At 71.2% G+C, this 228968-nt stretch carries 219 protein-coding genes, 2 rRNA genes and 5 pseudogenes (2 of these 226 running past the window's edge); 108 read left to right on the top strand and 118 right to left on the bottom strand.

Going from position 1 to position 228968, the window contains the following annotated elements; genetic code table 11:
- From OG417_RS14620 to OG417_RS14630, 3 genes are all read left to right on the top strand, one after another.
- Positions 1–3107, top strand: a 23S ribosomal RNA gene (locus OG417_RS14620) (it extends 35 nt beyond the left edge of the window).
- An 81-nt stretch (positions 3108–3188) separates the two neighbouring features.
- A 5S ribosomal RNA gene (rrf, locus tag OG417_RS14625) occupies positions 3189–3305 on the top strand.
- Between the two features lie 504 nt (positions 3306–3809).
- Positions 3810–3998, top strand: a complete 189-nt coding sequence (locus OG417_RS14630) for a DUF397 domain-containing protein (RefSeq protein ID WP_329255654.1) — start codon at positions 3810–3812, stop codon at positions 3996–3998.
- Positions 3999–4642: 644 nt separating this feature from the next.
- On the opposite strand, the gene OG417_RS14635 is transcribed toward OG417_RS14630, so the two are convergent.
- Complete coding sequence (locus OG417_RS14635) at positions 4643–5566, bottom strand: sulfotransferase family protein (RefSeq protein WP_329255657.1); 924 nt, start codon at positions 5564–5566, stop codon at positions 4643–4645.
- Positions 5567–5769: 203 nt separating this feature from the next.
- On the opposite strand from OG417_RS14635, the gene OG417_RS14640 reads away from it, so the two are divergent.
- Positions 5770–6981 carry an MFS transporter gene (locus tag OG417_RS14640; protein WP_329255661.1) on the top strand — a complete coding sequence of 404 codons (1212 nt, stop codon included), beginning with the start codon at positions 5770–5772 and terminating at the stop codon, positions 6979–6981.
- Positions 6982–7044: 63 nt separating this feature from the next.
- Here OG417_RS14640 and OG417_RS14645 read toward each other — a convergent pair whose 3' ends face one another.
- The 5 genes from OG417_RS14645 to OG417_RS14665 form a co-directional block, all read right to left on the bottom strand.
- Positions 7045–7230 carry a hypothetical protein gene (locus OG417_RS14645; protein WP_329255664.1) on the bottom strand — a complete coding sequence of 62 codons (186 nt, stop codon included), beginning with the start codon at positions 7228–7230 and terminating at the stop codon, positions 7045–7047.
- A 97-nt stretch (positions 7231–7327) separates the two neighbouring features.
- Positions 7328–8131, bottom strand: a complete 804-nt coding sequence (gene hisN, locus OG417_RS14650) for a histidinol-phosphatase (protein ID WP_329255667.1) — start codon at positions 8129–8131, stop codon at positions 7328–7330.
- A gap of 341 nt (positions 8132–8472) precedes the next feature.
- Positions 8473–9459 carry a ribosome small subunit-dependent GTPase A gene (gene rsgA / locus OG417_RS14655; RefSeq protein WP_329255669.1) on the bottom strand — a complete coding sequence of 329 codons (987 nt, stop codon included), beginning with the start codon at positions 9457–9459 and terminating at the stop codon, positions 8473–8475.
- A gap of 2 nt (positions 9460–9461) precedes the next feature.
- Positions 9462–10712 (bottom strand): 3-phosphoshikimate 1-carboxyvinyltransferase, encoded by a 1251-nt coding sequence (gene aroA / locus OG417_RS14660; RefSeq protein ID WP_329255672.1) that lies wholly within the window; start codon positions 10710–10712, stop codon positions 9462–9464.
- Between the two features lie 449 nt (positions 10713–11161).
- The gene (locus OG417_RS14665; protein WP_329255675.1) at positions 11162–11719 is read right to left on the bottom strand and encodes a DoxX family protein; all 558 of its coding nucleotides are present in this window, start codon (positions 11717–11719) and stop codon (positions 11162–11164) included.
- An 83-nt stretch (positions 11720–11802) separates the two neighbouring features.
- On the opposite strand from OG417_RS14665, the gene OG417_RS14670 reads away from it, so the two are divergent.
- Together OG417_RS14670 and OG417_RS14675 are read left to right on the top strand one after the other, a co-directional pair.
- Positions 11803–12774 carry an SOS response-associated peptidase gene (locus tag OG417_RS14670; protein ID WP_329255677.1) on the top strand — a complete coding sequence of 324 codons (972 nt, stop codon included), beginning with the start codon at positions 11803–11805 and terminating at the stop codon, positions 12772–12774.
- 19 nt (positions 12775–12793) lie between these two features.
- A complete protein-coding gene (locus OG417_RS14675) occupies positions 12794–13126 on the top strand; it encodes a TraR/DksA family transcriptional regulator (protein WP_329255681.1) in 333 nt (110 codons plus the stop codon).
- Between the two features lie 131 nt (positions 13127–13257).
- Here the strand turns inward: OG417_RS14675 and OG417_RS14680 are convergent, their stop codons facing one another.
- Positions 13258–14022 carry a class I SAM-dependent methyltransferase gene (locus OG417_RS14680; protein ID WP_329255686.1) on the bottom strand — a complete coding sequence of 255 codons (765 nt, stop codon included), beginning with the start codon at positions 14020–14022 and terminating at the stop codon, positions 13258–13260.
- Positions 14023–14305: 283 nt separating this feature from the next.
- Here OG417_RS14680 and OG417_RS14685 point away from each other — a divergent pair, with 283 nt between their 5' ends.
- From OG417_RS14685 to OG417_RS14710, 6 genes are all read left to right on the top strand, one after another.
- Positions 14306–14905 carry a sigma-70 family RNA polymerase sigma factor gene (locus tag OG417_RS14685; protein ID WP_442875685.1) on the top strand — a complete coding sequence of 200 codons (600 nt, stop codon included), beginning with the start codon at positions 14306–14308 and terminating at the stop codon, positions 14903–14905.
- Between the two features lie 37 nt (positions 14906–14942).
- Entirely contained in the window at positions 14943–15209 is a 267-nt protein-coding gene (gene rsrA / locus OG417_RS14690; RefSeq protein WP_285570332.1) for a mycothiol system anti-sigma-R factor, read from the top strand.
- 251 nt (positions 15210–15460) lie between these two features.
- A complete protein-coding gene (locus tag OG417_RS14695) occupies positions 15461–16801 on the top strand; it encodes an HD-GYP domain-containing protein (RefSeq protein ID WP_329255692.1) in 1341 nt (446 codons plus the stop codon).
- Between the two features lie 55 nt (positions 16802–16856).
- Complete coding sequence (locus OG417_RS14700) at positions 16857–18122, top strand: HD-GYP domain-containing protein (RefSeq protein ID WP_329255695.1); 1266 nt, start codon at positions 16857–16859, stop codon at positions 18120–18122.
- Between the two features lie 92 nt (positions 18123–18214).
- Complete coding sequence (locus OG417_RS14705) at positions 18215–19543, top strand: acetyl-CoA carboxylase biotin carboxylase subunit (protein ID WP_329255696.1); 1329 nt, start codon at positions 18215–18217, stop codon at positions 19541–19543.
- A gap of 72 nt (positions 19544–19615) precedes the next feature.
- The gene (locus tag OG417_RS14710; protein WP_285570319.1) at positions 19616–19828 is read left to right on the top strand and encodes a biotin/lipoyl-binding carrier protein; all 213 of its coding nucleotides are present in this window, start codon (positions 19616–19618) and stop codon (positions 19826–19828) included.
- A gap of 235 nt (positions 19829–20063) precedes the next feature.
- Here OG417_RS14710 and bsaP read toward each other — a convergent pair whose 3' ends face one another.
- From bsaP to OG417_RS14750, 9 genes are all read right to left on the bottom strand, one after another.
- On the bottom strand, positions 20064–20285 hold the full coding sequence (gene bsaP / locus OG417_RS54315) for a biotin synthase auxiliary protein BsaP (RefSeq protein WP_442875686.1): 222 nt from the start codon (positions 20283–20285) through the stop codon (positions 20064–20066).
- 134 nt (positions 20286–20419) lie between these two features.
- On the bottom strand, positions 20420–20956 hold the full coding sequence (locus OG417_RS14715) for a GNAT family N-acetyltransferase (RefSeq protein WP_329255698.1): 537 nt from the start codon (positions 20954–20956) through the stop codon (positions 20420–20422).
- 90 nt (positions 20957–21046) lie between these two features.
- The gene (mctP, locus tag OG417_RS14720) at positions 21047–22666 is read right to left on the bottom strand and encodes a monocarboxylate uptake permease MctP (RefSeq protein ID WP_329255700.1); all 1620 of its coding nucleotides are present in this window, start codon (positions 22664–22666) and stop codon (positions 21047–21049) included.
- The gene (locus OG417_RS14725; RefSeq protein WP_329255702.1) at positions 22667–22912 is read right to left on the bottom strand and encodes a DUF3311 domain-containing protein; all 246 of its coding nucleotides are present in this window, start codon (positions 22910–22912) and stop codon (positions 22667–22669) included.
- 118 nt (positions 22913–23030) lie between these two features.
- Positions 23031–23804, bottom strand: coding sequence for a hypothetical protein (locus OG417_RS14730; RefSeq protein WP_329255704.1), 774 nt, complete (start codon positions 23802–23804; stop codon positions 23031–23033).
- Positions 23805–23850: 46 nt separating this feature from the next.
- A complete protein-coding gene (gene bioB / locus OG417_RS14735; protein ID WP_329255706.1) occupies positions 23851–24870 on the bottom strand; it encodes a biotin synthase BioB in 1020 nt (339 codons plus the stop codon).
- Positions 24867–25622 carry a dethiobiotin synthase gene (bioD, locus tag OG417_RS14740; RefSeq protein ID WP_329255708.1) on the bottom strand — a complete coding sequence of 252 codons (756 nt, stop codon included), beginning with the start codon at positions 25620–25622 and terminating at the stop codon, positions 24867–24869. The genes bioB and bioD overlap by 4 nt, the downstream gene beginning before the upstream one ends.
- 144 nt (positions 25623–25766) lie before the next feature.
- Positions 25767–26519: a GntR family transcriptional regulator gene (locus OG417_RS14745; protein ID WP_329255710.1), complete on the bottom strand. Its 753-nt coding sequence runs from the start codon at positions 26517–26519 to the stop codon at positions 25767–25769.
- Positions 26520–26534: 15 nt separating this feature from the next.
- On the bottom strand, positions 26535–27701 hold the full coding sequence (locus tag OG417_RS14750) for an 8-amino-7-oxononanoate synthase (RefSeq protein ID WP_329255712.1): 1167 nt from the start codon (positions 27699–27701) through the stop codon (positions 26535–26537).
- A gap of 39 nt (positions 27702–27740) precedes the next feature.
- Between OG417_RS14750 and OG417_RS14755 the strand changes: the two genes are divergently transcribed.
- Positions 27741–29222 (top strand): sensor histidine kinase, encoded by a 1482-nt coding sequence (locus OG417_RS14755; protein WP_329255714.1) that lies wholly within the window; start codon positions 27741–27743, stop codon positions 29220–29222.
- Positions 29223–29691: 469 nt separating this feature from the next.
- Here the strand turns inward: OG417_RS14755 and OG417_RS14760 are convergent, their stop codons facing one another.
- Both OG417_RS14760 and OG417_RS14765 read right to left on the bottom strand, forming a co-directional pair.
- Positions 29692–29946: a WhiB family transcriptional regulator gene (locus OG417_RS14760; protein WP_285570288.1), complete on the bottom strand. Its 255-nt coding sequence runs from the start codon at positions 29944–29946 to the stop codon at positions 29692–29694.
- Positions 29947–30198: 252 nt separating this feature from the next.
- Positions 30199–31125, bottom strand: a complete 927-nt coding sequence (locus tag OG417_RS14765; protein ID WP_329255716.1) for a diacylglycerol/lipid kinase family protein — start codon at positions 31123–31125, stop codon at positions 30199–30201.
- An 85-nt stretch (positions 31126–31210) separates the two neighbouring features.
- On the opposite strand from OG417_RS14765, the gene OG417_RS14770 reads away from it, so the two are divergent.
- Positions 31211–31588, top strand: a complete 378-nt coding sequence (locus tag OG417_RS14770; RefSeq protein WP_329255718.1) for a hypothetical protein — start codon at positions 31211–31213, stop codon at positions 31586–31588.
- Between the two features lie 131 nt (positions 31589–31719).
- Here the strand turns inward: OG417_RS14770 and OG417_RS14775 are convergent, their stop codons facing one another.
- The 3 genes from OG417_RS14775 to sodN all read right to left on the bottom strand — a co-directional run bounded on the left by OG417_RS14775 (position 31720) and on the right by sodN (position 33714).
- Positions 31720–32478: an RNA polymerase sigma factor SigF gene (locus OG417_RS14775; protein ID WP_329262292.1), complete on the bottom strand. Its 759-nt coding sequence runs from the start codon at positions 32476–32478 to the stop codon at positions 31720–31722.
- Positions 32479–32584: 106 nt separating this feature from the next.
- Positions 32585–33004 carry an anti-sigma factor gene (locus OG417_RS14780; protein ID WP_285618314.1) on the bottom strand — a complete coding sequence of 140 codons (420 nt, stop codon included), beginning with the start codon at positions 33002–33004 and terminating at the stop codon, positions 32585–32587.
- Positions 33005–33312: 308 nt separating this feature from the next.
- Positions 33313–33714: a superoxide dismutase, Ni gene (gene sodN, locus OG417_RS14785; RefSeq protein ID WP_329255720.1), complete on the bottom strand. Its 402-nt coding sequence runs from the start codon at positions 33712–33714 to the stop codon at positions 33313–33315.
- Positions 33715–33805: 91 nt separating this feature from the next.
- Here sodN and sodX point away from each other — a divergent pair, with 91 nt between their 5' ends.
- Positions 33806–34117 carry a nickel-type superoxide dismutase maturation protease gene (gene sodX / locus OG417_RS14790; protein ID WP_329255722.1) on the top strand — a complete coding sequence of 104 codons (312 nt, stop codon included), beginning with the start codon at positions 33806–33808 and terminating at the stop codon, positions 34115–34117.
- Here sodX and OG417_RS14795 read toward each other — a convergent pair.
- The 5 genes from OG417_RS14795 to OG417_RS14815 all read right to left on the bottom strand — a co-directional run bounded on the left by OG417_RS14795 (position 34078) and on the right by OG417_RS14815 (position 38587).
- Positions 34078–34635: a CGNR zinc finger domain-containing protein gene (locus OG417_RS14795; protein WP_329255724.1), complete on the bottom strand. Its 558-nt coding sequence runs from the start codon at positions 34633–34635 to the stop codon at positions 34078–34080. The two genes, sodX and OG417_RS14795, sit on opposite strands and share 40 nt — an antisense overlap.
- A gap of 311 nt (positions 34636–34946) precedes the next feature.
- Positions 34947–35699, bottom strand: coding sequence for an amino acid ABC transporter ATP-binding protein (locus OG417_RS14800; protein WP_329262295.1), 753 nt, complete (start codon positions 35697–35699; stop codon positions 34947–34949).
- A gap of 62 nt (positions 35700–35761) precedes the next feature.
- On the bottom strand, positions 35762–36712 hold the full coding sequence (locus OG417_RS14805) for an amino acid ABC transporter permease (RefSeq protein WP_329255726.1): 951 nt from the start codon (positions 36710–36712) through the stop codon (positions 35762–35764).
- 7 nt (positions 36713–36719) lie between these two features.
- The gene (locus tag OG417_RS14810; RefSeq protein ID WP_329255728.1) at positions 36720–37619 is read right to left on the bottom strand and encodes an ABC transporter substrate-binding protein; all 900 of its coding nucleotides are present in this window, start codon (positions 37617–37619) and stop codon (positions 36720–36722) included.
- A 113-nt stretch (positions 37620–37732) separates the two neighbouring features.
- Positions 37733–38587 (bottom strand): ABC transporter substrate-binding protein, encoded by an 855-nt coding sequence (locus OG417_RS14815; RefSeq protein WP_329255730.1) that lies wholly within the window; start codon positions 38585–38587, stop codon positions 37733–37735.
- Positions 38588–38912: 325 nt separating this feature from the next.
- Here OG417_RS14815 and OG417_RS14820 point away from each other — a divergent pair, with 325 nt between their 5' ends.
- Together OG417_RS14820 and OG417_RS14825 are read left to right on the top strand one after the other, a co-directional pair.
- Complete coding sequence (locus OG417_RS14820) at positions 38913–40130, top strand: NAD(P)-dependent malic enzyme (protein ID WP_442875687.1); 1218 nt, start codon at positions 38913–38915, stop codon at positions 40128–40130.
- Positions 40131–40309: 179 nt separating this feature from the next.
- Positions 40310–41278: a zinc-binding dehydrogenase gene (locus OG417_RS14825; protein ID WP_329255732.1), complete on the top strand. Its 969-nt coding sequence runs from the start codon at positions 40310–40312 to the stop codon at positions 41276–41278.
- 70 nt (positions 41279–41348) lie between these two features.
- Here the strand turns inward: OG417_RS14825 and OG417_RS14830 are convergent, their stop codons facing one another.
- The 6 genes from OG417_RS14830 to OG417_RS14855 all read right to left on the bottom strand — a co-directional run bounded on the left by OG417_RS14830 (position 41349) and on the right by OG417_RS14855 (position 50180).
- Complete coding sequence (locus tag OG417_RS14830; protein ID WP_329255734.1) at positions 41349–42644, bottom strand: outer membrane protein assembly factor BamB family protein; 1296 nt, start codon at positions 42642–42644, stop codon at positions 41349–41351.
- A 703-nt stretch (positions 42645–43347) separates the two neighbouring features.
- Positions 43348–44067, bottom strand: a complete 720-nt coding sequence (locus OG417_RS14835) for a PadR family transcriptional regulator (RefSeq protein ID WP_329255736.1) — start codon at positions 44065–44067, stop codon at positions 43348–43350.
- Entirely contained in the window at positions 44064–44891 is an 828-nt protein-coding gene (locus tag OG417_RS14840) for a DUF4097 family beta strand repeat-containing protein (RefSeq protein WP_329255738.1), read from the bottom strand. Before OG417_RS14840 ends, OG417_RS14835 begins: the two co-directional genes overlap by 4 nt.
- 409 nt (positions 44892–45300) lie before the next feature.
- Positions 45301–45480: a DUF6104 family protein gene (locus OG417_RS14845; protein ID WP_329255740.1), complete on the bottom strand. Its 180-nt coding sequence runs from the start codon at positions 45478–45480 to the stop codon at positions 45301–45303.
- Between the two features lie 181 nt (positions 45481–45661).
- Complete coding sequence (locus OG417_RS14850) at positions 45662–49363, bottom strand: multifunctional oxoglutarate decarboxylase/oxoglutarate dehydrogenase thiamine pyrophosphate-binding subunit/dihydrolipoyllysine-residue succinyltransferase subunit (protein ID WP_329255742.1); 3702 nt, start codon at positions 49361–49363, stop codon at positions 45662–45664.
- A gap of 304 nt (positions 49364–49667) precedes the next feature.
- Positions 49668–50180 (bottom strand): hypothetical protein, encoded by a 513-nt coding sequence (locus OG417_RS14855; protein WP_329255744.1) that lies wholly within the window; start codon positions 50178–50180, stop codon positions 49668–49670.
- 257 nt (positions 50181–50437) lie between these two features.
- On the opposite strand from OG417_RS14855, the gene OG417_RS14860 reads away from it, so the two are divergent.
- The gene (locus tag OG417_RS14860) at positions 50438–51373 is read left to right on the top strand and encodes a GlxA family transcriptional regulator (protein WP_329255746.1); all 936 of its coding nucleotides are present in this window, start codon (positions 50438–50440) and stop codon (positions 51371–51373) included.
- Between the two features lie 85 nt (positions 51374–51458).
- Here OG417_RS14860 and OG417_RS14865 read toward each other — a convergent pair whose 3' ends face one another.
- From OG417_RS14865 to OG417_RS14875, 3 genes are all read right to left on the bottom strand, one after another.
- On the bottom strand, positions 51459–51968 hold the full coding sequence (locus tag OG417_RS14865) for a hypothetical protein (RefSeq protein ID WP_329255748.1): 510 nt from the start codon (positions 51966–51968) through the stop codon (positions 51459–51461).
- Between the two features lie 156 nt (positions 51969–52124).
- Positions 52125–53147, bottom strand: coding sequence for a serpin family protein (locus OG417_RS14870; RefSeq protein ID WP_329255750.1), 1023 nt, complete (start codon positions 53145–53147; stop codon positions 52125–52127).
- 32 nt (positions 53148–53179) lie between these two features.
- A complete protein-coding gene (locus OG417_RS14875; RefSeq protein ID WP_329255751.1) occupies positions 53180–54082 on the bottom strand; it encodes a glutathione S-transferase family protein in 903 nt (300 codons plus the stop codon).
- Between the two features lie 109 nt (positions 54083–54191).
- Here OG417_RS14875 and OG417_RS14880 point away from each other — a divergent pair, with 109 nt between their 5' ends.
- Positions 54192–54875, top strand: coding sequence for a DedA family protein (locus OG417_RS14880; protein WP_329255753.1), 684 nt, complete (start codon positions 54192–54194; stop codon positions 54873–54875).
- Positions 54876–54994: 119 nt separating this feature from the next.
- Entirely contained in the window at positions 54995–55894 is a 900-nt protein-coding gene (locus OG417_RS14885) for an SDR family oxidoreductase (RefSeq protein WP_329255755.1), read from the top strand.
- Here the strand turns inward: OG417_RS14885 and OG417_RS14890 are convergent, their stop codons facing one another.
- A complete protein-coding gene (locus tag OG417_RS14890) occupies positions 55895–57115 on the bottom strand; it encodes an RNA-guided endonuclease InsQ/TnpB family protein (RefSeq protein ID WP_329255757.1) in 1221 nt (406 codons plus the stop codon). It lies immediately after the preceding gene.
- A 206-nt stretch (positions 57116–57321) separates the two neighbouring features.
- Here OG417_RS14890 and OG417_RS14895 point away from each other — a divergent pair, with 206 nt between their 5' ends.
- On the top strand, positions 57322–58125 hold the full coding sequence (locus OG417_RS14895) for an enoyl-CoA hydratase/isomerase family protein (RefSeq protein WP_329255759.1): 804 nt from the start codon (positions 57322–57324) through the stop codon (positions 58123–58125).
- A 101-nt stretch (positions 58126–58226) separates the two neighbouring features.
- Here OG417_RS14895 and OG417_RS14900 read toward each other — a convergent pair whose 3' ends face one another.
- Entirely contained in the window at positions 58227–58886 is a 660-nt protein-coding gene (locus OG417_RS14900; protein ID WP_329255761.1) for a cupin domain-containing protein, read from the bottom strand.
- Positions 58887–59004: 118 nt separating this feature from the next.
- On the opposite strand from OG417_RS14900, the gene OG417_RS14905 reads away from it, so the two are divergent.
- The 4 genes from OG417_RS14905 to OG417_RS14920 all read left to right on the top strand — a co-directional run bounded on the left by OG417_RS14905 (position 59005) and on the right by OG417_RS14920 (position 64470).
- A complete protein-coding gene (locus OG417_RS14905) occupies positions 59005–59646 on the top strand; it encodes a DUF1707 SHOCT-like domain-containing protein (protein ID WP_329255763.1) in 642 nt (213 codons plus the stop codon).
- Positions 59647–59746: 100 nt separating this feature from the next.
- Positions 59747–60595, top strand: coding sequence for a L,D-transpeptidase family protein (locus OG417_RS14910; RefSeq protein WP_329255765.1), 849 nt, complete (start codon positions 59747–59749; stop codon positions 60593–60595).
- A 7-nt stretch (positions 60596–60602) separates the two neighbouring features.
- Positions 60603–61586, top strand: coding sequence for an LLM class flavin-dependent oxidoreductase (locus tag OG417_RS14915; RefSeq protein WP_329255767.1), 984 nt, complete (start codon positions 60603–60605; stop codon positions 61584–61586).
- A 121-nt stretch (positions 61587–61707) separates the two neighbouring features.
- A complete protein-coding gene (locus tag OG417_RS14920) occupies positions 61708–64470 on the top strand; it encodes a sialidase family protein (protein WP_329255769.1) in 2763 nt (920 codons plus the stop codon).
- Between the two features lie 91 nt (positions 64471–64561).
- Here the strand turns inward: OG417_RS14920 and OG417_RS14925 are convergent, their stop codons facing one another.
- The 10 genes from OG417_RS14925 to OG417_RS14970 form a co-directional block, all read right to left on the bottom strand.
- Positions 64562–64738: a hypothetical protein gene (locus tag OG417_RS14925; protein WP_329255771.1), complete on the bottom strand. Its 177-nt coding sequence runs from the start codon at positions 64736–64738 to the stop codon at positions 64562–64564.
- A gap of 299 nt (positions 64739–65037) precedes the next feature.
- Positions 65038–66123, bottom strand: coding sequence for a Zn-dependent alcohol dehydrogenase (locus tag OG417_RS14930; RefSeq protein WP_329255773.1), 1086 nt, complete (start codon positions 66121–66123; stop codon positions 65038–65040).
- Positions 66124–66178: 55 nt separating this feature from the next.
- On the bottom strand, positions 66179–66373 hold the full coding sequence (locus tag OG417_RS14935; protein WP_329255775.1) for a ferredoxin: 195 nt from the start codon (positions 66371–66373) through the stop codon (positions 66179–66181).
- Positions 66374–66387: 14 nt separating this feature from the next.
- On the bottom strand, positions 66388–66840 hold the full coding sequence (locus tag OG417_RS14940; protein WP_329255777.1) for a pyridoxamine 5'-phosphate oxidase family protein: 453 nt from the start codon (positions 66838–66840) through the stop codon (positions 66388–66390).
- Positions 66841–66889: 49 nt separating this feature from the next.
- Positions 66890–67279 carry a D-ribose pyranase gene (rbsD, locus tag OG417_RS14945; protein WP_329255779.1) on the bottom strand — a complete coding sequence of 130 codons (390 nt, stop codon included), beginning with the start codon at positions 67277–67279 and terminating at the stop codon, positions 66890–66892.
- Between the two features lie 3 nt (positions 67280–67282).
- Positions 67283–68167 carry a ribokinase gene (locus OG417_RS14950; RefSeq protein ID WP_329255781.1) on the bottom strand — a complete coding sequence of 295 codons (885 nt, stop codon included), beginning with the start codon at positions 68165–68167 and terminating at the stop codon, positions 67283–67285.
- Positions 68167–69102, bottom strand: coding sequence for a substrate-binding domain-containing protein (locus OG417_RS14955; protein WP_329255783.1), 936 nt, complete (start codon positions 69100–69102; stop codon positions 68167–68169). The genes OG417_RS14950 and OG417_RS14955 overlap by 1 nt, the downstream gene beginning before the upstream one ends.
- A 24-nt stretch (positions 69103–69126) precedes the next feature.
- Positions 69127–70083 (bottom strand): ABC transporter permease, encoded by a 957-nt coding sequence (locus tag OG417_RS14960; RefSeq protein WP_329255786.1) that lies wholly within the window; start codon positions 70081–70083, stop codon positions 69127–69129.
- Entirely contained in the window at positions 70080–71573 is a 1494-nt protein-coding gene (locus OG417_RS14965) for a sugar ABC transporter ATP-binding protein (protein WP_329255789.1), read from the bottom strand. Before OG417_RS14965 ends, OG417_RS14960 begins: the two co-directional genes overlap by 4 nt.
- Complete coding sequence (locus tag OG417_RS14970) at positions 71570–72550, bottom strand: LacI family DNA-binding transcriptional regulator (protein ID WP_329255791.1); 981 nt, start codon at positions 72548–72550, stop codon at positions 71570–71572. Before OG417_RS14970 ends, OG417_RS14965 begins: the two co-directional genes overlap by 4 nt.
- Positions 72551–72702: 152 nt before the next feature.
- Here OG417_RS14970 and OG417_RS14975 point away from each other — a divergent pair, with 152 nt between their 5' ends.
- From OG417_RS14975 to OG417_RS14995, 5 genes are all read left to right on the top strand, one after another.
- Positions 72703–73320, top strand: a complete 618-nt coding sequence (locus tag OG417_RS14975; protein WP_442875749.1) for a class I SAM-dependent methyltransferase — start codon at positions 72703–72705, stop codon at positions 73318–73320.
- A gap of 122 nt (positions 73321–73442) precedes the next feature.
- Complete coding sequence (locus OG417_RS14980) at positions 73443–74162, top strand: GntR family transcriptional regulator (protein ID WP_329255793.1); 720 nt, start codon at positions 73443–73445, stop codon at positions 74160–74162.
- A complete protein-coding gene (locus OG417_RS14985) occupies positions 74159–75157 on the top strand; it encodes an ADP-ribosylglycohydrolase family protein (protein ID WP_329255795.1) in 999 nt (332 codons plus the stop codon). The genes OG417_RS14980 and OG417_RS14985 overlap by 4 nt, the downstream gene beginning before the upstream one ends.
- Before the next feature lie 38 nt (positions 75158–75195).
- Entirely contained in the window at positions 75196–76653 is a 1458-nt protein-coding gene (locus OG417_RS14990; RefSeq protein ID WP_329255797.1) for a purine-cytosine permease family protein, read from the top strand.
- Complete coding sequence (locus OG417_RS14995) at positions 76650–77570, top strand: PfkB family carbohydrate kinase (protein ID WP_329255799.1); 921 nt, start codon at positions 76650–76652, stop codon at positions 77568–77570. The genes OG417_RS14990 and OG417_RS14995 overlap by 4 nt, the downstream gene beginning before the upstream one ends.
- Here OG417_RS14995 and OG417_RS15000 read toward each other — a convergent pair.
- Entirely contained in the window at positions 77567–78115 is a 549-nt protein-coding gene (locus tag OG417_RS15000; protein ID WP_329255801.1) for an NADAR family protein, read from the bottom strand. The genes OG417_RS14995 and OG417_RS15000 overlap by 4 nt on opposite strands.
- 55 nt (positions 78116–78170) lie before the next feature.
- Positions 78171–79058, bottom strand: coding sequence for a hypothetical protein (locus OG417_RS15005; RefSeq protein ID WP_329255803.1), 888 nt, complete (start codon positions 79056–79058; stop codon positions 78171–78173).
- A gap of 331 nt (positions 79059–79389) precedes the next feature.
- Between OG417_RS15005 and OG417_RS15010 the strand changes: the two genes are divergently transcribed.
- Complete coding sequence (locus OG417_RS15010) at positions 79390–79821, top strand: Uma2 family endonuclease (RefSeq protein WP_329255805.1); 432 nt, start codon at positions 79390–79392, stop codon at positions 79819–79821.
- Positions 79822–79824: 3 nt separating this feature from the next.
- Here the strand turns inward: OG417_RS15010 and OG417_RS15015 are convergent, their stop codons facing one another.
- The 7 genes from OG417_RS15015 to OG417_RS15045 form a co-directional block, all read right to left on the bottom strand.
- Positions 79825–81075, bottom strand: coding sequence for an MFS transporter (locus OG417_RS15015; RefSeq protein ID WP_329255807.1), 1251 nt, complete (start codon positions 81073–81075; stop codon positions 79825–79827).
- Positions 81072–81740, bottom strand: a complete 669-nt coding sequence (locus OG417_RS15020) for a helix-turn-helix domain-containing protein (protein ID WP_329255809.1) — start codon at positions 81738–81740, stop codon at positions 81072–81074. The genes OG417_RS15015 and OG417_RS15020 overlap by 4 nt, the downstream gene beginning before the upstream one ends.
- Before the next feature lie 71 nt (positions 81741–81811).
- The gene (locus OG417_RS15025) at positions 81812–82930 is read right to left on the bottom strand and encodes a prenyltransferase (RefSeq protein WP_329255811.1); all 1119 of its coding nucleotides are present in this window, start codon (positions 82928–82930) and stop codon (positions 81812–81814) included.
- Complete coding sequence (locus OG417_RS15030; protein WP_329262304.1) at positions 82917–83666, bottom strand: class I SAM-dependent methyltransferase; 750 nt, start codon at positions 83664–83666, stop codon at positions 82917–82919. The genes OG417_RS15025 and OG417_RS15030 overlap by 14 nt, the downstream gene beginning before the upstream one ends.
- Positions 83667–83679: 13 nt before the next feature.
- On the bottom strand, positions 83680–84936 hold the full coding sequence (locus OG417_RS15035; protein WP_329255813.1) for a glycosyltransferase family 4 protein: 1257 nt from the start codon (positions 84934–84936) through the stop codon (positions 83680–83682).
- A 107-nt stretch (positions 84937–85043) separates the two neighbouring features.
- A complete protein-coding gene (locus OG417_RS15040) occupies positions 85044–86246 on the bottom strand; it encodes a cytochrome P450 (protein ID WP_329255815.1) in 1203 nt (400 codons plus the stop codon).
- Between the two features lie 49 nt (positions 86247–86295).
- The gene (locus OG417_RS15045) at positions 86296–87531 is read right to left on the bottom strand and encodes a cytochrome P450 (protein ID WP_329255817.1); all 1236 of its coding nucleotides are present in this window, start codon (positions 87529–87531) and stop codon (positions 86296–86298) included.
- A 518-nt stretch (positions 87532–88049) separates the two neighbouring features.
- Between OG417_RS15045 and OG417_RS15050 the strand changes: the two genes are divergently transcribed.
- Positions 88050–89585, top strand: a complete 1536-nt coding sequence (locus tag OG417_RS15050; RefSeq protein ID WP_329255819.1) for a hypothetical protein — start codon at positions 88050–88052, stop codon at positions 89583–89585.
- Between the two features lie 12 nt (positions 89586–89597).
- On the opposite strand, the gene OG417_RS15055 is transcribed toward OG417_RS15050, so the two are convergent.
- The 4 genes from OG417_RS15055 to OG417_RS15070 all read right to left on the bottom strand — a co-directional run bounded on the left by OG417_RS15055 (position 89598) and on the right by OG417_RS15070 (position 92785).
- The gene (locus tag OG417_RS15055) at positions 89598–90191 is read right to left on the bottom strand and encodes a helix-turn-helix domain-containing protein (RefSeq protein ID WP_329255821.1); all 594 of its coding nucleotides are present in this window, start codon (positions 90189–90191) and stop codon (positions 89598–89600) included.
- Positions 90192–90407: 216 nt separating this feature from the next.
- Complete coding sequence (locus tag OG417_RS15060; protein WP_329255823.1) at positions 90408–91565, bottom strand: steroid 3-ketoacyl-CoA thiolase; 1158 nt, start codon at positions 91563–91565, stop codon at positions 90408–90410.
- Positions 91566–91678: 113 nt separating this feature from the next.
- Positions 91679–91918 (bottom strand): DUF397 domain-containing protein, encoded by a 240-nt coding sequence (locus OG417_RS15065; RefSeq protein WP_329255825.1) that lies wholly within the window; start codon positions 91916–91918, stop codon positions 91679–91681.
- On the bottom strand, positions 91919–92785 hold the full coding sequence (locus tag OG417_RS15070; protein WP_329255827.1) for a helix-turn-helix domain-containing protein: 867 nt from the start codon (positions 92783–92785) through the stop codon (positions 91919–91921).
- A 189-nt stretch (positions 92786–92974) separates the two neighbouring features.
- Between OG417_RS15070 and OG417_RS15075 the strand changes: the two genes are divergently transcribed.
- Entirely contained in the window at positions 92975–93493 is a 519-nt protein-coding gene (locus tag OG417_RS15075; protein WP_329255829.1) for an ATP-binding protein, read from the top strand.
- Positions 93494–93504: 11 nt separating this feature from the next.
- Here the strand turns inward: OG417_RS15075 and OG417_RS15080 are convergent, their stop codons facing one another.
- The 3 genes from OG417_RS15080 to OG417_RS15090 all read right to left on the bottom strand — a co-directional run bounded on the left by OG417_RS15080 (position 93505) and on the right by OG417_RS15090 (position 94822).
- Positions 93505–93774 carry a DUF202 domain-containing protein gene (locus OG417_RS15080; RefSeq protein ID WP_329255831.1) on the bottom strand — a complete coding sequence of 90 codons (270 nt, stop codon included), beginning with the start codon at positions 93772–93774 and terminating at the stop codon, positions 93505–93507.
- Positions 93771–94115 carry a YidH family protein gene (locus OG417_RS15085; RefSeq protein WP_329255833.1) on the bottom strand — a complete coding sequence of 115 codons (345 nt, stop codon included), beginning with the start codon at positions 94113–94115 and terminating at the stop codon, positions 93771–93773. Before OG417_RS15085 ends, OG417_RS15080 begins: the two co-directional genes overlap by 4 nt.
- Positions 94116–94327: 212 nt before the next feature.
- Positions 94328–94822: a hypothetical protein gene (locus OG417_RS15090; protein ID WP_329255835.1), complete on the bottom strand. Its 495-nt coding sequence runs from the start codon at positions 94820–94822 to the stop codon at positions 94328–94330.
- Between OG417_RS15090 and OG417_RS15095 the strand changes: the two genes are divergently transcribed.
- The 3 genes from OG417_RS15095 (at position 94809) to OG417_RS15105 (ending at position 99998) form a co-directional block, all read left to right on the top strand.
- Positions 94809–95078: a hypothetical protein gene (locus OG417_RS15095; protein WP_329255837.1), complete on the top strand. Its 270-nt coding sequence runs from the start codon at positions 94809–94811 to the stop codon at positions 95076–95078. The genes OG417_RS15090 and OG417_RS15095 overlap by 14 nt on opposite strands.
- Positions 95079–95181: 103 nt before the next feature.
- Positions 95182–99657, top strand: coding sequence for a cation-translocating P-type ATPase (locus OG417_RS15100; protein WP_329255839.1), 4476 nt, complete (start codon positions 95182–95184; stop codon positions 99655–99657).
- A gap of 206 nt (positions 99658–99863) precedes the next feature.
- Positions 99864–99998, top strand: a complete 135-nt coding sequence (locus OG417_RS15105) for a hypothetical protein (RefSeq protein ID WP_329255842.1) — start codon at positions 99864–99866, stop codon at positions 99996–99998.
- A gap of 21 nt (positions 99999–100019) precedes the next feature.
- Here OG417_RS15105 and OG417_RS15110 read toward each other — a convergent pair whose 3' ends face one another.
- On the bottom strand, positions 100020–100619 hold the full coding sequence (locus OG417_RS15110) for a TetR family transcriptional regulator (RefSeq protein ID WP_442875688.1): 600 nt from the start codon (positions 100617–100619) through the stop codon (positions 100020–100022).
- 218 nt (positions 100620–100837) lie between these two features.
- Here OG417_RS15110 and OG417_RS15115 point away from each other — a divergent pair, with 218 nt between their 5' ends.
- The 5 genes from OG417_RS15115 (at position 100838) to OG417_RS15135 (ending at position 106043) form a co-directional block, all read left to right on the top strand.
- A complete protein-coding gene (locus tag OG417_RS15115; protein WP_329255846.1) occupies positions 100838–101938 on the top strand; it encodes an acyl-CoA dehydrogenase family protein in 1101 nt (366 codons plus the stop codon).
- The gene (locus tag OG417_RS15120; protein ID WP_329255848.1) at positions 101938–103110 is read left to right on the top strand and encodes an acyl-CoA dehydrogenase family protein; all 1173 of its coding nucleotides are present in this window, start codon (positions 101938–101940) and stop codon (positions 103108–103110) included. The genes OG417_RS15115 and OG417_RS15120 overlap by 1 nt, the downstream gene beginning before the upstream one ends.
- Positions 103111–103129: 19 nt before the next feature.
- Positions 103130–104473: an OB-fold domain-containing protein gene (locus OG417_RS15125; protein ID WP_329255850.1), complete on the top strand. Its 1344-nt coding sequence runs from the start codon at positions 103130–103132 to the stop codon at positions 104471–104473.
- Entirely contained in the window at positions 104470–105636 is a 1167-nt protein-coding gene (locus tag OG417_RS15130) for a lipid-transfer protein (RefSeq protein WP_329255852.1), read from the top strand. Before OG417_RS15125 ends, OG417_RS15130 begins: the two co-directional genes overlap by 4 nt.
- A 209-nt stretch (positions 105637–105845) precedes the next feature.
- Entirely contained in the window at positions 105846–106043 is a 198-nt protein-coding gene (locus OG417_RS15135; protein ID WP_329255854.1) for a DUF5999 family protein, read from the top strand.
- A 180-nt stretch (positions 106044–106223) separates the two neighbouring features.
- On the opposite strand, the gene OG417_RS15140 is transcribed toward OG417_RS15135, so the two are convergent.
- A complete protein-coding gene (locus tag OG417_RS15140) occupies positions 106224–106895 on the bottom strand; it encodes a TetR family transcriptional regulator (RefSeq protein ID WP_329255856.1) in 672 nt (223 codons plus the stop codon).
- A gap of 144 nt (positions 106896–107039) precedes the next feature.
- On the opposite strand from OG417_RS15140, the gene OG417_RS15145 reads away from it, so the two are divergent.
- The 3 genes from OG417_RS15145 (at position 107040) to OG417_RS15155 (ending at position 110110) form a co-directional block, all read left to right on the top strand.
- On the top strand, positions 107040–108626 hold the full coding sequence (locus OG417_RS15145) for an MFS transporter (RefSeq protein ID WP_329255858.1): 1587 nt from the start codon (positions 107040–107042) through the stop codon (positions 108624–108626).
- Between the two features lie 105 nt (positions 108627–108731).
- Positions 108732–109142, top strand: coding sequence for a hypothetical protein (locus tag OG417_RS15150; RefSeq protein WP_329255860.1), 411 nt, complete (start codon positions 108732–108734; stop codon positions 109140–109142).
- 266 nt (positions 109143–109408) lie between these two features.
- Positions 109409–110110 (top strand): rhomboid-like protein, encoded by a 702-nt coding sequence (locus OG417_RS15155; protein WP_329255862.1) that lies wholly within the window; start codon positions 109409–109411, stop codon positions 110108–110110.
- Between the two features lie 377 nt (positions 110111–110487).
- Here the strand turns inward: OG417_RS15155 and OG417_RS15165 are convergent, their stop codons facing one another.
- Positions 110488–111240, bottom strand: coding sequence for an SDR family NAD(P)-dependent oxidoreductase (locus OG417_RS15165; protein ID WP_329255864.1), 753 nt, complete (start codon positions 111238–111240; stop codon positions 110488–110490).
- A 185-nt stretch (positions 111241–111425) separates the two neighbouring features.
- Between OG417_RS15165 and OG417_RS15170 the strand changes: the two genes are divergently transcribed.
- The 3 genes and pseudogenes from OG417_RS15170 (at position 111426) to OG417_RS15180 (ending at position 113160) form a co-directional block, all read left to right on the top strand.
- The gene (locus OG417_RS15170) at positions 111426–112265 is read left to right on the top strand and encodes a helix-turn-helix transcriptional regulator (protein ID WP_329255866.1); all 840 of its coding nucleotides are present in this window, start codon (positions 111426–111428) and stop codon (positions 112263–112265) included.
- A 46-nt stretch (positions 112266–112311) separates the two neighbouring features.
- Positions 112312–112486: pseudogene (locus OG417_RS15175) on the top strand (IS5/IS1182 family transposase); the annotation flags it as partial.
- Positions 112487–112521: 35 nt separating this feature from the next.
- Positions 112522–113160, top strand: coding sequence for a rhomboid-like protein (locus OG417_RS15180; RefSeq protein WP_329255868.1), 639 nt, complete (start codon positions 112522–112524; stop codon positions 113158–113160).
- 36 nt (positions 113161–113196) lie between these two features.
- Here OG417_RS15180 and OG417_RS15185 read toward each other — a convergent pair whose 3' ends face one another.
- Positions 113197–113712 carry a MarR family winged helix-turn-helix transcriptional regulator gene (locus tag OG417_RS15185; RefSeq protein ID WP_329255870.1) on the bottom strand — a complete coding sequence of 172 codons (516 nt, stop codon included), beginning with the start codon at positions 113710–113712 and terminating at the stop codon, positions 113197–113199.
- Positions 113713–113857: 145 nt separating this feature from the next.
- Between OG417_RS15185 and OG417_RS15190 the strand changes: the two genes are divergently transcribed.
- The 3 genes from OG417_RS15190 to OG417_RS15200 all read left to right on the top strand — a co-directional run bounded on the left by OG417_RS15190 (position 113858) and on the right by OG417_RS15200 (position 117424).
- Entirely contained in the window at positions 113858–115054 is a 1197-nt protein-coding gene (locus OG417_RS15190; RefSeq protein WP_329255872.1) for an FAD-dependent monooxygenase, read from the top strand.
- Positions 115055–115235: 181 nt separating this feature from the next.
- On the top strand, positions 115236–116420 hold the full coding sequence (locus tag OG417_RS15195; RefSeq protein WP_329255874.1) for a 4-hydroxybenzoate 3-monooxygenase: 1185 nt from the start codon (positions 115236–115238) through the stop codon (positions 116418–116420).
- Between the two features lie 77 nt (positions 116421–116497).
- Positions 116498–117424: an aminoglycoside phosphotransferase family protein gene (locus tag OG417_RS15200; RefSeq protein ID WP_329255876.1), complete on the top strand. Its 927-nt coding sequence runs from the start codon at positions 116498–116500 to the stop codon at positions 117422–117424.
- On the opposite strand, the gene OG417_RS15205 is transcribed toward OG417_RS15200, so the two are convergent.
- A complete protein-coding gene (locus OG417_RS15205) occupies positions 117399–117983 on the bottom strand; it encodes a TetR/AcrR family transcriptional regulator (RefSeq protein ID WP_329255879.1) in 585 nt (194 codons plus the stop codon). The genes OG417_RS15200 and OG417_RS15205 overlap by 26 nt on opposite strands.
- A 121-nt stretch (positions 117984–118104) precedes the next feature.
- On the opposite strand from OG417_RS15205, the gene OG417_RS15210 reads away from it, so the two are divergent.
- Entirely contained in the window at positions 118105–118560 is a 456-nt protein-coding gene (locus OG417_RS15210; protein ID WP_329255881.1) for a YybH family protein, read from the top strand.
- 12 nt (positions 118561–118572) lie between these two features.
- On the opposite strand, the gene OG417_RS15215 is transcribed toward OG417_RS15210, so the two are convergent.
- Genes OG417_RS15215 through OG417_RS15225 form a run of 3 tightly spaced genes read right to left on the bottom strand, consistent with a single transcriptional unit; the run spans position 118573 to position 120828 of the window.
- Positions 118573–118968: a YchJ family protein gene (locus OG417_RS15215; RefSeq protein WP_329255883.1), complete on the bottom strand. Its 396-nt coding sequence runs from the start codon at positions 118966–118968 to the stop codon at positions 118573–118575.
- Between the two features lie 4 nt (positions 118969–118972).
- Positions 118973–120175, bottom strand: coding sequence for a sensor histidine kinase (locus OG417_RS15220; RefSeq protein WP_329255885.1), 1203 nt, complete (start codon positions 120173–120175; stop codon positions 118973–118975).
- Positions 120176–120180: 5 nt separating this feature from the next.
- Entirely contained in the window at positions 120181–120828 is a 648-nt protein-coding gene (locus tag OG417_RS15225; protein ID WP_329255887.1) for a response regulator transcription factor, read from the bottom strand.
- A 147-nt stretch (positions 120829–120975) separates the two neighbouring features.
- On the opposite strand from OG417_RS15225, the gene OG417_RS15230 reads away from it, so the two are divergent.
- The 6 genes from OG417_RS15230 (at position 120976) to OG417_RS15255 (ending at position 127765) form a co-directional block, all read left to right on the top strand.
- A complete protein-coding gene (locus OG417_RS15230) occupies positions 120976–121512 on the top strand; it encodes a hypothetical protein (protein ID WP_329255888.1) in 537 nt (178 codons plus the stop codon).
- Between the two features lie 2 nt (positions 121513–121514).
- Positions 121515–122699 (top strand): peptidoglycan-binding protein, encoded by a 1185-nt coding sequence (locus tag OG417_RS15235; RefSeq protein ID WP_329255890.1) that lies wholly within the window; start codon positions 121515–121517, stop codon positions 122697–122699.
- Positions 122696–123442 carry an ABC transporter ATP-binding protein gene (locus tag OG417_RS15240; protein ID WP_329255892.1) on the top strand — a complete coding sequence of 249 codons (747 nt, stop codon included), beginning with the start codon at positions 122696–122698 and terminating at the stop codon, positions 123440–123442. The genes OG417_RS15235 and OG417_RS15240 overlap by 4 nt, the downstream gene beginning before the upstream one ends.
- Positions 123439–124674 carry an ABC transporter permease gene (locus tag OG417_RS15245; RefSeq protein WP_329255894.1) on the top strand — a complete coding sequence of 412 codons (1236 nt, stop codon included), beginning with the start codon at positions 123439–123441 and terminating at the stop codon, positions 124672–124674. The genes OG417_RS15240 and OG417_RS15245 overlap by 4 nt, the downstream gene beginning before the upstream one ends.
- 150 nt (positions 124675–124824) lie before the next feature.
- Positions 124825–125883, top strand: a complete 1059-nt coding sequence (locus OG417_RS15250; RefSeq protein ID WP_329255896.1) for a hypothetical protein — start codon at positions 124825–124827, stop codon at positions 125881–125883.
- A gap of 676 nt (positions 125884–126559) precedes the next feature.
- On the top strand, positions 126560–127765 hold the full coding sequence (locus OG417_RS15255) for a glycosyltransferase family 4 protein (protein ID WP_329255898.1): 1206 nt from the start codon (positions 126560–126562) through the stop codon (positions 127763–127765).
- A gap of 110 nt (positions 127766–127875) precedes the next feature.
- Here the strand turns inward: OG417_RS15255 and OG417_RS15260 are convergent, their stop codons facing one another.
- The 4 genes from OG417_RS15260 to OG417_RS15275 all read right to left on the bottom strand — a co-directional run bounded on the left by OG417_RS15260 (position 127876) and on the right by OG417_RS15275 (position 132178).
- A complete protein-coding gene (locus OG417_RS15260) occupies positions 127876–129126 on the bottom strand; it encodes an MFS transporter (RefSeq protein ID WP_329255899.1) in 1251 nt (416 codons plus the stop codon).
- Positions 129127–129384: 258 nt separating this feature from the next.
- Positions 129385–130698: an RNA polymerase sigma factor gene (locus OG417_RS15265; RefSeq protein ID WP_329255901.1), complete on the bottom strand. Its 1314-nt coding sequence runs from the start codon at positions 130696–130698 to the stop codon at positions 129385–129387.
- 87 nt (positions 130699–130785) lie between these two features.
- A complete protein-coding gene (locus OG417_RS15270) occupies positions 130786–131283 on the bottom strand; it encodes a cysteine dioxygenase (RefSeq protein WP_329255903.1) in 498 nt (165 codons plus the stop codon).
- A gap of 4 nt (positions 131284–131287) precedes the next feature.
- Complete coding sequence (locus tag OG417_RS15275) at positions 131288–132178, bottom strand: amidohydrolase (RefSeq protein ID WP_329255905.1); 891 nt, start codon at positions 132176–132178, stop codon at positions 131288–131290.
- A gap of 182 nt (positions 132179–132360) precedes the next feature.
- Between OG417_RS15275 and egtA the strand changes: the two genes are divergently transcribed.
- The 9 genes from egtA to OG417_RS15320 all read left to right on the top strand — a co-directional run bounded on the left by egtA (position 132361) and on the right by OG417_RS15320 (position 141617).
- A complete protein-coding gene (egtA, locus tag OG417_RS15280) occupies positions 132361–133551 on the top strand; it encodes an ergothioneine biosynthesis glutamate--cysteine ligase EgtA (RefSeq protein ID WP_329255907.1) in 1191 nt (396 codons plus the stop codon).
- A gap of 6 nt (positions 133552–133557) precedes the next feature.
- Positions 133558–134859 carry an ergothioneine biosynthesis protein EgtB gene (gene egtB, locus OG417_RS15285; protein ID WP_329255909.1) on the top strand — a complete coding sequence of 434 codons (1302 nt, stop codon included), beginning with the start codon at positions 133558–133560 and terminating at the stop codon, positions 134857–134859.
- Positions 134859–135593 (top strand): ergothioneine biosynthesis protein EgtC, encoded by a 735-nt coding sequence (gene egtC / locus OG417_RS15290; RefSeq protein ID WP_329255911.1) that lies wholly within the window; start codon positions 134859–134861, stop codon positions 135591–135593. The genes egtB and egtC overlap by 1 nt, the downstream gene beginning before the upstream one ends.
- A gap of 45 nt (positions 135594–135638) precedes the next feature.
- Complete coding sequence (gene egtD, locus OG417_RS15295) at positions 135639–136592, top strand: L-histidine N(alpha)-methyltransferase (RefSeq protein ID WP_329262307.1); 954 nt, start codon at positions 135639–135641, stop codon at positions 136590–136592.
- A gap of 9 nt (positions 136593–136601) precedes the next feature.
- On the top strand, positions 136602–137615 hold the full coding sequence (locus OG417_RS15300) for a LacI family DNA-binding transcriptional regulator (protein WP_329255913.1): 1014 nt from the start codon (positions 136602–136604) through the stop codon (positions 137613–137615).
- A gap of 78 nt (positions 137616–137693) precedes the next feature.
- Positions 137694–138326: a VC0807 family protein gene (locus OG417_RS15305; protein WP_329255915.1), complete on the top strand. Its 633-nt coding sequence runs from the start codon at positions 137694–137696 to the stop codon at positions 138324–138326.
- The gene (locus OG417_RS15310; protein WP_329255917.1) at positions 138323–139834 is read left to right on the top strand and encodes an FAD-dependent monooxygenase; all 1512 of its coding nucleotides are present in this window, start codon (positions 138323–138325) and stop codon (positions 139832–139834) included. The genes OG417_RS15305 and OG417_RS15310 overlap by 4 nt, the downstream gene beginning before the upstream one ends.
- A gap of 53 nt (positions 139835–139887) precedes the next feature.
- Positions 139888–141015 (top strand): sensor histidine kinase, encoded by a 1128-nt coding sequence (locus OG417_RS15315; protein WP_329255919.1) that lies wholly within the window; start codon positions 139888–139890, stop codon positions 141013–141015.
- Positions 141012–141617: a response regulator transcription factor gene (locus tag OG417_RS15320; protein WP_329255921.1), complete on the top strand. Its 606-nt coding sequence runs from the start codon at positions 141012–141014 to the stop codon at positions 141615–141617. Before OG417_RS15315 ends, OG417_RS15320 begins: the two co-directional genes overlap by 4 nt.
- Before the next feature lie 112 nt (positions 141618–141729).
- Here OG417_RS15320 and OG417_RS15325 read toward each other — a convergent pair whose 3' ends face one another.
- From OG417_RS15325 to OG417_RS15345, 5 genes are all read right to left on the bottom strand, one after another.
- Entirely contained in the window at positions 141730–142080 is a 351-nt protein-coding gene (locus OG417_RS15325) for a type II toxin-antitoxin system RelE family toxin (RefSeq protein WP_329255923.1), read from the bottom strand.
- The gene (locus tag OG417_RS15330; protein WP_329255925.1) at positions 142077–142550 is read right to left on the bottom strand and encodes a hypothetical protein; all 474 of its coding nucleotides are present in this window, start codon (positions 142548–142550) and stop codon (positions 142077–142079) included. The genes OG417_RS15325 and OG417_RS15330 overlap by 4 nt, the downstream gene beginning before the upstream one ends.
- A 94-nt stretch (positions 142551–142644) precedes the next feature.
- Entirely contained in the window at positions 142645–144165 is a 1521-nt protein-coding gene (locus OG417_RS15335; protein WP_329255926.1) for an ABC transporter substrate-binding protein, read from the bottom strand.
- The gene (locus tag OG417_RS15340) at positions 144162–146054 is read right to left on the bottom strand and encodes a hypothetical protein (RefSeq protein ID WP_329255927.1); all 1893 of its coding nucleotides are present in this window, start codon (positions 146052–146054) and stop codon (positions 144162–144164) included. The genes OG417_RS15335 and OG417_RS15340 overlap by 4 nt, the downstream gene beginning before the upstream one ends.
- Positions 146055–146226: 172 nt before the next feature.
- Entirely contained in the window at positions 146227–147300 is a 1074-nt protein-coding gene (locus tag OG417_RS15345; RefSeq protein WP_329255928.1) for an alkene reductase, read from the bottom strand.
- A gap of 106 nt (positions 147301–147406) precedes the next feature.
- Between OG417_RS15345 and OG417_RS15350 the strand changes: the two genes are divergently transcribed.
- The gene (locus OG417_RS15350) at positions 147407–147784 is read left to right on the top strand and encodes a MerR family transcriptional regulator (RefSeq protein WP_329255930.1); all 378 of its coding nucleotides are present in this window, start codon (positions 147407–147409) and stop codon (positions 147782–147784) included.
- On the opposite strand, the gene OG417_RS15355 is transcribed toward OG417_RS15350, so the two are convergent.
- Positions 147761–148735, bottom strand: a complete 975-nt coding sequence (locus OG417_RS15355) for a DNA-3-methyladenine glycosylase family protein (RefSeq protein WP_329255932.1) — start codon at positions 148733–148735, stop codon at positions 147761–147763. The genes OG417_RS15350 and OG417_RS15355 overlap by 24 nt on opposite strands.
- Positions 148728–149084, bottom strand: a complete 357-nt coding sequence (locus OG417_RS15360) for a VOC family protein (RefSeq protein WP_329255934.1) — start codon at positions 149082–149084, stop codon at positions 148728–148730. The genes OG417_RS15355 and OG417_RS15360 overlap by 8 nt, the downstream gene beginning before the upstream one ends.
- A 77-nt stretch (positions 149085–149161) precedes the next feature.
- Here OG417_RS15360 and OG417_RS15365 point away from each other — a divergent pair, with 77 nt between their 5' ends.
- Positions 149162–149593, top strand: coding sequence for a MarR family winged helix-turn-helix transcriptional regulator (locus OG417_RS15365; RefSeq protein ID WP_329255937.1), 432 nt, complete (start codon positions 149162–149164; stop codon positions 149591–149593).
- Between the two features lie 58 nt (positions 149594–149651).
- On the opposite strand, the gene OG417_RS15370 is transcribed toward OG417_RS15365, so the two are convergent.
- A complete protein-coding gene (locus OG417_RS15370) occupies positions 149652–150752 on the bottom strand; it encodes an aldo/keto reductase (protein ID WP_329255939.1) in 1101 nt (366 codons plus the stop codon).
- Between the two features lie 146 nt (positions 150753–150898).
- Between OG417_RS15370 and OG417_RS15375 the strand changes: the two genes are divergently transcribed.
- From OG417_RS15375 to OG417_RS15400, 6 genes and pseudogenes are all read left to right on the top strand, one after another.
- On the top strand, positions 150899–151522 hold the full coding sequence (locus tag OG417_RS15375) for a TetR/AcrR family transcriptional regulator (RefSeq protein ID WP_329255940.1): 624 nt from the start codon (positions 150899–150901) through the stop codon (positions 151520–151522).
- Between the two features lie 97 nt (positions 151523–151619).
- On the top strand, positions 151620–152048 hold the full coding sequence (locus OG417_RS15380) for a hypothetical protein (RefSeq protein WP_329255942.1): 429 nt from the start codon (positions 151620–151622) through the stop codon (positions 152046–152048).
- A gap of 101 nt (positions 152049–152149) precedes the next feature.
- Positions 152150–152341, top strand: a pseudogene (locus tag OG417_RS15385) (IS701 family transposase); the annotation flags it as partial.
- 146 nt (positions 152342–152487) lie between these two features.
- Entirely contained in the window at positions 152488–153432 is a 945-nt protein-coding gene (locus OG417_RS15390; RefSeq protein ID WP_329255944.1) for an alpha/beta fold hydrolase, read from the top strand.
- A gap of 1 nt (position 153433) precedes the next feature.
- Positions 153434–154425, top strand: a pseudogene (locus OG417_RS15395) (IS701 family transposase); the annotation flags it as partial.
- Entirely contained in the window at positions 154422–154586 is a 165-nt protein-coding gene (locus OG417_RS15400) for a hypothetical protein (protein ID WP_329255946.1), read from the top strand. The pseudogene OG417_RS15395 and the gene OG417_RS15400, both read left to right, overlap by 4 nt.
- Before the next feature lie 14 nt (positions 154587–154600).
- Here OG417_RS15400 and hemE read toward each other — a convergent pair whose 3' ends face one another.
- On the bottom strand, positions 154601–155722 hold the full coding sequence (gene hemE / locus OG417_RS15405; protein WP_329255948.1) for a uroporphyrinogen decarboxylase: 1122 nt from the start codon (positions 155720–155722) through the stop codon (positions 154601–154603).
- A gap of 119 nt (positions 155723–155841) precedes the next feature.
- Positions 155842–157287 carry an aromatic amino acid ammonia-lyase gene (locus OG417_RS15410; protein ID WP_329255950.1) on the bottom strand — a complete coding sequence of 482 codons (1446 nt, stop codon included), beginning with the start codon at positions 157285–157287 and terminating at the stop codon, positions 155842–155844.
- A 108-nt stretch (positions 157288–157395) separates the two neighbouring features.
- On the opposite strand from OG417_RS15410, the pseudogene OG417_RS15415 reads away from it, so the two are divergent.
- The 4 genes and pseudogenes from OG417_RS15415 to OG417_RS15430 form a co-directional block, all read left to right on the top strand.
- A pseudogene (locus OG417_RS15415) lies at positions 157396–158139 on the top strand (ABC transporter ATP-binding protein); the annotation flags it as partial.
- Positions 158140–158213: 74 nt separating this feature from the next.
- Positions 158214–158906, top strand: coding sequence for an ABC transporter permease (locus tag OG417_RS15420; RefSeq protein ID WP_329255952.1), 693 nt, complete (start codon positions 158214–158216; stop codon positions 158904–158906).
- Positions 158903–159589, top strand: a complete 687-nt coding sequence (locus OG417_RS15425) for an ABC transporter permease (RefSeq protein WP_329255954.1) — start codon at positions 158903–158905, stop codon at positions 159587–159589. The genes OG417_RS15420 and OG417_RS15425 overlap by 4 nt, the downstream gene beginning before the upstream one ends.
- A gap of 33 nt (positions 159590–159622) precedes the next feature.
- Positions 159623–160552 (top strand): ABC transporter substrate-binding protein, encoded by a 930-nt coding sequence (locus OG417_RS15430; RefSeq protein WP_329255956.1) that lies wholly within the window; start codon positions 159623–159625, stop codon positions 160550–160552.
- 104 nt (positions 160553–160656) lie between these two features.
- Here OG417_RS15430 and OG417_RS15435 read toward each other — a convergent pair whose 3' ends face one another.
- Complete coding sequence (locus OG417_RS15435) at positions 160657–161265, bottom strand: PadR family transcriptional regulator (protein ID WP_329255958.1); 609 nt, start codon at positions 161263–161265, stop codon at positions 160657–160659.
- Between the two features lie 461 nt (positions 161266–161726).
- Between OG417_RS15435 and OG417_RS15440 the strand changes: the two genes are divergently transcribed.
- From OG417_RS15440 to OG417_RS15455, 4 genes are all read left to right on the top strand, one after another.
- Positions 161727–162257 (top strand): SgcJ/EcaC family oxidoreductase, encoded by a 531-nt coding sequence (locus OG417_RS15440; RefSeq protein ID WP_329255960.1) that lies wholly within the window; start codon positions 161727–161729, stop codon positions 162255–162257.
- Between the two features lie 136 nt (positions 162258–162393).
- Positions 162394–163248, top strand: a complete 855-nt coding sequence (locus OG417_RS15445; protein WP_329255962.1) for a maleylpyruvate isomerase family mycothiol-dependent enzyme — start codon at positions 162394–162396, stop codon at positions 163246–163248.
- A complete protein-coding gene (locus tag OG417_RS15450; protein ID WP_329255964.1) occupies positions 163245–163847 on the top strand; it encodes a GDSL-type esterase/lipase family protein in 603 nt (200 codons plus the stop codon). The genes OG417_RS15445 and OG417_RS15450 overlap by 4 nt, the downstream gene beginning before the upstream one ends.
- 149 nt (positions 163848–163996) lie before the next feature.
- Positions 163997–165454, top strand: coding sequence for a WGR domain-containing protein (locus OG417_RS15455; protein WP_329255966.1), 1458 nt, complete (start codon positions 163997–163999; stop codon positions 165452–165454).
- 69 nt (positions 165455–165523) lie between these two features.
- Here OG417_RS15455 and OG417_RS15460 read toward each other — a convergent pair whose 3' ends face one another.
- Positions 165524–166099: a hypothetical protein gene (locus OG417_RS15460; protein ID WP_329255967.1), complete on the bottom strand. Its 576-nt coding sequence runs from the start codon at positions 166097–166099 to the stop codon at positions 165524–165526.
- A gap of 87 nt (positions 166100–166186) precedes the next feature.
- On the bottom strand, positions 166187–166930 hold the full coding sequence (locus tag OG417_RS15465) for an SDR family oxidoreductase (protein ID WP_329255969.1): 744 nt from the start codon (positions 166928–166930) through the stop codon (positions 166187–166189).
- Positions 166931–167088: 158 nt separating this feature from the next.
- Here OG417_RS15465 and OG417_RS15470 point away from each other — a divergent pair, with 158 nt between their 5' ends.
- The 3 genes from OG417_RS15470 to OG417_RS15480 all read left to right on the top strand — a co-directional run bounded on the left by OG417_RS15470 (position 167089) and on the right by OG417_RS15480 (position 169580).
- Positions 167089–168024 carry a LysR family transcriptional regulator gene (locus tag OG417_RS15470; protein WP_329255971.1) on the top strand — a complete coding sequence of 312 codons (936 nt, stop codon included), beginning with the start codon at positions 167089–167091 and terminating at the stop codon, positions 168022–168024.
- Positions 168025–168130: 106 nt separating this feature from the next.
- Positions 168131–169450 carry a M20 metallopeptidase family protein gene (locus OG417_RS15475; protein WP_329255973.1) on the top strand — a complete coding sequence of 440 codons (1320 nt, stop codon included), beginning with the start codon at positions 168131–168133 and terminating at the stop codon, positions 169448–169450.
- A 22-nt stretch (positions 169451–169472) separates the two neighbouring features.
- A complete protein-coding gene (locus OG417_RS15480; protein ID WP_329255974.1) occupies positions 169473–169580 on the top strand; it encodes a hypothetical protein in 108 nt (35 codons plus the stop codon).
- Here OG417_RS15480 and OG417_RS15485 read toward each other — a convergent pair whose 3' ends face one another.
- The 3 genes and pseudogenes from OG417_RS15485 to OG417_RS15495 form a co-directional block, all read right to left on the bottom strand.
- Positions 169581–170489 carry a Vgb family protein gene (locus OG417_RS15485; RefSeq protein WP_329255976.1) on the bottom strand — a complete coding sequence of 303 codons (909 nt, stop codon included), beginning with the start codon at positions 170487–170489 and terminating at the stop codon, positions 169581–169583.
- Positions 170486–170812: pseudogene (locus OG417_RS15490) on the bottom strand (CatB-related O-acetyltransferase); the annotation flags it as partial. The pseudogene OG417_RS15490 and the gene OG417_RS15485, both read right to left, overlap by 4 nt.
- Positions 170813–171393: 581 nt before the next feature.
- On the bottom strand, positions 171394–172317 hold the full coding sequence (locus OG417_RS15495; RefSeq protein WP_329255980.1) for an NmrA family NAD(P)-binding protein: 924 nt from the start codon (positions 172315–172317) through the stop codon (positions 171394–171396).
- Between the two features lie 83 nt (positions 172318–172400).
- On the opposite strand from OG417_RS15495, the gene OG417_RS15500 reads away from it, so the two are divergent.
- Positions 172401–173171: a TetR/AcrR family transcriptional regulator gene (locus OG417_RS15500; RefSeq protein ID WP_329255983.1), complete on the top strand. Its 771-nt coding sequence runs from the start codon at positions 172401–172403 to the stop codon at positions 173169–173171.
- 129 nt (positions 173172–173300) lie between these two features.
- Here OG417_RS15500 and OG417_RS54320 read toward each other — a convergent pair whose 3' ends face one another.
- Both OG417_RS54320 and OG417_RS15510 read right to left on the bottom strand, forming a co-directional pair.
- Positions 173301–173699, bottom strand: coding sequence for a helix-turn-helix domain-containing protein (locus tag OG417_RS54320; protein ID WP_442875689.1), 399 nt, complete (start codon positions 173697–173699; stop codon positions 173301–173303).
- Positions 173623–174021, bottom strand: coding sequence for an ATP-binding protein (locus OG417_RS15510; protein WP_329255984.1), 399 nt, complete (start codon positions 174019–174021; stop codon positions 173623–173625). Before OG417_RS15510 ends, OG417_RS54320 begins: the two co-directional genes overlap by 77 nt.
- 102 nt (positions 174022–174123) lie before the next feature.
- On the opposite strand from OG417_RS15510, the gene OG417_RS15515 reads away from it, so the two are divergent.
- From OG417_RS15515 to OG417_RS15520, 3 genes are all read left to right on the top strand, one after another.
- Positions 174124–174930: a helix-turn-helix transcriptional regulator gene (locus tag OG417_RS15515; RefSeq protein WP_329255987.1), complete on the top strand. Its 807-nt coding sequence runs from the start codon at positions 174124–174126 to the stop codon at positions 174928–174930.
- Positions 174927–175022 (top strand): DUF397 domain-containing protein, encoded by a 96-nt coding sequence (locus tag OG417_RS54325; RefSeq protein WP_442875690.1) that lies wholly within the window; start codon positions 174927–174929, stop codon positions 175020–175022. Before OG417_RS15515 ends, OG417_RS54325 begins: the two co-directional genes overlap by 4 nt.
- A 184-nt stretch (positions 175023–175206) precedes the next feature.
- Entirely contained in the window at positions 175207–177114 is a 1908-nt protein-coding gene (locus OG417_RS15520; protein ID WP_329255989.1) for a glycine betaine ABC transporter substrate-binding protein, read from the top strand.
- 21 nt (positions 177115–177135) lie between these two features.
- Here OG417_RS15520 and OG417_RS15525 read toward each other — a convergent pair whose 3' ends face one another.
- The 8 genes from OG417_RS15525 to OG417_RS15560 form a co-directional block, all read right to left on the bottom strand.
- Positions 177136–178089: a glycine betaine ABC transporter substrate-binding protein gene (locus OG417_RS15525; RefSeq protein WP_329255991.1), complete on the bottom strand. Its 954-nt coding sequence runs from the start codon at positions 178087–178089 to the stop codon at positions 177136–177138.
- A 77-nt stretch (positions 178090–178166) separates the two neighbouring features.
- Positions 178167–178958: an ABC transporter permease gene (locus tag OG417_RS15530; RefSeq protein ID WP_329255993.1), complete on the bottom strand. Its 792-nt coding sequence runs from the start codon at positions 178956–178958 to the stop codon at positions 178167–178169.
- Positions 178948–179952 carry an ABC transporter ATP-binding protein gene (locus OG417_RS15535; protein ID WP_329255995.1) on the bottom strand — a complete coding sequence of 335 codons (1005 nt, stop codon included), beginning with the start codon at positions 179950–179952 and terminating at the stop codon, positions 178948–178950. Before OG417_RS15535 ends, OG417_RS15530 begins: the two co-directional genes overlap by 11 nt.
- The gene (locus OG417_RS15540; RefSeq protein ID WP_329255997.1) at positions 179936–180592 is read right to left on the bottom strand and encodes an ABC transporter permease; all 657 of its coding nucleotides are present in this window, start codon (positions 180590–180592) and stop codon (positions 179936–179938) included. The genes OG417_RS15535 and OG417_RS15540 overlap by 17 nt, the downstream gene beginning before the upstream one ends.
- A 416-nt stretch (positions 180593–181008) precedes the next feature.
- Positions 181009–182502 carry an RtcB family protein gene (locus tag OG417_RS15545; RefSeq protein WP_329255999.1) on the bottom strand — a complete coding sequence of 498 codons (1494 nt, stop codon included), beginning with the start codon at positions 182500–182502 and terminating at the stop codon, positions 181009–181011.
- Positions 182503–182664: 162 nt separating this feature from the next.
- Positions 182665–183336, bottom strand: coding sequence for a hypothetical protein (locus tag OG417_RS15550; RefSeq protein ID WP_329256000.1), 672 nt, complete (start codon positions 183334–183336; stop codon positions 182665–182667).
- A 144-nt stretch (positions 183337–183480) separates the two neighbouring features.
- Positions 183481–185085 carry a hypothetical protein gene (locus tag OG417_RS15555; protein WP_329256002.1) on the bottom strand — a complete coding sequence of 535 codons (1605 nt, stop codon included), beginning with the start codon at positions 185083–185085 and terminating at the stop codon, positions 183481–183483.
- 75 nt (positions 185086–185160) lie between these two features.
- A complete protein-coding gene (locus OG417_RS15560; protein ID WP_329256004.1) occupies positions 185161–185811 on the bottom strand; it encodes a TetR/AcrR family transcriptional regulator in 651 nt (216 codons plus the stop codon).
- Between the two features lie 72 nt (positions 185812–185883).
- Here OG417_RS15560 and OG417_RS15565 point away from each other — a divergent pair, with 72 nt between their 5' ends.
- Both OG417_RS15565 and OG417_RS15570 read left to right on the top strand, forming a co-directional pair.
- Positions 185884–186777: an NAD(P)H-binding protein gene (locus OG417_RS15565; protein WP_329256006.1), complete on the top strand. Its 894-nt coding sequence runs from the start codon at positions 185884–185886 to the stop codon at positions 186775–186777.
- A gap of 12 nt (positions 186778–186789) precedes the next feature.
- Entirely contained in the window at positions 186790–187731 is a 942-nt protein-coding gene (locus OG417_RS15570; protein WP_329256008.1) for an alpha/beta hydrolase family protein, read from the top strand.
- Positions 187732–187734: 3 nt separating this feature from the next.
- On the opposite strand, the gene OG417_RS15575 is transcribed toward OG417_RS15570, so the two are convergent.
- The gene (locus OG417_RS15575) at positions 187735–188586 is read right to left on the bottom strand and encodes a helix-turn-helix transcriptional regulator (RefSeq protein ID WP_329256010.1); all 852 of its coding nucleotides are present in this window, start codon (positions 188584–188586) and stop codon (positions 187735–187737) included.
- Positions 188587–188703: 117 nt separating this feature from the next.
- Between OG417_RS15575 and OG417_RS15580 the strand changes: the two genes are divergently transcribed.
- Positions 188704–188925 carry a tautomerase family protein gene (locus OG417_RS15580; RefSeq protein WP_329256012.1) on the top strand — a complete coding sequence of 74 codons (222 nt, stop codon included), beginning with the start codon at positions 188704–188706 and terminating at the stop codon, positions 188923–188925.
- A gap of 73 nt (positions 188926–188998) precedes the next feature.
- Entirely contained in the window at positions 188999–189934 is a 936-nt protein-coding gene (locus OG417_RS15585) for a hypothetical protein (RefSeq protein WP_329256015.1), read from the top strand.
- A gap of 84 nt (positions 189935–190018) precedes the next feature.
- On the opposite strand, the gene OG417_RS15590 is transcribed toward OG417_RS15585, so the two are convergent.
- Complete coding sequence (locus OG417_RS15590) at positions 190019–190675, bottom strand: response regulator transcription factor (RefSeq protein ID WP_329256017.1); 657 nt, start codon at positions 190673–190675, stop codon at positions 190019–190021.
- Positions 190672–191856, bottom strand: a complete 1185-nt coding sequence (locus OG417_RS15595; protein WP_329256019.1) for a sensor histidine kinase — start codon at positions 191854–191856, stop codon at positions 190672–190674. Before OG417_RS15595 ends, OG417_RS15590 begins: the two co-directional genes overlap by 4 nt.
- 134 nt (positions 191857–191990) lie before the next feature.
- Between OG417_RS15595 and OG417_RS15600 the strand changes: the two genes are divergently transcribed.
- From OG417_RS15600 to OG417_RS15610, 3 genes are read left to right on the top strand one after another with little or no spacing between them, the layout of a single operon-like run.
- Complete coding sequence (locus OG417_RS15600; RefSeq protein ID WP_329256020.1) at positions 191991–192902, top strand: ABC transporter ATP-binding protein; 912 nt, start codon at positions 191991–191993, stop codon at positions 192900–192902.
- Positions 192899–193750: a hypothetical protein gene (locus OG417_RS15605; RefSeq protein WP_329256022.1), complete on the top strand. Its 852-nt coding sequence runs from the start codon at positions 192899–192901 to the stop codon at positions 193748–193750. The genes OG417_RS15600 and OG417_RS15605 overlap by 4 nt, the downstream gene beginning before the upstream one ends.
- 3 nt (positions 193751–193753) lie before the next feature.
- Positions 193754–194851, top strand: coding sequence for a glycosyltransferase family 4 protein (locus OG417_RS15610; protein ID WP_329256025.1), 1098 nt, complete (start codon positions 193754–193756; stop codon positions 194849–194851).
- A 19-nt stretch (positions 194852–194870) separates the two neighbouring features.
- Here OG417_RS15610 and OG417_RS15615 read toward each other — a convergent pair whose 3' ends face one another.
- Positions 194871–195605, bottom strand: coding sequence for an IclR family transcriptional regulator (locus OG417_RS15615; RefSeq protein ID WP_329262310.1), 735 nt, complete (start codon positions 195603–195605; stop codon positions 194871–194873).
- A gap of 186 nt (positions 195606–195791) precedes the next feature.
- On the opposite strand from OG417_RS15615, the gene hutH reads away from it, so the two are divergent.
- Genes hutH through OG417_RS15640 form a run of 5 tightly spaced genes read left to right on the top strand, consistent with a single transcriptional unit; the run spans position 195792 to position 204866 of the window.
- A complete protein-coding gene (gene hutH / locus OG417_RS15620) occupies positions 195792–197330 on the top strand; it encodes a histidine ammonia-lyase (protein WP_329256026.1) in 1539 nt (512 codons plus the stop codon).
- Between the two features lie 13 nt (positions 197331–197343).
- Positions 197344–198996 carry a urocanate hydratase gene (gene hutU / locus OG417_RS15625; RefSeq protein WP_329256027.1) on the top strand — a complete coding sequence of 551 codons (1653 nt, stop codon included), beginning with the start codon at positions 197344–197346 and terminating at the stop codon, positions 198994–198996.
- Positions 198997–198999: 3 nt separating this feature from the next.
- Complete coding sequence (locus tag OG417_RS15630) at positions 199000–200283, top strand: allantoate amidohydrolase (RefSeq protein ID WP_329256028.1); 1284 nt, start codon at positions 199000–199002, stop codon at positions 200281–200283.
- A complete protein-coding gene (locus OG417_RS15635; protein ID WP_329262313.1) occupies positions 200280–201605 on the top strand; it encodes a formimidoylglutamate deiminase in 1326 nt (441 codons plus the stop codon). The genes OG417_RS15630 and OG417_RS15635 overlap by 4 nt, the downstream gene beginning before the upstream one ends.
- Before the next feature lie 39 nt (positions 201606–201644).
- The gene (locus tag OG417_RS15640; protein WP_329256029.1) at positions 201645–204866 is read left to right on the top strand and encodes a BTAD domain-containing putative transcriptional regulator; all 3222 of its coding nucleotides are present in this window, start codon (positions 201645–201647) and stop codon (positions 204864–204866) included.
- On the opposite strand, the gene OG417_RS15645 is transcribed toward OG417_RS15640, so the two are convergent.
- The 3 genes from OG417_RS15645 to OG417_RS15655 all read right to left on the bottom strand — a co-directional run bounded on the left by OG417_RS15645 (position 204850) and on the right by OG417_RS15655 (position 207582).
- Positions 204850–205593 (bottom strand): ABC transporter permease, encoded by a 744-nt coding sequence (locus tag OG417_RS15645; protein WP_329256030.1) that lies wholly within the window; start codon positions 205591–205593, stop codon positions 204850–204852. The genes OG417_RS15640 and OG417_RS15645 overlap by 17 nt on opposite strands.
- Positions 205590–206531, bottom strand: coding sequence for an ATP-binding cassette domain-containing protein (locus OG417_RS15650; RefSeq protein WP_329256032.1), 942 nt, complete (start codon positions 206529–206531; stop codon positions 205590–205592). The genes OG417_RS15645 and OG417_RS15650 overlap by 4 nt, the downstream gene beginning before the upstream one ends.
- A gap of 169 nt (positions 206532–206700) precedes the next feature.
- Positions 206701–207582 (bottom strand): pentapeptide repeat-containing protein, encoded by an 882-nt coding sequence (locus tag OG417_RS15655; RefSeq protein ID WP_329256034.1) that lies wholly within the window; start codon positions 207580–207582, stop codon positions 206701–206703.
- Between the two features lie 203 nt (positions 207583–207785).
- Between OG417_RS15655 and OG417_RS15660 the strand changes: the two genes are divergently transcribed.
- Positions 207786–210839, top strand: coding sequence for a BTAD domain-containing putative transcriptional regulator (locus tag OG417_RS15660; RefSeq protein WP_329256036.1), 3054 nt, complete (start codon positions 207786–207788; stop codon positions 210837–210839).
- Here OG417_RS15660 and OG417_RS15665 read toward each other — a convergent pair.
- Positions 210818–212233, bottom strand: a complete 1416-nt coding sequence (locus OG417_RS15665) for an FAD-dependent monooxygenase (protein ID WP_329256038.1) — start codon at positions 212231–212233, stop codon at positions 210818–210820. The genes OG417_RS15660 and OG417_RS15665 overlap by 22 nt on opposite strands.
- Positions 212234–212264: 31 nt before the next feature.
- On the bottom strand, positions 212265–212894 hold the full coding sequence (locus OG417_RS15670; protein WP_329256040.1) for a TetR/AcrR family transcriptional regulator C-terminal domain-containing protein: 630 nt from the start codon (positions 212892–212894) through the stop codon (positions 212265–212267).
- A gap of 98 nt (positions 212895–212992) precedes the next feature.
- Here OG417_RS15670 and OG417_RS15675 point away from each other — a divergent pair, with 98 nt between their 5' ends.
- From OG417_RS15675 to OG417_RS15690, 4 genes are all read left to right on the top strand, one after another.
- Complete coding sequence (locus tag OG417_RS15675; protein WP_329256042.1) at positions 212993–213916, top strand: quinone oxidoreductase family protein; 924 nt, start codon at positions 212993–212995, stop codon at positions 213914–213916.
- A 72-nt stretch (positions 213917–213988) separates the two neighbouring features.
- Positions 213989–215131, top strand: a complete 1143-nt coding sequence (gene hutI / locus OG417_RS15680) for an imidazolonepropionase (RefSeq protein WP_442875691.1) — start codon at positions 213989–213991, stop codon at positions 215129–215131.
- A 401-nt stretch (positions 215132–215532) separates the two neighbouring features.
- Positions 215533–216330, top strand: a complete 798-nt coding sequence (locus tag OG417_RS15685; RefSeq protein ID WP_329256044.1) for a hypothetical protein — start codon at positions 215533–215535, stop codon at positions 216328–216330.
- 472 nt (positions 216331–216802) lie between these two features.
- Positions 216803–217402 (top strand): response regulator transcription factor, encoded by a 600-nt coding sequence (locus tag OG417_RS15690; RefSeq protein WP_329256046.1) that lies wholly within the window; start codon positions 216803–216805, stop codon positions 217400–217402.
- A gap of 42 nt (positions 217403–217444) precedes the next feature.
- Here OG417_RS15690 and OG417_RS15695 read toward each other — a convergent pair whose 3' ends face one another.
- The 6 genes from OG417_RS15695 to OG417_RS15720 all read right to left on the bottom strand — a co-directional run bounded on the left by OG417_RS15695 (position 217445) and on the right by OG417_RS15720 (position 225425).
- Entirely contained in the window at positions 217445–219151 is a 1707-nt protein-coding gene (locus OG417_RS15695; protein ID WP_329256048.1) for an ABC transporter ATP-binding protein, read from the bottom strand.
- A gap of 83 nt (positions 219152–219234) precedes the next feature.
- Positions 219235–220860, bottom strand: coding sequence for an ABC transporter ATP-binding protein (locus OG417_RS15700; RefSeq protein ID WP_329256051.1), 1626 nt, complete (start codon positions 220858–220860; stop codon positions 219235–219237).
- A gap of 55 nt (positions 220861–220915) precedes the next feature.
- On the bottom strand, positions 220916–221035 hold the full coding sequence (locus OG417_RS15705; RefSeq protein WP_329256053.1) for a SapB/AmfS family lanthipeptide: 120 nt from the start codon (positions 221033–221035) through the stop codon (positions 220916–220918).
- 53 nt (positions 221036–221088) lie between these two features.
- Positions 221089–221205, bottom strand: coding sequence for a SapB/AmfS family lanthipeptide (locus OG417_RS15710; protein ID WP_329256055.1), 117 nt, complete (start codon positions 221203–221205; stop codon positions 221089–221091).
- A gap of 7 nt (positions 221206–221212) precedes the next feature.
- Complete coding sequence (gene lanKC, locus OG417_RS15715) at positions 221213–223768, bottom strand: class III lanthionine synthetase LanKC (protein ID WP_329256057.1); 2556 nt, start codon at positions 223766–223768, stop codon at positions 221213–221215.
- Between the two features lie 745 nt (positions 223769–224513).
- Positions 224514–225425 carry a helix-turn-helix domain-containing protein gene (locus OG417_RS15720; RefSeq protein WP_329256059.1) on the bottom strand — a complete coding sequence of 304 codons (912 nt, stop codon included), beginning with the start codon at positions 225423–225425 and terminating at the stop codon, positions 224514–224516.
- Between the two features lie 765 nt (positions 225426–226190).
- Here OG417_RS15720 and OG417_RS15725 point away from each other — a divergent pair.
- A complete protein-coding gene (locus OG417_RS15725; protein ID WP_329256061.1) occupies positions 226191–226394 on the top strand; it encodes a hypothetical protein in 204 nt (67 codons plus the stop codon).
- Here OG417_RS15725 and OG417_RS15730 read toward each other — a convergent pair.
- Positions 226375–226860, bottom strand: a complete 486-nt coding sequence (locus OG417_RS15730; RefSeq protein WP_329256064.1) for a flavin reductase family protein — start codon at positions 226858–226860, stop codon at positions 226375–226377. The genes OG417_RS15725 and OG417_RS15730 overlap by 20 nt on opposite strands.
- A gap of 178 nt (positions 226861–227038) precedes the next feature.
- On the bottom strand, positions 227039–228742 hold the full coding sequence (gene sppA, locus OG417_RS15735; protein ID WP_329256066.1) for a signal peptide peptidase SppA: 1704 nt from the start codon (positions 228740–228742) through the stop codon (positions 227039–227041).
- 108 nt (positions 228743–228850) lie between these two features.
- Between sppA and OG417_RS15740 the strand changes: the two genes are divergently transcribed.
- A protein-coding gene (locus OG417_RS15740) for a prepilin peptidase (RefSeq protein ID WP_329256068.1) crosses the window boundary here: on the top strand, positions 228851–228968 show its 5' end (the start). 509 nt of this gene lie beyond the right edge of the window; 118 of the gene's 627 nt are visible here — the first part of the coding sequence; the start codon lies at positions 228851–228853; the stop codon falls past the right edge of the window.

A 228968-nucleotide genomic window follows, 5' to 3' on the forward strand; every position in this document is an offset into this window, starting at 1 on the left:
GCATCAGGAGCCGATGAAGGACGTGGGAGCCTGCGATATGCCCCGGGGAGTTGGCAACCGAGCGTTGATCCGGGGGTTTCCGAATGGGGAAACCTAGCACCTGTTATGGGGTGTTGCCGCCATCTGAATGTATAGGGTGGTTGGTGGTAACGCGGGGAAGTGAAACATCTCAGTACCCGTAGGAAGAGAAAACAATAGTGATTCCCTGAGTAGTGGTGAGCGAAAGGGGATGAGGCTAAACCATGCGCGTGTGATAGCCGGCGGGTGTTGCGTGTGTGGGGTTGTGGGAGCATTCTTGTCTGGTCCGCCGACCGGGCGTGGAGTGAGAAAACGATGAGGTAGCCGAATGATCTGGAATGGTCGACCGTAGTCGGTGATAGTCCGGTAGGTGAAACCTTGTTGTCTCCATTGGGTGTTTCCCGAGTAGCACGGGGCTCGTGGAATCTCGTGTGAATCTGCCAGGACCACCTGGTAAGCCTAAATACTTCCTGGTGACCGATAGCGGACTAGTACCGTGAGGGAAAGGTGAAAAGTGCCCCGGTGAGGGGTCGTGAAAGAGTACCTGAAACCGTGTGCTTACAAGCCGTCAGAGCCTTGCATTCCTTTGGGGGTGTTGGGGTGATGGCGTGCCTTTTGAAGAATGAGCCTGCGAGTTATGGTGTGTGGCGAGGTTAACCCGTGTGGGGGAGCCGTAGCGAAAGCGAGTCTGAATAGGGCGTCCAGAGTCGCATGCTGTAGACCCGAAGCGGAGTGATCTACCCATGGGCAGGTTGAAGCGCGGGTAAGACCGTGTGGAGGACCGAACCCACCAGGGTTGAAAACCTGGGGGATGACCTGTGGGTAGGGGTGAAAGGCCAATCAAACTCCGTGATAGCTGGTTCTCCCCGAAATGCATTTAGGTGCAGCGTCACGTGTTTCTTGCCGGAGGTAGAGCTACTGGATGGCCTAGGGGGCCGACAAGCTTACTGAAGTCAGCCAAACTCCGAATGCCGGTAAGTGAGAGCGTGGCAGTGAGACTGCGGGCGATAAGGTTCGTAGTCGAGAGGGAAACAGCCCAGATCATCGGCTAAGGCCCCTAAGCGTGTGCTAAGTGGTAAAGGATGTGGAGTTGCCGTGACAACCAGGAGGTTGGCTTAGAAGCAGCCATCCTTGAAAGAGTGCGTAATAGCTCACTGGTCAAGTGATTCCGCGCCGACAATGTAGCGGGGCTCAAGCACATCGCCGAAGCCGTGGCATCCCAACATGTCCCTAGTGTCGATCTTTGGATCGGTGTTCAGGGGTTGGGGTGGGTAGGGGAGCGTCGTGTGGGCGGTGAAGCGGCGGCGTGAGCCAGTCGTGGAGGCCACACGAGTGAGAATGCAGGCATGAGTAGCGAATGAGGGGTGAGAAACCCCTCCGCCGGATGACCAAGGGTTCCTGGGGCAGGCTAATCCGCCCAGGGTAAGTCGGGACCTAAGGCGAGGCCGAGAGGCGTAGTCGATGGACAACGGGTTGATATTCCCGTACCCGCTGACACGCGCCCATGCTGAACCCGCGGATACTAACCGTGCGGACTCTGCTTGGTTCCTTCGGGGATCTTGTCGGGGCGAGTGTGGGACCTGATGTGGTAGTAGGCAAGTGATGGGGTGACGCAGGAGGGTAGCTCAGCCCAGGCGGTGGTTGTCCTGGGGTAAGCATGTAGCCCGTACCATAGGTAAATCCGTGGTGCATGTGGGTGAGATGTGATGCCGAGCCGATTTAGGTGAAGTGAGTGATCCCATGCTGTCGAGAAAAGCCTCTAGCGATGTGTGTCGGCGGCCCGTACCCTAAACCGACTCAGGTGGTCAGGTAGAGAATACCGAGGCGTTCGGGTGAACTGTGGTTAAGGAACTCGGCAAATTGCCCCCGTAACTTTGGGAGAAGGGGGGCCCCTGCTGGTGACCGGACTGGCTCTGTGGAGCTGGTGGGGGTCGCAGATACCAGGGGGAAGCGACTGTTTACTAAAAACACAGGTCCGTGCGAAGTCGTAAGACGCTGTATACGGACTGACGCCTGCCCGGTGCCGGAACGTTAAGAGGACTGGTTAGCCCTTTCGGGGGTGAAGCTGAGAATCTAAGCGCCGGTAAACGGCGGTGGTAACTATAACCATCCTAAGGTAGCGAAATTCCTTGTCGGGTAAGTTCCGACCTGCACGAATGGCGTAACGACTTCCCCACTGTCTCAACCACAGGCCCGGTGAAATTGCAGTACGAGTAAAGATGCTCGTTACGCGCAGCAGGACGGAAAGACCCCGGGACCTTCACTATAGCTTGGCATTGGCGTTTGGAGCGTCTTGTGTAGGATAGGTGGGAGACTGTGAAGCGGTGACGCCAGTTATCGTGGAGTCGTTGGTGAAATACCACTCTGGTCGTTTTGAGCGTCTAACCCGCACCCGTGGATCCGGGTGGGGGACAGTGCCTGGTGGGTAGTTTAACTGGGGCGGTTGCCTCCTAAAGAGTAACGGAGGCGCCCAAAGGTTCCCTCAGCCTGGTTGGCAATCAGGTGTTGAGTGCAAGGGCACAAGGGGGCTTGACTGTGAGACAGACATGTCGAGCAGGTGCGAAAGCAGGGCCTAGTGATCCGGCACCACCGTGTGGATGGGGTGTCGCTCAACGGCTAAAAGGTACCCCGGGGATAACAGGCTGATCTTGCCCAAGAGTCCATATCGACGGCAAGGTTTGGCACCTCGATGTCGGCTCGTCGCATCCTGGGGCTGGAGTAGGTCCCAAGGGTTGGGCTGTTCGCCCATTAAAGCGGCACGCGAGCTGGGTTTAGAACGTCGCGAGACAGTTCGGTCCCTATCCGCTGTGCGCGTAGGAGACTTGTGAGGGTCTGTCCCTAGTACGAGAGGACCGGGACGGACGAACCTCTGGTGTGCCAGTTGTACCGCCAGGTGCATGGCTGGTTGGCTACGTTCGGTCGGGATAACCGCTGAAAGCATCTAAGCGGGAAGCCTTCCTCGAGATGAGGTCTCCCAACCTTTCATGGTTGTAAGGCCCCCAGCTAGACGACTGGGTTGATAGGCCGGAGATGGAAGCATCGTAAGGTGTGGAGTTGACCGGTACTAATAGGCCGAGTGGCTTGAACACACTTATTTTGTTCGCGTTCACTGTGCGGTTCCCGGGACACGACCGGGAACCATTTTCCGCTGGTTTTGTTCTGTTAAGCGTTTCGGTGGTCATAGCGGTGGGGAAACACCCGGTCCCATTCCGAACCCGGAAGTTAAGCCCTCCAGCGCCGATGGTACTGCACCGGGGACGGTGTGGGAGAGTAGGACACCGCCGGACATCAACATAGATAAAGGGAAGAGGAGAGGTGACCCCGCGGTCAACGCGGCGGGTCCCTCTCCTCTTTCTTGTTTTTGGCGTGGAGAGAAGGGGGAGAGGTCGACCGTTGTATGCGGACGGCCTCTTCCCCTTCTTTCTTTTTAGCGGCCGGCGGGGTCACGCTGGGGCTGTACGGTCTCGGCGGCGTGAGTGCACCGATATAGCGCGATACGCCAACATTTGCCCGGCTAGCACTGATGACGCCGGTAGGAGGGGCCCTCCTGGAGCTCCTTGGAGTCTCTGCCGGCTGAACTCGATGCCGTTGATCTCGGTGAGGGACGGCCTGGGGAGGAACGGGGCGACCGACCGTACGGTGGATATGAGGCCATTGTGGCGTCGGATACGAACAGGAAACCCCAAGACACCGCCGTGACCGGCGGGCCCTGCTACCGTTTACCACGTTGACTCTGAGGGGCGGCAAAGAGCCGTCTCATCAGCGATTCCTCACTAGAACAGAGGTGCGCGGTGTCCGACGCGTCCGAAGAAGGCCGGGGCGAGCGTCTCATCGCGGTTCGTGACAGCAAGGACCCGGACGGTCCCAAGCTGTTCTTCAGCGTGAGCGCCTGGAGAGACTTCCTCGACCGCATCAAGGCCGGCAAGCACGAGCTGCCCGAGGACATGCGCGCCCTGCTCGACGAGCGCTTCGTAGTCTGACCGCCCGTCCACAGCCCACCGTGCCCGCAGAGGCTCGACAATGCCCAGGCGTCAGGGGACGTTGTCCGCAGGCCAACGTCGCCCCTTCCAACTGACGACGGGTGTTGACGCCCTTAGCGCCACCGTTGTGGTGTTCGCTCGCCCAACAGGAAGCGCGGGCCCAGCAGCCAACGTGAACAGCGACTTTCTTCCCGGCGGCTTGGGTGAGGGGGAAGTTGTGCCAGATGTGCCGCGGGTCACAGACCTGGAGCGCATCAGGCAACACCTGATGCGCCGCGTCGGCGTGGCCGGCGGCGCCGTCACGGCAGACGATCATCCCGTTCCCAAGGCGTCCTCCGAGGTCACCGCCAGTGTCGGGCAGGCGAGCCGACGCACCCGCATGTTCATCCCCGGCCGCCCGCCGGTGGACATCGGCAACAGCCCCGCTCGCACCACACATGGAGGTGAGCGGTCTCGACAGCACGTTCCGCGCACGAGAGGGTCAGACCGGCGCCGGCGCACGCCCCTGAAACGCGGTTCAGCCGCGTCTGTGAACCGTGGACCGGCCGGTCTCGGCGGCCAGATCCCGTCGCCGGGGACGACTCCTCAGGAGAGGTCTCAGCGCTTCGAGTTCGTCAGATCAGGCGGCGTCAGATCAGGCGGCGTCAGATCAGGCAGGAGGCCACGGGCTGTGGCTCGGCGGAGCGGACGTGGGCGTCCAGGACGGCGCGTTTCCGTGCGGCCAGACGGCGGTGGGCGGTGATCGCCGCGTACCGCGCCAGGTGGCGTGTTGACGGGCGCGCGGCCGGGGCCGGTTCGTACCCGTACGCGAGCAGGCGCTCGGTCATCACGGCCTCGCACAGTTCGCGTTCCCACGGCTCCAGCGGGGGCTCCGTCTTCCCGTCCTGGGGCTCACCGCACGGTCGCGGCTCCGCCATCTCCGGCGCGTAATCCTCCATCAGGAACGCGCACAGGCGTCGCAGCTCGCTCTCAGGCTCCGCGACCAGCCTCTCGTACTGCACCTCCGTGTAGGTCGACGACGGCAGCCGTTCGGCGGCGGAGGTGCCGGCATCGATCGCCTGGGTCCAGGTGGCGATCGCGTGGTAGACGCCCATGCGCCACCACGAGGTGCCCTTGAGCTCCGCGACACAGGCGCGGCCGTCGCGGACCACGTGCACGATCTGCGCCTCCGGGAACAGGCGCAGCAGCGCGTCGATGTGCTGCACGTACCCCGGTCGCTTGTCGCCCCAGCGCGGCTTGCCCAGCCGTCGTGCGTACGCGCGCCAGGCGATCTCCAGGGCCGATCCCAGGGTCGGGGGCCCGGCCACGATCTCCTCGGCCACCGCACGGGCGTCCAGGCCGAGGCCGTCGAAGCGGGTGCCTGCGCCGGCGACGATCCATTCCGCGAGCGCCTGCCGGTTCGCCAGGCGGCGCAGGTCCCCGTACGCGCTCCGGTGCTCGTACGCGTCGAGCAGGAGGCGTGTCTCCGGCGGGATCGCGATGCGCGGGTGGGCGCGCAGCATGCGCCGCAGCAGCGTCCCGCCCGAACGCGGGCAGCCCAGAATGAAGATCGGCCGGTGCGAGGCCAAGAGAAATCACCCCCGGCGGGTAATCCTCCAGGTCAGGCGCCTTCCGTACGCCTGTGGCACCCCCTTGGGTGAGTCCGGCCCAAACCGGCCGTACACGACAGCGCCGGAGAGGGGCGCGAAGGCGGGGGCGTCCACCGGCCCGGTCGCGGCGAGCGCCCGCGCGGGCGGACATCGGAGCGAAACGGCTCTAGGGTCATCGGCTTGTGAGATCCGCTCTGAGGCCACTCGCCGCCCCGCGTTTTCGCATGGTGTTCTTTGGCCGGCTGGTGTCCTTTCTTGGCAACGCGATGGCGCCGGTGGCGCTCGCGTTCGCGGTGCTCGGCCTGACGGGTTCGGCGAGCGACCTGGGCGTCGTGCTGGCCGCGCGCAGCCTGCCCACCGTCGCGCTGCTCCTGCTGGGCGGCGTGTGGGCGGACCGGCTGCCCCGGCACGTGATCCTCGTGGTGTTCTCCCTCGTCGCGGCCGGGACCCAGTCGGTCGCGGCCGTCCTGCTGATCAGCGGGAGCGCGCGCGTCTGGCAGCTGGCGCTCCTGGAGGCCGCGAACGGGATGGCCGCGGCGTTCCTCGGGCCCGCCTCCCTCGGGGTGGCGCCGCAGACCGTCGAGCCGTCCCTCATCCAGCCCGCCAACGCCCTGCTCCGCCTCGCCATGAACGCCGCGAAGGTGATCGGTGCGGGGCTGGCCGGCGTCGTCGTGGCGGCGTACGGGCCGGGATGGGCCATCGCGGTGGACGCGGCGACGTTCGTGGTGGCGGCGGTGTTCTTCGGCCGGCTCGCTCTTCCCCGCATCGCCCTGCCGCGGGCGGGGGTGCTGGGCGAGCTCAGAAGCGGCTGGCGGGAGTTCCGCTCGCGTACGTGGCTGTGGACGATCGTGGCGCAGTTCGCGTTCGTGAACGCGGCGTTCTCCGGCGGCTTCAACGTGCTCGGGCCGCTGGTGGCCAAGCGCGACCTGGGCGGTGCGACGGCCTGGGGGCTCGTCGTCGCGTTCGAGGCGGCCGGGTTCATCGCGGGCGGGCTGTCGGCGCTGTGGCACCGGCCACGCCGGCCGCTGCTGCTCGCGACATACGGCGTGCTGGCCGGCTCGTCCGTGCTGTTCGCGCTCGCCGTGGCCGCGCCGGTGCCGGTCATGCTGGCGGCGGCCTTCGCCGCGGGCGCCGGGTTCGAGATCTTCGGGGTGCAGTGGGACACCGTGGTGCAGCACAACGTGCCGCCCGAGGCGCTGTCACGGGTCTACGCGTACGACGCGCTCGGCTCGCTGGTCTTCAACCCGCTCGGCCAGACCCTCGCCGGCCCGGCGATGGCCGCGCTGGGACTCGGCGGCGCCATCGCGCTGAGCGGCGCCGTCATCCTCACCGCGACTCTCGCCGTGCTGACCGTCCGCGACGTACGGACACTGACGGGCCACGCGACGGCCTGACAGGCCGCTGGGCGCGTCGTACGGCGGTGACCGCCCCGAGACTCCGGGGCGGTCGAGATGCGGTCAGCCGAGGCGCTTACGGGCCTGCCCGCGCAGGCGGCGGCGCTGTGACGGGTCGAGCATCAGGTAACCCGCCGTCGGCACGCCCACGAGCAGCAGCACGCCGAGCAGCTTGACCCAGCCGGGCAGCAGGATGAAGGCGATCAGTGCAACGATGACCCCGACGACGACGTATCCGGTGCGTCCCACGATCTTCTCCGTTCCGTGGACTTCGCTAGGAGAACGAGCGGGCACGACGCCGCTGTTCCTCGAACCACAAGATATATCGTGTCGATCACGTTGAGCGTCAGACGCGGCGCATGACCGGGCCGCCGCCGAGCTTGTCGAGCACGGCCGCGTGCAGGAGCCCGTTGGTGCACACGACGCTGCCGCCGTCGGCGGTCGGCACGCCGGCCAGGTCGGTGAAGACGCCTCCCGCCTCCTCCACGATGACCTGCAGGGCCGCGACGTCCCACAGCGACACCTCGGGCTCGGCGGACACGTCCACGACCCCTTCGGCGACCATCACGTGCGACCAGAAGTCGCCGAACGCCCGGGTGCGCCAGACGGAGCGGGTGAGGTCCAGGAACCCCTCCAGGCGCCGCTGCTCTTCCCACCCGGTGAGGCTGGAGAAGGAGAACGACGCGTCGTGCAGGTCGGTGACGCCCGAGACGCGGCAGCGGGTGGCCTTGGCGAGGCTGCGCCCGGTCCACGCGCCGCCTCCGCGAGCGGCCCACCAGCGGCGGTTGAGCGCCGGTGCGGACACCAGGCCGACCACCGGGTCGTCGCCCTCCATCAGTGCGATCAGCGTCGCCCAGACCGGTACGCCGCGAACGTAGTTCTTCGTGGCGTCGATCGGGTCGATCACCCAGCAGCGCGGGCCGTAGCCGGTGCGGCCGTACTCCTCGCCGTGCACCGCGTCACGCGGCCGCGCGCGCTTCAGCGTGTTGCGCATGATCTCCTCGACCATGCGGTCGGCGTCACTCACCGGCGTGAGGTCGGGTTTCGTCTCGACCCGCAGATCGAGAGCGCGAAACCGGCGCGTGGCGACATCGTCGGCCGCGTCCGCCATGACATGTGCAAGGCGTAGGTCATCCGAATAGTCCGCCACGGCGTGCAACGCTATCGCGACAGAGGCGTACGCAGACAGACCGGCCCGGCGAACGGTCCAAGATCTTCGGCGCAGGCGTGGCGGCCCGAGGCCTCGCGAAGCCGGTACGACGCCGGAGGCGTCCTCGGCCGCGCCGGGGTGAGGCGCGCCGGCGGAGGGGGAGAACGGCGCGAATGCCGTCACTGTGCGATCTGACCAGACATTAATCGCTATACAGATCAAAATTCAGCAAATCGTCCAGATCATGTGTGCACTCTTGCCAGTGGCGGCGACTTCTGTTGTCCTCTCGGTTGTGGCCCGTCGTCAACGGCGCCGACGGGTCACTGTGCCACTCCAGCCCCTCAGGCCTCGTCGGCGTCGCGGCTCAGCAGGAGCCGCCGCAGCGAGTCCAGGCGTGAGGGGTCGGCGTGGCCCGCCGCCACCCAGGCGTCCAGGGCGCAGTCGTCCTGGACGTGGGTGCAGTGCGGCGGGCACTCCGCGTCGCCCTCGATCAGGTCCGGGAACGCCGCCAGCACGTCGTCCGGCTTGACGTGGGCGAGGCCGAAGCTGCGCACGCCCGGCGTGTCGATGATCCAGCCGTCGCCGTCCGGCAGGGCGAGGGCGATCGCCGACGACGACGTGTGCCGGCCCCGCCCGGTCACCGGATTGACCGCGCTCACCGCCCGCTCGGCGTCCGGAACCAGGGCGTTCACCAGCGTCGACTTACCGACACCGGAATGGCCGACGAGCACGCTCATCCGGCCGGCCAGGTGGGAGCGCAACTCGTCGACCGGCCGGTCCTTGCGCGTGACGACGTACGTGACGCCGAGCGGCGCGTACATCTCCTCCAGCGCGTCCGGCGCGGCCAGGTCGGCTTTGGTGAGGCACAGCAGCGGTGACAGGCCCGCGTCGAACGCGGCGACCAGGCAACGGTCGATCATCCGGGGGCGGGGCGGCGGGTCGGCCAGGGCGGTGACGATGACGAGGTTGTCGGCGTTGGCGACGATGACCCGCTCGACGGGGTCGCTGTCGTCGGCGGTACGGCGCAGGGTCGAGGTCCGCGGCTCGATGCCGACGACGCGCGCGAGCGTGTCCGGGCGGCCCGAGACGTCGCCGACCAGGCGGACGCGGTCACCGACGACGACGCTCTTGCGCCCCAGCTCGCGCGCCCGCATCGCGGTCACGGGGCGTCCGTCGACGAGACAGGTGTAACGGCCGCGGTCGACCGCCATCACGAAGCCGCCGACGGCGTCCTCGTGCGCGGGACGGCGACGGGTACGTGGCCGGGAGCCGCGGCCCGGACGTACCCGTACGTCATCCTCGTCGAGCCTCGCCCAATCGCGCGCCATGCCTAACGCAGCATCTCCGCCCACAACTCGCCGAATTCGGGAAGCGTCTTGCCCACCGTCGCGAGATTCTCCACCTCGACGCCCGGGACGCCCAGACCGAGCACGGCGCCCGCCATCACCATCCGGTGGTCGTCGTAGGTGTGGAAGACGCCGCCGTGCAGCGGCCGCGGCCGGATCTCCAGGCCGTCAGGGTGCTCGCGCACGTCGCCGCCCAGGCCGTTGATCTCCGTGGTGAGCGCCGCGAGCCGGTCCGTCTCGTGCCCGCGCATGTGCGCGATGCCGCGCAGTCGCGAGGGACCGTCGGCCAGCGCCGCGAGCGCGGCGATCACGCAGGTCAGCTCGTTGACGTCGCCGAGGTCGACGTCGATGCCGTGGATGGCGCCGCCGCGCACGGTCAGGTCGCCGTCCTCGTATGACACCGAGGCGCCCATCGCGGCCAGCAGGTGGCGTAGCTCGTCACCGGGCTGGGTCGTCTCGGCCGGCCAGCCGCGCACCGTGACCCGGCCCCCGGAGACCAGGGCCGCGGCGAGGAACGGCGCGGCGTTGGACAGGTCGGGTTCGATGTCGATCTCGCCGGCGCGCAGCCGGCCCGGCTGGACCCGCCACACGTCGGGCTCGGTCTCCACGGTGGCGCCGGCGTCGCGCAGCATCCGCACGGTCATCGTCAGGTGCGCACCCGAGGGCACGGGCGGGCCCTCGTGGCGTACCTCCGCGCCCTTGCCGTAGCGGGGCGCGGCCAGCAGCAGGCCGGAGACCATCTGCGACGAGCCGGACGCGTCGATCGTCACCGAGCCGCCCGGCACCGCGCCGGTGCCGCGCACGGTGAACGGCAGGGTGTCGCCGTCGACGTCCGCGCCGAGGACCCGCAGCGCGGCCAGGATCGCGCCCATGGGCCGCTTGCGGGCGTACGGGTCGCCGTCGAAGCGGATCTCGCCGGTGGCCAGGGCCGCGACGGGAGGCACGAACCGCATGACCGTGCCGGCCAGGCCGACGTCGACGGTCGCGGGGCCGCGCAGCTCACCGGGCACGATCCGCCAGTCGGCGCCCGCGTCGTCCACGGACGCGCCGAGCGCGCGCAGCGCACCGGCCATGAGCAGCGTGTCGCGGCTGCGCAGCGGCCGGCGCACCAGCGACTCGCCGTCGGACAGCGCGGCGAGGATCAGCGCGCGGTTGGTCATCGACTTGGACCCCGGCAGCGTGACCAGGGCGTCGACGGGACCGGCCGCCACGGGAGCGGACCACATCTCAGGCATGAATGAAGGGTACCGGCCGGAGAAGGGGTGAGATCTTGCGGAACGCCGAGGTGCCGCGACGGTCGTGGCCGGGGACGACGCGGCGGGGCGCGCCGTGAAATGTCGGGCCCCCGCTCTACCGTGACCGCAGAGACCGATGGGACACCGGCGCGGTGGTCCGGGGGTCGGTGCGTCCCCAGAGGCTCCTGGGGAGTTTCCGGGAGGCGAACATGCCGAGTACGGCTCGCCGGCGAACGCCGGTCGGCGGTCACGCCCGGCCGTTCCCCCGGCAAGAGTTCGCGTGCGGTCTTCTCAGAGACTTCCCGGAACCCTCTGCCCCGCCGCGCGGCGTCCAGGCGCCGTCTCGCCGCGTCGCCGTGGGCCGGCAAGCCGGCACCTGGCTTCCTCCTGCGCCCCGCGACGCGGCGGCCGGACGCCGCCCGCGACAGGCGAGGGTTCCGGGTGATCCCTCAGCGGCCGACCTTCACGGCCCGGCGCTGGGCGTGGGCGGCGCGCCTGGCCGCCTTGCGGCGGGCGCGCTCGGCCCTGCGGCCGGCCTCGGCCTTGGCGACCGCCGCCTGCAGGCGTGCCTCGCGCAGGTTGGTCCTGGCGGCCTTGACCGGGCGGTGCCGGCTCGGCGCCGCGGCGGCGTACAGCAGCACACCGAACAGCCCCGCGTTCTTCAGCATCAGGGCGCGTTCGACGTCGCGACGCTCGGGGTCCTCCTCCTTCCAGAACCGGTGCTCGGTGAGCAGCGCGGGTACCATCTCCGCCGCGAGCAGGAGCGTCGTGAGGCGCTCGAACTTGCCGAGGGCGAACAGCGCACCGGCGCCGAGGCCGATCGCGCCCTGGATCCGTACGAGCGTCTCGGGATCCTTGGACGGCAGCCAGGCCACCCGGTCGGCGAGCGGCTTGAGAGCCGGGGCCACCTTCTCCGCGCGGGGGCCCGGATTGCGCAATGTCTCGAGTCCGGTGACCATGAATGGCGCCGCGACGAGCGGGCGCGCGATGGTCCTGATGATCTGCATAACACCGGTCATGCCCATCGAAGGCGCGGTCAAGCGCGGTTCGGTGAGAGAGCGGGCAGCGGGAGAGAGGGGAGCGCCGGGCGATGTGCGGCCGGTACGCGTCCACGCGCGGGCGCCAGGAACTCGTCGACTTCTTCGGCGTCGAGCGCGACGAGGCCGACGATCTCGAACCGGACTACAACGTCGCCCCGACCAAGCCGGTACCGGTGGTCCTGACCCGCCGGAGCGGGAGCGACGCAGCGAGTGGAGTGGGCGGTGAGGGACGAGCCGCCCGCGGAGCGAGTGAGGAGCGGACGCGACCAGCGAGCACCAGCGGGAGCGACGCAGCGAGTGGAGTGGGCGGTGAGGGACGAGCCGCCCGCGGAGCGAGTGAGGAGCGGACGCGACCAGGAGACCGGAGCGGGAGCGACGCGGCGAGTGGAGTGGGCGGTGAGGGAGCGGGTGTCGCTGGAGCCGGTGAGGAGCGGGCGCGGTCGGAGGACGTTCGTGAGTTGCACGTCGCGCGCTGGGGGCTGGTGCCGTTCTGGGCCAAGGACGTCTCGATCGGTGCCCGACTGATCAACGCCCGGGTCGAGACCGCGCACGAGAAGCCCGCGTTCCGGCGCGCGTTCGCGCTGCACCGATGCGTGGTTCCCGCCGACGGCTACTACGAGTGGCAGGCGACCGACGGCGGCAAGCAGCCGCACTTCATCCGCCCCGCCGACGGGGGCATCCTGGCGATGGCCGGGCTGTACGCGGTGTGGCGGTCGCCGGACGCGGCCGGCGGGCGGCTGCTCACCTGCACGATCCTGACCACCGAGGCGACCGACGACGTGGGCCGCATCCACGACCGGATGCCGATGCTGGTGGAGCCCGAGCGGTTCGGCGCGTGGCTGGACCCGGCGCTCACCGACCCCGACGAGGTCCGGTCGCTGCTCGTTCCGGCCGCGGAGGGGCGGCTCGAGTCGTACCCGGTGTCCACCGCGGTGAACAAGGTGGCAAATAACGGCCCAGAACTGGTCAGACCCCTGCCCCAGATGGGTATTCCTTCAGTATCTCCCCTCACTCTCTTCTGACCGCGTGTCGGAGGTGCGCATGGCTCTGGACACCGCGCGCAAGCGCCTCGACGAGATGCTCGCCGACCTCGAACGGTCGATCACGGCCGTGCAGGAGGAGCATCCGGAGGCCGAACACCACACGGCCGACGCGGGGGCGAGCCTGTCGGACACCGACCGGGTCGACGCCGCCCTCGCGGCGTTGCGCCGCCAGCGGGCCGAGGTGCTCGCGGCGCTCGCACGCGCCCACGAGGGCACGTACGGCAAATGCGTGGACTGCGGCCTGGGGATTCCCGAGGGCCGCCTGGAGGCTCGCCCTGAGGCGTCCCGCTGCGTCGCCTGCCAGGGGAAACGCGACCGGCTCCACCGGTAGCACCGCTCCTTCGCCCCCGGTCGCGAGCCGGGGGCGGTGGAAGGTCCGCCACCCGGTCTCCTGGTTCGCGCCTGCGGGGACGTGGATGCAGGCCGGCCGTTCCCCTCTGCCCATGGGCCGTGGGACGGCCGTTACCCGGTCTTCTTGATCGCGCTGGCGACGAGGTGGATGCCGACCGGCTCCTCGGCCTGCGGCGCGGTCAGCTCCGCCCGTACGAGGCGGGTGAGCGACTGGGGGCTGGCGTTCAGCACATGCTCCACGGTCGAGGGCGACAGGGCCGTGCGCGGCCGGATCCACTCGACCTCCAGGCCGCACTCGGTGAGCAGGTCGCGCAGCTGCTCGACGCCGAAGCACCGGGTGATCGTGCCGTCCGGCCAGGGCACGAGCACGACCTCCGAGCGCGGCACGTCGGACAGGTGCGCCCAGTAGTTCTGCTCCGCCAGGATGGCCATGCCCAGGACGAGGGAGTCCACGCTCAGCAGCACCCGGCCACCGGGACGCAGCACGCGGGCGATCTCCGCGACGACGTTCTCGGTGACCAGGTGGCGCGAGAGCATGCGCCCCTCGGCCACGACCGCGTCGAACGAACCGGGGGAGAGGAAGCCGAGGGAGGACGCCTCCGCGACGATCGTGTGGGTGTGCCGGGGCTGCGGCGCGCCGCGAGGAGCGTCGCGGACCTCGACCACGGTGTGGCCCGCGTGCGCCGCCTGGTCGGCGTAGCGGGACTGGGGCCCGGACAGGTCGAGAACCCGTGACGGCCGGCGCGGCAGCCACCGGGACAGCTGCGCGGCGGCCACGGCCCAGTAGAACGTCCAGTAGCTCGCGAGCGACTCGGACTCGCCGACTGCGGGATGCTTCGCCGGAATGGACAGCACGGCGGCTCCTCGGGGATGCATTTCTCCCAATCCTTCCCTGTTGGCGGTACGAGCTATCGCACACTTCATGCCGGTGTGCCGGAGCATTCCCCCGCTCCTGGGAATCCCGTGGGCGCGTGGCGCGTTGCACAGCGTCATAACGGACACCGGCCTGCGAAAGTTCGAGGTGATGATGGCCGTCTTGCTGGCGGACCGGCGCGATGCGCCGGTGGCGCACCCGCTATCGTCTGGAGCGTATGGTTTCGGTGCCGGCCCCGAGCCCGGCACCGGCGCGACGGAGGGGGTGGGTCAGGTACCCGAGGCAGTGGAGACTCTGGAGCAGCGCAGTCGGCGCTTCGAGCGTGACGTGCTTCCGTTTCTCGACCAGCTGTACTCCGCCGCGCTGCGCATGACGCGCAACCCCGCGGACGCGGAGGATCTGGTCCAGGAGACGTTCGCCAAGGCGTTCGGCTCCTTCCACCAGTTCCAGGAAGGCACCAACCTCAAGGCCTGGCTCTACCGCATCCTCACCAACACCTTCATCAACTCCTACCGCAAGAAGCAGCGGGAGCCGAAGCAGTCGGCGTCGGAGGAGATCGAGGACTGGCAGCTCGCGCGGGCGGAGTCGCACACCTCGACCGGCCTGAAGTCGGCCGAGGCCGAGGCCCTCGAGCACCTTCCCGACTCGGACGTCAAGCGGGCCCTGCAGGCGCTGCCCGAGGACTTCCGGATGGCGGTCTACTTCGCGGACGTCGAAGGCTTCGCGTACAAGGAGATCGCCGACATCATGGGCACTCCGATCGGTACCGTGATGTCCCGGCTGCACCGCGGCCGGCGGCAGCTGAGGTCGATGCTCGAAGACTACGCGCGTGAGCGCGGGCTCGCCCGCGCGAACGGGTCCGGGCGCAAGGAGGACTCCGCATGAGCGACCGGACGCCCGCGCACCCTGGTGAGGTGGCGAAATGAGCTGCGGAAAGCCTCATGAGACCCCCTGCACGGAGGTCCTCGCCCGTATCTACTCCTACCTGGACGGCGAGCTGGACGAGCACGGGTGCTCCGACATCCGGCAGCACCTCGACGAGTGCGGTCCCTGCCTGCGGGAGTACGGCCTGGAGGAGTCGGTCAAGAAGCTCGTGCACAAGAGCTGCGGCTGCGACCCGGTGCCGCAGGACCTCCGGGCGAAGGTCCTTGGGCGAATCGAAGAGGTTCGCGCCAATCTCGTCGAATGACCGGCTTCGCAGCTCACGGGCGATACCGCCGACGGTAGGTGACGATTCATTCACGCTTTGCTCACGTTTCCTCGCGCGTCTGCGTGAGCAGGGGCTGTCGGGTTAGGCTTACCACCGATTCTTCCGGCGTCGATCCGAGGCGGGCGGTGAGTCAGGGATGAAGGGCTCCCGTAGCCGGAGCCCGACGGGGAGGCGGAGAAAGATGCGTCAAGGCGTGTCCTGGAATTAGCCCATAACCTGTGGGGGCGGCATTGCGTGGACTACCCCTCGCCGCATGGGCGTACGTCTGCACGGTCGTCGTGCTCGCGGCGTCGTCCATCGGTCTCTCGTCCTTCGATGGCATCGACTGGACCACCCTTGCCGTCCTCGCGGTGCTGTCGGTGATCTGCGAGTCGGCGCCGGCACTGCTCAACAGCGAGAACGCCCGGGTGTCGCTGAGCTACTCGGCGGGCCTGGCCTCGGTCGTGCTGCTCGGCCCGACGGGCGCCGCGATCGTCGGCGCGTCGGCGATCATCGCCTGGCGACGCGACATGGGCGTCGTGAAGCGGCTGTTCAACGGGGCCCAGTTCGCCCTCTCGGGCTACCTCGCCGGCGTCGTGTACAGCGCGGCCGGCGGCACGACCGGCAAGCCCACCAACGGCTCGTTCCCGGACATCATCGCGCCCTACCTCACCGCCGTCGTCACCTACGTCGCCGTCAACCTCGCCCTGATCGGCGTCGTCCTCGTGCTCACCAAGACGGCGCCCCTGTGGGGGTTCCGCTGGCGGCCCATCGGCAGCCTCGCCGCGGGCCAGCTGTCGTACGGCATGTTCGGCCTGCTCATCGCCGCGCCGTGGGGGCTCATCGGGCCGTTCTCCGCCGTGCTCGTGCTGATGCCGATGCTGCTGGCCCGGTGGGCGTTCCAGCAGACCAGCGACCAGCAGCAGGCCCACGCCGCGACGATCGCGGCGCTCTGCCAGGCGGTGGAGACCAAGGACTACTACACGCGCGGCCACAGCGAGCGGGTCTCCCGCGGCGCGGTCATGATCGCCGAGGCGATCGGGATGCGGCCCGAGCGGGTCGGCGCGATCCGCTACGCCGGGATGCTCCACGACGTCGGCAAGCTCGGCGTGCCGACCAAGGTGCTGCAGAAGGCCGGCGCCCTGACCGAAGAGGAGTACGCCGCGATCCAGCTCCACCCGATGCGCGGCCTGGAGATCGTCCGTGAGATCGGCTTTCTCGACGAGGCGCTCGCCGGCATCATGCACCACCACGAGCGGATGGACGGCACGGGCTACCCCATGGGACTGGCGGGCCTGGAGATCCCGGAGTTCGCCCGCGTCATCTCGGTGGCCGACGCGTTCGACGTGATCACCTCCACCCGGTCCTACCGTCCGGCGCGGTCCATCGAGGAGGGCATCGCCGAGCTGCGGCGCTCGGCCGGCACCCACTTCGACCCGGAGATGGTCGAGGCGCTCATCGCCGCCATCACACGCCACGGGTGGACCCAGCCCGACCCGGTCCCGCCGCCCGAGGAGGGCGAAGAGACCACCCAGCAGGACCACGACGATCCCAGCGCGCCCCTGCGCGTCGCCGGAGAGGGCGTCCGGTGACCCGTCCGGTGGCCCGGGTGGCGGCGCGCCGGAGCACCGCCGGGGGAGCGCGCACGTGACCGCTCAGGCCGGACGCCCGCGCCCGGCATGGCAGTCGCTGGACTCCGCCCAGCTGCTGCTGATCGCGGCGGCCGGGATGCTGATCATCGCCTCCGTCACCCAGGTCGGCGCGGTCGGCCTCGAGGACTCCCGTACGGCGATCCTGTTCGGCGCGCTCATCGCGATCGGTGAGCTGCTCCGCATGATCATGCCCGGCAGCCGCGAGGTCGCCCCGATCGCGAGCGCGGGCTCCGTCGGGTACGCCCTGCTGCTGCGGGTGGGCAGCGAACCGGCCACGCACTCGGCGTTCCAGGCGGTGACGGTGACGGCCTGCGGCACGCTCATCGGCGCGCTGCCGCACATCGCGGTCGGCCGCGTCCCGGCGCTCGACGCGATGGCCCGGCGCATCCTGAGCCCCGCCCTGGTGGCCTTCGTCTTCCGCCCGATCGGCACCTCCTCGTTGCAGCACCACTGGCCGCTGCTCATCACGGTGATGGTGCTGACGGTCATGTTCGCCTGCGCCGCCGAGATGGTGACCGCGGCGACGATCCGCGCCGAGGCGGTGCGCACGCGGTTCGCCATCGCGTTCGGCGACGAGATCCGGGCCAAGGTCCCGCTCTGCGCCGCCTCGGGCGCCACGGGCATCCTGATCGCGGTGAGCACGTTCGTCATGGGCCCGGTGGCGCTGCTGGTGTTCAGCGCGCCGATCCTGGTGACCCAGGTCGCGTTCCGGCGCTTCGCCGGCATCCGGGCCACCTACCTGCAGACCGTACGCGCCCTGTCCCAGGTGACCGAGGTCGGCGGATACGTCGAGGCCGGGCACTCCCGGCGGGTGAGCGAGCTTGCCGTGCAGATGGGACGCGAGCTGGGTATGAACGAGGAGGCGCTGCTCGAGCTGGAGTACGCCGCGCTCATGCACGACATCGGCCAGCTGTCGCTGCGCGATCCGATCCCGGGCGGCGCGACCGTCCTGGCCTCGCCCAGCGAGCAGCGGCGCATCGCCGGGCTGGGCGCCAACGTGATCACCGAGACCGGGGTGCTGAACGAGGTCGCGGAGATCGTCCGACGCCAGTCCGAGCCGTACCGCGCGGCGGAGGGATCCGCTCCGCCGCTGGCCAGCCGCGTCATCAAGGTCGCGAACGCCTACGATGATCTTGTCGGGGCGTCGTCCGACCGTGATCGGTCGGCGGCCGTGCTCGAACGCCTGCGGGGTGATTCGGCCGCGGAGTACGACCCGACCGTGGTCGAGGCGCTCGGGCACGTTGTCGACCGTATGCGCTGACAAGGCGGCACTCGGGTTTTTGTCGGCGAGCATCGCGCTCGGCCGGCCCATGCGTGGTTATTCTGCCTGCGCTGACGAATTGAGGAGGAGCGGTGTTCGAGTCGGTACTGGTGGCCAATCGCGGGGAGATCGCCCGTCGGGTGATCCGCACCGTGCGTGCCCTCGGAGTCAAGGCGATCGCCGTCTACTCCGAGGCCGACGCCGATCTGCCGTACGTCGCCGAGGCCGACGAGGCGGTCCTGATCGGCCCGGCGCAGCCCGCCAAGAGCTACCTCGACACCGACGCCGTGATGGAGGCCGCGCGGCGCACCAACGCCCGCGCCATCCACCCGGGCTACGGCTTCCTGTCGGAGAACGCCGCGTTCGCCCGCCGGGTCGCCGAGGAGGGGCTGACCTGGATCGGCCCGCCCGCGGAGGCGATCGAGGCCATGGGCGACAAGATCAACGCCCGTAACCTCATGGAGAAGGCGGGGGTCCCGGTCGCGGCCGGCACGCACGAGCCCGTCCCCGACGCCGACGCGGCCGTCGCCGCGGGCATCGGCTACCCCGTCATGGTCAAGGCGTCCGGCGGCGGCGGTGGCATCGGCATGAGCGTCGCCTACGACGAGGACGAGCTGCGCAAGGCCTTCGAGACGGCCCGCACGCGGGCCGAGCGGTTCTTCGGCAACCCCGACATCCTGCTGGAGCGCTTCATCGAGCGGGCCCGGCACGTGGAGATCCAGATCCTGGGCCTCGCCGACGGCACGGTGGTGGCCCTCGGCGAACGCGACTGCTCGGTGCAGCGCCGGCACCAGAAGGTCGTGGAGGAGACCCCGTCCACCGGCGTCGGCGCCGAGCTGCGGTCCCGCATGCTCGCGGCGGCCGTACGCGCGGGAGAGGCGGTCGGCTACCGCGGCGCCGGCACGGTCGAGTGCCTGGTCGACCCGGTGGCGCAGGACTTCGTCTTCCTGGAGATGAACACCCGGCTCCAGGTCGAGCACCCGGTCACCGAGCTGGTCACCGGCATCGACCTGGTCGAGCAGCAGCTCCTCGTCGCCGCGGGCGAGCCGGTCACCTTCACCGACGTCGAGCCGCGCGGGCACGCGATCGAGTTCCGCGTCTACGCCGAGGACCCCAAGCGGTTCCTGCCCAGTCCCGGCGACATCACGGTGTGGGACGAGCCGTCCGGCGACGTCATCCGGGTCGACGCGGGCTACCAGGCGGGCAACAAGGTCACCCCGTTCTACGACCCGCTCCTCGCCAAGCTGTGCGTCTACGGCGCCGACCGGGCCCAGGCCCTCGCCACGGCGCGGGAGGCGGTCGAGGCGTTCCGCGTCGAGGGCCCCAAGACCAACCTTCCGTTCTTCACCGAGCTGCTGGCCAACCCGGAGTTCGTCTCGGGCGACTACGACACCGGACTGGTGGACCGCATGCGCGCATGATCAAGGACTCGTCGCACAATTGGATCGGCAAGAGCGTCCGGCAGGCGCCGGCGTCTGAGGGAAGGAGCCGCGTTGGCTGAGGTGCGCGCGGAAATGGTGGCGAACGTCTGGAAGGTCGTTGTCAACGAGGGCGACACCGTGGAGGACGGCGATACTCTCGTCATCCTGGAGTCCATGAAGATGGAGATCCCGGTCATCGCCGAGGACTCCGGCACGGTCGCCAGCCTCAAGGTCGCCGAGGGCGATGTCATTCAAGAAGGCGATCTGATCGCCGTCATCGAGTAGCCACGAAGGCCGCCGGACCCCGGCTTGACGACTGCCCCGAGCCCCCGCCCGCCGCGAACGGCGGGCCAGGGGGCGCGTCGCAGGACGGCGGGGGAGCCGGCCTGGTTTCGGCCCCCGGGCGACCGACGAGACGGCGAGGCGTTTCCTGGGCGCCGCTCGGCAGGGGTTCGAGTCCCGGTGGTCTTTCGGCCCGTAGGCACGCCGTGGCTACGGGTATCGGGTCACGGGCGGCTTCTCAGCCCGTGAGCCTGCCGTGTCTGCTGCAGTCGGCGGTCCAGCCGCCGGGCGTCACCTGGACGACCATGCGGCGGCGGCATTCGGGGCAGTAACGCGGAGGCTCCATCGTCCGCGCCACGCGACATCCTCCATGGTCACCGCCGATGAGCGGGTCTCCGCAGTGGTCGCAGTAGGTCGCCGTCACGGTGCAGCAGCGTAGTCCAGAAGCGACCCACGGCACCGGCGCCAGGCGCGGAGAACTTCCGTCGCGGTGCGCTGGGTGCTGCAGAGTCAGGGCGTCGGTGAGGGGTGCGGAGAATTCCCGTCGCGGTGCGGTGGGTGCTCCAGGAGCGAGTCAGAGCGCCGGTGAGGGGTTCAGAGTGCCAACGCGTACGTCAGAAGGTCCACGCCGGGCTGGGGCTGCCAGTCGCGCTCTGGCGTTCGTGTGAAGCCCAGCCGCCGGTAGATCCGGTGCGCGGCGTGCATCATCGGCTCGGTGGACAGCCGTATGGCTCGGCATCCGTCCTCGCGGGCGCGGGCGATGCAGTGGCGGACGAGTGCCTCGCCGAGTCCCAGTCCGCGTGAGGCCGGTACGACGGCGAGCATCCGGAACTCCGCCTCGCCCGGCACCGTCAGCTGCGCCCAGGGGCTGCCGTGCCGGCAGTAGGTCACCGTGCCCGTCGGCTCGCCCTCGTGCGTGGCCACGAGCAGTTCGGCCTCGCGGGCGCGGGAGACCGCGTCGCGCAGCCGCAGAATGTAGCTGCTGTTCGGGCTGATGTAGCCCGCCGCGACGTAGATCGCGGCCGTCAGCTCGCCGATCCGGGCGAGCTCGTCCGGCCGCGCCAACCGGATCTCGACGCCGGGAGGGTGCGCGGGCGCGGGCTGGTCCGGTGGCCGAGTCTCCTCGCTCACGGTCAGAGCCTAGACCACCACAAAGAGGGATCGGTCCCCCAGTCCGGTCACCGAGGGGCCGATCCCACCGAACATGCCGGTCCGAGACGATCAGTCGGTGACGAGCTCGGGCAGGTCCCGTACGCCGGGGTCGTCGGCGTCGGCGGTGTAGTCATCGGGCCGGGTCTCGTCCGTTCCGTCCGGTACGCCGGCCGCCCGCAAGATCACCGTCAGCACGACCACGACGATCATGTTGATGACGAAGGCGGTCAGGGCGATGTAGCCGGGGTGGCCGAGGAACGGGATGTCCGCGGTGGACTGGGCGAAGTGCTTCTGCGTCGGCGAGTGCTGGTCGTAGGCGGTCACCGTGCCGTACACCATCGCGACCGCCCAGCCGGCCAGCAGCGCCCACCGGTGGAACCACCGGGTGTAGAGCCCCAGGCCCAGCGACGGGAACGTCTGCACGATCCAGATGCCGCCCAGGAGCTGCAGGTTGATCGACAGGGTCTTGTCGAAGGCCAGCACGAAGACGAGCGCGCCGATCTTGATCAGGAGCGACACGAACTGCGAGACGCGGGTCTCCTCGGCGGCCGTCGCGCCCGGCCGGAAGAACGCCGTGTAGACGTTGCGGGTGAACAGGTTCGACGCCGCGATCGACATGATCGCCGCCGGTACGAGAGCGCCCACGCCGATCGCGGCGAAGGCCACCCCGGCGAACCAGCCCGGGAACATGTGGTCGAACAGCGTCGGCACGGCGAGCTGCGGGTTCTTGGCGGCCTTGACCGCGGCGGCGACGTCGGGCCGGGCCAGCGCCATGTAGCCGAGCAGGGCCAGGAGCCCGAGCAGCAGCGAGTACGCCGGGAGCAGTGCCGCGTTGCGTTTGATCACGTTACGGCGCCCGGACGCCAGCGCCCCGGTGACCGTGTGCGGATAGATGAACAGGGCCAGCGCCGACCCCAGGGCGAGCGTGCCGTACGCCCAGTGGGTCATGTCGCCGGTGACGAGCGAGCCGTTCGGCTTGCCGGTCGCCGGGTTGGGCTTGGCCAGGCTGCTCTGGGCGCTGTCGAAGATGTGCCCCCAGCCGCCCAGCTTCGTGGGGATGTAGATGACCGCCACGATGATCACGAGGTAGATCAGCGAGTCCTTCACGAACGCGATCAGCGCCGGCGCGCGCAGGCCCGAGGTGAAGGTGTACGCGGCCAGGAGCGCGAACGCGATGAGCAGCGGCAGGTCCTTGGCGAGCCCGGAGCCCGTCACGCCCATGACGGTGAGCACGGCCTGGATGCCGACGAGCTGCAGCGCGATGTAGGGCATCATCGCCAGGATCCCGGTGACCGCGACGGCCAGGCCGAGCGACCGCGAGCCGAACCGTCCGCGTACGAAGTCGGCGGTCGTGACGTAGCCGTGTACGTGTGACACCGACCAGAGACGCGGGCCGATGAGGAACACGATCGGGTAGGCGATCGCCGCGTACGGCAGGGCCCAGAACCCCATAGCACCGCTCGCGAAGACGGCCGCGGGCACCGCGATGAACGTGTAGGCGGTGTACAGGTCGCCGCCGAGCAGGAACCAGGTGGTGAACGTGCCGAAGCGGCGCCCGCCCAGCCCCCACTCGTCCAGGTGCATGATCGTCTGCCCCCGCCGCCAGCGCGCCGCGAGGAAGCCCATCACGGTGACCAGGGCGAAGAAGATGAGGAAGACGGTCAGCTCGACACCGTTGACGTCGTTCATCTACTCGTCCTCCTCGTCCGCGGGGCGCGGGGGCCGGGCGCGGCGGGTGAGCCGGTACGCGATGCCGATGAACACCGCGGTGAGGATCACCCAGAGGAGCTGCCACCAGTAGAAGAACGGGAATCCGGCGAGCCGCGGCTCGACCTTGGCATAGCTCGGGACGGCGAGATAGACGACGAACGGCGCGATCAGCAGGACCGCGACCACGACGCGTACGGCGGGTCTGGTCGAACGCGGATCAGACATGCGGAGGCCCTTTCGAAACCATGCTTCGCTGCGGGCCACTCTGAACGCGGCCGGTCACGATGGGGTAACGGCCGCGGGTCCTCGGCGGGCGCTGCCGGCCGGAGCGAAGGACGGCCCGTCAGAGTGCGGTGCAGTCGTGCTCGTCGGGGAGCAGCGGGCGGACGGCCACCCGGTACGTCTGACCGCGGTCGCGCCAGGCGGGCCGTCCGGCCAGGCGCTGGACCGACGCGGCGTCGCGGCCGGTGAGGACCGTGCAGGTGCGGCCACCGACCTGGGTGCCCGTTCTCAGCGGCTTGAACGGCCACTTGGACGCGGCGCCGTCGCCCGCGGGCGCGGTCACCGCCAGCACGGCGACGCGCGACGGCCGGTACGGTCGCGGGTCGGCGCTCTGGTCCCCGCGCGGCCAGGAGGACGGGACGAGCCGGGCCAGGAACCGCGCGGCCGGGTCGCCGGCGTGCCGGCCCTCCTGGATGATCTTTGTGGTGTGCGGCCGGCCCCCGGTGACGAAGGTGATCACCTTGTAGGTCGCGTCGGCGATGTTCCGGTCGTCGACCGTCCGCGACCTGGCGAGCCCGGCCTCGGACGCGTCGGAGACCAGCCGGCGCAGCGCCTGCGGCGTGAGGTGGTACTCGGTCGGGTGCGCGCCGCCGGTGATCGCGCGCCCGTCGCCGTACAGGGAGAAGTCCGGCATGGTGCCGGGCCCGCCCAGGCCGGCGATGCCTCCTGTGGTCTTCGTGCGCAGCACGAGGGCGTCCGCCGAGCCGAGGCTCGGGGACGACGAGCCGGGCCTCGGGGATGACGAGCCGCCGACCTGGGCCTGCGAGTCTCCGGCGCACCCCGAAACGAGCAGCGCGACGCCGCCGAGCACCGTCACGACCGCCGTCTTCATCATGACCACCTCCCGTCCGAACTCCGACGGTAGTGGGCGCCGGACGGTTCTAGAGCGTTTGTGACAGTGCCTTGATCGGCATTTTCAACTCGTCCAGCATCTCCAGGTCACTGCCGGTCGGACGACCCAGGGTGGTGAGGTAATTACCGACGATGATCGCGTTGATGCCGCCGAGCATGCCCGACCTGGTGCCCAGGTCGCCGAGTGTCAGCTCGCGCCCGCCCGCGTACCGCAGGATCGTGCGCGGCAGCGCCAGCCGGAAGGCCGCGATGGTCTTCAGCGCCTCGGCGCCCTCGACCAGCGGGTAGTCGGCGAACGGCGTGCCGGGGCGCGGATTGAGGAAGTTGAGCGGCACCTCGTCGGGCTCCAGCTCGCCGAGCTGCGCGGCGAACTCGGCCCGCTGCTCGACCGTCTCGCCCATGCCGACGATGCCGCCGCAGCACAGCTCCATGCCGGCCGCGCGCACCATTTCACAGGTCCGCCAGCGCTCCTCCCACGTGTGGGTGGTCACGACCTTGGCGAAGTGGGACTTCGGTGCCTCGAGGTTGTGGTTGTAGCGGTGCACGCCCATCGCGGCCAGCTCGTCGACCTGCTCCTGGGTGAGCATGCCGAGCGAGCACGCGATGTTGATGTCCACCTCCTTGTTGATCGCCTCGACGCCCTCGCGCACCTGGCCCATCAGCCGTTCGTCCGGCCCGCGTACGGCGGCGACGATGCAGAACTCGGTGGCGCCCGTCGCGGCGGTCTCCTTGGCGGCCCGTACGAGCGAGGGGATGTCGAGCCACGCCGCGCGTACGGGGGAGGTGAACTGGCCCGACTGGGAGCAGAAGTGGCAGTCCTCCGGGCAGCCGCCGGTCTTGACCGAGATGATGCCCTCGACCTCGACCTCCGGGCCGCACCACTTCATGCGCACCTCGTGCGCGAGCGCGAGCAGGTCCTCCAGCCGGTCGTCGGGCAGCGTCAGGCACTCGTGGATCTGTCGTTCACCGAGCCCCTCACCCCGCTCCAGCACCTGCGTGCGCGCGACCGCGAGGATGTCGTTCTGAGACGTCGGAGCGATCTCGCTCACGATTCTTCCTCTCGTGGGGTCAGTTCCCCGTACGTCTGCGCACGGGCACGGCAGTCCTCTCGGAACACCGCCGGGTCGAACACTCCGCCGAGCTGCGGCGCGAGGCCGGCCCGGGCGGCGAGCAGGAACTCCGGTCCGTCGAGGCGCCCGGCCCGCTCGGGCAGCACGCCGGACAGCGGGCGCGCCGCGACGGTCTCCAGGTCACGCACGTTGCACAGGTCGTCCAGCAGGGGGCGGCGCGGCCAGGCCCCGATCACGATGCCGGCCAGGTCGATCCCGCGCCCGGCCATGGCCTCCAGCGTCAGCGCCGTGTGGTTGAGCGTGCCCAGCCCCGGCCGTACGGTGACGAGCACGGCGGCCCCGAGGGAGTGCGCCAGGTCGGCGAGCGTGGCGCCGTCGTCGTCGTACCGTACGAGCAGCCCGCCCGCCCCTTCGACGATCACCAGGTCGCGGTCGAGCGCCTTGATCCGCTCCACGCAGCTCGCCAGATCCGGTGGCGGCAGCCCGGCGAGCCGCGCGGCGGCGGCCGGGGCGAGAGCCGCGGCGTACCGCGCGAACTCGTGCAGGTCGGTGATGCCGGCCAGCCGGCGTACCTCGTCCAGGTCGCCGGGCATCCCGGGCCGCACGCCGGTCTGCGCCGGCTTGACGACCGCCACGGACCATCCGCGCGCCCGTGCGAGCGCCGCGACCGCGGCCGTGGTCACGGTCTTTCCCACCCCGGTGTCGGTCCCGGTGACGACGAGCACACTCACCTGCAGGACTCTAGCGAGTCATGTACCGGGCCGTCCGTATCGACCCGTCACCCGTCCCAGGACGTCGTCGGCGGCGTTGGACGGCGACGTGACCTCCACCACCATCGCAGCGTATCCAGATCGGCGCGATCGGCAGGGGAGGTGTCAGGGGGTCTCGTGCCGGCGGCGGAGGCGGGTGATGAACTTGTAGCGGTCGCCGCGGTACAGGGACTGGGCCCACTCGACCGGTTCGCCGGCCGTGTCGAAGGCGTGGCGGGAGAGCAGGAGAAGGGGCAGCCCGACGTCGACGCTCAGCAGGCTCGCGTCGTCCGGGGTCGCCAGGACGGTCTCGATGGTCTCCTCCGCCTCGGCCAGGTGCACGTCGTACGCCGTGGCCAGCGTCTCGTACAGCGAGTCGTGGCGGGGGAGTTCCTTGCGCAGGCCCGGGAAGCGGCGCGCCGGGAGCAGTGACGTGTCGATCGACATCGGCTCGCCGTCGGCCAGACGGAGGCGGTGGATGCGCAGGGCGCGGCCGCCGGGGCGGATGCCGAGGAGGCGCGCGAAGCGTTCGTCGGCGGTCACGTAGCCGATGTCGAGGATGCGCGTCTCCGGGTTCAGGCCGTGGTGGCGCATGTCCTCGGTGTAGCTGACGAGCTGCAGCTCCTGGGCGACCTTGGGTTTGGCGACGAACGTGCCCTTGCCCTGGATGCGCTGCAGGCGCCCCTCGATCACCAGCTCCGCCAGTGCCTGCCGGACCGTCGTGCGCGACGTGCCGTACTTTTCCGCCAGGCTCCGCTCAGGCGGCAGCGGACTACCGGGTGCGAGTGCCTCGGTCAGCTCGACCAGGTGCTTCTTCAACCGGTAGTACTTGGGAACGCGAGGTTCCACCCCCAGCTCTGGTGCCCGCTCAGCCGTCACATGCTCTCCTCATGTTCACCGCCGCGTCGGGTCGGCGTTACGAGCAGAGTACGGGCCGATCAGCTCTCTGACACCAGTCAGAGCTCCGGTGACCTTTGTGAGTTCTGCCTCCTCCAGGGTCGCACGGCCGGTCAGGCGCAGGCACGCCCGCCCTCGCGGCACCGACGGCGGGCGGAAACAGCCCACTTTCACGCCGTGTTCGGCGCAGATCTCCGCGGCGCGTACGGCGCGGTCGGGGTCGCCGAGGACGACCGGGACGACCGCCGCGGCGGGCGTGGCCGTCTCCAGGCCGAGCGCGTCCGCCGCGGCGGCGAGGCGGTGGGCGCGGTCGCGGGCGCGGGCGGCCAGTTCCGGTTCGGCGGCGAGCACGCCGAGGGCCGCGGCGGCCGCGCCCGCCGACGCCGGGGCGAGCCCGGTGTCGAAGACGAACGAACGCGCCGTGTCGACGAGCGTCTCGATCACCTCGGGCGCGCCGAGCACGGCGCCGCCCTGCGAGCCCAGCGACTTGGACAGGGTGACCGTGACGATCACGTCCGGCTCGCCCGCGAGCCCCGCCGTGTACGTCGCGCCCCGCCCTCCCGGGCCGACCACCCCGAGCGCGTGCGCCTCGTCGACCACCAGCAGCGCGCCGTGGTGGCGTACGACCGCGTGCAGCTCGCGGAGCGGGGCGAGGTCGCCGTCCACGGAGAAGACCGCGTCGGTCACCACGACGGCGTCGCGCGCCCCGTCGAGGGCGGCGTCCACGGCGGCGACGTCGCCGTGCGGCGTGACCACGACCGGGCACCGGGCGAGGCGGCAGCCGTCGATCAGCGAGGCGTGGTTGCCCCGGTCGGAGACGATCAGGCCCGGCCGCAGCGCGGTGACCGCGGCGAGGTTGGCGAGGTAGCCGGAGGAGAACACGAGCGCGGACGGCGCCCCGACGAACCCGGCGAGCCGCGCCTCGAGCGCCGCGTGCAGCTCGGTGGTGCCCGTGACCAGCCGTGAGCCGGTCGATCCGGTGCCCCAGATGCGGACGGCCTCGATCGCACCCTCGGCCAGCCGTGGGTCGCGGGAGAGCCCGAGATAGTCGTTGGAGGCCAGGTCGAGCAGGACCGGGGCGGGCGTACGGGGTCGCAGCGTACGGCGCAGGCCGGCGGCCGTGCGCTCCCGCGTCGCGGCCGTCAGCCGCTCGAGAGGATCCACCCGCCGAATCATGCCAGGACGACCTGCGATGATGCAGACGTGCCCACGTTGAGCGACCTGATCAAAAAGCACACCGACCTCGGCGCCGATGACATGGAGTGGATCCACTCGCTGGTGTCGGACTGGCAGTTGCTCGCCGACCTGTCCTTCGCCGACCTCGTCCTCTGGCTGCCGCTGACGGCCGAGCGCGGCGAGGACGGAAGCTGGGTGGCGGTGGCCCAGATCCGCCCGACGACCGGTCCGACGGCCTACCCCGAGGACCTCGTCGGCATGGTGACCGGCCGCGGCGAACGCACGCTGGTCGACATCGCCTACCGCGAGGGCCGCATCTGCCGCGAAGGCGACCCCGAGTGGGGGAGCGGCGTCCCCGTGCGCGAGGAGTCCATCCCCGTACGCCGGGGCGAGCGAATCCTCGGCGTCATCCAGCGCAGCACGAACCTCAGCTCCGCCCGTACGCCGAGCCGTCTCGAGCTGACCTATCTGCAGAGCGCCAGCGACCTGGCCAAAATGATCAACGATGGGCGGTTCCCGTTTCCGGAGCAGGAGCCCAACCTCGCCCGCTCGCCACGCGTGGGCGACGGGCTGCTGCGCATCGACCGTCAGGGACGGGTCCTGTACGCCAGCCCGAACGCCCAGTCGGCGTACCGGCGGCTGGGGCTGGCCACCGACGTGGCGGGCACGAACCTGGCGGAGACGACCGCCCGCCTCGGCACCGCGCCGGTCGACGACTCCCTGGCCCTGGTGGCGGGGGGCCGCGCGGCCCGGGAGACCGAGGTGGAGGCGAACGGCGCGATCGTCCAGCTCCGCGCCATCCCGCTGATCGTCGACGGTCACCGTACGGGCGCGCTCGTGCTGCTGCGCGACGTCACCGAGCTGCGGTGGCGCGACCGGGAGCTGATGACCAAGGACGCGACGATCCGCGAGATCCACCACCGGGTGAAGAACAACCTGCAGACGGTCGCCGCGCTGCTGCGCCTGCAGGCCCGGCGGCTCCAGGTGCCGGAGGGCAGGGACGCCCTGGAGGAGGCGGTACGCCGCGTCGGCTCCATCGCGATCGTGCACGAGACGCTGTCGCACACGCCGGAGGAGCTGATCGACTTCGACGACATCGCCGACCGGGTGATGGCGATGGCGGGTGAGGTGTCCTCGCCGGAGACCCGGGTAAGGCCGAAGCGGGTCGGCGGCTTCGGCGTCCTGCCGGCGGCGATCGCGACGCCGCTCGCCATGGTCCTGACCGAGCTCCTGCAGAACGCCCTCGAACACGGGCTGACCGACAACTCCGGCCTGCTGGAGGTCCTGGTGACCCGCAGCGGCGAGCGCCTGGGCGTGGTGGTGGCCGACAACGGGAAGGGCCTGCCGGACGGCTTCGACGTCGAGTCGGCGGCGAGCCTGGGGCTGCAGATCGTCCGGACGCTGATCGTGGGGGAGCTGGGCGGAGTCCTGGAGCTGCGCCGACGCGATGGGGGCGGCACGGAGGTGGCCCTCGACATCCCGCTCGCGCAGACGCCGCGGACGGGTTGAGGGGGAGGCCGCCCCGGACCCCGCGGACGGGTGGTGAGAGACTGCCCCGGATCCGCCGCCCCGCGGCGCGACGGATCAGGGCGATTTCTGAGGCGTGAGAGGACGACCGCGGGGCAAGTTACCTTCGGGAAGACGACGGGTTTGGGAGGCATCGATCGTCATCGGCCGGAAAGCGCACGCCGTGGGCACATGCGCCCGGCGCCGGTCCCAGGCCGCCGGCCGTTCGCGCCGGGAAGGCCCGCTTGTGCCGGGGCCTGAGAGCCCATCCGCGGCGGGACGGAACGACCCGTCCGTGCCGGGCCGGAAGCGCTCATCCGTGCCGGGGCCGAAGGGCTCGTCCGGGCCGGGGCGGAAAAGCGCAGCGCCCGTGGTCGGGCCACGGGCGCTTGGGTCGGCAGACCGCGAGTCCACGTCGGAGGCGCGGTGCCGGGGGGATCGACGGCAGGTGGAACGTGTCTTGGGGCGAGGCTCAGGCGTGGGCGCGCGCACGGGCGCGGGCGCGGCGGCGCTTCAGCGCGCGGCGTTCGTCCTCACTCATCGCTCCCCACACGCCGGCGTCCTGGCCGGAGTTGAGGGCCCACTGCAGGCACGACTCGGTGACGGGGCAGCGGCGGCACACCTGCTTGGCTTCTTCGATCTGCACGAGTGCGGGGCCGGTGTTGCCGATCGGGAAGAACAGCTCAGGGTCCTCGTCACGGCAGGCAGCGCGGTGGCGCCAGTCCATGCGGTCCACTCCTTCAATCGAGCGTGAAGCCATGACTCCACTTGTGAACGGTTTCACGATGTAACGAACAACCGGGTGCGGTGGCATGGCCCGGGGAAGTTGTCGTGGCGCGCTCGAGGTGTTCTCCCATGTCTCGCGCCTCTTTAGAGATTCGCAGGGCGTCCGGAGGGGCGCAAGGCCTTTGAGAAAGTTTTCTCAAAGTATGGCTGTCGGATGTGTCACACGATCGAAACACACATCAGACAGGTCACCTCAGATCACAACACGCACAGCCTTCGGTACAGAGCGGAACGTTACAAACTCCCGCTGCCCCAGATAGTCGCCGTCGACCTGGAACGCGATGGGCCGCCGGGACCGCAGCGTGAACTCGGAAAGATCATGCAGTCCGAGGATGTGACCGCCACGGGGGAGCCGGTTGAACGGCGGCACGATCTGGGCCAGGACCCCCAGCGTCGACAGCAGGTCGAACCTGCGCAGCGCGAACAGGTCCAGCCCGGTGGCGAAGCTCGCCCGCGGGTTCGGGTCGATCGGCCACCGTCCGGCGTACGTCCAGGGCGCGGTGTTGGAGACGATCCCGATGAAGATGTGGCCGAGCGGCGGCTTGGACGGCGCCTCCAGCGTGAGCGCCGGCCGGCGGCGGTCCGTCAGCACGAAGTACTGGCGCAGCGCGGTGCGCGCGTAGAGCGTGGAGTAGGCGCGTGACCCGGAGTCGCGCAGCTTCTCGACCGCGTGCACCACCTCGGCGTCCAGCCCCAGGCCCGCGCAGAAGGTGAAGTAGCGGCTGCCGGCCTGACCGAGCCCGACCGTACGGCTGCGGCCGGCGCGCAGCGCCTCCAGCACCTGGCCCGCGGCGTCGAGCGGGTTGTTCTGCATGCCGAGCGCGCGGGCGAACACGTTCGCGCTGCCGGTCGGCACGATCGCGAGGGCGGGCCCGTCCGGGGCGGGGCCGTCGGAGAGCAGGCCGTTGACCGCCTCGTTCACCGTGCCGTCGCCGCCGAGCGCGATCACCACGTCGTACCCTTCACCGGCCGCCTGCGCGGCGAGTTCGGTGGCGTGACCGCGCCGCTGGGTCTCGGCGAGCTCGAGGCGTACCTCACCGGCGAACGCGCGCATCAGCACGTCACGGGCCCGCCGGGACGTGGTCGTCGCCTTGGGATTGGCGATGAGAAGTGCACGCACGTGCAAAAGGGTAGCTTCCACGCGAGTTGCGCCGATCGCCACCCTCGGTCACCGGACGCCGTTGATCCGGATAGTGTTCGGGGCTGTGTCCACACGTCCCATCACTCTGAGCACGGCGGCGGCCATCGAGGCCGTCGAGGGGGTCGCCGTGGCGGCCGTCGGCCTGTACGTCGGGATCGAGGCGATCGTCGGCAGCCCGAACGACCTGGCCAGCGCGATCGTCCTCGCCGTCATGGCGATCGCGGCCGGCGTCGGCCTCGTCGCGGTCGGCCGCGGGCTGTGGCAGGTCCGGCGCTGGGGGCGCGCGCCCGCCCTGCTCACCCAGATCTTCGCGGTGATCGCCGGGATCTCGATGATCCAGAGCAGCCGGCAGATCATCGGCGGCGTCTTCATCGTGGTGGCCGTCGCCGCCAGTGCGGCGCTGCTGAGCCCGCCGACCACGCGGGCCCTCGACGAGGACTAGCGACCCCCGGCCCGGACCGAGCGGGGCACGGGGCCCTCGACCAGGAGTGAGCGACCTCTGCCAGGCGTGACAAGAAACTGCCCGGGACCCTCGTGGAGGGCTCCCGGGCAGTTTCTCTCAGTCGTCTTGTCTCAGTCGTCGGCGGTGAGGCCGTCCCGCAGCTGGGCGAGGGTGCGGGCCAGCAGCCGGGACACGTGCATCTGCGAGATGCCCAGCTCGGCCGCGATCTGCGACTGCGTCATGTTGCCGAAGAACCGCAGCAGCAGGATGCGCTTCTCGCGTGCGGGCAGCTTTTCCAGCAGCGGCTTGAGCGACTCGCGGTATTCGACGCCCTCAAGGGCGTCGTCGACGATGCCGAGCGAGTCGGCGACCGCCGGCGCGTCCTCGTCGCCCGAGTCGGGGGCGTCCAGGGAGACCGTGGAGTAGGCGTTGGCCGACTCCAGCCCCTCCAGCACCTCTTCCTCGCTCATCTGCAGGTGCTCGGCCAGCTCGCTGACGGTCGGCGCGCGGCCCTCGCGCTGGGCGAGGTCGCTTATCGCCTTGGTCAGCGACAGCTTGAGCTCCTGGAGCCGCCGGGGGACGCGGACCGCCCATCCCTTGTCGCGGAAGTGACGCTTGATCTCACCGACGATCGTCGGCGTCGCGTACGTGGAGAACTCCACCCCGCGTTCGAGATCGAAGCGGTCGATGGACTTGATCAGCCCGATCGTCGCCACCTGGATCAGGTCGTCGAGCCACTCGCCGCGGTTGCGGAACCGGCGCGCGAGGTATTCGACGAGCGGAAGGTGCAGCTCGACCAGCTCGTCGCGGATGCGCTGGCGCTCCGGGTCGCCATCGGGAAGCGTGGAGAGGCGTTCGAACAGCGTGCGTGCCCGCGCGCGGTCCGGCACGCTGTGTTCGTTGCCCGCCACGGTCGTCTTCTCGGTCACGGAAGCACCTCGCCTCGCGGCTCGGACTCACGGCCGAACGGGCGGTGCTGTGCCGCTTGGACTCTGGTCACGTCGTCTGCCCGCGCCGTTTCTGCAGGACGATCGTCACCCGGTCGTCGGCGCCGACCTCCGCGTCGACATCGCCGGCGAGCGAGCTCAGGACGGTCCACGCGAACGTGTCACGGCTCGGCTGCCGGCCGTCGACGGTGAGCACCGACACCCCGATGCTCATCGCATCGTCGGTCAGCTCGAACTCACACGTCAGGTCGGTGCCGGGAACCGCCTGAGCGAGGAGCATCGCGCACGCCTCGTCGATCGCGATGCGCAGGTCCTCGATCTCGTCAAGGTTGAAGTCGAGACGCGCCGCCAGCCCGGCCGTCGCTGTGCGCAGCACGGACAGATAGGCGCTGTCAGCCGGCAGCCGCACTGTCACCACATCGCGGACATCAGAAAGACTGGCCGGCATGGCTGCGGTTTCCTCGGTCACGTCACTCCCTAGTTGGGGCTTCCCGCTTCCTTGAAACTACCGCCTGCGCGTACCTACTCGCGCGTCCGGCGCGCCTTCATATCCCCAAGGGATCTTTCCACTGCGCGGCGGGAGTCTGCCGGCGGGTCGCTGGAGTCCTGCCCTTATGAGCGGAAACGCGCGCTGACCGGCGGATTCTTCCAGTTACCAAGCTTGAAACGGACACGGCGAGGACCGTGCCCGCGGATGACCCGCGGGCGGTCCTCGCCGTGGGCGAACTCGAAGATCGCTCGGGAACCGTGTACCCGGTTCGCTACGAACGGGGGTTCTCAGGCGTTCTTGGTCTCCCAGAAGATCTTGCTGATCTCATCGATCTTCGCGAGGAGCTCGTCCGCCTTCGCCTTGTCGACGCCGCCCTTGGTGCCGGACGCGCCGGCCAGCTTGGTGGCCTCGTTGAACAGCTGGTGGAGCTGCGGGTACTTCTCGAAGTGCGGAGGCTTGAAGTAGTCGGTCCACAGGACCCAGAGGTGGTGCTTGACCAGCTCGGAGCGCTGCTCCTTGATGATCAGCGCGCGAGCGCGGAAGACCGGGTCCTCGTTGGACTCGTACTTCTCGACGATCGCCTTGACCGACTCGGCCTCGATCCGGGCCTGAGCCGGGTCGTAGATGCCGCAGGGCAGGTCACAGTGTGCGGACACCGTGGTCTTGGGGCGCAGAAATCGTGCAAGCACCTGCGTGTCCTTCCGTTGTCTCTCGTAGAGCGTGCTGCGATTGAAGACACTACTCCTGGCCCCCTACCCCCGAGCGGAGAGGTTCATCATCATGCGAGCGGTCGAAGTGACGGGCGAGTCGATGCTGCCCGCGCTGCGTCCCGGAGACTGGCTGCTCGTACGCTCCGGCGCGCGCATCGTCCCTGGCAGCGTCGTTGTCGCGCGCCATCCCCGCCGGGATCTGCTGATCGTCAAGCGGGCCGTACGGCGCGAGGCGGGCGGCTGGTGGCTCGAGAGCGACAACCAGCGCGCGGCGGGGCGTCAGGACAGCTGGGACTTCGGCGCGGTACCCGACGGGCTGATCGTCGGGCGGGTCCTGCTGCGCTACTGGCCGAGGCCGTCGCTGCGGCTCGGCCCGCCCTGAGAGAGCGCGCGCACGCCGGACTCGGCGCGCCCGGCGCACTCGTCGGAGCAGTAGCGGCGGGACCGGTTCGACGACGTGTCGATGAAGACGTTGCGGCACGGCGTCGCCTGGCAGATCGCGAGCCGGTCGAGCCCCTCGGCGGAGATGTAGACCGCCAGGCCCATCGCCGCCCCGGCGGCGTATCGGTCGGGCACCGAACCGCCCTCGGTGATGTGCAGATGCCAGCGCTGGCCGTCGTGCGCGGAGACCTGGGGATGCACCGGGTGCTGGAGCAGCAGGGAGTTGAGGCCCTCGGCCGCGGTGTCCTCGTCGCCCGCGTTCACCGACTCGAAGATCGCGCGGAGGTCCGCCCGCAGCTGCACCATCGCCTCGAGGTCGGGCTTGCCGACCCGGCCGGACAGGTGCGGGCCGGCCGTGAGCAGCTCCCGGAGCGCGTCGAGATCGCCCAGGCGGTCACCTTCGGGCGTCTCGGTGTTCACCAGCCGGACCGCCAGGTCGGCGTACGACGCGAGGTCCACGGGCCGCTCCTACCACGAGGCAGAGGCTGTGGTGCTGTCCGGCTATTACACTCCACGCCGCCCCCGAGAGGAAGCCCGACTTGCCGGGTAAGGGCGTATTTGCCCCTCGATATTGCGCGTCTTTCGCTCGGCCGCATCAGACGCCGCCCGCCCGGTATGGTCCCCGCCCGGTATGGTCCCCGCCCGGTATGGTCCCCGCCCGGTATGGTCCCCGCCCGGCCCGGGGGGCCACCCCAATTCCATTGTCCAGCGGACGTCTCGCCGCTGGGAGGTGGTGGCGGCGGGTTGTGGATGACTCCGCCGCCACCCTCTCAGAGGACCTTGGACAGGAAGTCCTGTGTGCGCTGGTGCTGGGGATCGGTCAGCACGTCGCGGGGGCGGCCCTGCTCGACGATCGCGCCGGCGTCCATGAACACGAGAGAGTCGCCGACCTCGCGGGCGAAGCCCATCTCGTGGGTCACCACGACCATCGTCATGCCGTCCACGGCCAGTTGCCGCATGACGTCGAGCACGTCCCCGACCAGTTCGGGGTCGAGGGCGCTCGTCGGCTCGTCGAACAGCATCAGCTTCGGCTCCATGGCCAGCGCCCGCGCGATCGCGACCCGCTGCTGCTGCCCGCCGGACAGCTGCGAGGGATAGCTGGCGACCTTGTCCGACAGGCCGACGCGGTCGAGCAGGTCCATCGCCCGCTCGCGTACGGCGGCCTTCGGCTCGCCCCTGACCTGGACCGGCGCCTCCATGATGTTCTCCAGCGCGGTCATGTGCGGGAACAGGTTGAAGCGCTGGAACACCATGCCGATGTCCCGCCGTTGCGCCGCGACCTCCCTCTCGCGCATCTCGTGCAGTTTCTCGCCGCGCTGGCGGTAGCCCACGAGGTCGCCGTCCACCCAGAGCCGGCCGGAGTCGATCTTCTCCAGGTGGTTGATGCAGCGCAGGAAGGTCGACTTGCCCGAACCCGAGGGGCCGATGACGCACATGACCTCCCCGGGCTCGACCTCCAGATCGATACCGCGCAACACGTGCAGCCGCCCGAAGAACTTGTGCACGCCCTCCGCCCGGACCATCGGCCCGGAGCCGGAGCCGGAGCCGGAGCCGGAGCCGGAGCCGGAGCTGTCCTGTGGCTCGGTCATGAGGTCCCCCTCTCCGGCACCCGCGGGGGTGTGACGTGGAACGTCGTGAGGTTGCGCCGCAGCCGCTGCAGCGGGGTCGGGGGCAGCTCGCGGGAGGAGCCCCGGCCGAAGTACCGCTCCAGGTAGTACTGACCGACCGACAGCACCGAGGTCACGATGATGTACCAGACGCTCACCACGATCAGCAGGGGAATGGTCCGGTAGTTGGCGTTGAAGATGTCCTCGCCGGCCTTCAGCAGCTCGGTGAAGGCCACTGTCGAGGCCAGCGACGTGGTCTTCAGCATCGAGATGGTCTCGTTGCCGGTCGGCGGGATGATCACGCGCATCGCCTGGGGCAGCACGATCCGCCGCATCACCTTCAGCCGCCGCATGCCGAGGGCCTGCGCGGCCTCGGTCTGGCCCTCGTCGACGGACAGGATGCCGGCCCGGACGATCTCCGACATGTACGCCGCCTCGTTCAGGCCGAGGCCCAGGATCGCCGCGACGAACGTGGTGACCAGGCTGTTGACGTCCCAGGTGATGAACATCGGCCCGAACGGGATGCCCAGCGAGATGTCGCCGAACAGGGCCTTGATGTTGAACCAGAAGATCAGCTGGACCAGCACCGGCGTGCCGCGGAAGAACCAGATGTACAGCCACGCCGCCGAGGACAGCATCGGGTTGGCCGACAGCCGCATCAGCGCGAGGATCACGCCACCGACGATGCCGATGGCCATCGCGATCACGGTCAGCTCGAGTGTCGCCACCAGGCCCTTGACGATGCCGCCGTCGAAGAAGTACTTCCCGAACGTCGACCAGTCCAGATTCGGGTTGGTGAACAGCATGTGGACGAGCATCGCGGCGAGTACCAGCACGATCACCGCGCTGACCCACCTGCCCGGATGCCGGACCGGCACGGCCTTGATCGTCTCAGGCCGTACCGGTTCCGTGGTGTCGATGTCAGTCACGGTGTCCTCAGGAGGCGGCGCCGTTGACCTTGGGGTCGGTGATGCCACCGTCGGAGATACCCCACTTGTCGGTCAACTGCTTGTACGTGCCATCGGTGATCAGGTCCTTGACCGCCTTCTGGATCGCGTCCCGCAGTTCGTTCTCGTTCTTGGGGATCGCGATGCCGTACGGCGCGGTGTCGTAGGCCTTGCCCGCGATGACGAACTTGCCGTTCGACTCCTTGGCCGCGTAGGCCGCGACGGGGGAGTCGGCCAGCACCGCGTCGGCGCGTCCGTTGCCGAGCGCCAGGTTCGCGGCGTTCTGGTCGTCGAGGGAGACCTTCACCGGAGCCGGCTTGCCGCCCTGCTTGCACTTGTCCACGCGGGCGCCGGCGTCGGGCTTGGCGCTCGACTTGGGCGTCAGCTCGTCCTCCTGCGTGGTGCCCTTCTCCACCGCGATCTTCTTGCCGCACAGCGACAGGTCGTCCGGCGAGAGCTTCAGCGGGTTGCCCGCCTTCACCATCAGCCCGGTGCCCGCGGTGAAGTAGGTCACGAAGTCGAAGCTCTGCTCCCGCTGCTTGTTGTCGGTGAAGGACGACAGGCTGATGTCGTACTTCTTGCTCTGCAGCGCCGGGAGGATGTTGTCGAACTTGACGTCCTGGAACTCCGCCTGGACGCCGAGCTTCTTGGCGATCGCGCCGCCCAGGTCGATGTCGAAGCCGACGATCTGCCCGTTCTGCTTGAACTCGTTGGGCGCGTACGACGCGTCCGTGGCGATGACGATCTTGCCGTTCTTCTTGATCGTGTCGAGCGCGCTCTTCTTGCCCGGCGTGGTGGTCTTGGCGTTACACGCGGACAGCGCGAGGGCGCCTGCGATGACTGTGATGCCCAACGCGGTGCCGCGGCTGCGCAGAGGACCGGTGTGCACGGCGTCCTCCTTCAGTGGGGGGAAGATGTCCCATGATGGCCAGATCGATGGGGGACATCTTGGCGTAACCCCGCCTCAAGTGGGATTACTGGCTTGAAACAATCACGCAACGGCTACTCTGCGGCGTTGATCCGTGTATCGGGCACCGCGCCCGAGGTCAGGCCCCACTGCGTGGTCAGCCGCCGGTAGGTGCCGTCGGACATCAGCGTCTTCATCGCCTTGAAGATCGCGTCGCGCAGGTCGCTCGAGCGCTTGGGCACCGCGACGCCGTACAGGGCGGTCCGGTACGGGGAGCCGGCGCACTGGAGCCGGCCGCCCGACTCCTTCGCCCCGTAGACCGCCGCAGGCGAGTCGGTGAGAGAGGCGTCGGCCCGGCCCTTCGCGAGGGCCTCATTGGCGGCCACCTGGTCGTCGTAGGACAGCCGGATCGGGGCCGGCCGGCCGGCGCTGCGGCAGGCGTCGATCCGGGCGCCGGTGCCGGGCCGGGTCGCGTCCTTGCGGGAGAGCTCCTCTTCCTGGGTGGTGCCCTTCTCCACCGCGATCTTCTTGCCGCACAGGGACAGGCCGTCGGGCCGCAGACGCCGCGGGTTGCCCTCGGGGACCAGGAGCATCGTGCCCGCCGAGAAGTAGGTGACGAAGTCGAACCTGCTCTCGCGCTCGCGCGTGTCGGTGAAGGAGGAGAGGCTGATGTCGTACTTGCCCTCGTCGAGGGCCTGCAGGATGGTGTCGAACCGCACGTCCTGGAACTCCGCCCGCACGCCGAGCTTGCGGGCGAGGGCGTTGCCGAGATCGACGTCGAACCCCACGATCTGGTCACCGCGCTTGAACTCGTTCGGCGGATAAAGGGCGTCCGTGGCGATGAGGATCCTTCCCGCCCGCTGGATTCTGCCGAGGGCGCCGGTCGAGGTGTTCCGGCAGGCGGCGATCGCGGGGATTCCGAGCAGGGCGATGAAGGCCGCCGCGGCCACGCGGCGGACGATGGGCCGGGCAAACAGAGCGTTCTCCTGGGGGCGGAGGTTGGCGGCGTACAGGTAAGGGGCTTAGGTGGCATGTGTGACGGGCACGCTCTAAGCGGGACCAACAATGGCATAAACCCTTTACGGACGGGTCCCAATGGCACGGCGCGCCGCCGTGTTCTGGGGTGGTACGGTCCCCCGCCTGGGGTTCGCCGGGTGATGTGGTTCAATCGGTGAACGGGTGACCCCCGTACACCGAGAGACGTCCGCGCCGCCCGTTGACCCAGGGATGACAAGGATGTCTGCCCGTATTTGTCACGAAATAGCAGGGGTCGCTGTGGCTGCCAAGCCCGATCAACCTAAGCCTGACCAACCCAAGCCTGATCAACCCGAGCGCGACTACGACGCCGATCCGGCCTTCGCGCTGCACCGAGGAGGCAAGCTCGAGGTGCGCTCGACCGTTCCGGTCCGCGACCGGGACGATCTCTCACTCGCCTACACGCCCGGCGTCGCCCGCGTCTGTACGGCGATCGCCGACGAACCCGACCTCGTGCACGACTACACCTGGGTCTCCAAAGTCGTGGCCGTCGTCACCGACGGCACCGCCGTACTCGGCCTGGGCGACATCGGCCCCTCCGCGGCCATGCCCGTGATGGAGGGCAAGTCGCTGCTGTTCAAGGAGTTCGGCGGGGTGGACTCCGTGCCGATCTGCCTCGACTGCACCGACGCCGACGACCTCGTCGAGACGGTGATCCGGCTCGCGCCCAGCTTCGGCGGCATCAACCTGGAGGACATCAGCGCGCCGCGCTGCTTCGAGATCGAGGACCGCCTGCGGGCCGCGCTCGACATCCCGGTCTTCCACGACGACCAGCACGGCACCGCGATCGTGGCGCTCGCCGCGCTGCGCAACGCCTCCCGCCTGACCGGCAAGCCGCTGTCGTCGATGCGCGCCGTCGTGGCCGGAGCCGGCGCCTCCGGCGTCGCCGTCACCCGGATCCTGCTGGAGGCCGGCATCGGCGACATCGCCGTCTCCGACAGCAAGGGGCTCATCTACGACGGCCGCGACGGCCTCAACCCGATCAAGCAGAAGCTCGCCGGCGACACCAACCGCGCGCAGCTCAAGGGCTCCACCGAAGACGCCCTGGTCGGCGCCGACGTCTTCATCGGGCTTTCCGGCGGCACCATCCGCGAGGACTGCGTGGACGCGATGGCCGACGACGCCATCGTGTTCGCCCTGTCCAACCCCGACCCGGAGATCCACCCGGAGGTCGCCCGCCGCCACGCGCGTGTCGTCGCCACCGGGCGGAGCGACTTCCCGAACCAGATCAACAACGTGCTGGCCTTCCCGGGCGTGTTCCGCGGCGCCCTCGACGTACGGGCCCACTCGATCACCGAGGGCATGAAGCTGGCGGCCGCCACCGCCCTGGCCGACGTGGTCGGCGACGAGCTGGCGGAGGACTTCATCATCCCGAGCCCGTTCGACGAGCGCGTGGCCCCCGCGGTGACCAAGGCGGTCGCCGACCAGGCCCGTGCGGAGGGCGTCGCCCGCCTGTAGCCGTTCGACAGTGGACACGGTCCGTACTCCCGATTCGAGAGTACGGACCGTGTTTCGATGGAGCACGGATGCGAGTTCGTCACCGCCGACCGGGGCTTGCGAGGTTCCGTGGGTTGCGGTACCGACACCCCCTTGGGTAGGGCGCGGCGGCCGGGAAGTCGTGAACTACAGTGCGGATCATGTTCGCCGTCACCGCAGCACGCATCGATGCCGACAATCCGCTGAACGGTCTGGAGCTCGGGGAGCGCCCCGAGCCCACGGTGCCCGAGGGCTGGACGACCGTGACCGTCAAGGCCACCGCGCTCAACCACCACGACGTCTGGACACTCCGCGGCGTCGGGATACGCGAGGACCGGTTGCCGATCATTCTCGGCTGCGACGCGGCCGGGGTCGACGAGGACGGCAACGAGGTGATCGTCCACTCGGTGATCGGCGATCCGGAGCGCGGCGGGGGAGATGAGACGCTCGACCCGAAACGGTCGCTGCTGTCGGAGACCTACGACGGGACGTTCGCCGAGAAGGTCGCCGTTCCCCGGCGCAACCTCGTGCCCAAGCCCGCCTCCCTGTCGTTCGAAGAGGCGGCCTGCCTGCCCACCGCGTGGCTGACCGCGTACCGCATGCTGTTCGGCAAGGCGGGGCTGGAGCCCGGATCGACCATTCTCGTGCAGGGCGCGGGCGGCGGCGTCGCGACGGCCGCGATCGCGCTGGGTTCGGCGGCCGGCTACCGCGTGTGGGCCACGAGCCGCAGCGGCGACAAGCGCGAGCGGGCGCTCCAGCTCGGCGCGGACCAGGCGTTCGAGACCGGCGCCCGGCTGCCCGAGCGCGTGGACGCGGTCATCGAGACGGTCGGCGAGGCCACGTGGAGCCACTCGCTGAAGTCGCTGCGCCCCGGCGGCCGCATCGTCGTCTCCGGCGCGACCAGCGGCCAGGTGCCCCCGGCCGAGCTCAACCGCGTGTTCTTCCTGCAGCTCTCGGTGGTGGGCTCGACCATGGGCACCCGCGACCAGCTCGTACGGCTCGCGCGCTTCCTCGACGTCACCGGCGTACGCCCGAAGATCGACCGCGTGCTGCCGCTGTCCGAGGCCCGCGAGGGCTTCGCCGCGATGGCCGAGGGCGACCTCTTCGGAAAGATCGTCTTCACGCCCTGACGGCCTCCTGCCGGACGCGCGCCGTTCCGGCCACTTGCGACACGTGACCGGAACGGCGCCCTACGGCGCCCTAGCCCAGGGCGAACACGCTCGGGGTGTGCTGGCTCGGCACGGTCGTTATCGAGATGCCGAACAGGTGCGAGCCATCCCAGTACAGGCGGCTCGCCCTGGGCCTCGCGATGAGGTCCCTGGAATACGCGGGACCCATCGCGGTCGCCTTGCCGTCGGCGCCGCCGAGCTTGAACACCTGCGGCGGATGCTCGTACGTCCCGTTGCTCATCGCGATGACCGCCCCGCCCGCGAACGCCACCGGGACACCCGTCACCTTCGGGCCCAGCGAGGTCGCCCAGCGCTGCCGGCCGGTCGCGAGGTCGAAGGCAACGATCTTGTTCGTGTCGCGCAGGCTGTTGACCCTCGTCTCCTCGGTGCCGACCACGAGCGTGTCGGAGGAGACGGCCGCGTGGATGAGCATGTGGCTGGCGAGCCCCGAATAGCTGGTCATGTCCAGCGAGCCCCAGGCGCCCTTCTGCGGGATGGTCGCCTTCACGCGGAACGCGTCGTCGAGGGAGACGAACGCACCGTTGTCGCTGGAGCCGCCGTCCAGCACGACCGGTTGGGTGGACAGCAGCCGGAAGGTGGCGTTGTCGATGCCCGAGGGGAGGGTGACCGGGGCCTTCTTGGTGACGGTTCCGTTGTCGGGCGACACCTTCGCCACCGTGACGGTGTCGTTCGAGCTGAGGCAGTCGAAGAGCACCATCGCGGTGTTCGCGCCCCCCAGCAGGTCGTTGACGAAACAGTCGTCACTGCCGGCGGCCTTCGGGTCGAGCCGCCAGCGCTGGTGTCCGGACAGGTCGTAGCCGGTGAGGCCGCCGCCGTACTCGATCACAGCGGTGCCGCCGATGACCTCGGCGGTGATGGTGTTGGACCCGCTGCTCGTGCCGGACTGGAGCGTGCCCTGCCCGCGTGCCCGGCCGGTGGCCAGGTCGACCAGCGCGAACCCTTCGCACTTGGTGACCGTGCCGCCGCCGTCGGCGCCGAATCCGATCACGCCGACGTTGCCCGCGGTCTCCGTGCTCAGGCCGCAGATCAGCGACCGACCTCCGCCGCCGGGGAGCGGCGGGGGCGACATCTGCCAGCGTCGTTGTCCGGTACGGGCGTCGTACGCGACGAGCCCCCCGGGTGCGACGGTGACGGTCATGTCGGCGGTGTGCCAGCCTCCGATGAAGCTGGGGCCGAGGGTGTTCTGCGGCAGATCCTGGCTTTGCCAGAGCACCTTGCCCTTGAGCGGCCCGCCCGACGCGGTCGTTCCGCCGTCGCTGGAGGACCTGCCGAAGACCGCGTATCCGGCGACTCCGATGACCACCACGACGACGACGCCGATGGCGACGGCGATGAGCCGCCCGGCCCCGCCCTTCTTCCCCTGGGGGCCGGGGCCGCCCGGCGGCGGCTGACCCGGTATCGGCCCAGCGGGTCCGTACGGTCCCTGCCCGGCCGGTCCGTACGGTCCCTGCCCAGCGGGTCCGTATGGTGCCGGTCCCTGCCCAGCCGGTCCGTACGGGCTCTGCGGAGGCCCCCATGGGCTCTGCGGTTGTGCGCCGGGGCCGTGCCGGCCGGGCTGCTGCGGGCCGTGGCCCGGCGGGGGAGCCGCGCCCTGAGGGACGGCGGGTGGCTGCCCCGCCGACTCCGGGCTCCAGGCCTGCGTCGCCTCATATCCCGGCGAGGGCGACGACGAGGGGGACTGCCGACGGCCGTCAGGGCCGTCTTCCGAACGCTGCGGCTCGGGTGACATCACGGGCGAAGGCCTCTCAACACAGCGGGTGGGTGGCGGGTGCACGCCTGACGCGGAGGCACCGCAAGATCACCCGCATTGTCGCAACTGCTGACAGCTCGCGTATGTGACATCACGATATGTGGCCGAAGGCACAACTCGGCCTCTCCGTTCCGGGCGGCAATGCTGATTCCGACGACCGAAAGCCGCCGGGCGTTCCGGTGCGATGCCCTGCCGTGCGTTCGGTGCATGCGGTCACGCCGCCACCGCGCCGGAACCGTCCCAAGAACGAGTACGGACCCTACTGCTGCGGAGGGAAGATCTCGGTGCTGAGCCGTTCGGAGGTCTCGGCGAGCAACTCGCGCGTCCGGGCGAGCTGGTCGTCGCTAATACCCTCGCGCGCCGCGGCGCGGACGTCCTCGACGAAGCGGCGGAGCGTGCGATCCAGCTTGACGCGGGCCGCGTCGTCCGGGGTGCCGGTGGCGGTGGCCCAGGCGTCCTCCCAGGTGTGCCGCCACTCCTCCTTCAGCGCACGCTTGTGGTGCTTCCACTGCTCCTTCTGGCGCTGCCACTCGTCCTTCTGCCGCTGCGTGGTGGCCTTGAGGTTCTGCGTCGCGCCGGCCGGGCCCTGCTTGCGCATCTCGCGCGCGGCCTGGGTCAGCTCCTCGCGCAGCGAGCGTACGGTGTCGCGGACGTCCTCCTGCACCTCGCGGGCGATGTCGCGGACCGACTCGGTCAGCTCCTCTTCCAGCTCGGCGAGCTCGTCCATGCGCCGTTCGAGTTCGGCGCGGCCCGCGTCGGTCAGCCGGTAGACCTTCTTGCCCTTGACGACCTCGTGGGTGACGAGCCCTTCCTCCTCCAGCCGGGCGAGCCTGGGGTAGATGGTGCCGGGCGAGGGAGAGTAGACGCCGAGGAAGCGGTCCTGGAGCAGCCGGATGACCTCATAGCCGTGCCGCGGGCTCTCTTCGAGCAGCTTCAGCAGGTACAGCCTCAGCCGGCCATGGCCGAACACCGGACTCATCGGTCGTGTGCTCCTTCTCGCTTCAGTGCATCGGGATCGGGACGGCTCAACAGGGTGATCGCGCCGGAGACCGAGTTGATGTTGAGGGAGGCCGCTCCGCCGCCGAGCGTACCGCTGACGCTCTTGCCGACCGGGGGATCCTGCCGGCTGAGACCGTCGAACGCCGCGTCGATCCGGCCGCTCATGGACAGCAGCGAGACCTTGGCGGAGGTGGACGCCGGCAGGCGCATGGTCACCTCGCCGGACACGGTCCGGAGCTGCACGCCGGCGCCGTCGCGGAGGTCGACGTCGGTGGTGATCCGCCCGCTCACGGAGTGGGCGCTCAGCCGGTCGACCGTGCCGCGGGCGAGGGCCAGGTCGCCGGACATGGAGTTGAAGGTCATCGAACCGTCGACGCCGTGCGCCTCGACCGCGCCGGTCGCGGTGTTGGCGTCGATCGAGCCGGTCACGCCGTCGAGTGTCACGTCGCCCGAGGCGGTCTTGACCGACACGCGCCCCGACATGCCGTTGATGACGGCGTTCGCGGTGACCAGGTTGAGGGTGACCGGGCAGTCCGCCGGCACCGTGATGGTGATCGCGGTGTGCCCGCGAGTGTTCTGGAGCCAGCGGAAGACGCCCTCGATCCCGCTCTGCTTCTGGCTGATGCTCAGCATGCCCGCCTCGTGCGCGACCTCGAGCGGGTGGCCGGAGACCTCGCTCACGTGCAGGGCGGGGCGGTCGCTGGTCGGCAGCACGGAGACGGTGCCCGCCACGATGTTCGCCTTGAGGGCGACCACTCCGTCGAAGTCGATCTTCGTCGGCTCCTCGACCGTCCAGCGTGCCATGAGCCTCTTCCCTTCCGTCGGAACGCTATGGAAACAAGATATGTCGCGTTTTCGGAAAGTTCAAGATGTATCGCGTTCGGCGCCCGAGGGCGGCCGGATGCCGATCAGGGCCTCGGGGAAGCACAAGAAACCGGGACTGAGCCGCCATCGATGCTCCGCTGCGCTCCGATGCCGATCAGTATCTCCACGGAAGAACCAAAAGCCGGGACTGATCGCTGTCCAATGCTCCGCTGCGCTACGCATTGGACAGCAGTCAGTATCTCCAGGGAAGAACCAAAGGCCGGGACTGATCGCTGTCCAATGCTCCGCTGCGCTACGCATTGGACAGCAGTCAGTATCTCCAGGGAAGAACCAAAGGCCGGGACTGATCGCTGTCCAATGCTCCGCTGCGCTACGCATTGGACAGCGGTCAGTCGTCGTCTTCGTCGGCGAGGCGGGCCAGCCAGGTCGCGAGGCGCTCGACCGGCGTCTCGAACTCGGGGTTCAGGTCGACGAACTCCCGGAGCCGGTCGGCCATCCACGCGAGCGAGACCTCTTCCTCACCACGGCGTTCGGCGAGTTCCTCGATACCTCGATCGGTGAAGTACATGCGTCCACGTTCGCAATCGTCAGGTGGTGGTCTGGACGGCGCCCAAGGTAGCAGCGGTATGCGCCGCGGCCCCGCACCGGTCGGGTGCGGGGCCGCGGCGAGGACCTTGGGTCAGGCCGGAGACCGCACGGAAACCCTCATTCCGCTCGCGACGGGCGAGGGCTCCGGGCGGCCCGATCTCTCAGCGTTCGCCGAACAGGGCGGCGAGCAGGCCCTGCTGCTCGGCGGCGTGCATCTTGGCCGACCCGACGGCGGGCGAGGAGCTGGCGCGGCGGGACACCCGCTTGAGCTCGCGGCCCTCCAGGTGTGCGGGCAGCTTCAGCGACATGAACGGCCAGGCGCCCATGTTGGCCGGCTCGTCCTGGACCCAGATCAGCTCCGCGTCGGCCGGGTACTTCGCCAGCTCCGCCTTGATCTCGTCGACCGGCAGCGGGTAGAGCCGCTCGACCCGGACGATCGCGGTCGAGGTGTCACCGGCCTTGTCCCGCGCGCCGAGCAGGTCGTAGTAGAGGCGCCCGGTGGTGAGCAGGACGCGGCGCACCGTGCCGAGCTCCGCCTTCTCACCGATCACCGGCCGGAACGAGCCGGAGGTGAACTCCGACGTCGCCGACGTCGCCGCCTTGAGCCGCAGCAGCTGCTTCGGCGTGAAGACGATCAGCGGCTTCTCCCGCGGCGACAGCGCCTGCCAGCGCAGCAGGTGGAAGTAGTTGGCGGGCGTGCTCGGCTGCGCCACCGTCATGTTGTCCTGCGCGCACAGCTGGAGGTAGCGCTCGATGCGGGCAGAGGAGTGGTCCGGGCCCTGGCCCTCGTACCCGTGCGGCAGCAGCAGCACGACCGAGGAGTGCTGGCCCCACTTCTGCTCACCCGAGGAGATGTACTCGTCCACGACCGACTGGGCGCCGTTGGCGAAGTCGCCGAACTGGGCCTCCCAGCACACCAGGGCGTCGGGGCGGGTCATCGAGTAGCCGTACTCGAAGCCCATCGCGGCGTACTCGCTCAGCAGGGAGTCGTGCACGTAGAACTTCGACGTGCCCTGCCCGAACTGCTTGAGCGGGGTGTACTCCTCGCCGGTCTTGCGGTCGAACAGCACCGCGTGGCGCTGGCCGAACGTGCCGCGGCGGGTGTCCTGGCCGACGACGCGCACCGGGCGGCCGTCGATCAGCAGCGAGCCGAACGCGAACATCTCACCGGTCGCCCAGTCGATCGCGTTGTCCTCGATCATCTGCGCGCGCTTCTGCAGCAGCGGCTGCACCCGCGGATGCGGGGTGAAGCCCTCGGGCAGGTTGAGCTGCGTGTCGATGATCCGCTTGACCGTCTCGTCCGAGATGGCCGTGGGAACGCCCTTGTGGTCGACCGGGATGCGTTCGGTGTCGGGCTTGGTGAAGCTGTCCTGCGGCGGCTGGTTGGTGGCCTCGCGCGTCTCCGAGAAGGCCCGCTCCAGCTGCTCCTGGTAGTCGCGGAGCGCCTGCTCGGCCTCCTCGACGCTGATGTCGCCGCGCCCGATGAGCGCCTCGGTGTACAGCTTGCGGACCGAGCGCTTGGCGTCGATCAGGTCGTACATCAGCGGCTGGGTGAACGACGGGTTGTCGGACTCGTTGTGGCCGCGCCGCCGGTAGCAGATCAGGTCGATGACGACGTCCTTGTTGAACGCCTGGCGGTATTCGAACGCCAGCCGGGCGACCCGCGCGCACTGCTCGGGGTCGTCGCCGTTCACGTGGAAGATCGGCGCCTGGATCATGCGCGCCACGTCGGTGGCGTACACGCTGGACCGGGAGTACTCCGGGGCGGTGGTGAAGCCGACCTGGTTGTTCACGACGATGTGCACGGTGCCGCCGGTGCGGTAGCCGCGGAGCTGGGAGAGGTTCAGCGTCTCGGCCACGACGCCCTGGCCGGCGAAGGCCGCGTCGCCGTGGATGAGGATCGGCATCACCGTGAACTCGCCCTCGCCGAGGTCGAGGACGTCCTGCTTGGCGCGGACGACGCCCTCGGCGATCGGGTCGACGGTCTCCAGGTGGCTCGGGTTGGCCACGAGCGAGGTGCGGATCTTCGAGCCGTCGCGGGCCACGAAGTCGCCGTCGGCGCCGAGGTGGTACTTCACGTCGCCGGAGCCCTGGGCGCTCCGCGGGTCGAGGTTGCCCTCGAACTCACCGAAGATCTGGCCGTAGGACTTGCCGACGATGTTGGCCAGGACGTTGAGGCGGCCGCGGTGGGCCATGCCGATGACGACCTCGTCGAGGTGCTCCTGCGCGGCCGCGGTGATCACCGAGTCGAGCAGCGGGATGAGTGACTCGCCGCCCTCGAGGGAGAAGCGCTTCTGGCCGACGAACTTGGTCTGCAGGAACGTCTCGAACGCCTCGGCCGTGTTGAGCCGGCCGAGGATGTGCTTCTGCTCCTCGCGGTCGGGCTTCTCCGGCGGCACCTCGACGCGCGACTGGATCCAGGCCCGCTCGTCGGGCTCCTGGATGTGCATGTACTCGATGCCGACCGTGCGGCAGTAGGAGTTGCGCAGCACGCCGAGGATGTCGCGCAGCTTCATGGTCGGCTTGCCGCCGAAGCCGCCGGTGGCGAACTCGCGCTCCAGGTCCCACAGGGTGAGGCCGTGCTTGAGGACGTCGAGGTCGGGGTGGCGGCGCTGGGTGTACTCCAGCGGGTCGGTGTCGGCCATGAGGTGGCCGCGCACGCGGTAGGCGTGGATCAGCTCGTGCACCCGGGCGACCTTGGCGACGTCGTCCTCGTGGGTCGCGCTGATGTCCTGGACCCAGCGGACCGGCTCGTACGGGATGCGCAGCGCTTCGAAGATCTCGTCGTAGAAGTCGTCCTCGCCGAGCAGGAGCTGGTGGACGACGCGCAGGAAGTCACCCGACTGGGCGCCCTGGATGATGCGGTGGTCGTACGTCGAGGTCAGCGTCATGACCTTGCTGATGCCGAGGCGGGCGAGCGCCTCCTCGGACGTGCCGGCGTACTCGGCGGGGTACTCCATCGCGCCCACGCCGATGATCGTGCCCTGGCCGGGCATGAGGCGGGGCACCGAGTGCACCGTGCCGATCGTGCCGGGGTTGGTCAGGCTGATCGTGGTGCCGGCGTAGTCGTCGATCGTCAGCTTGTTGTTGCGCGCCTTGCGCACGACCTCTTCGTACGCCGCCCAGAACTGGCGGAAGTCGAGGGTCTCGGCGTTCTTGATGTTGGGCACGACGAGCTGCCGCTGGCCGTCGTCCTTCTTCAGGTCGATCGCCAGGCCGAAGTTGACGTGCTCGGGGCGGATCAGCGTGGGCTTGCCGTCCACCTCGGCGTAGGAGGCGTTCATCTCCGGCATCACCTGCAACGCCCTGACCAGGGCGTACCCGATCAGGTGCGTGAAGGAGACCTTGCCGCCCCGCCCGCGCTTGAGGTGGTTGTTGACCACGATGCGGTTGTCGATCAGCAGCTTGGCGGGCACCGCGCGCACGCTGGTCGCGGTCGGCACGGCCAGGCTGGCCTCCATGTTGGTGACGGTGCGGGCGGCGACGCCGCGCAGGCGCACCTCCTCGGCTCCGCCGGGGACCTGGGGCGCCGGGGCGGCCTTCTTGGCCGGCTTCTCGGGTGCCTCCGCGGCCGGCTTCTGCTCGGGCCTGGCGGCGGGAGCGGCGGCGGGCTTCTGCTTGGGTACGGGCGCGGTCGGAGCGGAGGGCGTCGTGGGAGCGGGTGTCGGAGGAGAGGCGGCCGCGCCGTCAGCGGCCTTGGCCGGGCGGTCCGGCTGGTAGTCGGCGAAGAAGTTCCACCAGGCTCGGTCAACCGAGTTGGGGTCTTCGAGGTACTTCTGATAAAGCTCGTCGACCAGCCACTCGTTGGGACCGAAGTCTGGAGTGGTCTGGTCGGCGGAGGATCGCGACGACTGAGTCGACACGGCGGAGATCGCCCTCTTCCGCGCTCGCAGGTGGATCTGTAATCGAGACAAGGCTACTCGTCCGTGACCGTCCGCGATGCAAGGCTCAGGGTTCTCACGATGTGGACAGGCCACGCTCATGCATAGCGCTTCCACGGATAGGGATATTCCGCTCGAATTCGGGCGCGGATAAAGGCTTTCGGTGGGCGGCGCGATGGCCGTGTCCTTTTGGCCGAACGCCGTTCGCGGACCGGATCCTCCGCTCACGGCCCCGCGAGCCCTCCGGTGGAGGGCTCGGCCGCGAGAGCCCGCCGGGTGACGCAGATCACGCTCCGGTGCTGGACCCGGGCCGGACGATCATCAGGACGGTGACCGCCGCCCACAGGATGTTGAACAGCCCGGTGTACATGGCGAGCCGCGCCGGGCCGCGCTCGGTGGCGCTGAGCGGCCGCGGGCCGGCGAGGAGCGCCTGCTGGCGGGGCAGGACGAGCAGGGCGAGCACGGCGGCCGCGAGCGCCGTGAGGACGATGGAGACGATCACCCACGCGTCGCCCGTGACGTGCATGGCGCCGGCGGTGGCGAGGCCGAACACCGGCACGGCGACGCCGGCGACGGCGTACACGCGGCAGACGCGGTGCAGGAGCCGCGCACCGGCCATCGCCGGGCCGTCGTCGCCCGGGGCGGCGGTGGCCCCGAGGGCGGGTTCGAGGGCGGGCTCTTCGGCGGGCCGGGCGGAGGCCCGGCGGATCGCGGCGGGGAACATGCTGGCCGCCACGGCCACCGGCCCGACGGCGAGGACGGCGGCCAGGACGTGGACGATGAGAAGGATCTTGGTCACGGATGCGGGTGCCTTCGTGCGGGGAACGGTGTGATCGCCGCCGGCGTACGGCGGCGCGGGCACGACGCTACGGACCGGCCCCCGGGCTCGACAGTGGCGTAAGTGCCATGCTCCACCGGATTCTCGCCAAGACCGGGACCTGGACGCGTACCCGGCAGGTGGCCGCACCACGACGGCCGACCGGACGCCCTGATGCGCGCGGGCGGTGCCGGTCACGGATGGGTGGCGGGAAATCGGCGGTGGCGTACGTTACGGCCATGCACACGATCGCGGTACTCGCGCTCGACGGGGTGATCGGATTCGACCTGACCACGCCCCTGGAGGCCTTCGGGCGTACGCGCCTGCCCGACGGGAGGTCGCCCTATCGCCTGCGGGTCTGTGCGCCCTCGGAGGAGGTCGACGCCGGAGCGTTCACGATCCGCGCGCCGTGGGGTCTGGAAGCGCTGGAGGAGGCGGACACGATCATCGTGCCCGGCGTCGCCGCACCGGCCACGCCACCGCCCGACGTGCTCGCCGCGCTCCGGCGCGCGGCCGAGGCCGGCACGCGGATCGCGTCGATCTGCGCCGGCGCCTTCACCCTCGCGGCGGCCGGGCTGCTGGACGGGCGGCGCGCCACGACCCACTGGGCCGCCGCCGGGTACCTGGCCGAGCGGTACCCGGCCGTGAAGGTCGACCCGGACGTGCTGTACGTGCACGACGGGCAGATCCTGACCTCGGCCGGCGCCGCGGCAGGCCTCGACCTGTGCCTGTACATGATCCGGTGCGACCACGGCTCGGCCGTCGCGGCCGACGCGGCCCGGCTGTCGGTGATGGCGCTGGAGCGGGAGGGCGGGCAGGCGCAGTTCATCGTGCACGAGCAGCCGCCCACGCCGCGCGGTTCGGTGCTGGAGCCGGTGCTGCGCTGGATGGAGGACAACTCCGGCCGCGACCTCACGCTCGAGGAGATCGCCGCCCACGCCGGGATGAGCACCCGCACGCTCAACCGGCGCTTCCGCGAGCAGACCGGCACGACGCCGCTGCAGTGGCTGCACCGCGCCCGCATCCGGCGGGCGCAGCACCTCCTGGAGACCACCACGCATCCGGTCGACCGCATCGCCGCGCAGGTCGGGTTCGGCTCGCCGACCGCCTTCCGCGACCGGTTCAAGCGCGTGGCCGGCCTCAGCCCGAACGCCTACCGCCGCGCGTTCCGGTGAGGTCCCGGTTGCGCGTGGTTGTCCACAGCCGCTCTGAGGCCGTGTTCGAGTCTGAGCGCCTGATGCGTGGGCGTGTGGGCCGGTTTCAGGCGAAGGCGATCTCCGCGAACGAGATCCCTCCGCGCTCGCTGTGTGAGAGGACAGGCCGCTCCGCGTGCTGGGGCGCCTGCCGTAGGTACTGGTGGAATCCCGTAGCCCGGAACTTGAGGTCGAAGAAGTGACCTTCGATGTGCCACTGTGGGCCGCCGCGACCGTCCTCTGGGGCTGAGCGTCGAAGGTGGTCGATGTCGAGGCTCAAGGCCATCCCCTTGAAGTCGAGGTCGCCCTCGACGTCCCAGACATCGTCGAACACGAGCGTGGACGGCGCGATCCAGAAGCTAAAGTGCGTCTGCGGTGCGACCGGATGCACCCAGCGGACGATGTAGTCGATGTCCAGGAGCAGGCGCGGCAACGAGTCGTCGGAGGCACCCGGCTGCACGCAGAGTCCGTGGATGGTGCCGTCATGCCATCCCATCACGTCGAAGTCGGCGTCGCTCCAGATGCTCTTCGTCAGACCGGATTCCGGGTGAGTGCCTGCGCTCATGGCGGCATCCAACCAAACGGGCAGGTGAGGGCCCAGCTGGTTGCCTTTGAGAGCGGTCGCGGGCCGGGGCGCTCTGAGGGCCTTCTCGTGGCAGAGCCGCGGCCTTGACAATGGAAGTGGGGTCGGCCCCGGGCGGGCGGGGAGTGCTCGGACTTCCGAGGTCGGTGATCAGGGTTCGGTGACGCGGGCGAGGAAGTAGACGGCTCCGCTGGCCGGATGGCGTACGACCACGAGGAACGGCCGGTCGACGCGGAACTCCACCGGACGGCTCAGGTCCATGCCCGCCGGCACCATCACGGCCGCGGTGGCCGCAGCCCCCTCCAGGCCCTGCTCGTCCACCTCGAGCACGGCCTTGTGCTCGACCCGGTCGATCCGCACGGGCGCGGGTGTCATGCCGGAGAAGTCGGCGTCGTCGGTGAAGGCGGTCCGTACGCCCAGGGCGCCGAGCGGCTCGGTCAGGCTCGCTCCGCTCTCGACCCGGAACTTCGGCACGGCCAACTCGACCTTGACCGGCTGCGCCGCGTCGTACAGCGGGCGGAGCGACTCCGGCGCCGGCGGGCCGTCCTCGGGCCCGAGCAGCACGTCCGCGACCACGCCACCCCCGGCCGTGAGCGTGACCATCCGCCAGCCGCCGGCCTCCGCGTAGGGCATGCGGCCGGTGCGGCGCATCATCGGCACCCGCCGTCGCCCGCCGGGGCCGTAGAAGGGCACCGGGACCGTGTCGCTGCGGGAGAAGGGGATCCGCCAGGCGGCCTTGAGGTACAGCGCGTTCACGAGGACCGCGACCGTGCCGGGGTCGACGGCGCCGGCCGGCAGCAGGTCGCGGATGAGTTCGCGCGTCGTCTTGGCGACCTCCGCGTTGATCGCCCGGCGGGCGGCCTCGGGGTCGCCGGCGAAGTCGGCGCTGTGCAGCGCCGCGCCGGTCGCGCGTTCGTACTCCTCCTCGACGGGGACGCCCTCGCGCAGCCACAGCGTGTCGGCCACCGCGATCTCGGCGTCGTCGAGCGCCGCGGCCTCCGCGAGGCCCAGCTCGCCCGGCGCCCCGCCCAGGGCGCCGGCCAGCTCGTCGTACGTGCGGCCGCGCGCGCCGGCCGCCGCGAGCGCCAGCGCCGACGCGACGGAGTAGGGAGACCAGACCAGGCCGCCCTCGGAGCCGAGCCGCCGGTTCAGGCGGAGTGCGAACTCGTCCATTCTCCGACCGTACTCCGGCGCGCGGAGAACGATCACGTCCATGAGATCGCCGGGCCCTTGGCCACGATGCCGTACGGGTTCAGGTGCCGTTGTGTCTCGTAGTAATGACGCTTGATGTGGTCGAAGTCGGTGGTCTCGCCGAACGCGGGAATGGCGTAGAGCCGGCGGGCGTACGCCCACAGGCGCGGATAGTCGACGATCCGCCGCAGGTTGCACTTGAAGTGCCCGTGGTAGACGGCGTCGAAGCGCGCCAGCGTGGGGTACAGGCGTACGTCGGCCTCGGTCAGCCGGTCACCGACCAGGTAGTCGTGGCCGTCGAGGCGGGCCTCCAGGCGGTCGAGAGTGGTGAAGAGCGCGTCGAACGCCTCTTCGTACGCCTCCTGGGTCTGCGCCATGCCCGCCTTGTAGACGCCGTTGTTGACGTTGTGGAAGACCTCGTCGTTCACCGCGTCGATCTCGGCGCGCAGCTCCTGCGGGTACAGCTCGGGCGCGCCGGGCCGGTGGAAGGGCTCGAAGGCCGACTCGAGCGTCAGCGTGATCTGGGGATAGTCGTTGGTGACGAGCCGGCCGCCCACGGTGTCCCAGACGCACGGCACGGTGTGCCGCCCCTCGTACGAGGGGTCGGTGGCGGTGTAGAGCTCGGCCAGGAACCGCGCGCCGGTCACGGGATCGCGGCCGTCCGGCGACAGGGTGAAGCGCCAGCCGCGTTCGTCGCGGATCGGGTCGACGATCGTGACTCCGATCACATCCTCGAGCCCGAGCAGCCTGCGGACGATCAGTGAACGGTGCGCCCAGGGGCACGCGAGCGAGGCGTAGAGTTGGTAGCGGCCGGCCTCGACGGGGAGCTCTTCATCGGTGCCGATGCGGGCGGTGAACCGGTTCGCCTGCCGGACGAATCGGCCGTTCTTCAGCTCGGCGCTCACGATGTTCGCCATGTAGTCCCTCCGATTGACGGGAATCTGCGACCTTAGAGCGATCCGCCGGTGCCGACCTGCTCATACGATAATCGTCATGGAGACGCCGGAAACGGGACGCTGATCGCCCGTGGGTCATATCACTGACGCTCTGCTCCACCTGCACGGCCCGATCATCTACGGGGTGGTCGCCGCGCTGGTGTTCGCCGAAGCCGCCCTTTTCTTCGGGTTCGTTTTCCCTGGGGAGACCGCGATCGTCATCGCGGGCGTGCTCGCCAGCCAGCACCGGGTCTCGCTGCCCATCCTGCTCGTCGTGATCGTGGGCGCCGCCGTCGTGGGCGACTCGGTGGGGTACGAGATCGGGCGCAAGTTCGGCGACCGGCTGCTCGACACCCGCGCGCTGCGCAAGCACCGCGACCGCCTCGGCAGCGCACAGGACCTGCTGCGCCGGCGTGGCGCCTTCGCCGTCTTCATCGGCCGCTTCACCGCCCTCCTTCGCGCGATCATGCCCGCGCTCGCGGGGAGCGCGCGGATGCCGTACGGCCGGTTCCTGGTCTTCAACGCCCTCGGCGGCATCACCTGGGGCATCGGCTTCACGATGGGCGGCTACCTGGCCGGAACGGCGTTCGAGCAGGTCGCCCAGTGGGCCGGCCGGGTCCTCGCGGTCGTGGTCGCGGTGATCGTCGTGATCGCGCTCGGCGTCTGGCTGTACCGCCGCCGGAAGAAGGAGGCCCAGGAGACCGAGACCGCCCCGGAGCCGGTGTCGGTCCCCGACCTGCGCGAGGACCTGCGCGAGCACCAGCACGACGACTGACCCCTTTCTGGTCTTCCTCCTCCGGAGTCACCGCCGGCGGGGCGTCCGCCTGGACCGTCCGAGTCGGATTCGGTTTGATACACACGGAGTCGGTAACGCGTCGCGAGGAGGATGTGGACATGGCGGAACTGCGGTTCGACGGACGGGTGGCGATCGTCACCGGGGCCGGGCAGGGGCTCGGCCGGCAGCACGCGCTCGAGCTGGCCGCGCGGGGCGCGAAGGTCGTCGTCAACGACCTCGGCGGCTCGCTCCATGGCAGCGGCTCCTCCGCCGGGCCGGCGGCCGCCGTGGTCGAGGAGATCAAGAAGAACGGCGGCGAGGCGGTCGCCAGCACCGACAACGTCGCGACCCCCGAGGGCGCCGAGGCGATCGTACGGACCGCGCTCGACGCGTTCGGCAAGGTGGACATCGTCGTCAACAACGCCGGCATCCTGCGGGACAAGTCCTTCAAGAACATGGTGCCGGAGGAGTTCGACCAGGTCCTCGCCGTGCACCTGCGCGGGTCGTTCCTCGTCACCCACGCCGCGTGGCCGCACCTGCGCGAGCAGGCGTACGGCCGCGTCGTCATGACCACCTCGCCGGCCGGGCTGTTCGGCAACTTCGGGCAGGCCAACTACTCCTCGGCCAAGATGGGGCTCGTCGGGCTGACCAAGACGCTGGCGGCCGAGGGCGCCAAGTACAACATCAAGGTCAACGCGATCGCTCCGATCGCCTGGACCCGCATGACCGAGGAGCTGTTCCCGCCGGAGTACAAGGAGAAGCTGAGCGTCGAGCTCGTCACTCCGGTCGTGGCCTGGCTCGCGCACGAGACCAACGAGTCGACCGGCGAGACCTACAGCGTGGGCGGCGGACGGGTGGCCCGCGTCTTCGTGGCCGAGGGGCCGGGCTTCACCAAGCAGGGCGGACTCAGCGTCGAGGACGTGCGCGACAACTGGCAGCAGATCAACGAGGTCGAGCCGTACCTGCTGGCCAAGGACATCGGCGAGCAGACCATGGCCGTCTTCAACGCGATCAATTGACTATTCCCGGCCCTGAAGCTGAAGGACGGGGATCCCGGCCCTCGCGGGCTGGGGTTCCTGTTTCTGTGGCGACTGCGCCCGAGGGGGCCCCGGGTGTCTGACGTCACCTCCACAGGCCGACACGGCAAGACCTGCCGCCAGAATGTTCTTTGCCGCGTTGATGTCCCTGTCGTGCAGGGTACGGCAGGACGGACAACGCCACGCCCGGGTGGAAAGCGGGAGTTCGACGAGCAGGTGTCCGCACGTCGAGCAGGTTTTGGAGCTGGGGTACCAGCGGTCGATCACGATCAGATGGCGACCGTGCCTGGCTGCTTTGTACTTCAGTTGGCGGCGGAACTCTCCCCATCCGCAGTCGGAGATGGCTTTGGCGAGCCGCCGGTTACGGATCATGCCCTTGATGTTCAGGTCTTCGATCACGATGACGTCGTGGTCGCGGACCAGGCGGGCACTGGTCTTGTGCAGGAAGTCCGTGCGGGACGCGGTGACCTTGCGGTGCGCGCGGGCCACCTTCGCCCTTGCCTTAGCCCGGTTGTTCGATCCGGGTTGCTTGCGTGCCATGCGCCGCTGGTAGCGGGCCAGGTTACGTTCTCGTTTGGCCAGGCGGCGGGCATTGGCGATCTTGCCTCCGTCGGAGGTGACCGCGAAGTCCTTGATGCCCAGGTCCACCCCGACGACCGCGCCGGTCGGGGGCGCCTGTTCAGGGCCTGGGACCTCGACGGCGAGGGAGACGTACCAGCGTCCGCACGGCTCACGCGAGACCGTCACCGACGTCGGCTCGATCGACGCGGGATCGACATCCGGCCAGGACCACACGACCTCCAGCGGTGTGTCCATCATCTTGGCCAGATAAAGGCGGCCCTCCCGCCAGCGAAACGCCGACCGGGTGAAGGTCGCCGACTGCTTGCGCTGCCGCGACTTGTATCTGGGATGACGGGCACGACCTGCAAAAAAGTTCACGAACGCCGCGTGCTGATGCCGCAGCCCCTGCTGGAGCGGCACGCAGGAAACCTCGGACAAAAACCCCAGGTCCGGATCGCGCTTCAACTCAGTCAGATATCGGCTGGTCTGGGCATAGGAGGTCCTGAGCCCCTGGCTGCGGTAACGAGTCTTCCTCCATTCCAGAACCTTGTTCCACACCAGACGTACGCAGCCGAACGTGCGGTTCAACATCGCCGCCTGCTCCTGGGTGGGGTAGGCCCGCACCTTGTAGCTCGTACGCACGTTCGAAAGTCTCGCAGTGCCCCAAGATCAGCAACGAGTAACGGAAGAACGGGATGGAAAGACGGCTATGAACGCTTCATGCCTGGAGTGCCCGGCTTCGTCGGGCCAGCTCTTTCGGGGGCCGGATTTCCTCCCGGCCTCGAAGAACTGGGCCTCCTCCGAACTTATCGGTGAGTGGCGCGGATGAGTGCCGAGGGAATCGCCGCATGAGCGCGGTCACGTTCGAGCGGCGGGACGGGGTGGCGGTGGTCACCCTAGCCCGGCCCGAGCGGCTCAACGCGGTCACGCCGGCGATGGTCGAGGAGCTTCTCGCGATCCTGGACCGGCTGGCCACCGACGTCGAGACCCGCGTGGTGGTGCTGACCGGTGCCGGGCGGGCCTTCACCGCCGGCATGGACGTCCGGGGCGACGGTCTCGGCTCCGGCGAGGAGGCCGAGGAGGGCCGGGTCGCGCGGGTCTACCGGGGCATGGCGCGCAGCGGCGAGCTCATCCTCCGGCTGCGCGACATCCCGCAGCCGGTGATCGCCGCGCTGCACGGCCCGGTCGCCGGCATGGGCATGTCCATCGCCCTGGCCTGCGACCTGCGGGTCGCCGACCCGACGGCGACCTTTATCGCGCCGTTCCTCAAGCTCGGGTTCTCGGCGGGCGATCTCGGGCTCACCTGGCTGCTGCCCCGGTTGATCGGTGCCTCACGGGCCGCGGAGATCTTCTACCGGGCCCGCTCGGTCACCGCCGCGGAGGCGTACGACCTCGGCCTGCTCGCCACGCGGGCCGATGAGGGAGCCGACCTCGACGCCGCCCTCGAACTCGCCGCCGACCTGCTGAAACGCTCGCCCTTCGGGCTGCGGCACACCAAGGAGCTGCTGAACCTGTCCCTCGACACCTCGGGGCTGCGCAGTCACCTCGCGGTGGAGAACCGTACGCAGACCATGGCCTTCCTCACCGAGGACCTGGCCGAGGGGCTCGCGGCCACGATGGCCAAGCGCGAGCCGCACTTCCGCAACCGCTGAGCGTTCCGGCCCGTCCGGGCGCGGGGCCGAGCGGACGCCACGCGGGGTTCCGCGACGCCGGGCCACGGCGGAGAGCCGGCGGTACGGGCCCGGTCGCCGGCTCAGACGCTGAAGTCGGCCGGGTCGAAGCCGGGGGAGACGACGCAGCTCACCAGCACCTCCTGCCCGGCCGCCGGCCGGGCGGACTGCCAGACGCCGCCCGGCACCAGCGCCTGCGGCACCTGGCCGCGCTCCAGGTCCGGGCCGAGCAGGACGGTGTTCTCCTCGGTCGGCGCGTCGCCGCGTGTCGTCAGCTCCAGCGGGCCTCCGCGGTGCCACAGCCACAGCTCGTCGGAGCGGACGACGTGCCACATCGACTCGTCGCCGACGCCGAGCAGGAAGTAGATGCCGGTGGCGGTGTCGCGCTCACCGCCGTGGGCCTGGAGGCGGGCCGCGGTCCGCCACGTCTCGCGGAACCAGCCGCCCTCCGGATGCGGCAGCAGGTCCAGCGCCTCGGCCACCGGGGGACGGGCGTGGAAGCCGGTCACCCGGCCGCTCGGGTCGCGCCGGGCGTACCGCACCTCCTCGACCGTGGACCGGTTGACCGCACCGGGCAGCGGCACGCGGGAGAAGGGAACGACCAGCGCGATCACCTGACCGCCGGGGAAGGCGTCGTTGGCCAGCGCGACCGCGTCCTCCTCGGGGGAGTAGGCGGCGGACTCGTCGCGGAACGGCTGGTCCGGCTCGGCGCGCCAGGCGTCGAGCGTCGTGAGTAGCAGCACACGCCCAACCTAACGGCCGTACGGCCGGCGCCCGGCGCGCTGGTCCGGCGAGTCGCCCACCGGGCAAGGTCTCGCCTTTAGAGAGAACTGGGTTTAAGATACATCTCGTTTTGCGGCCATGAAGGGGGATTCATCGATGGAGCCGTACCGCGAGGCGAGCCCGCCCACGCCTAGCCCGCCCGCGCCGAGCATCCCCGCGTCGAGCATGCGCGCCTCCGACCAGGAGCGGGACGCGACCGTCCAGCGGCTGCAGGTCGCCTTCGCCGAGGGTCGCCTGGCCGACGCGGAGTTCGACGAGCGCATGCGCGCCGCGCTGGCCGCGCGCACGCACGGCGACCTCGACGCGCTGCTCACCGATCTGCCGGCCACCACCGCGCCGGTCGCGGCGCCTCCGGCCGCCCCGGCGCCCGCCCGGATGCCCAAGCCGGGCCGTAACGCGGTCGCGTACAAGAACAGCGTGCGGTACGCGGGCCGCTGGCGGGTGCCGGGCACCTTCCGTGCGATCGTCTACAAGGGCAGCGGGGTGATCGACCTGCGGGCCGCCGAGCTCACCGAGCCGGTCACCGTGATCCGCGCGGTCGCCTACAAGTCCGACATCGAGATCATCGTGCCGCCGGGCGTCCGGGTCGAGGTGAACGGCTTCGGCGCCACCCGCGACGAGGACTGGAGCGGTGACCTGCCCGCCGACGCGCCGCTCGTGTACGTACGCGCGCTCGCCTACAAGGGGCTCGTCGAGACCCGTACGATGCCCCGCCGCTGACCCCTGTCGCGCGTCAAGCGACGGGCCGGCAGGAGTAAAGCGCGCGGCAGCGGGGACGCAGGGGAAGGACGATCCCTCTCGACTCCTGGGAGTGAAGCCGATGCGCATCCGCTTGAGCGCGGTCGTCCTCACCGGGACCGGCTCGGCGTTACTGCTGGTCGCGGCGATCGCCGGTCAGGCCACCCACGTCTCCACCACCCCCAAGGCCGCCCCCAAAGCCGCCCCCAAGGCCGCTCCCAGGGCCGCGGCGAAGGCCGCCCCCAAGGCGCCCGCGCGGAGCGCTCCGGCGCGGAACACCACCGTGGACGGCGGCCCGGCCACGACCCGGATCCCGCCTGCCGGCGCCGCCGGGCCGAAGCTCCACCGGGGCGACCACGGCGCGGAGGTGAAGGCGCTCCAGCAGCGGCTCGTGGACCTCGGCTACGACCCCGGCGCCGCCGACGGGAGGTGGGGGCCGGCGACGAGTTTCGCCGTCTGGGCGTTCCAGAAGGTCAACCACATCAAGCCCGCGTCGCGGACGAGCGCGCGGTTCTGGAGCGCGTTCGCGGCGCCGCGGACGCCCAAGCCGCTCGTGCCGCGCGGCGCCGGCGACCGGGCCGAGGTCGACGTCAAGCACCAGCTCCTCTACGTCTACAAGAACGGCCGCCTCGTGCTGACGAGCCACATCTCCTCCGGGTCGGAGCAGTACTACTCCTCCCAGGGGCACACCGGGTTCGCGCACACGCCGCGCGGAAACTTCCGGGTGTACCGCAAGGCCGCCGGCTGGGAGACCTCGCCGCTGGGCACGCTCTACAAGGCCAACTACTTCGACGGCGGGTACGCCATCCACGGCGAGCCCTCGGTGCCGCTGCGGCCGGCGTCCCACGGCTGCGTACGGGTGCCGATGAGCACGTCGACGATCGTGGCGAAGCTGCTGCCGATCGGCACGCGCGTCTACGTCCGCGGCTGATCCGCCGATGCGAATCGGGCTCTTCCTGCCGGCGGCGCAGTTCCCCGGCCAGTCGCACGCCGAGGTGCTCGCCCGTACGGTCGAGGCGGCCGTCGAGGCCGAGCGGGCCGGGTTCGACGGCGTCTGGTTCGCCGAGCACCACTTCATGTCCTACGGCGTCTGTCCCTCGGCGGTGACCCTCGCCGCGTACGTCCTGGGGCGCACGAGCCGGATCGCGGTCGGCACCGCCGTCAGCGTGCTGTCCAACCAGCACCCGGTGGCCCTCGCCGAGCAGGCCGCGCTGCTCGACCAGGTCGGCCGGGGACGGTTCCGGCTCGGGGTCGGGCGCGGCGGCCCCTGGGTGGACCTGGAGGTCTTCGGCACCGGGCTGGCGCGGTACGAGTCCGGTTTCGCCGAGAGCCTGGACCTGCTGCTCGCCGCGCTGACCGAGGAGCGGGTCGCGGGCACCGCGACCTTCCCGTTCCGCGAGGTGCCCGTCGTGCCGCGCCCGCTCACCGGACCGCCCGTCGTCGTGGCCTGCACCTCCGCCGCGACGGCCGAGCTGGCCGCGCGGCGCGGGCTGCCGATGCTGCTGGGCATGCACGCCGGCGACGAGGACAAGCGCGCCATGGTCGAGCACTACGCCCGGTACGGCCCGGCGAGACCCGGTCACCTGGCGGCCGGCGTCGCCCATGTCGCGGACACGCGCGCCGAGGCGCAGCGGGCGCTGCGGACGGCGATGCCGCGCTGGCTCGGGCCGGGCCTGGCCGGGTACGTCCCGGTCGACGGCCGTCCGCGCCGGCCCCGCGATCCGGAGGAGTACGCCGCGCTGCTGTGCCGGATCCATCCGGTCGGCACCGCGGACGACTGCGTCGCGACACTGACGGCGACCGCGGAGCGTACGGGCGTCGACCACTTCGTCCTCATGGCCGATGGCACCGGTGATCCGGCGTTGACCAGGGAGAACATCCGTCGTCTGGGTGCGGAGGTGCTGCCGCGGCTCCGCGGGTGAGTGCGCCCGCGAACGGACCGGCCGTAAATGGGTGCCGGACATGCGCCCTTACCGCCCTCATCGCGCGCCGAAGCAGGGTTTGATGGTCCTCTGCACGGGACGTTTCAACGAGAGGGTCAGCGTGAGCACGACCGGCAACGGCGCTTCCTCCCCTGGGGACTTCTTCGGCGGTGGTGCCGCCTCGGAGCGATCCGGGCCCGCCGCGGGGCCGCCGCCGAGCGGCCGGAACGAGCGCCGCCGGATCACCGAGCGGCTGGCCGAGGCCGCCGACGCCCTCGAGAGCTCGCGCCTGCGCGGCATGCCGAACACCTCGCCCTGGCAGCGGTCGAACGCCGTGTGGCACCAGGCGGGCATCGACTGGAGCCGCGCCGAGACCAAGCCGCGGCCCCCCCGCCCGGCGGCGAGCGCTCCCGCGCCCGCCGCGCCGCCCACGGCCCCGCACTATCCGGCGCCGGTGCCGCAGCCGCGCCCGCCGGCCGAGCCGGCCGTTCCGGCCACCGGTCCGGCCACAGGTCCGACCACAGGTCCGACCATCGGTCCGGGTGACGCCGCGTCCGCCGACGCGGAGCCGTGGACGCCCTCGAAGCGGCGCCGGCGCCTTCCCTCCGGGCAGGGGCTTCCGCTGCGGGCGATCGCCGTCGGCGTCGTGGCCGTGCTGGTCGTCGGCGGTGGGGCGTACCTGCTGTTCGGCAGGGGCGGCGGCGGAAAGAAGCAGGACGGCGGCACACCCGCGGTCGCGGCCGACCGGCTGTTCGCGCTCGATCCTGCGGCGGCCACCGGCGGCCGGGTGCACACGCTGGACGGCGTGGCGTCCGGCGGCACCACGACCGTGGCGTTCGGCTCCGAGCAGGGCGGTGTCTACTCGCGGGCGCAGTTCCTGACCTCGGCCGACGGCGGCCGCACGTGGAAGCTGGCGAAGGTGCGCGCGGCCGACGGCGGCGATCCGCCGCAGGGGGAGTACCCCGGGCTGCTCGCCGGCGGCAACGGCAAGTGGGCCGCGCTGGGCACCACCCGTGACGCCGTCGTCGGATGGACGAGCACCGACGCGCGCACCTGGACGCGCCGGCCGCCGGCCGGCGCCTTCGGCCCGGGCGACCAGGTCCGGCGGCTGGCCCGTACGGCCTCGGGGTTCGTCGCCGTGGGCACCGCCACCGTCCACGGCGGCACGCAGGCCGTGATCTGGACCTCCGCCGACGGCGCCACGTGGACGCGGCTCGGCGGCGACCGGTTCCAGCCGCCGTCCGGCGGCACCGCCGTGAGCCTGTCGGACGTCGCGGCGCACGGCGACGTCGTCGTGGCGCACGGCCGGGTGCGCACCACCAAGACCGTCACCCGCCGGGTCAGGGGGAAGCGGCGCAAGACGCACCGCACCGCGGAGAGCGAGGCGTTCTGGCGGTCGCCCGACGGCGGCCGCACCTGGGCGCGGCTCACGGTCCCGCAGGGCCAGGGCTCGTCCGGTGACGTCGTGGGCGTCGTCGCCACCCAGACCGGCTTCTTCGCCGCGCGGGAGGCCTCGCGCACGAGCGGCCGCAAGAGGAAGAAGAAGACCACCGCGTACGGCGCGTTCTTCGGCTCCGCGGACGGCGAGAACTGGGCGGCGGCCGGCACTCTCGCGGTCACCGGGTACTCCCGGATCGGCCTGGTGCGCGGCACCGACAACGGCCTGACGGTCCTCGTGCCCGTCAAGGGCGGAAAGACCGCCGTCATGACCAGCGGCGACGCCAAGACCTGGCGCCACGTGGGCGACCTGGCGGGCGGCCGTACGCTCACCGGCGCCGCGCTCACCCCGCAGGGCCCGGTCGTGTCCGGGCGGAGCGACGACGGCGGCGCGTACCTGACGATGGCGGGCGTGGGCGACGTCAACCTGGCCGCGATCCCCGACGCGGTGCACCCGGAGCGCACGGTCGACGGCGTCGTGGCCGACGCGGGCCGGGTCGTCGCGGTCGGCAGCACGAACGGCCGCGCGGCGCTGTGGACCTCGGCGGACGCCGCCACGTGGACGCGCGCCAAGCTTCCGGCGTCCAAGGACACCGGTCAGCAGCGGCTCGTCGACGCGGTCCACGGCGGGCCGGGCTGGCTCGCCGTCGGCGGCACCGGCTCGCACCCGCTGGTGCTGACGTCGGGCGACACCGTCACCTGGCAGCCGGCGCAGGGCCGGACGCTCGGCGGTGACCTGGTGCCGTCCGCGGCGGCGGCGAGCGGCTCGGCGTACGTGGTCGTCGGCACCCAGGGCGGCACGAGCGCCGCCGCGTGGACCTCGGCGGACCTGAAGACCTGGACCCATGGCGCGAGTGCGGGCAAGGGCGACCTGACCGGCGACCGCGACGCGCCGAAGTGGATGAGCGACGTGGCCGCCGGGCCGAACGGCTTCGTGGCGGTCGGCGGCCAGACGAAGAACAAGGTGTCGCAGCCCGCGCTGTGGACCTCACCGGACGGCCGGCGGTGGACCCTGTCGACGGCGGCGCCCGCGCTGCCGAACGGCACCACGCAGGGCTCGCTGACGAAGGTGGTGGCGCGGGGCGCGGTGCTCGTGGCCACCGGGGTGGCCGGGGCGTACGCCTTCGCGTCGGTCTCCACCGACGGCGGGCGCACCTGGCAGCCGACGGCGCTGCCCGGGGCGGCGCCGGGCGCCCGCGTCACGGCGGCCACCGCCACGTCGCGCGGGTTCGTGCTCGCCGGCACGGCCGGATCGGACGTCGCGACATGGTCCTCGGCGGACGGCCGGACGTGGCGCGCCACACGGCCGCACGGTCTCGGGCTCGACGGACCGGGCGTCCAGGAGCTCGACGGCCTGACGGTCCTGGGGGCGAATCTCCTGGCGGTCGGCTTCACCGGCGACCAGCGCACCGACGGGCCCACGCTCTGGCGCACGCCGACGCCCTGAAAAATCGAGGCCGGAAATGGACTTCGCGGTCGCATTCCTTGATCGGAGCGACCGCGAAGCCGGGGGATGTCTGGCCGGTTGACGTGGGGATTCAGTGGACGTTGAGATTCACGCCGAGGAGGACGAGGAACCACAGGAAGATCGCGAGCAGCGCGCTGAACACCCGCTTCAGCAGGCCGAGGGTGATGTAGTCGTGGTCCCAGGCCACGAAGATGCCAATCAATATATAGATCAGGCCGACAAAGCTGATTCCGCCCCGTATCCGCATTGGGACCTCCTTGGGCTTGTTTGAACGCTCGCCAGATGCCCGATGGATGGCATTCAAAACTTTTGCCCGATAATGCGGCGGCTGCCGTGTAGCACCGGTACCGTGCGAAGCGATGTAACAGGCAGGTCACCGCATGCGGATGATCGGGCGTTCCCGGTTCGGAGCGCTCGTAACGGCGAGACACCCGGCCGCCTCTCGTGCGGAGCAGCGGGTGTCGCGAAGGGGCGGCCGGCGGCTCGGCAGCGCACGCCGGCCGCCCTCCTCGTTTCCGTCGCCGACGGTCCCGTACGGGGTGTCTGTCAGTCGAACAGGACGACCTGGCGGATCGCGTCGCCGCGTTCGAGCGTCGCGATCGCGTCGTTGAGGTCCTCGAAACGGATCCGCCGCGTGATCAGGCTCTCCAGATCGAGCTTGCCCGCCCGCCACAGGTCCACGAACCGCGGAACGTCGCGGCGCAGGTCGGAGCCTCCGTACAGCGACGACCGCAGGTTCTTGCCGTCGAAGAGCAGCTCGAACGCGTTGAACTGCACATTGTCGTCGGCCGCGCCGGCGCCGACCACGATCACGTCGCCGCCGCGCCGGGCGAGCTGCCAGGCGGCGCGGATCGTCGCGCTCCGGCCCACCACCTCGAAGGCGTAGTCGAAGCCCTGGCCGCCGGTGAGGAGGTTCCGCAACTCGTCCGCCCCGTCCGGCGTGGCGGTGTGCGTCGCGCCGAACCTCTTGGCGATCTCGTGCTTGGACTCCAGCGGGTCGATCGCGAGGATGGACGCCGCGCCCGCCGCCCTGGCGCCCTGGATGACCGACAGGCCGACGCCGCCGCAACCGACGACCGCGACCGCGGTGCCGGGCCGCACCTGGGCGGTGTTGATGACCGCGCCGACCCCGGTGGAGATGCCGCAGCCGAGCAGCGCGGCGTACTCGTACGGCACGTCGTCGGCGACCTTGATGCAGGCCTCCCACGGCACCACCATCTCCTCGGCCCACGTGCCGCAGCCCGCCATGCCGTACGCCGGTGTGTCGTCGCCGACGCGGAACCGCGGCTTGGTGTAGCCCTCGATGATGTACTTCACGCAGAGGAAGGGCCGCCCGGCGACGCAGTCGGGGCACAGGCCGCAGGCCGGGGTCCAGCTGATGACGACGTGGTCGCCGGGCGCGACGTTCGTGACGTGCTCGCCGACCTCGATGACCTCGCCGGCCGCCTCGTGGCCGACCACCGCCGGATAGCTGTTCGGCAGGGTGCCGCTGAGGATCGACAGGTCGGAGTGGCAGACCCCGGTCGCCTTGATCCTGACCTTGACCTCGGCGGGGTCCGGCCCCACGGTCGACGCGTCGTCGCGCAGCTCGACCTCTTTGACACCGGCGCCTTGGATGACCGCGGCTCGCACCTCACACACCTCCAGGACGGGGCCGGCCCCGGAGACCGGCCGATGATCGAGGGGTTCAGTCCTCGTCGGTGGCCAGCGCGGCCTTGGGGCAGGACCGTACGGCGTGCCGCACGCGGTCGGCCAGGTCGGCCGGGGGCGACGGCTGGGTGATGTGGAGTTCGTCGTCGTCATCGAGGTCGAAGACCTCGGGGACGAGCCCGACGCACACGCCGTTGGCCTCGCAGACCAGCGGGTCCACCCGTACTTCCATGACGCTGCTTCCCTTCATGTGAGCTTGCGGTGGTCCCAGGAGGCCACACCGGTCGGCTCGACGATGTAGGCGTGCCGCTTGGCCGCGGTCTCCCCCACGATGGAGGCGATCGCGTCGTCGTCATCGAGGCCCATCATCCTGCGGACCACTTGGGAGCCAACATACCGAACGTCGTTCTGCTCTGTCAGGACCCGCGCGGTTCCGTACAGCATCAGGCCGCGCAGCTCGAAGTAGTCCGTGCCCTCCTCGACCAGGCAGGTGACGCGGGGATCGCGCGCGAGGTTGTGCGCCTTGCGCGACTTCCGGTACGTCCAGAATGCGATCTTGCCCTCCACCAGCCCGGAGAACATCGTCACCAGGTGCGGAGTGCCGTCCCGGTTGATCGTGGCGAGCTGGAACTTGGGGTTGGCCTCGATGAACGCCGCGACCTCGTCGTCGGTCATGGCGATACGGGAGCGCTGACTCACGCCCAGAAGTAGAACACGTTCCAGTCTGGGGCGGCAAGACGTGAAGCGATCAGAAGGCCACGCCGCACCGCACGATCACGTTCGCGTACGGCGTCGCCTCGCCGGTGCGCACGACCAGCTTCACCGCGTGCGCGAGCAGCTTCAGCTCGTCGTGCGGCACGAAGGTCAGCGCCGGCAGCCGGTCGTCCAGGAACGCGTGGCACTCGGGGTTGCCCGCCTCCACCTCCTGCGCCGCGATCGCGCCCTCGACCGTCAGCTCCGCCAGCAGCCCGTCGAGTACCTCGGCGAACGACGGGATGCCCGGCAGGAACGCCAGGTCCACGACGTCCGCGTCGCGGGGGAGCGGCATGCCGCTGTCGCAGACGAGCACCTGGTCGGTGTGGCCGAGGCGGGCGAGCGCCCCGGCCAGGGCGCCGTTGAGGATTCCGGCACGCTTCAACGCCTACAGCTCCTTCAGATCCTCCGGCGCGGGGAACGAGCTCTGCGCGCCCGCCTTCCGCACCGCCGCGGCGCCGACCCGTGCGGCGAACCGTGCGGCGGTGGCCAGGTCGTCGCCGCGGGCGAGCCGCAGGCACAGCGCGCCGGTGAACGCGTCGCCCGCGCCGGTCGTGTCCACGACGTCCACCCGCGGGCTGGGCACCTCGGTGACCCCGTTCGCGTCGGCCACGACCGCCCCGTCCGCGCCGCGCGTGATGACGACGGACCGCGCCCCCCGGGCGAGCAGCCCGGCCGGCCGCGTGTCGCCGAGGAACTCCGCCTCGTGCTCGTTGACGACGAGCGGGTCGCACCGGGCGATGAGCTCGTCCGGCACGTCGGCGGCCGGCGACAGGTTGAAGACCACCCGCGCGCCCTCCTCGTCGGCGGTACGGGCGGCGGCCACGACGGCGGCGAGCGGGATCTCCAGTTGCAGCGACACCACGGAGGCGTCCGCGAACAGCGACCGCGCCGCCGCGACGTCCTCCTCGGTGACCTTCGCGTTCGCGCCCGGCGAGACGATGATGCTGTTGTCGCCCGACGGGTCGACGGTGATCAGCGCGACGCCGTTCGGGGCCGGCGTGGTGGTCAGGTGCGCGGTGTCCACGCCGTCGCGGCGCAGCGTCTCCCGTACGAGGTCGCCGTTGCCGTCGGTGCCGGCGCGGCCGAGGAACGCGACGCGGCCGCCCAGCCGCGCCGCCGCCACGGCCTGGTTGGCGCCCTTGCCGCCGGGGTGGGTGGCCAGGTCGGAGCCGAGCACGGTCTCGCCGGCGCCCGGCCGCCGCTCCACACCGACCACGAGGTCGACGTTGACCGACCCGGCCACCACCACGTCGTAGGCGCGCCCGGCCATCAGGCGCCGCCGGTGAACTGGGTGACGTTGCTCTTGTCGGCCACCTTCACCGGGACGGCCACGGTCGCCGGCACCTTGTCACCCTTGGCGGCCTTCACCGCGGCCTGCACGGCGAGCTGGCCGAGGAGCCTCGGCTGCTGCGCGACGTCCGCGGCGAGCGTGCCGGCCTGGACCGCCTTGAGCCCGTCGGGCGTGCCGTCGAAACCGACCACCTTGATCTGCTTGCCGGCCTTCGCGCCGAGTCCCTTGATGCCGCCGAGCGCCATCTCGTCGTTGGCGGCGAACACCCCGGTGATGCCCGGGTTGGCCTGCACCATGTTGGTCAGCACGTCCAGTCCTTTGGCCCGGTCGAAGTCGGCGGGCTGCTGGGCGACGACCTGGATGCCGGGGAAGGCCTTGATGCCCTCGGCGAAGCCCTGCTGCCGGTCGCGGGCGGCCGAGGTGCCCGCCGTGCCCTGGAGCACGCCGACCTTGCCCTCGCCGCCGAGCGCCTTGCCGAGCTGCTGGGCGGCCAGCCGCCCGCCGGCGACGTTGTCGGAGGCCACGGTCTGGGCGACGGTCGCGCCGTTCACACCGCGGTCGGCGGCGATGACCGGGATCTTGGACCGGTCGGCGGCCTTGACCGCCGGCGCGGCGGCGTCGGAGTCGACCGGGTTGAGGATGATCGCCTTCATGCTCTGACCGGTGAAGTTCTGCACCTGGTTGACCTGCTGGGAGGCGTCGTTCTGGGCGTCGGTGACGGTGAGCTTGACGCCCTCCTTCTTCGCCTCCGCCTCCGCGCCCTGGCGGAACTGCACGAAGTACGGGTTGTTCAGCGTGGACACCGACATTCCGATCTTGATGTCGCCGCCCGAGGAACCGCCCCGGCAGGCCGCGAGGCCGAGGGCGAGCGTGGCCGCCGCCGCGGCGACCGCGGCCGGCTTGGTGATGCGCATGACGAGATACCTCCGATTGATGTTTCAGCTCGCCTGACGGCGGCGGAGCGTGTCGAGCAGGACCGCGAGGGCGATGACGACGCCGATCACGACCTGCTGCCAGAACGCGGAGACGGACAGCAGGTTCAGTCCGTTTCGCAGCACCGCGAGGATGAGGGCGCCGACGAGCGTGCCGAGGGCACGGCCCTTGCCGCCGGAGAGGCTGGCGCCGCCGATCACCACCGCGGCGATCGCGTCCAGCTCGTAGCCGAGCGCGGCCTGCGGCTGGGCCGAGGCGAGCCGGCTGGCCAGCACGATCCCGGCCACCGCGGCGAAGCCGCCCGCCAGCGCGTACGTGACGATCTTCTGCCGGGTGACCTTGATCCCGGACAGCCGCGCGGCCTCCTCGTTGCCGCCGATCGCGTACATCGTGCGCCCGGCGTACGTCCGGCCGAGCACGACGGCCGTGATCAGGCCCATCGCGACCATGACGATCACCGGGACGGGCAGGTAGCTGCCGATGGTGTCGCCGAGGTGCGCCACCGAGCCGGGCAGCGGGATCGGGCTGCCCTGGGAGATGACGAGCCCGAGCCCGCGTGCGACGCCCTGCATGGCGAGGGTCGCGATGAACGGAGGCAGCCGCCCGTACGTGATGAGCAGCCCGTTGACCAGGCCGCAGACGACCCCGGCGACGAGCGCGACGAGCAGCGCGACCGGCCAGGGCACGCCGTGGCTGGTCGCGGTCCAGGCGAGGACCACGGCCGACAGCGCGGCCACCGCCCCGACGGACAGGTCGATGCCGGCCGTGATGATGACGAACGTCGAGCCGAACGCCAGGATCGCGGTGACGGCCGCCTGCACGCCGACGTTGAGCAGGTTCGTCACGGTGAGGAAGTCACCGGAGAGCAGAGTCAGGGCCACGACCAGCACGATCAGTCCGGCCAGCGATCCGTTCTCGCCGAGCAGCCCGCCTTGGCGCAGCCGCGCGATCGCCGTGGTCATACCGCCTCCTCGATCTCGGCGACGGCGAGCGCCATCACCGAGTCCTGTGTCGCCTCGCCGGCGCTGAGTTCGCCGGCGATCCTGCCGCGCGCCATGACCAGCACGCGGTCGCTCATGCCCAGCACCTCGGGGAGGTCGCTGGAGATCATCAGGACCGCGCGCCCGGCGGCGGTGAGAGAGTTGATGAGCTGGTAGATCTCGACCTTGGCGCCGACGTCGATACCGCGCGTCGGCTCGTCGAGGATCAGGACGTTCGCCTCGGCGAGCAGCCACTTGCCGATGACGACCTTCTGCTGGTTGCCGCCGGACAGCGTGCGGACCTCCTGGCCGAGCCCGCCCATCCGCACGCCCAGCCGGGCGGCCATGTCCGCCGCGGCACGCTCCTGGCCGGCGCGGTCGACGAACCCGCCGTGGCTGGCGCGGCGCAACGTGACGAGCCCGAGGTTCTCCCGCACGTCGGCGCCCAGAACGAGGCCCTGGCCCTTGCGGTCCTCCGGCACCAGACCGAGCCCGGCCTCCATCGCCGCGCCGACGTCGTGGCGGGGGAGCGGACGGCCGTCGACCAGGACGCTGCCCGCGTCGTACCCGTCCGCGCCGAAGATCGCCCGAGCCACCTCCGTACGGCCCGCGCCGACCAGACCGGCCAGGCCGACCACCTCGCCGGCGCGCACCTCGAAGGACACGTCCTCGAACACGCCATGGCGGGTCAGGCCGCGCACCTCCAGGAGGGGAGCGCCCGCGTCGGACGGCTCGCGCGGATACTGCTGGTCGATCGAACGGCCGACCATCAGCCGTACGAGTTCCTCGCGCGGCGTGTCGGCCGGGACCTCGCCCACCGACCTGCCGTCGCGCAGCACCGTGACCCGGTCGCCGATCTCGGCGATCTCCTCCAGGTGGTGCGTGATGAACACGATCGCCACGCCCCGGTCGCGGAGCCGGCGGACGATCGCGAAGAGCTGCTCGACCTCGGTCGTGGTGAGCACGGCGGTCGGCTCGTCCATGATGAGCACGCGGGCGTCGAGGGCGAGCGCCTTGGCGATCTCGACCATCTGCATGCGGGCGATGCCGAGACTCGCGACGGGACGGGCCGGGTCGACGTCGAGCCCCACCCGGTCCAGCAGCACGCGGGCCCGCTCGTGCAGCGCCTTCCGGTTCACGAACCCGAAGCGCCGGGGCGGACGGCCGAGCAGGAGGTTCTCGGCCACGGTGAGCTGGGGCACCAGGTTGAACTCCTGGTAGATCGTGGCGATGCCGAGCCGCTGGGCGTCCTCGGCGGTGCGGATCCGCTCCGGTCTCCCGTCGACGAGGATGGTGCCCTCGTCCGGGTGATGCGCGCCGGACAGCATCTTGATCAGCGTGCTCTTACCGGCCCCGTTCTCGCCGAGGAGCACGTGCACCTCGCCCGGGCGCAGGTCGAAGTCCACGCCGTCGAGCGCGACCACTCCGGGGAACCGTTTGCGCAGGCCGTGGACGCTGAGGATCTCGTTCATGTCTCTCCGCACGATCGGCGTTTGACGAGGCGGGCCGGGAGCACGACGGGCTCCTCGACGCGTTCGAGCAGGGCCCGTACGGCGCGGCGGCCGAGCTCGTCGGCGGGCTGGGCGATCGCGGTGATCGGCGGGTCCACGTGGACGAACCAGGCGACGTCGTCGAACGAGGCGAGCGCCACGTCGTCCGGTATCCGCATCCCGCGCGCCCGGATCTCATCCAGCGCCCCGAGCGCCATGAGGTTGTCGCCCGCGAAGATCACCTCAGGTGGCTCGGGCAGGTCGAGGAAGCGCGCGGCGATGGCCTGGCCGCTCGCCGCTTGGAAGTCGCCGGCCTCCATGTACTCGTCCCGGATCTCCAGGCCGTTCGCGCGCATCGCGTCCTCGTACGCCTGGGCGCGCTCACGACCGGTGGACAGCAGCCCGGGCCCGGAGATGAACGCGATCCGGCGGTGGCCGAGGTCGCGCAGGTGCCGGATCAGCTCGTGGATGGCGCTCGTCCCGTCGACCCGTACGGACGGCACGTCCAGGCCGGGCAGCGTGCGGTCGAGGAAGACGAGCGGGCCGCCCGCGGCGACGCAGTCCTCGACGAGCGGGGTGACCTCGGCGGTCGGGCAGATGAGGAGGCCGTCGACGCGCTGTTCGAGCAGCGTGCGGACGTAGTGGTCCTGCCGCTCGGGCCGTTCGTCGGCGTTGCCGATGACGACGGTGTAGCCGGCCGCGCGCGCCTCGTCCTCCACGGACCGGGCGAGCACGGCGAAGAACGGGTTGAGAATGTCCCCGATGACCAGTCCGAGGGTGTGGGTGGCCTCGGTCCGCAGCGACCGCGCCACCGCGTTGGGCCGATAGCGCAGCGCCGCGACGGAGGCCCGCACCTTGGCGCGTGTCTCCTCGCTGACCTTGGGACTGTCGTTGAGCACCCGGGAGACGGTGGCGACCGAGACTCCCGCGTGTGCGGCGACGTCCTTGATGCCCGCCATTTCACCTCCCTGCGTGGTAACGATTACATCGGGCAGCATATGGAAACGATTACATGGGCGATAGCCCGCTAACAGGTGACGTCGGTCACAACGGGCTTCTCCGGCAACCTGGTTAGAGTGCGCAGGTGGATGACGTGATGACACGACCGCCGATGCCCGACGACCTGCGGCGGGCGGCCGAGGCGGCCAAGGGGTTCATGCCGCCGGCCGAGGGGCTGGCGCTGTACGAGACGGCGCTGGAGTACGGCGCGCGCGGCCCGGTGTTGGAGGTCGGCACCTACTGCGGCAAGTCCGCGATCTATCTCGGCGCCGCCGCGCGCGCGGTCGGGTCGGTCGTGGTGACCGTCGACCACCATCACGGTTCGGAGGAGAACCAGGCCGGCTGGGAGTACCACGACGAGACCCTGGTCGACCCGGCCACCGGTCGCATGGACACGCTGCCGGTCTTCCGCAGGACGATCGTCGCGGCCGGACTGGAGGACCGGGTCGTCGCGGTCGTCGGCACGTCGGAGACGGCCTCGGCGCTGTGGGGCAAGCCGCTCGGCATGCTGTTCATCGACGGCGGGCACGCGGAGGACCTGGCCCAGGCCGACTATGACGGCTGGGCGCACCACGTGATGCCGGGCGGGGCCCTGGCGTTCCACGACATCTTCCCCGACCCGGCCGACGGCGGCCAGGCGCCGTACCGCGTCTACCGGCGCGCGCTGGCGACCGGCCGGTGGACCGAACGCCGCATCGAGGGCTCCCTGCGCATCCTCGAACGCCGCTGACGTCCGTACGACTGCCCCGTACGACGGACTCGCCGGGCTCTGGAAACTCGCTCTTGAACAAAGTGCCATGTCAGGCGTACCTTGCTGGACATGTTTGAACAGGTTTGGGTGCAGGGGTAGACATGGTGGACAACGTGCATGGGCTCAAACACGAGAACATCGCCCAAGCCCTCGCCCGGGAGATCCGGACGGGCAAGCTCAAGCGCGGCAGCCGCCTTCCCGGCGAGCACGCGCTCGCCGCGCGGTTCTCGGTCAGCCGGAACACCATCCGGTCCGCGCTGACCGCGCTGAGCCGGGAAGGGCTCATCTCCACCCGCTCGGGAAAGGGGTCGTTCGTCACCTTCGACGGGCGGCCGCTCGACGACCGGCTGGGCTGGGCCCGCGCCCTGGCGGCCCAGGGCGTGTCCACCGAGACCCGGATGCTGCGCCTGGAGAGGGTCGACGATCCCGGACTCGCCGGCCGGCTGGGCCTGGCCTCGTCCGCGTTCTTCGCCGTCGACCGCGTCCGTACCCTGACGGGCGGGCCGGCGGTCTCCCTCGAGCGCAGCCGCATCCCCGCCACCGGCGACCTGCTCGACCTGCCCGCACGCGGCCTGCTCGACGGGTCGCTGACGGCGACGCTGGCGTCCGCCGGGCTGCACGCGGACCACGGCGACGAATGGGTCACCGCCGCGCCGCTGGACGAGACCGACGCCGCCGAGCTGGGGCGGAGCCCCGGTGAGTGGTTCCTGCGCGCACGCCGCGTCAGCTGGACCGCCGCCGGTGAGCTGGTGGAACACGTCGAGAGCCGGCTCGACCCGGTCCGGTTCGAGCTGCACCTGCGCTTCGGGAGCACCTCATGACCGACGCCGGCGCCCGTGCCGCCGGGGCGCTGTACGGACTGGCGATCGGCGACGCGCTGGGCATGCCGACCCAGTCGCTGTCCCGGGAGCGGATCCGGGGTGACTTCGGCTCGCTCACCGGGTTCGAGCCCGCCGCCGCGGACCATCCGATCGCCGCGGGGATGCGCGCGGGATCGGTCACCGACGACACCGAACAGGCCGTCCTGCTCGCCCGGCTGCTCATCGACGGGGCCGGGCACGTCGATCCGGGGGCGCTGGCGCGGGCCCTCCTGGACTGGGAGGAGGACATGCGCCGCCGCGGTTCGCTGGATCTGCTCGGCCCGTCGACCAAGCGCGCCGTCGCGGCGGTCGCCGCCGGCACGCCGGTCGAGGAGGCGGGCCGATACGGGGACACCAACGGCGCCGCCATGCGGATCGCCCCGGTCGGCATCGCCTCCGGTGGCGAGCCCGCGGCGCTCCTCGACAGCGTCGTCGAGGCCAGCCGGGTGACGCACAACACGAGCGTCGCCCTCGCCGGAGCCGCGGCGGTCGCCGCCGCCGTCAGCGCCGGGATCGACGGAGCCGACGTGAAGGAGGCCGTCCAGCGCGCGGAGGAGGCCGCGACGGCCGGCGCCCGCCGCGGTCACTGGATCGCCGCCGCCGACGTCGCCTCGCGCATCCGGTGGGCCGGTGAGCTGGTCGCGGGCCGTCCCGCCGAGGCCGCCGCGGCCGACATCTACCGTCTGGTCGGCACCAGCGTCGCCACCCAGGAGTCCGTGCCGGCCGCGTTCGCCGTGCTGGCGGTGTATCCGGACGATCCGTGGCAGGCGTGCCTGCTCGCCGCGTCCCTGGGGGGCGACTGCGACACCATCGCGGCCATCGCCGGAGCGATCGCCGGTGCCTGCCACGGCGTCGGCTCCTTCCCCGACGACGCCCTCACCACGATCCTCAACGTCAACCGGCTCCCTCTCGACGAGCTGGCGCGCGGCCTGCTGGCCCTGCGCGCGCGGGCGTGACCGCCCACACCCGATCCTCCTCCCCGAAGAAGGCCCCCATGACCAGCGACAACAAGGTCGGTGCCGTCGAGACCCGCGGCATCGAGCCGGTGCCCGACGGCGACCGGAACGGCAACCCGCTCCAGCTCTTCTGGGTGTGGTTCGCCGCCAACATCTCCATCCTCGGGCTACCCCTCGGCGCGACGCTGGTCGCGCTGCGCGGCATGAACATCTGGCAGGCCGTGCTCGTCGGCGCCATCGGCTCCTTCGGGTCGTTCGCCGTCGTCGGGCTCATCAGCGTCGCGGGCAAGTGGGGCGGCGCGCCGAGCATGACCCTGTCCCGCGCGGTGTTCGGCCCGCGGGGCAACCACGGGCCGACGCTGGTGTCGTGGCTGTCGCGGGTCGGCTGGGAGGTGGTGAACACCACCACCGCCGCGTACGCGCTGCTGGCGATCCTGCACATCGCCTTCGGCGTCGGCGCGAGTTCGGTGCTCACCGTCGTCTGCCTGCTCGCCTTCGTGGCCCTCACCCTGCTCGTCTCCGGGCTGGGTCACGCCACCCTGGTGTGGATCCAGCAGCGGGCGACGTACGTCTTCGGCGTCCTCAATTTGATCGTCGGCGGCTTCCTCGTCACGAAGGTGCACTGGCACACGGTCCTGCACGCCCCGGCCGCGCCGATGAGCGTGATGATCGCGGGGATCGGCGTGATCGCCGGCGGAACCGGCATCGGCTGGGCGAACGCCGGCGCCGACATGGCGCGCTACCAGCCGCGACGGGTCTCCGGCGGCCGCATCGTGGCGGCGGCCGCGGCCGGCGCGGGCATCCCGCTGGTGCTGCTCATCACCCTGGGCGGCCTGCTGTCGACCGGCGACCACACGCTCGCCGCCGCCTCCGACCCGGTGGCGGCGATCCAGGCCATGCTGCCGTCCTGGATGGCCATCCCGTACCTGCTCACCGCCTTCGGCGGCCTGCTGCTGTCCAACCACCTGTCGGTGTACTCCGCCGGGCTCACCATGATCACTCTGGGCGTCCGGGTCCGCCGGGTGATCGCCGTCGGCGCCGACGTGGTGCTCACGCTGGCCGGCGGCGTCTACCTGATGCTCATCGCCAAGAACTTCTACGGCCCGTTCATCACCTTCATCTCGCTGCTCGCCGTGGCGATCACCTCCTGGGTCGCGGTCTTCCTCGTGGACATGCTCACCCGGCGGGAGTACGACCCCGCCGGGCTGATGGACACCACGCGCGGCGGCCTCTACTGGCACCACGGCGGCGTGGCGTGGTCGGCGTTCGTCGCCTGGGCCGCCGGGATCGTCATGGGGCTGATGCTGACCGTGGCCCAGACCTCCGACACGGACGTGTGGTTCTCCGGGCCGCTGGCCAAGACCTGGCCCGCGCGCAACGGCCTCGGCTGGCTCGTCGCGTTCGCCGTCGCCGCCGTCATCTACCTCATCCTCCAGGCCGTGACGGGCCGCGGCACCGCGTCGCGCCGGGCGCGGGTGAGTGAGGCGGCGTCGTGATCGATCGGCTGGTACACGCCGGAAACGTGGTCATCGACCTGGTCATGGAGATCCCGGCGCTGCCGCGGCCCGGTGGCGACGTGCTCGCCACCTCCAGCCAGGTCACGCCCGGCGGCGGCTACAACGTCATGGTGGCGAGCGTCCGGCAGGGTCTGGAGGTCGCCTACGCCGGCGGTCACGGCAGCGGGCCGTTCGGTGACCTCGCCCGCACCCGGCTCGCCGAGGCCGGCATCGCCGTCCTCCAGGAGCCGACCACGGGCGCGGACACCGGCTTCGACGTGGCCTTCGTCGACGACAGCGGCGAACGGACCTTCGCCACGAGCGTCGGCGCGGAGGCCGCCCTGACGTACGAGCAGCTCGCGGACGTGCGCGTGCGCGGCGGTGACGCCGTCTACCTGTCCGGGTACGGCCTGGCCTATCCGGCCAACCGGGCGGCGCTGACACGCTGGCTGGCGACGCTGCCCGGTGACGCCACCGTGATCGTCGACCCGGGGCCGCTGGTCGCCGACATCCCCGCCGACGTGCTGCGGCGGGTGCTCGACCGGACGGACTGGTGGAGCTGCAACCACGACGAGGCGACCGCGATGACCGGTCGGGCCGACCCCGAGCAGGCCGCGGCCGAGCTGGCGCGCCGGACCGGGCGCTCCGGCGTCGTGGTCCGCGTGGGGCCGCGCGGCTGTGTGCTCGCCCGGCGCGGTGCCCCGGCCGTACGGGTCCCGGCCTTCGAGGTGAGGGCCGTCGACAGCAACGGCGCGGGCGACGCGCACGTGGGAGTGTTCGTCGCGGCGCTCGGGGACGGGCTGCCACCGGAGGCGGCGGCGCGGCGGGCCAACGCGGCGGCGGCGATCGCGGTCACCCGGCGCGGTCCGGCGACGGCGCCGACCCGCGAGGAGATCGACCGGCTCCTCGGCCTCTAGCAGCCCGCGCGGAGGGCGTCGCGGACGTCCATGAGGGCGAAGCCGAGCAGGTTGAGGCCGCGCCACTCGGACGGGCGCCGTGCCTCCGGCTGGTCCGCGGACAGGCCGATGCCCCAGACCGTGTCGTACGGGCTGGCCTCGACCAGGAGGCGGTCGCCGGTGGCGAGCAGGAAGTCCCGCAGCGCCGGGTGCCGGGTGAACTTCGCCGTGTTGGCCCGTACGACCAGGTCGTAGCGGTGCTCGGCCCAGGTGTCCTCGTCGAAGCCGCGCACCCGGCGTCCGGCGCCCTTCGCCTTGCCCGGGTCGTCCGAGGCCAGCACGAGCTGCTCGGCCTCCGCGTCGCCGAACAGCCGCGCCTTGCCCGCCATCATGAAGTGCTCCGCCGTGGCGTAGCGGACACCGTCGAGCGTGAACGGCGCCGGATACCACTGGCTGAGACAACTCTTGGCGACCCCACCGCGCGCGGGCGGCCGGTGGCCCCAGAACAGCAGCGGCTCGGGCAGGACACCCGCCTTTTCCCGCCGGATGAGGTCGTCGACGTGCATACCCCGATCTTTCCGGCCGGCGCGCCGAGCCGCCAACCCGGTTTCCGTGCCGGCGTCAGGAGGTGGGGCGGGCGCTGCCGGCGATCTTCTCCAGGTCGGTGTCGGACGTCGCGTCGGGCACACCCTGGTCGGCCATCACGATCAGTACGGACACCTCACCGCTCTTCAGGGGCACCGCGACCGCGTGCACGACCCCTCGCGGGGGAGAGCACGGCTCGTCGTCATGCACGGTGACCGTCGCGGTGACCTCCGTGGCCCCCGTTCCGCTCGCGGACGGCGCCTTCGGAGCGCTCAGCGTCACGGCCGGCGCGGAGCCGCCGGTGTCCGGGGAGTAGCCGTAGGTGGCCCACGTGCGGGCCGCGTCCTTCGCGGCGCCGGCCGGGTCGGTCCGGCCGTAGCCCGCGACGGCGGTCTGGGCCCGCCAGCTCCCGCTGTGTCCCGGGCAGTAGCCCTCCTTGTAGACCGCGACCCCGCTGCCGGCCACCTCGGGCCGTCCGTTCGGGTCCTCGAACCCGACGATCGTGTCCGCCGACTTCACCGACCAGGTGGACGGCGGCACGTCGTAGGTCAGGCCGTGCTTGACCGCGACGACGGCACGCCATCCCGGCACCTTCGCCGGCGCGGACGGCGGTGGGGACGGCACGTACGACGGGACGCGCGACCGGGTGGAGGAGGGCGACGGCACGGCGGCGGTGTGCCTCCGGTGACCCCGGGACCCGGCGACGGCGAGGGCCGCACCCCCGCCGACCACGAGCACCACCAGGACGACGACCACCGCCCGCAGACCGGCCGGCGGCCGGTCCGGCGGCGGAGGCAGGAACGTCATCCCCCCGGACCCGCCGGATTCCCCGGATTCCCCGGTCTCCCCGTACCCGGAGTCCCGGCCCGCCAGGTCGCGGCGACGCGACCGTCCGTAGCGCTGATCGTCGCCCCGCCAGACCATGCAGCGCACGCTACTGCAGCCGGTCCCGTTCGCGGGTTCGCTCCCGAAATCGCGCGGAACGTTCAGCCTCTGCAGACCATCCGCGACTCAACCGAAAGCAATCATTCGATCGCATTCAGTAATTGATTCTTATTAGGGTTGCCGCAGTCGAGACGGCGGCACGAGGGAGGTTAATCATGGTGGTTATGACCTCGTTGCCCGAGTGGCTCTATCCCGGCCCGGAGAACGGGTGGACGGCCGACGATCTCGACGCTCTGCCACCGGACGCGCCGAGGCGCGTCGAGTTGATCGACGGAGCCCTCGTCCTCAGGTCGCCGCAGAGAAGTTCCACATGCTGGTCGTCAATCTGCTCACCGACTCGCAGGCCGGCATTCGCCCGCCGGCCGGGCTGACCGTCGTCCGGGAGATGACGGTGAAGCTCGGGCTGCGGCAACGCCCCGAGCCCGACGTCATGGTGGTCGCGGACGACGCACTCGACGATCTCGACCGCACGTACTACCTGCCCGAGGACGTACGGCTGGTCGTCGAGGTCGTGTCACCGGACTCCGAGGACCGCGACCGGTTCACCAAGCCGATCAAGTACGCCGAGGCGGGCATCCGGTTCCTTTGGCGGGTCGAGCGTGACGGCCGTCGGCCGGTCGTCTACACCTACGAGCTGGACCCCTCGATCCGCGCGTATGTGCCCACCGGTGTGCATCATGGGCGGCTCCGCACCGACATCGGGTTCGACGTCGACCTGGGTCTGGACCTCGGCCGGCGCTGAACGTCACGTGGGCGAACGGTTCATCTCCCGGCTCTCCGGGCGGAGCCCGGCGACGTTCGTGGTGAGGAAGTACGCCGCGCCGCCCGTCAGGAGCACGGGCACGAGCCCGACGGAGGCCACCGCCGCCCCGCCGATGAGGCCGCCGAGCGGGATGCCCGCCCAGGCCAGCGAGTCGGTCAGCCCGCGTACCCGGCCGAGCAGTCCTCGTGGCACCCGCTCGAACGAGATCGCGCCCAGGATCGGGTTGAGGAAGCCGCCGCCGAGGCCGGCGACGGCGAACACCACGGCGACCGCCGCCGTCGGCACGCCGGCGGCGAGGATCAGGAAGCGCGGCGCCCCGGCGACCAGGAAGCCGATGAAGAACACCGGCCGACGCGGTATCCGGTGCGCCACCGCGGCGGCGACCAGGCTCCCGCACACCGCCCCGACACCGAGCACGCTGCCGACCAGCCCGATCCCGGCCGGTCCGGCGCCGGACTGCCGCGCCCAGACGGGCAGGAGCACCGACGAGAACGCCGAGTCGAGCAGGTTGGTGACGGCCACCATGATGGACAGGTTCAGCAGCAGCCGCTCTCCGCGCAGGAAGGCGAGACCTTCGCCGAGCCGCCGCCAGTAGCCCGGCTCGGCCGCCGCGTGCCGCTCCGGAGCGTGTCCCATGCCGCGCGGCAGGCCCAGGGCGATCGCCACGGACCCGAGCGCGAAGCACCCGCTGACCACGACGAGCCCGGTCAGCGCGCCGGACAGCCCGATCAGGGCGCCCCCGGCCGCCGGCCCGAAGGTGGCGGCGAGCCGCTCGGTGGTGCCGGCCAGGCCGGTCGCCCGTTCGAGCGGCACCCGGCTGCGTTCGGCGGCCTCCGGGACGATGACCTCCTTGGACAGGTCACCCGGCCCGCGCGCGGCGCCGATCACCGCGACCATGGCGGACAGTGTCCAGAAGGACAGCAGGTGCAGCGCGTGGAACAGCGGGATCAGGGCGAGGGCGGCGCCGCTGACCGCGTCGGCGATCCAGGAGACGGTCCGCGGCCCGGCCGTCTCCACCAGCGGTCCGGTGAGCGCCTTGACCGTGACGTACGGGGCCATCTCGCAGAAGGCCGTCACACCGGTCTTGGTGGCGCTTCCGGTCGTGACGAGGACGAACCAGGGCAGCGCGATGGCCGAGATCCGGGTGCCGGTCTGCGACACGGTGAGGGCGGCGAGGATCCCCGCCAGGGGACGGAGGCTCCGGCCGCCGCCCGTGCCGGCGCGGTGCCTCACGGCGTCTCTCTCGCCGGGCCGCCGTCGTCTCCCGGCGCCTCAAGCGCGGAGCCGCCGGCGGGCAGGCCCGGTTCGGGCAGCAGGTGCAGGACGAGGGTGACGCGCTCGGCGTCCTCGGGCGCGGTGGCCGCCGCCTCCGGCCGGTCCGGCCGGTACCGGGCGAGCACCGCGCTCAGGTCGTCCAGGAGGTTCTGCGCCTCCCCGGGGCTCAGGCGCAGGGACCAGTCGCTCAGGTCGAACACGTCCCGCCACGCATGGGGGAGCGTCTGGAACTCGTTCAGCGCCTGCTGGGTCTGCAGCACGTTCACGGCCGCGATGGACTGCAGGTAGGCGAGACCCGCCTCGGGGTCCTGGCTGAGCAGGTCCATGTCGGTGAGCCAGGTGCCGCGGTGCGCCGCGCGCCACCAGCGCTCCCGCGCGTTGCCCCGCCCGGTGTCCTCCTCGACGAAGCCGGCGGTGCCGAGCTGGCGCAGGTGGTAGCTGGTCGCCCCGGAGGTCAGGCCCATCCGCTCGGCGAGCCGCGTGGCCGTCGACGGACCGTACTTGCGCAGCAGCCAGACCAGCTGGACGCGCACCGGGTGGGCGAGGGCGCGCAGCCCCTTCGCGTCCAGGACCACGTCCAGCCGGGGGTCGGGCCGCAGGCGCGCTTCGTGTTTCTCGGCCATGTGCCGACACGGTAGACCGCAAAGAAGTCTTTGCAAAGATGTGTTGGCGATCCCGTGGCCGGGTTTTCCGGTTAACGGCGGGTGCGGAGTGAGTCGGCGAGGGACCGGGCCTCGCAGCCGCAGGCGACCGGGTCGGCCGGGCCCGCCGGGCCCAGGTCGCGGCCGGCGATCTCCTTGAAGAGGCGCGCGGAGGGGGAGCCGCCCACGAGGGCGTCGGCGGCGAGGATCACCGCCGCCGCCGTGTACGTCGACCGGTCGCTCGGGAAGTGGCGTTCGTTGGCGTACTGCCAGCCCGTCCAGTACGACCCGTCGTCGTGCCGCAGGTGCTGGATCGTGGCGAACAGCTCCAGCGCCCGGGCGGTGTCGCCCATCGCGTCGAGCGCGAGCACCAGCTCGCAGCTCTCCGCCCCGGTCACCCACGGCTGGTCCGAGACGCACCGGCAGCCGAGGCCCTCGACGACGAAGGCGTCCCACCGCTCGTCGATCCGGCGGTACGCCGGGGCGCCGCGCAGGGGACCGCCGAGGATCGGGTAGTACCAGTCCATCGAGAAGCGGCTCTTGTCCGCGAACGCCTCCGGGTGGCAGGCGACGACGTGGCCGAGCTGGTCGGCGGCCAGCTCCCAGTCCGGCTGCGGCTCGTCGAGGCGTTCGGCCAGCGCCACCGCGCAGCGCAGGGACTGGTAGATCGAGGAGCACCCGGTGAGCAGGGCGTGGTCGGCGACGGAGCCGTCGGCGTTCCGCATCCACATGATCTCGCCGCGGGCGCTCTGCAGGCCGAGCGCGAACTCCACCGCCCGGCGTACGGACGGCCACATCTCCCTGGCGAACGCGAGGTCACCGGTCAGCGTGAGCTCGTGCCAGACGCCGACCGCGAGGTACGCGGCGTGGTTGGACTCCCCGCCGGGCTCGGTCACCTCGCCCATGACCCACTTGGCGGGCCAGGAGCCGTCCTCGCGCTGGACGCCGCGCAGCCACGCGTACGCGCGGCGCGCCGGCTCGGTGAAGCCCGCGACGGACAGGGCCATCGCGGCCTCGACGTGGTTCCAGGCGTCCACGTGGCCCGGTACGCCGTCCACCGGGGCGAACCACGGGATGGCGCCCGAGGGCTCCTGCTGGGCGACGATCGACTCTGCGGTGGCGACGAGGTCTGCGGAGGTCAGGATCCCGGGTACGGCCTCAGGCCGCCGCATGGGCCTGCTCCCGCGACGCCGGGACGGCGGGCTTGGTGAAGTAGACGACGACGCTCTTGCCGATGACGGGGTTGAGCACCTGCTCGGCCAGCCGGGTGGCGAGCGGGCGCTTCATGATGTCCCAGACGAGCAGCTTGTGGTAGGCGCTGGCGAGCGGGTGCTCGTCGTTGTTGACGCCGACGGCGCACTTGATCCACCAGTACGGCGCGTGCAGGCCGTGCGCGTAGTGGTGGCCGCCGACCTCGAACCCGGTCGCCTTGAGCTTGGCCTCCAGCTCGGCCCGCGTGTAGATGCGCACATGGCCGCCCGGCGCGGTGTGGTAGTCCTCCGACAGCGCCCAGCAGATGCGCTCGGGCAGCCATGAGGGCACGGTGACGGCCAGCCGACCGCCCGGCCTGAGCACGCGCAGGAGCTCGGCCATGGCCGCCATGTCGTCGGGGATGTGCTCCAGCACCTCGGCGGCCACGATCTTGTCGAAGGAGTCGTCGGGGAACGGCAGGCTGAGCGCGTCTCCCGTCACGGTGCGGGCCGAGGCGCCCGGGGGCACCTCGCCTTCGAGCTCCATCGCGCCGAACATGCGGGCGACTCCGGCGAGCTCCTTCTCGTCGCGGTCGAACGCCACCACACAGGCGCCGCGCCGGTAGAGCTCGAAGGCGTGCCGGCCGGCGCCGCAGCCCATGTCGAGCACCTGCTCGCCGGGCGCGACGTGGAACCGGTTGAAGTCCACGGTCAGCAGGGCCGTGCTCCTCTCAGACGGTGCCCGTACGGCGGCGGGCGATGGCGTCTCGGTAGTGGCCGACGGTGGCCCGCGCGACCGCGGACCAGGTGAACCGCTCCTGTACGCGGGCGTAGCCGGCGGCACCGACGCGCTCGCGCTCCTCCGGCGAGTCGTGCAGGCGCCGGAAGACGGCGGCCAGCTCCTCGACGTCGCCCGGCTCGACGAGGATCGCGGCGTCGCCGACGACCTCGGGCAGCGCGCCCGTACGGCTGGCCACGAGCGGCGTGCCCGAGGCCATGTGCTCGACGGCCGGCAGCGAGAAGCCCTCGTACAGCGAGGGCACCGCGGCGATCTCGGCACTGGCCAGCAGCTCGCCCAGCTCCTCGTCGGAGATACCGGAGACGAAACGCACCCGGTCGCCGAGGGACAGCTCCCCGACGAGCTTGTCGGTCGGGCCGCCGGGCGTCGGCCGGCCGACCACGATGACGTGCACGTCGCGCTCGGTGGCCAGCTTGGCGACCGCGCGCAGCAGCGTCGCGACGCCCTTGAGGGGGGAGTCCGCGCTGGCGACGGCGACGATGCGGCCGGGGACGCGCTCGCCGCGCGGGTGGAAGAACCGGTCGTCGACGCCGAGCGGGAGGATGTGCACCTGCTCGGGCGCCACGCCGAAGTCACGGACGATGTCGTGCTTGGAGGAGCCGGAGACGGTGAGGATCGGCCCGATCCGGGCGGCGACGCGCGCCTGCATCCGGACGAAGCCGTACCAGCGGCGCTTGCCGAACTGCTCCTTGAAACCCTTGGCGGCCTGGATCTCGATGCGCCGGTCGACGCTGATCGGGTGGTGGATGCTCGTCACGAAGGGCAGGCCGAGGCGCGGAATGCCGAGGTTGCCGTAGCCGAGCACCTGGTTGTCGTGCACGACGTCGTACGAGTGCCGGCGCGCCCGCAGCTCGCGCAGCACGCGGAGGCTGAAGGTCAGCGGTTCGGGGAACCCGCCCGTGCGCATGTGGGCGAACTCCAGCACGTCGATCCAGTCGCGGAACTCCGCCAGTTGCGGGGTGCGAAAGGGGTTCTCGTCGGCGTACAGGTCCAGGCTCGGCACGCGGCGGAGCGTGATCTCGTCGCGGTCGAGCTCGGGGTACGGCTGGCCGGAGAAGACGTCGACGTGATGCCCGAGGTCGACGAGCTCGCGCGACAGGTGACGGAGATAGACACCCTGACCGCCGCAGTGCGGCTTGCTCCGGTAGGAGAGGAGCGCGACGCGCAACGGTTCGTCTGCCTCGTTCACGTCCGGTCCTCCCGTAAACGCACACTCAGTGAACTATGACCATAGCCTGACCTGTCCGACCTGCGCGTTCGATATTAGGCACAGAGTCTAAAAGGTGGTGAACACCACTAACCGATCCGTACGGGCATCTCCTTGATGCCGTTGATGAAGTTGGACCGCAGCCGGCGGACCTCGCCCGCCGGGGAGATGTCGGGCATCCGCTCCAGCAGGGTCTCGAACAGCACGCGCAGCTCCAGCCGGGCCAGATGGGCGCCCAGGCAGAAGTGCGGGCCCCCGCCGCCGAACCCGATGTGCGGGTTGGGGTCGCGGCCGACGTCGAAGGTGTACGGGTCGGCGAAGGCGCTCTCGTCGCGGTTGGCCGAGGCGTAGAACACGACGACCTTGTCGCCCTCGGCGATGCGCCGCCCGCCCAGCTCGGTGTCGCGGGTCGCGGTGCGGCGGAACAGGTTGACCGGGCTGACCCAGCGCACGATCTCGTCCGGGAACGTCTCCGACAGCCGTTCGCCGCCGGCGGCGCGTTCGTCGCGCAGCCGCCGCCACTGCTCCGGGTGCTCGAAGAAGGCGAGCATGCCGCCGGACGCGGCGTTGCGCGTGGTCTCGTTGCCGGCCACGGACAGCAGCATCACGAACAGGTCGAACTCCTCGACCGACAGCTCCTCGCCGTCGTGCGGCTGCAGGAGCCGGGTCACGATGTCGTCGCGCGGCTCCTCGCGGCGGCGTACGGCCAGCTCGTTGGCGTAGGCGTACAGCTCGCCGGCCGCCTCCATGCCGTCGTCGCCCGGAGTACGGAACTCCGGGTCGTCCTGGGCGATCAGCCGGTTCGACCAGTCGAAGATCTTCTCCCGGTCCTCGGGCGGGGCGCCGAGCAGCTCGCAGATCACGTACAGCGGCAGCGGCGCGGAGATGTCGCGGACGAAGTCGACCTCGCCACGGCCGGCGAGGCCGTCGAGCAGGTCGTCGCAGATGCCGCGGATGTGATCTTCGAGCCGGCCGATGGTGCGGGGCGTGAAGCCGCGGTTGACGATCGCCCGCTTGCGCGTGTGCTCCGGCGGGTCCTGGTTGAGCATCATCATCCGCTGGAGCACCAGATGCTCCTCCGTCGGCTCGTTGAACAGCGCGAGCCGGCGGTGAGAGGAGAAGATCTCCGGGTGCCGGGAGACGTGCACCACGTCGTCGTAGCGGGTGACGGCCCAGAAGTCCGGATTGCCGGGATGCCGATAGACGGGCGCGTGCTCGCGTAGCCATCGGAATTGCTCGTGCGGGATACCACCGGTCGCGTACAGGTCGGGGTCGACGAGGTCGATGTTCATGGCGCCGCCCTTGGGGGTCGGGGTATCCCGAGCGTAAACGACAACGCGGCTAAATGAAACGTGTTCTAGTAACGCGTTCTGAGGGGGTGAACCGGACCGGCATCTCCTTGATGCCGTTGATGAAGTTGGACCGCAGGCGACGCGCCTCGCCCGCCTGGCGGATGTCGGGCATGCGGTCCAGCAGCAGCTCGAACAGCACGGTCAGCTCCAGCCGCGCCAGGTGCGTGCCCAGGCAGAAGTGCGGGCCTCCGCCGCCGAAGCCCAGGTGGGGGTTGGGGTCGCGGCCGATGTCGAAGGTGTAGGGGTTCTCGAAGACGTCCTCGTCGCGGTTGGCCGAGGAGTAGAACATCACCACCTTGTCGCCCTCGCGGATGCGCCGGCCGCGCAGCTCGGTGTCGCGCAGCGCCGTACGGCGGAAGAGGTTGACCGGGCTGACCCAGCGCACGACCTCGTCGGCGGTGGTCCTGATCAGGCCGCGGTTGTGGACCAGGCGCCGCCACTGTTCCGGGTGCTGGAAGAAGGCGAGCATGCCGCCCGACGCGCCGTTCCGCGTCGTCTCGTTGCCGGCGATGAGAAGCAGCAGGATGAACATGGCGAACTCGTCGGCGCTGAGCCGGTTGCCGTCGGCGTCCGGCTCCAGCAGGCTCGTCGCGATGTCGTCGCGCGGCTGTTTCCTGCGGCGTGCCGCCAGCTCGTGCGCGTACTGCAGGACCTGGGTGGAGACCTCTCGCGCGTCCTCCGGCGAGGTGGCGAAGTCGGGATCGTTGGAGCCGACCAGCACGTTGGACCAGGCGAAGATCTGCTCGCGGTCCTCGACCGGCGCGCCGATCAGCTCGCAGATGACGTACAGCGGGAAGGGTGCCGCGATGTCGCGGACGAAACAGGCCTCGCCGCGGGTGACGACGTTGTCGATGAGCCGGTGGCCGACGTCGCGGATGTGCTCCTCGAGCTGCTTGATCATGCGCGGCGTGAAGCCGCGGTTGACGAACGCCCGCTGGCGGGTGTGCTGCGGGGGGTCCATGAACAGCATCATGAGCCGGTACAGCGCGATGTCCTCGTCGGCGAACTCCTCGAACATCGACGTGCGCGCGTGGGAGGAGAACAGCTCCGGGTGCCGCGAGACGTGGACGACGTCGTCGTACCTGGTCACCGCCCAGAAGCCGGGCACGTGACCGTGCGGGTCCTCGTGCCAGTGCACGGGCGACTCGTGGCGCAGTCGGCGAAATTCCTCGTCGGGGAAGCCCTGAGTCTCGTACAGCGCGGGCGTGATGATGTCGACGGCCATCGGGTCTCCTCCGGATCGACGTTCTGAAACACGTTCTAAACCAAGCGATTGCTAGGGTCAACGTGTCGCGCGTCTCATCACGCTCGGTGGTCAGAGGAGAGTGGCCGCGGAGCCAGCGGCGGTCATTCGAGGCGATGCGGCATTCGCCTGCTCACTTCGGCGACGCGGAGTAAGATCCAGAATGGCATATCGGATTAAGCGGACATTCTTCCGCGCTGTCCGAAAGTCTGTTCCTGCACTGTTCGCTTGGCCGGAAGCGCGACGAGGGCAATGACGCCGCGATGTCGACGCACGGTGGTCGTCGAGGGCGCCGTGTCCGTTGCCACCGACTCAAGGAGTTGTGCATGACCGTCGGGGTGGAGGCCGCGTACGGGAGTCCATCCTCGTCGCCGCGGCAGAGCGGCCCGCCGGCGCGTACGGACCCCGAAGGCGCCGAGTACTCCGGATTTCAGGTGGACCATCACTCGGTCCGCCTCGCCGGACACGGGGTCGACTCCCTGAGGTCGAGGGTCGCCGACATGCAGCGGGTGGCGAAGGCGGCGTCGGACTCGCTGGACCACTTTCTGCCCTGGGGCTGCCTGGGTGAGATCTTTCTGCGCGGCAAGTGCACATCGCTGATGCAGGCTTTCCACCTGCATCTGGATCACATGGACAAGGCGCTAGGGGGCGCGGCCAAGCGGCTCGGTGACACGGCACACCGGTACTCCGAAACCGAACTCGCCATCCTGCAGGTCCTGGGCGCGGCCGGAGAGAGCACGGCAGGTGAAGAAGGTGTCCGCCGGCTCAACTGGGTATCGCAGTTCTATCAGCAGCACACCAACCTTTACTGGGGCATCAATTATCTTCCGCCGCCGTTGGGTGCGCTGGGCGCCAGCGGACTGAACTCCGCCCGCTTCGTCAGCGATCTGAAAAGCGATGACAAGTTCAACACCTCCACCGACCTCGCGGCGCTCACCTCAAGCCTCGTCACCGCCGGATTCGGCTTCTTCTCCGCCAAGACCGCGATCAGACTCAATCCGCTCGGCTATCTGACCGCGTTCGGTCTCACCTTCCTGCTCAACTACTTCCAGTGGACGAAGCGCGCGGCCGACCTTGTGACCGGCGATCCGATGCGGACCGGTCAGGCCGCGTACAACTACGACAGCCTCGCCAAAAGCTGCCACCGGCTCGCCCAGGATCTCGGCACCACCCTCAACCGGTTTCTCGGCAACGGCGCGTGGCGCGGGAAGGCCGCCGAGGCGGCACGCAAGCGACTCGAGGCACTCCGCGACGGGATCGCCGAGACGGGCCGGAGAGCCGACGACGTGGCCGCGATACTGCAGCTCACCAGCGCGATCATTGGATCCGTCGAGGGGATCGTCCGAGCGGCCATCAACGAGGTCATCACCTGGGCGGTCCTGACCTGGATGGCGGCCAGTCTGCTGGCGGCCGAGACGGGCGGGGTGTCGGAGGCCGCCGCCGTCACCAAGATCGCCCAGCGGTCGGGGGAGACGGCCACGTGGGTCGGCAGGCTGATCAGGCTGGTCGGCGACGTCTTCCGTCGCATCGGTGTCTTGATGCAGAAGCTGGTCATGTCGTTCAGGAGTGGATATCGCCGAGCCTTCGAGGCGCTGCTGAAGTCGTCCTGGGGTAAGAAGAACATGGAGTTCATCAACGGCTCCCGCTATGTGGGCGACGTCATCCGCAAGGACGCCGTGGGGCGCGGGAAGCATGCGACGATCACCAACATTCGCGCGGGGCATGTGGCCGTGAGCTGGGTGAAACAGGCGCGCCGATCCTCCCTGAACACCGTGCTCAGCGAGTGGGGGCTTTCCCGATATCTTCAGGACAAGAGCGGGAAGATGCTGGCGAAGCAGCAATTGAGGCCTCACAGCTACACCATCGCCACCAAGAAAGGGACCCGCTACGTCCGTAATTACGCGGGCATGCCGGTCGCGACCGTCCTGTTCGCCGGACCGTTCGCTCGCGGGTGGCAGTACGCCCATCGGTCCGGGAACGTCGAGTCGGACGGCGGGATCGACGACAAGCTCGGCCTCTGGTCCGCGCCGAGTTAGCCGAAAGCCGTCTTAGTTCGCCCGTTTCGGCCGGGGGTGGGCGCGTAGGTGGGCGCGTTCGCCCTGGCGGCCGAACAGGCTGAGGAGCTCGACCGGTTCGGAGTCGGCGGCGCCGAACCAGTGCGGGACGCGGGTGTCGAACTCGGCCGCCTCACCGGGCGAGAGCACCAGGTCGTGTTCGCCGAGGATGACCCGCAACCGGCCGTTGAGCACGTAGAGCCACTCATAGCCCTCGTGGGTCTGGGGATCGGGTTCCCGGCGGCGGGTGGTGGCCTGGATGATCAGCTTGTACGCCTGGATCCCGCCGGCTCGCCGGGTCAGGGGCAGCATGGTCATGCCGTTACGGGTCACCGGGCGCAGGTGGACGCGCGGGTCGCCGGTCTGTGGTGCGTCGACGAGTTCGTCGAGCGTGACGCCGTGGGCTCTGGCCAGGGGCAGCAGCTGTTCGAGCGTCGGCTTGCGGGCGCCGGACTCCAGCCGGGACAGGGTGCTCACCGAGATGCCGGTCGTCTTGGACAGCTCGGCGAGCGTGGTCTCGCGCTCCCGGCGCAGGGCGCGCAGCCGGGGCCCGACCGCGTCGAGCGCCTGGTCGAGGTCGTCTTCCATGCGAGCAGTTTGCCATCCCGGCAACGGGACTTGCCGCCGGCGCCCCGGCCGCGCTCGCCGTCGGCGTGCCGCCGGCACGGCCGCGAGACGCCCGCCGCCCGAGGCCGCGACGCCCGCCGCCCGAGGCCGCCTGAAACCGGAGCCGCCTGAAACCGGAGCCGCCCGCGGCGGGAGCCGCCTGTGACCGGAGCCGCCCGCGGCCGGAGCCGTACGGCGTCAGAGGCGTTCGAGGATGGTGGCGGTGGACAGGGCGCCGCCCGCGCACATGGTCACCAGTGCGGTCGCCGCGTCGCGGCGTTCGAGCTCGTGCAGCGCGGTCGTGATGAGGCGTGCTCCGGTCGCGCCCACCGGGTGGCCGAGGGCGATGGCGCCGCCGTTGACGTTGACCCGGTCGAGGTCCGGCTCGTGCACCGACGCCCACGACAGCACGATCGAGGCGAACGCCTCGTTCACCTCGAACAGGTCCACGTCGGCCATCGTCATCCCGGCCGCCCTCAGTACCCGCGCCGTGGACTCCACCGGGCCGTCCAGATGGAAGTACGGGTCCGCGCCGACGAGCGCCTGTGCGCGGATGCGGGCGCGCGGACGCAGCCCTCGCGCGCGTGCGGCCTGTTCCGACATCACCAGCACGGCGGCGGCGCCATCGGAGATCTGCGACGAGGTGCCGGCCGTGTGCAGGCCCTCCTCCAGCACCGGGCGGAGCGCCGACAGCCCCTCGAGAGTGGTCTCGCGCAGGCCCTCGTCGGTGGTGACCGTGCGGGTCTCGCCGGTCGGGGCGCCCTCGCCGTCGAGCACCGGCGCGTCGATCGGCGCGATCTCCCGCTCGAACCGCCCGTCGGCCCAGGCCTTGGCGGCGAGCCGCTGGGAGCGTACGCCGAACGCGTCGAGGTCGGCGCGGGTCAGGCCGCGGCGCGCGGCGACGCGCTCGGCCGCGGTGAACTGGTCGGGCAGGTCGATCGACCAGTCGTCGGGGCGCGGGTCGGCGGGCAGGACGTTGCTGCCGAGCGGCGCGCGGCTCATCATCTCGACGCCGCAGCCGATCGCGGTGTCCACCACGTCCGCGTGCACGAGCGCCGCGGCGAGGTGCACCGCCTGCTGGCTGGAGCCGCACTGGGCGTCGACCGTGGTGACGCCGGTGCGATGGTCGAGGCCGGCGTAGAGCCAGGCGTGCCGGCCGACGTGGCCGCCCTGCTCGCCGGCCTGGGTGACGCAGCCGGCGAAGACCTGGCCGACATCGGCCGCGTCGATTCCGGAGCGGGTGATCAGCGCCCGTTGCGTGTGGGCGAGTACGGCCTGGGGCTTCAGCCCGGCCAGGTGGCCGCGGCGGCGGCCGATGGGGGTGCGGACGGCGGAGACGATGACGGGGTGACTCATACGGCCTCCCACTAGAACCGGGGAGAGAAACAATAACCTGTTCTAGTGGAAGGCCGTCAGAAACCGCACTGGCATGGAGGTGTTAGAGGTAACAGGTTCTAACATCGCCGGGGTCAGACGAGCAGACTGTCGAAGTCGCCGGCCTTGGCGCCCTGGATGAGCGCCCGGATCTCCGCCTTCGTGTAGACGAGAGCGGGGCCGGCCGGGTGGCGGGAGTTGCGCACCGCGACGCTGCCGTCCGGTAGCTTCGCCAGCTCGACGCAGTTGCCCTGCGAGTTACTCCGATGACTCTTTTGCCACCTCACGTCGGGTATATCGGTGGAGGGAACGCCGTTGTAGGCGGGGTACTGCATTCATGTCTCCTGGAGAATCCTGCTGAGGATCTCGGCGGTCTCGTCCGGAGGCGCGCTGACCACACAGAGGCGTTCCATGGCCTCCATGTAGCTGTCGACGTCATCACGCCTGTCCAGGTAAAGGGCGCTGGTCAGTTGTTCGACGTAGACCACGTCCGGCAGGTCCGACTCGGGGAAACGCAGGATGGAGAAGGCCCCGGCCTCGGCGGTGTGCCCGCCGACCCGGAACGGCAGTACCTGGAGAATGACGCCCGGCAGCTTGGTGGCCTCGATCAGCCGCTCGATCTGGCCGCGCATCACATCCCGTCCCCCGATCGGACGGCGCAAGGCCGCCTCGTCCACGACAGCCCACAGTCGGGGGGATTCCCCCCGCGTGAGTAGTTTCTGACGTGTTATACGCAGGCTGACCCTTTGCTCGATCTCCTCCGGGGGTGCGGTGGAGTTGCCCAGCGAGATCACCGCGCGGGCGTACTCCTCGGTTTGCAGCAGACCCGGGATGAACTGGACTTCGTAGGTGCGGACGAGCGCCGCCGCCTCTTCCAGGCCGACGTACGTCTCGAACCAGCCCGGCAGGACGTCGCCGTACCTGTGCCACCAGCCAGGACTGTTGGCGTCCCGGGCCAGCGCGAGCAGGCTTTCGCGGTCGGTCTCGTCGGTGACGCCGTACAAGGTGAGCAGGTCCGCGACGTCACGCTCCTTGAAGCCGACCCGGCCCAGCTCCAGGCGGCTCATCTTGGAGCCGGAGGCGCGGATGGCGTATCCGGCCTCTTCGCGCGTAATGCCTTGGCGCTCACGCAACCGGCGCAGCTGGGCACCGAGGAGCCGGCGAAGAACGGTCGGTCCTCCGGCGGGCTGCGCTGTTTCCACCCCTACCTCCATGAGCATCGGTCAGCGCACAGTGTGCCACTCCCTTCGGTTCGGTGTCAGAGTGCGCACGGGCATTTGCACGTGCATCGGGCCTTGCATCTGCAAGGCATGTCGAGCAGGATAGCGCGCGGGACACGCCGATCACTGATCGCCAGGGGATCGCGGATGACAGCACACGGAGCGCGCTGGATGACAGGCGAAAGAGCAGGAAAGGCGGTCGACGAGGCGCCAGAGTGGTTGTCCACGATCACCCAGGCTGATCGCTGGCACGAACACCGTCCTCTCGAGATCCGCCCCGCTCCGCAGACCATGTCCGTCGGGCTCGCCGCCGTCGCCGAGTCGGTCAAGGAGGCCCGTGACTTCGCGCGCGCGGTGCTCCAGTCATGGGGCCTCACCGGCATGTACGACGACGTGCGCCTCGTCGTGTCCGAGCTCGTCACCAACGCGCTGCGCTACGCCGCCGGATACGCGGGCGAGCGGCACGGCGACACCCCGATACGGCTGAGCCTGTTGCACACCGGCGGCCGGCTGACCTGCGCCGTCACCGATCCCTGCGACCAGATCCCGGTGCGCAGGGAGCCCGACTGGGTGGCCCAGAGCGGCCGTGGCCTGCACCTGGTCGAGGCGTTCAGCCACTCATGGAACTGGGCGCCGCTGTCGAGCCACGGCAAGGTCGTCTGGGCCTGTTTCCTCTGCCCCGACTGTTGATCACAGTTCGATCACAACAGCAGCGCGGCCGTCAGCGCGACGAGGACGCACGCCGCCGCCACCGCCGCCGCCTCCGCCGGACCCAACGCGGGCGGCGGTTCCTTCTCCTTGAGCCGCCTCCGTCGCGCGTACGCGACCAGTGAGACCACCACCGGTCCCGCGACCGCGAACATCCCCACCGGGAGGGCCACCCGCGCCGTGATGGCCGTCACCGCCCAGGCCGACAGCGTCGTCCGCAGCCAGGCCAGCTCCGTACGCTGCGGCTGGAGTCCGGAGCTCATTTCATCGCCATGCTGAGCAGCGTCGTCGCCAGCAGTACGGCCACCCCGGAGGCGAGCAGCGCCGGCAGCGGGTCCCGGGGAAGATGGATGCCGAGACGCATGGCGAGCTGGACGCGCCGCCAGTTGCGGTACGCCGCGGGCACGATCAGCACGCTCAGCACGATCGCGCCCAGGCCGATCTCGTGGTGCCAGGGCGGCAGCCGTACGCCGCGGATGCCGCCGGCGAGCGGCACGCCGAGCGCGAGCAGGCCGAAGGCGGTCTGGATCCACGACAGGAGAGTGCGCTCGTTGGCCAGGGAGAATCGGTAGTCGGGCTCGTACCCGGGCTCCTGGCGCGCCATCTCGTATCCCTCCCTACCTGTGTCGGTCCGCCCGTATGCCTACCCGCCGCCTGTGCGGGCCGTACTCGCGGAAACGCCGGATAGCGGAGCCGGGGAGTCTCGTGATCCTCACCACCGGTGACACGTGGCCGCCTCCGGCGCTCTCCATCACGCCGCCGTGACCAGGGAAAAGGTCGGTCTGGAAACGCGGCCGGAGGCATGGCCGCACCCGCTCACGGAAACAACCTGGACTTAACCGGACATCGTGTCCGGGCACGTGAGGGGGGATGTGCTGGTATGGCGGAAGCCGGGCGAGCGACCAAAGAGAAGACCGCGCCGCGGAGCACCTCCGCGGGAAGCAAGACCTCGGCCGCGAGGGCCTCCGGCGGCGGGGGAGCCGGCGCCAGGACATCCCGTGGCAGGACCGCGGCCGGCAAGACCACGACGAGCCGCACCGCGACCAGCAGGAGCGCGAGCAGCAGGACCTCGGGCGGCGGTACGAAGAGCACGACGACGGCCAGGAGCACGAGAACGTCCGCCGCGGGCCGTTCCGGCCGGGGCGGCACGACCACCCGGACCAGGACCTCCATGTCGAAGACCTCCAGGACCCGTACGCGCGGGACCTCGGCCGCCCGGGCCGGCGGCGGCGCGACCGCCACGGCGCGGCGGCCCGCCGAGCGTCCCTCCGCCGAGACCGCCGGGATGGACGTCTCGGTGCCGGTGCTCACCCCGCACATGAAGACCGTGCACGTGCCCACTCCCGGGATGTCGTACGTGGGCGACGCCGGGAGGCTCGTCGCCGGGTACCTTCCACCGCCCGAGCGCCTGGCGTTCTACGGCGGCCTGGGCATCGCGGCGGTTCTCGGCGCCATCGACTGGCCGGTCGCCGCGGCGATCGGCATCGGCACCATGGTCGCGCGCAGAACCGGCCGTGGCATGGAGGCCCTACGCGGGCGCGCGCGGCGCTCCACCTCGCGTACCTGACACTCACCGCTCCGCGGAACCCCGCCCGCCGCGAGCCGCGCCGGCGTGGGGCCGCTGACGCACGCCACCAGCACGCCACCAGCACGTGACCAGGAAGACGACCATGCCACTGCGACGACTTCTCGGCGACGCCACCGGCCTGCCCGGCGCCACACTGCGAGCGGTGACCGGGGCCGTGAACCGGCGCCAGGTGCACACCGCGCCGGGCCGGACGCGCATCCGGGTGCGCGGCGTGCACAAACCGGGCACCGAGGGGGTTTCGCGGTCGCTCGTCGACCGGCTGATGAGCGTCGCCGGAGTGGCGCGCGCCGAGGTGAACGCACCGCTCGGCTTCGTCTTCGTCCTGCACGACGAGGAGACGCCGCTCGACGCTCTCCTCGACGTCGTGGAGGCCGTGGAGGCGGCGCACGGAGCCTCCGGGGAGCCGTTCTCCCGTCTCGCCCACCCGAGCCGGCAGACGGTCCTGCGCGAGGCCGCTCTCGCCGGCGCGTACCTCGCCGGGGGCGGTGCCGCCGTGGTCGGCCGGATGTTGCGGGCCACGCCGCTACCCCCGGGGATCGCGACGCTGCTGGCGATGGCCGACGCGTCCCCGCAGGTGCGGCACGGGCTGGAGCGGCGGGTCGGCCGTCCGGCCTCCGACGCGCTCCTCGGCGCCGGCGTCATCGTCAGTCACGTGCTGGCGTTCCAGCCCTCCGGCCCCGTCATCAACTCCGTGCACCGGCTCATGCGCATCGCCGAGATGCGCGCGCACGCGGAAGCGTGGAACCGGCGCTGCCACCACATCGCACCGACCCCCGGCGTCTTCCAGTGCGCCCCGCTCGACGTGCCGCCGCGGCCCGTCCCGCTGCCGTACGGCGCGGTGGAGCACGCCGCCTGGACCATCCCGGCCGCGATCGTGACGGCCACCGGCACGTACGCGTTCAGCCGCGACGCCGACCGGGCCCAGGGCGTGCTCGCGGCGGGCGTGCCGAAGGCCGCCCGGCTCGGCCGCGACGCCTTCGCCGTCCAGGTCGGCAGGGCGGCGGCCCGCCGGGACGTGGTCGTGGTGACGCCGGAGGTCCTGCGCCGGCTCGACCGCGTGGACCAGATCGTCATCGACGCGTCCGCGCTGCGGACCGGCGACCTGGTCATCGAGGACGTGGTCCTCATCACCGAGCACGTCGCGCCGGAGACGGCGTACGAGCGCGCCCACTCCCTCGTGGACGTGCACCGGCTGAGCGACCGGCACGAGGACGGCCCGTGGGCGGTCGCGCCGCTGCGCCCCTCCGCGCGCGGCCTGCCGTACGAGGCCAGGGAGCAGGCGGAAGTGCTGCGCAAGGGCGGCGCGACCGTACTGCTGATGACCCACGAGATCGATCCGGTCGCGCTGGTCTCCGTCGTGGTGGAGCTGGACCCGCTCGCCGAGCCGTTGATCGCGGCGGCGCGGCGTGCCTGTCCCGTGGCGGTCGCCGGCGTCGCCGCCGGGACGCGACGGCGGCTCCCGGTCGAGCAGGCGGTGCCGGGCGGCAGCCGTCTCCTGGCGTCCGTGCGGCGGCTCCAGGAGGACGGCCGTACGGTCCTGCTGCTGTCGTCGCGCGGCGGGGCGGCGCTCGCCGCCGCCGACGTCGGCGTCGGGCTCCTGGGTGCGAACGGGCACCCGCCCTGGGGCGCGCACATCCTGTGCGGCCCCGGCCTGGGCAAGGCGTACCCGGTGATCGAGGCGCTGGTGCCCGCACGTGAGGCCAGTTCGCGCTCGGCCCGGATCGCCGAGGTCGGCTCGGTGGCCGGCGCGCTGCTCGCCGCCACCGGCACTCCGCGGAACGCCGCCCGGCGGGCGCAGCTCGCCATCGACACCGCGGCGCTGTCGGCGCTCGCGACCGGCACCTGGGCGGGGCTCACGGTCGGCCGGCGGCCCGCCCTCGTGCCGGTCGACCGTACGCCCTGGCACGCCTGGCCCGCCCAGGCCGTGCTGAACCGCCTCGACTCGTCCTCATCCGGGATCACCGCGTCCGAGGCCGAGCGCCGGCGGGTGTCCGCGCAGGACGGCACTCCGCGGGCCCCCGGCCTCGCCCGGGTCACGGTCGAGGAGCTGGACAACCCGCTGACCCCCGCGCTCGCGGCCGGCGCGGGAGTCTCCGCGGTCGTCGGGTCGATCACCGACGCGGCTCTGATCGGCACGGTCCTGGGCGTCAACGCGCTGATGTCGGGCATCCAGCGCGTCGGCGCGGACCGGGCCCTGCGCCGGCTCGTGGACCTGAGCGCGGTGCGGGTACGGCTGCGGCGCCCGGAGGAGGTCGAGACCGACGTCAGGGCGACCGCGGACCAGCTCGTCCCCGGCGACGTGATCATGTTGAGCGCCGGCGACGCCGTGCCGGCCGACGCGCGGCTGCTGGCCGCGAAGGGGCTGGAGGTGGATGAGTCCAGCCTGACCGGAGAGTCGCAGCTCGTCACCAAGACCGCCCGCCCGAGCATGGCCGGGTCCGTCGCGGATCGCACCTCCATGCTGTACGAGGGCACGGTCATCGCGGCGGGGGAGGCCACGGCGGTCGTCGTCGCGACGGGGGAGCGGACCGAGATCGGCCGCGCGACCCGGCTCGCCGGTGAGCACCGCCCCGGGGGCGTCGAGGCGCGCCTGCAGTCCCTCACCGCGGTGACGCTGCCGGTGGCACTGGGCGCGGGCGCCGGCCTGTTCCTGTCGGACCTGCTGCGGGGCCGCTCGCTCGCCCAGGCGCTCGGCCCGGCGGTCAGCCTCGCCGTCGCCGCCGTCCCCGAAGGCCTGCCCTTCGTCGCCACCGCCGCGGAGCTGGCGACGGCGCGCCGCATGTCCCAGCGGGGCGCCCTCGTACGCAACCCGGCGACGATCGAGGCCCTGGGCCGGATCGACGTCCTGTGCTTCGACAAGACGGGCACGCTGACCATGGGACGCCTGCGGCTGCGGCTCATCTCCGACGGCGAGTCGACCTCTCCGGCCAAGGACCTGTCACCGCAGCGCCGGGTCATCGTCGCCGCCGCGCTCCGCGCCAGCCCCGAGCAGGCCGGCCGCAAGATGCCCCACCCCACCGACCAGGCGATCATCCGCGCCGCCCGTGATCTGGACATGAACGACTTCGAGGGGCTCGGCTCCTGGAAGCGCGTCGCCGAGCTGCCGTTCGAGCCGGGCCGCGGCTACCACGCGGTGCTCGGCCGTACGCCGGACGGGCAGCTGCTGAGCGTCAAGGGCGCGCCGGAGATCGTCCTGGACCGCTGCGACCGGTGGTCGCGTGGCGACGAGACCGTCCCGTTCGACGAGAAGGCACGCGAGAAGGTCGAGCAGGAGGTGGACCGGCTGGCGCGCCTGGGCTACCGCGTGCTCGCGGTGGGCGAGCGGAAGGCGTCCGGGCGGCGGGACCTGACCGAGTCGCGCATCGACCGGCTGTGCCTGCTCGGCCTGGTCTGCATCGCCGACCCGGTGCGCCCGACCGCGGCCGAGGCCGTGGGCCGCCTCCGCAAGGCGGGCGTCGACATCGTCATGATCACCGGAGACCACCCGACCACGGCGGAGGCGATCGCCGCCGAGTTGAACCTCCTCAACGGAAAGATCATGACCGGCGCGGACCTCGACGCCCTGCCCGAGGAGAAGCTCGGGGAGGCGCTGGCCGGGGTCTCGGTGTTCGCCCGGGTGAGCCCCAACCAGAAGGCGCGCGTCGTGCAGGCGCTGCGCACGGCGGGCCGGGTGGTCGCGGTCACCGGAGACGGCGCCAACGACGCACCGGCGATCCGCCTGGCGGACGTCGGGATCGCCCTCGGCGAGCGTGCCACTCCCGCCGCCCGGGAGACCGCCGACGTCGTGGTGACCGACGACCGGATCGAGACGATCACCGACGCGATCGCCGACTGCCGGGCGATGTGGCGCTCGACCCGCGACGCGCTCGCCGTGCTGCTCGGCGGCAACATCGGCGAGATCACCTTCACCGTGCTCACCGGCCTGGTCAGCGGCAGCAGCCCGCTGAACGTCCGCCAGCTCCTGCTCGTGAACCTGCTCACCGACATGCTCCCGGCCGTCGCGCTGGCGGCCCGCCCGCCCTCCGGCGTCACCCGGGAGGAACTGCTCCAGGAGGGCCCGGACCGCTCGCTCGGCACCGCACTGACCCGCGACATCGCCGTACGCGCGTGCGCCACGGCCGGCGCCGCCGTGACCGCCTGGACCCTGGCGAGGATGAGCGGCACCCGGGAGCAGGCGGACACGACCGGCCTGGTGGCCCTGGTCGGCACCCAGCTGGCCCAGACGATCGCCGCCGGCGGACGCGACCCGTTGGTCCTGGCCTCGGGCCTGGCCTCGCTGGCCGCTCTGGGGATCATCGTGCAGGTGCCGGTGCTGAGCCATTTCTTCGGCAGCCGGCCGCTCCTGCCGCACGGCTGGCTGATCGCGCTGGGCTGCGCGGGCGGCTTCGCCCTGGGCGCGGTGCTGGTGACCCGGTTGCCGGGCGGCACGATCGTGGCGTACGTCCCGGGTGCCGCCCAGGCCGCCCGCCTCGTGGAGGAGCTGAAGGACGACCTGACGGACAGCCTGCACGAGGCCCTCAAGGACGGCCTGCCCCCCGCCCTCACGCCCCACCGCTGAGCGGCGGCGTACCGAAGCACGTCGGGGGCGATCAGCGGCGGCCCCGCGTGACGTCAGTGTCCGCTGTGTCGCCAGGGATCGACCGGGGGGCGTACCGATTGACCTGGGCAGATGTTCACCTTCTCGTAACCCCCAGGGTTTTCCTGAAACCGGACAAGAAGGCATACTCATGTCGAAAGCATCCCTGATGACGTTAGGTTTTCCCCGTGCCCGACATCGTCTCGACCATCCTCGCGAAGGCCCTGGTGATGCTGCTCCAGGCCCTTCTCACCCGCCTGTTCCTGCAGTTCATGCGGTCCGGGCTGTACCGCGACCTGCGTGCCGCGGGCGTTCCCGCCTAAGGGAGCGGGTACTTCCCAGAATCAGTCGCCGTCGAGCAGGCGCTCGGCGGCGATCTCCAGGCGTGCCTGGATCTGCTCGTTGCCGGTACGGCCACGGAGCAGCTCGATCATCTCCATGACCCAGACGCTGGAGAGCGAGCGCAGCAGGATGTGACGTTCCTCGCCGGGCGGCGCCTCGTCGGCGGCGCGCGCGAGCATGGCCGCCATCCGGTCGCCGAGATCCGTCTTGACGTCCGACAGCAGCAGCGAGCGGATGAGGGCGTCCGCGAGCTCGGGTTCGCGCATCAGCCCGCGCGTCGCGCGCATCAGCGCCTCCACGGCCCTGCCGGCCGGCGTGCCCGAGCTCGGCGGCCGGCGATCGAGGCTCGCCTCCAGGGTGTCGATCTCCTCGTTGACGACCGCCACCACGAGGTCCATCTTCGAGGGGAAGTAGCGGTAGAGCGTGCCCAGGGCCACTCCGGCGCGCTCGGCGACCGTGCGCATCTGCATGGCCTCCACGCCTCCGCGCGACGCTAGCGCGGCCGCGGCCTGGAGGATGCGCTTTCGGCGCTGGTGCTGGCTGCGGGAACGACCTGTCAGGTGACCGGCCGCCGCGGGTTCTGCGGTCACGTCGCCACCCATCGGTCGGGAGCGCGGCCTCCGGTCCGCGCTTTCTTCGCACAAGGGTACATGCCGCGAGAACACGTTATTCCGTCGCGACGGTCCCGCGGGTCGCCCCGCCCTCAACGAATCCCGCTGTGTCGTGGCGGGATCGCGCTCGTCTCTCGGCAGTGGACACGGACTAGAATCCGTTCTAGTTTGCATCCCAGGCGCGCTGCCCCCGGCCGCGAGAGGGGATCATGGACTTCGATCTCGACGAGAACGCCCAGGAGCTGCGGAGTCTGGTGTCCGGCCTGCTCGACCGGGAGGCGACCCCGGCGCGGATCGACGAGCACGAGCGCTCCGCCGACCCGTACGACGCGCGGCTCTGGGCGGCGCTCGCCAAGGCCGGCGTGCTCGGCGCCTGCCTGCCCGAGGACCTCGGCGGCTCCGGGCTCGGCACGGTCGAGCTGGCGGTGATCCTGCGCGAGATCGGGGCGCGCGCGGCGCCCGTGCCCGCGTACGCCTCGCTGACGGCCGCTCTCACGATCGCCCGCCACGGCACCGGAGACCTCCGTCAAAGGCTCACCGCGCTGGCCGACGGCGAGCTGGTGCTCACCGCGGCGGTACGCGAGCCGGGCTCCGGCCTCGCCCCGGCACCCGCCGCCACGCCCGGCGCGACCGCGACCCGCGACGGCGACACGTACGTCCTGCAGGGCGTCAAGACCTTCGTGCCGTACGCCGGGCAGGCGGCCTGCGTCCTCGTCCCGGCGCGCATCGGCGACGGCGGCGTGGGCGTCTTCGCCGTCGAGCCGGACCGGGCCGCACTGACCCCCCAGCCCGCGGCGACCGGCGAGCCCATGGCGCGGCTCGACCTGGACGGCGTACGGGTGAGCGCCGGCGCCCTGCTCGGCGCCGGGGCGTACGAGACGCTGCTCGGGCACGCCACGGCCGGGGCGGTCGCCACCGCCTCCGGCGCGCTCGCCGCCGCGCTCGACCTCACCACCGCGCACGTCAGGACGCGCGAGCAGTTCGGCCGCCCGCTGGCGGAGTTCCAGGCCGTCACGATGCAGATCGGCGACGTCTACATCGCCAAGCGGGCGCTCGACGTGGCCATGTGGGCCGGGGTCTGGCGGCTCGCCGAGGGCCACGACGACGCCGCCGAGGTGCTCGCGGTCGCCGCCTGGGCGGCCTGCGAGGGCGCGCTCCAGGCCCTCTACACCTGCCAGCACCTGCACGGGGGCCTCGGCCTCGACGTCACCTACCCCCTGCACCGCCACTTCGCCTGGGGCAAGCACTACGCCCACCTGCTCGGCGGCGCGGAGGCCCAGCTCGACACGATCGGAGCTCTGGTGGCCTGATGTTCATCGACCTGACCGCCGAGCAGCGGGCCCTCCGCGACGACCTGCGCGGCTACTTCCGCGACTGCCTCACCGCCGAGGACCGCGAGCGGATCGCCGAAGATCCGTTCGGCCCGGCGTACATGGAGCACTGCCGCCGGCTCGGCCGCGACGGCATGCTCGGCATCGCGCTGCCGGAGGAGTACGGCGGGCGCGGCTTCGGCCCGGTCGAGCAGCAGATCTTCGCCAACGAGATCGCCCGCGCCGAGGTGCCGTACCCGATCATCACGCTCAACACCGTCGCGCCGACGCTCGTGCAGTACGGCACCGAGCAGCAGAAGAAACGGTTCCTGCCTCGCATCCTCGCGGGGGAGTGCCACTTCGCGATCGGCTACAGCGAGCCCGGCGCCGGCACCGACCTGGCCGCGCTGCGCACCACGGCGGTCCGCGACGGCGACCACTACGTCGTGAACGGCCAGAAGATCTTCACCTCGGGCGCGCACCACGCCGACTTCATCTGGCTGGCCGCGCGCACCGACCCGGAAGCGGCCCGGCACAAGGGCATCTCGATGCTCATCGTCGACTGCGCCGACCCGGGCTTCTCCTGGACGCCGATCGTCACGATGGACGGCCGTCACCACACCAACGCCACCTACTACCAGGACGTCCGCGTGCCGGCCGACCTGCTCGTCGGCGAGGAGAACCGCGGCTGGGACCTCATCGTCAACCAGCTCAACCACGAACGCGTCACCCTCGGCCCGGCGGGAAACCTCGGCCACACCTACGACCGGTTCGTCCGCTGGGCCCGTACGAAGACCGGCCGCGACGGGCGGCCGCTGATCGAGGAGCCGGCGGTCCGGCGCGCGGTGGCGCGGGTGCACGCGTTCCTGCGCGTCAACGAACTGCTCAACTGGCAGGTCGCCGCCGGCATGGACCTCGGCTGGCTCGGCGCGGCGGACGCCTCCGCGACCAAGATCTACGGTTCGGAGCGCATGCAGGACGCCGGGCGCGTCGTGGGCGAGATCCTCGCGCGGTACGGCGACCCCGGCGACGAGGAGACGCGCGAGCTGATCGACCGCGTCGACCACGGGGTCAAGGGCGGCCTCGTGCTGACCTTCGGCGGCGGGGTCAACGAAGTACAGCGAGAGATCATCGCCATGATCGGCCTCGGCCTGCCGCGGGCCCCGCGCTGACGCACCGCGAGGGAGAGACATGCACGACCGGCTGATGGCGCTCGCGGACGAACTCGCGGCCGAGGGCGAGAGCGCCGCCATGCCCTGCCCCGACCCGGTGAACGCCGCGATGATCCGCAACTGGACCCAGGCCCTCGGCGACCGGAGCGGCCGCTGGTCGGAGTACGCCCCACCGGCCATGATCCAGGTCTGGTCGATGGCCGGTACCGGCGACCGGCCGGACCAGAGCGATCCCGGACAGAGCGTGCCCGACCGGGTCCTGTCGCTGCTGGACGAGTCCGGCTACACGGGCGTGGTCGCCACCAACTGCGAGCACACCTACGACCGGTACCTGCGGCTGGGCGAGGAGCTGTCCACGACCGTGCTCTTCGACGGCGTCACCGGACCCAAGCGGACCGCGCTCGGCGAGGGCTACTTCGTCACCTGGTACGAGCGCTGGTACTCCGGCGGCGAGCGGGTCGCCGAGATGCTGTTCCGGGTGCTGAAGTTCAAACCGCGCGGCGCGCCGCCCGCCCCGGCCGGCGGACGGTATCCGCTGCGCCCCGCCGTCGGCCCCGACACCCGGTTCTTCTGGGACGGCGTACGGGCCGGTGAGCTTCGGATCCAGCGCTGCGCCGAGTGCGGCGCGCTGCGCCACCCGCCCGGGCCGATGTGCCCGGCCTGCCACGCGACCAAGCGCGACCACGTCGTCGCCGCCGGGCGCGGCGTCGTGCACAGCTACGTCGTGCACCATCACCCGCCGGTGCCGGGCCTCACCCCGCCGTACGTCGTGGCGCTGGTCGAGCTGGAGGAGGGCGTACGGATCATCGGCAACCTGCTCGGCTGCGCGCCCGGGGACGCCTACGTCGGCATGCCGGTGGAGCTGGAGTTCCAGCGGATGGACGAGGAGCTGACGCTGCCGCAGTGGCGCCCGGCCGCCGCCGCGCCGACCGCGGACAAGCCGCCAGGCGTCCCTGAGCCGGGCGCCGCCGAGCCGAGCGCCGGCGAGTCGCAGCGCGGTCTCGAGCCGGGCGAGCCGGAACTGCGGATCGAGCTGACGCCGACGTTCGTGATCTCGACGGCGCTGGCGACCCGCGACTTCACGCCCGTGCACCACGATCCGGCGGTGGCGCGGGCCCAGGGCTCCGCGGACATCTTCCTCAACATTCTCACCACGATCGGCCTGGTCCAGCGGTACGCCCTCGAACGCCGGCCGGACGCCCGCCTGGCCGGCATCGCGCTGCGGCTCGGCGCGCCCGCGTACGCCGGGGACACGCTGACCCTCACCGGCCGTGCCGGCGAGGACGGCACTTTGGAGGTGCGCGGCGCGGTCGGCCTGGGCGATCACGTGGTGGCGACCGTACGGCTGGGGGAGCCCGCATGACGATCTCGGGACGCGCGGCGATCGCCGGCATCGGAGCGACGGAGTTCTCCAAGGAGTCGGGCCGCTCGGAGCTGCAACTCGCCGCCGAGGCGTGCGTCGCCGCGCTCAAGGACGCCGGGCTGACGCCGTCGGACGTCGACGGGCTGGTGACGTTCACCCAGGACACGAACGCCGAGATCGCCGTCGCCCGCGAGCTGGGCGTCCCGGAGCTGAGCTTCTTCTCCCGCGTCGACTACGGCGGCGGTGCGGCCTGCGGCACGGTCGCGCACGCCGCGATGGCCGTGGCGACCGGGCAGGCGCGTACGGTCGTGTGCTACCGGGCGTTCAACGAGCGGTCCGGGCAGCGTTTCGGCCAGGCGACCACGGCCATGGCTCCGGGCACGACCGCGATGGAGTTCTCCTGGCACCTGCCGTTCGGCTTCGCCACGCCCGCCGCCTGGGTCGCCATGCAGGCCCGGCGCTACCTGCACGACTACGGCGCGACCAGCGAGGACTTCGGGCGCGTCGCGGTCGCGATGCGGCGGCACGCCGCGACCAACCCCCGCGCGTGGTTCCACGAGCGGCCGATCACGCTGGAGGAGCACCAGGCGAGCCGCTGGGTGGTCGAGCCGCTGCACCTGCTGGACTGCTGCCAGGAGTCCGACGGCGCCGTGGCGATCGTCGTGACCGGCGCCGACCGGGTCCGCGACCTCCCGAATCCGCCGGTTTCGATCACCGCCGCCGCCCAGGGCTCGGGGCCGAACCAGATGATGATGTTCGGCTACTACGACACGGACCTGGCCGCGCTGCCCGCGATGGGGGTGGTGGGCCGCGCGCTGTGGGAGCGGTCCGGCCTGCGCCCCGCGGACGTGCAGACGGCGATCCTGTACGACCACTTCACGCCGTTCGTGCTGATGCAGCTGGAGGAGCTGGGCTTCTGCGGGCGGGGCGAGGGCCGCGACTTCGTCGCGGACGGCGGCATCGAGCTCGACGGCCACCTGCCGGTCAACCCGAACGGCGGTCAGCTCGGCGAGGCCTACATCCACGGCATGAACGGCATCGCCGAGGCCGTCCGCCAGATCCGCGGCACGTCGGTCAACCAGGTCCCGGACGTGTCGCACGTCCTGGTCACGGCGGGCACCGGCGTTCCGACGAGCGGCCTGATCCTGAGCCGGGCCACCTGAGCGGCGCACGCGAGCCGGACCCCTCCCCGGCCGGAGGCGGAGCCGCGCGGCGCGGCCCGGAGGACCGACGGCATACCGGCTAGCAGGAATACCCGTACTGCCGCTGGCAGGCGGGTGATTTGGGGGGTGGCGGCGCTGACGTGGGGCATCCGGCGAGGGATTGTGGTGTTGGTAAGTCAAGACGGCAACGAGCGAGGAAGGGGAGTGACATGTGCCGGCACCGGCCTCCATGCCCCGCGGCGAACGCAGCAGACCACACGGCGGCACGTGTCGTGGCGTCGCACCCCGAGCAGGGCTGGTACCTGCTGTGCAACGGCGTCGTGATCTTCGACGACACCGGCGAACTCGCCCCTGACGGTTTCGTGACCGAGCCTCACCGCGCCCGGCCGCTCTCCCTGGCGGCCTGACCCCCGTACTTTCCCCGGGGCGCGTGACCCCACACGTGAGCCCCGCTGTGCGGCCCGTCGATCCCCACGACGGAGCCGCGAGCAGCGGCCGGCGGTTCCCCCGCCGCGCGGCCGTATCCCCCGTAGGTGCGCCGGTCCACGGAGATCCACCCCCCAGGTGATCCGTGGGCCGGCGTGCCGTCATCCGGCGGCGGTCGTCTCCTCGGACCGGTAGGCCAGTCCGTCCTCCATGACCTCGAAGACCTCGTCCACGACCTCCGAGAAGCGGTCGGTCTTGGCCACGCCCGCCGCGAGCACCTCGAAGGCGCTGTGGAACGCGCAGTTGGCCAGGCCGGCCATCACGTGCGGCCGCAGGTCGGCGGCCGGGTCGACGCCCATGCGCTCGGCGATGATCCGGGTGATCTCCGACTGCTTCTTCTGCCCGTGCTCCAGGCTGCGGCCGAACACGGCCGGGCTGCTCTCCATCATCTGCTGGATGCAGCCGAACCGCTCCGGGTCGAAGCCGTACCGGCCCTCCTCGCAGGCGCGGATCACCGAGACCGCCGCGTTGCGCAGCGCGGTCAGCACCGGCTCGGAGGCCGGGCGGGAGGACAGCGCCTCCAGCATCGTGACGAACTGCTCTTCCTGGAACGTCAGGACGACGTCCTCTTTCGAGGCGAAGTAGCGGAAGAAGGTGCGGGAGGAGACGTCGACCTCGTCGGCGATCTCCTCGACGGTCGTCGCGTCGAAGCCCTTCTGCTGGAACAGCCGGAACGCCGCGTCGACCAGTGCCTCACGGGTGCGCTGCTTCTTGCGCTCACGCCGGCCGGCCATGGGCGCCGCACAGCCGCCTTCCACCGTGGTCGCCTCCATGCCCGCAGAGTAACGGACGCCGTTCACTTAGCCAAGACCACTTTTCTCATTGTGACAGTAGTCATAGCGCGACTTTAGTCGCTTGACGACATGTGTCACAGCATGACAGCTTTGGGCCATCTCGAACTTCACGGAGGCAAGTTCATGTCCCAAGCGACACTCACGCCGCACGCGGGTGCGCGGGAGAGACCCCGCCGCGCCGGCCACGGTCATCCCTGGCTGACACTCTTCGCCGTCGCGCTCGGCGTGATGATGGTGGGCCTGGACGCGACGGTCGTGTCCATCGCCAACCCCGCGATCGCCAAGGACCTGCACGCCGACCTGGCCGGTCTGCAGTGGGTCACCAACGGTTACCTGCTCGCCCTCGCCGTCACGCTGATCCCGGCGGGGAAGATCGCCGACCGGTTCGGCCGCAAGAAGACGTTCCTGGCGGGTGTGATCGGCTTCGCCGCGGCGTCCGTGCTGGTGGGCGTGTCGGGCGGCATCGGCATGGTCATCTTCTGGCGCGTCGTCCAGGGCGTCGCGGGCGCGCTGCTCCAGCCGGCCAGCCTGGCTCTCATCCGCAACACCTTCCCCCCGCAGCGGCTCAACGCCGCGATCGGCATCTGGGGCGCCACCGTCGGCGTCTCCATCGCCGGTGGGCCGATCGTCGGCGGGCTGCTCGTCCAGCACGTCAGCTGGGAGTCGGTCTTCTTCCTCAACGCGCCGCTCGGCCTCATCGCCCTGCTCGTGGGCCTGTGGGTCGTCCGCGAGTCGCGGGACGAGGGCGCGCACGGGTCCTTTGACATCTCCGGCGTCGCGCTGCTGTCCGCGTCGCTGTTCGCCCTGGTCTGGGGCTTGATCAAGGCCGGCACGTACGGGTTCGGCGACCCGGTGCCGCTGTGGTCGTTCGCCGCGTTCGCGGTGCTGCTCGCCGGGTTCGTCGTCCGCGAGCTGATGGCCACGCATCCCGTGCTGCCGCTGAAGCTGTTCCGCTCGGTCTCGCTGTCGGCGGCGACGGGACTGCTCCTGCTCGGCACCTTCGCCCTGTTCGGCACGATCTTCTTCATCACGCTGTACCTCCAGCAGGTGCACGGCATGAGCCCGGTCTCCGCCGGCGTCCGGATGCTGCCGATGACCGGCATCTTCATCGTGTCCTCGCCGCTCGGCGGCGCGCTGACCCAGCGTTTCGGCCCGCGCGTGCCGCTGATCCTCGGCATGGTCTTCACCGCCGTGGCGATGTTCGGCCTGTCGCGGATCGGGGTGGACGCCTCGTACAACGCGATCTGGCCGTGGTTCATCCTCATCGGCCTGGCGTTCGGCTTCATCATGACGGCCGGCACCGAGGCGATCGTCGGCAACGCGCCCGTACAGCTCGCCGGCGTCGCGGGCGGACTCCAGCAGACCGCGTTCCAGGTCGGCGGCGTGCTGGGCACCTCGGTCCTCGGCACCATCCTGTCCACGCGCGTGGGCAACGTCCTGATGGACCGGCTGACCGGGGCGGGCCTGCCCGTACCGGCCGCGCAGCGGTTCGCCGGGGCCAAGGAGTACGTCGCCCAGGGCGTCGCGCCGGTACCGCCCGGCACGTCGGCGCCGGCCGCCAAGGCCATCACCACCGGCAGCCACCTGGCGTTCATGGACGGCTTCCAGACCTCCATGACGGTGGCCGCCGCGGTCGCCCTCGTGGCGGCCGTCGCCGCCCTGCTCGTACGGCGCGGCGAGAACTCGGCCGAGGGCGCAGTCGCCATCTGAGGCGGCATCTGAGGCGCCATCTGAGGCGCCATCTGAGGGGCCCGGGGCGGGCGGAGGGGGGCTCCGCCCGCCCCTTTTCACACGGAAGGAGCAGGAGCCATGTCCATGGACGCCGATATCGCGCCGGGCGCGACGCCGCTGCCGGAGAGCGGCTGGGAGTTGCGCCTCGGACGGGGGAGCGGGGACCGCCCCGCGCTGGAGGTGCACACCGGCGACGGCCTGATCGACGTCGCCGTCGCGGGCGGCCCCGGAGCCGTGCTCGTCCGCGGCGCCGTACGCGGGCGGGGGTTCTCGGTGGCGTGGGGGCAGCTCCCGCCCGGCGGGGAGGTCCTCGTGGAGTTCCGCGCGGGCGGCACGTCGCGCAGGACCACCGCCGTGACCGTCGCGGGCGCCTTCTGGGCGGCCGAGGCGCCGGGCCGCTTCCGCGAGGTCGTCGTGACGACGGCCGTCGACCGCGAGTCGTACCGCCTGCGCCGGTTCCGCGAGCGCCGTCCCGGCCGGCGGGCGGCGGCCTGATCCCGGCCCCGCGTTCGGCCGTGAGGGGTGCCGTCCGCGCCGGTTCGGTGAGTGGCCGGGCCGGCGACGGGTGGCTGCGGCCTGATCCCTGGCCGTGAGGCGTACCGCCTGCGGCCGGTTCCGCGAGCGGTGGGGTGGCCCGCGGGTGACAGCGGCGGTCGACCGCGAGGGGCGCCGTCTGTGGCGGGGTGGCGGGCGGGTGACAGCGGTCTGACCCCTGGGCCGGTTGTCAGAAAACGCTCAGTCGGCCGCACTAGGCTTCCGCCGTGCCCTCGCTCCTCAGACGTTTCCCCCTGCCCATCCTCTTCATCATCGCGCTGTGCGCCGTCTCGTCGGTGTACGCCTACGGGCTCGCGCCGTCTGACCAGCGATCTTTCGTCGCCTCGACGGCGACCAACCTCGTGAACCTGCGGACCGACCCGCTCGGCACGCTCATCGCCTCGGCCTTCGTGTCCGAGGCCACGCCGTGGATCTGGATCGGCTTCGCGATCGTCGGGCTGTTCCCGCTGGTCCACCGCTTCGGCAACCTGCGGGCCCTGCTTCTCGTCGCGGCCGCGCAGGTCATCGGCACAGTGATCAGCGAAGGCCTGCTGGCCTGGCAGATCTCGACCGGCGCCGCACCGGGGTCGCTGCGCTTCCTCGACGACGTCGGTCCCTCCTACGTCATCGCCTCCGCCCTGATCGCCACGATCCTGTACGGCCCCGAGCCCGCGGTGCGCACGGCCCGCCACGGACACTGGCTGTTCGACCGCGTCGCGAGCCGCTGGTGGCGCCTGGGCGCCCTCGTGGGCCTGGCGCTGCTGGCCCCGCACCTGTTCGGCGGGCTGAACCACCTGGACGTCGCCGCCGTCGGCCACCTGGTGGCCCTGATCACCGGCGCGGCGGTCGGTCTCCTCCTCGCCCGCCTCGAACCCCGCCGGGCACCCCGTGCGGAACGCCCCACGGGATCTCTCCGCACGGAGTTCTAAGAGCCCACGCGGATAGGTCACAGTGCGGTCGCGGTGGGATGTCGTGACAGGGGTACGGGCACGGTCCTGTCGATCATGAAGTTGCTGACGCTTCGTGACCATGGAGGACGCGTGCCGTGTTGCCATCATGGCTTATCGACCGTTGTGGAACCAGTTCGCCGCGCTGTTGCCCGATCGTCCGGTCTAGAACGCTGCACACCCGCTGGGGTGCCACCGCCGTCGGATCGACGATCGGATCATCTTCGACAAGCTGCTGCAGGTGCTCCGGTTCGGCTGCTTATATGAGGGCATCGTCGATTCGACCTGTTCCACGGGATGTCGCACAATCGAGAACATTCGGCCGTGTCCAGGTAGTCCGTGAAGGCCCCATGAGGGTGTCAGACCTGGCCGTATCCGCCGTCGACCTGGTAGTCGGCGCCGTTGACGTGGGAGGCTGCGTCCGAGGCGACGAAGGCGATGACGGCGGCGACCTCTTCCGCGGTACCGGCCCGGGTCATCGGGGTCCCGGTGCCCATCGTGGCGAAGAGCGCCTCGCGTTCCTTGGCGGTGGCGGCCAGTTGTGCGATACCGGGCGTGTCCGTCGGACCCGGGCTCACCACGTTCACCCGGATCCCGCGTGGGGTTAGCTCAAGGGCCCAGGTACGGGCGAGGGCGCGGACCCCGGCCTTGGAGGCCGCGTAGAGACTCCGCCCGCGCGACGCCTTGTGCGCGGCCATCGAGCCGGTGAGGACGATGACGCCACCGTCCGCCAGCAGCGGCAGCGCCTTCTGGACGGTCATGATCGTGCCGGTGATGTTGACGTCGAAGACCATCCTGATGACGTCCTCGGTGATGGTTCCCAGCGGTGCGGTCGCGATCGCCGCCGCGTTGACGACCAGCACGTCCAGCCGGCCGCTGCGCCGCTCCACCTGCGCGAAGAGCCGGTCGAGGTCGTCGGCCGAGCGCGAGTCGGCCCGCACCCCGATGACATCACCCGGTATGTCCGCGGCCGCCGCCGTCAGGGCGTCCTGGTCCCGGCCCGTGATGTAGACGGTGCCGCTCCCTTCGGCGATCTTCCGTGCGGTGACGTGGCCGATACCGGCACTCCCGCCCGTCACGACCGCGACCTTGTTGTGAAATGCGTTGCTCACGGAACTCGTCGTCCATTCATCTGGGTAGCCGCCCTGAGGAACGTCTTGCAAGACGTCCCGGGAACGTCCTGAGGAACACAGGCAGTACGAGCCTGCGCCTTGTGCGGACACCGGTTCCAGAAGCCTGCTGATACTGGTACTGGCAGCACCAGGCCGACGCCTCCCGGCTCTGGCACAGTGGACATGTGCCGACAACCACGAACCGGACTGAACTGCGGGAGTTCCTGCGCTCACGACGCGCGCGGGTCTCACCCGAGGACGTCGGCATACCCGCGGGAGTCCGTCGGCGCACCCCCGGACTGCGCCGCGAGGAGGTCGCCCAGCTGGCCGGTGTCGGCATCACCTGGTACACGTGGCTGGAGCAGGGGCGGCCGATCAACGTCAGCTCCCAGGTGCTCGACGCGGTGGCCCGCACGCTGCTTCTAGATGCCGCCGAGCGCGACCACCTCTACCGTCTGGCCGAGGTCCCCCAGCCTCCGGTCACCAGCGATCCGCCGACCGAGCTCCCCGGCCACCTCGACACCGTCCTGGAAGCGCTGGACCCGTTGCCCGCCATGTTGGTCGACGCCCGCACCGACGTGCTGCGCTGGAACCGTGCATACGCCGCCCTGCACCCCGCTCTCGTCAGTGCTCCGCCCGGCAAGCGCAACACCCTCTGGCACCTCTTCGCGGCACCGGAGGGGCAGCACCACATCGTCAACCGCGACGAGCAGGCACCCGAGGCCGTGGCAGGATTCCGCTATCGCTACAGCCAGAACGTGGGCGACCCGCGATGGCAGGACTTCGTCACCCGTCTGTGCACCGCCAGCCCGCTGTTCTCCCGGCTCTGGGCCACGCACGACGTCGCTCCACCGCACCTGTGTGACAAGCGCTACGACGTTACGGGGATCGGCGAAGTGAGCCTGCACGCCACCGGCATGGAACTGACCGACCACCCCGGCGTCCGCCTCGTCGTCCACACCCCCACCGACAGGCGCAGCCGCGAGAACATCGACCGCCTGCTGCGCCGATCGACGCACCTGTGACGAGTGGACCGGGGCCCGGGCGCGGGCCAAGCTCCACCAGCTGATCCGACAAACTCGGTGGCAAAACGCCTTCAACCGCCTCCAGCGCTGCTACGAACGATGCGAGAACGTCATCGACGCATTCTTCGACCTCGCCGACGCCATCATCACCCTGCGTAGCCTGGATCCGCCGCGTCTGGACCACTCACCGCTGGAACAACCGGCCAGCACGACGCCCCTGAAGATCGCCAATCCGCGCGACCCCTAAGCTGCCGGGGTGTCCCTGTTCCTCCGGCGGTTCCCGGTGCCGGTCGTCTTCATCGCGGTCCTGTGCGCCGTCTCCGTGGTGTACACCTACACGCTGAGGCCGGCCGGGCAGCGGTCGCTGGTGGCCGCGACCGCGACCAACCTCGTGAACCTCCGGTCGGATCCCATCGGCGCGCTCGTCGCGTCGGCGTTCGTCTCCGAGAGTGAGCCGTGGGTGTGGCCGGCGTTCGCGGCCGTCGGGCTGTTCCCGCTGGTGCACCGCTTCGGCAACCTGCGTGCGCTGCTGCTCGTCGGGACGGCGCACGTCATCGCCACGCTGGTCAGCGAGGGGCTGCTGGCGTGGCGCATCTCGACCGGAGCCGTACCGGGGTCGCTGCGCTTCCTCGACGACGTCGGCCCGTCGTACGTGGTCACGTCCGCGCTGCTCGGCACGCTGCTGTACGGTTCCGCGTCCGCCGCCCGGGGATGGCGGGTCTTCGCCGGGAGCGGCTGGTGGCGGCTCGGCGCGGCGGCGGCCCTGGGCGTGCTCGCGCCGTACATCTTCGCGGGGCTGGGCCGGCTCGACGTCGCGGCGGTCGGCCACGTCGTCGCGATGGTCATCGGAGCGGTGGCCGGGCTTCTCCTGCGCCCGGCGGCGCCCGCCGGTTGAAGCGCTGCGGGAACGCGGCTCGGGGCCCCGCGCTCGCTACGGACGGGACGGGCTCTCGTCGTCGATGGCCGCCAGGCGCGCGGTGAGGTCGTCGGCGAACCGGCCGAGGAGACGGCCGAAGTCCTGGCGGTCCCGCGCGGGCCAGCCGGCGAGGACGTCGGTGAACCAGCCGAGAATGGTCCGCAGGTAGCGCTCGGCCGCCGCCGTTCCCTCGGGGGTCAGCTCGATCAGACGTGCCCGCTGGTCGTCCGGGTCGGTGGCCCGGCGTGCCAGGCCCCGCCGCTCCAGTTCGTTCATCTGCCGGGTGACGTGGGGGCCGACGACCTGCATGCGTTCGGCGATCTCGCCGACGCGCAGCGGCCGGTCGGACATCTTCAGCGTGACCAGCACCGACATCGCCGGCCTGTCCAGGCCGAGGCCGACCCGCTCCATGGCGCGCTCGACCAGGCCACTGCGGTTCATCACGTTGCCGAGCTGGGTCAGGCGCGGGAACACGGCCATGAGGTCGAAGTCGGGACCGTCCTTGTCGCCGGCGGGCTGAGTGTCGTCCATCACATCCCCATTTAGATACCTAAGTTAGGTATATAGTTGCGTCAGGTGTCGCGGCGGCCGACGGTTCGCCGCGCCGCCAATAAGGATACCTAAGGTAGCTATGTTGTCGTTCCCTCCTCAGGAAACGGCGGGACAGGAGTACGCAATGAGCCGTTCACCGCGAGGCACGGTCCTCATCTCCGGTGCAAGCATCGCAGGCCCCGCGCTCGCCTTCTGGCTCGACCGGTACGGTTTCCAGGTCACGGTCGTGGAGAAGGCCGGAGCGCTGCGCGGCGGCGGCTATCCCATCGACATCCGCGGCACCGCCCTGGAGGTCGTCCGGCGCATGGGACTGCTGCCGCGCCTCCGAGCCGCCCACATCGACACCCACAAGATCACCTTCCTCGACCCCGACGGCGGCCTGATCGCCTCCCTCCGGCCCGACGTCCTCATTGGTGGGGATGAAAGCCGCGACCTGGAGGTTCGCCGCGGGGATCTCGCGGAGGTGCTCTACGGCGCCGTCCGCGACGACGTGGAGTTCCTCTTCAACGACTCGATCGCCACGCTCGACGACCACGAGGGCGGCGTGGACGTGACCTTCCGGGGCGGGGCGCGGCGTACCTTCGACCTCGTCGTCGGTGCCGACGGCCTGCACTCGAACACCAGAGGGCTCGTCTTCGGGCCCGAGGAGCGGTTCCATCGCTACCTCGGCTACTGCTTCGCCGGGTTCACCATGCGCAACGACTTCGACCTCTCCCACGAGGGCGTCCTGTGGAGCGTCCCGGGCAGGTCCGCGGCTCTCTACGCGGTCGGCGACGGCGACGAACTGCATGGCTTCTTGACCTTCACCCGTCCCGACCCGCCCTTCGACGCCTTCCGGAACCCCGATGCGCAGCGCGAGCTGGTCGCCTCGGTCTTCGCGGGCGACGGTTGGCTGGTCCCGCGCATGACCGCCGCCATGCGCGCCGCCGACGACCTGTTCTTCGACGTCGTCAGCCAGATCCACATGCCCCGATGGTCCGCCGGCCGGGTCGCGCTCGTCGGCGACGCCGCGTACGCGCCCTCGTTCATGACCGGGCAGGGATCGAGCATCGCGCTGGTCGGCGCGTACATGCTCGCCGGCGAGCTCGCCACCAGGCCCGGCCACGCGGAGGCGTTCGCCGCGTACGAGGACGGCGTACGCGAGTTCGTGGAGGTCAACCAGGCGCTCGTCACGAAGGGGAACGCCGCGCTCTTCCCCAGCACCGCCGAAGCCATCGAACGGCGCAACGAGGCCCTGCGCGGGCTCACCTCCCTGCCCGTCGGCGACGACCGCGCCGAATACTCGGCGCTCACCCTCCCCGCCTACGCCGCGGCCACCTGACGCGGTCGGCGTCAGGGCCACCGATCAGTGGCCTCCACGGCAGGTACGACGGGTCGGCCCTCATGTACGTTCTTCGCGTGGATCGCCAGATTCCCGACTCGTGCCGGGCCGTCGCATGGCGCCCCGGCGTGACGGGAACGCCCGCTCTCGTCCCCCCGCCCCCGGCCGGTCTCGCCCCTCGATGACGGTCACGCGCACACGGGTCGCGGTCGTGGGCGCCGGTCCGGCCGGGCTCACGGTGGCCAACCTCCTGCGCGCCGCCGGGATCGACTGTGTGCTCATCGAGGAGCGGAGCCGCGCCTTCATCGAGCGCCGGCCTCGGGCCGGGTTCATCGAGGAGTGGGCGGTGCGCGCCCTCGAACGCCACGGCCTCGCCGACCGGCTGCTCCAGCGGGCACAGACGCAGGACGCCTTCGAGTTCCGCGTCGACGGGGTGCGCCACATCGTGCGGTACGGCGAGCTGTCCGGCCAGCGCCATTTCGTCTACCCGCAGCAGAACCTCGTCACGGACCTGGTCGCGCACTACGCCGACCACGGCGGCGACGCCCGGTTCGAGGTGCGGAACGTCGGCCTGCACGACCTGGAGACCGAACGGCCCGCGGTCACCTACGAGGACGAGGACGGCCGGCCGTACCGGATCGACTGCGACTTCGTGGCCGGCTGCGACGGTGCCCGCGGAGTCTCACGCGGTCACCTCGCCGCGGCGGGGCGGCTCTTCGCCTCCCACGACTACGGCATCGGCTGGCTCGCCCTGCTGGCCGAGACGCCGCCGTCCGGGCCCGGGGTCATCTTCGGCATCCACCCGCGCGGGTTCGCCGCGCACATGGCGCGCAGTGCGCAGGTCACGCGGTTCTACCTCCAGTGCCCGCCCGGCGACCGGGAGGAGAACTGGCCCGAAGACCGCGTGCACGAAGAGCTGCGGAGCCGGCTGACCATCCCGGACGGGGAGATCCGCCTCGGCCCGCTGATCGAGCGGCGCGTGCTGGACATGCGCAACTACGTCGTGGAGCCCATGTCGTACGGCCGCCTGCACCTGGCGGGGGAGTCGGCCCACCTCGTCGCGCCCATCGCGGCCAAGGGCATGAACCTCGCCCTGCACGACGCACTGCTGCTCGCCACCGCCATCGTCGCGCACTACGACGGCGACGACACGAAACTGGCCGGTTACTCGGACGCCTGCCTGCGCCGGGTGTGGCAGTACCAGGAGTTCTCTCAGTGGCTGTCGGAGATCTTCCATGGGCATGCCGCGGGCTCGTCCCTGTTCCACACCCGCCTGGCGCAGGCGCGCCTGCGCCGGCTGCTGAAGTCGAGAACGGCCGCGACGGCGTTCGCGGACCTGTACGTCGGCAAGCACGCCGACTTCTGAGACCACGGCGTCTCGCGCGATCCCGCACCCCGGAAAACCGGTTGCCGGGGCGGGGCCGGGTCGCGAATCTGAGGCGGATGAACCCGGACGGACACGCCCGCCCCCCGGCGATCGACGCCGCGCTGGTGCGGCGGCTGGTACGCGCGCAGTTCCCCCAGTGGGCCGACCTGCCCGTACGCCCGGTCGCCCACGACGGCTGGGACAACCGCACCTTCCACCTCGGCGACACGATGACCGTACGGCTGCCCAGCGCCGCGGGGTACGCCGCGCAGGTCGACAAGGAGCACACCTGGCTGCCGAGGCTGGCGCCGCACCTGCCGTTGCCGATCCCGGTTCCGCTCGCGAAGGGCGTGCCCGCCGAGGGATACCCGTTTCCCTGGTCCGTCCGTGCGTGGATCGACGGTGAGACCGCGAGCGCCGAACGCATCGGCGACCCGGTCGTCTTCGCCACCGACCTCGCCGCGTTCCTCACCGCCCTGCGGCGGGTCGATCCCACGGGCGGGCCGGCCGCCGGCCGGCACAACTTCTTCCGCGGCGGGCCGCCGGACACCTACGACGCGGAGACCCGCGAGACGATCGACGCGTTGAAGGACCGGATACCGGCCGACACGGCGACGGAGATCTGGGAGACGGCACTCCGTGCCCGCTGGCAGGGGAGCCCGGTCTGGTTCCACGGCGACGTGGCCACCGGCAACCTGCTGGTCGAGGACGGCAGACTGACCGCGGTCATCGACTTCGGCACCTCGGGCGTCGGCGACCCGGCCTGCGACGTTGCGATCGCATGGAAACTGCCGACCGCCGAGAGCCGGCAGGCGTTCCGCGAGGCACTGGCCGTCGACCCGGCCATGTGGGCGCGAGCCCGCGGCTGGGCCCTGTGGAAAGCTCTGATCACCCTTAGAGCCGAGCGCGACCATGAGCGGGCCGGCGACGACGGCGCGGCTCGGCTCGCCGCCGAACGGCGGACGCTTCAGATGATCCTCAGCGAGTACGCGCGGCCGGACTGAGCGGGTCCGCGGCGCGGAGGCCGGCGAGCAGGATCTCGGCGGCGAGCCGCCAGTCGGTTCCGGCCGTGATGGCGGCGCCCAGGCCGACCATCATGCCGTTGTAGGTCTCGGCGGTGACCTCGGGACGCAGCACGCCGGCGTCGTGCGCGCGGCGGATGAGCACGGAGAGCCGGTCGCGGAAGTCCGCCTCGGCCTCGGGGGTGGTCTCCTTGGCCGGCAGGTCGGGGAAGACCTCCCGCAGGCCCGCGTCGCGGCTCATGGCCTCGGCGCTGCGGTGGACGTACTCGGTGATCGCGACCCACGGATCGGCCGTGGCGAGGGCCTGTTCGAGGTTGGCGGCGCGCTCGGCCGTCCACTCGGCGCGCATGGCGCCGATGAGCGCCCGCCTCGTGGGGAAGTTGCGGTAGAGCGTGCCCACGCCCACTCCCGCGCGCCTGGCGATCGGCTCCATCTGCGCGGCGGCGCCCTCTTCGGCGAACACCTGGCGAGCGGCCTTGAGGATCCGCTCGCGGTTGCGCCGGGCGTCCGCGCGCATCGGGCGCTCTTCTTCGGACTTCACGCCGTCCGAGTGTAGTGCGGCCGGAACCGGAGATCCGGGTCCGATTGACGCGCTGAGGCGGTGCCGTCTACGGTGCCGATACCGGAAGCGGAGATCCGATTCCAACTAGTCAGGAGACAGGATGGACTCTTCGACAGAGCGCGCGGAACGCGAGGTACGGCTCGCCGTGGCCCGGCTGATGTCGGCCGCCGACCGCCTCGACCTGGAGGAATTCGTGGCCATGTTCCATGCCGACGCCGACTTCCACAACCCGATCGGCATGGTGTCACGCGGACGCGACGAGATCCGCTCGCTGCACGAGAAGCTGTACTCCCCGACGCCCCCTCCCGGTTTCCCGACCTTCACCGACGCCGCGTCGACGGGTGGTGTTCAGGCCGTGCGCGTCCTCCGCCAAGACGTCGCGATCGTCGACTGGCACTGGACGCAGACGGGGGCACGCGCCGACGAGAAGGAGTGGCCGCCACGCGAGGGCACCAACACGACGGTGTGGACCCGCGACGAGGGCGGCGAATGGCGAGTGGCCGCCTGGCGCGACAAGGACTTCCCACCCGGCTTCGACCGCCCGCCCGGCCACTGACTTCTGGACGGTTCACGGAAGCGCGGTGACATACAGCCAGGCGCCGTCGTGAAGGACGAAGCGGCTGTTCTCCTCCAGGTGGCCGGGGCGCTTGCGCCTGACGTAGTGGGCGCGGAAGTGCACGGTGCCCTCGGTGTCGAGGAGACCGCCGCCGGTGGTCCGCAGGATCTCCAGGCGTTGCCACCGCAGGGCCGGGTCGAAGTCGATCCGCGGCGGCCGCGTCGACGGGTGCCAGGTCTTCAGGAGATAGGCCTCGTCCTCGACGCTGAAGGCGGCGAACCGCGAGCGCATGAGGCGTTCGGCGGTCGGCGCCGTCGCGTCGCCGCGGTGGAACCGCCCGCAGCAGTCGTCGTACGGCGCGGGCAGCCCGCACACGCAGTTCGCCTTCGAAGAATCCGATCCGGGCACGCCCTCATTGTGCCGCGACGGACGGGGTGGGCTCCCCGGCGTACTCCCAGACGGGGAAGGCGACCTCCACGACGAGGCCGCCGTCCGGCCGGGCGCGGGCGGTGACGGTGGCGTCGTGGGCGGTCGCGATGGCGCGGACGATCGACAGGCCGAGGCCGTGGTGGCCGTCGTTGCGGGCGGTGCGGTCGCCGAGGCGCTGGAACGGCTCGAAGAGCCGGTCGACCTGATCGGACGGGATGACCGGCCCGGTGTTGGCCACGGAGACGACGGCGCGTCCCGCGCGGGTCGCCGTGGTGACCTCCACCCACCCGTCCGGGCGGTTGTAGTGCGTGGCGTTGTCGACCAGGTTGGTCACCAGGCGTTCGACGAGGGTCGGGTCGCCCGAGGCGAGCGCCGGCGCGGTGCCGGCCCGGACGCGCGGACGGCCGGCCTCCGGGCGCGAGGTGAGCAGCACGTGGTCGGCGACGGTCGCCAGGTCCAGGGGCCGGCGCCGGTCGAGGCCGCGTTCGCTGCGGGTGAGGGTGAGGAGCGACTCCAGCAGGCGTTCCTGCTGCTCGCTGTTGGCCAGCAGCCGTTCGAAGGTCGCCCGGAACGACGAGAGCGTCGCCGAGCGGTCGGTGAGGGTCTCCTCGAGCAGCGCGTGTTCGAGCGTCAGCGGCGTGCGCAGCTCGTGGGCGGCGTTGGCGACGAAGCGCTTGTGCGCGTCGAGAGCGGTCTCCAGCCGGCCGAGGAGGCCGTCCACGGTGTCGGCCAGGTCCTTCAGCTCGTCGCGGGGACCGCCGACGGCCAGCCGCTCGTGGACGTTGCGCGCCGAGATCTGCTGGATGGTGGTGGTCATGGTCTGCAGCGGGCGCAGTACCCGCCCGGCGACCAGCCAGCCGAGCGCGATCGAGATCACCAGGGTGATCGCCAGCGCGATCCCGGACTGGACCAGCAGTTCGTGCAGTTCGGCGGCGTGCTGGCGGGCCGCCTGCGCACGGGCCTGTCCCAGGGCGTCGGGGGGAACTGGGGGCGAGCCGAGATCGGAGATCGGCGGGCCGTCCAGGTGCTTGATCAAGACGAGTCGGCCCGTCGAGTGGCTGACGAGCAGGTAGGTGACCGCGAGCAGCACCACGCCGGACACCGCGAACAGGGCGCCGTAGAGCAGGGTGAGGCGCAGCCGGACCGTACGGGGCGGCAGCCGCCGCATGAGGAGCAGAGGGCGCATGGGCGTCAGATCCGGTAGCCGGCTTGGGGAACGGTCTCGATCACGGGCGGGGCGCCGAGCTTCGCCCGCAGGCGGTTGATCGTCGCCTTGACGGTCGTGGTGAACGGGTCGGCCGCCTCGTCCCACACGCGTTCGAGCAGTTCCTCGGCGGAGACGGCGCGGCCGTCGGCGGCCAGGAGGTACTCCAGCACCGCGAGCTCCTTCGGGCTGAGCGGCAGGCGCATCCCGGCGCGGGTTGCGACGCGCTGGGCCGGGTCCAGCCGGAGGTCGCCGTGCGTCAGGACCGGGGGCGAGGCGGTCGGCGAGCGCCGGGCGACCGCACGGATCCGCGCGATCAGCTCGGCGTACGCGAACGGCTTGGGCAGGTAGTCGTCCGCCCCCATGCTGAGGCCGTCGACCCGATCCTCGAGCGTGCCGGACGCCGTCAGCATCAGCACGCGGGTGGCCTGGGCCACCAGGGCGCGGCAGACGTCGTCGCCGTGGACGCCGGGCAGGTCCCGGTCGAGCACGACGACGTCGTAGCCGGTCACCGCCGTACGCTCCAGCGCGTCCTCGCCGTCGTGGGCGAGGTCGACGGCCATCCCCTCGCGGCGCAGGACCCTCGCCACCGACTCGGCGAGTTCGACGTGGTCCTCGACCACCAGCACTCTCATCGCCAGGCTTCCCCGAACGGCCGTTTCATGGTGTCGAGAATGCCCGATATCCGGTCACAGCCGGGTCACAGGTCCGCGCACCGCCGTGTGACCGCCTCATCCGTACAACGGTCCCCGACGCACGACACCGATGCGAGGGAGCAGGACATGAACGGACGGATGAGGAGCGCGGCCCTGCTGGCCGTGGCGGCGGCGGCCTTCGGGACCGCGGGCTGCGGCGGGTCGGGCGGCTCGTCGAGCGCGACGAGTTCCGCCGCCGCGGCGGGTGGCGGAAAGGCGACGAACTCCACCAAGGCGGTGCAGTACGCGCAGTGCATGAGGAGTCACGGGGTGCCGAGCTTCCCCGACCCGGTCAACGGGCGGTCCACGGTCATCATGAAGAAGGGCACCGACATGGACCCCGACAGCCCGACGTTCAAGGCGGCGCAGGAGGCGTGCAAGGCGTACGCGCCGAGCGGGGCGGCCGGAGCGGGCGACCCGAAGCAGCAGGCGCAGATGCTGAAGTACGTCACCTGCATGCGCCAGAACGGGGTGCCGAACTTCCCCGACCCGCAGGACGGGCGCATGATCGTCAAGGGCGGCCCGGGGTCGGGCGTCGACCCCAACTCGCCGCAGTTCAAGGCAGCGACGCAGAAGTGCCAGAAGCTGCTGCCCGCCGGCGCTCCCGGGTCCGGTGGCCAGTGACCATGAGTGTTCCCGAATCGGAGGCCGAGGCGCCCGAGGCGCCCCACGCGTCCGCCGCGTCCGGCCGGGCGAAGCGGCGCCGGTTCCGGCGGGCGAGACTGCCGGTCGGCGCGGTCGTGGTGCTGGCCGCGGCGGGTGGTGCGATCGTCGCGGTGCACCCGTTCGGCGGCGGGCACGAGAAGCCCCCGCCGGCCGGCGCCGGCGGCTCGCTGGTCGCCGTACGGCAGGGCCCGCTGTCGGCCCAGGTCAGCCAGAGCGGCACGCTGTCGTACGCCGCGCGGGACGACGGCACCCCGTACTCCGTGGTCAACCACGTCCAGGGCATCTACACCTGGGTGCCGAGCGCGGGCGACGAGGTCAAGTGCGGCCGGATCCTCTACTGGGTGGGGGACACCCCGGTCGTGCTCCTGTGCGGCACGAGACCCGCGTACCGCAACCTGTCCGTCGGCGACAGCGGCCGGGACGTACGGGAACTCAACACCAACCTGGTCAAGCTCGGGTACGCCAAGAAGTCCCAGCTCGACCCCGACTCCCGGTACTTCGGCTCGGCCACGGCGGACGCGCTCCAGAAGCTGCAGGACGACGTCGGCGCCGACGAGACCGGGGAACTGCGCCTCGGCGACGCGGTGTTCCTGCCCGGCCCGCTGCGGATCACCAAGGCGCGGGCCACGCTCGGCGGCCGGGCGGCGCCCGGGGCGCCGGTCGCGGAGGCGACGTCGTCCGACCGGCAGGTGACCGTGGATCTGGACGCCTCCCAGCAGACCGACGTCAAGGTCGGCGACAAGGCGCAGATCACCCTGCCGGACAACACCGTGACCACGGGGAAGGTGACCCGCATCGGCACGGTCGCGAAGTCGTCCTCCTCCTCCTCCTCCGACGACCAGAGCTCCTCGAACACCACGATCCCGGTCTACATCACCCTCGCGCACCCCAAGGTCGCGGGCGACCTGGACCAGGCCCCGGTCCAGGTGCAGATCACCACCGACGGCGTGAAACAGGCGCTGATCGTCCCGGTCACCGCGCTGATCGGGCAGGCCGGAGGCGGCTACGCGGTCGAGCGGGTCGACGCCCGCGGCGTGCACCAGACGGTGCCCGTCACGCTCGGCCTGTTCGACAACGCCGAGGGGCTGGTGCAGGTGTCGGGGAGCCTGGCGGCGGGCGACCGAGTGGTGGTGCCCTCCACATGAGCGCCGAATCCACGCGTGACGACGCCGTTCCGGTGCTGGAGCTGGAGGCGGTCACCAAGACCTACGGTGAGCAGCCGCCGGTGGCCGCGCTGCGCGGAGTCGACCTCACCGTACGTGAGGGCGAGCTGGTGGCGATCGTCGGGCCGTCCGGGTCGGGCAAGACGACACTCCTGCACGTCATGGGCACACTCGACCGGCCCACCGGCGGCACGGTGCGGATCGACGGCGTCGACGTCGCGGGCCTGGACGACCGCCGGCTGGCGGCGCTGCGGGCCCGCAGCATCGGGTTCGTCTTCCAGCAGTTCTTCCTCGACGAGCACAGCTCGGCGCTGGACAACGTCGCGAACGGGCTGCTGTACGCGGGCGTGCCCGTCCGCGAGCGGCGCGAACGGGCCGCCGAGGCGCTCGCCCGGGTCGGGCTCGCCCACCGCGCGACGTTTCGTCCCGGAAAGATGTCCGGTGGCCAGCGCCAGCGCGTGGCGATCGCCCGCGCGCTGGTCGGCCGGCCGGCGATCGTGCTCGCGGACGAGCCGACCGGCAACCTCGACAGCACGACCGGAGCCTCGATCCTCGAACTCCTGCACGAGCTGAACGCCGAGGGCGCGACGATCGTCATCATCACGCACGACGGCGGCCTGGCCGCCCGGCTGCCGCGTCAGGTGCACGTGCTCGACGGGCGGATCGTCTCCGACAGCGCCGCCGACCGCGTGCCGGTGCCGGCGGAAGCGGGGGAAGGGTCGTGAGGGCCGTGACCACGCTGGTCCCGGCCCGGCTGGGCCTCGGCGACCAGGCACGTGTGGCGAGCACCGGGCTGCGCGCCCGGCCCCTGCGGGCGGCGCTGTCCGCGCTCGGCATCGCCATCGGCGTGGCGGCGATCGTCGCGGTCCTGGGGCTGTCCGCCTCGTCCCAGGCGGGGCTGCTGTCGGAGATCGACCGGCTCGGCACCAACCTGCTGACCGCGAACAACGGGCAGTCCTTCACCGGTCAGACGGCGCGGCTCCCGCTCGAGGCGCCGTCGAGGATCGCGCACCTGCCGGCGGTCGAGCAGGTGGCCGACGTGGGCACCGTCGAGGACGCCAAGGTGTACCGCAGCCCGCTCATCCCGCCGATCACCACCAACGCGCTGAAGGTCCGGGCGGCCAGCCTGAACCTGCCGTCCGTGCTCGCCGCAACGGTCGCCCAGGGCCGCTGGCTGAACTCCGCGACCGCCACCCAGCCGGTCGCGGTGCTCGGCGCGGTCGCCGCGCAGCGGATGGGCATCGACCGGGTCTACCCGGGCGAGCGGGTCTGGCTCGGCGGCCAGTGGTTCTACGTCGGCGGCATCCTGAACCCGGCGGTGCTCACGCCCGACATCGACACCAGCGTCCTGGTCGGGTACCCGGCCGCCCAGCGCTACCTCGGTTACGCGAGCATCTCCCGCGGCAAGCCGACGGTCGGACCGCCCAGCACGGTCTACGTACGGGCCCAGACCGACCACGTCGCCGACGTGCAGGCGGTGCTCGGGCAGACCGCGAACCCCGAGGCGCCGAACGAGGTCGACGTCAGCCAGCCGTCCGACGCGCTGACCGCCCGCGCCGCGGCGAGCGGGGCGTTCAACAGCCTGTTCCTGGGGCTCGGCGCCGTCGCGCTGGTCGTCGGCGCGGTCGGAGTGGCGAACATCATGATCATCTCGGTGCTGGAACGCCGTTCGGAGATCGGGCTCCGCCGCGCCCTCGGGGCGACGCGGGGCCAGATCCGCGGCCAGTTCCTGTCGGAAGCGATCATGCTCGCCCTGCTCGGCGGCGCCGCCGGCGTCGCGTCCGGCGCGGCGGCGACCGCCGTCTACGCGAGCACCAAGCAGTGGGCCGTCGTCATCCCCGCCGAGGCGTGGGCGGGCGGGATCGGCTCGGCGATCGCGATCGGCGCGCTCGCCGGCCTGCTGCCCGCCCTCCGCGCCGCCCGGCTTGCGCCAACCGAGGCGCTGCGGACGGTATGACCCGCGACGGAACAACGCCGACGCCGCAGCACTCGTTGCGGCTGTAGACGTGGAGCGTGTAGGTACCTCAAGTATCTTGTACCCGTATTCTCGGTACCTTATGGACCTTGGTGGAGGGCCAGATTGCGTAAATTTTCGATAGGGGTCGCGGTGGCTGCGGCGGTGGGCGTCATGGCGCTGCCCGCCGGCCCGGCGTCCGCGAAGACATCGGGCTGGACGATCGCCCAACAGGGAGATCCAACGGTCGCGAACGGAGTCACCGCGCTTTCGGTCGCGCCGGCCGGCGGCGCATGGGCGGGCGGATTCCAGGCCGTCGGCGGTCACGTCACCCCGACCGTCCAGCGGCTCGCCGGCGGAGCATGGGTGGCCGTTCCGGCGCCCGCTGACGAGCTCGGCAGGATCGAGGCGGTGGCGCCCTCGTCGAGCACGGTCACCTGGGCGTTCGGCGGCTCGATCGACCAGAATTACGGTGCCCGCTGGAACGGTGAAGGCTGGACGACGACGAGCCTGACTCCCGGCTTCCGGGTCGAGGACGGGGTGGCTCCGACTTCCGACGAGGCATGGGCGGTCGGGGTCATCGGCGGCGACCGGAATCCCTCGGGATACGCCGAGCATTGGACGGGCGGTAGCTGGCAACAGGTCACACTGCCGGCCTCCGCGGAGGCCATCAGCGCCGTCCCCGGCAACGATGTCTGGGCGGTCGGCCAGGACGGCCTCCAGCCGGGGGCGATGCGCTGGGACGGGACCGAGTGGAAGCTTCAGACGCTTCCGCGGGTGTCCGTTCCCACCGGTGGTTGGGCCGCGCTTCACGATGTCATCGCTCTGTCGTCCACGAACGTGTGGGCGGTCGGTGGAGTGGAGTCCCACTGCGGTGAGGACGGGGACGACGTGTGTGCCAAGCCTCTGGTCATGCACTTCGACGGCACCAAGTGGACATCGACGGTAGAGGCCCAGGCGGCGGACAAGCACCCGTATCGGAAAGTGGCCTCAGACGGTGCCGGTGGTGTGTGGTTGGTGAGAGACAGCGCCTACGACCCGACGCTCGTACACGAGGCCGGCGGGCAGCGCACCGAGGTGCCGGTGCCCAGGCCGGCAGGGAGCGAAATCGCCGTCGCGGACCTGGCTGCGATCGGCACGACCGTCTGGGCGGCCGGTGAGGCCTCCCCGCTCAACGAGCCGAGCAACAGCGTATACCTCAAGACCGGCTGACGTCGGCCCTCGCAGGGTGGGCCCGAAGGTCGTGCCGGGTCCACCCTGCGAGCCGTTCACGACAGCGAACGCGAGATGTCATGCATGCCTCCGTCCGCCTGGAGCGGGCCCGCCAGGCTCTACCGACTTCCTCTACTTTCGCCATCTATGCCACTGGCCGCCGGAGCGGCTGATCACCGCGATCACCGGGATCACCGGGATCGGCACCGCCGAGGAGGACATCGTCCTCAGCACGCGGATCGTCGCCGTGGCCAAGTCGTCTGGCGGAAACACGCCCTCATCCAGTGGTCGATGAGCCTGACTCTCCTGAGCGGCGCGGCCCTCGGCCCGTCGGCACTACTGCGGTAGGGCGTGTGTCGCCTCTGAACGGCGGTGCCGGACGGAGGTGAACAGGCCGACGGCGGCGCGTATTCGCGGATCACTTTGCGGTCGAGGATGTGACGCACATAGGGTACTTTAAGTATCTTGATAGGTATTTTCAGTACCTTACCCCGATCGTGTGGAGGACCAGATTGCGTGAATTCTCGATGGCGGTCTGGCCGCTCGTCCAGGGAGCCGCGCATGCGCTGGGCGGCGAGTTCCGTCTCGCCGGCGGCGCGGGAAGCCGCGGTAAGGGGCCGGGTGCGCCACGAGCTCGAAGGTGCGGTGCGGGTGCGAGAGGACCGGAAGACGGCCAGTGAAGATCACGTTTTTGATCCACAACGCTTACGGCATCGGTGGGACGAACCGTACGACGTTGAATCTGGCCGCCGCGCTCGCCGACCGTCATGAGGTGGAGATCGTCTCCATGTTCCGTCATCGTGTGCGCCCACGGTTTGAGGTTGATCCGCGGGTGCGGTTGGTTCCGCTGGTGGATTTGCGGGAGGGTTTCCCGGATGCGGTGGATGCGCGGTCGGGCGAGCCGGCGGTGGTCTTTCCGGCGGTGGAGAAGCGGTATCGGCAGTACAGCCGGCTTACCGATCTGCGTGCGGAGGAGTACCTGCGTCGGTGTGCGGCCGATGTGATCATCGGGACGCGGCCCGGCATCAATGTCTATCTGGCTCGGTTCGGGTCGCGTCGTGCGCTGCGCATCGCGCAGGAGCACCTCACTCATGATGCTCACGGCAAGAGGTTGCGTGTGACGTTGGCGCGTCATTATGCGGGTCTGGACGCCGTGGTCACCACGACTGAGGCGGATGCCGCGGTCTACCGGGCTCGGATGCCGCTGCCGGGTGTTCGGGTGCTGGCCGTGCCCAACATCGTGCCGGATCCGGCGGTGCCGCCTTCGGACGGCACCGCGAGCGTGATCGCGGCCGCCGGGCGGTTGGTTCCCGGCAAGCGTTTTGATCTGCTGATCGAGGCGTTCGGTCAGGTCGCGGCCAAGTATCCGGAGTGGAGTCTGCGGGTTTATGGCGCGGGTCCGGAGCGGGAACGGCTGAAGGAGCTGATCGGGGAGCGTGGCCTGGATGAGCGGGTGGAGCTGATGGGGGTGCGTTCCCCGATCGAGGCGGAGTTCGCCCAGGCGTCCATCGTCGCGTCCGCTTCTTCCGCCGAGTCCTTCGGTATGACTTTGGCCGAGGCCATGCGGTGTGGGGTGCCGGTGGTGAGCACGAACTGCCCGCTGGGTCCCGCGGAGATCATCACGCCTGGTGTCGATGGCCTGCTCGTCCCGGTCGGTGATGGTCAGGCCCTGGCCAAGGCGCTCCTCGAACTCGTCGGTGACGAGACCGCCCGCCGCCGTATGGGGCGAGCCGCGCTGGTCTCCGCCCGCCGCTTCGACCCCGGACCCATCATCGAGCGCTACGAAAACCTCTTCGCCGAGCTCGCCGAGAGCCGTGACGTCCGCAGACGCCGGCGCCACGCGGACTGGCGCCGGCGCCTGCACGGCATTCTGCGCCGCTGAGGGTCTTCAACGGGCGGGCGGGCGGCGGTGGCGAGACGTACGGCGGGGGAGCGGTGGGGCCGATCCAAGACCGGGTCTCCTGAGCAGCGGTGTCCTCGGGCCCGCCGGCACTACTGGTCCAGAGCCTGGAGCCTTTCGGGGTGGCGGCGCCGGACGGGGGTGAACAGGCCGGCGCCGCCGATGCAAAGGAGCGCCGCGCCCGCCGCCAGCAGCGTGTCCCGTACGCCGATGCTCTTCGCCAGCGCGGTGAGCACCACGGCTCCGATCGGGGCGAGCACGTTGTGCATGGTCCAGAACGCCGAGGTGACGCGGCCCAGCAGATGGTCGGGCGTCACCTCCTGCCGCAGGCTCATCGAGCACAGGCCCGCCAGCGCCACCCCGAGCGAGTACGCCAGCACCATTCCGCCGACCACCACGACGTTCTCCACCACCCCCGCGACGGCCACGGCGACCCCGCACAGCCCGACCGACCCGAGCCAGCACGGGCCGAACCCCCACCACCTTCGCAGCGGCGACATCAACGCCGCGCCCGCGATCGTGCCGACGCCCGCTGCGCCCATGACGTAGCCGACCACTCGGTCGTTCTGCCCGAGATCGTGCCGTACGTGGTAGATGAAGGTGTCGGTCATCCCGAGGCTCAGGAACAAGAACACCGTGAGCAGGATCGTCAGGGCCCGTAGCACCGGCGTCCGCCACAGGAACCCCGCCCCGGCCAGGAAACCCTCCCGCAGGCCGAACCCCCGGGCCGCCGGTTCTCCCGGCTCCTCGCGCGGGCGGAACCTGATCAGCGCCAGGCCCGCCGCTGAGACGGCGAAGCTCGCCGCATTGATCGAGAGCGCCGTCGTGACGCCGAACACGCCGGCGACCAGGCCCGCCAGCATCGGCCCGAGCACATAGGCGGCCGAGTTCGTCGTCTGCAGCACACCGTTCGCCGCGCTGATCTGTTCCTTGCCCACCAGGTTGGGTATGGCCGCGACATAGGCCACCTCGAAGATCATCTCGAAGACGGCCGCCGATCCCATCACCACGTACAGCAGCCACACCTGCGGAGCGGCCGCCCAGCACACGGGAATCAGCGCGTACAGCACGGCCCGCGCGACCTCGCACAGCACCATCAGCCGCCGCCGGTCGAGCCGATCCACCAGCGTCCCGGCGAACAGCCCCGTGAGCACCGACGCCGCTCCCGCGGTCGCGGTCAACAGGCCCATCCGGGCCACCGACCCGGTCGCCTGCAGTACCAGCAGCGGCACGGCGACCAACGCGAACGCGTTGCCCACCTCGGACAACGCCTGCACGAACCAGAACACCGCGAAGTTCCGGTCGGTTCGGAGCGGACGCGCGACCACGCTGTCAGCCGTCACCCAGCCTCCTCGCCGCGAGGTCGTCATCGCACGATCATGATCGTACGTTTTCTCCCAAGGCCGGCGGATGCCGACAAGGACGGGACGGGCCCGAAGCCTTCGCCCCGGGAGCCGTCCCGCGCACCGCGGTTCAGCGGATCAGAGCAGCGAACGCGAGATGTAGTGCATGCCTCCGCTCGCCTGCCGGGCTCTTGGCGGAGACGGTGTGGGTGCCGCCCGTGGCCTTCCACCGGTCGAAGACCGCCGGTCCGGGGCGGCTCAGGAGCCGCTCGGGTCGGGGGATGGGGAGTCGGAGCCGTGGTCCGTCGGCGAGTCGCTCGGCGTCGTCGGCGTGGGGTCCGGCGTCGGCGTGTGCGTCGGTGAGCCCGGCGGCGACGTCGGCGGCGTCGGGTGGGTCGGGTGCGTCGGTCCCGAGCCGCCGCTCTTCGGCGGCGTGCCCGGCGTGCCCGGCTGGGACGGGCCGGCCGGGGCGGTGGTGCCGGGCGGCGTCGTGGTCGCGGGCGCGCCGGACGAGGACGTCGTCGGCTTGGGGGAGGCCGACGTGCCCGGCTTGGAGGTCGCCGCGTCCGGCGGGCCCGGCCGCACCGGTACGGACGGCTGGGCGGAACGGCTCGCCGTCTGGCCCCGGTGGACCAGCAGGCTGGTCCCGTCCACGTTGGACGTTCCGCTCGTGTGCGGGCTCGGCCACAGGGCGAGTACGCCGGTCGCCGCGGCCACGCACGCCGCCAGGCCCGCGACCTCGACGAGGTTGTCGTGTCGGCGGCGCAGGAACGGCTGCTTCCTCGACCGGTTCTTCGGCCGGGCGTGCGAGACGTGGGCGGCCCGCGACGCGGGCTCGGCGGACGCGGTCGCCTCCTGGACCTCGCGGACCGGCTCCTCGGGCGAGATCCGGGTGAACGGGCGCGTCGGTTCCTCGGCGTCGCGGAACAGGCCGTCCAGCGGGATCGGCATCCCGTCCGCGTCGAACAGCAGGGCGCCGTCCGCTGCGCGCTCGGCCGCCGCGCACGAGGACAGCACGCGCTCCCGCTGCCGCGGCGGAGGCTCGTACCCGCGGGTCACCACCCGGTGCAGGGCATCGCCGCTCAGCGACGCGAGCATGGCCGCGTCGTGCGCCTCCCGGCCGCCCACCGAGGCGGCGGCCTGCTCCAGCCGCCGCTGCGACACCCGTACGAGCATCTCCGCCGTGTCGCGGGCCACGCCGATGACCCGGGCGATCTCCTCCGGCTCCAGGACGGTGGACAGGGCCAGGGCCTCGCGGTGTTCGGGACGGAGGAGGGTCAGGGCACGCCGCACCGGGTCCGCCGGCGAGGTCGACACCGGGCGGCGCACGAGGGCGCCGCGCCGTACGCACTCCGAGCGGGCCAGGGCGTGCAGCCACACGGGCAGCGCGCCGTCGTCGGAGGGCGCCTCACCCGGGTGCCGGGCGACCGCGATGAAGGTGTCCCGTACGGCGTCGGCGGCCTCGTCGCCCACCATGACGTGGCAGTAGGCGTAGAGCGGTCCGGCGTACTCGTCATAGAGCACGGCGAACGCGTCCGGAGCACCCGTCCGTAGAGCCTCGGTAAGGGACACCGGTTCCTCCGTCCCGCCACGTCACTGGGATGATCAACGCAATCCAGGCATAACACTAGAAACCCGGATACTAGCGGGACAGGCTGGTCAGGCGACAGCGTCCAGGGGGCGCAATTCGTCGGCGTAGCTGACCGAGACGCGACGCATCACTCCACCGTCGTCGATCGAGTACTGCCCCAGGCGCCACAGGGGCGGGGAGTAGGCGTGGATCGAGACGCTCTGGTCGGCCTGCCCGACGAGGCGGTGGATGTGCTCGGGTCCGAACGCGAAGGACTGGCCGTTCTCGACCGTGACCTCGACGTGGAGGCCGCCGATGCGGGGGTTGCACTCTTTCAGGGCGCCGCCCACGACGGCGACCGCGCCGGAGGAGATGTCGTGGTCGTGCCAGCCGGTGTCGTTCTGCGGCGTCCAGCAGAGCAGCCAGACGTCGACGTACTCGTCGCGGTAGAGGGACACGTAGTGTCGCTGCCCGTCGGGGAAGTCCACGTGCTCGCGCCACGACTCCGGATCCTTGGCCAGGCCGTCCACGAGCTCACGTAGCTCGCGCTTGTCGAGGCACCGTGCGGGCAGTGACTCGAAGGACATCGGATCACTCCTCTCCCATCAGCAGTCGGCCCGGGTTGCTCACCCGGATTGCGTGCTCGGCGGCGTCCCCGAAGTCGGGTCCGAAGCCGAGCGGTGGTGCGTACGGCCGATCGGAGCCGCACACGATCGTGTCGATGCCGAGCGCGCGGATCGTCGCGTCCACGGCGCGCGGACCGTACGAGGAGGTCTCGAGGAAGACGTCGCGGTCGACCTCGCCGCGACCGCCGCCCCGTGCGGCGAGGCGTTCGCCGTGCAGCGGGGCCAGCCCGGCCAGCAGCGCGAAGCACACCCGCAGCCGCGGGTGCCGCTCCCGGCCGAACGCCCGGAACGCGAACCACGCCGCGTGCATCTGCTGCACGTACGGCACCAGCGCCGGCCACCAGGACGGCCCGTCGGACGCGGGCGCGGGCCCGGGGTGCACGAACAGCGGCAGGCCGCGCGTCTCCAGCAGTGACAGCAGCGGCGCGCAGCGCTCGTACCCCGCCGCGTCGAGCAGCGCGTCGGCGGGCAGTTGCAACCCCGCGAACCCGCGGTCGAGCCACCCGGCGAGAGACGAGGGGTCGATCTCCGACACACAGGCCGCCGCCCAGGCCCCGAACGGCGCCGGCAGTGCGAGCGCGTCCTCGTGGTAGGCGTCGAGGAGCGCCGCGGCCTCGGCGGGCGGCAGCCACTCCACGCCGAGCGGTGACGACAGCGAGGTGAGGACGCGGTCGAAGCCGTCCGCGGCGGCCTGGGCCGCGCGGGCCGCCGGATCATGGTCGGCCGGGTCGACGTCGTACGGCGGCTCGCCGTCGAGATGGAGCGTCCAGCCGTCGAGTCGCGGCGCCGTCGTACGCCGGCGCAGGGCGTCGGCGAACGCGGTGCCCCACAGGTGCTGGTGTACGTCGGTGGCCACGGGTCTCCCGCTTAGTGAACCGGTTTACTGAACCGTATCACTGTACCGCTTCAGTAAACCGATTCACCAGTTCAGGCGGCCAAAGTGTTCATGAACGCGTCACCGGCGATATGCCGAGTTTCCGATTATTGATCCGGTTCAGTAGGGAATGACCCTCGTTCGTACTGTGAACGGAGGTGCTCATGACCCGTCTGACCTTGGACGACGTGTACGAACACGTCAGCGGTGTCTGTTTCAAGACGGGGCCACCGGGACAGGTGGGCGCGGAGACCGAGTGGTTCGTGGAGGACCGGCGCTCGCCGGGCACGGGGGTCACCATCGGCCGGCTCCGTACGGTGATGGAGGCCGCGGGCCCGCTTCCCGCGGGCAGCCGCGTCACCTACGAGCCGGGCGGTCAGCTCGAGCTCAGCTCTCTTCCGCGACGGGGGGTGGCGGCGGCACACGCCGCCCTGGCCGCGGACCTCGCCCACGTCGGGGACCACCTGGCCCGCGAAGGGCTGGAACTGGCGGGACGCGGCACCGATCCGCGCCGTCTCCGCGTGCCCTTCTTCCAGCTCGACGAGGGTCGTTACCGCTGCATGCGCGCCTATTTCGGGGAGCCGGGGCTCGCCATGATGTGCGCGACGGCCTCGCTCCAGGTCTGCCTGGACATCGGCGCGGACGAGAAGGACGCGGGGCGGCGCTGGCGGCTCGCGCACGCGCTGGGGCCCGTGCTCGTCGCGGCGTTCGCCAACTCGCCGGGGAACGGCACACGGTCGGCGCGGCAGGTCATCTGGGAGGGACTCGACCGTGGCCGTACGGCCCCGGTCGTGGGGGAGGACCCGGTGGAGGCGTGGGCGCGCTATGCCCTGGACGCGCGGGTCATGCTGCTGCGGGACGGCTGGGTGCCCGACCCCGGGATGACGTTCCGCGAGTGGCTCACCGGCGGAGCCGGCAAGGGCAAGCCGGACCTGACCGACTTCGCCTATCACCTCACCACGCTGTTCCCGCCGGTACGCCCGCAGGGCTGGCTGGAGCTGCGGATGATCGACGCGCTGCCGGACCCGTACTGGCCCGTGCCGATCGCCCTGGTCACGGCCCTGATCGACGACCCGCTGGCCGCGGAGATCGCCGCCGAGGCGACCGAGCCCGCCGCGGACCGCTGGCACGAGGCGGCGCGTGACGGCATCGGCGACCCCGTACTGGCGCGCGCCGCCCGCCGCTGTTTCGAGGCCGCGTGTGACGCGCTGCCCCGCCTCGGCGCCCCGGCGCTCGCCCCGCTCGTCGACGGATACGCGGAGCGCTACGTGCGGCGCGGCCGCTGCCCGGCCGACGACGAGCCCCTCGAAGCCAAGCCCGGCGGTGCGACGGTGCCCGCCGGCAAGGAGGAATGAACCACGATGGACGTGAAGGAACGGATCGTCGCGGAGCTGACCGCGGCCCGCGACCGCAGTTTCGGGCTGACGGTCGAGGCGCTGGAGGCGCCGGAGCTGACCGCGCAGGTCTCGCCGCTGATGTCCCCGCTGGTCTGGGACCTGGCGCACATCGGCAACTACGAGGAACAGTGGCTGCTGCGCGCCGCCGCCGGGGCCGCGGCCGTACGGCCCGACATCGACGACATCTACGACGCGTTCGAGCATCCCCGCGCCGAGCGGCCCTCCCTGCCGCTGCTCAGCCCCGCCGAGAGCCGCGCGTACGTCACGACGGTCCGCGACCGCGTGCTCGACTCCCTGGAGAAGGTGCCGCTCGTCGGCGCCCTGGCCGGGGACGGCTTCGTCTACCACATGGTGATCCAGCACGAGCACCAGCACGACGAGACCATGCTGGCCACCCACCAGCTCCGCAGGGGCGCGCCCGCGCTGCTCGACCCGCCGGACTCCGGCCCACTCGCGGAAGGAACCTCGGGCGAGACGCTGCCGGCGGAGGTGCTGGTGCCCGGCGGGCCCTTCCTCATGGGCACCTCCGACGACCCGTGGGCCTACGACAACGAACGGCCCGGCCACCTGGTCGACGTACCGTCCTTCCACATCGACACGACCCCGGTCGGCACCGCCGCGTACGCCGCGTTCGTCGAGGCCGGCGGGTACCGCGACCCGCGCTGGTGGCGCCCGAAGGGCTGGGAGTGGCGGTCCCGTACCGGCAAGGAGGCCCCCGCCTTCTGGTACCGGGAGGGCGGCCAGTGGATGCGGCGCCGGCTCGGCCGCGTCGAGCCGGTCCCGATGGACGAGCCGGTCCAGCACGTCTGCTGGTACGAGGCGGACGCGTACGCGCGGTGGGCCGGCCGGCGGCTGCCGACCGAGGCGGAGTGGGAGAAGGCCGCGAGCTGGGACCCCGCGGCGGGCCGCAAGCGGCGGCTGCCCTGGGGCGACTCGGGCGATTCCGACGCGCACGCCAACGTCGGGCAGCGCCGGCACCGCCCCTCGCCGCTGGGCTCGTACGCGGACGGCGCGTCGGCCTACGGCGTGCGCCAGCTCATCGGAGACGTCTGGGAGTGGACCTCGACCGACTTCCACGGCTACCCGGGCTTCCGGTCCTTCCCGTACAAGGAGTACTCCGAGGTGTTCTTCGGCGCGGAGTACAAGGTGCTGAAGGGCGGTTCCTGGGCGACGCACCCCCTGGCGGCACGGCCGACCTTCCGCAACTGGGACTTCCCGATCCGGCGGCAGATCTTCGCCGGCTTCCGCTGCGCGAGGGACGCCTGATGTGCCGGCACCTGGGCTACCTGGGCGACTCGCGGACCCTGCACCAGCTGTTGTTCGCGCCGGAGTACGGGCTGGCGACCCAGGCGTACGCCCCGCGCATGAACCGCAACAACATCCTGAACGCCGACGGGTTCGGCGCCGGCTGGTACGACGCCGCCCGTGACGCCCCGGTCCGCTACCGGCGCGCCCAGCCGATGTGGACCGACCTGTCCTTCGCCGACGTCGCCGACGTCGTACGGACGGGCTGCGCGGTGGCCGCCGTGCGGTCGGCGACGGTCGGGTTCCCGGTGGACGAGTCGTGCGCCCAGCCGTTCACGGACGGGCTGCGGCTGTTCAGCCACAACGGCGCGGTCGAGGGGTTCGCCGGGGTGGAGGCCAAGCTGCGCGAGCTGGCCGGGGACCTGTCGCCGGTGCCGGACGCGCGGGCCCCGGTCGACTCGGCGCTGCTGTTCGCGATGGCGGCGGGCGCCTGGCGGAACGGCGCCTCGCTGGCCGAGGGCCTGGCGCACGTGGTGCGGAGCGTCACCCCGCTCGCGGCCGGCCGCTTCAACCTGCTGGCCGCCGACGGCACCCGGCTGGCGGCCACGACCTGGGGGGACACGCTGTTCGTCCGTAACGGGGGAACCGTCGTGATCGCCTCTGAACCGTACGACGACGAACCGGGATGGGAGGAGGTGCCCGACCGATCACTCGTGACCGCCGGTCCAGGAGGGGTCGGAATCAGCCCGCTCTGACCGCTTCTGACCGATGACTCGATGAGGAGATCCTCAGTGCCGATCATGAAGAGCTATCTCACGCCCGACGACCTTGGAAAGTCGCTCCGGCAGGACGTCGCCGACGGCCTGACCGCGTTCCCGAAGACGCTGCCGCCCAAGTGGTTCTATGACGAGCGGGGGAGCGAGCTGTTCGAGGAGATCACCAGGCTGGAGGAGTACTACCCGACCCGGCGCGAACGCGCGATCCTCACCGAGCGCGCGGCCGACGTCGCCGCGCTCACCGGCGCCCGTACGCTGCTCGAACTCGGGGCCGGATCGGGGGAGAAGACCCGGCTGCTGCTCGACGCGCTCGGCGGCACGCTCACGACGTACGTGCCGGTCGACGTCAGCGGCGACTTCCTCGCCGACGCCGCCGGCCGGATCGCGTCGGAGTACCCGTCGCTGTCGGTACAGCCGATCGTCGCCGACTACGAGCGGCACCTCCACCAGATGCCCGGCGGGCCGAAACGCCTGGTCGCCTTCCTCGGCGGCACGATCGGCAACATGACACCGGCCGAACGCGTGTCGTTCCTCGCCGGGCTGCGCGCCACGATGGGCGAGGACGACGCGCTGCTGCTCGGCGCCGACCTGGTCAAGGCGCCGCACCGGCTCGTACGGGCCTACGACGACGCGCGCGGGGTGACCGCGGACTTCAACCGCAACGTGCTGCGGGTGATCAACCGGGAGCTCGACGCCGACTTCGTCGAGTCGCGCTTCGAGCACGTCGCGATCTGGGACGGCGCGGAGGAGCGGATCGAGATGCGGCTGCGCTCGACCCGCGCCCAGACCGTACGGATCGGCGCGCTGGACCTGGTCGTGGAGTTCGCGGCGGGGGAGGAGATGCGTACGGAGATCTCCGCGAAGTTCCGCCGCGAGCGCCTGGAGGAGTCGGCGACAGCGGCCGGCCTGCGCATTGACCGATGGTGGACCGACGAGGACGGTGATTTCGTCCTCAGTCTTGTCCGGCCCGCTCTATAGGGTTGGAGTGTGACGCAGCAGCGGAAGCGCGCGACCATCCGTGAGGTGGCCAAGGCGACCGGGCTTTCGCCGGCCGCCGTGTCCTACGCGCTGCGTGGCATCCAGACATCAGAGGAGACGCAGGAGCGGGTCCGCCGTGCCGCCGAGGAGCTCGGCTACGAGGCCCACCCGATCGCGCGGGCGCTCGCCAGCGGGCGCAGCGGCATGGTGGGCCTGCTCTGCGGCTCCCTGGAAGACCTGTGGCAGCAGTCGCTGGCCGTGGGCATCGGCCGGGCGCTGTTCGCCCGTGACCGTTACGCCATCATCCTCGACGCCGCGGGCGACCCCGAGCGTGAGCTGATGCTGGCGCGGCAACTGCGCGACCAGCGGGTCGACGGACTGATCGTCCAGCCCGTCGACCCGTCGGCGTCGCTGTGGGCCGAGCTGGGCGAGAGCCTGCCGATCGTGTCGATCGGCGACTCGCTGCACGGCGCCCACGCCTACGGCGAGGTCGTCTTCGACAACCGCGCCGGCGTCACCGCGGCCCTGGAGCACCTGCACGACCTCGGCCACCGGCACATCGCGGTGCTCACCCCGACGATGGCCCGCACCCCCGACCGCCCGGCCGACGTGCACGTCAACGCCGAGGCCGAGCGGCTCGGCGTCAAGGTCGACGTGGTCACCTCACCGCAGGCACTGGGCGCGGCGACGGACGTCGCCCTCGGCGTCCTGGGCGGCACCCCCCGGCCGAGCGCGGTGTTCTGCTTCTCCGACTCGATCGGCTACGGCGTCTACGCGGCGACCCGCGAGCTGGGGCTGGCGGTGCCGGAAGACGTCTCGGTGGCCGGCTTCGACAACCATCCGATGTCGGCGCTGCTCACCCCGCCGCTGACCAGCGTCGACTGGGACATCGAGGGCATCGTCCACTCGGCCGTCCGCGTGATGATCGGCGCCATCGACGGCAAGCCCCGCCGCCGCCGCATCGTCTGCGAGCCCAGCCTGCTGCAACGCGAGTCGACCGGCCCCGTCCGGTCGCCGCACTAGCGTTCCCGTCTCGCCGTTCGCCGCGAACCATGACATCTGTCGTGGGTTCCGTGGCCCGTGCGACGCGACGCTCGCTACATGACCGAGAAGCGAGACACCCGCAACGTCGTCCGTGCGCTGATCTGGGAGATCGGCGCCCCCGTCATCGTCTACTACGCGCTGCACCTGTTCGGCGCCTCGGCTCTGCTCTCCCTCGCGGCGGCCACCGCCGTCTCACTCGGGCGGATCCTGTACGTCGCCGCTCGCGACCGGCGGCTCGACGGGTTCGCCGCGCTGATGGGCGCCATGTTCGGCATCGGGCTGGTGCTCACGCTGATCACCGGCGACCCCCGTGTCACGCTGGCCAAGGACTCCGTCACGACCGGCGTCGCCGGACTGGCCTTCCTCGGCAGCTGTGTCCTCGGACGGCCGCTGATGTTCGCGGCGGCCAGGCGGATGCTGCCCGAGGCTCGGCAGGCCGAGGCCGACGAGCGGTGGCGGAACGACCCGGGATACCGGAGCCGGCTCGTCGCGCTGTCCCTCATCTGGGGCGGCATCCTGCTCACCGAGGCCCTCGTGCGCATCGTGCTCGTCTACACCCTGCCGGTGGACGTCATGGTCGGCCTGTCCCACGGGCTGCAGCTCGCCGCGATCGGCCTGGCCGTGCTCTGCAGCATGGCGTACGTGCGCCAGACGCGGCGTCAGGCGGCTCCCGCGCGGGCGATGCGATGAGCACGGACACCGGCGTCCTGGTCGTCGGAGCCGGGCCGACCGGGCTCACCCTGGCCTGCGACCTGGTGCGACGCGGCATCACCTGCCGGATCATCGACCGGTCGCCCGGGCCGCGGGAAGGATCGCGCGGGTTCGGCGTCAAGCCGCGTACGCTGGCCGTCTTCGACGCGCTCGGCATCGCCGACACCGTCATCCAGGCGGCACGGGCCGACACCCACCTGCGCGTCTACCTCGGCACCGACCCGATCTACACCGGCCGCAGCGAGCCCGCCGCGCCGACCGCGGACACGCCGTACCCCGGCCCGGTCTCGCTGCCCCAGTCGCGCACCGAGGCCATCCTGCGCGCCCGGCTCGCCGAGCTGGGCGAGTCGGTGCGCTTCGGTTCGTGCCTCACCGGCCTGGACCAGGACGCGGACGGCGTCACCGCGACCATCGCCACGGATGGCGAGGAGGAGACACTGCGCGCCGCATACCTGGTCGGCTGCGACGGCGGCGGCAGCACGGTGCGGAAACTGCTCGGCATCGGCTTCCCCGGCCGTACCGAGGAGGACATGCGGGCGCTGCTGGCCGACGTCGAGGTGCACGGGCTGGAACCGCGCGACGCCGTGCACCTGTGGCTGGGGGCGCGGCGGATGATGGCGGTACGGCCCTGGCCCGGCGCCGCGACGAGCCAGGTCGTCACGTCGATCGCGCCCGGGCGGACCGTGGAGCCGTCCGTGGGGGAGCTGACGCGCCTGGTCGCCGAGCAGAGCGGCCGCGACGACATCCGGTTGGGCACGCCGACCTGGCTGTCGGTGTGGCGGTACAACCTGCGGCTCGCCGACCGGTACCGCTCCGGCCGGGCCTTCCTGGCCGGCGACGCCGCACACGTGCACAGCCCGTTCGGGGCGTACGGCATGAACACCGGCATCCAGGACGCGTACAACCTCGGCTGGAAGCTCGACCTGGCCGTGCGGGACCGGGCCGCGCCCGGCCTGCTGGACACCTACGAGGCCGAACGCCGGCCCGCCGGGCAGGCCGCCCTGGACGCCAGCGACCGCGGTCTCTCCTCGGCGGTCACCCCGCCCCGCGTCCTCCGCCCGGTCGTGCGCCATCTGATCGGCCCTCTCCTGTCACGCATGCGCGCCGGCGGTCGCGACGACCATCCGACGTACCACGACGGGCCGCTCAGCGTGCAGGCGAGCCGCCGTACCCGGGTCAGGGCCGGCGATCCGGCCCCCGACGGCGTCCTCACGACACCTCGGGGCGACCGGATCCACCTGTACGACCTCTACCGCGCCCCCGGCTTCACCTCGCTCTCCTTCGACCGGGAACGACAGGTCTACGTCACGACGCCGCCTGCCTACACTCGCGGCACCGGTCACGACGATCCCGATGGCACGGTCCGCGGCGCTTTCGGCGTCCGGCCCGGCACCACCGTCGTGATCCGCCCGGACGGGTACATCGGCCTGATCGCTCCCACCTCCGGCCCCGAACTCCCCGCGTACCTGTCCCGGGTCCTCCGATGACGCACGACGGCGCGAGCGTGGGCGGAGGGTGGGGGCTACGTAAACTCATCGCCATGCAGGACGGGCCGGAGCCGACCGCGTGGCCGGCGTACGCGGATCCGCCCGGGTCACGGCGGCCGATCCGGCGGATGCTCGGGCCGGTGGCGGCGCTGGTGGGGCTGGGGACGACGGTGGCCGGAGCGCGCTACGGACACACCCCGCACCGGCCCCTGATGCTGGTCGACGGCGTGCTGATCGCCGGCGGGTTCCTGGCGGCGGTGTACGCCGGGCGGCGCACCGGCCCGCCCGCGCGGCTCGCCATGCTCGCCGGCCTGTACCTGGCCGCGGCCGCGTTCGCGGTGCTCGTCGCGGACCCACGCGGGCTCGGGGTGCTGGCGTACCCGATCATCGCCTCGGTCGTACTACTCCCGCCGCTGTGGACCCGCGTCATCGGCACCCTGGTCGCGGTCATCGAGGTGGCGCTGAGCTGGTGGCTTCGCGGCACGCCGAGCTGGGACGTCGCGCTGCTGCTCATGTTCGTCGCGTACGTGCTGACCGGCATCAACCAGCTCAGCCGTACGGTCGCCGAACTGCGCGCCGCCCGCGACGAGATCGCCACGCTGAGCGTGGCCGCCGAGCGCGCCCGCGTGGCCCGCGACCTGCACGACGTGCTCGGGCACAGCCTCACCACGATCACCGTCAAGACCGCCCTGGCACGGCGCGTGCTGGAGAGCGGCGCGGAGCATGCGCGGGCCGTCGCCGAGATCCGCGACGCCGAGCGGCTGTCCCGGGACACGCTGGAGGAGATCCGCGCGACCGTGTCCGGGTACCGCCGGGCGTCGCTGACCGCCGAGCTGGCCGGTGCCCGGTCCGCTCTGCGCGGCGCGGGCATCGGTGCGCGCCTGCCGCTGTCCGCCGACGATGTACGCGCGGACCTGCGTGAACCCTTCGCCCACGTGCTCCGCGAAGGCGTCACCAACGTGATCCGTCACAGCGGCGCCGGCGCCTGCGAGGTCCGCATCGGTCCCACCTTCATCGAGATCCGTGACGACGGCACGGCCACCGCCCCGCCCCGGCCCGGCACCGGCCTCACCGGCCTCACCGAACGCCTGGCCACCGTGGGAGCCCGCCTCGATGCCGGGCCGCTCACCGGCGGCGGCTTCCGCCTCGCGGCCACGGTGCCGCAGGAGGCCGAGACGTGATCCGCGTGCTGCTGGCCGACGACCAGGCGCTGGTCCGGGGCGCGATGGCCGCGATGCTCGGCCTGGAGCGCGACCTGGAGGTGGTCGCCGAGGTGGGGACCGGCGATGAGGTGCTGCCCGCCGCCCGGCGCACCCGGCCGGACGTGGCCCTGCTCGACGTGCAGATGCCCGGGGCCGACGGCCTCACCGTGGCCGCCGAGCTGCGGGACGCACTGCCGGCCTGCCGCGTCGTCATGTGCACGACGTTCGGCCGCCCCGGCTACTACACCCGCGCGATGGCCGCCGGCGCCGCCGGTTTCGTGGTCAAGGACGCACCGCCCGAGCACCTGGCCGACGCGATCCGCCGGGTCCACTCAGGCCTGCGCGTCGTCGACCCCGTCCTGGCCGCCCAGTCCCGCGCCAGCGGCCCCGACCCCCTGACCGAACGCGAACGCGAAGTCCTCCAGGCCGCCTCCGAGGGCGCCACGGTCGCGGACATCGCCGCCGCCCTCCACCTGTCCGGCGGCACCGTCCGCAACCACCTCTCCTCCGCCATCAGCAAGACCAACGCCACCACCCGCGCCGAAGCCGTCCACATCGCCGAACGCAACGGCTGGCTCTGACCCGCGCGGTCCCATCGAAAGCCGGTCCACCGGCCGCTCGACCGCTGACCCGGCGGTAGAGCGGCATCCGACCGTGTGGTGACACGCCGAGTGGTAGGCGGGCCATCGCGAGCTACTCGGTCTTCTTCGGATGCCGACACGAGGCATAGACCACCCACACCGTCCGCTCGACGTCGTCGACCAGGTAGAAGATCCGTCCACCGGAGGTGACCTCGATCTGCCACTGTTCTAACCGGCGGCCGCCGTGATCACGAAACGCGAGCTCGCCACGGAGCCGCTTGTGCCGTGTGTCCTCAGGGGGGCGCGGGTTCGACCGCATCAGCTCGAAGGCGTCACGAACGTTCGTCGCTGCTTGCTTTTCGAGCTCCGGCCAGTCCTTCGCGGCTTCCGTCGTGCCGAACCGGACGTCCCATTCGTCTCCGACCGGTGGCGGGGCGACGCGGTCCCTGCGTTTCGGGCTCATGCGTCCTCAATCGTCACCGGGCCGTAGTCGGCACCGTCCAAGGGCTGCTTCAGCTGGTCGCGTAGCTCGGGATCCGCGTGAATCAACGCGGTGTCCTTCCACGCGTCGATCACTGGTCGCAGCGGCGCCATCGAGTCGAGGTCGGCGCACGCGTTCGCGGTCTCGACCAGCTCGACCAGGAAGCCTCGCACGTCCTCGGCGGGCAGGAACCTGACCCAGGGGAAGACGTCCGGTAGGGCCGTGAGGAGGGCACGCGCGCCGTCGTCCCTTTTCATCAAGGAGACGAACAGGCGCGTGGTCGCGGACATCGCGGCTTCGGTGTCCTCGGCATGGCGCGCGGACTCCAGGACAAGATCCTCGCCGTCGCGGCGGGCGAGGCGCAGCTGCCCGCGCTTCGCCCGCTCCAGCTTGGCGACGGTGGCCTTCGGCTTTTGGATCAGCTCCGAGAAGGGGACCTGTGTGGTGCTCACGCTGAAAGACTACCCGGTAATTTTGAAGTAATTCAAAGGTCTTACGGTGCAGTGCGCTCACGGCGGCTGGGCGGCCATGCCGGGATCCGCGGGGTCAGCGTTGGATCTGTAGTACGACGGGTGCGGTGGTGGGCTTCGGGTTGCCGTTCCGGTCCAGGTTGGTCAGGGTGACCGCGCCGGTGATCTGGCGGCCCAGCTGGAACTGGCGGAGGCTGACGCGGATGTCCTCGCGCTTGGGCGGTGCTCCGGCGCTGTCGGAGTCGGCCTGGCGGATCGCCGACCCGGCCGTCATCATGGCGTCGTGGGCCGCGATGCCCCAGCCGTCGTTCAGGTCCGAGGCGGAGAAGACGGTCTTGGGCGAGTCGCCCGGCGTTCGGCGGGTGAACTCGGTGGCGAACGCCGACCACGGTCGCGGGTTGGTCCTCTTCAGGACGTTCGGGTCGGCCAGTGGCACGTAGAGGACGGTGAAGCGGCTCGCGCTCGGGTGGCCCGACCGGTCGGCGGGCTCGGCCTTGCCGTCGGAGAAGACCGCCGCGTCCGAGCCGGTCACGATGGTAAGTGGCCGGACCTTGCAGCTCTGGCCCTGTTGCGTCTGGTACGCCCGAAGGTCGCTGATGAACTGGTTCAGCGCGTTCGCCCGGCCCGCGAACATGACCATGTCGGCGCGGTTCGGCCCGCAGAAGTCCCGCACCGCGCCGGGGATGTCCTTCTGGATGTCACCGGCGCCGATGAACGGGTCGTCGGCGTGCCCGCCGCGAGCCCAGTACTCGCCCAGGTACTTCTCGAAGTCCTTGCGGAGCGAGGTGTTGTACATGTCGCTGCCGTTGAGGTCGGTCAGCATCACCGCGGTGCGCAGATCCTTGCGGTACTTCGCGAGGTAGTCGGCGATGGCGTGGATCTGCTGGTCGTTCGGGATGGCCACGCGCGCCAGGTAGTCGAGCGGCCGGCCGACCACCGCGCCGGTCGCGTCGAGGCCGTCGGCCGTGATGATGTCGCCGATGACCGGAACGTGCTTCTTCGACAGCTCCAGTGCGGCCTGTGCGGTCTCCTTCTGGCTGAGGACCAGGCCGATCACCGCCTCCAGCGGGGCGTCGTCGTCGGTCATCGCGACGAGTTGGTCGACGGCCGCCTTCCAGTGGCGTTCGCCGTGTCCCTCGTTGGCGAGCGTGAGCTTGATCCGTCGCTGGCCGGTGCCGAGCGGACCGTGGTTGAGCTGGTGCTGGGCGATGTACGCGCCCTCGATCTCATGAACGATACGTCCGCCGGTGAGGCCGTTCGGGTCGATGTCGGTCAGCGGGCCGAGGAACGCGACCGTGACCGGCCTGCCGCCCTGCCCGTCGACCCAGTCGTTCTCCGCCTTGATCGCGTTCCTGACCTTTTCCAGCACGTCCTGGCCCGCGGGCGCGAAGGCTTTTTCGTACGAGACGCCCACGCACTCCGCGTCGAGGCGTAGCACTCCGGTCGAGCACGTGATGGGTTGCGTGAAGTGGTGCCAGATCGTCACCGCGACGATGACCGCCGCGGCGAGGACGGCGACGACGCGGCGGGCGTTCCGCCGCCTGCGGAGTCGCCTTCCCCGGTTCGTCTGCCAGGGGTCGAAGCTGATGTCGGTCATCGTTCCGTGTCCTTTGACGCCGGCCATTCCCGCGCCAGCTCCTCGTGTCGTTGCGCCTCGGGCTCGAAGACGTCGCGTCCGGAGGGCGCGGCCCCGCGGAGTGCCATGTAGGCTCCGGCGATCTCTTTGTGCAGTTTGCCGCGGTCGAGGCCGGTCAGGGGATCGCCGGCGAGTTGGAGACCGGAGACGAGGTAGGCCACCCGTGCGGGACGGGAGTCCCACGGCCCGGCCCACGACGTGTCCACCTTCTTGTGGGGAGACCGCGCGGGCGGGTTCCGTACGGGCGCGGCGGTGATGGCCTCCAGGGCCGCCAGCCAGGGGCCGGCGTCGAGGTTCTCCGGTCGCTGGGCGGGATCGCCGAGCCGGTCGACGAGCCACCCGACGACCGACTCGACCTCGCCGAGGGCCAGCGCGTGGTAGTGCCGGGCGACCTCGTCGTGGCCCGTCCGCTCGCGCAGCCAGGTGAACACCCGCGGCCAGCCGTCCGCGCTGTCGTCGTCGCGATCGGCCAGCTCGCGCAGCAGGAGGTGTCGCAGCACCGGCTGAAGGACGGCGGCATCACCGGACGTGTGCAGCAGGGACCACCGATCGTGGACCACCGCCAGGTCATTCGGTTCGACCAGGCCCTCCAGCCGGTTCATCTCTCCCACGTCCCGCGCCGCCGCGCAGGTGGTCAGAACCTTGACGTGCGCCGTCGAGAACCCGTCGAGCAGTTGATCACGCAGCTGTGCGGTCAGAGCGTCGTCCAGGACTTCGGAGAGCGGCTGCTCGGGCCGGTCGCGGAGCTTGTCGACCAGGACGTCCGTGGCCCACGGATGCCCCTCGGCGAACTGGTACAGGACCCGCCGGACGTGTGCGGGCGGGCTCATCCCGACGATCGGCAGCGCTCCCTTTCCCGCCACCATCTGCCCGACCTGGGACTCGGTGAGGTTGCGAAGCCAGATCGCCAGCCGAGGACGACGGAGATACGGCTCGATCGGCCCGACCGGAGGGAGCCTTTCGTCGTCGGCCTGGAACGGCGATTCGCCCGCGCTCGGCAGCACGGTGGCCACCACGGTCATCGGGTCGGGACCCGCGTCCTCCTTCCCGCGCTCCTTGGCGAGCTGCCGCAGGAACTCCTTGCCCGCCTCGGCGTCGGCATTGTCCAGGAGGACCACGCAGTTCAGTACGCGGCGGACGGCCCGCCTGCGTACGTGGAAGGCGTCGCGCAGGTCGGCCAGGAAGGCTCCCAGCAGGATCTCGTCGAGTGCCGCGCGATCCGGAACCCTCGCGTGGGCGGACTGGCTCATGCTCACGAGCCGGTCGACCGGGTCGGTGTTCTTGACGCCGTGCCACGCGACGCCACGGCCGAGCAGCACCTTGCGTGCCGACGGTACGAGCAGCAGTAGATCGATCAGCAACCCGAGCCCGAGCCGGAGAATGGTCTTCAGGCCCGGGAACCTCGTCGTCGGGGTCAGGTCGGGCACCGCATCGGTCAGGATCCCGCGGATCCGGGTGATGCCCCGCGCCTTCGCCAGCGCCGCCGTCATTTCACGGTGGGCCGTGCCGGGGATGTCGCTCACCGGAGTGCGTATGGCGATCAAGGCGGCCGCAAAGCGAGGAAAGGGCAGCCGGCCGTACAATCCGCATTTCTCGTTCAGGCCCAGGGCGAGCCTGACGAGTATCGTCTGCGTGGTCAGCGTCTTGTCCGCGGCACAGTCGAGGAGTGCGTGTGGAATATTGCCCCGCAGCCTGGACGCGAGCGTCGTGAGCAGCGTGGTCTTGCCGATGTGGTGCGGACCGGTGAAGTACAGCACCGGGAGCCTGCGGCTCTCGGGGAGGCGACCTTCGCCCGGGCGGTCGAGGAACGCGCGCACCAGGCGTATGGCGGAGTCCTGCCCGTAGCTCATGGCCGCCTCCCGCAATCCGAAAACCCGACATAGACCAAACCGTGGTATGGCCGCGTATGTTACGCACGATGGGCCGGGAGGGGTCCCGTAGTCGAGTAATGGCCCGATTACGGGCTCTATTTATATTCTGCGCCAGAAGTGCCGAAAATGGACCTTCCGGTGCCGCGCGGCATCAGGCCGTGTACTGATAGGCCGGGTAGGTCAGGTAGCCCGCGTCGCCGCCCTGGTAGTACGTGGCCTCGTCGACGGGGGCGATCGGGAGCCCGGTGCGCAGCCGCTCGACCAGGTCGGGGTTGGCGAGGAAGCCGCGGCCGAAGCTGATGAGGTCGGCGCCCAGCGCGAGCCAGTGGTCGGCCTCGGTCCGCCCGGTCTGCTTGGGGCCCATGGGGAGCACCGGGTTCATGATGAGGGTGCCCGGCCACGCGCGGCGCAGGTCCACCAGCACGTCTTCGCCGGTGGTGGCCTCGAGATGGACGTAGGCGAGGTCGAGGCGGGCGAGCTCGGTCAGCAGCGCGCCGTACAGCTCGGGGACTTCGGTCTCCTCCACGCCCCAGAAGGTCCCGCCTGGAGAGAGGCGGATGCCGGTCCGGGCCCCGCCGACGGCCGCGACGGTCGCGGACACCGCCTCGACGGCGAACCGGATCCGGTTGCTCACCGATCCTCCGTACCGGTCCGTGCGCAGGTTGGCGTTCGACGAGAGGAACTGCGAGATCAGATAGCCGTTGGCGCCGTGCAGCTCAACGCCGTCGAAGCCGGCCTCGACGGCGCGCCGGGCGGCCCGGGCGTACGACTCGGCGTGTTCGGGTACCTCGGCGGTGTCCAGGGCGCGCGGCGTCGGTGCGGGCCGGGGGCCACCCGGAGTGAACACCTCGCCGACGGCCGGGACGGCCGAGGGCCCGACCGGCCGCGAACCGGTGGTGTCGGGGTGCGAGACCCGGCCGCCGTGCATGATCTGGGCGAAGATCCGACCGCCGTTGGCGTGCACGGCGGCGGTCACCGGACGCCACGCGGCGACCTGCTCGTCGGTGTACAGCCCCGGCGTACCCGGGTTGGACTGCCCGACCAGGCTCGGCTGTACGCCCTCGGAAATGATCAGTCCGGCCGTCGCCCGCTGCGCGTAGTAGGCCGCCATCGACGGTGTCGCCAGCCCGCCGGCGGCCGCCCGTACCCGCGTCATCGGCGCCATCACCACCCGGTTGGGCAGCGCCAGGTCACCGAGCCGATAGCCGTCGAAAAGGGTCGTCATGTCATCCTCCAGACGTCCGTGGATCTCCCGTACGGCGGCTACGCTAAAAGCTCACATCAATGTCAGAGGCAAGCACTGTGCCGCAGGTCACAGCGGGAGGGGCGACGTGCGCATCGGCGAACTCGCGTCACGGACCGGAGTCAGCGTCCGGTCCCTGCGCTACTACGAAGAGCAGGGCCTGATCACCAGCACCCGCAGCGCCAGCGGACAGCGGCACTACACGGATGAGGAGGTCGAGCGGGTCGCGTTCATCCAGCGCCTGTACGCCGCGGGCCTGTCCAGCCGCACCATCGTCGAACTCCTGCCCTGCGTCGACGCGCCCAGCGAGGAGCACTCCGACGCCGCCCTGGAACGGATGGCGCAGGAGCGAGACCGGCTCTCCGCGCACATCACCGACCTCATCCACACGCGCGACGCCCTCGACGAACTGATGGCCGCGAACCGAGCGCACCGAGAGACGCTACGAGTACCCCTGGCCGGCTGACCAGGCCGCGCCCGGACTCATCGATGCGGAGACCGCCCGCCCTGTTCCGGAGATCTCGCCGGTCTCGTCCTCCAGCTGGGCGCGGAGCAGCAGGGTGACCCAGGTGCGGTAGGGCTTCCAGCTCTGGCTGAGGCGCTGTAGTTCCTCGGCGGAGGGTGGTTCGGGCAGGCCGTAGGCGAGGGCGACGGCGCGGGGGAGCCGCCCTTCGTGGAGGGGGATGCGGTCCGGGTCGCCGGCGCCGCGCAGCAGGATGAGTTCGGCGGAGAAGTCCCCGATGCCCGGCAGCCGGGTCAGCTCGGCGAGGGCTTCGTCGCGGGGCAGGGCGCGCAGGTGCGTGGCGTCCAGGTGGCCGTCGAGGGCGGCGCGGGCGACCGAGCGCAGCCATTCGGGTTTGCGGCCGGACAGTCCGGCGAAGCCGTCGAGCCCGGCCAGGCGCTGCGGTGAGGGGAAGGCGTGCACCACGCGTTCGCCGAACGAGACCGGCTCGCCGAGTTCCCTCGCCATGCGGGACTTGATCGCGGCGGCCTGCCGGACGCGGATGCGCTGCCCGATGACGGCCCAGGCGGCGGCCTCGTACGGCGACCAGAAGCCGATCGGGCGAAGACCCGGATACCGGCGCTGGAGCCCGGCCACCACCGGGTCGCGGTCGCCGACGGCCGGGAACCCGGCCCCGTCCACGTCGAGCGAAAGGATCCGGGTCACCTGGGAGCGGATGGCCGCGGCCAGGCCGGGCGCCGGGGCCGCCGGGCTCACGATCTCGGCGGTGACGCCGTGCGCGTGCTCGCGCACGCGCACGCCGGCCGTCCGCCCGTCGCCCTCCACGGGGAACGCCAGTTCCAGCGGCTCGTCCGCCTTTCCGGTGAACCCGGCCGGGGTGAAGCCCTCCAGGAACCGGGTGCCGGCCGCCAGCGAGAACGGCCCCCGCGCGGTCAGCGTGAACTCCTCAGCCATGGAGCGTCACGACGTATCCGTCGGGGTCGGCGAACGCGAAGGTCCGGCCGAACGGGCCGTCGAACGGTGCGGTCACGACGGTGACGCCGTGGCTCACCAGGTCGTCGTGCAGCTTGTCGACGTCGTCGGCCTTCAGCCACAGCGCCACGCCCCAGCCCAGCCGGTCGGTCGCGTCCAGGTCGACCAGGGGCTCGCGGACGGCGAAGGGGACCGGCTCGGTGGCGAACACCACGGCCCCCGGCGGTGAGACGGCCGCGCGGGTCAGCCCCAGCCGCTCGGTGTAGAAGCGCGCGGACGCCTCCAGGTCGCGTACCTGGAGTGCGACGAAGTCAGGTCCGGTGACAGCCATGATCACTTCTCCTCGAGTAGTATCAGGTTGCCTGATACTATGTCAGGTAACCTGATACTTGGCAAGGGAGGGCTCCTTTGGCCGCCCCGAACTCCACCGGCCGCCCCGGGTACCTGCTCAAACGCGCCCAGGGCGCGCTGAACACGGCACTCACCGGCGAGCTGCGCGAGCACGGCGTGACGATCCCCCAGTACGCCGTGCTGACCGCCCTGGACGAGGAGCCGGGGCTGTCGAACGCCGATCTCGCCCGCCGCGCCTTCGTCACCCCGCAGACCATGAACCAGGTCCTGCGCGACCTCGAACAGCGCCGCTGGGTGAGCCGCCGTCCGCACCCCGGCCACGGCCGCATCCTGCAGGCGGAGCTGACCGCCGACGGCCGCGAGACGCTGGAGGCCTGCCACGGTGCGGCGGACGCCGTCGAGGACCGGATGCTGGCCGCGCTCAGCCCCGCGCAGCGCGAGCAGCTCGCCACGGCCCTGCGCATCTGCATCGAGTCGCTCGCGGAGTGACGACCGTCGGCGACAGGGCCCCGCCGCCTGGGTCATACGGCACCGACCGGCTGCGGCGTCAGCCGACCGGCCGGGCGGCGCCGTTCCACGTCGGCGGCGTGTATCCGGCCGGCTTGTCGCCGATGCCCAGTCCCGGGCTCACCACCCACGACTGGTACTCGGGGGTGAACATCGAGTAGACCGACCCTCGCGGCGGGGCGCCGGCCTGGTCGAGCCGGTGGCGGGCCTCCGGCGGGATCTCGAAGTCGAGCGCGGTGAGGTTGCCGTCGAGCTGCTCAGGGCTGCTCGCACCGATGATCACCGACCCGACGGCGGGCTGGGTGGCCACCCAGTTGATCGCCACCTGGGCCATGCTCCGGCCCAGTTCGGCGGCCACGCGTTCCAGCTCCTCGACCACCTGCCAGTCGCGGTCGCCGACCGGCCGGTGGTCTCCACCCTTGGTGAACCGCCCCTCGCCGGCCAGGCCGTCCGTACCGCGCCGGTACTTGCCGGTGAGCAGCCCGCCGCCGATCGGGCTCCACGCGGTGAGCCCCAGCCCCAGCGACTGTGCCATCGGCACGAACTCCGGCTCGATGTCCCGCGCGACGAGCGAGTAGGGCAGCTGCAGGTTGATCATCGGGGTCAGGGCGTGCGCCTCGGCGAAGCTCTGCGCCCGGGCGGCGTACCAGGCCGGTACGTCGGACAGGCCGGCGTACCGGATCTTGCCGGCGCGAACCAGGTCGTCGAAGGTGCGCACGACCTCCTCGACCGGAGTGATCCGGTCCCAGGTGTGGAGCAGGTACAGGTCGAGGTAGTCGGTGCCGAGCCGGCGCAGCGAGGCCTCCACCGAACGGATCATGTGCTTGCGGCCGTTGCCGCTGGCGTTGGGGTCGGCCGGATCGGTGGTGTTGGTGAACTTGCTGGTCAGCACGAGCCGGTCGCGCACCCCGGCGGACGCGATCAGCCGGCCGAGGATGGTCTCGCTCTCCCCGGCGGTGTAGAAGTCCGCCGTGTCGATGAAGTTGCCCCCGGCCTCCAGGTAGCGCCGGAAGATGGGCTCGGCCTCCGCCTCGGTCTTCCCGTACGCCGCGTGGAAGCCGCCGGTGCCGAAGTTCATGGTGCCCAGCGCCAGCCGGCTCACCCGTAGCCCGGACCGGCCGAGCAGGTAGTAGTCGTTCATGTCCGCGTCTCCCCGTAGTGCGTGTCGGTAACGGCGGCCGGGCGCGGGGTCGCGTCCGCCTCGCCCACCACGATGTGTCGGCGAAAATGGACCCGCAAGTCCAAAAGGGGCATGATGGTCGGTACGGGCGACGAAGTGAGGTGGGGATGAGCGGGACACTGACCCGGAAAGGGGCCGCGACCCGGCAGCGGATCATCGAGGGCGCGGCGGCGGAGATACGCGAGCACGGCGTCCTCGCCACGACGCTCGACGACATCCGCGGCCGGACCGGCACGAGCAAGAGCCAGCTCTTCCACTACTTCCCGGAGGGCAAGGAGCAGTTGCTCCTGGCGGTCGCCCGGCACGAGGCCGACCAGGTGCTCGCCGACCAGCGGCCCCAGCTCGGCGACCTCACCTCCTGGCCGGCGTGGTCGGCCTGGCGCGACCGGGTGGTCGACCGCTACCGTCGCCAGAAGCTCGACTGCCCGATCAACTATCTCGTCTCCGAACTCGGTCGCAGCACGCCCGGCGCCCAGGCCGTGGTGGTCGAGCTGCTGCGTACGTGGCAGGCGGAGATCGCCGTCGGGATCCGGCACATGCAGAGCATCGGCGAGGTCGACCCCGGGATGGACACCGAGCGGGCCGCCGCCGCGCTGCTCGCCGGTATCCAGGGAGGCGTCGTGGTGCTGATGTCGACGGGAAGCATCGCGCATCTGGAAGCGGCGCTCGACGCGGGCATCGAGAGCCTGCGGGCGAGCGGCCGGCGGCACGCCCCGTCCGACGCGGCCTGACCGGCGCCTCGCTTGGGCGAGTTTCCCTATACACTCCAGCCTTGCATGTCCGGATTGGGGTGGATATGCCCGTTCTGGACGAGTCGAGTGAGGTTGTATGCCGACGCATGAGTGGACGCTGGCCGACGACCGCCCTGGCACGGGCGGTCCGCGGAAGCGCAGAAAGACACTCATCGCCGTCCTGGCCCTCTCGGGCGCCGTTGCTTTGCTCGTCGTGCTGCGCCTGCTGGTTCCCGGACTGTCCGAGCAGGGCCGGCCAAAGCTCGGCCACAGGACCTACGATGCCAAGGTCGATTGCCAGGTGAAAACCTCGGGAGACTCTGGAACGGTCACGATCGGCGGCACCATCAGCGGTGACTCGTCCCATTTCACGGTGACCGTGGAAGTGCTCGACACTGCGACGAAGCAACAGCTCGCGGTGCAGACATTCGAGGTCCGCGGCACCACGACGTTCGGTGGTACCACTCCGGCTCAGGCGCCGGTCGGCCCGGCCGGTATCGAGTGCCGGATCGCCAAGGTCGTCTGAAGACCGACGCCGGGGCGGTCGTGCCCCTCGGACCGCCATGAAGACGCAGTGGAGCCCGGCCCGCTGAGAACAGGCCAGCACTTCAGCCCACGTACCGTCCATTGACCAGTGTGTCCGGGCTGGTCGCGGGGTTGGAGCGTAAGAACGGCTGGACGCTTGCCGAGCATGCCGGTGCCCTGTCACCTGATGGGATGCAGCGGTTGTCGCGGCGGGCGGATTGGGACATCGATGGCGTCCGGGATGATCTGCGGGACTACGTCATCGAGCATCTGGGCGACCGTGAGGGTGTGCTCCGGGCGGGGGCTGGCCCCACCACGCTCATGGGTTCCAGCGACACGGCCAACAGACGTGCCAGCCGTATTAAATGATCGGCCGCGTGACCGAATGATGGGACTTCAAGAGGGCACCACAGCGCCCATCATTCACCGAAGGGTCAGTCATGTCCCGCACTCCCCTCCAGCGCCGCCGGCACGCGTACCGGGTTCTGTCGGCTCTCGCCCTGCTTCCCCTGGCCGCCGGTGCCGTCACGGCCTGCAAGGGCAACGACTCAAGCTCGCAGCAGGCCGCGGCCTCACCCTCGGCCACGTCATCCGCCTCACCGGGAGTCGGACAATCCGTCGGGTCGAAGCTGTACATGCTCCCGCATGACGGGCACCGGCTCGCCTTCTACGTCACCCGAGGAAGCGGCCGCACGATCGTCCTGGACTCGGGCGGCGGTGAGGACGCCTCCTACTGGAAGGACCTCGTCCCCAAGCTTCACGCGGCCACCGGCGCCACCGTCATCACCTACGACCGGGCCGGTATGGGGAAAAGCGACGTGGTGCCCGGCGCGTGGAAGGCCGAGAGCGCCGCCGGCGACCTTGAGTCGGGGCTTGAGCAGTTGGGCGTCACCAGGGACGTGACCCTGGTGTCCCACTCGGAGGCCGGCGAGGTCGCGAGCTACTTCGCCGAGGAGAACCCGAGGGTGCTCTCCGGTGCGGTGCTGGTCGACGCCGACCTCCCCCAGTTCTTCACGGACGAGGAGATCGCCCGTGTGGTGGCCGCGAGCCGGTCGCAAGTCGAGGCGGCGAAGAAGGACCCCGACAAGCCGGCGAACCGCCAGCTCATCTCCACGGCGGAGAACTACCTCCCCGCGCACCAGACATACCACAAGGTCGGCTGGCCGGACTCGGTACCGGTGACGGTCATCGTCTCGGAGAAGACCCCGTTCGACGGATCCCCCGTGGACGCCCAGCGCTGGCGCGACGCCGCCGCTTCGTTCGTCAATGCCGGCCCCGACCGGACGCTCGTCACCGCCAAGGGGAGTTCCCACGACGTGCCGAAGGACCGCCCCGCTCTCGTGCGCAAGGAGGTCGAAGACATGCTCGCCGCCGCACCGCGCTGACGAGCCGCGCCAGCGGGTGCGGGAGTATGTGTCCGGGCTGGTCGCGGGGCTGGAGCATAAGAACGGCTGGACGCTTGCCGAGCATGCCGGTGCCCTGTCACCTGATGGGATGCAGCGGTTGTCGCGGCGGGCGGATTGGGACATCGGCGTCCGGGATGATCTGCGGGACTACGTCATCGAGTATCTGGGTGACCGTGAGGGTGTGCTGATCGTCGATGACACCGAGTTCATCAAGAAGGGCACCCGATCGGCCGGGGTGCGACGGCGGTATTCAGGGGACCGCGGGCCGGACCGAGAACTGCCAGATCGGCACCTTCTTGGCCTACGTCTCACAATGTGGGCATGCGCTGATCGACCGGGAGCTGTACCTGCCCGAGTCCTGGACGAGTGATCGGGACCGGTGCCGGGCGGCCGGGATCGGTGATGAGGTGGAGTTCGCCACCAAGCCGCGTCAGGCGATCGCGATGCGGGCCCGTGCCATGGATGCGGGAGTGCCGTTCGCCTGGTTCACCGCCGATGAGGCCTACGGGCAGGTCAAATACCTGCGGGTGTGGCTGGAACAACGCGATGTCGCCCATGTTGTGGCCACCCGCTGCAACGACACCCTGATCACCATCACCGGCGCCCAAGCCCGCGCCGATGAACTGGTCGCCGTCCTGCCGGCGCGGGCCTGGCGGCGGATCTCGGCCGGCGCCGGCGCACAAGGCCCCCGCGAGTACGACTGGGCGCGTATCCCGATCCGGATCGGCTGGGCGCGTGGACGGGGACATTGGGTTGCTGGCCCGCCGCTCGATCAGCGACACAGACGAGATCGCCTACTACGTCTGCTACGGCCCGCGCCGCTCCAGCCTGGCCGGCCTGGACCACTACCAGGTCCGCAGCTGGCGGGCCTGGTACGCCCGCATCACGCTGTCGATGCTCGCGCACGCCTGGCTCGTGGTCTCCCGAGCCCTGGTCATAAAGGGGGAACCGGCTCCGGCGAACCAAGCATGATCGGCTATACGTTACCGGAAATCCGCCGCTTGCTGATCAAGCTGGTCATCCACGGCGTTCACGCCGCCGAACACGTCTGGTCCTGGTCGCTCTGGCGCCGCAGACGCCAGCACCAAGCCCGCCTCAGCCACTACCGACGACGCGGCTACCCACTCACCTGAATGCCGTTGCAGTACTAGTCCGTCGGCTCGGGTGTGGTCCAGGTGCGTACCTGCTCGACCAGGGCGGCGACATGCTCCGGGGGCGTGGTCTTGACGATGCCGTGCCCCAGGTTGAACACGAACGGCCCTCCGCTCAGGGCGCGCAGGATGCGGTCCGTCTCGGCCTGGAGCGTGGGGCCGCCGGCGGCCAGGAGCTGGGGATCGAGGTTCCCCTGCACGCAGCGGCCCAGGCCGCGCTGCAGCTTTTGCGCGGCCCATTCGAGGGGGACCGTGGTGTCCAGGCCGACGCAGTCCGCTCCGGTGGCCTCGGCGAAGCCGTCGTAGCCGAGCCCGGCGCCCCGCGGGAAGGCGATGACGGGAACTTCCGGGTGCTTGTCCTTCAGCGCTGCGATGATCGCGGCGGCCGGCTCGACGCACCAACGTTCGAAGAGATGGGCCGGGAGTATCCCGGCCCAGGTGTCGAACAGCTGGACCGCTTCCGCGCCTGCCGCGATCTGGCGGTCAAGGAACTGGGCGACGGCGGTGGTGAGCAGGTCGATCAGGGGCTGGAACCCGTCGGGGTCGCTCAAGGCCCACTGCTTGACGACGGAGTGCTCCGACGGGCCGCCGCCGCGTCCTTCGACCATGTAGGTGGCGATGGTCCACGGCGCACCGGCGTAGCCGATCAGGGTCACTTCGGCGGGCAGGGCGCGGGTCAGCCGCCGGACGGTCTCGTAGATCGGCGCCAGTTCCTCGTGGAGGCGGGAGACGCTCAGGAACCCGGCCATGTCCGCCGCGGAGCGGATGGGGGGCGTCAGCACCGGGCCTTCGCCGGCCCGGTAGTCGAGGGTCTGGCCCAGTGCGGCGGCGACCTGCGGGAGGTCCGCGAAGAGGATGGCGGCGTCGAGCGGGAAGCGGCGGAGCGGCTGCAGGGTGACCTCGACGGCGTGCTCCGGCGAGTTGCAGAGCCCGACCATGCCCCCGGCGGCCTCACGGACCCGGTGATACTCGGGCAGGTACCGACCGGCCTGCCGCATCAGCCATACCGGCGGCCGCTCGGTCCGCTCTCCCGCGAGCGCGCGCAGGAGCAGCTTCTTCGGCCGGACGGTGCCGGATACCGGCTTCGGACTGACTTCTTCCCGTGTGCCGATGTCCACGCTGTTCCATTCTGCTGAATCGCCCCAGGCTTCGAACTGCTGTCGCGGCAATGGGGGGCATGAGAGATCTCCGCACTCATCGGAGACCCGAGTGTCAAGAACGTCCGGCGATTTTAGACCTAGTACACCCCGTACGCGGCGATGCGGGGGAGGAGGTCGGTGGCGGTGGTGATGTCGCCGTCCAGGGCGCGGTCTTCCACCTGGGGGTCCAGTACGGCCGCCGCCGAGGCGAAGACCTCGCCCAGCCGGCCCGCCGGCACGCGGTCCTGCATGCGCAGGGCCCGTACGGCCGCGACCAGTTCGCACGCGAGGACGACCCGGTAGGCCCCGATCGCCTCCGTCGTCGCCCGGGCCGACTGGGTGGAGAAGCCCGCGTGCTCCTCCACGCCGCGCGACAGCACCGCGTTGCCCAGCGCCGACGGGCTCGCCAGGCGCCGGATGTCGGCGATCGCCGAGTGCGCGACGTACTCCAGGATCATGATGCCCGAGCCCGGCTCGCCCGGCGCGGCCTGGAACGGGGCGAGGCCGGTGAAGGCCGGTTCGACGAGTGTCCCCAGGCGTGCCGCCGACAGCGCCGCCGTCTGGAACATCGCCGCCCGTACGGCGTCCAGGCTCAGGCCCACGTACGCGGTGTGGAAGTTGCCGTTGTGCCACACCGTACGGCCCGCGACGTCCACGAGCGGGTTCTCCGACGACGCGTTGATCTCTCGCGTCACGATCGTCTCGGCGTTGTCCGCCGCGTCCACGCTGGGCCCGTGGACCTGCGGGAACGCCCGGTAGCCGTACGGGTCCTGGATGCGCGACGGGACGTGGTCGGCGCCGTCGAGCAGCCCCCGCATGGTGTCGGCGACCCGGCGGCGCCCCGGGTGCGGGCAGTTCTCGTGCACCGGGGCCGCGTACGCCTCCGGCGATCCCTGCACCGCGAGCAGCGACAGCCCGGTGATGGGCATCGAGGCCCGCAGCAGTTCGCGTATGTCCCGGCAGGCCAGTGCCGCCTCGCCCAGCGTCGCGGCGTTGGAGCTGATGAAGGCGAGCGCGTCGGCGGGCCGCAGCGGGAAGCGGGCGGTGGACGCGCCGCCCTGCCACGGGCGTTCGCCGATCAGGCACAGGGCGGTCGACGCGAGGGCGGTCAGGTCGCCGGTGCCGATCGCACCGTACGCTGGGATCGGGGGAATGAGCCAGCGATTGATCACATCGGCGAGGGCGCCGAGCACGTCCGGGTCGACGCCGGAGCCGCCCGCCGCGATCTGGTTGAGGCGTACGACGAGCATCGCGCGGACGTTCTCGGCCGACATGAGGGGGCCGGCGCCGCCGGAGTGGCTGCGCAGGAGCCGCAGGCCGTGGGCGTCGTCGTCCTCGATCGCGACGTCGCGGTTGGCGCCCACTCCGGTGGTCCGCCCGTACACTGGCCGCTGCGCGGCGACCTCGCGTACGACCTCCCACGCCTGCCGCGCATTCTCCACCGCTTGTGGAGTAACGGTAACGAAGGCGCCATCACGGGCTACAGCGGCTACAGCGTCGCAGTTCAACCCGCTACCGTTGACCGCTATGGCCGTTTGGCTCATGGCCGTACCCGCATAGACGGAACAAATACCACTATCTTGACCTCTTAACTTGGAAACGAGTCGCGGTCGTCCCGGACCACAGGGCCGCCTCTAGAGAGAGAGTCACTCTTGATCAAGTTCGACGGCGTCACCAAGCGATACCCGGACGGCACCGTGGCCGTTGACGATCTGAGCCTGGAGCTGCCCTCCGGCCAGATCACCGTGTTCGTCGGCCCGTCCGGCTGCGGCAAGACCACGTCGCTACGGATGATCAACCGCATGATCGAGCCTACCGCCGGCACCATCAGCATCGATGGGGAGGATATCCGGAAAAAGGATGCCTCCGATCTGCGCCGTGGCATCGGCTATGTGATCCAGCACGCGGGGCTTTTCCCGCACCGCACGATCGTCGACAACATCGCGACCGTGCCGTACCTGCTCGGCTGGGACAAGAAGAAGGCGCGTGCCACCGCCATGGAGCTGATGGAGCGCGTGGGCCTGGACACCAAGATGGCCAAGCGCTACCCGTTCCAGCTCTCCGGCGGGCAGCAGCAGCGCGTCGGTGTCGCGCGGGCGCTCGCCGCCGACCCCCCGGTCATGCTGATGGACGAGCCGTTCAGCGCCGTCGACCCGATCGTGCGCAACAGCCTGCAGGATGAGTTCCTGCGGCTCCAGTCCGAGCTGCGCAAGACGATCGCCTTCGTCACGCACGACATCGACGAGGCGGTCAAGCTCGGGCACCGCATCGCGGTCTTCCAGGTCGGTGGCGTCCTCGCCCAGCACGCCACCCCCGACGAGCTGCTGACCGACCCCGCCGAGGGCTTCGTCACCGAGTTCCTCGGTGGCGAGAAGGGCCTCAAGCGACTGCGCTTCAACCGCGAGCTGGACGCCACCCCCGAGCCCGCCGACGACAGGGCCGACGAGGACGAGGTCGAGGCGGCGGAGCGATGAGCGTACTCGCCGCCGACGGTGAGCCGCTGGTCCGCTGGAACTGGATCGGCGACCACACCGACGAGCTCACCACCCTGACGCTGCACCATCTCAAGCTCGCCCTGCTGCCGATCGTGTTCGGCCTGATCATCGCGATCCCGCTGGGCATCATGTGCGTGCGCTGGCGCTGGATCTACCCGCCGACACTCGGTGTCGCCAACGTCCTGTACGGCGTACCGTCGCTCGCCCTGTTCATGCTGTTCATCCCGTACTTCGGCATCGGCAGCGGCGGCAAGGCGGACTTCACGATCATCCTGCCGCTGACCCTGTTCTCCCTGTCGGTCCTGGTGCCGAACGTCGTGGACGGGCTGCGGTCGGTCCCCGAGCCGGTACGGCAGGCGGCCACCGCGATGGGCTTCGGCACGCTTCGCCGGCTGGTCCAGGTCGAACTGCCGATCGCCGTCCCCGTCGTCATCGCCGGCGCGCGGGTCGCGGCGGTCGCCTCGATCAGTCTCGTCAGCGTCGGCGTGCTGATCGGCAACGGCGGGCTCGGGCAGCTGTTCATCGACGGCTACTCCCGTGACTTCACCACGCCGATCATCGTCTCCAGCGTGCTGATCCTCGCCCTCGCCCTCGTCAGCGACGGCGTGCTCGTCACGGCCCAACGGCTGCTCACCCCGTGGGCGCGCACCCGGAGGAGCAACGGATGAACCTCACCGACCAGATCAACGCCGCCTGGAACTGGCTCACCGCCTCCGCGCACTGGAGCGGCGGCGACGGCATCCCGCACCGCCTGCTCGAACACCTCGGCTACAGCGCGCTCGCCCTGGCCATCGCCGCGGTGATCGCCCTGCCGCTCGGCGCGATCGTCGGTCACACGGGCCGGGGCGGGTTCATCGTCGTCAGCTTCGCCAACCTGGCGCGCGCCGTGCCCACGCTCGGCCTGCTCCTGCTCGTGGTGACGGTCACCTCGATCGGCCTCACCCCGGTGATCATCCCACTGATCGCGCTCGCCACGCCGCCGATCCTCGTCAACACCTACGAGGGCATCCGCGGCGTCGACGCCGACATCAAGGACGCCGCCAAGGGGATGGGCATGAAGGGCCCCGGCGTCCTGGTCAAGGCCGAGATCCCGGTCGCCATGCCGCTCATCCTCCTGGGGCTGCGCACGGCGGCGATCCAGGTCGTCGCGACGGCGACCATCGCGGCGTACGCGGGCATCGGCGGTCTGGGCCGCTACATCGTCGACGGGCTCTCGCGTAAGGACTATCCGTCGGTGGTGGGTGGTTCAGTACTCGTTGTGCTGCTCGCCGTCATCGTGCAGCTCGCGTTCGTCGGAATCCGGAGAGCGCTCGTGTCCCCGGGCCTGCGCGGTTCGTCCCGCACCTCCTGAGACTTGGTACGAAGAGGGAAGGAAAACAGAACAATGATGCGGATAGTCCGTGGCGCCGTCCTCGGTGTCGTCGCCGCGCTGGCCCTCAGCGCGTGCGGCAGCAGCGACAAGGGCGGCAGCGACAACCCCCTGGGCCAAAAGCCCGCCGGCGGAGGCGGCAACGTCGTCGTCGGCTCGGCGAACTTCGACGAGAGCAAGCTCCTCGGTGAGCTGTACGCCCAGGCGCTGGAGGCCAAGGGCGTCAAGGTCACCAGGAAGTTCAACATCGGCAGCCGTGAGGTCTACTACGACCAGGTCAAGTCCGGCGGCATCACCGTGATGCCGGAGTACAACGGCGCCCTGCTGACGACGTCGGTCGACAAGTCCAGCAGCGCCGTGACGACCGCCGACGTCAACGCCGCGCTCAAGGCCAAGCTCCCCCCGACCCTGGCGATCCTCGACTCCTCCCCGGCCGAGGACAAGGACTCGGTGACGGTCAACCCCCAGACCGCGCAGAAGTACAACCTCAAGTCGATCGCCGACCTCAAGGCGGTGGCCGGCCAGCTGACGATCGGCGGCCCGTCGGAGTTCAAGACCCGTCAGCAGGGCCTGGTCGGGCTGGAGAAGAAGTACGGCCTGAAGTTCAAGAAGTTCCAGCCGTTCGACGCCAACGCCCAGACGACGCTGGTCAAGCTGCTGAAGAACAACACGATCCAGGCGGCCGACCTGTTCACCACCGACCCGACGATCGCGGCGAACAAGTTCGTGGTGCTCCAGGACCCGCAGAACGTCTTCAGCGCGCAGAACGTCACGCCGCTGATCTACAAGTCCGGCGTCGACGCGAAGTCCCAGGCCGCGCTGAACGCGGTCTCGGCCAAGCTGACCACCCAGGACCTGCTCGCCATGATGACGCGCGTGGTCTCCGACAAGGAAGACTGGGACACCGTCGCCAAGGACTGGCTGAACAAGGCCGGCCTCGCCTGACGCCGTCTCAGGTAACCGTCTGAACGAACCCGGGCGGGCACGGTGTGTCGAGCACCGTGCCCGCCTCTCGTCTTCACGCCCCCGATCGTCCGGAGGGCCGGGCGTCATTCCCGGTCATCGGACTTGAGCGCGTCGAGCCACTCCCTCGTCCAGGTCAGCTTCTTCTGTCCGAGATCGGCGATCAGGGATTCGACCCAGCTCAGCTCCGCCCTGGTCATGGCGATGGCGTACTCGTCCTCGATCAGGAAGAGGCGAGGTACGGTCTCCGCCTCCGCCGCACGGCCGGTCTCGGCCTCGGCCAGGCGGCGGGCGAGCACCTCGGCTCGCGCCTCGAGGTAGCGTGCCACTTCCTCCGGTGTCGCCGCGGACATCGTCGCGAGGGCGGCCGGGAACTCCGGGAACTCTCGGGCCGGGGTCGACAGTGTCGTGGCGAGCCACTGCTGGAGCGCGGTCCGCCCCTCGCCGGTGATCTCGTAGATCGTGCGGTCCGGGCGTCCGGCGCCGCGCGACGTCCCGCGTACGCGGATCAGCCCACGGCGGCGCATCTGCTCGATCGCCTGGTAGACGCTGTTGCTCCGCGCCACGTTGACGACCTGGTCCTTGCTGCGCTCTTTGATGAGCCGACGCATCCGATAGGCGTGCATCGGTCCCTCACTCAAGAGCGCGAGGAGGACGAGAGCCAGCGGCGAATGGCGGCGTGGACCTTCGACCATGCACCCATCCTCCCAGCCCGAGAATGCGTCGACTTATAGCCATATTATGGCTAACCATGTTATGGTCATCATATGACCTTCGGCTTACACGCTCCGAGGCGGGCGCTGCGCTCCAGCCCCTATGCCGTCGCGGGGCCGCCCTTTTCGTCTGCCGGCGAGGCGGCAGACGGCGAAGCCTCATCGTCTCGGCCGCACTGGTCTATTTCGCCTCGCGCGTGTGGACTTATCTCGTCGATGCCCAGCGCAGGACAGAGACGGCCACCGGCCACCGGCCGACTGTCGGCCGATGATGTCCGCTGGTACAAGGCGACGCTGGTCGTCGACTATCGCGTCGTACTCCTCAGCGCGGTTCTCGTTCTCTTCGTGGCGGAGGCCTTTCTCCCGGCTCGGCGGTTCGCCGGTCCCGTACGGCATCGCGACTCGACCGCGAAGCCACAACCCGAAATCGGAAAGGCGTGACGATGGCTCGTGTACGCGCAGCGCTGGTCGCCGGCACACTGATGGCCGCTCTGCTGAGCGGCTGCGGAGCCGCGCGCGAGACCGCCGGCACGGCGGCGAAGGCGGACGACCGCGTCCCGCCGGCATCCGTGCCGCGGGAGCGGGGACGGGCGATCACCGCGCTGCTCGGCTCCGTCGACCGGGCATGGAACGCCGGGAACGCGAAGGCGTTCGCGTCCAACTGGACGAATGACGGCGTCGTCATCAGCCCACAGGGCAGGCGCACCGAAGGCCGCGACGATATCCGCAAGGAGCAGGCCTCTGCCTTCGCCGGCGCCATGAAGGGCACTACGCACAAGCTCGCCGCGACCGAGATCCAATGGTCGTCGAGCGACGTCGCGGTCGTCGACGGTGACGCGGTGATCAGTGGCCTCAAGGGGGACGACGGCACGACCTACCCGCCGCTGTCGGCTCGATTCACGTGCGTCTGCGTCAACCAGCACGGCAGATGGCTGGTGTCCCACATGGTGTCCTACACCTTCATGAACTCCTGACACGCCCGACGCGGTCCCGGCCGGACCGACGGCACAGGGCCCGTGAGACCGCCGGAAAACCGTTGGGCAAGGCCGGTCCCGGCCTGCCAGACTCTCTGACACCCGTCGTGCCGGCGCGCATCATCGAGGGGAAGCGATGACCGATACCTCCTGGCTGGGGCCGCCCATCGACGCCCGGCCGCTGCTCGCCGAGCAGTTGGCCGCGTTCACCGGCCTGCTACGCCGGCTCGACGGGGACGAGTGGGACAGGCCGACGGTCTGTCCCGGCTGGAGCGTCAAGGACATCGCCGCCCACGTGCTCGGCGACCACGTCGGACGCCTGTCCATGCACCGCGACGGCTTCCACACGCTCCAGCCGCGAGACGGCGAGAACCTCCCCGCCTTCCTCGACCGCATCAACGAAGAATGGGTCGTCGCCGCCCGCCGCATGAGCCCTCCGCTGCTCATCGAGCTGCTGGCGGACATCTCCGACCGGATCGTCGCGTTCTGGCAGACCGTCGACCTGGACGCCCTCGGCGCCTCGGTGTACTGGGCCGGGCCCGGGCCGCACCCGTACTGGCTGGACGTCGCCCGCGAGTACACCGAGTTCTGGACCCATCACCAGCAGGTCTGCGAGGCGACGGGCCGGGCCGGGCTCACCGACCGGCACTACGTCGGCCCCCTCATCGACACCTTCCTGCGCGGCCTGCCGCACACGCTGCGCGACGTGACCGCCCCGGAGGGCGCCGCTCTCCAGCTGACCGTGACCGGCCCCGGCGGCGGAGACTGGACCTGCACGCGCGGCCCCGACCGCTGGCGGCTGTCCCGCGGACCGCACCCCCGGCCCACCGCGCTGCTCGAACTCGACACCGATACGACCTGGCGCCTGTGCACCCGCGGCATCACCCCCGACCAGGCGGCCGAACGCGCCCGCACCGACGGCGACCGGCACCTCGCGGCGGCGGCCCTCCAGATCGTCTCGATCATCTGGTCGCCGCCAGGGCTCAGATGACGAGAGACGTGCGTATCTGCTTCATCGGCGATTCCTTCGTCCAGGGGGTCGGCGACCCCGAATATCTGGGCTGGGTGGGGAGGGTGCTTCAGCGGACGCCCGGCGAGGTCACGGCGTTCAACCTGGGGATCCGGCGTGAGACATCCGAGGACGTGCTGCGCCGTTGCCGACAGGAGATCCTTCCCCGGACGAGGCCGGACGCCGACAACCGCCTGGTCATCTCCTTCGGGAGCAACGACATGGTCGAGGAGGACGGAGCTCTTCGCGTCGATCCGGCGCGCTGCCTCGAGAACCTCGCGGCGGTACTGGACGAGAGCAGGCGCCTGGCGGTCTCCGCGCTGGTCGTCGGCCCGCCGCCGGTCGTCGACGCGGGCGAGGACCACCTGAGACGGACCCGGGAACTCGCCGGCGAGATGGCGAGTCTGTGCCTGCGGGAAGACGTGCCGTTCATCGCCGTCACCGAAGAACTCGCCCGCGACTCAACGTGGACCACCGAGGCCATGACCAATGACGGCGCTCACCCCCGCGCCGGCGGTTATCGCCGGATGGCCGACCTGGTCCTGGGTGGCCGCTGGCACGAATGGCTCGCGCTGATCTGAGTCACTCGGTACCGAGGCCCGCGGAGTCTCGAACAAGGGTGAAATGTCGCACCCGCCTTGTACGGTTTGGGCTGTCGATCTGGAAGGCGACGCTTGTTCGCCCTTTCCGGACCTTGTCTCCCGTACCTCTTTTGGAAGGCTCGATATCCGTGGAAGCGACCCAAGAGACCACCTATCTCGAACTCTCCGAAGAGGGCGGTGGAGCGCACAAGTTCTATGAGGTCACGGTCGACGGCACGACGATGACCATCCGGTACGGCCGGATCGGCGACGCCGGGCAGCGCAAGGTCAGCACATTCCCGGATGAGGCAAAGGCGAAGGAGACGGCCTCGAAGAAGATCGGGGAAAAGGTCCGTAAGGGGTACACCCCGGCCGTACGCGGAGCCCGGAAGAAGCGGGGTATTTCCCGTCGCCAGGTCATGAGCGCCCACGTCGGTGGTGCGTCGGCCCCGGTCGGCCGTGCGGCGACGCGGCGGGCCCCGGTCCTGTGGCGATACGCCTCGGGCTCCGCCGCGTTCGGGATCTTCATCGACGACCGGCTGTGCATGGTGGGCAACGAGGCCGGTGTGATCACGTCGTTGACGCACGACGCCCAGGTGGTGCAGCAGGTCCGGCTGCCCGACGGTGTGAAGTGCATCGTCGCCGACGACGCCTGGCTCTACGCGGGCTGCGACGACGGCAACGTCTATGACCTGTCCGGAAAGGTGCCCAGGCTCGCTTACCAGATCTCTCCGGACATCGACATCTACTGGCTCGACATCCATGACGGCATCCTCGGCGTGTCCGACGCGGGCGGTGGAGTCGTCGCGATCGACCACGAGGACGAGTTCCTGTGGCGCCGGCAGGGCCGCGGGGCGGCCGGTTGGATGGTGCGCTGTGACGCCGCGGCCGTTCACCACGGTCACAGCGGCGGCGTCACCAGCTATGACTGGCGCACCGGCAACGAGTTGTGGCACCAGTCCACCGGGCAGGTGCTCTTCGGCTGGCAGGAGCGGTCGACGGTCTACGCGGGGACCGCGACCCGGACGGTGGTGCGGCTGCGCAAGGACGGCGGCCGGGAACAGACCTACGACTGCGACGCACCGGTGTTCTCCTGCGCGACCGCGCAGGACGGCCGCTACGTCTTCGCCGGGGACAACCAGGCATCGATCTACTGCTTCGACGAGGCGGGCACCCGCCTGTGGAAGCTCGGCACCGGCTGCGGCGCCGCCTACTCCATGCAGTACCACGACCAGCGCCTGTACATCGTGACCACGGACGGCTCACTGGCCTGCGTCGACGCGAGCGAGGAGGCGATCAGGTCGGCGGAGCGGGGCTCGGTCCCCGAGGTCGTCGACGTCAAGGCGCCGGCCGCGGTCGAGACGCTCACTCCGTCGACCACCGTCGACGTCGTCGACGACAGCAGCGGCGGCATCGTCGTGGAGTGCTTCGAAGAGCACGGCCACCTTCGGGTCCGCGTGGTCTCGCCGGGATTCAACCGCAGCTGGCGGGTTCAGTTCCCGAAGGGGATCCGTGAGCGCGGTGCCCGTTACGTCGTCAGCGAGGTGCGCGAGTCCGGCCGCGGCGGTTTCTACCGCGCCTATGGGGACATCCATCGTCTCGCCTGACGAGGCCTGGCAACGCCTGGTCGATGCGGCCGGCCTGATGCTCCTCGACCAGCGGCACGAGTGGCTCGCTCAGTACGGCATGGGCGGGGAGGTCAGGCGACGGCGGTTCGAGGAGCGTCGCACGGCGACCACGATGATGATCACGGCGGCGATCGCCAGCGTCGCCAGCGGAATCAGGATCACCGCGAAGATGCTGCCGACCATCTGTCCCGCTCCGGGCGGGGTGCCGATGCCGTACCGCGCGTCGCTGTTGGTCGCGGTCCGCGGGCAGGTGACCTGGTACGTGCCGCCGGCGGGCAGGCGCAGGTGGGACAGGACGTGCCAGCGGGTGCCGTTCTCGGTGATGGTGGCGGTGCCGGAGATCGGTTCGGCCGTGAACTGCCGTCCGGTCGAGTCGCGGGTGTAGCAACGGTCGTCCGGGGAGCCCGCGTCGGTGACGTAGAACCCGGGCCGCGGATCCTTGCCCAGGTGGAGCGTCACCGTCTCGCCGGGGCCGAAGGTTCGTGTCGGCCCGGCACCGACGATGAGCCTGACGAAGATCACGGCGGCGGTCGCCAGGCCGGCCACCACGATCAGCGCCGCGATCAGGAACCACAGGCGTCGCGGGCGGATCTCGGCTGCGGAGGGATACGGCGGTGGGACCATGCCAAGACAGACGCGCCCCGGCCGTGACGCGTTCCATCGGGCTCCTCGACGCGATCCTCGTCAGGCACACGACGAAGTCGTAGGCGCTCAGAGCTGAGAAGCGCCTCCGTCCACGGCGAGTTCGGCGCCCGTGGTGAAGGTCGCGTCGAACGCCAGGAACTCGACCGCCCTCGCGACCTCTCGGGGGTCGCCGAAACGCAGCATGGGGTTGCCCGCCCTCATCTCCGCCTTGGTCTGCTCGGCGGCCTCCTTCGGCATCGACCTGTCCAGAATTCCCGTGTCGATGGGGCCGGGGCTGATCGCGTTGACGCGGATCTTCCGGGGGAGCAGCTCGCGGGCGAGACTACGGGTCATGGAGCGCAGGGCCGCTTTGCCGGCGGCGTAGGCACTGATCATCGGGATGCCCTTGACGTTCGCGACCGAGGTGGTGAGGACGACGGCACTGCCCTCGTTCAGCAGCGGAACGAGCTTCTGCACGGTGAAGTAGGCGCCCTTGGTGTTGATCGCGAACAGCTCGTCGTACACCTCCTCGGTCATCGCCTCGAAGGGCGTGAACCGGGTGATGCCGGCGTTCACGAAAAGCGCGTCGAGCGTGCCGAATTCCGCCTTCGCGCGATCGGCGAGAGCGTCGATGTCGGGAAGTGAAGCGGCATCGCTTCGAATGGAAACGGCGTTTTCTCCGAGTCGTTCGCGTGCGGAGTCGAGAGTTTCCTGGCCGCGCCCGGTGATCAGAACGCGCGCTCCGCCGTCCACCAGCAGCTTCGCCGTCGTGAAACCGAAGCCGCTGCTACCGCCCGTGATGACGACGCTTTTGCCATCGTATTTGCCCATGATCGGACGCCCTCTGTTCGTTTCTCGATACGTGGATTTCGACCTCGTGTACGAGGATGACGAGGTCGATTTCGAGTTAACGGCAATTCAAGATCGCTGTCCAAGACCTGTGCGGTACCTCGTCATGCGGCCGGCGTATGACGACGTAGGCTTGATGCGTGCCCGACGATTTCTCGCCCCCTGCGGGACCCGACCTCCGCCTGGATCTCGAGCTGCGGCTGGTGCGTTACTTCACGGTCGTGGCGGAGCACCTGAACTTCGGCCGGGCGGCCGCCGCGCTGCACCTGGCCCAACCGTCGCTCAGCCGGCAGATCCAGCGTCTGGAGGACCAGCTGGGAGTGCGCCTGTTCGATCGCACTCCCCAGGGCAGCAGCCTCACCGAGGCGGGCCAGGCGTTCCTGCCGCGAGCGCGGGCGCTGCTGCAGGCGGCGAACCAGGCGGCGCTCACCGCGCGTGCCGCCGCGCCGCCGCACGCGATCACGATCGGGTACGTCGGCGACCTGATCGTCACCCCGGCGGTGCGGGAGCTGCGCCACCGTTACCCTGACGCCCAGGTCCGCACCCGCCATCTGAGCTGGCAGGACACTCACGCCCTCCCGCAGCGCCAGGTGGACGCGCTTCTCGTCCGGCTGCCGCTCCCGTTCCCGACCGACCGTCTTCGCGTGACCGTGCTGTACGACGAGCCGCGGGTCGTCGTGATGCCGGTTTCGCACCGCCTGGCGGGCAAGGAGTCCCTCACTCTCGACGACCTCGCCGATGAGGAGCTCGTCGCCTGCACCAGCACACCGACGATCTGGAGTACGCCCCGGCGTCTCGGCTCGGGCCCCGACGGCCCCGCGGCGCCGTCCGGTCCCAGCGCCGACGACAGCTTCGAGGACAAGCTCGAACTCGTCGCGGGCGGGCATTCCGTCGCCATCCTGCCCGCCGGCGACCGGCGCAGCACACTACGCACCGATCTCGCCACCATTCCCCTCACCGGGATCGACCCGTGCCAGGTCGTGGTCGCCACCCACGCCAACGACCGAAACCCCCTGGTCGGCGCCTTCCGCGAAATAGCGGGGCGAACGCTCGACCGTCCACCGGTACGGCGCTGACGGGATCGTCTCCGACCTCACCGACCGCGACAGTGGACCTGAGTACACCCCAGGACGGTGGCTGTCCGGATCGAGGGCACGGCCCGCGATCCGTAGCGTCCGGGGCATGACTGATCGCCACCTTGGAGACCACGCCCTGACCCGCCGAAGTGTGCTCGGCGGTGCCGTCGCGCTCGGCGCGGGAGGTGTTCTGACCACCGGCGTCCCCGCTCAGGCGGCCGAGCCGTCCGGGCTCGAAGGCCGGATCGACGCCCTCGCCGGACGGCTCGATGCCGACCTGATCGCCCTGCGCCGCGACATCCACCGCCACCCCGAACCGGCGGGCGAGGAGGTCCACACCGCCGCGCTGGTCGCGGACCGGCTGCGCGCCGCCGGCCTGGAGGTGACCACGGGTGTGGGCGGCCACGGGGTCGTCGGCGTCCTGCGGGGCGCGGGACGCGGCCGGACGGTCGCCTACCGGGCGGACATGGACGCCGTGCCGCCGGACTCGCAGATCAACGGCGGTCCGGATCCCGCGCACGTCTGCGGCCACGACCTGCACACCACGATCGGAGTGGGGGTCGCCGAAGTGCTGGCGCGACTGAGGACCCGGTTCCACGGCCGTGTGGTGTTCCTCTTCCAGCCGGGGGAGGAGACCCTCGCCGGGGCGCAGGCGATGATCTCCGACGGCGTGCTGGAGCGGACGCGGCCGGAGGAGATCCACGCCCTGCACTGCGGTCCCTTCCCGGTCGGCACGTTCGCGGTCACGCCGGGAACCGGGCTGCCGGGCCTGGACCACGGCGGCATCACGCTGACCGGGCCCGGTGCGTCCGACCGGGCCGAGCGGCTCGCCGCCGACATCGGCGCGCTGTCGACGGTCGCGGCTCCGCAGACCTCCGCCGACCTCGAACGGCTCATCCGGGAGGTGGAGACGCCGCACGGGCCATTGGCGCGGTTCGTCTGGATGAGGGTCGGCACGCGTCCCGCCGCAGGTGGCGACGTCGAGGTACGCGCCACGTACCGGTGCTGGCCGCAGGAGCGCGTCCCGGAGATCCGCGACCGGTTGCGCCGCCTGGCCGGCCGGTACCCCGACGCCCGCATCGAGTTCCCCGCCGACGCGTTCCCGGCGATGGTGTGCCCGCCGCGTCCGGGCCGGGAGGTCCGCGACTACCTGGCGGGCAGACTCGGCCGTCCGGCCGTCACGACCATGCATGCGGCGATTCCGTTCAGCGGCGAGGACTTCGCGCTGTTCCTCCGCCGCGTCCCCGGGACGTTCAGCTTCCTCGGCGTACGGCGGCCCGGCGCGGACATCACCACCGCGTACCCGCACTTCGGCACCTTCGACCCGGACGAGCGCGCCATCGGCGTCGGCGTCCGCGCGATGGCCGGCTGGCTGGCCCACCGCACCGGGACCGGGAACGCGGAGGCCGGGGCCAGGCGGTCGTAGGACCACCGAGATCTTCGACTTCGTGCGGAAGGGACAGGTCAGGCCGCGCTACGCCCTCGCGGACGCGGCGAAGGCGCACGCGGACCTCGAGCCGCGCCGTACGACGGGGAAGCTGCTGCTCCTCCCCTGATCAGCCGGGGAGTGACCGGCCGGGGACGGCGGTGACGCGGGCGAGTGCGCCGATCTCGAGTGCCGTCCACAGCGCACCGTCCGGGCCGAGCGTGATGCCGTGCGGTTCCGAGCCGGGTGTGGGCAGGTCGTGGACCTCGATCGTGCCGTCCGGGGCGATCGAGCCGACGCGGTTCGCGCCCCATTCGGTGAACCACTGCCGGCCGTCGTCGCCGGGGGCGATGGCGTGCGGCCGGGCGGCTCGGTCGGGCAGCGGGAACTCGGTGATCACGCCGTCGGTGCCGATCCGGCCGATCTGGCCGGCGGCGATCTCCACGAACCACAGCGCGCCGTCCCGGCCGGCGCTGATGCCCACCGGCGCGGCGGCCTCGGTCGGCAGCGGATGAACGGTGATCTCCGCGTCCATGCCGATGCGGCCGATCGCGTTGCCCTGGTTGAGGGTGAACCACATGCCCCCGTCGGCGCCGGCGATGATCGCGGAGGGGAAGGCGCCGGTGACCGGCAGCGCCCACTCGGTGACCTCGCCGTCGGTGGTGATCCTGCCGATGCGGTCGGCAGCGGTCTCGGTGAACCACAGGGCGCCGTCCGGTCCCGTGGCGATGCCGAACGGCCCGCGGTCCGTGGCCGGCAGCGGGAACTCCGTGACCGCGCCGCCGGTCGTGATGCGTCCGATGCGGTGTGCCTGGTACTCGGTGAACCACAGCGCGCCGTCCGGCCCGGTGACGATGATCGTCGGCCCGCACGCCGGGTCGAGGTGATGGCTCGTGGGTTCGCCGCCGGGGACGAGCCGGCCGATCCGGCCGCTGTGAACCAGCGTGAACCACAGCGCGCCGTCCGGGCCGGTCGTGATCGCGTACGGGCCGCCGTCGGGACCGGCGACGGCGTACTCCTCGACGGACACCGGTGTCATCGGGTCTCCTCCCGGAGGTGTTCGGCGGCGATGCGCTCGATGTCGGCCGGGGAACCGGCCATGATGGTCCGCGCGTGCTCGGTGACCAGGCCGGCGGGCCAGTCCCACCAGGCGGCGCGGAGCAGCCGGTCGATGTCGGCGTCGTCGAAGCGCCGCCGGATCGGCCTGGCCGGGTTGCCGCCGACGATCGTGTACGGCGGCACGTCCGCGGTCACCACCGCCCCGGCCGCGACGATCGCCCCGTCGCCGATCCGTACGCCGGGCATGATGGTCGCCCGGTAGCCGAACCAGACGTCGTTGCCGACCACGGTGTCGCCCCGGCTGGGCATGCCGGTGACGATGTCGAGGGTCCGCTCGGCCCACTCCCCTCGGGGTCGTCGTAGTAGGTGTACTCACCCACGATGATCTTCGGTGAGCCGATCAGCGGCTTGAGGAACACCACGCGGTCGTGCGCCGGCAGGGGATGAACGGTGGTCGGGTCGGGAGACAAACGAAGGTCCTTCGCGGTCGATGGTCAGGCCGTCCAAGGATCCACTGGGGCGCTGGCCTGGATCAACGTAAGCTTCGTGCGCCGATCGATAACGCCCGGGTCATGGCCGGAGAGGGTACAGGCGGAGCCGCGGGACATCGAGATCTTTTTGCCCCTCGCCGAGGAGCTCGACTTCGGCCGGACCGCCGAGCGGCTGCACGTCTCCGGCCCGACATCGTCTACCTCCCCATCCGCGACGCCCACCCTGCCAGTGGGCCCTGGCCTGACGCGGCGGGACCCCGCTGGTCCACGCCTTCGCCCGGGCGGCGGCCCACGTCTCCGCCGGCGGTGCGAGGGGAAGAATTCCGGCACCGCAGGCCTGACCGGCATCTCGGGTCGTGCCATGGAGCGCCAGTACCAGGTACTCACCCTGATCTACACGCTTTGATCAGCGCCGAGACCGGCGCGGAGAGCGGCGGCGCCGGATTCGGCGAGCCAGTCGGCGAAGGTGCGCAGGCCTGGGTGGATCACGCGCAGGGCCTCGATGTCGGCGTGCCAGCCTTGACCGGCCTCCCAGCGTTTCCTGGCCTCGGCGGCCTGAGGGCCGACCGCGGCCGCCTCGTCCTCGGTGAGCCGCTCGTACCGGACCGGAACGCCGATGGCCTCGCTGATCGCGGCCGCCGCCTCGACCGGGGTCGGTTGGTCACCGGCCAGTTCCAGGGTTCGTCCGGCGTACCGCGCCGGATCCGCGAACGCCAGCGCGGCGAACTCGGCGATGTCCTCCAGCGCGATGATCTGCATGGGCTCGTGCGGCGGGAACAGGTGCCGGTGCACGCCGCCTGAGATGCCCTCGATGCCGGTCCGTCCCACGCCGAGATAGTTGGTCATGAACCGGACCGGGCGCAGCACGGTGGGCAGCGCGATGTTGTCGTGCAGGTACTCCTCGATCAGCGCCTTCCCCGCCGAACCCCGTGATGTCGCCGATGCCGAGGCGACGGTGCTGAACACCACCTGTTCGATCCCGGCCGCGGCCGCCGCGTCGATCAGCGCCCGCCCGCGGGCCGCTTCGAGGTCCGTTCCGCGCCCGGCCGGTCCGTCGGTCAGGGGCGGTATACCGAACAGAGCGGCGGCACCGTCGAGCGCGGGCCGCAGGCTCGCCGGATCGTCGAAGTCACCGCGTACGAGCCGGGCACCGGCGGCGGCCAGCGCGGCGGCGGCGGGTGCGGTCGTGTCGCGCACCAGCGCGCGTACCGGCCACCCCTCGGCGAGCAGCCGCCGTACGGTGGCGCCGCCCTGCTTCCCGGTGGCACCGGTGACGAGGATCGGGCGGTCAGCGTTGTTCTGGGTCACAGCGGTCATGGCGTCCGTTCCGGAGATGGTGGATACTGGCGTAATCCGGAATACTCCACCCGCTTCAACGCCGTGGACAAGGATTTCGTGACATGACAGCAACACCGGTCGCCGCCGCACCTGCCGCACGTGCCGAGCGCGTCGATGCCCGCCGCAATCGGGAGATCGTGCTGCGCACCGCGATGCGCGTGTTCGCCGAGGAGGGGCTGGAGGCGTCGCTCAGCCGGATCGCGCAGCGTGCCGGAGTCGGCGCCGGGACCGTCTACCGGCATTTCCCGAGCAAAGAGATCCTGCTCGAGGCGGTGATCGCCGAGCAGGTCGATGGCCTGGCGGCCGCCGCGGGCCAGTGGGCCGCCCGTGCCACGCCCGGTGACGCGCTGTTCGGGTTCCTGCTCGAAGTGATCGAGAAGTCGGCCGGCCGCAAGCACATCTGTGATGCGCTCACGGCTGACCGTGGCTGGCCGCGCGCCCTGCTCGCCGCCGCGGGGAAGCGGTACCGCGAGGCACTGGATGACCTGCTGCGCGACGCGAAACAGGCCGGTGCCGTACGCGCCGACGTGCGGGCCGACGACCTGGCCGCGCTGATCGTCGGCGGCGCCGCCCTGCGTTCGGCCCACCGGGACCAGGCGCGCGGCACGCGGCTGGTGCGGCTGCTGCTGGACGGCCTGCGCGGCCCGGCCGTCACGGAAGCCGCGGTGTTTCGTGACCCATCGTCGCTCCCGCGTCACGAAACCGCGGTCCCCAGCGCGAGGTACTGCGTGGAATGCGGTACTCGGCTGCGTGTCCGGCCCACCGGACGACCGCCCCGCTACTGCGGTCCGACCTGCCGTCAGCGGGCTCGCCGCCGCCGCATCGCCGCCTGACCCGTCCGGTAAACCGCGCTCCCGTGCGCGTGCGGGGTTTGCGCATTGTGAGGGGCACCCTGCCCCGGTGGGAGCCGGGTGGGGGTGCCCCTCGCAGGGAACGTGGACGCGCCACGGGCGGATGATCGTCTACTTTCTCGATCTGAGGGCTCCGTGGCGGGTCAGGATGCGGCGCATCGCGCCGTAGCCGCACTCGAAGCGTTCGGCGACCTGGCGGATGGACCATCCCTGTTCGTACAGGCGTACCGCGTCCTCCTCCATTTCCGTACGCGCGGGATCGGCGGTGTTTCTCTTCTCGAGGAGCGCGCGGATGTCCGCGCGGCGGTAGCGACGATGGCCGCCCAGGGTCGGTACGTACGGCACCGCGCCATTGCGGGCCCAGGTCGCGAGTGTCGCGACGGAGACGCCGAACATCGCCGCCACCTCCTTCGGTGTGAGCAGGTCGGGCCGGTCATCGGGGGAGTACGGCCCATACGGTCTTGCCGCCCCGTTCTTCGGGCCGGACTCCCCACTCTTTTGAAAGCGCATCTACCAGGAACATCCCTCGACCGTTGACCGCGAGGGCGTCGGGCAGCGTGACGTCAGGTGTCGCATCGGTGCAGTCCCAGACTTCGATCAATATTTGGTTTTCGCGTAGATCAAGGGCGAGCGTGAACACGCCCACGGAATGCATGAGCGCATTCGTTGTCAGCTCGCCCAGAACAATATGCGCGTCATCGGCGCAAGGGCCGTGGACACACCACTCCGAAAGCGCCCATTCCAGTACCTTATGGGCCTGTCGCGAGGCAATGGGATGGGGTGGAAGCGGTAGACGGTACTTTTGATTCTGTGCTATTCCTGATTCATCCATTCCACCTACCCCGATCCGTCGATTAGTTGATGACGGAAGTCTGTAGCTTCCGGATCGATGGCGTAAGCATTCCGATGCTCTCGGAAAGTCACGGAGACCGATATGGCACCGCACCCCGATATCGACCCCGACTCGTCGCTGTGGGCATGGCTCGCTCATGACCTGCGCTTCTACCGGGAGAAGTACGGATTGTCGCAATCTGCGATGGGAAAGATCATCCGCCGCAGCGCGACAAATCTTTCCAACTGTGAGGCGGGCAGACGGCGGATCACCGATAAGGAGGCCAAACTCCTGGACGTCCGCTTCAAGACCGGCGGCCACTTCCAGCGCCTGCTCCACTTCGCCGAACTCGGCCACGACCCCAACTGGCTCAAGCAGTACGTCCACCTCGAAAAGCGGGCCAAGGTCGCCAAGACGTTTCAGGCGCTCGTGATCCCGGGCCTCCTGCAGATTCCGGAGTACGCCTACGCCGTGATCAAGGCCGGAGACAACCCCGACGTCGAGGAGCGCATGAAAGAACGGATGCAGCGGCAGGCGATTCTTGATGACCCATCGTGTCCGGTCCTCTGGGCATTAACTACGGAGAGTGTTCTGGAGTGGCCGGTAGGCGGGCGTGACGTGATGCGTAGGCAACTGGCGCATCTCCTGGATATGTCGGAGCGAGATAACGTCAACATCCGTGTCGTGCCCAAGTCGACAGGGGCCTACGCAGGCCTCGCCGGCAGCTTCTCCATCATCTCCGGTGACACAGGAGCGGTCGCTTACACCGATTCTCCAGGCGGCGGTCGGCTGGTGCCGTCGACCGCCGAGGTAGAGTCCTATGCAAACCGTTACGACCGCATCGGCCAGGTGGCTTTGCCCACCGGACTATCTCGGCAGATGATTGAGAAGGCCATGGAGGCGCTGTGACAACGGAAAGCGGTTGGATCAAGAGCTCCTTGAGCGATCCGAACGGCGAGTGCGTCGAGGTCCAGGTTGTCGAGTCCGAAAGCGACGCCTGAGGTGGGCTGAAGCTGGTTGCGGGTTCGCGAGCGGGGCCAAGGAAGCCGCGGACCCGTCCGCATCACCGCAGTGACGTGCCCGATCGTCTGGTCACCCTCTCCCTCTTTTGTCCTGAAATCGCCTGGTTGTGATGCGTTTCAGTGCGAGACGATGCTTCAGGAGGGGGAGAAGGCGACACGTTTCATGCAGCGATTACGACCGGAGGATCCCGAGCGCATCGGCCCGTACCGGCTCACCGGGCGGCTGGGTGAAGGTGGCCAGGGCGTCGTCTACCGTGCCGAAGGCGACGATGGCACACCGGTCGCGCTCAAGGTGCTGCATCCGCGGCTGCTGCGCGGCGCGCGGGCGTACGACCGGCTGAGGGACGAGATCGCGGCCGTGCGCCGGGTGGCCGACTTCTGCACGGCGCGGATCATCGAGCTGGGCAGCGACGGCGACCGGTCGTACCTGGTGAGCGAGTACGTCGACGGTCCCTCGCTCCAGGAGTTCACCGAATCCGGCGGGCCGCTGACCGGTGGGGCGCTGGCCCGGCTGATGGTGGGGACGGCCTCGGCGCTGGCCGCGATCCACCGCGCCGGGGTGCTGCACCGCGACTTCACGCCGTACAACGTGCTGATGGGCCCGGACGGGCCACGCGTGATCGACTTCGGTATCGCGCGCGTGCTCGACGCCGGTGCGACGGTGACCAGCGGTCTCGTCGGCACCCCCGCGTACACCGCGCCGGAGCTGCTGCGCGGTGAGCGTCACACGCCCGCGGCCGACATCTGGGGCTGGGCGGTGACGATGACGTTCGCGGCGACCGGGCGGCCGGCGTTCGGCACCGACGCGGTCGCCGCGGTGTTCAACCGCATCCTGCGGGACGAGCCCGACATCGACGCCGTGCCCCCGCCGTACCGCGAGACGATCCGGCGCTGCCTGGCCAAGGACCCGCGCGAACGCCCCGAGGCGCGCGACATCCTGCTCCGGCTCCTCGGCTACCAGGACGTGGAGGAGGCGGCGTCCGCGATCGGGCTGCCCGAGGGGGTACGCCCCGCCGACCACCTCACCGTCGACCGGCCCGAGCGGGGCGCCGACGGCGACCGTACCCGGCCGGACCGGTTCACCCGCCCGGACCGTACGCCGGTGATCCGGCACCGCAGGCGGCGGGTCCGGACACTCGTGGCGGCCGGGGCCATGGCGGTGGCGGTCGGGGCGGCGGCGCTGGTGTTCGCGCTGTGGCCGGACGGCGGGGCACGGCGCGCCGGCGGCCCGCCCTCGGTACCGCCGCCCGAGGTCACCGTGGGATCGGCCAACTTCGCCGAGAGCTCCCTGCTCGGCGAGGTGTACGCGCAGGCGCTGGAGGCCAAGGGCTACCGGGTGACGCGGAAGTTCTACCTGGGCGACCGCGAGACGTACTTCCCGCAGGTGCGAGCCGGGCAGATCGACGTCATCCCCGAGTACACCGGCGCGCTCGCGGTGTCGCTCGACCCGACCAGCACCGCGGCCACGGCGGAGCAGGTCGACGCGGTCCTCGCCCGCAAGCTCCCGGCCCAGCTCCAGCTCCTGCGTTCCGCGCCGGCCGAGGACAAGGACACGGTGACGGTGACCAGGGCGACCGCCGACCGGTACGGCCTGCGGACGATCGCGGACCTGCAGCCGGTGGCGGGCGACCTGGTGATGGGCGGCCCGCCGGAGTTCCAGACCCGGCACCAGGGCCTCGTCGGGCTGCGCGGCACGTACGGGCTGAACTTCCGGAGTTACCAGCCGTTCGCGACCGACGACCGGGCCACGGTCGTCAAGCAGCTCCAGGACGGCCGCATCAACGCGGCGGACCTGTTCGCGACCGAACCGGCGATCGCCGAGGGCGGGCTGGTGGTGCTGGAGGATCCCAAGCACGTGTTCAGCGCGCAGAACGTCACGCCGCTGATCTACCGTTCGGCGCTGAGCGCCCCCGGCCGGGCCGCGCTCGACGCCGTCTCGGCCGGGTTGACGACCGACGCCCTGCTGAACATGAACGTCCGCATGCTCGTCGACAAGGTCCCGGCCCGTACGGTGGCCGCCGACTGGCTGCGCCGGGCGGGCCTGACCGCCACGCCCGGCGCCACTCACTGACGGAAGGCCCTCACGGCGGGTCTACTTGATGAAGCCCTGCTGCTTGAGCCAGTCGTGGGCGACCTGCTTCGGCTCGTAGCCGTCGACGTCGACCTTCGCGTTGAGCCGGCTCATGGTGTCGTTGGTGAGCTTCTGCGCCACCGGGGCGAAGATCTTCTGGATCTGCGGGTACTTGTCGGCGATCTGCTGGCGGAGGGTGAGCGAGGCGTTGTAGACGGGGAAGAAGTGCTTGTCGTCCTCCATGACCTGCAGGTGCTTCGCGGGGATGCGGCCGTCGGTCGTGAAGACCTCGCCGAAGTTGCACGTCGAGCCCTTGGCGGTCTCGGTGTAGATGACCCCCGTGTCGAGCTGCTTGACGTTCCCCGGCGGGACGTTCATGTCGTAGGCCTTCTTCAGGCCGGGCCAGCCGTCGTCCCGGGTGCTGAACTCGCTCTCGATGCAGAAGGTCGCCTCGGCGGGCTTGGTCTTGAGCAGGTTCGCCACGTCGGACATGGTCTTCACGCCGAGCTGCTGCGCCTCCGTCTGCCGGATCGCGAACGCGTACGTGTTGTTCAGCGGGGCGGGCGGCTCCCAGACGATCTTGTTCTTGGCCAGGTCCTCCTTGGCCACCGCCTGGTACTGCTCGGTGGGGTCGGCGATCGGCTTGGCGTGCTTGAGATAGGTGATCCAGCCGGTCCCGGTGTAGTCCCAGTACAGGTCGACGAGGCCCGAGGTCAGTGCGTTACGGGTGTTGGTCGAACCCTGGATGTTGGTCTTGTCGGTGACGCTCGCGCCGTGGGCGCGCAGCAGCTGCAGGGTCATCTGCCCGAGCACCAGCTGCTCGGTGAACTCCTTCGAGCCGACGCGTAGCGACGCCCCCTTGAGCTCCTGACCGGCGCTTCCCTGCTCGACAGCGGACTTCGATCCGCCGCAGGCCGCGAGTGACGCCGCAAGAGTGAGCACTCCGAAAGCCGCTCCGATGGCACGAAAACGCATGTGAACCTTTCTCTCTCTCGGCCGGTCGTCACGATCGGCCCGGGCGTCGGTCAGGAGGAATCGGTCGGGAGGAATCGTCAGGAGAGGCCGCGAGGTCGTAGCACGTCCTCGGCCAGGCTGCCGAGCCAGTCGACCAGGAACGCGATGCAGCAGGTGAGAACGCCGCCAGTGATCAGAACCGGATGGCGGGACAGCTTGATGCCGTTGACGATCATGTCGCCGAGGCCGCCCGCGTTGACGAAGGTGGCGAGCGTGGCCACGCCGACGGTGAGCACCAGTGCGGTCCGCAGACCGGCCAGGATCACCGGTACGGCCAGCCGCAGCTCCACCGACAGCAGCACCTGGAGCCGCGTCATCCCCATGCCGCGTGCCGCCTCGACCAGGGCGGGGTCGACCTGCTGGATGCCGACCATCGTGTTGCGGAGCACGGGCAGCACGCCGTACGCGACCAGGCCGATCATGGCGATCTTGAACCCGACCCCGAACTTGATGGTGAGCAGCACCAGCACGCCGATGGACGGAATCGCCTGGCCGAGGTTGGAAAGGCCGAGGATCACCGGGCTCACCCACTTGGCCCTGGGCCGCGAGACGAGCACGCCGAGCGGGATCGCGATGACGACGATGATCACGCTGGCGAGCAGGGTGAGCTTGAGGTGCTCGATCACCCGGTCGTGCATGTACGTGTAGTTCAGCGTGCGCCGTTCGATCGAGTCGAGCTTGAGCCCGTGCACCCACAGGTAGAGCACGCCGAGCGCGGCGGCGATCGCGATCGGTGTTCCCAGGTGCCGGAGCAGGACGCGTCCCCGGCTGCGCCGTGGTGTCCCGGTGGCACCGACTTCACCCGTGACGGGCAGCGTGTCAGCCACCACTCGGCTCGACCTCCCGGCTCTCGCTGTTGATCGCTTCGCAGATGTCCTGGTAGGTCAGGCGACGGCGTACGTCCCCCGAGACGGCGGCGACCTCCTCGGTACCGTGCGCGACCATGGCGTCCAGCGCCTCGCGCAGCGTCGCCGTCGCCTCGACCTCCGGCAGTCCGGCGGTCCCCTCCGGGCCGTCGCCGGCGGTGCGGGCGTCCTCGACGGTGATCAGGGCCAGGCGCTTCAGCGTCCCCGCGGTGCCGATGAAGCCGGCGACGTAGTCGTCCGCGGGAGCGCTCAGGATCCGTGCCGGCCGGTCGTACTGGGCGATGTGTGAACCCTCCCGCAGTACGGCGATCCGGTCACCGAGCCTGATGGCCTCCTCGAAGTCGTGCGTGACGAAGATGATGGTCTTGCGGAGCTCACGCTGGAGCCGCAGGAACTCGTTCTGCAGGTGCTCGCGCGTGATCGGGTCGGTGGCGCCGAACGGCTCGTCCATCAGCATCACCGGCGGGTCCGCGGCGAGCGCGCGGGCCACCCCGACCCGCTGCTGCTGGCCACCGGACAGCTGCCGTGGATACCGGGAGCGGAAGTCCGCCGCGTCGAGCCCGACCAGGCCGAGCAGCTCGTCGACCCGTTCGCTGATCCTGGCCTTCGACCAGCCGAGCAGCTTCGGCACGACGCCGACGTTCTGGGCGATGGTCAGGTGGGGGAACAGCCCGATCTGCTGGATCACGTAACCGACGTGGCGGCGCAGGTCATCCGGACGCATCTTGAGCACGTCCTCGTCGCCGATGCGGATCTCGCCGGAGGTCGGCTCGATCAGCCGGTTGATCATCTTCATCGTGGTCGTCTTCCCGCACCCGGAGGGGCCGACGAAGACGACGAGCTCCCCGGCCGGCACGTCCAGCGAGATCGCGTCCACGGCGGGACTGGACTGTCCCGGATAGCGCTTGGTGAGTTCGCGCAGCTCGATCCGGACGCCACCGTCACTGTTCTCGAACACGAAGACCCCTCGGACTGGTTAGACGGCGGACGATGAGGAAGAACAGGTCGCAGAGAAGAGCGAGGATCACCACGCCCAGCGTTCCGGCCAGCGCCTCGTTCAGCGAGTTCGCCGAGCCCAGGCGGGACAGCCCGTCGAGGATCTGCTGGCCCAGCCCGGGACCGGCCACGTACGCCGCGATCGCGGTGATGCCAATGATCATTTGGGTGGCGACGCGGATCCCGCTGAGGATCAGCGGCCAGGCGAGCGGGAGCTGAAGGCGCCACAGCACGTGGAACGAGCTCATCCCCATGCCGCGCCCGGCCTCGATGACCGCCGAGTCGACGCCGCGCAGGCCCACCACGGTGTTCCGGATGATGGGCAGCAGCGAGTAGAGGGTGAGCGCGAACACGGTCGGTGACCAGCCGAGGCCGAGTACCGGGATCAGCAGGCCGAGCAGCGCGAACGACGGGATCGTGAGGAACCCGCTGGAGACCCCGATGGCGAAGCCGCTCAGCCGCGCGTGCCGCCAGGTGAGCGTCCCGATACCGACGCCGAGCACGGTGGCGATGGCGATGGACAGCGCCACGACGAGGGCGTGCTGTCCGAAGGCACGCGTGAGCTCGTCCGAGCGCGTCTGGACGTACTCCGTGAAGGTCATCGCACTCTTTGAAGGGCCATGTTTTATACCTAATTGTCGGATTCAAGGGCGGGAGGGTGGAATCTTACGGCATGGAACGGTCCGAAACCATGTACGGACCCTCAGTCACGACCGTGACGGCCGCGTGCGCGCGTCGCGCGCGGGCGCGCGGCACGCCGACGGCGGGCCATGGGCGGGAGGCTCGGGCCGATGCCGCGAAACAAGCGATCGACCTGCGAAGACGCTCACGAGCGCCGCGTGCGTGCCGGCCGTATGACGACGACCGGGAGCACGCCGCGCCGGGGGCGGATCACGACGAAGATCACGTTTTGGCATCGCCGATCGGGATCCGCCGGATCGAGACAATTAGCCGATGAAATGTTCGGCGGAGTGGCGCCGAAACTCCTATGGGACAAGGCCTCCGCTCGCCCGCGGCGTCACCCCTTGACGGTCAGCAGGGGGCGGAGTTCGACGACCGGGTCGGCGACGCCGGCGTTCCGCAGGCTGGAGACGACCGGGCCGATGTCCTTGTAGACCCAGGGCGCCTCCTGCTTGAGGTCACGGCGCCAGGCGGCCATGACGTCGGTGCGGTGGGCGACCTTGGGGTCGCGGTGGTCCAGCGGCGTGACCACGCGGAACTCCGCCAGGAACGCGTCGAGCTCCTTCTCGCTCGCGCGTGAGGCGGCGCCGCGCGGCACCCGGCGGCCCGCGCCGTGGCAGGCGCTCGCCAGCGACCGCGGGTTGCCGTGGCCGCGCAGGAGGTAGCTCGCCGCACCCATCGAGCCGGGGACGATGACGGGTTCGCCCCACAGCGCGTACGGTCCGCCGGCCGTCTCCTCATAGCCCCCGGCCGGGGTGGCGCCCTTGCGGTGCGTGACGGTGTCACCGTCCTGCCAGAGCAGGTTGTGCGGCGCGTCGTAGACGAGATCGGCGGTGAGGTCGCCGCACTCGGCGGCCAGCCCGGTGCGCAGCATGAGGGACAGGAAGAAGCGGTTGCCGACCGCGAAGTTCGCGGCGTTGCCGAGGGCGTCGAGGTAGCGCCTCCGTCGCGTCGCGGACCGCTCGTCGAGGAGCATCGGGATGATCTTGTTGTCGGGTGCGGGGAGATCGTCCGGCCACGCGGCGCGGGCCTGGTCCATGCCGTCGGCGTTCGCCTGGTGGCCGAGGGACAGCGAGCCGCTGTGCACCATCGAGACGACCTGGCCGAGCTCGAGGCCCCAGGCGTACGCGGCCTGCCGGTCGTGCACGGCGGCGACGTACTGCAGCTCGGCGAAGTGGTTGCCGCCGCCGACGCTGCCGATGATGCTGTCGTAGCTCGTGCCGCCCGCGCTCGTGATCCAGTCGCGGAACGGCTCGGCGGTCGTGGTGGGGTAGCGGGAGCGGTGGATCCGGTCGTGCCGCTCGTCCTCGCGCAGCGCCGCCCAGACGCCGGCGTCCGGCCGCGGGCCCGCGTCCAGGAGGCCGGGCAGGCCGTCGCGGAGCAGGCCCTCGCGCTGCGCGGCGGTCAGGGCGATGCGCCGCCCGCCCTCGAAGAACAGGTGGCGCAGGCGGCGTTCGAGGGCGTCGAGCCGGGGCCGTACGTCGTCGACGGTCAGCGAGGTCGTCTCCACGCGCATGCCGCAGTTGATGTCGTTGCCGACGGCCTGGGGGATCAGCGCGCCGCGGGTGCGCAGGACCGTACCGATCGGGATGCCGGCGCCCTTGTGGAGGTCGGGGGTGAGCACGACCCGGGTGATCGCGGCGTCGCCGCCGAGACGTTCGAGGGTGGCCGCGGTCTGGAGGACGGTGAGGATCTCGTCGATGGCGCTGGATTCGATCGGCACGTCCGCGGCGGCGCAGATGTCGACCGGGACGTGCCAGGGGTTGGGCAGGCGCAGCCAGTCGTCGTCGACGCGGACGAGTCGTGGATCCTGCGTGGGAGAGCTGGGCATGAGGCCTTCCTGGTGGCTGCTTGTCGAGGCATGAGGGAGTGCCGCCGCGTTTTCGGTGCGCGGCGGGAGTGCCGGTATTCCCCGGGTTCAGCAGCCGCGAGGTGGAACGACGATATCCCGCCGGACCGGGGCGGTCGCAACGGGATTTCGTCGTTTCGCCGGTTATCGGGCCTGCAGCGCAGCGGCCGGGGCGGTGAGCGGGGTCCGGCGGGCGCTGCGGAGGATGCTGATGCTCATCGCCAGCAGCCAGTAGCTGAGGATCGCGCCCATGGAGGCGGTCGTGCCCCAGCCGTTGGCGGCGTAGAAGAACGCGGGCTTGTTGCCGAAGAACATCGAGGGGATGAAGGCGAAGTTGATCGCTGCCAGGACGTACGCCGAGCGGCCGGTCCAGCGGGGGAGGGCCCGGGTGCGGGCGATCGCGTAGCCGACGGCGGCGAGGAAGGTGCCGAGCAGCATGCGCCCGATCGAGCCGTACAGGATATAGGTGCCGTTGACGGTGATGGTCGGATCGATCGGGTGGTCGGTCGCGATGACGGAGCCGGCCTCCAGGCCGTGGGAGACGAGCGTGACCACGACGTACGCGAGCCCGGCGGCGGAGGCGATCCCGCCGATCCACTCGTGGCGCGGGCTGACGGCCTTGATCAGTTCGCGGAGGCCGGTGACGAACAGGAGGAGGAGACCGAGGGCGAGGATGCCGATCAGGAGGCGGGACAGGACGTTCCAGTCCGGCGGCGCACCGTCGTAGACGAAATAGAGCGGCACTTCGACGATGAACGCCACGGCGGCGGCGAGGCAGGAGAATCCAGTGAACTTCCGGGCGAGTTTCTCGTTCATCTCAGCTGGGGCCTTTCCGAGCATTTCTTGCTGACATGAGCAATCCTGCTGGGGAAGGCCACAGCGTGTCGGTGGGCGTGGGCACCGGCCGGGGGTGGACCTTTCACCACCATCGCCCCGGTGGTGCCAGGACCCGTGCCGCCGTCAGGCGGGGGTGTCCCACAGGTCGAGTTCCCGATTGATTTCGTCGCTGGGCGCCGCGTCGCCGCCCCGCATCCAGTATTGCGCCGCACGGCCGAACGGCAGGATGGTCGACGCCGCGCTGCCGACGACGCCGACGCGGTTGTTCACCGCGCGTACTCCCCCTTGCCCATCCCCGGTCGTGTAGCCCCTGACCCGCACCTTACGGCCATTGTTCGGATAGGGATTTCCGGACTCGTCGGTGTTGAAGAGATGGAATCCAAAGTCGTGCAGAACGCCGTTCTTTCCCGCCCGCCACGCTTGCTTTCCGGTGCTGACGGCCACGTGGAAGTCGTTGATTTTTGCGTGTTTCCCGGTGGCGTCGGCTCTGACGCGAGCCAAGGTCTGGCGGCCGCCGCCGTACTTCGAATCCATGAATTTCTTTCCGGGCGACGAACGCAGTAGCGCGGCGAAGGATTTCTCCTTGATCTGCCGAAGCTCGGCACGCAGCCGGGGCAACAGTCCCTTGATGCGCCGGAGTATCCCCAGCAGCAAGGCCATCATGTGTCCGACGACGCCGGCGGTCCGCTCCGACTCCGCCGTGATCCGCTGCGCGGCGACCAGCTCTGAGACCCCGAACGTCTCGACGGCGGCCAGTTGTGCGCCGATCCACGCCACCGCGGCCCACACGACCACATCGTTGATCATCTCGCGGATGACGGCCTCGACGTCGGTGATGAGCGAACTGACCAACTGCAGAAGCGCGGCGGTCCGGTCGGCGCTGCCCGCGGTCTCGGTGATTCCGTCCCGCATCTCCGTCAGGCGCCGCCGCGCGGCGTCCGCGGTGGTTCCCTGCCACGTCTCTCCGAGAGTCTGGTCCATGGTCTCGTCGAGGTTCGTGGCGAGCTTGCGGCAGCCCTGGGCGATGCTGTCGAAGTTGTACGCGGCCTGTCCGGTGGCGATCGGGTCACCCGTCAGCAGGTCCGTGACACTCTTCGTCCAGTAGAACGCGTTCAGCAGAAACGGAATGCCGCATCGAACCAGAAAACCCATCGGGTCGGCGCGGAGATTGGTGATGCCAGAGAACGTCAACAGGTAAGCGGTGGAGGCGTCGGTGGCCAGCAGTGCGATGTCAGTACCGATGTTGTACTTGTCGTCGCTGGTCAGGTCGCCGTACAGTCGCAAGGAATGAAGGCCGGTCGAGCCCCACGCGCCGACGAACGATGGCGCGGAGGTGATGATGCCGTTCCAGATCCGATGGTTCTGGTAGAACTGCGACGCCGGATTCAGCTTGCGGAGTTGCCGGCCGTCACCATATTCGTTCCCGACCTTCGCCAATACCCGCAGGCATGCGGTTTCGGCCGAAGAATAGTTGGTGGCCGTGCCGTGAAGGCGTTTCTTCGCGCCGTCGATGGCGCCGGACATGTGGTTCAGGTGTTCTTTGAACTCGGTGGCGAGTGACAGGAAATCCTGTCTCAAGGACCGGAGCAGCCCCCACGCGTGTTCCGACGACAGGGAACGCGCCGCATCGTCGGTGGCGCGATGAAACGTCTCCACCCGGGTCGCCAGTGTCCCGATGCCGTGCGCGGCGCTGCCGACCGCGCCGGCGGAGACGGTGAATCCGTCCATGTGCCGTCCCCAAGACGATCCGGCCGTGCCCGGCGTCAACGATCAATACCGAAGTCGATCTTACCGAGCCGACGTTCAGGCCGGTCGGCCCGGCAGGGTCGTTGAGACCAGGCGGCGGATCGCGTCCAGGTCGACGTCCTCGGCCAGGGAGGTCTCCTCGGGCATGTCCTTGATCGCCTCGTCGACGTTGAGCAGCGTGCGGAACAGCCGGGGGAGCACGGTGCGGGCGAGCAGGTCCTCCGCGAGCACCGCGCTGTCGGCGGGGTCCATCGCGTACCGCTCGGCGAGGTAGGTGCTCAGGCGCTCGTACGTGCTGCCGAAGATGGCGTCGAAGTACGTGCTCGAACTCCCGGGCAGTCGTTCGGCCTCGGTGATGGTCAGCCGGCAGGTCCGTACCTGGGCCTCCCACACCATCAGCTGCAGGAACCGCCCGCAGAACCGCGTCACCGCCTCCGCGGGCTCCTCGGCGTACGCGCCGGGGGTGCCCAGCCTGCGCAGGTACAGCTCACGGACGAGGTCCAGGACCGCGAGGAACAGCGTGTCCTTGTTCTCGAAGTGGGCGTACAGCGTCCGCTTGGACGTCTCGGCACGTGACGCGACGGTGTCCATCGAGGCCCGTTCGTAGCCGGTCTCGAGGAACACGTCCTTGGCCGTGAGCAGGATGTGGCGGCGCAGCTCCTCGCCGCGCCGCTGCCGCGTGCGCCGCGGTTCGCCCTCTTGCCTCATCGGCTTGCATCCTCAAAAGTAAACGGTACGGTAGAGTTTACTTCGTCGGAGCGACTCCAGTGGAGAGAACTCATGCTCGTTATCACCGCCCCTACGGGAAACATCGGACACCAGGTCCTCGACCGCGTCCTCACCGGCGACCAGCCGGTCCGCGTCATCGTGCGCGACCCGAACAAGCTGCCCGCCGACGTCCGTGAGCGGGTCGAGGTCGTCCAAGGCTCGCACGGCGATCCGCGGGTCGTCACCCGAGCCTTCGACGGCGCCGACGCCGTGTTCTGGCTGCTGCCGCCCGACCGCCAGGCCGCCAGTGTCGAGGAGGCCTTCGTGGGCTTCACGCGCCCCGCCGCCGAGGCGATGCGCGACCAGGGCGTCAAGCGCGTCGTGGACGTCAGCTCCCTCGGCCGCGGCACCGCCTACGCGGGCAAGGCGGGGTACGTGACCGGCTCGCTGGCCATGGACGACCTGATCGCCGGCACCGGCGTGGCGTTCCGCGCGCTGACCATGCCCGCGTTCATGGACAACCTGCTGCGGCAGGTCCGGGCGATCAAGGAGCAGGGCGTGTTCTACGACGTCCTCGACCCTGACCACAGGCTGCCCACCGTGGCCACCCGCGACATCGCCGCCGTCGCCGCCCGTCTGCTGCTCGACACCAGGTGGACCGGCCAGGAAGAGGTCCAGGTGATCGGCCCCGAGGACCTGTCCTACGACGACATGGCCGCCGTCGTCTCCGAGGTGCTCGGGGCCCCCGTGCGGTACCGGCAGGTCTCCATCGAGGCGCTCGAACAGCAGCTCACCGGCCCCGGCCGGTCCGACGCCATGGTGCAGGGCATGCTCGACATGATGATCGCGGCGGACAACGGCCTGTACGGCGGCGTCACCCGTACGCCGCAGCACGCGATCGACACCCCGACCACCTTCCGGCAGTGGTGCGAGGACGTCCTCAAGCCCGCGGTCAAGGGCGCCTGAGAAGTGAGCCGGATGACCACACCGCCGACGACCGCCGATCGGCTGGACGAGCGACTCGACGCGATCGCCGACGGTTTCAGCACGTCACGCCGTTCGCCGGTGCTGCACACGCCGGCCGAGCACGGGCTGCGGTTCGAGGACGTCACCTTCCCCTCCGAGGACGGCACTCCGCTGGAGGGGTGGTTCGTCCCGGCCGAGGGCGCGGACACCGTCGTGATCGTCAACCATCCACGGTGGTTCAGCCGCTCGGGGCTCCCGTCCCACCTCGAACCCTGGCGTTCGGCGCATGCCGCCACCGGCAACGACGTCGAGGTCGACTTCGTCCCGGACATCGCGATCCTGCACGCCGCCGGGTACCACGTCCTCGCCTACGACCTGCGCAACTTCGGGCTCAGCGGCGCCGCCAACGGCGGGCTGACGACGGGCGGCAACTTCGAGTCGCGCGACGTCATCGGGTCCCTGCGCTACGCACGGTCCCGGCCGGAGCTGCGGGACGCGAAGATCGCGCTGTTCTCCCGGTGCCTGGGAGCCAACGCCACCCTGTTCGCGATGGAACGAGCACCGCGGGAGTTCGCGGACGTCCGGTGTCTCGTCGCGTGCCAGCCGCTGTCGGCCCGCATGGTCCTGACACGGAACCTGGAGCGACAGGGCATACCGGTCGAGTGCCTCGACGAGCTCGACCGGCGGATCAGGCTCCGCACCGGTTTCGACCTCGACTCGATGTCACCGGCGCGCGCCGCCCGGAGCGTACGGACGCCGACGCTCGTCTACCAGGTCCACGACGACCTGATGACCAGGCCGGCCGACGTCCAAGCGGTCTTCGACGCCATCCGGGACGACGTACCGAAGGACCTGCTCTGGATCCACGGGACCACCCGGCGATGGGACGGGTACCTGCACTTCCAGCGGAACCCGGACCGGATCCTGGACTGGCTCGCGCGGCACACCCGGTGAACCTCAGCCCACCTCGTCGGCCGTCAGCCGCTGGGTGCCGATGACCTCCAGCAGCCGCAGCTGCTCGACGGCGGGCGTGCCGGGCCGGGGAGCGAACCACAGGAGCCGCTGGCGCCCGTCCTCGCTCAGCAGGGTGAGGCAGTCGATCTCGACGACGCCCAGCTCCGGATGGACGATCCGCTTGCTGTCCCGGCGACGTACGGCGACGTCGCCGCCGTCCCAGAGGGCGGCGAACTCGGCGCTCTCGCGGCGCAGGGCCGCCACCATCGCGTCGGAGTACGGGTCCTTCCCACGGCGGCCGGCGGCGGCCCGAAGGTCCGCCGCGAACGCGGCCGACTGGTGCGGGTGGTCCTCAGGCGGGTACAGCTCGCGCGCCGCCGGATCGGTGAACCAGCGGTAGGCGAAGCTCGCCGCGAACCCGCCGCCCGTCGGCTGCCGGCCGAGCAGCGCCACGGCGAGCGGGTTCTGCACCAGAGTCTCGTGGAGATCGGTGATGATCTGCGCGGGCGTGCCGGCGAGCCGTCCGAGCAGGTCGAGCATGGCCGGCTGCACGTACGACAGGCCGCCGCGCGGCGGGGGCACGGGACGCCCGGCGAGGTGGAAGAGATGGTCCCGCTCGTCGTGGTCGAGCCGGAGCGCCCGGGCCAGCGCGGCGAGCATCTGGGCCGACGGCTGCGCGCCGCGCCCGCGCTCCAGCTCGGTGTAGTAGTCCGGGGAGGCCCCGGCGAGCGTGGCGACCTCGTCGCGCCGCAGGCCGGGCACCCGCCGCCGCGGCCCGCCGGGCAGCCCGACGTCCGCCGGCCTGATCCGGGACCGCCGGGACCGCAGGAAGGCGCCCAGCTCGGAAAGGTCCATCCGCCCATTATCGCCGGGCCGGCCCGGCTCATCCTGGGGGCGCCGTCCCCAGGGAAAGGGCCACCTGGTCACCTGCGTCCCGTACGGCGATGGTGGACGGAGAACGAGGAGGAACACATGCCTTTCGCCAATCTCAAGGTGCCGGCGGGCCTGCTGTCGGCCGAGGAGAAGCAGAGACTCGTCACCGGAGTCACCGAGCTGTACGTCGAGACCTTCGGCGAGCGAGCCCGTCCCAACACGATGGTCCTGGTGGAGGAGGTGACCGACGGCGGCTGGGGAGTGGCCGGCCAGGTACTGACCCGCGCGATGCTCCAGCAGCCCGGCCCGTCCGGCGGCTGAGCACCCGGAGGGAACCCGACAGGCGTCCGATGAGTTGAACCGGTTGTTTCACTCGAAATGAGGAGAGACCCCCTTGACTCAGGACGCCATCGGTGAGGCCTTGGTCCGGGCCCTCGCGGAGGAGAACTTCGCGGCCCGGATCATCGGCCCGACGACGATCGCCATCAGCGTCCCGGGCGGCGACATCAACCCCGACATCGGTGAGTGGCGTGCCCACGCCGGCCGCGTGCCACCGGCCGACCTCCCCGCGTTCGCCGCGGAGTTCGCCCGCGGCTTCGCGCGGGGGATCCGCAAGCAGATGGCGCGGGCGCAGGCCACCGCGGCGGTCGACGTCGAACGCCTGCTGGCCGAAGACGCGCTGCGCGTGCGGATCTACCCGGAGGCGGCGCTGGCCGACCCGCCCGGCATGCGGGACGCCCTGCTGACCCGCACTCTCGCGCCGGGCCTGCTGGAGACGGTGGTCATCGACCGGCCCGACTCGATCCAGCCGCTCAACCGGGCGGACCTCGGCGGCAGGCCGGAGAACCAGGTCTTCGGCGCCGCGCTCCACGCGTCGCTGAGCCGGGAGCCGCACAACACCGGCACCGACGAGGTCTGGGGCGTCCCGATCACGCACATCGGCGAGACCCACCGCTACGTGGGCTGCCGCGTTCACGTGCTCCGGCGCTTCCTCGGGTCCGCCCCGTACGGCGCGCTGGTCTCCTTCCCGATCCCCGAATACCTGGTCGTGCACGAGATCGGCGCCGTCCACGTGATCTCGGCGCTGGAGGCCATGCAGGCGCTCGCCCGCACCCATGTCGAGAAGGGGCAGAACGCCATCAGCCCCCAGATCTACTGGTGGCGCCCCGGCGCGTACGAGCAACTGCCCGAGGGGCACGCGCTCGCCAGCGGCCAGGTCCCGGACCTGCGGCCCGTGGAGATCCAGGTGGACCACGAGGAGAAGAGCGTCACCCCGCGCACCGCGGAGACGCAGGAGCTCATCGAACTCTGGATGCGCACCAACGCGTGACGTTGTGCACCCCCGGATCGGCCGGTGCGCGGCGCTGAGAACCGCCGCGAGGCGAACCGGCCATCCGCGCGACCGGGCAACCGGCTATCCGCGCACCCGTACCAGACCGGCCTCGTAGGCGATGATGACCAGCTGGACCCGGTCGCGGGCGTCGAGCTTGGTGAGCAGCCGGGTCATGTAACTCTTCACGGTGGCGACGCTGATGACCAGCTCGGCGGCGATCTCCGCGTTGGACAGGCCGCGCCCGACGAGGGTCAGCACCTCGTGCTCCCGTTCGGTGACGCCGTCGAGCGTGGGCCGCTCGGGAGCGGGCGCCGGGCGGCCGGCGAACTCCTCGATCAGGCGGCGCGTGACACTCGGGGCGATCAGGCCGTCTCCGGCGGCGACGACGCGGATCGCGGCGAGGATGTCGTCCAGAGCCATGTCCTTGACGAGGAACCCGGCCGCGCCGGCGCGCAGGGCGCCGTAGACGTAGTCGTCATCGTCGAACGTGGTGAGGACGACGACGTGTGCGGAGGAGGGACCGGCCGCGATCTGCCGGGTGGCCTCGATCCCGTCCATGCCGGGCATGCGGATGTCCATCACGACGACATCCGGGTCGAGGCTCCGGGCCAGCTCGACCGCCTCGGCGCCGGTGCCGGCCTCGCCGACGACCTCGATGTCGGGGGCGTCGGTGATGACCATCTGCAGGGCGGTGCGGACCAACGGCTGGTCGTCGGCGAGGACAACGCGGACGGTCATGCGACTCTCGCGGGGAGGGGGAGTTCGGCGGTCACGCGGTAGCCGCCTTCGGGCGCCGGTCCGGCGGAGAAGTCTCCATGGAGCAGGGCGACGCGTTCGCGCATCCCGACCAGGCCATAGCCGGTGTCCGGGGTGCCGCCGTGGCCGCGCCCGCGGTCGGCGACCTCGATGGAGAGAGCCCCGTCCCGATGGTCGATGGACACGGTGCACGATCGGGCGTCGGCGTGCCGCACCACGTTCGTGACGGCCTCCTGGATGATCCGGAAGGCGGAAAGATCGACCTCAGCGGGGAGCGGGCGCCGGTCCCCACGCCATCGGACGTCGACGCGGACACCGGCGGCCGTGGTCGTCTCGGCCAGCCGGTCGACGTCCGCCAGACCCGGCATCTCGTCGAGCGGTGCGATGTCGGTTCCCGCTTCCCGCTCGGCCTGCCGGAGCGCGCCGAGCATCCGGCGCAACCCGGACAGCGTCTCCCGGCTCGCGGTCTCCACCTCGCCCAGGGCGTCGCGCGCCCGGCCGGGCTGCGTGTCGATGACCCTCCGCGCCGCTCCGGCCTGCAGGGCGATGATCCCGATGCTGTGCGCGACCACGTCGTGCAACTCGCGGGCGATCCGGAGCCGTTCGGCGGTCACCGCCTGGGCGCGCCGGGCATCGGCGTGATCGCGGGTCTGATGGATCGAGTTCCCGATGAGCCAGGAGATCAGGGCCGTCATCATCACGGCCAGCTCCGTGGAGGTCCCGATGGTCCACCCGCGCGCGACCCGGAAGGCCAGATAACCGGCCAGCGTGGCGACCACCAGACCGGCGGCGGTGAGAGACGTCCGGCGCCGCCCGGAGGCCGCGATGAAGCACAGGGCGACGTCCACGGAGAGGAACTGCGGCACCGGGATCGCGCCGACGCTCAGCGGGAGCGTCCCGATGACGGAACCGGCGAGCACCGAGACGATGGCCGTGATCGGCCGGCGGAGCAGCAGGCAGCTGCCGACCAGCGTGAGCGCGGTGGCCATCATCAGCATCGTCAGGCCGTCCCACCGGTAGAAGATGACCCCGGCGTACACCGATGCCGCGCCCTCACCGGGCAGCCTCAGCCGGATGAGGAACGTGAAGACCGTGCCGGCGCACCAGGCCAGGGCCGTCCAGACGCCCGGTGGAACGCGCTTGAACAGGGGAGAAGGGGACACGGCGCCGATCGTAATCGGGTGATTCTGGCGAGGCATCGGCCCACGGGTGTACGACCTCGGTCGACACCCCGTCCCCGGCAATACCGCCGACGGCCCGATGCGTGGCGGGCCCGGCCCGCGACACCGTTGGCCGCGTGATCGAAGTGAGCGAACTGACGAAGCGCTACGGCCCGAAGGCGGCCGTCAACGGACTCACCTTCACGGTGCGTCCGGGTCATGTCACCGGATTCCTCGGGCCCAACGGCGCGGGCAAGAGCACCACGCTGCGGATGATCCTCGGACTGAACGAGCCGACCAGCGGTACCGCCACCGTCGCCGGCCGCCCGTTCCGGGACCGCCCGCGCGGACTCCGGCATGTCGGCGCGCTGCTCGACGCCCATGACGTGCACGGCGGCCGCACCGCGTACGCGCACCTGTCCGCGCTGGCCCGCGGCAACCGGATCCCACGGCGCAGGGTCGAGGAGGTTCTGCGGGAGGTGGGCCTGGCGGAGGCGGCGCGCCGTCGCGTCGGCGGGTTCTCACTGGGCATGAGGCAACGGCTCGGCATCGCCACCGCCCTGCTCGGCGACCCGCCCGTGCTGTTGTTCGACGAGCCGATCAACGGGCTGGACCCCGAGGGCGTGCGATGGGTGCGCGGGCTGTTCCGTCGCCTGGCCGGCGAAGGGCGGACCGTGTTCGTCTCCAGCCACCTCATGAGCGAGATGGAGCACACGGCCGACCATCTCATCGTCATCGGCCGGGGCGAGCTGATCGCCGACGAGAGCCTGGCCGAGTTCGCGGCCCGCGGTACGCCCCAGAGCGTGACCGTGCGCACTCCTGACGCAGCCTCGCTGACGGCCGTCCTGACCACCGAGGGAGCGTCCGTACGACCGGACGGGAACCAGGCGCTCACGGTCACCGGACTGAGCGCCGTCCGTATCGGCGAACTCGCCTTCCGGCACCGCGTGCTGCTGCACGAACTCGTCCCCCGTACCGCCTCGCTGGAGGAGGCGTTCATGGAACTCACCGCCGACAGCGTCGAATACCTCGCCGGAGACGCCCGATGACCGCACCGACCCTCAGCGTTCCCCCCGCCGTCGCCGAGCAGCGCGCCCGGTTCCGCGATCTCCTCGCCGCCGAGTGGACCAAGCTCTGGTCGCTCCGCTCGACCTACTGGACCCTGCTCCTCAGCGGGCTGGCCGTCATCGGGCTGAACGTGAACGCCGCCGTCGCCGACTACCACAACTGGCCGCAGTACGGCGCCGACATCCGCGCCATCTTCGTTCCGCTCTGGGCGATGCGGGACGCTTTCACGGATGTCGCCGGCCTGGTGTTCATGCTCGCCGCCGGTAGCGTCGGCGCGATCACGATCACGGGCGAGTACGGGACGGGACTGATCCGCACGACCTTCTCGGCCGTGCCGGACCGCCGTTCGCTGGTGACGGCGAAACTGATCGACGTCACGCTGGTCATGCTCGGCTATGGGACCGTCGTCGCCGGAGCCTCCTTCTGGGCGACCCAGGCCATCCTGTCCGGTCGCCACGTCGGCATGTCGATCGGCTACCCCGGAGCGTTCCAGGCGGTCGCGGCGTCGGCGGTGCTCGCACCGGTGTGCGCGTTCATCGGCATGGGCCTCGGTGCGATCATCCGGCACGGCGCGGCGACCATGGCGATCACCACGGTGGTCCTCCTGCTGCTGCCCCTCTGCTTCACCGACCACTACCGCTGGACGGCCGACATCAAGCACGCGCTGCCCGCCAGTGCCTGGCAGCGCCTGACCGACGTCGGCTACGGACGTTTCGGCTTCGTCGTGCACCGGCCGACGACGACCACCGAGGCGTGGATCGCGCTGGCCCTCTGGGCGCTCGGCGCGGCGCTCGTCGCCGTCACCGTCGTCCACCGTCGGGACGTGTGAACCATGGGCGCCACTCTCATCGTCACCAATGACTTCCCGCCGCGGATGGGCGGCATCGAGACGTTCGTTTACGAACTGGCGCGCCGGTTCCCGCCCGGCGAGGTGGTCGTCTACACCTCGCGTGAGCCGGGCGGGGAGCGGTTCGACGCCCGACTGGGGTTTCCCGTGGTACGGGACCGGTCGCGGACGCTGCTGCCGACGCAGAAGGTGGCAGCGACGGCGGTAGCGGTCGCGGACGAACACGAATGCGACCGGGTGTGGTTCGGCGCGGCCGCGCCGCTCGGCCTGCTCGCCGGAAGGCTCGGACTCCCGTCGGTGGCCACCACGCATGGGCATGAGGTCTGGTGGGCGTCCTTGCCCGGGTCGCGGCAGGTGCTGCGCCGGATCGGCGGCCAGGTGGGCACCGTCACCTACCTGACCGGCTACACGCGTCGGCGGATCGTCCGGGCGTTCGGTCCCCGGACGCGAACGACGCGGCTGGTCCCGGGGGTGGACACTTCGGTGTTCCGCCCGGACGGCGACACCTCCGGGATCCGGAAGCGCTACGGCCTGCGGGACCGGCCCGTCATCCTCAGCGTGTCGCGGCTGGTCGCCCGCAAGGGGCAGGACCGGCTGATCCGCGCGCTGCCCCTGGTGCGCCGGACGGTGCCGGACGCGGTGCTGCTGATCGTCGGGTCCGGCCCGTACGAGGACCGGCTGCGCCGGCTCGCGGGGGAGGGGGTCGTGTTCGCCGGGCCGCAACCGCACGAGGCGCTGCCCCCGTTCTACGCGGCGGCGGACGTGTTCGCCCTGCCGTGCCGGAGCCGGCTCGGCGGGCTGGAGGTCGAGGGGCTGGGGATCGTGTTCCTGGAGGCGGCCGCGGCCGGGCTTCCGGTGCTGGCGGGGGATTCGGGCGGTGCCCCCGAAGCCGTCCGGGACGGGGAGACCGGGCACGTGGTGGACGGGCGTTCGGTGCCGGCCATCGCCGACCGGCTGATCGAACTGCTCACCGCTCCAGGTGCGATGGGGGAGAAGGGCCGGGCCTGGGCCTGCGGGGAGTGGCACTGGGACCGCTCCTACGACCGACTGCGCGACCTGCTGTACCGTACGGACGGCGTCTGACCGGACGGTGGTCCCGAGCTCATGTCCGTGGGGCGTGGCCGGACAGGCGGCGGGTGAGCTCGGCGGACGCCTCGCGGACGCGGGCGGCGAGCTCGGGCCATTCCTCCTCCGCGCGGGCGTCCCGGCGGAACGTCACCGTCATCGCGGCGGCCGGGCGGCCGACGTGGTCGAAGCTGCACGCCGCGATGCTCGCGAAGCCCTCCGTCACGTGGCCGTCCTCCACCGCCCAGCCGCGCCGGGCGTCCTCGGCCAGGAGCCGGCGCAGCTCCCGCAGCGACCGGGGGCCCGCTCCGGTCCGGTTGACCAGCTCTCCCGGGACCAGGGCCCGTACCTGTGCGGTGGGCAGATGGGCCAGCATCACCCGGCCGCTCGCGGTCAGGTACGCCGGCATCCGCACGCCGACGTCCGTGACCAGGGTCGCGTGGTGGCGCGGCTGTTCCTTCAGCAGGTACAGCGTCTCGGCCCCGTGCAGCACGCCGAGCTGGACGATCTCGCCGAGCCGGTCGACCAGACGGACGAGGAGCGGACGGGCCAGGCGCTCCAGCGGGCCCTGGCGCAGGTAGGCGGAGCCGATCTCGAACGCCGTCACGCCGAGGCCCCACAGCCGGTCCTCGGGCAGGTACGTGACGAAGCCGTCTTCGGCCATCGCGGTGAGCAGGTGGTACGTGCTGGAACGCGGCAGGTCCAGCGAGCGGGCGATGGCCGAGGCGGCGAGGGGCCGCGCGGAGGAGGCCAGCAGGCGGAGCACGGCCATCACCCGCCGTGCCGCCGGTACCTGTTCGCCCGCCACGTCTCTCCACCTCGGTGAACGCCGCGTCCCGCGTCATCCTGCGTCTCGGGGCCGTTCCACGGCCCGCCACACCCTTCAGTGTCTCGTATCCGAGACACATGCCGCCCACCCGGGGTACGGGCATCGTCCGCGGTCGCGTCCAATAGGGGTATGACGAAAATCCCCGTCGGCACCGGCCCGCTCGCCTTCGGCGACGTGGTGGCCGTCGCCCGCCACGGCGCCGAGGTCGCCCTCACCGACGAGGCGCTCAAGGCGATCGCCGAGGCCAGGGCGCACGTGGACGACCTCGCCTCCCGGCCCACGCCCGCGTACGGGATCTCGACCGGGTTCGGCGCCCTCGCGACCCGGCACATCCACGAGGAGCTGCGGGCCCGGCTCCAGGAGAACATCGTCCGCTCCCACGCCGCCGGGTCCGGGCCCGAGGTCGAGCGTGAGGTCGTGCGGGCGATGATGCTCCTGCGCCTCAGCACGCTCGCCACCGGCCGTACCGGCGTGCGGCCCGTCACGGCCGAGACCCTCGCCGCGGTGCTCAACGCGGGCATCACCCCGATCGTGCACGAGTACGGCAGCCTGGGCTGTTCCGGCGACCTCGCCCCGCTCAGCCACGTCGCCCTCGCGCTGATCGGTGAGGGCGACGTCCGCGACGCCGACGGGAACAAGACGTCGGCGAAGCAGGCCCTCGCCGAGGCCGGCATCCAGCCCCTCACCCTCGTCGCCAAGGAGGGCCTGGCCCTGCTCAACGGCACCGATGGCATGCTCGGCATGCTCGTGCTGGCCATCGAGGACCTGCGCGCCCTGCTGCGCGCCGCCGACATCGGCGCCGCGATGAGCGTCGAGGCCCAGCTCGGCACCGACCGGGTCTTCGCCCAGGATCTGCAGGAGCTGCGTCCCCACCCCGGCCAGGCCGACAGCGCCGCCAACCTCCGCCGCCTCCTGAAGGACTCGGCGATCATGGAGTCGCACCGCGGCCCGCACTGTAACCGCGTCCAGGACGCCTACTCGCTGCGCTGCTCCCCGCAGGTGCACGGCGCCGCGCGGGACACCCTCGCCCACGCCGCCCTCGTCGCCGGGCGCGAGCTGGCCTCCGCGGTCGACAACCCCGTCGTGCTGCCGGACGGCCGGGTCGAGTCCAACGGCAACTTCCACGGCGCGCCGATCGCGTACGTGCTGGACTTCCTCGCCATCCCGGTCGCCGACGTCGCCTCCATGGCCGAGCGCCGTACCGACCGGATGCTGGACGTGTCCCGCTCGCACGGGCTCCCGGCGTTCCTGGCCGACGACCCGGGCGTCGACTCCGGCTACATGATCGCCCAGTACACCCAGGCCGCCGTCGTGAACGAGCTCAAGCGGCTCGCCGTGCCCGCCAGCGTCGACTCGATCCCCAGCTCGGCCATGCAGGAGGACCACGTCTCCATGGGCTGGGGCGGGGCCCGCAAGCTGCGCCGCGCGGTCGACGGCCTCACGCGGGTCGTCGCGATCGAGATCATGACCGCCGCCCGCGCCCTCGACCTGCGGGCGCCGCTGCGGCCCGGCCCGGCGACCGCCGCCGTGGTCGCCGCCCTCCGTACGGGCGTCCCCGGGCCCGGCCCGGACCGCCACGTCGCCCCCGAGATCGCCGCCGCCGTCGACCTGGTCCGCGACGGCTCGCTCGTCACCGCCGCCGAGTCCGTCGTCGGCCCCCTCGCGTAAAGGAGAGAACGCCATGGGTCCCCGTCCCGTACGCGCGCCGCGCGGCACGACACTGAGCGCCAAGGGCTGGCAGCAGGAGGCCGCCCTGCGGATGCTCATGAACAACCTCGACCCCGAGGTCGCCGAGCACCCCGACGAGCTGATCGTGTACGGCGGCTCGGGCCGCGCCGCGCGCTCGTGGGACGCCTTCGACGCGATGGTCCGCGCCCTGCGCGACCTGGAGGCCGACGAGACCCTCATGGTCCAGTCGGGCAAGCCGGTCGGCGTCTTCCGCACGCACGAGTGGGCGCCGCGGGTGCTCATCGCCAACTCCAACCTCGTGCCGCAGTGGGCGACCTGGGAGGAGTTCCGGCGGCTGGAGTCGCTCGGGCTGACCATGTACGGGCAGATGACCGCCGGCTCGTGGATCTACATCGGCACGCAGGGCATCCTGCAGGGCACGTACGAGACGTTCGCGGCGGTGGCGGCCAAGAGGTTCGGCGGCACGCTGGCCGGGACGATCACGCTGACCGCCGGGCTCGGCGGCATGGGCGGCGCCCAGCCCCTCGCGGTGACGATGAACGGCGGCGTCGCGATCTGCGTCGAGTGCGACCCCTCGCGCATCGACCGCCGGGTCGAGCACCGCTACTGCGACGTGCGCGCGGACAGCGTCGAGGAGGCGCTGCGCCTGGCCGTCGAGGCGCGCGACGCGCGGCGGCCCCTGTCGATCGGGCTGCTCGGCAACGCCGCCGACATCGTGCCGTCGCTGCTCGCCGACGGCGCGCCCATCGACGTCGTCACCGACCAGACCTCCGCGCACGACCCGCTGACGTACCTGCCGCGCGGGGTGGCGTTCGAGGACATGGCCGCCGAACGCGCCAAGGACCCCGACGGCTTCATCGCCCGGGCCCGCGAGTCGATGGCCGCGCACGTCGAGGCCATGGTCGGCTTCCAGGACGCGGGCGCGGAGGTCTTCGACTACGGCAACTCCATCCGGGGCGAGGCGCAGCTCGCCGGCTACACCCGTGCCTTCGACTTCCCCGGGTTCGTGCCCGCCTACATCCGGCCGCTGTTCTGCGAGGGCAAGGGCCCGTTCCGCTGGGCCGCGCTGTCCGGCGACCCGAAGGACATCGCCCGCACGGACAAGGCGATCCTCGACCTGTTCCCGGAGAACGAACAGCTCGCCCGCTGGATCCGGATGGCGGGGGAGAAGGTGCACTTCCAGGGGCTGCCCGCGCGGATCTGCTGGCTCGGGTACGGCGAGCGGGACCGGGCCGGGCTGGAGTTCAACAAGCTCGTGGAGAGCGGCGAGATCAGCGCCCCGATCGTGATCGGCCGCGACCACCTCGACTCGGGCAGCGTCGCCTCGCCGTACCGCGAGACGGAGGGCATGGCCGACGGCTCCGACGCGATCGCCGACTGGCCGCTGCTGAACGCCCTGGTCAACGCCTCCTCCGGCGCCTCCTGGGTGTCGATCCACCACGGCGGCGGGGTCGGCATCGGCCGGTCGATCCACGCGGGCCAGGTCACGGTCGCCGACGGCACGCCGCTCGCCGCGCAGAAGCTGGAGCGCGTCCTCACCAACGACCCGGGCATGGGAGTCATCCGCCACGTCGACGCCGGCTACGACCGCGCGGCCGAGGTGGCCGCCGAGCGCGGCGTACGGGTCCCGATGCGCGAGGCTTGATCCATGGCATTCGAGGAGATGTGGGAGGCGCTGCGCCCGATCGGGCGGGCCGGGAGCGGTGGCTACCGGCGGTTCTCCTGGACGGCGGCGGACCGGGAGTGCCGTGCCTGGTTCGTCGAGGAGGCGCGGTCGCGCGGGCTGGCCGTCGAGCGCGACCGCAACGGCAACCTGTTCGCCTGGTGGGATGTGGACAAGAACGCCGATGCGAGCGTCGGCGGCCTGCTCGCCAGCGCGGCGAGCCTCGCCGCGGACGCGATGGCGGGCGACGTCCACGGGGAGCCGGTGACCGGGCGCCGCGACGCCGTGCTGACCGGCAGCCACCTGGACTCGGTGCCGGACGGCGGCGCCTACGACGGGCCGCTGGGCGTCGTCTCGGCGCTCGCCGCGATCGACCTGCTGCGAGAGCGGGGCGCGAAGCCGCGCCGCCCGCTCGGCGTGGCCGTCTTCGCCGAGGAGGAGGGCGCCCGCTTCGGCGTCGCCTGCCTGGGATCCCGGCTCGCCACCGGGGCGATCGACCCGGCACGCGCGCGCGACCTGCGCGGCGCCGACGGCGTGACCTGGGGCGAGGCCATGGCCGCCGAAGGGTATGACCCCGAGGCGATCGGCCCCGACACGCAGCTGCTGTCGCTGGCCTGCTTCATCGAGCTGCACGTCGAACAGGGCCGGGCGCTGAGGGCACCGGTCGGGCTGGCGAGCGCGATCTGGCCGCACGGGCGGTGGCGCTTCGACTTCACCGGGGCGGGCGACCACGCGGGTACGACCCGGCTCGCCGACCGCCGCGACCCGATGCTGCCGTTCGCCCGTACGGTACTCGCCGCACGCGAGGCCGCGATGCGGCATGACGCCGTCGCGACGATGGGCAAGGTGCGGGTGACGCCGAACGGGGTCAACGCGATCCCGTCGTCGGTGGCGGCCTGGCTCGACGCCCGCGCCCCGTCCGAGGAGGCCGTGCGCGCGACGGTCGCGGACGTGCGGGCGGCGGCGCAGGAGGCCGCCGGGCGGGGCCGCGTTGAGGTGTCGCTGAGCGAGGAGTCCTACACCGAGGTGGTGGACTTCCACGCCGAACTGCGCGACCGGCTGGCCAAGGCGCTCGGCGACCCGCCGGTGCTGCCGACCGGCGCCGGGCACGACGCCGGCATCCTGTCCGCGCACGTGCCGGCCGCGATGCTGTTCGTCCGCAACCCGACCGGCGTCTCCCACGCGCCGGCCGAGCACGCCGAGCCCGCGGACTGCCTGGCGGGCGTGGAGGCGCTCGCGGACGTGCTGGAAGAGCTGGCGTGCCGGTGAGGTACCACGCCGAGCACGCGTGGCTGGACGGCGCGGTCGTCGCGGACGTGCTCTTGGAGGTCGACGGGGCGCGCTTCACGTCGGTCGCCTCCGGCGTGCCCGCGCCCCCGGACGCCGTACGCCTGGCCGGGCTCACGCTACCGGGGCTGGCGAACGCGCACTCGCACGCGTTCCACCGGGCCCTGCGGGGCCGCGTGCAGGCGTCGCGGGGCACCTTCTGGACGTGGCGTTCGCAGATGTACACGGTGGCCGCGCGCCTGGATCCGGACACCTACTTCGCCCTGGCCCGCGCGGTGTACGCGGAGATGGCGCTCGCCGGGATCAGCTGCGTGGGCGAGTTCCACTACCTCCACCACGGGCCGGGCGGGGTGCCGTACCGGGACGCCAACGCCATGTCCGCGGCGCTGCTGGCCGCCGCCGAGGAGGCGGGGATGCGCATCACGCTGCTCGACGCGTGCTACCTGACCGGCGGCATCGGGGATCCGCTGCTCGGGCCGCAGCTGCGGTTCGGCGACGGCACGGCGTCGGCGTGGGCGTCCCGGGTGTCGGGGCTGCGGCCGGGCGAGCACGCGCGGGTCGGCGCCGCGATCCACTCCGTACGCGCCGTTCCACGCCGTGAGCTGGGCGAGGTCGCCGCGTGGGCCGCCTCGCGGTCGGCGCCGCTCCACGTGCACCTGTCGGAACAGCCGGCCGAGAACGCCGCGTGCCTGGAGGCCTACGGCCGGACGCCGGCGGCCCTGCTCGCCGAGAGCGGCGCGCTGGGGCCGCGGACGGTGGCCGTGCACGCGACCCACCTGACCGCCTCGGACGTCACGCTGCTGGGCGGCGCGCGCACGGGCGTGTGCATGTGCCCGACGACCGAACGCGACCTGGCCGACGGCATCGGCCCGGCCCGCGCCCTGACCGACGCCGGCTCGCCGCTGTCACTGGGCTCGGACCAGCACGCGGTGATCGACCTGTTCGAGGAGGCGCGGGCGGTCGAGCTGGACGAGCGGCTGCGCACCCGCCGGCGAGGTCACTGGACCGCCGCGGAGCTCCTGACCGCCGCCACGGCGGACGGCCACGCCGCCCTGGGCTGGCCGGAGGCGGGCCGCCTCGCCCCGGGCGCGTACGCGGACCTGGTCACGGTGGCGCGCGACTCGGTACGCCTGGCGGGTGCGGCCCCGGACCACCTGGCCGAGTCCGTGGTCTTCGCCGCGTCTCCCGCCGACGTACGGCACGTGGTGATCTCCGGCCGCGAGGTCGTCCGCGACGGCCGCCACCTCCTCGTGGACGACGTCCCCGCCGCGCTGACCGAGTCGATCGCCGCCGTGACGGCTTAGCCGCGGATACCCGCGAATCGCCCATGTCAGAATCAGCGGGTGCAGATCGGGATGCTGGGTCCGTTCGAGGTTCGCGCGGACGACGGCGACCCGGCCGACGTGCCGGGCGCGCGGCTGCGCGGGCTGTTGGTCGCCCTCGCGCTCAGGCCGGGTCACGTGGTCCCGAAGGCGACGCTCGTCGACTGGATCTGGGGTGAGCACCCGCCCGCCGACGCGACGAACGCTCTGCAACGCCTGGTCTCCCGGCTGCGGAAGGCGCTGCCGGAAGGATCGGTCGAGGGACGGACGGACGGCTACCGGCTGACGGTGGAGCCCGACGCCGTCGACGCGGTGCGGTTCGAACGCCTCCTCGGCCAGGCCCGCGATGGCGAGGACCCGGGGCGGGTACGGCTGCTGCGCGAGGCCCTCGCACTGTGGCGCGGTGCGGCCATGCAGGACGTCGGCCTGCCGGACAGCGCGGCGTTCGACGCGGCGGTCACCCGGCTCGAGGGGCTCCGCCTGACCGCGATGGAGGATCGGTTCGACGCGGAGGTCGGCCTCGGCCACGGCGCGGAGCTGGTCACGGAGCTGACCGACCTGGTGGCCGCGCATCCGGTGCGAGAACGGCTCGCCGCCGCGCTGATGCGTGCCCTCGCCGCGGCCGGCCGCGACACCGACGCGCTCCTCGTGTACCAGCGCACGAGAGAGGCCCTGGCCGACGCGCTGGGCGTCGACCCGTCCCCGGAGCTGTCCGCACTGCACGTCGCGCTGCTGCGGGGCGAGCTGGGGCGGCGGGAGGAGACCCGGAACACCAACCTGCGTGCCGAGCTGACCAGTTTCGTCGGCAAGGGCGACGATGTCGCCGCGGTCCGCGAGCTCATCGCCGAACATCGGCTCACCACCCTGATCGGGCCCGGCGGCGCGGGGAAGACCAGACTGGCCACGGAGACCGCGCGCACGCTGCGCGCCGATCTGCCGGACGGGGCCTGGCTGGTCGAACTCGCGGCCGTCGCCGCCGACAGCGATACGGGGGGCGGGTCCGAAGGGCAGGGGGGCGGGGAGAGCGTCGCGCAAGCGACGCTCGCCGCGCTCAGACTGCGCGACGCGCTGCTCGGCGAGGCACCGGACGCGGAGCCGACGAATCGGGTCATCGCCGCGGTCCGCGAGCGGGCGATGCTGCTGATCCTGGACAACTGCGAGCACGTGATCGAGTCCGCGGCGACGTTCGCCCATCGAGTGCTCGGAGAGTGCCGGCGGCTGCGCATCCTCGCCACGAGCAGGGAACCCCTCGGCATCACCGGTGAGGCACTGTGGCGGGTCGCTCCGCTGGCCCTGCCGGCCGGCGACGCGGGCCCGGGCGAGATCGAGTCCGCCCCGGCCATCCGGCTGCTGCGGGACCGGGCCGGCGCGGTGCGCAAGGACCTTGCGACCGGCGTCCGCACATCGTCGACCCTGGCGCGCGTCTGCCGGGCGCTGGACGGGATGCCACTGGCGATCGAACTCGCCGCGGCCAGGTTGCGCACCATGTCCCTCGATCAGCTCGCCGACCGGCTCGACGACCGGTTCCGCCTGCTGACCGGCGGCAGCCGTACCGCGCTGCCGCGGCACCGGACGCTGCGCGCGGTGATCGACTGGAGCTGGGAACTGCTCACCGACGCCGAACGGATGGTCCTGCGCAGGCTCTCGGTGTTCTCGGGCGGGGCGAGCCTGGAAGCCGCCGAACGCGTCTGCGCGAGCACGGAGGGCGGGCCCGAAGGGCAGGGGGTCGGGAAGAATACAGCGGTCGAGGCGGGACAGGTGCTGGAGCTGCTGACCGCGCTGACCGAGAAATCGCTGGTGGTCACCGAGGCCGAGGGGGCGCCGCGCTACCGGATGCTCGGCACGATCAAGGAGTACGCCGAGCAGCGTCTCGTGGAGGCGGGGGAAGCGGATCTGACGCGTCGTGCGCATCTGGCGTACTTCACCGAATTCGCCGAAATCGCGGAGCCGCGCCTCCGCCGTGCCGAGCAGTTGGAATGGCTCGCCACCTTGGAGGCCGAACACGACGACATCGGTGCCGCGATGCGCGGTGCGCTCGCGGCCGGCGAGGCGGACGGGGCGATGCGGCTCGCCGCGGCCGCCGGCTGGTACTGGTGGCTCGGCGGGCACAAGGCCGAGGGCAACGAGCTGATCCTGGCGGCCATCAGCCTGCCCGGCGACGTGGCCGATGAGATCCGGGCCGTGGTGTACGCGCTCGCCACGGGGTTCATGACCTCCGGGCGGGAGAGCGACCAGTACCAGGCGGAGGAGTGGATCCATGAGGTGCACGAGATCGACCAGCGTGTCCGGATCCGTCACCCGGCGGTCGGGCTGGTCGCCGCGCTGGAACGCCTGCTGCGAGCGCCGGACGCGTACCTGTCCGCGTGGGAACCGCTGCTCGCCGCCGAGGACCCGTGGGCGCGCGCGCTCGCCCGGCTGCAGCTCGGCAAGATGCGGATCATGCTCGGCGACGGCGACCGGGACGCGGACGCCTCACTCGAGGCGGCGCTCACCGAGTTCCGCGCGCTGGGCGACCGCTGGGGGATCTCCCTCGCCCTGACCGAGCTGGCGGATCGGATCGCCGTGCGCGGGGAGTTCGCCGGTGCGTGCGAGCACTACGAACAGGCGATCACGGTCGTCACCGAGGCCGGCGCCATCGAGGACGTCGTACGGATGCGGTCGCGGCAGGCCCAGTTGTACTGGCTGTCGGGAGACGAGGAATCGAGCGCGGCCGCCATGGCGGAAGCGCAGCGGTCCGCGGAACGGGTCGCCTGGCCGGGGGCGCTGACCGAGCTGGCCCTGTCGAAGGCGGAACTCGCCCGCTGGAGGGGTGACGCCGAGCAGGCGAGGCGGCAACTCGACGTCGCGACGGCCATGCTGGGCGACGCCGTCGAGCGGGCATCGGTCCGGGCGATGGCTCACGACCTGCTCGGCTACCTCGCCGCGGATGTCGGCGAGGCCCGTGAACACCGCGTCGCGGCCTTCCAGGCGGTGTCCGAGGTGGGGAGTTCAGCCCTCATGATCGCCCAGGTGCTCGTCGGGATCGCGGATCTGGCGTTGCGTCAGGAGCGGTACGCCCAGGCCGCGCGGCTGCTCGCGGCGAGCGCCGGCGTGCGCGGTCTGCCGGACCGTTCCCACCCGGATGCGGCCCGGATCGAGCAGGTCGCACGGCGTCGCCTCGGTGAGGTGCGGTTCACCGAGGCGACGCGGGAGGGGACGCAGGCGAGCTGGCGTGAGCTGGTCGCCGTCACGCTCGCTTGCTGAACGTGGAACGCGCCCACAGGTACCCGACGAGACCGATGCCGACGCACCAGGCGAGCGCGGCGATCAGGTCGCTCGTGTCCGGCGCACCGGCCAGCAGCCCGCGCAGGGTTTCGATGATCGGCGTGAAGGGCTGGTACTCCGCGAACTGCCGCAAACCCTGCCCCATCTTCTCCGCCGGTACGATCGCGCTGCTGAAGAACGGGAGCATGACCAGCGGCACTGAGGCCAGACCCGCCGTTTCCGGGGACTTGGCCGCCAATCCCAGGGCGACCGTGAGCCAGCCGGCCGCGAAACCGAGCAGCACGACGATGCCGACCACGCCGAGCCAGTCGAGGAAGCTCGCCGACGGGCTGAACCCCAGCAGGAAGGCGACTCCGGTGAGCGCCGCGATGGCGAGCAGGTTGGTCAGCAGGCTCGCGATGACGTGACCGGTCAACACCGCGCTGCGCGAGACGTCCATGACCTTGAACCGGTTGATGATGCCCTTGGTCATGTCGGAGTTCACCGACGTGGCGACGGACCCCAGCCCGTAACAGACGGCCAGCAGCATCAGTCCCGGCGTCGCGTAGTCGACGTAGTCGACACCGACGCTGAAGGCGTCACCGAGCATGTACACGAACATCAACATGACCACGATCGGCATCAGAACCGCGTTGAACACCGTCATCGGGTTCCGGGCGATGTGTTTGAAGTTGCGGCGCAACATCACCATCGAATGGGACATCATTTCGCGACCACCTCCGTGGCGTGGCCCGTCAGGGCGAGGAAAACGTCATCGAGGTCCGGCGTCTGGACGGAGAACTCCTCGGCGCTGACCGAGTACTCGTCGAGCCTGTCCAGCAGAGCCCGCAACGACCGCGTGCCACCGTCGCCGGGAACCCGCAGGGTCAGTGCCTCGTCGTCCCGCGTGGAGCCGGCGAGGATCCGGGCGGCCGCGTCGAGTTCCGCCGCGGTGCTGAACCGGAGCCGGACGTGGGTGCCGGGGATCTGGCGCTTGAGCTCGCCGGGGGTGCCCTGAGCGACCAGGCGGCCCTGGTCGAGCACCGCGACCCGGTCGGCGAGCTGGTCGGCTTCGTCGAGGTACTGGGTGGTGAGGAAGATGGTGACGCCGTCGGCCACCAGCTCGCGGATGATCGACCACATCGTGCGGCGGCTGCGCGGATCCAGGCCCGTCGTCGGCTCGTCCAGGAAGATGATCTGCGGGTCGCCGACGAGCGTCATCGCCAGGTCGAGCTTCCGGCGCATGCCGCCGGAGTAGGTCGACGCGGGCTTGTTCGCCGATTCGACGAGGTCGAAGCGCTCCAGCAGCCCGGTGACGACTCGCCTGCCGTCCTTGGCACGCACCGGGTTCAGATCCACCATCAGCTGGAGGTTCTCCTGCCCCGTCAGCAGCTCGTCCACCGCCGCGAACTGACCGGTGACCCCGATCGCGCGGCGCACCGCCTTGGCCTCGGTCGCGACGTCGTGTCCGGCGACGCGGGCCGTTCCGCCGTCGGCCTTGATCAACGTGGTCAGCACGTTCACCGTCGTCGTCTTACCGGCCCCGTTCGGACCGAGCAGGGAGAAGACCGTGCCCGCGCGGACATCGAAATCGACACCGTCGAGGACGATCTTGTCCCCGTACGCCTTCCGCAGCCCGGAGACCGCGATCGCTGAACTACTCATGCGCCCACCATCGGCGCGCGGCCTGTCACGCCCCTGTCACGCCTCTGACACGGTCCCTGTCACGGTCCCTGTCACGACCACTGACACGACCACCGACACGACCACCGACACGGCGTTCCGTCGTGTCGTATCAGGTCAGAGGCCGCGCTGCCCGCTGACGGCCGCCGGGTCAGCTCGGGCGGACGCGGTGGTGGGCGGTGCCGCCGAGCACGAGCCAGACTCCGGGTTCGACCTCCCGGGACCGGGCGCGCAGCTCGTCGCCGAGGTGCTCCGGCCACCGGGTGCGCGCCGACCAGCGGACCGCCCTGAGCCTGGCCCCGGTGAGGTCCGCTCCGGTGAGGTCGGCACCGGTCAGGTCCGCTCCCGTGGCGTCGGCGCGGACCAGGCGGGCGCGGCCGAGCCGTGCCCCGGTGAGGTTCGTGCGGACCAGGCGGGCGCCGGTCAGGTCCGCGCCGGTCAGCTCGGCCGGTGCCAGCTCGGCACCGGTCAGGTCGGCGCCGGTGAGGTCGGCCCCGGTCAGGTCCGCGCCGGCGAGGTTGGCGCGGGTCAGGTTCGCGAACAGCAGGTCGGCGTGGGCGAGGTTCGCGCTCATCAGCTGCGCCCGCGTCAGGCGGGCGCCGGCGAGGTCCGCCCGGACCAGGTTCGCCGAGATGAGATCGGCGTCGGTCAGCGTCGCGCCGACCAGCTCCCGCCCGGCCAGGTCGGCCCCGATGAGGTTCGCGCCGGTCAGGTCCCGGGCGACCAGGTCGAGGCCGACGAGGTCCGCGCCGGGGACGACCGGGAGCAGGGTCCGGTCTCTGGCGGGGTACACGTCGGCCGTGGCCTGGGCTCCGGCGGCGATCAGGAGCCGGGCCCACCAGGGCGAGACGGTCAGATGCACCCAGGGCCGCAGCGGCCGGGCCGCCGCGACGAGTCTGGCGGCCATGCGCCTGGCGTCGTTCGTCATCCGCGGCCCCCTCTCGGCCGGTGTCGTGCATCTCACCCGCAGAAGATACGGCTTTCCGAGCCGCTCGGAGGCACGGTCGCGTTCGCCCAGCGCGATCGTGCTCACGGTGGCCACCCCGCCACCAGCGAAACGAGTACGGGAACCGCGCCGCCCGCACGCATCGACTCCCGCCGCGACGCCATTCGCCCAACCCGGACCCGGCGGTCGCGGCGTGTCTCCCGGACGCGCGCCGCGCCGCGGTCGAGGTGACTTCGATCATGCGCGTCTCCGGTGAGGAGACGCCCGGCAGCGCATAGGCTCGCGGCGAGATGCGCGTGGCGATGCTCGGGCCCCTGCGGGTCCAGGACGGGGACGGCCGGCCGGTCGAGGTCGGCGGGGCCCGGCTGCGCCTGCTGCTGATCCGGCTGGCACTCGACCCCGGACGCGTCGTCACCGCGGACCGGCTCGCCGACGACCTGTGGGGAGACGACGCGCCCGCCGATCCCGCCGGGGCGCTGCAGACGCTCGTCGCGCGGCTGCGGCGTGCCTTCGGGGACGAGCGCGCCCGTATCGTGTCCCATCCGGCCGGTTACCTGCTCGACGTCGCACCCGCCGACGTCGACGCCGTGGCGTTCGAGCGGGCGGCGGCGGACGGCCGTGCCGCGCTGGAGGCCGGTGACCACGCGCGGGCGGCGGAGCTGTTCCGCGACGGCCTGGACCTGTGGCGCGGGGCGCCCCTCGCCGACGCCGCCGGCGCGGGGTTCGCCCTCGCACCCGCAGCGCGGCTCGAAGAGACACGCCTCACCATGGTCGAGGACCTCCTCGCCGCCGACCTGTCCGGGCGGGCGCCCACGGCCATCGGCGAGATCGAGGCCCTGGCTCGCGCTCATCCCCTGCGCGAACGCCTGCACGCCCGGCTCATCCACGCGCTGCGCGCCGCGGACCGGCGGGCCGAGGCGCTGGAGGCGTACGAGCGGATCCGGCGGGAGCTGGCGGACCGGCTCGGCGTCGACCCCGGGCCGGAGCTGCGCGAGGCGCATCTCGCGGCGCTCCGGGAGGAGAACCGCCGCGGCGTGCCCGCGCGGGCGACCAGCTTCGTCGGCCGCGAGACCGAGCTGGCGCGGGTCCGCGAGCTGCTGGCGGCGCACCGGCTCGTCACGATCACCGGGTTCGGCGGCACCGGAAAGACCCGCCTGGCCCTGGAGGCGGCCGACGGGGCGGCGACGCCCGTACGCCTGGCCGAGCTCGGCTCGGTCGCCGACGCCGCACGCGTCGTGCCGGCCGTCACGGCCGCGGTCGGCGGCGGCGACCTGTTCGGAGCCGGCGCGGACCGCACGCCGCTCGAACGCCTCGGCTCCATGCTCGCCGGGCACGATCTGCTCCTCGTCCTCGACAACTGCGAGCACGTCGTCGACGCCGCCGCCCGGCTCGCCGAGCACCTCCTCGCCGCGGCGCCGGGCGTCACCATCCTCGCCACGAGCCGGGAGCCCCTCGCGATCGCGGGCGAGGCCCTGGTGCCGCTGGCGCCACTCGACGTCGACGGGCCCGCCGTCGCGCTCTTCGCCGACCGTGCCCGTGCGGTGCGCCCCGGCTTCACCGCCGACGACGCCGTGGCCGGCATCTGCCGTGCGCTGGACGGCATCCCGCTGGCGATCGAGCTGGCCGCCGCCCGGCTGCGGTCGCTGACGCTCGGGCAGCTCACCGAGCGGATCGGCGACCGGTTCGGGCTGCTCGAACGCGGCAGCCGCACGTCGGTGCCGCGCCACCGTACGCTGCGGGCGGTCGTGGACTGGAGCTGGGACCTGCTCGGCACGGCCGAGCGCGCGGTGCTCCGCCGGCTGTCGGTCTTCCTCGGCGGCGCCACGGTGGAGGCCGTCACCGAGGTCTGCGCGCCCGAGGGCGACCCCGTCGACCTGCTCGCCGGGCTGGTCGACAAGTCGCTGCTCATCATGGCCGAGACCGAGCAGGGCGTCCGGTACCGGATGCTGGAGACCGTCCGTGAGTACGCCGGGGAACGACTGGACGACTCGGGCGAGGCCGAGCGCGTACGGGAGGCGCACGCCGCGTACTTCCTGGCCCTGGCCGAGACCGCCGAACCCCGGCTGCGCGGCCCCGGGCAGCTCACCTGGCTGGCACGCCTCGACGCCGAGCAGGGCAACCTCGACGCCGCGCTCGGCCACGCGATCGACCGCGGCGAACGCGAGCGGGCGCTGCGCCTCATCGCCGCGCGCACCTGGGCCTGGCTCATCCGCGGGCGGCGGCGTGAGGCGGGGGAGTGGGCACGGGCGGTCCTGGCGGCCGTCGGCGACGAGCCTCCGCCCGGGCACGAGGCGGCCTACGCCATGTGCGTGCTCATGGCTCCCCTCGACGACCCGGCGCGGGTGAAGAGCGCGCTGGAGGTGACCCAGCGCTCCGACCGGCCCGCCGCGCTCGCGGCGTGGACGATGACGAACGGTTTCTCGGACGGGCCGGAGGCGATCCGCGAGCGGGCCGACGAGGCGATCGAGCGGTTCGCCACGGCCACCGATCCCTGGCTGCGGGCCATGGCCGACATGGCGTACGGAGTGATCACCTTGGAGTACGTCGCCGGAGGTGCGGGAAAGGCCGAGGAGCGGCTCCGCGCCGCCCTCGACGGTTTCACGGCCGTGGGCGACCGGTGGGGCCAGGCGGTCACCCTGTTCGCGCTGGGCAACGTGCTGGCCAACCGCGGCTCGTGGCCGGAGACCGTGCGCCTCCTCGAACGCGCCCGTGCCCGCGCCGCCGAGGTGGGCGGCGCGGAGGAGATCCCGGTCCCGATGATCTTGCTGGTCCGGCTCGGCGAGGCACGGATGCGGGCCGGCGACCGGGACGGCGCGCGGGCCGACCTGGAGCGCGCGCTGCCCGCGGCCGAGCGCGGCGCCGATCCGATCGCCCTCGCCCGGGTGCGGCGCGCCCTCGGCGATCTCGCGTACGCCGAGGGCGACCTCGCCCAGGCCGCGGCCTGGACGAGGGCCGCGCTGGCCGGGGCGGGCGACGCGCCACCGCAGTTCCTTGCGCTGCTGCACATATCGGCGGCGCTCGCCGAGGACGCCCTCGGCGAGCACGGGCGCGCCGGCGAACTGCGCGCCCGCGCCCTCACACTGATCGCGGACACGGGCGACGACGTGGCCCGCGCGAGCGTCCTGGAGGAGGCCGCCGCGCGGTGCGCCGACCCGGCCGACGCCGTGACGGTCCTGGCCGCCGCCCGTAGGCTGCGCGGCATCGAGGACACCGCCGACCCCGGTGTGCGCGCCCTCCTCGCCCGCTGCCGTGCCGAGCTGGGGGAGGAGGCGTTCGCCGCCGCCTGGGCGCGCACTCTCGCCGACCCCGAGGCGTTCGTCGCTCAGACCAGCGCCCGCAGGTAGTCGTCGACCGGTGCGTCGTAGACCCCGATGTAGCCGTCGGGCCGGACGAGCACGAGGCCGTCCGTGCCGTACGCGCGGCGCGCGTGTCCCGCCGCGTCGACCAGGTCGGCGCCCTCGTCGCCGACCGTGTAGGCGCGGACGGCGGCCCCGTACCGCTCGTTCACCCGGGCTACCGTCTCCGCGTGCCCCTCCCCGAAGGCCAGCAGCGTGAAGTGCGGGCCGCGGAAGACGTCGAACAGGTGTCCCTCCCGCAGCGGCGCGTCCGGCGCGCGCTCCCCGGCCTTCCCGCCGCCGACGGACAGTGAGGCGCCGGGATAGCCGATGCCGAGCTGATCGGTCTCCTTGCCGCGGCGGTACGCCTCGGCCCGGCGCTCGGACATTCCCCGGTACAGCCGGGTGCTGAGGCCGAGCACGCCGGCGGCGACCGGGAGCCGCTCCTCCTCGTAGGTGTCCAGCGCCCGCTCGGCGGCGAGCTTCCAGCCGAGGTTGTAGGCGTCCTGGACGCCGGTGTTGAGGCCCTGGCCGCCGGCGGGGGAGTGCACGTGCGCGGCGTCCCCGGCCAGGAAGACCCGGCGGTCCCGGAACCGCTCGGCCATCCGGATGTTGACCCGGTAGACCGACGCCCAGCGGACCTCGTGCAGGCGGACGTCCGACGCCTCCGAGACGATCTTCTGGAACGTCGGGAGCGTCAGCTCCGGCGTGTCGGTGCCGGTGAGCGGGGCGACGAGCTGGAAGTCCTCGGTGCCCGGCAGCGGGCAGAGAGTGAAGTGCGGCGTCCGGCTCGCCATGTCGCCCCAGAAATGCCAGTGGTCCCGGTCCACGTCGTCGGTGCGGACGTCGGCGATCAGCATCCGCTCGGTCTCGTGCGTCTCGCCCGCGAACCCGATGCCGAGCCGCTTGCGCACGACGCTCCGGCCGCCGTCCGCGCCGACGAGGTAGGCCGCGCGGATCCGGTCGCCGCCGGCGAGCACCGCCGTCACCCCGTCGTCGTCCTGCTCGAAGTCGATCAGCTCGCCCCGCTCGACCCGTCCGCCGAGCTCGGCCAGCCGGTCGCGCAGGATCTGCTCGGTCCGCCACTGCGGGAGCATCGGCGCCAGGGGATACGGCACCTCCGGAGTCGGCTCCCTCGGCTCGTGCATCCGGCCCTCCCAGACGACCTCGCCGTCCGCGTACGAGCGCAGCGGCGGGTACGGCGCGCCGGCCGCCCATATGGCGTCCAGCACTCCCAGGTCGTCGAAGACCTCCAGCGTGCGGGGCTGCAGCCCCTTGCCGCGCGACCCGGTGGGCCGCTCCTTCTCGATGATCCGGAAGTCGGCGCCCCGCCGCGCGAGGTCGCAGGCCAGGGTCAGTCCGGTCGGCCCGGCACCGACGATCAGTACTCGTGTGTCGTTCATGGCCCGTACGGTGCCGGGCGCCGCTGTCAGCTCACCGGCAGCCCGCTGTCAGCCGGATGCCATCGACGATCAGCCGCAGTCCGTGCTCGAAATGCTCCTCCGGGTGGGGTGCCGTCAGGTCGCGGGCCGCGGCGTGCAGGTGCGGGTGGGTCCGCGGGTCGAGGGCCCGCGTGAGGCGCGCGGTGGCCTCGGCGCCGCCGTCGGAGAGCGAGGCGGCGAGTTGTTCCTCGATGACGTGGCCGACGACGAAGTAGTTGAGCGTGTCCACCGTCCAGGCGGCGTCCCGGCCGCTCAGCCCGGCCTCGCGCAGGGTGGCGACCATGGTCTCGCCGTACGCCAGGGCGTTCGGCAGGGGAAAGAACACGCCGGAGAACACCCGGGCACCGTCGCGGCGGGACAGCAGCGCGCGGCGGAGGCGGCGGGCCATCTCGGCGGCCCGCTCGTGCCAGGGCAGGCGGGCGTCCAGGTCCTCGGTCAGGCCGGTGAGCATCGCCTCGGCCATGGCCTCCAGCAGGGCCTGCTTGCTGGGGAAGTGCCAGTACGTCGCGCCGTTCTTGACGCCCAGCGCGGTGGCGAGCCGGCGCATCGTCAGGCCGTCGAGACCCACCTCGTCCAGCAGGTCCAGGGCGGCCGTCAGCACGTGGTCGCGGGTCAGCCGCATGGCGCGTCCTCTCGATTTCACGTTGACAGGCACGATCAGTATGGCGCAGACTTCAACGCCGTTGAAGTTAAACGGTGTTGAAGTTTTGGGGAGGTCGCATGCGCCGGGTCTGTTTCCGCTCCTACGGCGGGCCGGAGGTGCTCGAGGTCGAGGAGGCGCCGCGGCCGGAGCCCGGCGAGGGCGAGCTGCTGGTCGAGGTCGGCGCGGCCGGCGTGACGTACCCGGTGGTGCGGCTCACGCACGGCCCGGACGTTCCTCTTCCGCACGTGCCCGGCGGTGACGTCGTCGGCCGCGTGGTGGCGGCCGGGCCGGGGCTGGACGGCCGGGTCGGCGAGCGGGTGGCGGCCCTGGCGTTCACCGGGGCGTACGCCGAGCTGGCGGTCGTTCCGGCGATGTTCGCGTTCCCGGTGCCCGACGCGGTGGACGACGCCGGGGCGGTCGGGCTCGTCCGCGGCGGGCAGGTGGCGCTGGGCGCCCTGCGCGCCGGTGCCGTACGGGCGGGGGAGTCGGTGGTGGTCACCGGCGCGGCCGGAGGCGTGGGACACCTCGCCGTGCAGCTCGCCCGGGAGCTGGGCGCCACGCGTGTGGTGGCGGCCGTGGGCGACCGGGCCAAGGCCGTCTTCCTGCACGACCTCGGCGCCGACGCCGTCGTCGCCTACGACGAGGACTGGGGCGAGCCCGCCGACGTCGTGGTCGACGGGGTGGGCGGCGAGGTGCAGGCGGCGGCGCTGCGGGCGCTGGGCCCGCTCGGGCGGCTCGTCGCGTACAGCGGCGCGGGGCGGCCGGTGGACGTGAACGAGCTGCGGGCGCACGGGCGGTCGGTGATCGGCTTCGCCATGCGGCCGTTCGCGGCCGGACGGCCGGAGGCGTACGCGCGGCAGCGGGAGGAGCTGTGGGACCTGTACGCGCGTGAGCGGCTGACCGTCGGCGTGCACCGGACCCTGCCCCTGGAGGAGGCCGCCGAGGCGCACCGGATGATCGAGCGCAGGGAGAACCGGGGCCGGGTCCTCCTGCGCCCGTGATGTCTCGGATATGAGACGGCGCGCGGGTCGCGGGGGTGCCGCGTGCCGTCTCGCGGGTGGGATGCTGGCGGCGTGAGCACCGTGATCACGAACATCGGTGAGCTGGCCGGCGCGGCCGAGGACCGCTGGCTGATGGAGGACGCCGCGCTGGTCATCGACGGCGGGCGCATCGCGTGGGCGGGTCCGTCGGGGCAGGCGCCCGCCGCCGACGAGGCGTACGACGCGGGCGGGCGCGCGGTGCTGCCCGGGTTCGTGGACTCCCACGCGCACCTGGTGTTCGCGGGGGAGCGGGCCGAGGAGTTCGCCGCCCGGATGAGCGGCCGCCCGTACGCCGCCGGAGGCATCCGCACCACCGTCGAGCGCACGCGCGCCGCCTCCGACGATGAGCTGGCGGCCAACGTGCGGCGCCTCGTCGCGGAGATGGCCCGGCAGGGGACGACGACGGTCGAGTGCAAGTCCGGCTACGGCCTCACCGTCGAGCAGGAGGAGCGGGCCGTGCGCATCGCGGCCTCGCTGGTGGACGAGGTGACGTTCCTCGGCGCCCACGTGGTGCCCGCGGACATGGACCCGGCGGAGTACGTGCGGCTCGTGACCGGGCCGATGCTGGAGGCGTGCGCGCCGTACGCGAGGTTCGTCGACGTCTTCTGCGAACGCGGGGCGTTCGACGCGGACCAGACGCGGGAGATCCTGACCGCCGGGCGGGCCGCCGGGCTGGTGCCACGGCTGCACGCGAACCAGCTCGGGCACGGTCCGGGCGTGGCCATCGCGGTGGAGTTCGACGCCGCCTCGGCCGACCACTGCACCTTCCTGTCCGATGAGGACGTCGCCGCGCTGGCGGGCTCGCGGACGGTGGCGACGCTGCTGCCGGCGGTGGAGTTCTCCACGCGCCAGCCGTACCCGGACGCCCGCGCGCTCATCGACGCCGGGGCGGACGTCGCGCTGGCCACCGACTGCAACCCGGGCTCGTGCTACTCCTCCAGCATGGCCTTCTGCGTCGCGCTGGCCGTACGGGAGATGCGGATGACGCCGGAGGAGGCCGTGCGCGCGGCGACCGAGGGCGGGGCGAAGGCGCTGCGCAGGACGGACGTCGGGCACCTGCGCCCCGGCGCACGCGCGGACGTGCTGGTGTTGGACGCGCCGTCGCACATCCATCTCGCCTACCGGCCGGGGGTTCCCCAGGTGGCGCGCGTGTGGCGCGACGGCCGGGCCGTGTAATTCCGGAACGGCGTTCGGCGGACGACCCTGCGCGTGGGTTCGTGCCGCCGGTCGGGCTGTCGGTGAGCGGTAAGTTCATCTCACTCGCCGTGAACCTGCAACTTTCGATGTTATATATCACAGCGCTCCGAAGTGATGATCGCCCAGAAGTGGCTCACCGGCGAGTGGAGTGCGATCCGCCGAGCGCCCCAGCTGGCACGCTGACTCGTCGACCTCGGAGTTCTCGAGACTTTGTGATCGGGTCTTGACGTGTCGACATGACTACTTCAAGCTCTGTTAAGTATGCAACAGTTGGAGTGAGAAAAAATCATAAAAGCCGTTATGTTCGGAGCTCCTTCTCACTCCTGAGCCCGCGCACCACACGACCTCGGGATCTCGTCGAAACAGGAGGCAGAGCGCGCATGGCCGGACACCAGGAAGGTGCGATCACACGCCGCAGAATGCTGGGATACGCCGGTGCGGCAGGGCTGGCCGGAGCCGGAATCGTCGTGGGCGCCAGACCGGCGTCGGCGAGCACGTACGGCTTCGACCAGCTCTTCGAGCTGCCCGACACCGACAACATGCAGGGCCTGGCCTACCGCCGTGGCCGCTACTACGTCGGGTTCGACGTGGGCGACGGCCACGGAGTGATCCGGGTGTACGACGGCTCCGGGAACAAGCTGAAGGAGACCACACAACTCGCCGTGGGGCACGCGGCCGAACTGAGCTTCCGCGACCGCGACGGGCACCTGTACGTGGCCACCGGAGGCGGGACCAACCCGACCAAGGTGCACGTCGTCGACATCGCCGCCGCGAACCCGAAGGTCATCCGAACGATCGACTTCGCCTCGCTTGGCAACTCGGGTCTGGTCGCCGTGGACAACCGGCGCGACGGCCTGCTCGTGCACGCGGGCCCGGACGACGACGGTCCGTTCGTCTTCGCCTTCGCCGGCTTCGATGGCACCGTGCGATCGAAATTCACGCTCGAGAGCCAGGGAGTTCCGCAGGGCCTGGAGATGGCTCGGGACAAGATCCTCTACTACACGAACAACACGATCACCGTACTGAGCCGTAAGGGCGCCATCCTGGAGGTGATCAATGTGCCCGAGGCCGGTGAGAGTGAGGGCCTCGCCGTCGCGGAAGCCGGAACTCACACGCGGGTGTTCGTCGGCTACAACAAGCCCAACCGCCTCTACGCCATGAGGCCCGCCTTCAGCTGATAAGCATGGCGTCCAGTATCAGTACGTCCGCACCTGCGCCCCGGCGCACGTGCGGACGTACTGATACTGGACGCGCCGTCACACATCCATCTCGCCTACCGGACGGGGGGTTCCGCAGGTGGCGCGCGTATGGCGCAATGGCCGGGCCGTTGAATTTCGGAACGGCAATTCGTCCTAAAATTGAGCGGTAGAGCTTTCTGCTCGCTCTGGAGAGAAGTATTCGCCGACGTCAGGACCTTTCTCGGCCACCGTTGGGCGTTGACTGATCACCGGTCGTCATCCACTGTGGGTGGTGCACTGGCCCTAGCCCCTCGGGAGTCCATGATGCGCGACCTTGATCGTTCGCGGCCTCAGGCGGACCGGTACCGGTTATCCGTGACCTGAGCGTACGTTCCTACGCTGCCGGTAGAAGTTTGCCCGGACGAAGGGATTGATTTCGTCCGGCCGAAATCGACTATGCCACGAGGCGAAAGTGATCAACATTCTCATCGTCGAGAATATGAACCTTGTCAGAGGCGGCCTTGTCGCCTTACTTTCCGGACATCCGGACATGGAGGTGGTCGCGGCGCTGGAGTCGGCCGACAAGGCCCTCCCGACCGCACTCGAACTCGAACCCGATGTCGTCATCCTCGGAGCGTGCATGGACGACGGCTTCGCCGTCGTCCGGTCCCTCCACGAGGAGGTGCGGTCCTGCGCGACCGTGATCATGGCGAACCGCCGCCGCCCGGGCGACCTGCGCCGGGCCGTCGCCGCCGGCGTGACGGGCTTCCTGCTCATCGACACGCCACCGGCCGACCTGGCCGATGCGATCCGGCGTGTCGCCCAGGGGGAGCGGGTGATCGACTCGGAGCTGGCGTTCGCCGCGCTCCACCGCCCGGAGAGCCCGCTGACCGAGCGCGAGGTGGACGTACTGCGGCTGGCCGCCCAGGGCGCGTCGTCGGCGGAGATCGCCGGTCACCTGTTCCTGTCGGTCCGCACGGTCCGCAACCACATCTCGCGGATCATCGGCAAGATCGGCGCCCGCAACCGCGTCGACGCCATCCGCATCGCCGACGACGCGGGCTGGCTCTGACCAGGGACCGTCTCAGAGCCCTTTCGAGACCCGCCTGCGCGGTCAGCGGACCGCCGGCGCCTGTCCTTCGGTCGTCCAGTGGCCGTGCAGTTCCCGGTAGAGGGGGCAGTCCTCCAGCAGGTCCTCGTGCGCGCCGAGCCAGGCGCGGGTGCCGTCCAGGACGAGGACGCGACGCGCCCGGCGGGCCGACGTCATCCGGTGCGCGATCACCACGAGCGCGCCGGGCCGGGCGGCGAAGGCCCGCTCGGCGCGCTCCTCGGCCGAGGCGTCCAGGTGACAGGTCGCCTCGTCCAGGATGACCAGCCGGGCCGGTGACACGTACGCGCGGGCGAGCGCGATGAGCTGGCGCTCGCCGGCCGACAGGGCCGCCGGGTCGACCGTGCCGCCGAGGCCGCCCAGCCGCTCGGCCAGCGGCGTCGCCCCCACGGCGGCGACGGCGTGGTCCAGCGCGTGGTCGGAGGCGCCCGGCCGCAGGTAGGACAGGTTCTCCCGGAGCGTTCCGCCGAAGACGTACGCCTCCTGCGGGATCAGCGCGCGGACCGACGGATCGGCCGCGGCGGCCGGCACCCCGCCCAGCGCGACCGACCCCCGCACCGGCGTGAGGAGCCCGGCGGCGAGGCGCGACAGCGTGGACTTGCCGATGCCGCTCGGGCCGACGACGGCCAGATGGTCGCCCTCCGGCACCCGCAGGGACAGATCGTCGATCACCGGTTCGGCGTCCGGCCCGTACGCGTAGGTCACCCGGTGCAGTGCCAGTTCGCTCCCGCCGGCCCGGCTCGGGCGCCGGACCGGCGGCACCTCGGCGGCCGACATCACGCGGTCGAGCGTCACCGCCAGCCGCAGCCCGCTGCCGCCCACGCCCCGGATGACCGTGGCGAGCGCCGGGGACAGCCCCTGCAGCACGTACGTCAGCGAGCCGAGCACGACCCCGGGCGTGGCGCCACGCCGTACGAGCCACGGCGCCGCCGCCAGCACGAGCAGCAGCGGCAGCCGTCCGCCCACGGCCAGCGCGACCGTACGGCCCGCCGTCAGCCGGGCCATCGACCGCGCCGCCGCGGCCTGGAGGTCGATCAACCGCCCGGTCGAGGCCGCCACGGCCTCCTCCGTACCGCACGCCGTGATGTCGCGCAGCCCACCCGCCAGGGCGGTGGCCGACTCGGCGATCCGTTCCTCGGCCAGGATCAGCTCCCGCTGCCGCCGGACCGACCGGGCGACGAGCCCGAGGAACAGCCCGAGCCCCGCCACGACCGGCGGTACGACCAGCAGGAGCGTCACCGGCATCAGCGCCAGCAACCCGATCAGCGCGCCCGCCAGCGTGAACGCGAAACCGGACGCGATCGACAGCAGGCCCGAGAACGTGTCACGGACGATCTCCACCTGCTGGGTCAGCCGGGCGACGGCGCCGTCGTCCGCCCGCCCCGTACGGACCGACTCGTGTACGGCGCCGCGCACGACGTGGCGGACGAGCGCGTCGCGGAACGGTTCGACGATCGCGGCCAGCGGCCCGTACGCCCGCGCGGCGCCCACCGCGCCGACCGCGGCCCCGCCGGCCAGGGCGCCCAGCCAGGCCACCGCGGGCCACGTCCGGTGCGCCAGGAACGCGTCGGTGGCGCCCGCGACCGAGCGGCCGAAGACCAGCACGGGCACCGCGCCGAGCGCGGACCACAGGCCGAACATCACCAGCGCGCGCCGCCGGCGCCGCAGCGCGGCCGCGAGGACGCGCCGGGCGCGCACCCGATGGTCACTCACCGAACACCTCGCGGTACTCCGGGCCCGGCCGCACGGCGCGTGCGGCCGGCGCCGCAGTGCGGCCGTCAGCACGCGCCGGATGGTCACTCACCGAACACCTCGCGGTACTCCGGGTCCGACCACAGCTCCCGGTGCGGCGCGCAGGCGCGCACCCTCCCGCCGTCGAGCCAGGCGACCAGGTCCGCCCGGGCGGCCGTGCCGACGCGGTGGGCGATGATCAGACGGGTCCGGCCGTCGCGGGTCAGCACGTCGCCGACCTGCGTCTCGGTCACGGTGTCCAGGCTGGAGGTGGCGTCGTCGAGGATGAGGACCCGGCCGGGATGGGCGAAGGCTCGCGCCAGCCCCAGCCGCTGCAGCTCACCGCCGGACATCGGCGCCTCCGACGGCGGCGTGCGGTAGCCGTGCGGCAGCCGGCGGATGAAGGCGTCGGCGCACGCCGCGCGGGCGGCCGTCTCGGCGTCGCCGCCGATCGCCTCGGCGATCGTGTCGCCGAACAGCGCGGGCCGCGCGAAGGCGTACCCGACGGCGTCCCGCAGCGCGCCGTGCTCCAGCGACCTCAGGGGCACCCCGTCGAGCAGGACCTCGCCGTCGTCGGGGTCGGCCAGCCGCCCGGCCAGGGCGGCGAGCAGCGACTTGCCGCCGCCCGAGCGCCCGACGACGGCCATCGCGCCGCCGCCCGGGACGACCAGGTCCAGGCCGTCGAGCACCGAGGCGGCCGACACACCGCGAAACTCCAGCAGCCCGGGGCCGTCGGGCAGGGACGCCGGGCCGTACGCGGGCGGTGCCTGGTCCAGCACCGGGGCGAGCCGGGCGGCGCCGGCGCGGGCGCGCGCCAGGCGCCCGAGCTGGGCGATCACCGGGCCGATGTCCGCGCCGAGCCCCGCGTACTGCGTGCCGGCGAGCAGCCCACCGGCGGTGAGCCGTCCCCGGGACAGCTCGTAACCGGCGACGGCGAGCACCGCGACCCGCAGGAGGGGGACGGCCAGCGTGCCGCGCCCGGAGATCGTCGCCTGGATCCGCCAGGTCGCGTGCCCGTGCGCGGCCAGGTCGGGCAGCGGGGCGAGCACCCGCGCGGCCTCACGTTCGGCGGTGCCGGCGGCGGCGACCGTGCGGTTCCCCGCCAGAGTCTCCACCAGCCGCGTGGCGATCCGGCCCTGCGCCTCCAGGTAGCGGCCGACGACCGCGGAGGTGTCGCGGACGAACGCGCGCAGCAGCGCGACGATCGCGGGCAGGCCGAGACCGAACGTCAGCGCCAGCCAGGGGTCGAGAAGAATGAGGGCGATCACCCCGCCGAGCGGCGGGACGACCGCGGTGGCCGTCAGGATCGCGGCGGACGGGGCGTAGGCGGTGTCCGCGGTCGCGGTGACCGCCCGGCTCGTCAGGTCGCCGGCGGGCAGGCCCGCGGACGGGCCGAGCCGCAGGACGTGCCGGGTGAACAGGTGCCGGAGCCGCGCCGTCGCGGCGGCCGTGCCGGTGCCGGTCGACAGGTCGGTGAGCGCGTCGCAGGTCATCGAGACCGCGACCAGGCCCGCGTACACGAGAGGCCAGGCGAGGGAGCGTGAGCCGCCGAGCACGCCGTCCACGGCGCGGCCGAGCACGGCGGGCAGGAGGAGCGTGGCCCCCGCCTCGAGCAGGGAGGTGACCGCGAGCAGACTCGCCCAGACTCCGCCGTAGCGGACGGTCCGGATCACGAGCCTGCTCGCCGTCATCGGTCTCCTAGTGCTGTCGTGGTCCTGCCATGGCTACAGGGCCACGGGGCAGGCGTCAGAGGCAGAGCACAATGCTGTTGGAGCTGTGGCAGAGCAGGCTGAGCGTGCTGTTGGCCTCGCCGCCGCCACCGTGGCCGCCGGGGGTGTCCATCCCCTGCATGTCGAGAAGCGCCATCGTCGTGTCACCTCCTCACCTCGAGAGATGTCTCCGACCGGGAAGACCGGTCATCAGAGGCAGAGCACAATGCTGTTGGAGCTGTGGCAGAGCAGGCTGAGCGTGCTGTTGGCCTCGCCGCCGCCGCCACCGCCGGGGGTGTCCATCCCCTGCATGTCCAGAAGCGCCATCGTCGTGTCACCTCCTTGCCGTGTGGGTCGTCGCCGTCCCCGCGAGGGTTCTCGCGGGAAGTCTCGGTGCCGCGAGGAACGGCAGGTGGACCGGCTGGTCGTGCAGCGCCGCGCCGATCGCCAGCAGCACGCCCGCCGTCCCGGTGCCCAGGTCCATCGACAGCCGCAGCAGGTTCTCGCCCGGGAAGGCCAGCCCGCCGCCGTACGAGAGCGCGTGCCAGGACAGGTCGCGTACGTGCGTGGCGGCCCGCGTGTCGCGCCGGCGCGCGAGGTGGAGCAGCATCCCGGCACGCCCGCTGAACAGCCCGGACTGGGCGTAGTAGCGCGTCAGCGCGGCGGTGCGGATCCGGTCCGCGGCCGCGCGGAGGCGTTCGTCCTCGCGGTGGGCGAGGTAGTCGTCGATGACCATGCCGATCCCGACGCTGCCCCGCGAGAGATAGGGCAGGAGGCGGGCGCCGTCGCCGACGTGCAGCGCGCCGTTCTTGTCGGTCGTGCACCCGTCGAGGTCGAGCCCGATGGCGCGGGCCGCGAGGTCGAGCAACTCCGTCTCGCCGGTGCGCTCGTACCTGCGGATCAGCATCAGCGCCGGGCCGGACATGCCGCGCATCAGCCCCGGCCGGGCCGGTGTGCCGTCGGCGGTCGCGACGTGGTCCGCGACGATCCGCGCCGCGCGGTCCGCCGCGTCGCGCAGGGCCGGTGAGGACAGCACGCCGGCGAGATGGTCCAGGTTGAGGGCGATGCCGGACAGGCCGCCGTGCAGGTCGGCGCCGAGCTTCTCCCAGCGCTCGCCGAGGCAGATGTCGATCACCCGGGCCGCGGCGTCGAGCCGTCCGAGGTGGGCCAGGCCGTACGCGGCGCCGTGCAGCCCGTCGTACAGGCCGAGGCCGGTGCCGCGCGGCGGGTCCGTCGCGTGGCCGGCGAGCCACTCCACGTGCTCGGGCCGTACGCCGTGGCCGGTGACGTCGAGGGCGTACAGGACCCCGGCGGCGCCGTACGCCAGGCCGAGCCCGCCGCTGCCGAACTGCTGGATGTCGCCGGGGAACAGCCGGTCGTCGCGGCCCGGCGTGGCGCTGGAGAGGATCGCCGTGGCGAGAGCCTCGCGCGCCTCCTCCCAGCCGGATGGCTCCGGGGCGAACCGGGGGATCGGGTGCCGGCCCGGTCCGCCCCGGGTGATCTCCTCGACCGCCTGCTGGAGGTACCCCTCGGGGACGGGGAACCATTCGGCGATCACCTCGGCCAGGTGCGCGGCCTTGGCGAGGTCGAGCATGAACAGGTTCGTGGTCGGCGTGAACAGCGCGATCTTCAGACAGGCGAGGCCGTACCGGTCGACGGCCGTGCCGCGCCGGTCGGGCGGTGCCAGGAAGCCGGGGTTGGCGAGGGTCTGCCGCCGCTGCTCGGCCACGGGCGCCGCCGCCTCGAAGTCGATCAGGGACACCGTGTCGTCGGGCGCCACCATGATGTTGAACATGTGCAGGTCGTTGAAGGCGACTCCGCGCGCGTGCACCTTCTCGATGATCCGTTCGGTGCCCGCGTAGATCTTCATCGCCCAGTCGGCGTACGCGGCGAGGTCGCCCGGGTCCGGCTCGGGGTCCAGGAGCGGGTGCCGCAGGGCGAAGAAGGTGTTCAGCGGGCGGCCCTCGACGAACTCCTCGACGAGGAAGTGATGCTCGCCGACGACGAAGTAGTCGAGCGCGGCGGGCACCCCCTCGACGCCGGCGAGGAGCCGGAGCATGTCGTACTCCCGCCTGACCCGCGTGACGGCGTCGGCGCCGTCGGAGGCGAGCCCCGCGTGCGGCCGGCCCTCCTTGAGCACCACCTTCCGGCCCGTACGGGTGTCCTCGGCGACGTACACACCGCCGCCGTTGGAGAAGTGCAGTGCCTCTTTGATCTCGTACGGGACGCCGGTCATGGTGACGGCGTTGCGCGCCTCCAGGTGCGGGGCGAGGCAGGCGGGCAGCGTCACCCAGGAGGGCACGGTGAAGACCGGGTTGCGACGGTCGGGGACGAGGCGTCCTTCTCCGTCCTCGATCGCGGCCACCAGCCGGCCGTCCTCGTCCTCACAATGGCGTTCGATGAACCCGCCGTATCGGACATAAAGGGGGCCTTCGCCGATCCGGAGGTCGCTGAGAATGTACGGTCCGTGCTCTCCCCGGAGAAGGTCTCCGAGCTCGGTGAGAAGGGTCGCGAACTCCGTCTCGTCACGCGGGTAGATGGTGACGAGTTTTCCGCTGGCGCCCCGCGGCGAGTATTTCGCATTCCGCATGAGCAGCATGTTCACGCTGCGCAGGTGTTTGAAGGAGACGCCGCGGGGGACACAGTGGTCGCGGACGCGTACGAGCACGTCGGAGGCGTTCTCGTGGCCGGCGGAGACGTGGATCTTCCAGCCCTGGGCGGGAATGTCCTGCGCCGGCGGGACGTAGACGACCCATTCACCGTTCCGCACGCGCTGCCAGCCCTCGGGGAGCGGGTCGTCGACGATGGCGAAAGCCGGGCTCTCCTGTCCGTCGAGGACGTCATAGAAGAGCCTGTCTTTCAGGCAATACACCTCGTATTGCTTTTCCACCGCTGCTTCCTCTGCTCGTCGAACACCGCGGGCGAACGTCGGATGCGACCGTTCGTTCCGAGATCAGAGACTCGCAGGCCCGGGGCGGTGAAACCTAGGGACAAGTGTCACTAATGGCCTGTGAACTTATCCCAGAGGGCTAAGTGAGTCACTCTAGGTAAGAGCGGTGGTCATGGCCATTCTTCCTGCATGGGGCGAGTTCAAGGGTATTTAGGACGCGCCAAATGGCGGGTCATTGGTGTGTCGTGGTCATGGCGCCACTTATCGCTTATGTCGGTTACGCGGGCATTGGGCGCTGACTCGCGTGGTCCTCGCTCCGCCCCATGGCGACGCCGGCCGGTGGAGGGGGCGGCGGTGGCCTCGGTCGCCGGGCGCTGCCGGAAGCCGGGCCCGTCGGCGCGAAGTGATCTTCCGCGCGAGTTTGCCGATCATCCTTCGTCCGTCGGCGCGGCTCTAGTAGATTCGGTCCGCCCGTAGCTTTCGACGCACATACATGCGGGTATTACTATGCGTGACTATTAGTGGGCTGCCCGCGGCAGCCCATGTGAAGTTTGAGGAGAGGGCAATGGCGGCCGATCCAGATTCGCTCATACTCGCCGAACCTTGGCGAAAAGGCTCGCGCAGTGGTGGCGGCGGCTGTGTGGAGGCCGCTCGCGTGGCGATGCCCCACCCTCGGCCGGCCGACGCGCCGATCGGCACGGAGGGCGACATCGCCCGGTGACGGCCGGCGGTCGCCGCAACCGCCTCAACCCACCGGGGCCGCGTCCTCGTCGTTCATCTGTTCGGCGGCCGTATCGCCTTTCATTTGTGCGGCGGCCGCTTTGATGAACTCGATGGTCTCGTCCTCGCGTAGCGCCAACTGGCGCAGGTGATCGAATGCCTCGAGATATTCGGCCACCTCTTCGCTGTCGGTGACCGTCACCGACCTTTGCGTATTCTCCAGGTACAGCACGCCGGGCGGGCCCATCTCGAATCCGAGCACGGTGAACTCCCCGCGCATGCCGAAATGCGCGCCCTTCTCGAAGGGGATCAGCTCGATCGTGATGTCGGGCCGGCGGGCGAGCTCGAGCAGATGGGCGAGCTGGCGCGGCATGATGCCCTGGTCGCGCTGGCCGCCGACTCTGCGCCGGATGACGGCCTCGTCCAGGACGTAGTGCTGTTGCGGGAGGTCCTCCCGGCTGAACATCTTGTCCTGGCGCTGCATGCGGACCTCGATCACCGTCTCGGCGACCGGCTGGGGCTTGTACTCGATGGTCAGCGCCCGCGCGTAGTCCTCCGTCTGCAACAGGCCGGGGACGAGCAGCGGGCTGAAGGAGCGAATGAACGAGGCGCCGAGCTCGTATCCCAGGTAGGTCGAGTAGGCGTCGTCCAGGTGTTCGCGGTAGAGCGTCCACCAGCCGCGTTCGCGCGCGCCGCGGGCCAGCTTGGACAGCTCCGCGATCCGCTCCTCGTCGGTCACGCCGTAGTGGCGGAGTAACGCGTGAAGGTCGGTCGTCGAGATGCGGACGTTGCCGCCCTCGATGCGGATCAGCTTCGACGCCGACCAGTCGAGTGCCCGGGCGACCTCATCCTGGGTCTTGCCGGCGTCACGCCGGAGCCGCTGGAGCTCGGCGGTGAGGCGTGCGCGCTGAACGACGGGGCCGGGGTCCAAGGCCATCTCTCCCCTCGCGGGCGACGATCGAGTGTCCGGGGGGCTACCGGACATCTTGCTCATCGCTGCCTTCCAACGCGCTTAGATTAAATCAGCGAGGTGGCAATGTGCCATACCTGTTTTGAGCGAGGTGGCAAGCGTCCACCCGGCGACCCGGAACGTCACATCAATTGATCATGACGGGATCGTTCCAATGAAATGCCGCCCCGGCCGAAAACGGGCGGCGGCGCGGACTTAACGGCGGCCTCCGGGTTCCTTGTCGCCGCAGGTGGACGCCGAAATCGCGGGAGACGAACGATCATTTTCAGTCGCCGGAACAGGGGGATTCGGCCGGCCTCGGGCCGGTGCCGGCCCGGCGGTATGCGTCTCGGCTTTTCGCCACCTGGCCACCGGCGAGACCGTGCGATGCCGGTCGGCCCGACGCCGCCGGGCGCGGCGACAGGCGGCGGTGCGGGCACCGGCACCGCGCGGGCAGGCGGGACGCGGGGCGGCGGGACGCAGGGAGGCCGGACGCGGGGAGGCGGGACGCGGGGAGGCGGGACGCGGGGAGGCGTCGCGGTGGGAGGCGGCCCGGCGGTACGCATGACGCGTGGACGCATTCTGGAATATGAAGAATGGCATGCTGCCGTCTTACTTCATGGCAAATAAACAGCAGGCGACCTGCGTCATTGCATTTATTAATGCCTATTGGAAATGATGTGATAATGCGTTAATATTACGTTCAACGGAAGAGTAGACGGGAGCTGTTCTTCCGTAAAGGAGGTGACTCTCGTGCTTATCCTGATCGTAGTGGTCGTCGCCGTGTTCATCGGAATGCGTTCCGAGCGCGCGCGTCAGGCCCACCAGATGTGGGGCAGCTACAAGTCCCGCATCGCGACCATGCGCGGACTGCGCATGAAGGAGACGATGAACGCCCTCTTCGGCATCTGCGCCCTCGTGCTGGTCGTCATCATGGTCACCGGTATCGGCGGTTGACGCGGATCAAGGGAGGCCGGCCGGCGGCGATGTGCTCGACCGAGAGGACCTCGGCGACGAAGAGCACATGGTCGCCGGCCGGCACCCGCTGCCGGGTCTCGCACTCGAGCGCGGCCAGGCCGTCGTCCGCGATCAGGGCGTCGGACAGCCGCCCCCGGTGATGCGGGACGCTCGCGATGAGCAGCCGGGCGCTCGGGCGCCCGGCCGCCGCGAACCGGCCGGCGATGGCCCGCTGTTCCGCCGACAGCACGGTCACCGCCCAGCGGTCACACCGGCCGAGCACCTCGGCGAGGTACGACTCGTTCGCCACCGCGATCATGACCAGCGGCGGGTCGAGCGACACGGACGAGAACGCCGTCAGCGTGGTGCCGATGTCGTCCCGCCCGTCGCGTACGGTCACCACCACGACGCCGGTCGCGAAGGTCGCGAGCGCGTCGGTGAAGTCCCGCGACGGGACCTCCTCCACGGCGATTCCTCCCCTCACATCGAGGGTTCTTCGGGGCCGTGCCCCGGAGGCGAAACGACGAAGGACCAGCGGAGGCCCGGCCCGGCGACGCTCGGGTGACCGCCGGGCAGGTGCGGCGTCAGGCCGGCGGCGCCCGCCACCACTACGCCGCCCTCTCGGCGACCGGACGGCGGTGCCGTCACACGATCTCCCACGTGCCCGGCAGCATCAGCGGGCCGCCGGACGGCAGGCCCACGCGGGACGCGACGGCGGTCAGCGGGCCCCAGGCGTCGAGGCGGGCGGTGGCGGCCGTGCGGTCCTCGCTCGACTCCGCCGGGCGCAGCCGGTCGACCGGCGACACGTGCGGGTACAGGCGCACGGGGGCGTCCACCGCCAGGCCCGCCTTCTTGCGGGCCAGGTCCAGTGCCTGCCCGAGACCGCCCAACTCGTCCACCAGCCCCCGCTCGTGGGCGTCCGCGCCGGTCCAGACACGGCCGCGCGCCAGGGCGTCGACGCGTTCGCGCGGCAGGTCGCGGCCCTCGGCCACCTTGCCGACGAAGTCGTCGTAGATGCGGTCCAGGAAGGAGTTGACCCGGCCCCACTCCTCCTCGGTGAAGTCGCGGGTCGGCGCGTACATCCGGGCGTGCGCGCCCTGCTCGACGCTGTCCAGGCCGATGCCGAGCCGGCCGAGCAGGTCGCCGACGACGGGCTTGCCGAACACGACGCCGATCGAGCCGGTGAGCGTGCCCGGCTGGGCGACGATCACGGTCGCGGGGGCGGCGACGAAGTATCCGCCGGACGCGGCGACGTTGCCCATCGACACGACCACCGGCTTGCCGGCCTTGCGGGCCAGCACGATCTCGCGCCAGATCGTGTCGGAGGCGACGTACGAGCCGCCGGGGGAGTCGACGCGGAACACGATCGCCTTGATCTTGTCGTCGCGCACCGCCGCGCGGATGGCCGTGGCGATCGTGTCCGACCCCATGGACGAACCCTGCCCGGGCAGGGCGCCGCGCCCGCTGCGGCCGAGCCGGATCGGGCCCTGGCCCTGGATCAGCGCGACCCCCTGCTGCCGCTGGCGCGGCAGTCGTTTGGCCAGCCCCTGGGCGCGGTTGTAGCGGGCGATGTAGCGCAGCCGGGCGTCGGCGTCGCCCACGGCCGCGCGCACGTCGGCGTACACCTCGTCGCGGTAGGCCAGCTTGTCGACCAGCCCGGCCTCGAGCGCCTCGGCGCCCAGGAGCGGCGCACGGTCGATCAGCTCGCGCACGCGCTCCGGCGAGAGCCCGCGCCCCTCGGCGACGCCCGCCACCACCTGTTCGCCGGCCGAGGCGACCAGGCGGCCGGACATCTCCTTGTGCTCGGGCGTGTAGGCGCGCTCCATGAAGGTGTTGGCGGCCGTCTTGTACTCGTGGCGCTTCGCGAAGCGCGGCGTGACGCCGATCTTGCCGAGCGCCTCGTTGAAGAACGGCTCCTCCAGCGCGACCCCGGTGAGCGCCAGGTCGCCGGACGGCTGGAGGTAGATCCGCTCGAACGCGGTCGCCAGGTAGTACGGCACGGTGCCACGGCCGGTCTCGCCGAACGACTCCGCCCACGCCACCGCGAGCTTGCCCGCGTCGCGGAACGCGCGGACCGCGTCGCGCAGCTCCTGGGCCATCGCCAGCCCGAGACGGTGACCGCCGATCCTGACGACGAGCGCGCGGACCCGCGGGTCCGTACGGGCCCGGCGCAGGCCCCCGAGGACGTCGCGCAGATGGGTACGGCGCATGCTGAGCAGGGCCGACACCGGGTCGGCCGGCTGTCCCTCCACGATCCCGTCGGTCAGGTCCAACTCCAGGATCAGCGCGGCGTTGCGCCGATCACGGGCATCTTTGAGCAGGTCAACGACTGATCCGGCATCCACCATGGGCTAACTCTATGTGCGCCGCGCCAAACGTGGACCGGACTCGGGCAACCGCGCCCCGCCGCCGGGGCCCGCTATCCTCCGGTCGGGCGGTGACGGGGAGGCGGATCGGTGGACATCTGGCTGGTGCCGCTGTGCGCCCTCGGCGGAGCGATCGCCGGCTGGTTCGCCGCGCCGCTGGCCGAGCGCTACTTCGAGCGCCCCGCGCGATGGGCGCGTCCCGGCGTCG

It is taken from the genome of Actinoallomurus sp. NBC_01490, assembly GCF_036227085.1.
In the GTDB taxonomy this organism is placed as follows: domain Bacteria; phylum Actinomycetota; class Actinomycetes; order Streptosporangiales; family Streptosporangiaceae; genus Actinoallomurus; species Actinoallomurus oryzae.

Bases quoted from the DNA above. Each gene is read 5' to 3' on its own strand.
- OG417_RS15515 (WP_329255987.1), top strand. From the start codon at position 174,124: ATGGCACCGCACCCCGATATCGACCCCGACTCGTCGCTGTGGGCATGG.
- OG417_RS15525 (WP_329255991.1), bottom strand. From the start codon at position 178,089: ATGCGTTTTCGTGCCATCGGAGCGGCTTTCGGAGTGCTCACTCTTGCG.
- OG417_RS14925 (WP_329255771.1), bottom strand. From the start codon at position 64,738: ATGCGGATACGGGGCGGAATCAGCTTTGTCGGCCTGATCTATATATTG.
- OG417_RS14885 (WP_329255755.1), top strand. From the start codon at position 54,995: ATGGCGGAACTGCGGTTCGACGGACGGGTGGCGATCGTCACCGGGGCC.
- OG417_RS14675 (WP_329255681.1), top strand. From the start codon at position 12,794: ATGGCTCTGGACACCGCGCGCAAGCGCCTCGACGAGATGCTCGCCGAC.
- OG417_RS14825 (WP_329255732.1), top strand. From the start codon at position 40,310: ATGTTCGCCGTCACCGCAGCACGCATCGATGCCGACAATCCGCTGAAC.
- OG417_RS15040 (WP_329255815.1), bottom strand. From the start codon at position 86,246: ATGAACATCGACCTCGTCGACCCCGACCTGTACGCGACCGGTGGTATC.
- OG417_RS15705 (WP_329256053.1), bottom strand. From the start codon at position 221,035: ATGGCGCTTCTCGACATGCAGGGGATGGACACCCCCGGCGGCCACGGT.
- OG417_RS14860 (WP_329255746.1), top strand. From the start codon at position 50,438: ATGCACACGATCGCGGTACTCGCGCTCGACGGGGTGATCGGATTCGAC.
- OG417_RS14975 (WP_442875749.1), top strand. From the start codon at position 72,703: ATGCCCGACGACCTGCGGCGGGCGGCCGAGGCGGCCAAGGGGTTCATG.
- OG417_RS15700 (WP_329256051.1), bottom strand. From the start codon at position 220,860: ATGACGGCGAGCAGGCTCGTGATCCGGACCGTCCGCTACGGCGGAGTC.
- OG417_RS15270 (WP_329255903.1), bottom strand. From the start codon at position 131,283: ATGTCCTTCGAGTCACTGCCCGCACGGTGCCTCGACAAGCGCGAGCTA.
- OG417_RS15185 (WP_329255870.1), bottom strand. From the start codon at position 113,712: ATGGACGACACTCAGCCCGCCGGCGACAAGGACGGTCCCGACTTCGAC.
- OG417_RS15355 (WP_329255932.1), bottom strand. From the start codon at position 148,735: ATGGCTGAGGAGTTCACGCTGACCGCGCGGGGGCCGTTCTCGCTGGCG.
- OG417_RS15560 (WP_329256004.1), bottom strand. From the start codon at position 185,811: ATGAGGCAAGAGGGCGAACCGCGGCGCACGCGGCAGCGGCGCGGCGAG.
- OG417_RS15145 (WP_329255858.1), top strand. From the start codon at position 107,040: ATGTCCCAAGCGACACTCACGCCGCACGCGGGTGCGCGGGAGAGACCC.
- OG417_RS14800 (WP_329262295.1), bottom strand. From the start codon at position 35,699: ATGGTCCGGGCGGAGGGCGTGCACAAGTTCTTCGGGCGGCTGCACGTG.
- OG417_RS14895 (WP_329255759.1), top strand. From the start codon at position 57,322: ATGAGCGCGGTCACGTTCGAGCGGCGGGACGGGGTGGCGGTGGTCACC.
- OG417_RS15545 (WP_329255999.1), bottom strand. From the start codon at position 182,502: ATGCCCAGCTCTCCCACGCAGGATCCACGACTCGTCCGCGTCGACGAC.
- OG417_RS15710 (WP_329256055.1), bottom strand. From the start codon at position 221,205: ATGGCGCTTCTGGACATGCAGGGGATGGACACCCCCGGCGGTGGCGGC.
- OG417_RS54320 (WP_442875689.1), bottom strand. From the start codon at position 173,699: ATGCGCTTTCAAAAGAGTGGGGAGTCCGGCCCGAAGAACGGGGCGGCA.
- OG417_RS15125 (WP_329255850.1), top strand. From the start codon at position 103,130: ATGCACGACCGGCTGATGGCGCTCGCGGACGAACTCGCGGCCGAGGGC.
- OG417_RS15465 (WP_329255969.1), bottom strand. From the start codon at position 166,930: ATGGGCAAATACGATGGCAAAAGCGTCGTCATCACGGGCGGTAGCAGC.
- OG417_RS15410 (WP_329255950.1), bottom strand. From the start codon at position 157,287: ATGAGCCAAACGGCCATAGCGGTCAACGGTAGCGGGTTGAACTGCGAC.
- OG417_RS15570 (WP_329256008.1), top strand. From the start codon at position 186,790: ATGACCACACCGCCGACGACCGCCGATCGGCTGGACGAGCGACTCGAC.
- egtC (WP_329255911.1), top strand. From the start codon at position 134,859: ATGTGCCGGCACCTGGGCTACCTGGGCGACTCGCGGACCCTGCACCAG.
- OG417_RS15675 (WP_329256042.1), top strand. From the start codon at position 212,993: ATGCGCCGGGTCTGTTTCCGCTCCTACGGCGGGCCGGAGGTGCTCGAG.
- rsrA (WP_285570332.1), top strand. From the start codon at position 14,943: ATGAGCTGCGGAAAGCCTCATGAGACCCCCTGCACGGAGGTCCTCGCC.
- OG417_RS15575 (WP_329256010.1), bottom strand. From the start codon at position 188,586: ATGGACCTTTCCGAGCTGGGCGCCTTCCTGCGGTCCCGGCGGTCCCGG.
- OG417_RS14840 (WP_329255738.1), bottom strand. From the start codon at position 44,891: ATGGCACGCTGGACGGTCGAGGAGCCGACGAAGATCGACTTCGACGGA.
- OG417_RS15380 (WP_329255942.1), top strand. From the start codon at position 151,620: ATGCCGACGCATGAGTGGACGCTGGCCGACGACCGCCCTGGCACGGGC.
- OG417_RS15370 (WP_329255939.1), bottom strand. From the start codon at position 150,752: ATGAACGACTACTACCTGCTCGGCCGGTCCGGGCTACGGGTGAGCCGG.
- OG417_RS14870 (WP_329255750.1), bottom strand. From the start codon at position 53,147: ATGGACGAGTTCGCACTCCGCCTGAACCGGCGGCTCGGCTCCGAGGGC.
- OG417_RS15420 (WP_329255952.1), top strand. From the start codon at position 158,214: ATGAGCGTACTCGCCGCCGACGGTGAGCCGCTGGTCCGCTGGAACTGG.
- OG417_RS14985 (WP_329255795.1), top strand. From the start codon at position 74,159: ATGACCGACGCCGGCGCCCGTGCCGCCGGGGCGCTGTACGGACTGGCG.
- OG417_RS15340 (WP_329255927.1), bottom strand. From the start codon at position 146,054: ATGAGCTACGGGCAGGACTCCGCCATACGCCTGGTGCGCGCGTTCCTC.
- OG417_RS15390 (WP_329255944.1), top strand. From the start codon at position 152,488: ATGTCCCGCACTCCCCTCCAGCGCCGCCGGCACGCGTACCGGGTTCTG.
- OG417_RS15440 (WP_329255960.1), top strand. From the start codon at position 161,727: ATGGCTCGTGTACGCGCAGCGCTGGTCGCCGGCACACTGATGGCCGCT.
- OG417_RS14730 (WP_329255704.1), bottom strand. From the start codon at position 23,804: ATGATGAAGACGGCGGTCGTGACGGTGCTCGGCGGCGTCGCGCTGCTC.
- OG417_RS15130 (WP_329255852.1), top strand. From the start codon at position 104,470: ATGACGATCTCGGGACGCGCGGCGATCGCCGGCATCGGAGCGACGGAG.
- OG417_RS15685 (WP_329256044.1), top strand. From the start codon at position 215,533: ATGGCCGGACACCAGGAAGGTGCGATCACACGCCGCAGAATGCTGGGA.
- OG417_RS15670 (WP_329256040.1), bottom strand. From the start codon at position 212,894: ATGCGGCTGACCCGCGACCACGTGCTGACGGCCGCCCTGGACCTGCTG.
- OG417_RS15335 (WP_329255926.1), bottom strand. From the start codon at position 144,165: ATGACCGACATCAGCTTCGACCCCTGGCAGACGAACCGGGGAAGGCGA.
- OG417_RS15055 (WP_329255821.1), bottom strand. From the start codon at position 90,191: ATGGAAGACGACCTCGACCAGGCGCTCGACGCGGTCGGGCCCCGGCTG.
- OG417_RS15050 (WP_329255819.1), top strand. From the start codon at position 88,050: ATGCAGCGGGTGGCGAAGGCGGCGTCGGACTCGCTGGACCACTTTCTG.
- OG417_RS15315 (WP_329255919.1), top strand. From the start codon at position 139,888: ATGCAGGACGGGCCGGAGCCGACCGCGTGGCCGGCGTACGCGGATCCG.
- OG417_RS15200 (WP_329255876.1), top strand. From the start codon at position 116,498: ATGAACCCGGACGGACACGCCCGCCCCCCGGCGATCGACGCCGCGCTG.
- OG417_RS15085 (WP_329255833.1), bottom strand. From the start codon at position 94,115: ATGGCGCGCCAGGAGCCCGGGTACGAGCCCGACTACCGATTCTCCCTG.
- OG417_RS15210 (WP_329255881.1), top strand. From the start codon at position 118,105: ATGGACTCTTCGACAGAGCGCGCGGAACGCGAGGTACGGCTCGCCGTG.
- OG417_RS15150 (WP_329255860.1), top strand. From the start codon at position 108,732: ATGGACGCCGATATCGCGCCGGGCGCGACGCCGCTGCCGGAGAGCGGC.
- egtD (WP_329262307.1), top strand. From the start codon at position 135,639: ATGAAGAGCTATCTCACGCCCGACGACCTTGGAAAGTCGCTCCGGCAG.
- OG417_RS14935 (WP_329255775.1), bottom strand. From the start codon at position 66,373: ATGGAAGTACGGGTGGACCCGCTGGTCTGCGAGGCCAACGGCGTGTGC.
- OG417_RS15075 (WP_329255829.1), top strand. From the start codon at position 92,975: ATGACAGGCGAAAGAGCAGGAAAGGCGGTCGACGAGGCGCCAGAGTGG.
- OG417_RS15115 (WP_329255846.1), top strand. From the start codon at position 100,838: ATGGACTTCGATCTCGACGAGAACGCCCAGGAGCTGCGGAGTCTGGTG.
- OG417_RS15020 (WP_329255809.1), bottom strand. From the start codon at position 81,740: ATGGCCGAGAAACACGAAGCGCGCCTGCGGCCCGACCCCCGGCTGGAC.
- OG417_RS15190 (WP_329255872.1), top strand. From the start codon at position 113,858: ATGAGCCGTTCACCGCGAGGCACGGTCCTCATCTCCGGTGCAAGCATC.
- hutU (WP_329256027.1), top strand. From the start codon at position 197,344: ATGGGTCCCCGTCCCGTACGCGCGCCGCGCGGCACGACACTGAGCGCC.
- egtB (WP_329255909.1), top strand. From the start codon at position 133,558: ATGGACGTGAAGGAACGGATCGTCGCGGAGCTGACCGCGGCCCGCGAC.
- OG417_RS14835 (WP_329255736.1), bottom strand. From the start codon at position 44,067: ATGAGTCCGGTGTTCGGCCATGGCCGGCTGAGGCTGTACCTGCTGAAG.
- OG417_RS15195 (WP_329255874.1), top strand. From the start codon at position 115,236: ATGACGGTCACGCGCACACGGGTCGCGGTCGTGGGCGCCGGTCCGGCC.
- OG417_RS15460 (WP_329255967.1), bottom strand. From the start codon at position 166,099: ATGGTCCCACCGCCGTATCCCTCCGCAGCCGAGATCCGCCCGCGACGC.
- OG417_RS14845 (WP_329255740.1), bottom strand. From the start codon at position 45,480: ATGTACTTCACCGATCGAGGTATCGAGGAACTCGCCGAACGCCGTGGT.
- OG417_RS15045 (WP_329255817.1), bottom strand. From the start codon at position 87,531: ATGGCCGTCGACATCATCACGCCCGCGCTGTACGAGACTCAGGGCTTC.
- rsgA (WP_329255669.1), bottom strand. From the start codon at position 9,459: ATGGCGCGCGATTGGGCGAGGCTCGACGAGGATGACGTACGGGTACGT.
- OG417_RS15060 (WP_329255823.1), bottom strand. From the start codon at position 91,565: ATGAGTCACCCCGTCATCGTCTCCGCCGTCCGCACCCCCATCGGCCGC.
- OG417_RS15580 (WP_329256012.1), top strand. From the start codon at position 188,704: ATGCCTTTCGCCAATCTCAAGGTGCCGGCGGGCCTGCTGTCGGCCGAG.
- OG417_RS15540 (WP_329255997.1), bottom strand. From the start codon at position 180,592: ATGACCTTCACGGAGTACGTCCAGACGCGCTCGGACGAGCTCACGCGT.
- OG417_RS15720 (WP_329256059.1), bottom strand. From the start codon at position 225,425: ATGGCCTTGGACCCCGGCCCCGTCGTTCAGCGCGCACGCCTCACCGCC.
- OG417_RS15645 (WP_329256030.1), bottom strand. From the start codon at position 205,593: ATGATGTCCCATTCGATGGTGATGTTGCGCCGCAACTTCAAACACATC.
- sodX (WP_329255722.1), top strand. From the start codon at position 33,806: ATGCGAGCGGTCGAAGTGACGGGCGAGTCGATGCTGCCCGCGCTGCGT.
- egtA (WP_329255907.1), top strand. From the start codon at position 132,361: ATGACCCGTCTGACCTTGGACGACGTGTACGAACACGTCAGCGGTGTC.
- OG417_RS14915 (WP_329255767.1), top strand. From the start codon at position 60,603: ATGCGAATCGGGCTCTTCCTGCCGGCGGCGCAGTTCCCCGGCCAGTCG.
- OG417_RS14990 (WP_329255797.1), top strand. From the start codon at position 75,196: ATGACCAGCGACAACAAGGTCGGTGCCGTCGAGACCCGCGGCATCGAG.
- OG417_RS15565 (WP_329256006.1), top strand. From the start codon at position 185,884: ATGCTCGTTATCACCGCCCCTACGGGAAACATCGGACACCAGGTCCTC.
- OG417_RS14955 (WP_329255783.1), bottom strand. From the start codon at position 69,102: ATGCGCATCACCAAGCCGGCCGCGGTCGCCGCGGCGGCGGCCACGCTC.
- OG417_RS14960 (WP_329255786.1), bottom strand. From the start codon at position 70,083: ATGACCACGGCGATCGCGCGGCTGCGCCAAGGCGGGCTGCTCGGCGAG.
- OG417_RS15230 (WP_329255888.1), top strand. From the start codon at position 120,976: ATGAACGGACGGATGAGGAGCGCGGCCCTGCTGGCCGTGGCGGCGGCG.
- OG417_RS15225 (WP_329255887.1), bottom strand. From the start codon at position 120,828: ATGAGAGTGCTGGTGGTCGAGGACCACGTCGAACTCGCCGAGTCGGTG.
- OG417_RS15400 (WP_329255946.1), top strand. From the start codon at position 154,422: ATGATCGGCTATACGTTACCGGAAATCCGCCGCTTGCTGATCAAGCTG.
- OG417_RS15520 (WP_329255989.1), top strand. From the start codon at position 175,207: ATGCAGCGATTACGACCGGAGGATCCCGAGCGCATCGGCCCGTACCGG.
- OG417_RS15235 (WP_329255890.1), top strand. From the start codon at position 121,515: ATGAGTGTTCCCGAATCGGAGGCCGAGGCGCCCGAGGCGCCCCACGCG.
- OG417_RS15220 (WP_329255885.1), bottom strand. From the start codon at position 120,175: ATGCGCCCTCTGCTCCTCATGCGGCGGCTGCCGCCCCGTACGGTCCGG.
- OG417_RS15120 (WP_329255848.1), top strand. From the start codon at position 101,938: ATGTTCATCGACCTGACCGCCGAGCAGCGGGCCCTCCGCGACGACCTG.
- OG417_RS15550 (WP_329256000.1), bottom strand. From the start codon at position 183,336: ATGAACGAGAAACTCGCCCGGAAGTTCACTGGATTCTCCTGCCTCGCC.
- OG417_RS14965 (WP_329255789.1), bottom strand. From the start codon at position 71,573: ATGAACGAGATCCTCAGCGTCCACGGCCTGCGCAAACGGTTCCCCGGA.
- OG417_RS15450 (WP_329255964.1), top strand. From the start codon at position 163,245: ATGACGAGAGACGTGCGTATCTGCTTCATCGGCGATTCCTTCGTCCAG.
- OG417_RS15100 (WP_329255839.1), top strand. From the start codon at position 95,182: ATGCCACTGCGACGACTTCTCGGCGACGCCACCGGCCTGCCCGGCGCC.
- OG417_RS15375 (WP_329255940.1), top strand. From the start codon at position 150,899: ATGAGCGGGACACTGACCCGGAAAGGGGCCGCGACCCGGCAGCGGATC.
- OG417_RS15140 (WP_329255856.1), bottom strand. From the start codon at position 106,895: ATGGAGGCGACCACGGTGGAAGGCGGCTGTGCGGCGCCCATGGCCGGC.
- OG417_RS15325 (WP_329255923.1), bottom strand. From the start codon at position 142,080: ATGAGCCCGAAACGCAGGGACCGCGTCGCCCCGCCACCGGTCGGAGAC.
- hutH (WP_329256026.1), top strand. From the start codon at position 195,792: ATGACGAAAATCCCCGTCGGCACCGGCCCGCTCGCCTTCGGCGACGTG.
- OG417_RS15495 (WP_329255980.1), bottom strand. From the start codon at position 172,317: ATGACCGCTGTGACCCAGAACAACGCTGACCGCCCGATCCTCGTCACC.
- OG417_RS15135 (WP_329255854.1), top strand. From the start codon at position 105,846: ATGTGCCGGCACCGGCCTCCATGCCCCGCGGCGAACGCAGCAGACCAC.
- OG417_RS15650 (WP_329256032.1), bottom strand. From the start codon at position 206,531: ATGAGTAGTTCAGCGATCGCGGTCTCCGGGCTGCGGAAGGCGTACGGG.
- OG417_RS15555 (WP_329256002.1), bottom strand. From the start codon at position 185,085: ATGGACGGATTCACCGTCTCCGCCGGCGCGGTCGGCAGCGCCGCGCAC.
- sppA (WP_329256066.1), bottom strand. From the start codon at position 228,742: ATGGTGGATGCCGGATCAGTCGTTGACCTGCTCAAAGATGCCCGTGAT.
- OG417_RS15445 (WP_329255962.1), top strand. From the start codon at position 162,394: ATGACCGATACCTCCTGGCTGGGGCCGCCCATCGACGCCCGGCCGCTG.
- OG417_RS15605 (WP_329256022.1), top strand. From the start codon at position 192,899: ATGACCGCACCGACCCTCAGCGTTCCCCCCGCCGTCGCCGAGCAGCGC.
- OG417_RS14980 (WP_329255793.1), top strand. From the start codon at position 73,443: ATGGTGGACAACGTGCATGGGCTCAAACACGAGAACATCGCCCAAGCC.
- OG417_RS14905 (WP_329255763.1), top strand. From the start codon at position 59,005: ATGAAGGGGGATTCATCGATGGAGCCGTACCGCGAGGCGAGCCCGCCC.
- OG417_RS15430 (WP_329255956.1), top strand. From the start codon at position 159,623: ATGATGCGGATAGTCCGTGGCGCCGTCCTCGGTGTCGTCGCCGCGCTG.
- aroA (WP_329255672.1), bottom strand. From the start codon at position 10,712: ATGCCTGAGATGTGGTCCGCTCCCGTGGCGGCCGGTCCCGTCGACGCC.
- OG417_RS15665 (WP_329256038.1), bottom strand. From the start codon at position 212,233: ATGAACGACACACGAGTACTGATCGTCGGTGCCGGGCCGACCGGACTG.
- OG417_RS15345 (WP_329255928.1), bottom strand. From the start codon at position 147,300: ATGACGACCCTTTTCGACGGCTATCGGCTCGGTGACCTGGCGCTGCCC.
- OG417_RS15435 (WP_329255958.1), bottom strand. From the start codon at position 161,265: ATGGTCGAAGGTCCACGCCGCCATTCGCCGCTGGCTCTCGTCCTCCTC.
- OG417_RS14950 (WP_329255781.1), bottom strand. From the start codon at position 68,167: ATGGCCGGGCGCGCCTACGACGTGGTGGTGGCCGGGTCGGTCAACGTC.
- OG417_RS15660 (WP_329256036.1), top strand. From the start codon at position 207,786: ATGCGCGTGGCGATGCTCGGGCCCCTGCGGGTCCAGGACGGGGACGGC.
- OG417_RS15005 (WP_329255803.1), bottom strand. From the start codon at position 79,058: ATGGTCTGGCGGGGCGACGATCAGCGCTACGGACGGTCGCGTCGCCGC.
- OG417_RS15000 (WP_329255801.1), bottom strand. From the start codon at position 78,115: ATGCACGTCGACGACCTCATCCGGCGGGAAAAGGCGGGTGTCCTGCCC.
- OG417_RS14760 (WP_285570288.1), bottom strand. From the start codon at position 29,946: ATGGACTGGCGCCACCGCGCTGCCTGCCGTGACGAGGACCCTGAGCTG.
- OG417_RS15425 (WP_329255954.1), top strand. From the start codon at position 158,903: ATGAACCTCACCGACCAGATCAACGCCGCCTGGAACTGGCTCACCGCC.
- OG417_RS15500 (WP_329255983.1), top strand. From the start codon at position 172,401: ATGACAGCAACACCGGTCGCCGCCGCACCTGCCGCACGTGCCGAGCGC.
- OG417_RS14970 (WP_329255791.1), bottom strand. From the start codon at position 72,550: ATGGCGGGCATCAAGGACGTCGCCGCACACGCGGGAGTCTCGGTCGCC.
- OG417_RS15080 (WP_329255831.1), bottom strand. From the start codon at position 93,774: ATGAGCTCCGGACTCCAGCCGCAGCGTACGGAGCTGGCCTGGCTGCGG.
- OG417_RS15475 (WP_329255973.1), top strand. From the start codon at position 168,131: ATGACTGATCGCCACCTTGGAGACCACGCCCTGACCCGCCGAAGTGTG.
- OG417_RS15610 (WP_329256025.1), top strand. From the start codon at position 193,754: ATGGGCGCCACTCTCATCGTCACCAATGACTTCCCGCCGCGGATGGGC.
- OG417_RS15630 (WP_329256028.1), top strand. From the start codon at position 199,000: ATGGCATTCGAGGAGATGTGGGAGGCGCTGCGCCCGATCGGGCGGGCC.
- OG417_RS15240 (WP_329255892.1), top strand. From the start codon at position 122,696: ATGAGCGCCGAATCCACGCGTGACGACGCCGTTCCGGTGCTGGAGCTG.
- mctP (WP_329255700.1), bottom strand. From the start codon at position 22,666: ATGAACGACGTCAACGGTGTCGAGCTGACCGTCTTCCTCATCTTCTTC.
- OG417_RS14725 (WP_329255702.1), bottom strand. From the start codon at position 22,912: ATGTCTGATCCGCGTTCGACCAGACCCGCCGTACGCGTCGTGGTCGCG.
- OG417_RS14910 (WP_329255765.1), top strand. From the start codon at position 59,747: ATGCGCATCCGCTTGAGCGCGGTCGTCCTCACCGGGACCGGCTCGGCG.
- OG417_RS15485 (WP_329255976.1), bottom strand. From the start codon at position 170,489: ATGACACCGGTGTCCGTCGAGGAGTACGCCGTCGCCGGTCCCGACGGC.
- OG417_RS15110 (WP_442875688.1), bottom strand. From the start codon at position 100,619: ATGGGTGGCGACGTGACCGCAGAACCCGCGGCGGCCGGTCACCTGACA.
- OG417_RS15615 (WP_329262310.1), bottom strand. From the start codon at position 195,605: ATGGCCGTGCTCCGCCTGCTGGCCTCCTCCGCGCGGCCCCTCGCCGCC.
- OG417_RS15590 (WP_329256017.1), bottom strand. From the start codon at position 190,675: ATGACCGTCCGCGTTGTCCTCGCCGACGACCAGCCGTTGGTCCGCACC.
- OG417_RS14670 (WP_329255677.1), top strand. From the start codon at position 11,803: ATGTGCGGCCGGTACGCGTCCACGCGCGGGCGCCAGGAACTCGTCGAC.
- OG417_RS15360 (WP_329255934.1), bottom strand. From the start codon at position 149,084: ATGGCTGTCACCGGACCTGACTTCGTCGCACTCCAGGTACGCGACCTG.
- OG417_RS15010 (WP_329255805.1), top strand. From the start codon at position 79,390: ATGCTGGTCGTCAATCTGCTCACCGACTCGCAGGCCGGCATTCGCCCG.
- OG417_RS15305 (WP_329255915.1), top strand. From the start codon at position 137,694: ATGACCGAGAAGCGAGACACCCGCAACGTCGTCCGTGCGCTGATCTGG.
- OG417_RS15025 (WP_329255811.1), bottom strand. From the start codon at position 82,930: ATGCGGCGGCCTGAGGCCGTACCCGGGATCCTGACCTCCGCAGACCTC.
- OG417_RS14875 (WP_329255751.1), bottom strand. From the start codon at position 54,082: ATGGCGAACATCGTGAGCGCCGAGCTGAAGAACGGCCGATTCGTCCGG.
- OG417_RS14665 (WP_329255675.1), bottom strand. From the start codon at position 11,719: ATGCAGATCATCAGGACCATCGCGCGCCCGCTCGTCGCGGCGCCATTC.
- OG417_RS15510 (WP_329255984.1), bottom strand. From the start codon at position 174,021: ATGGATGAATCAGGAATAGCACAGAATCAAAAGTACCGTCTACCGCTT.
- OG417_RS15310 (WP_329255917.1), top strand. From the start codon at position 138,323: ATGAGCACGGACACCGGCGTCCTGGTCGTCGGAGCCGGGCCGACCGGG.
- OG417_RS15065 (WP_329255825.1), bottom strand. From the start codon at position 91,918: ATGCAGTACCCCGCCTACAACGGCGTTCCCTCCACCGATATACCCGAC.
- OG417_RS14680 (WP_329255686.1), bottom strand. From the start codon at position 14,022: ATGCATCCCCGAGGAGCCGCCGTGCTGTCCATTCCGGCGAAGCATCCC.